The following is a 167,371-nucleotide window of genomic DNA, read 5'->3' as shown; positions in this document are numbered from 1 at the left end:
GATGTCTCATAAAAAAATAACCGCGAGCCATGTCGCGGCTATTTTGCCAGCTTCGGAGGCTGTTTTCACACAGCCTCCTTCGGGGTCCTTTTTTTATGGCGAGCCATTGGTGTCACCGGCATTGAACGCGAGAGTCAGGGCCTGAAGGTGGCGTCGCAATGTTGGTGCAAACTCCATTTTGAAGACTGTCAACGGCGCTTTTTCCATGGCCCTGCGCGCGGCCTCCGGCGGATGGGTCATATGCCAGCAGCCGATGAGTGCTTGCTGACACTGCATCAGAAAATCGAAACAGGCGGAATCATCACGGCCACTTGCCGCTTTGACAGGCGCGGCAAGCAACCGGGACTGCTCCAGGAGAAACAGCTTGAAATCCCGAGCCTCTTGCTCTGTCAGCCCCGTTTCCAGTGCGGTGTGCAAAATGGCGGTCAGGCTGCAGAAGAGCGGATGGGCAACCAGAATGTCAGCAAATTCTGCGGGAAGATCTATTGATTCTCGGGTTTGCATGTCTTGCACCAGGGCTTTGAAGGCCCGCCGGTAGATGGCAATGAAGAGTAATTCCTTGCTTCTGAAATAGCGGTACAGTGCCGCCTTGGTCAGACCGCTTGCTGCGGCGACATCCGCCAGTGTCAGCTGTCCATAGCGGCGGTGTGTGAACAGCTCCGCCGCTGCATCGAGGATCTGCTGTTCCCGGGTGCTTTTCTCTGCGTCAGTGCGGGCCCGCTGTTTGCCACCACAAAGCCTGTTTTTCATGTTTTCCTTATGCCTGTAACCAGCCCGCAAGGCGTCGGGTAATGAGTCGGGGAGAGAATTTGCCCGACCATACCATCAATAGATTGCGCAGTCCCGGAATGACAATGGCAGTGCGTCGCCTTGCCAGTGCTTTCCGCACGACTGCTTCTGCTGGCATGGTGCCCGCCTTGAACAATCGGGTATCAGTCATGTGGGCTTCGGCCGCAAATTCCGACTCTGTCGCGCCGGGGCAGAGTGCGCTCACTGCAACGCCAGCGTCCTTCAGCTCCTCGTGCAGCGCTTCGGACAAGGAAAGGACAAAGGCCTTGGTGGCGTAGTAGATTGCCATTTTGGGCCCTGCCTGAAACGCTGCCGTGGAGGCGACATTGATGATGAAGGCACCCGTGCTTTCTTGCAGGTTGGGTATGAGTCTCCAGGTGAGTGACACCAATGAGGTGACGTTTACCTGGATCATACTGAGCTGACGTTCCAGAGACAGCTCTGTGAAGGCGCCTCGGTCACCAAACCCGGCATTGTTTATCAGCCCATTAAGCTTCCAGCCGGAGGCGGCCACGGTTGAGGAAACCTTCTCAGTGCCGTCTGCTGTGGCCAGATCTGCGGCCAGAACCTCGACCTTCACATCGTGTTGCTCAGAAAGCTCAGCGGCTAGCGTAACCAGCCTGTCTTCGCGGCGGGCCACGAGAATCAGATTCTGCTTCTGGGCTGCGAGTGTCCGGGCAAACACCTCGCCGATCCCGGCGCTTGCGCCGGTAATGAGTACATAAGTCATGTTCTCTGCCTTTATAAGTGAACGATGGTTACTTAAGGTAGAGCAAGCCTTCATGAAAGTAAATAACCCCCGGTCACGTAATTCTGGTCATGGCCTGTCATGACTTTTTTCCGGGAATGCAATGGCCAGTATTCTCTGTCAAAAAGATCTCCCGGCAGCTTTTCCCGGAGGGGATGTCTGATAGGATAAAAACGCAGGGAAGCCTGTATGCCAAGTGCGTAAAGCTGACTGATAGGGCCTGATGGGGAATTTCCGGTCCCTGATATTTACTGAACAGGGACTGTTAATAAGAGGTTTCTCTTGTACAGCCACCATCACGCCGTTCTGTTTCCCCTCCTTATCGGGGCGCTGTATTATCTGGGTGCCTACGTTGGTGTTCACTTTGCCGCACTGGACAGCGGTATCGTCGTTCTCTGGCCACCAAATGCTGTTCTGCTCGCGGGGCTCCTCAGTCGTCCTCCCCGCTCCTGGTGGCCCCTGGCAATGGTCGTCCTGGCCGCAGAGGTAGCCGCAGACATACCTGTCTTTACCATTACTCAGGCTCTGTTGTTCGGTGCGGTTAACATAACCGAGTGCGTGCTGGCTGCCGGTCTCATGCGTTTTTTTCTTGGGCAGGAGATGGATTGGCACAGGCTCAAAGACCTCAGCGTCTTTCTGGTCACGGTGTTTTTCATAGCTTCGCCCATTGCTGCGCTTGGTGGTGCTTCTGTCTATTCACTACTGGTGACCGACGAAACGCCCTTCCTTACTTTCTGGCGGCTTTGGTGGATTGGTGATGCTACCGGCCTTGTCATCCTGACACCTTTGATCCATATGCTGTTCAACGCCGGCCCGCTACGGAAAATGGCAAGGACGCCCTGGTTTTACTATCCGGAACTGATAATGGCAGGGATTTTCAGCCTTATGGCTTGCTACCTGGTGTTCTCCTGGGGCCTGCATTCGGAGGAATATCTGGCTTTGACGCCATTGATCGTTGTTTTGGCCCCGATCTGGGTGGCCGTTCGCTTTGGCCCCATGCCAGGTTCGTTTCTCGCTACGATGGTCGCGCTCTATGTTTCTTTTGCCACTGCCGCAGGCGTCGGCCCTTTTATCCGGGAGCAGCAGGAACGCAGCGCATTGCTGACTCAGGAGTTCGTGGTGCTGTTTATCGTGATGGTGCTATACCTTGCCGCGTTTGTGCACCAGAACCGCAGAAAATCCTACAGGTTGCGCAAGGCTCTGGCGGAGGTGAAGCTGCTCAATGCAGCCTTGGAAGACCGGGTCCGGAAGCGTACAAGCGAGCTGTTCGCGGCTAACCGGCGGCTGACCACGCTGGCGTTGACCGATGAACTGACGGGAATCGCCAACCGGCGGCAGATGAGGACCCACGGAGAAGAGGAAGTAAGGCGTAGTGACCGTAGCCAGCATCCCTTCAGCGTTCTGTTACTGGATATCGATCACTTCAAGCGGATCAACGACCTGTATGGCCATGACATTGGGGATCGCTGCCTTCAAGCGTTTGCCCGGGCCACTGATTCGGTTCTCAGATCGGTGGATCTTTTCGGCCGTTGGGGCGGCGAGGAGTTCATCATTATCGTTCCCGACTCGGAGCATGTGGATCTGTTGGCCTTGAGCGAAAAACTTCTTGACCATGTCCGTAACCTGGCGGTGCCGGTCGAGGATAACCAGATTTCCATGACGGTTTCCATTGGCATTGCACAATGGCACGGCACCAGCTTCGACAGAATGATCTCAGAGGCCGATGATGCCCTGTATGAGGCCAAGGCGAAGGGTAGGGACCGGGCTGAGTTCGCCACCACTTAACCAATAACAACAGACCTGGAGGCATACTATGTTCCTACGTTCCAATATTTTCCTTGTTTCGCTGTTTGCTATGGCAATCGCCGGATGTGATGCCGGCCCCGAGCGCGCCTCCGGAGCCAATGACGCCGGGCACAGTGCGCCGACGGCCAGCACGAGCAAAGCCAATAGTCAGGTGCTGGAGCAGCGGCCGTTTGATAACCGTGACGATTTTGAGAACGCACGCCGCGGCCTGATAGCACAGGATGCTGAGTTGGTGGTCGATAGTGTCAATGGCGGCGAAATCTGGAACATGCAGGACTATGCTTTTATTGACAGTGACGGTGAAAATGCCCCCAGCTCGGTTAACCCGAGCCTCTGGCGCCAGGCCGCTCTGAACAATATCCACGGCCTGTTCGAGGTGAGGGAAGGGCTGTACCAGATCCGGGGTTACGATCTGGCCAATATGTCGATCATTGAAAGCGATACTGGCTGGATACTGGTTGACCCGCTAACCGCCGGCGAAACGGCCAGCAAAGCCTTTCTGTTCGCACGGGAACACCTGGGAGAAAAGCCGGTGCGGGCAATCCTGTTCACCCACAGCCATATCGACCACTTTGGTGGTGTCCAGGGTATTCTTCAGCACTTGTCGGACGAGGAGAAAGCTGATCTGCGCATCATTGCACCGGCAGGCTTTGAGGAGGAAGCCACCAGCGAGAACATCATCGCCGGCCCGGCCATGACCCGACGCGCAATGTACATGTACGGCAAGCAGCTTGGACGGGGCGACCGTGGCCACGTGGGTACCGGCCTGGGCAAGGGCCCGGCGTTTGGCACATTCGGTTTCGCAACACCCACGGACATGGTCAGTGAAACCGGAACCGAGCTTACCGTTGACGGCGTGCCGATGGTTTTCCAGATCGTCTCCGGCTCTGAGGCACCTGCCGAATTCACCTTCTACCTGCCGGAGCACAAGGCGTTCTGTGGCGCGGAGCTGGTCAGCCGCAACATGCACAACCTATACACTCCCAGGGGTGCAAAGGTCCGCGATGCCAGAATCTGGAGTGGATTCATCGAGGAGGCAAGGAACCTCTTCCCGGAAGCTGATGTGTATTTCGGAAGCCACCACTGGCCCTTGTGGGGTCAGGACAAGATTCAGGAATTCCTGGCCAAGCAGCGTGATACCTACAAGTTCATCCATGACCAGACCGTGCGCCTGATGAACCGGGGCGCCACGCCCCGTGAGCTTGCTGAGAACCTGCAGTTACCACCTGCGCTGAATGAAGATTTTCACAACCAGGGTTATTACGGCACGGTTTCCCATAATGCCAAGGCGGTGTATCAGTACTATATGGGCTGGTTTACCGCCAATCCCGCACAGCTCAACCCTCTGCCAGAAAGCGAGTCGGCAAAACGGACTGTCGAGATGATGGGCGGTGCCGAGAAGGTTCTGGACCAGGCCCTCCGGGAATTCAGTGGCGCTGCCGATATGGATGCCACCGAGGGCCGGAACACCTACCGCTGGCTGGCGGAGTTGCTGAATCATGTGGTCTTTGCTGATCCGGACAACGGGGACGCCAGGGCATTGCTGGCAAACGTCTACGACCAGCTGGGGTACCAGGCAGAGTCAGGGCCCTGGCGCGACTTCTATCTTACCGGTGCCTATGAATTGCGGCATGGGGCGCCGAAAGAGGGTCTCAAGCCGGCCGTAATGCGGGAAATCCTGCTTCATACACCGGTATCGCTGTTCTTCGAGAGCATGGCTGTGCGCCTGAATGCTGCCGATGCGGAAGGCAAATCCACAACCATCAAGGTGACCTTCACCGACCTTCAGCAGAGTTACCTGCTGACCCTTCAGAACTCAGTACTGCATCACCGGCTGACCAGTGACGATACGCCCGCGGACGCCAGCCTGCTGCTGACGCGGCCCATGTTTGTGGACATTCTGATAGGCGATGCCGGTCTCAAGGAGCTGCTGTTCAGTGATGATATCCGCTTTGAGGGCAGCAAGCTGGATCTGATCGGGTTCTTCAGCATGCTCGACAAGCCAGACGGCCGTTTCAATATCGTCACACCCTGAGGGCCCCGCTGATAATCAGACAGGTGCCACACCAAAGAGCCACTGGTGAGCCCAGAGAACCATTACTACATAGACAGCGAGGCCCCCAACAACCGCAATGGCGTCGTTCGCCTTGCTGGCCGGCAGAGTGGGGACTGGCCGCTGGGTTCTGCGCTTCATGGAAATCCGGTCGACCACCGCCCACGCCAGGAAAGCGCCGAACAGCAGCACATCGTGTAGCATCCCGTTGGCCAGCAGGTGCGCAAGCGCCCAGAGTTTGACGGCCACCAGCATCGGGTGTCCCAGCTTTGCCCTGATCTTGCCAGGGAAGTAGGTGGCGAACAGGAGCGGGAAAACCGGGACCAGAAGCAACATGGCCAGATGCCTGAGCCAGCCCGGGGGTGTGTAGATGACGGTGGGGTCCATACGGGCAGCCCCATAGCCCCAGATGATGAGCACCAGGCCCACGAGAGAGACCAGTGAGTAGAGGGCCTTGAAGGGTATCTCACCCATGGAGGCGTGGAGGCGATTACGCATCGGTTCGTTGACGATGGAAAGTGAGTGCACGCCGAAAAACAGAACCAGACCAACGATCAGTGTGGTCATTTGCCAGACTCCTTCTTTTTTTGAGTGGTCGGGCCGTTGTCCATGAGTGGCCCTGATATGGAAAAGTCCCCGTCAGTATAGCCGCGCAAACCGAGACAGCACATTCCCGAGCGTTTATCATCCACTGCCTGATCCAGCGTATTGATAAGGCGCCCATGAAGTTACCAAAGGTCACCATTGTACTGGTATCGGCAGCCCTGCTGTTTGTTCTCTGGGAGCAGACCCGGGAACAGCCGGAGCCGATAGAGGCCAGCCGTTTCGCCAACCTTGCTACGAACCCTGTCGAGCGCAGTCTTGCCATGGACTGGGTGGTTACTCAGATCCCTGTACTGTGTGAGGATGTCACCGGGCAGGGCCGCGGGGCACAAGTCTACTCGGATTGTGTGAATGAAAGTGAAGCCCGGACATCCTCGTGCCGGCGGTCAGTCTATGACAGGTTTCCGAGCGTGATTGCCTCAGAAACTGTGTTTCGGGACCTGTCTATAACGGCGATGAATTGTCTGGTTCCCAGATCAGGAATGGTTGAATAGAATGTCAGAAGATCCCCTCAAGGCCTTGTCAGACATGGCGAGCGATGCCCATGCCCGTATCCAGGCAGCCCACGAGCATATCAACCCGGTGGTGGAAGTTCGCCGTGGCATGCGTGATGCCGGTATTCCTGCCGATGTGATGACCATCGACTGCCTCCGCACCCGTCGGCGCATTACGCTTATCCTGCATGATGAACAGCCCGGAGTCCTGCTTTACCAGTTTGTAACCATCCAGGATGAGGTGGGTGACGATTTCAAACAGATGGCACTATCCGATGTGGACACCACAATGTTGTTTGAATGGATACAGGACTATTTTGGCTGAACTCCTGCCCCTCAGCGCTTGAAGAATCTTGGGTTGCGCATGATGAATGCATCAATCCAGCGCTCCAGGAATGACCTTTCTTCGGGGTTTTTCAGATAACGCCAGCCCAGTACTGAAATCACCAGTGCGCCCAGGGCATCAACCACCAGGTCCCACATGGTGTCCGTCAGTCCGGAAGGGTCACCGAGCATGGGTTTCTGCATGTTCATGCTGAATAAAGAGTCCATGGTGAATTCAAAAACCTCCCACAGCGCGCCTACACCCAGCGCAAACATGAAGGCAAAGAAGGCCACGAAACCGGGGTTCATATGGACATGGATTTTTTCGGTTTCGTTCATGATGTGGACCAGCAGGAAGCCGAGGATTCCCAGCAGAAAACCGGACATGGTATGCAGTGCCATATCCCACCACCAGAACCGGGTGTAATAATCGCGAATCTCGCCCAGGAACAGGGAGGCGAACACGAAGCCGATAGCCGCAAGCTGCAATTCCGGCGGGATGTGAATCCGGAACCGGCGCTCAAACAGTATCGGGAAGAAGGTGATGGCAATGATCATTGCGGTCAGGAAGGCGGTAAACCAGCGTTGGCCCCATATGGCAAACACTGTTTCGGCAAGCAGTATCAGCTGCAGGGCAATGGTGATTCGTTGGTGAGTAACGCGAATGCGCATGGGCCTCAGGCTCTGTTGCCAGTTTTGTGTTCTGAATGGAACCGCCTGTGCAGGTCGCGAACGGCTTCTGCCAGCACAGGGAACGGCCCTTCCGCTGGCACACCGGGTACCACCTGGTTGATGGGCAGGGTTGCCACGGGGGATGGCTCCGCATGCATCTCGTCCAGCCACGTTGAGAGCTGCTCCGAGGAACTTGCATAGACAATCCGGCCCAGGCCTACCCAGCCATGGGCTGCTGCACACATGGGACAGTGCTCGCCTGAGGTATAGACAGTCGCTGCCGCCCGCTCCTCAGGCGTCATGTGGGCAGCGGCCCACCGCGCGATGGCGAACTCCGGGTGACGGGTCCCGTCCCCGCCTGCTGTCTCATTATGGCCCTCATACCTCACTGCGCCGGTTTGATCCACCAGCACCGAACCAAACGGAGGGTTGCCGCTTTCCAAAGCCATGGTAGCAAGTTCAATACAGCGGTCGAGGTGTTTTATATCGGTTTCGTTGATCATGGTATCCCCTCCGTTCTCCTCTTCTGCTCGAGAGTCAGCAGTGATTGTGAAGTCTCTGTACACAATTTTCTACACGAAAGGTTTTCAACCAGCATTGCTTTCGAGACTAGGATTAAGCTTGGAAACAGACTAATAAGAAAAGAGGACCTCTCAGTGACCGACGCGGTGGTTGGCTGGTCATGATTATTTCGCGGGTTTGGCGCTGGCTTGTCGCGCTGTCGATTCTGATCTTCTGGAACACTGGTCTGGCAGAGACACAAACCATTGCAGTCTCTGACGCCTCACCGATCCAGGCGCAGTTCCAGGCCTGGGAAGACTCTGAAGGTAAGGCGGATATCGAAGAGGTTGTCTCGCTACCCGATGACGATTGGCAGGAGGTGCCAACGGGTAGTGAAACCTTCGGCATCACTTCGTCCGCTTACTGGCTACGTTTTGCGGTTGAAAACCGGACACCGGATTCTCTGAATCTGATTGTCGAGTTGGCCTATTCTCAGCTGGACGATGTGGTTTTCCATGTTTTTTCCAATGGTGAGCGCATTGACGAGTTCCGCACCGGCGATACAAGACCGTTCTATCCCCGGCAGGTTGACCATCCCAACATGCTGTTACGGTTTGATCTGGAGCCGCAGCAGGCAAAGACGATCTATATCCGGGTAGAAACTGCCGGGTCGATGATTCTTCCGCTCAAGATCTGGCGTGAGAGTGAATTCTTTAGTGCAGCCGCAAATGAGCAGAAGCTCCATTTTTTCTATTATGGAAGCCTGACCGTTATTATCCTGATCAATCTGGCAGTGTTTCTGACCCTTCGGGAGAAACTGTACCTCTATTACGCTCTGGCGATTGCCGGCTATCTGCTGTTCTTCGCGTCCATCAAGGGATACAGTTTTCAGCTTCTTTACCCCCAGTTCCCGGATATCCACGCCCGCGCCCTGCTGGTGTCGATGCCCGTCCTGGCACTTTTCTCGGTGTTGTTCTGTCGGGCGTTGCTGAGGATCCCTTCCCACAGCCCGAGGCTGGATATCGCCATCCGGATCATGATCGGTTTTGAGGTCATCAACTTCGTTGCTGCGCTCACGTTGAGCTATAACGCGGCGGTTGTGTTGTCTGCCGTTTCCGCGCTGTGCTTCTTCTCATTGTTGTTTGTGGCGGGCCCCATTACCTGGGCAGCGGGTGTTCGGGCCGGTGCCTTCTTTACCATTGCCTGGACACCGCTGACGGTTGGAGTGCTGGCAACGGCCGGTCGGGCACTGGGGTTCTTTCCTGAGAACTTCATGACCGAACATGCCATGCAGATCGGCTCTGGCCTCGAGGCATTTATCCTGACCCTGGCATTGGCGGATCGTCTGTATCGTGAGCGCGAGCAGAAAATCCGGGCTCAGGCCGACGCTTTGCGCACGGAGAAAGCCAGAAATGAGGCCCAGAACCGGCTGAATGAAGCGATGACCCATGATCCGGTCACAGGGCTTCCCAATCGTAACCGTTTCGAGCGCATGGTAAACGAACAATTGCAGCGGGACCCCGATGGGCATTACATGGTGGGTGTCGCGCGAATTACCCGACTGGATGAAATTAATCGTACGCTTGGTCTCAGCCGCAGTGACCGGTTGCTCCATAGCCTGGCGAATCAGATGACTGAGCTGGCCAGGACGCTCCCGTTTCTTCACCGGAGTCCGGACAGCCACGGAAGAGAGGAACTGGTATATCAGCTTTCGGGTGATACATTTGGTCTGTTGGTCAATGCCGATGAAGTGAGCGACAACTTTGCGGGTCTGAACAGGGTGCTGAAACAACTGGCTGAGCCGGTTGTGCTGGATAATCTCGCCATTGAGCTGCATCCCCGGTTTGGTGCCGCAAGCTATCCTGCGCATGGGGACAGTGCAGCAATGCTGATCCGCAACGCTCACGTTGGAATGGAAATAGCTCCCCATGGCCCCTATGAAACCGGGTTCTATTCCCAGGAGTACGACATTTACAGCGAAAGCAGGCTGACGCTGATGTCGGACCTGAGGGAAGCCCTTCAGGAAGATCGTACCGAGCTCCACTACCAGCCGAAACTCTGCCTGGCCAGTGGTTCTGTAATCGGGCTCGAAGCGCTAATTCGCTGGAATCACCCGGACCGAGGCTGGGTTTTCCCTGCCGATTTCATTCCACTGGCGGAAGAAACCGGCGTGATCACCCAGTTGACACGTTGGGCGATTGAACGAAGTATCCGTGACCTGTCGAGCCTGATGGACGTTTATCCGGACCTGACAATGTCCATCAATATCTCGGCACGGGATCTGGCGGCGGGCGAGCTTGAAGAGGCGATAACCTCTGCTCTCCAACGCCATGGCGTCAAAGTGCAGAGCCTCATTCTGGAGCTGACTGAAACCGCGGCCATGGAAGATCCCGGCAAAGGCCTGATGGCGCTGGAAGCGCTTGCTGCGATGGGGCTCAAGATCTCCATTGATGATTTCGGCAGCGGCTATTCCTCGCTGTCTTATCTGAAACAACTGCCTGCGACGGAGCTGAAACTGGATCGGTCACTGATCGAGGATATCGAGACCAGCGAGAGTTCAAGGGTGATTGTCGGGACAGCTGTTAATATGGCGCATAGTCTCGATTACCACATAGTCGCGGAGGGTGTTGAGAGTGATCAGGCCGCACGGTTGCTGGCGGAACTGGGATGCGACAGGCTCCAGGGGTTCTGGTTATGCCGCCCGTTGCCACTGCGTGAACTCAGGGAGTGGCTGAGGTAGTCTGTCCACAAATTCGTTAGGGAAGTATTGGTTATGTCTACAAAAACTGTCTGGATCACCGGTGCATCCGCAGGCATTGGCGAGGCGCTTGCCTTGCAGTTCGCGCAGGATGCTGCCCGGCTGGTTCTCTCCGCCCGGCGTGAGAACGAACTGGAGCGCGTTGCGGAACGCTGCCGTCAAGCGGGGCTTGCGGCGGATCAGGTGCTGGTGTTACCGCTGGATGTGACAGACTGGGAGTCACTGCCCGTCGCAGTCCAGACCGTGCTTGATACCTTCGGCGACATTGATCTGCTGGTGAACAACGCCGGTGTTTCACAGCGCTCGTTGTGCAAGGACACGGATCTGGCGGTTTACCAGAAGCTGATGGATGTGGACGTGATGGGTCAGATTGCGCTGACCAAGGCGGTACTGCCCCATATGCTCGAGCGTGGTGCCGGGCATATTGCGGTGACTTCCAGCGTTGCCGGCAAAGTGGGCGTGCCATTGCGAACCGGTTATTGTGCCGCCAAACACGCCGTGATGGGCTTTTTTGATGCCTTGCGGGCCGAAGTCGAAGGGCAGGGTGTGTACGTCTCCACCATTACCCCGGGTTTTATCCGAACTGACATTTCCCGCAATGCTCTGGCGGGTGATGGATCGGCCTATGGTGAGGTGGACGAGGACATAGCCGGTGGCATGGATGTAAACGAATGTGCAGAGGTGATATTTAAAGGTTTAAGATCAAAGAAACGGGAAATTCCGGTAGGCAAGGGTAAGGAAATGGCCGCACTCTGGATCAAGCGGGTTTCACCGGAGGCGCTGTTCCGGATCACGAGGGCGCGGAAGTAGACGCGTCCTGGTGCCTCTGGCTGGTGACTGAATACATCAAGAAAAGGCTGACCAATGACAACCGATATCCGACACCTGGTGTGTCCTCACTGCCATAAGGTAAACCGGGTACCCTCCGCGAGGCTGGCATCCGGTGGTAATTGCGGTGCCTGCAAGCAGCCGCTCTGGCCGGATCAGGTTCTGGATCTGACGGATCAGAATTTCTCCGTCCATACCGGGCGTAGTGATATTCCGGTGCTGGTGGATTTCTGGGCCAGTTGGTGTGGACCCTGCAAGGCGATGGCGCCTCAGTTCGAGCAGGCGGCGAAAGCATGGCGGGGGAAAGTCCGCTTTGCGAAGCTGAATACCGAACAGGCACAGGCCGCCGCCGGCCAGTTCGGCATCCGCAGTATTCCAACCCTGATCCTGTTCCAGAATGGTCGGGAACTGGCTCGCCAGAGTGGTGCCATGAATCAGTCGCAGATCAGCCAGTGGCTGCAGTCGCAGGGTATTCGATAGTCCCGGGGGAACCATGATCCGCACCGCGGTGATAGCTCTGGGGCGCGCACTGCCTTTTTTTGGATTACCCCTCTTGGTCCCGGCTGAGGGGGCAGAGCTGGATACTGCCCGCTGTACTGTCAGCGACGTGCAGCCGGAGTCCATTGACCTTGATCAGCCCCGCGATCAGTTGGCACGCCAGAGCGATCTGGTGATTCCGGAAGGTGCCCGCATTGGCCAGATTCGCATCGTCCGGCGGCCCATTTTTGATGTCAGTGATCCGGAGCAGGACAATTTTTTCTATCGCACCCTGAATGCGCTCAATACGCCCACCTGGAAATCGGCTCTGCGAGCACAACTGGTGTTCGAGCCGGGCGATGTTTACGAGCCCGGTCTGATTGCGGAGTCAGAACGCATACTCCGCCAGCGCGAGTACCTGACCGCCGCGTGGGTTGGTGTGACCCGGGTGTGTGGGGATGAGGTGGAAGTGAGTGTCCTGGCCCGGGACACCTGGACGCTGCTGCCCACTGTCGGGGCCTCCAGGTCGGGTGGTGAGAACACCACGAATACCGGGTTGTCTGACCCCAATTTCCTCGGCTCAGGCAAGAGCGTGGGGATTTCCTTCACCAGGGATCCGGACCGTACCGAGACCAGCGTCTATTTTGACGATCCTAATCTACTCGGCTCTCATTGGCAGACCGGGTTTTCCTACGACAAGCGTAGCGATGGCCGTGGCCGCAGTGCCTATCTGGAGCGTCCGTTCTACAGCGAACGCTCAGATTGGCGCTTCGGGCTTAGCGGCGTGGACGACGTGCGTGAACAATCCCGCTTTGTCGGTGCCGAGGAGATTGCCGATTACCGTCGTAGTCAGGAATTTGCCAGTGTTGATGTGGGATGGCGGCTGGCGGAGCGCGATGACCGACAATGGCGCCTGCTTGCCGGCTACCGTTATGACGCCCTCGATTTCGAGCGGCTGCCGGATGAGACCGCTCTGGACGTGCTTCCGGAAGACCGAACCCTGAGCTACCCGTGGGTCGGGTTTGACTACCGTGAAAACCGCTTCCGGGAGATGGTAAACCTGACCCGCCTGCAGAGGGTGGAGGATGTACGGGACGGCTTCGTTTGGCGCACAGAGCTGGGGTATTCCTCTCCCGGGCTTGGTGCCACCGAGGACCGCATTGTACTGAATATGGACTTTCAGGATGCGCTTCTGGCTACCGACACCAACTACGCCAGCTACGGGCTCAGCCAGAGCGGTACCTACCGGCTGGATGAAAGCCGCGTCGAGAATCTTCAGGGAACATTCAACCTGGAGTATTTTCACGGCGGTTCGGTACGCTGGAAGAGCTGGTATAGCAGTCTGTCGTTTACCGCGGCTCGCAACCTGACCGCAGACCAGCAGCTCCTGATAGGCGGTGAGAGCGGCCTCCGTGGTTATCCCAGTGATTACCAGCAGGGCAACCGTCGGGCGCTCTGGACACTGGAGCGGCGCTACTTTCCTGACTGGCATCCGTTCAAGCTGTTCCGCGTGGGCGGTGTCCTGTTCACCGATGTGGGGCGAGCCTGGTTTGATGATGGTCGTAACAACGGTCCGGATGGTGGGGTGTTGAAAGACGTAGGCTTCGGCATCAGACTGGCTTCGAGCCGGATTGAGGTCCAGCGAATGCTGCATCTGGACTTTGCTTTCCCGCTGGACGGGGATGACAGCATTGATCCGCTACAGGTGTTGTTGCGTGGCAGGACGCGCTTCTAGTGTCCCGAACATCACAGAGCACCATTGCCTCGGAAAAGAAGTGTCCCATGACAAACAGAATTGATATCCATTACTGCACAGGGTGCCGCTGGCTGCTTCGCTCGGCCTGGATGGCACAGGAACTGCTAACGACTTTCGAAGGCGAGCTGGAGTCGCTGTCCCTGCATCCGGGAACTGGCGGCATTTTCGAGATCTGGGTTAATGGCAAACGGATATGGTCCCGGAAGGAGCAGCAGGGCTTTCCGGAGATCAAGGTGCTCAAGCAGTTGGTGCGGGATGAAATAGATCCTGAGCGCTCACTCGGTCACGTGGATCGTTGAGGCCCGGGATCTGTCTGTTACTAGTACTAGAAGGAATGCCCCAGCAATCCCAGAACACCCAGAACGATCAGGTAACCTGCCACGATATAGTTCAGCAGTTTTGGAAATACCAGTATGCCTATGCCTGCGCCCAGACTGATCAGTGGGGCGAGCTCAAGGTGAAGTGTCATTAGGACGATCTCCTGTAACGGTTATTTTCTGACAAATGCCAGGAATCCACCTGCGACAACGGCTGCTGCACCGCCAATCAGGTACCACATGGTTTCATCCGTAAAGCGGCCGGTGAGCGTTTCGGTAATCTGGTCCCCCACGGATTGTGTGGATTGATACCCGAAAAAGAGCAAGGCAACGCCTACCACGAGCAGAACGAGGCCAATGACTTTCGTGCTTCCCATTCCAATTTCCTTATAGTGTGCTTGTGGAACCCATTCTCAAGACTCAAAGTAGCCTTGGATATGCCAGTGTAGCAGGTGAATGGGCAAGGTTTCTTACGGGAGTAAAACTGTTAATGACTGCGATGACCAATGACGAACTGACCCAGATCCTCGAATTGAATGGCGAGGAGCGATACGACTACTTCCTGAGCGTGGTTGGTGAAGAGCGCGAGATCTGGATTCTGGTCAATGAGGATAACCGCTTCCTGAAGATCGAGTCGGACGATGGTGCTCTGGCTCACCTGCCGGTATGGCCAGGGTCGGCATTTGCGGTGGAGTATGCAAAAGGTGCCAGTGACCTGTCACCGAAAAGTATCTCGCTGCCCGACTTTTTCAGGAAGTGGGTGCCTGGCCTGACCCGGGACGGCCTCGAAGTGGGCGTGTTCCCCGGCCGTGATGACACCCTGTGGATTACCGAGCCGGAGGAATTGAAACGCGACCTGCAGGACGAGATGTCGAGCTTCTGAGAGGGTAGCTAGTTTTGGCAGAAGGTGGCAAAGTTCACCACCTTGAAAGACAACTTCAGTAAGAGGATATTCCGGTGACGGACCTTGTAAATTACCAATTGGAAGATGGTGTTGCGACCATCACTATCAGCAACGGCAAGGCAAACGCGCTGAGCCATGAAGTGTTTGAAGCGCTGAATAATGCCTTTGACCGGGCCGAGGAAGACCGGGCGGTGGTCATCCTGACCGGACAGCCCGGCATACTTTCCGGCGGCTACGACCTGAAGGAAATGCAGAAGGGACCGGAGGAAGCTGCCGCCCTGGTTACGGTCGGATCAAGGTTTACACGTCGACTGGCGGCATTCCCTCTGCCGGTCGTCGGGGCCTGCAGTGGCCACGCCATTGCCAAGGGCGCGTTCGTTCTCCTGTCGGTTGATTACCGTATTGGCATTGAGGGCGATTTCAAGCTGGGTCTTAATGAAGTCGCCATTGGCATGACAATGCACCATGCTGGTATCGAGATTGCGCGCCACCGCCTGTCGCCGGCCCATTTCTATCGCGCAGTGATCAACGCTGAGATTTTCAACCCGGCCGGCGCTGTTCAAGCCGGTTTCCTGGACGAAGTCGTATCTCCTGAACAGCTTATGGAGCGGGCGAAGGAGTTGGCTCAGCAGTTCCGGAAACTGAACATGAAGGCCCACGAACAGACCAAGCGCAAAGCCAAGGCTGAGTATCTCGAACGTCTGGATGATTGTATCCTTAAGGACGCGGAGAACCTGGGTCTGAAGGGATAACAATTCGGAACCTGATTTGCCGTCCATGTCCCACTTTAATTGCGGAAAAAGAAGCAATGCCAAAAGCAGGTGAAATCAAGAAGAATTCGGCGGTTGAGTACGAAGGTGGTGTCTATTTTGTAAAGGATATCGAGCGGTCCGTGCCGCAGGGGAGAGCCGGTGGAAGCCTGTATCGTATGCGCCTGTACGATGTGGTAACCGGTTACAAGATTGATCAGACCTTTAAAGATTCCGACATGTTGAATCTGGCGGATCTGGTTCGCAGGCCGGCGATCTTTTCCTATTCCGATGGTGACGAATACGTCTTCATGGACAGCGAAGACTACACCCAGTACAGCCTGAACCGAGAGGCCATTGCTGATGAGCTCCTGTTCATCAACGAGGAGACCCAGGGGTTGATGGTGATTCTTGTAAGCGAGGCACCGGTGGCGCTGGACTTACCCCCTACGGTGGATCTTGTTATTGAGGAAACCGACCCTTCGGTCAAGGGTGGCTCTGCCACCGCCCGGACCAAACCGGCGAGACTCACAACAGGGCTGGTCGTTCAGGTACCGGAGCATATTTCCACGGGTGACCGGATCAAGATCAACGTGGAAGAGCGGCGGTTTCTGGGGCGGGCCTGAGAAGGCTGCCCTAGCGGAACGCGGCCAGGAACTGCCGGTGCTGCCGTAGCGCGCTATCGATACCGGCAGCCCTGAGGCGCACTGTCTGACCTGGTAGACATTGGGCAAGGCGACTGGCCGCCAGGGGTGTCAGGTTGCCCAGGCGCGGGTAGCCGCCAATGGTCTGCCGGTCGTTCAGCAGCGCGATGGGCTGGCCATCAGGCGGCACCTGCACCGCCCCCAGTGAAATACCTTCTGATACCAGCGATCCGATGGAGCACTGCAGCCTGGGGCCGGTAAGCCGGACCCCCATGCGATCGGCGCGCTGGTCCACCTGCCATTCGGCATTGAATGCCTCAAACAGGCTTTTGCCGGTGAACGTCGCTATCTGGGCGCCTGGAAGCAGTTCCAGTATCGGTGCCTGGCGGTAGTCACGCTGCTCCGAATCCGGTGCAACCTGGCTAGCCGGGGTGGTTGCAGTCCGGTTTACGGCCAGGGTGTCACCCTCTTGCAGGGTGGTTCCCTGGCCGTCAAACCCACCGAGCTGCTCACGCACCACGCAGGCGGCGCTCCCCAGCACAGTATCGCCGCAGAACCCTCCCGCAACAGAAAGGTACGCTCGCAAGCCGTTGACCGGTGTGCCAAAGGTCAGCGTGTCGCCGGCGCTGATGGCCAGTGTTCGCCACATGGGAGCCGTTTTCTGGTTGTGTCTGGTGCCAAGGTTGGCGCCCGTCAGCGCAATGGTCAGATCCTGTTCCGCCACCAGTTCCAGCCCGCCGAAGGTGATTTCCAGGGCTGCTGCCCCCCAGGCGTTGCCGGTAAGGCGGTTAGCCCAGGCCCAGGCATGCAGGTCGGCGGGACCGCCCTGGGTTACGCCCAGGTGCCTGACTCCAAAGCGGCCAGCGTCCTGCAACAGGGCAAGCGGGCCGGCGCGGGACACGCGAAATCCGATCAGGTTGCTCTCGCTCATCTGGTCGATTCCCCTTCAGTGGGTGTGGCGTCGCCGCCCTGTGACTCGAATTCGTCCCGACTCACTGGCACGAAACGCACTCGGTCGCCCACCCGCAGCAGACTGAACCCTTCGCGATTGCGGTCAAACAGCCGTGTGGGTGTCCGGCCAATCAGGTTCCAGCCGCCCGGTGTAACGACCGGATAGGCGGCGGTCTGCTGGCCGGCAATGGCTACGCTGCCAGCGGGGACTTTCTGACGCGGGGTATCCAGGCGGGGGCAGGTCAGTGTTTCATCCAGAAGTCCCATAAAGGCAAAACCGGGAGCAAAGCCTAGGGCAAACACCCGATATTCCCGGCTGCTATGGGCTTCGACGACCGACTCAACGGAAACACCCGAGAGATCAGCAACTCGCTGGAGGTCAGGGCCCACATGCGGGTCATACCAGGTGGGCAGTTCATGGAGTGTGCCGCTGGTGCCGGCTTCCACAGGCCTGAGCCGGGCCAGTATGTCAATCAGTTGTGTCCGGGCCGCGCAAGGCGAGATGCGAAGCGGGTCAAAAACAACCAGCAGCGTAGTATAGGATGGCACCAGGTCGATCAAAGCGTCGCCAAACGCTGCTTCGCATTCCTCGGCGAGGGCGGTCAGCCATAACAGGTTGTTTTCCTCAATGCTGTCGAACAGCCTCACCATCCAGCCGTCAAGGCCGGCCCGTTCGAGGCTTGGTAACTGCGCCTGTTTCATGCCTGCCTGCCAAGTGCGTTGAGCATCTGGCGAATGGCGCGCACCGAAGCCACCGACTCTTCGTTGTCCCCATGCACGCACAGAGTGTCCGCGGTCAGGATCAGCTCACTGCCATCGCTGGTGGTCAGCGGTTGTCCTGTGGCAATGCGCTGGGCCTGGTCAAGAATAACATCAGAATCGTGATGCACCGCGCCCGGCTGCGCCCTGGAAACCAGGTGGCCGTGAGTGTCGTAGGCGCGGTCGGCAAAGGCTTCAAACCATAGTGTGAGGCCGTGCGTACGGGCCAGTTTCTGTATTTCGCTGGTGTCGCGGCTTGCCAGGGTCATCAGTGGGAGTTCGGGGTTATAGGCTCTGATCGCCCGCGCCACCGCACTGAAGATTTCCGGTTTGCGGGCCATATCGTTGTAGAGCGCGCCGTGGGGTTTCACGTAGCGGATATCCGTGCCTTCGGCGCGACAAATGGCGGCCAGGGCGCCCACCTGATAGAGCACCAGGTTCTCGATTTCTGTTGGTGAGCAGGCCAGGGAGCGCCGACCAAAACCGATGAGGTCCGGGTAGGCCGGGTGGGCGCCAATCCCCACGGAATGTTCCGCCGCCATGCGTACCGTGCGCCGCATGACATCCGGATCCGATGCGTGAAAACCGCAGGCGATGTTGGCCAGGTCCACGTGGGGCATAACCTGGTGATCCAGCCCCATTACCCAGGGGCCAAGGCTTTCTCCCATGTCGGCGTTCAGCAGTAAAGATTTCATGGTGACCTCTCTTTGCATAAACCTGCGTGGTGGCTCAGAAAATATTTGAGCGTTCGTACTGTCTGGGCCACTGAACGTTTTCGGCTTTCAGCGCCGCGGCAGCACGAAGCGGCCAGGCCGGATCCGCTAACAGCGCCCGCCCCAGAATCACCAGGTCAGCCTGCCCATTGGCGATAATCGACTCCGCCAGATCCGGGCTGTGAATCAGGCCAACCGCGCCGGTCGCGATGTTGGCCCGCGAACGCACAGCCTGGGCCAGCGGCACCTGATAACCCGGGTGAATGGGTATTTTCTGTCGCGGGTCGTTGCCTCCTGAGGAACAGTCTATCAGGTCTACATTACCCTGAAACTGTAACAGGGTGGCCAGCTGCACAGTGTCGTCGAGGTTCCATCCACCTTCGATCCAATCGGTACAGGACAGCCGCAGAAACAGAGGCAAGTCGTCCGGCCATTCCTCGCGAACTACCGCGATGGACTCCAGCAGGAAGCGGATACGGTTTTCAAATGAGCCGCCGTAGGCATCGGTACGCTGATTACTTAGCGGCGACAGGAACTGGTGAATCAGATAACCATGGGCGCCGTGAAGTTCCAGGGCTCTGAAGCCAGCTTCCCGCGCACGACGGGTGGCGGATTTCAGGGCTTGCAGCGACTCGCCAATCTGATGGTCTGTCATCGCTGCCGGTACCTGCCACCCGCTGGCATAGGGCAGGGCGGATGCAGACACCAGATCTTCCCAGCCGCCGGCGTCGGCACTCAGGGGGTGAGAGCCTTCCCATGGCCGCCCTACCGATGCCTTGCGGCCGGCATGGCCAAGCTGGATGCCGGGCACGGCGCCCTGATCCGACACGTAACGGGCAATCCGTGCCAAGCGGTCCCGTTGCTCATCGTTCCATAGCCCAAGGCAGTGGGGCGTGATCCGCCCCCGGGGTTCGATGTGTACGGCTTCGGTAAATACCCAGCCCGCGCCGCCGGCCGCCCGCGCTCCCAGGTGAACAAAATGCCAATCATTGGAGAGCCCGTTGTCGCCGGAATACTGGCACATGGGGGAGAGCATGATGCGGTTTCGCGCCTGCACTGATCGAAAACTGATCTGCCTGAACATGTGAGGGTTCGGGTCCCGGCGGAGGATGCGGCGGGCATTTTCTCCGCCGGAACGGGAATCAGTAACGGATGTGTCGGGCTCGGTGTTTCTGTCACTCATGGGTGTGACTTCCTTTGATTGTTGATTCCGGGGCCAGCAGGTGCCCGTATGCGCGTCGCACCCGCCACTGACTTATGGTGAACAATGCGGCGCTGACGGCAATGGATGCCAGCAGGGCGCCCAGGAACGTCACCATCGGTGCCACATGCCCGGCGAGCAGCGCCGTTGCCAGGGCAAAGGCAACCAGGCTGAGCATGCCCTGTTGTGCAGCGGCTACGGTGGCTCTTGCCACCTCGGGGCCATAACGGTCATGGAGTGTCCAGCCAATTGTGAACAGACCCACGGGAAAACCCACCAATATGCCCGACAGCAGAGGGCCGGAGTGGGCGCCCAGAGTCGTGGCGACAGCCACGAGTACCCCGGCAAGAAGGCCCCGTAGCACGACATCAGACCACCCGGAGACTGCCACTACTTTGGGCTGCGTCAGGTCGAGTGTACGTTTGATGACTTCCGCCAACAGCAGCACCACACCATAGAGTGCGACCGCAACGGCAACGCCGCCGGGCATGAAGGAAAACAGATACGCCCCCGGAATCCAGATCAGGGTCGCCAGGCCAAGACTGGGCAGGGCGCCCAACCGCTCGGCGGTCAATACGAAACTGATGCTGAACAACAGGGTGGCAATCAGCGCATGCAGGGTTGCTAGTGCTGCGTCCTGGATAAACTCAGTGGGCCACTCCTGTAACAGGAAGAAGTAGCCGGGGCCCAGGATAATGGGCGTTCCGGCAATAATGCCGCCCAGTCTGGGGCCCAGCCTGCCTACTGCAACCGAGACACCGATGACCACCAGTGCGGTAGCAATGAGCTTGGTCAGCAGCACGGTCAGCATGATCGTTACAACACCTGCTCAATACCCTGCGCCAGCCGCAACAGCGTGTCATCCGCACCATTGCGGCCAATCAGCATCAGCCCGCAAGGCAGGTCACCGGGCTTGTGGTTGGGAAGGGTAATGGCGCACAGGTCCAGCATGTTCGCCACGGTGGGATTACGCAGGACCAGCAGGTTCAGGCGGGCGTAATCCTCATCAGCAGCCAGTTCCTCGAAACGCGGGGGGACCACCGGCACCGTGGGGGCCAGCAGGCCATCGTAATCCTGCAGCCATTCGTCCGCCTCCTGCTTGCGTTGCTGTCGTCGGCGACAGAGTTCCAGGTAATCGGCGGCGGTAATGGCAGCGCCACGTTCTATCCGGCTACGCACGCGGGGGTCGTACTGGTCCCCGTGGTCAGCCAGAGACTGGCGGTGAACGAAGTAGCTTTCGGCAGCAGTGAAGCCTCCGCCCTCCATGAGCTCAGGGATTGCAGCAAGTACTGGCGCAGGCGCTTCAATAATGCTGGCGCCGGCGTTGCGCAGAATAGTCAGGCTGCGGGTAAATGCCTGTGCAATGGTCTCATCGAGACCGTCCAGCATGTAATCAGTGGGGACCACAAAGCGCAGGCCCTTCAGTGGAAACGGCCTGAGTGGCTGGTATCGGCGTCCGGACAGTACCGCATCGAGACGGGCACAGCAGTCCACTGTGGGCGCGATAGGGCCGATGGAATCGAGACTGTCGGAAAGTGGGTAAGTGCCTTCGCGGGGAACGCGGGACTGGGAGGGTTTGAAACCCACCAGGCCACAGAACGCTGCCGGAATGCGCACAGAACCGCCGGTATCAGTTCCGATCGCCCCCCTCGCCATTCCCCGGGCTACCGCCACTGCAGCGCCAGAGGACGAGCCGCCGGGAATGCGACCAGGCGCCAGAGGGTTATCCGGTGTGCCGTAGTGGGGGTTCAGTCCCACGCCGGAGTACGCAAACTCGGTCATGTTGGTATGGCCGGTGATCACCGCGCCTTCACGCCGCAAACGGGAAACAATGACCGCATCGGATTTTGCCGGTGCTTGCCAGCCCTGGGACCCCGAATGGGTGACTTCGCCGGCCACGTCAAACAGTGCTTTGAGGGCAATGGGCAGCCCGGCAAGTTGTCCAACCGGCACCTTGGCATGGCGAAGGCGGTCAGTGGCGTCGGCCTCGGCGCGCGCGGCTATATCAAAGCGCCTGGTGTAGACCTGGGCTTTGGCATCGTCGTAGGTGTCGGTCTGGGCCAGGCAACTGTCCAGCAGCTCCGTGGCCCGCTTTTGGCCACTGTTCATGTCGTCGAGCAGTTTGGCAAGTGGGGTAGGCTGATTCATGCGACCACCGGCAGGGTGTGGATGTCATACCGGTGCCGAAGCTCGCGCCCGGCAACCGGGTCTTTCAGGACCATGCGGAAGGCGTTACCGGGTCGCAGCTCACCGATGACTGGCAGGGTGCCGCAGAGCATGGCCTGACCGGGAGCCAGCTCGGCTGTGTCCAGCCCGAAGCGGCGCAACAGCTCCGCAGGATGCAGCAGGCCGGTCACCGGGCCTTCCTGGTAAAGCTCTTCCTTGCCGTCAATGGTGACGTAGGAGGCCATCTGCAGCTGGTCCCAGTGCTCGATGACACTCCCCAGCCGCCATACCTGGGGGCTGACGGGTTTGGCGCATACCTGCTTGGAATGGGCTACGGACCAGGCTTCGGCCTCACGGTCGGTGTGATCGGAGCCAATGCCGACCAGCGTACCCTGGTTGCTGCCGATCAGAACCACTTCCACTTCGCCGCTGGTCGCCTCACCCAGCACCTGGATAGCCGGAGCCGTGGTCAGTTGGTTTACTGCCACGCGGTAGAACAGCGGGGTGCTGGAGGGCGGGGTTACGCCGATCTCCTTCAGCTCTTCGATGTGTTCGTCGATGGCCGACTGCACCCGTCCTGCCCAGCCGGCGATGACAAGTTGGCGTACATCAACTGCAATGGTTTCCTGGCTGTCTGCAAATTGGAAGTTTGTCATTGGATCACTCCGTCAATGGGGTTCATGGTCGTTCACTTCATCAGCTCCGGGAGGAACGTGGCCACCTGAGGGAACAGCACCAGCAGGATCGCCATCAGGAACATGATGCCGACGTAGGGCATGGCGCCTTTCATCACATCACTGAACGGCCCGCCCTTTCGGACACCCTGCACTACGTAGAGGTTGAGCCCCACCGGCGGTGTGATCAGTGCCATTTCAATGAGCAGAATAATCAGGATGCCAAGCCACACGGAGTCGAAACCCAGGCCGATCAGGATCGGGGCGACAATGGGTATGGTGATGACCATCAACGACAGGGTTTCAATAAAGAACCCGAGAATGATGTAGAGCAGGATGGCCAGCACCAGAGTGGAATAGGGACCAAGACCGGCGTTTTCCAGGAAAGCGGTCAGCTCGCGGGTTACTCCCGCTGAGGCCAGTACAAAGTTCAGGAAATAAGAGGCAATGATGATCAGCATGATCATGCCGGTGGTCTTCATGGTGCCGTCCAGGGCCTGGACAATTACGTTAACGGACAGTTTGCCCATGGATAGGGCGATTATCATGGCGCCCAGAACACCCAGGGAGGCCGCTTCGGTAGGTGTTGCCACGCCGGCATAGATGGACCCGACCACAATACCGAACAGCGTCAACACCGGCACCAGGTGTTTGAGACCGGAAAACCGCTCCCCCCAGCTGTGTGACACGCTGGGCCCACCCAGACTCGGCTTCCAGATACAGATCAGGGCTGTGCCTACAACGAACATGAGAGCAAGCAGCAGACCCGGTATCAGACCGGCAGCAAACAGCTGCGGAATCGAGGTTTCGGTCAGAAATCCATAGACAATCAGGTTGATCGATGGCGGAATCATGATGCCCAGGGTGCCGCCAGCGGCAATGGAACCGGTGAACAGCTTGGGGTCGTAACCCATTTCCTTGCCCTGCGGAAGCGCCACGGTACCGATCGTGGCCGCCGTGGCAACGCTGGAGCCAGAGGTGGCCGAGAACAGGGTTGCAGTGCCAATGTTTGCATGCAGCAGGCCCCCCGGTAGCCAGGACATCCAGCTTTCCAGGGAACGGTAGGTGCCACGGGCAATGCCGGTGCGCACCAGAATCTCCCCCAGCAGGATGAACAGGGGTATGGCTATCAGCAGGTATTTGTCAGACGCAGACCAGAGCACGTCCCCCATCGCGTTGAGCAGCGGGAACGGCGAGAACAGTTCCGCCAGGACCAGGGCCAGAGCAATCAGCGTGGCGGCGACAGGAACGCTCAGGAGAAGCAGAACCATCAGAATAACCAGAGCGGTGATAATCATGAACGTGCTTCCCTGTTTTCATCGCTAATCTGTTCGTCCAGCGTCGGACTGCCCGCCAGCTTCTGCACACCTTCGGTGTCGCCGCTGAGCAAACCGAAAAAGGCTCTCAGGGAAACTACACACACGGCAAAACCAAACCAGACCAATCCCACAAACCACAACGCCTGTGGCATCCACAACGGGGTGCCCAGTGGCGTGTTGGCTGTCGATCCGCCGCTATAGGAGTGGCTGAGGACTGAGAAAACCGCGTCGACCACCAGAATGGAGAACATCGCCAGTGCCAGTAGAGCGACCAGGTCAAGCACGCCTCGGACTTTCATGGGAAAAGTCAGGTACAGGGCATCAATGCGGATATGCGCCTTGCACATCAGAGTGTAGGCGAAGGACCAACTGGCGCTGATGGCCATGATGTAACCGGTCAGCTCAGTGGCATGGACCGCTGAGCGACCCATGAATACCCGTGAGGCCACTTCGATAGTAACCAGGGCCACAGTCAGCAGGATCATCACGCCCCCTGCCCGGGCAAACCAGAGCGAGCCGACTTTAACGCCCGCGAGCACGCGGTCGAGAAACGAGTTCACCTGTTGCAACATGTTATTCTCCAGACCGACCGGGGCAGTGTGACCACCCCGGTCGCCGTTATGGGTGAGAGGCGTGTTACTTGGACGCGCTCAGTCCGGTTACTTCACCTACGGTTTCGTTCCAGCGATCAACCCATTGTTGGTCGACGCGCTGTGCCCAGTTAGGCAACAGGGTTTCTTCCAGATGGCGGGCGGCTTCGGTGAAGTCATTATCAGTGGCTTCCACCAGTACCATGTCTCCGGCGTCACCGCGGGAGCATTCACCGTTGCCGGTCAGGCAGGCGATGCCTTCTTTGGTCTCCTCTACCGCAGAGGCCCAGACCGGGTCTTCATAGTTTTCCTTGATTTCAGCAGTCAGCCACTGTTGGGTTTCTTCTGACAGTGAGTTCCATTTCTTGCCATTCATGGCAGTAACCACGTGGTCCCAGCCGCCGACCGGCAGCGGGTACAGATGGGTGGATACTTCGTGCCAGCCAGAGCTGTAACCGGAGAGGGAACCGGTCACGGCGCAGTCGATAACGCCACGCTGCAACGCGCCGGGTACTTCACTGAAATTCAGTGTGATGCCTTCGGCACCCAGAGCCTGAAGGAATTCGGCAGTGGTACGACCGCTGGCGCGAACTTTCATGCCCTTGAGGTCACTCAGGCCGTCGATGTCGGCGTTGCAGAACACCATTTGCGAAGGGTAAGGCACAACGGCCAGCAGATGGGCACCGTCGTAACGCTGTTCAAACGCATCGGCGAGAACCGGGCGATAGGCTTCTGCCACTTTACGGGCTGTCTCCACGTCCGGAGCGATCATGGGCATGTCCAGCCCTTCCAGTTCCGGGGCATCCTCGACCGCATAATCGGCCACTGTCGAGGTGACTTCGATGACGTTGCGGCTCATCAGTCGGTAGACCTCACCACCGCCCAGGCCCATCTGGTCAAAGGTGGTGACTTCAGTCGTGATCTGGCCATCAGAGGCTTCCGGAACGTGTTTCTCCCAGAATGGGCGCTCGAAGTTCTGGTACAGGGACAGGCTGCTCCAGCTTCCCACATAGTTGAAGCTGGTCTTGTCCAGGTCCTGCGCCAGCGCAGGTGAACTGGCAAAGGCCAGGCCAATCAGGGAGGCTGAAACGAGGGCTGTTTTTGTATTCATGGTATTTTCCTCATGGTCTTCGTCGGGGTTGGTTCTGGTCAGAACAGGGCCAGGCTGTTGTCAGGAATATCCGTGACCAGCATGTGCCCCGGGCTGTGGGTGATCGCAAACTCGACACCGGAATCGATCAGAACCTGTTGCGGTGTAACGCCACAGGCCCAGAATACCGGAATCTCATCGGCGCCCACGGAAACGGAGTCGCCGTAATCCGGCGCGCTCAGGTCGGAAACGCCGATCAGTGATGGATTGCCCAGGTGCACGGGAGACCCGTGTACCTGCGGGTAACGGGTAGTAATCTGGATGGCGCGAATGGCGTCAGCGGCCACAAACGGTCGCATCGAGACAACCAGGTTGCCGCCAAAACCACCTGCCGGAGTCAGTGGTACAGAGGTGTTGTACATCGGCACGTTTCTGACCTCGTCTATGTGGCGCACCTGAATCCCGGCGCTGATCAGAGCGTGCTCGAAGGTAAAGGAGCAGCCAAGAGCAAAGGTCACCAGGTCGTCCCGCCAGTCTTCCGCCACATCCGTACGGGTGTCACTCACCTGACCATGGCGGTAGATCCGATAGGCTGGCACATCGCGGGCGATGTCCAGATCACGGCCTAAAAGGGTGCAGGTGCGAGCGCCAGGCTCACTGACTGCCAGCAGAGGGCATGGCTTGGGGTTGGCCTGGCAGAAACGCAGGAAGCCCGCAGCCTGGGATTCCGGCAGGATGACCAGATTGACCTGGACATAACCGCTGGCAAGCCCGGATGTTGGCCCGGTCAGGCTGCCTTCTCTCGCGGCTTTGCGAACAGCCTGGGGTGTTGAGTGTGCGTCCAGCTGAGCGATGCTTGTCATGTTTCTGCCCGATAGATGAGTTTCTTACATTTAAGGCAGAAGTAATGATTAACACAAATCGAAATTTGGTATCAGTTTTGATAGAAAAAATGGATCACTCAGGTATTTCAACGCTCTGCGGGGACTATCTGGCCAATCCGGTGCGCTCTTTTGCGGTTATCAGTGCAAGTTCTGCGATTGCGTGTACGACACTGCTGTTTGGTGCTGCCCTGTAGGCTGCAATGAAGGTGAGATCCGGCACAGTGGCATCAACCTTGAATTGCCGCAGCACGCCAGTGTCCAGTTCACGCTGAAGGATTTCCCGGGGAAGGGCGCTGACCCCGAGGCCGTCCACCGTCATGCGGATGATGGTTGAAAGTGACGAGCAGGAATGAATGCGGGTGGAATGGTTCATGGGGTCCACCAGTGAGCGGATGGCAATGTAGGGCTCACTCTGTCTTGGGTAGGTTACGATTGGCCATGTGGCGAGTTCCGCCAGAGACATGGCCTGCTCCGGGATGTTCAGCTGTGGGCTCGCAACCCAGGTCAGTGAGTAGCGGCACAGGTCGCGGTTTATGATGCCGGGCTGGTTGACGCCGCCCATGAGAAAGGCGATGTCGATTTCGTGGTTCTTGAGTTTCTCCGCCAGGTTGACGGAGATATCCACGTCCAGTTCAAGGTTGATAGCCGGGTAGGCTTCGCTCACACGTTCCAGCAACTGAGGCAGCCAGGTATGGGCAATGGTTTCCGAGACGGCAAGGCGAATGGTGCCCTGGATGGACGATGGTTTGGCGACGGCTTGCAACATCTCGCCATGCAGGCTCAGCATTTTCTCGGCGTACACCAGAAATTCCCGACCCTTGGCTGTCAGTGTGATCTTCTTGCCGGAACGATCAAACAGTTCTATTCCAAGCTGGTCTTCCAGCCCGGCAATGCGAGCCGATACCGAGGGTTGTGATGCATAGACCCTGCTGGCGGCAGCACGGAAACTACCCAGCCTGGCGATCCAGACAAAGGTTTCCAGAGTTCGGATATTCATGAAGCTCCCAGCCTGTAAAAGCGATGTCCGGGTTCAATAATCCATGGAAAGCACCGGGCATACAACATCGGGTTTGTTTGTTGGCCGGGAACAGGCAGGCCCCAACCGGACGGCAGGAGCCGTCCGGTTGGGGGTTGTTTCAGGGTGAAGCGGGGGCCTCGCAATAGAGCACATCGGTTGCGTCTTCACAGTTCCACTGAAAGATCCACAGCCCGGTATTACGATCGGAACCCAGAATATACTGCTCGCCTCCTATCTGCGTAACGTGGACGCCCCAGAAATTGGACCCGGCAGAGTCACCGTACTCTTCGCCAGCGATAAACCGACCGACTTCGTGCATGTTCCAGGACACAACACCCTCACCGTTGCTGTTGTCATGCAGATGCCCCTCACGCCATTCCACGGCACGCATACCCAGCGAATACCAACTGATGAAGGTCCGGTCGGGATTGGTGGGGTCAATTTCCAGGTTATGCATGGTCAGGTCGCCCGCGCCGGTGGCAAGCTCCGGATCAGTGACCTCGGCTGGCGCGTAGTAGCCCATCTCGCCGAGGTAATCCACCGTCACGGTTTCTGCATCTTCACCCATACCGCGCTCGACAGTGACCTGGCTGTTGACGTTGTTCAGTGTATGCAGGTATCCCCAGCCGTCGAATGCCGCCCCCAGGGTTGCCACAAGACCAAGTGAGGAGGGTGTCGGTAGCGGAGGGTTGGATGCTTCATTGTCGGGGCACAGCGCAGGGTCATAACCATCGATTCCCAGCATTGCAAAGCCTGCGGAACGGGGCACGAACAACATCGGGATGTCCGCCTCAACGAGCATTGAAACGGTGGCCTCGCAGTTGCCCTCTGCGGCCGAGTTAAAGACCACACCGGCGCTGTAGCCCGCAGCCTGGACGGCCTGGGCCTTGGTTGTAAACGCGCACGCGCCGCGCTCGATAACGGCAATGCTCGCACCGGTACCGGCGGCTGGCGGTACCGAACTGTCGCAAGCCAGCCCCACGTAAGCGGTTTGGTCCACGATTTCTTCGATATCTGCACCCGGACCAATCTGCGGCACATCGCTGCCCTGGCTTGCGCGATAATCTTCACCCTCTACCGTGACAGCTGTGAAAAGAGAGTCAAAATCTTCATCTCCGGCAAAGATCTTGTCGAAGTTGGGGCCGGCGAAAACAGCTGCATGGGCGTTGCCTTCCGGAGGCGATATGTTGTGCACCGGGTCCGGATCGGGATAGGTGGAATCCGCGAGGAAGACGGGGTTATAGGGATCATTGACATCGATCGTGATAAAGCCCGCATCCCAGTAAGGAAGCACTGCCTGCCAGTTTTCCCCCGGGCCGGGGTTCATGTCATTGACCCAGACATCATGCAGAAGTGATGCAGCGAAGCTGCCCATGAATAACTGGCCGTCAGCCGCAATCTCCGGGTTGGTCGCGAGCCATGTTTCAATGCCTGTGGTCGCAATCAGTTTGGGGGACTGGGGCTTGGTAATGTCTACGATTTTCAGGTCGTTGGCAGCGATGTCGTCCACCACCAGCATATAGGTATTACCCTCGGCCGTGGTCCACGGGAACACGTTGTGAACCGGAAAGTCGAGAAAGTTCTGTTTCAGTGCATGAGGTTTTGCAGGGTCAGTGACATCCCACAGTGAAACGCCAAACTGGCCCTGCTGATGACCTCCGTTGCCCCCGCCAACGGCTCGTCCATTACCTACCTGTGGCCCGCAGGGCTCGAGGGAATGAATCAGCACGGTACGGTCATCAATCCGGGTCACCTTCACGTCATTGATGCGTGTATTCGGCGGTGACTTGATCATTCCGACGGTGGTGGGATTAAAGGGGTCGCGAATGTCGGATATGTAGACACCTGCGCGGGTGCAGTCCGGTTCCTGGAATGTGCCCACGTAGGCATAGCCATCATGGGCCCACACATCGGTGTAGAGGCCGTCGGAAATACCGCCTAGGGTATCCCGCCCGATCACATTGAAACCGTAGTTAACGTTGGCCGGCACGTGCCCATCGGGAAGCGGCGTATCGTGAAGCAGATGTTTGTTGTCTGCCCTGGAGCCATCGGCGACCGCTTCCTGGTCTGCTGTTGCCGGAGTGAGTAATGCCGAGGAGAGTGCAACCACCATAAGTGGTTGCCAGAGTCTGTTTATAGCCATGATGCATCCCTGTTTTCGGTCGCGCCATCCGTGACGTCATACGGCTTGATTGACAGGGCGTCAGCGAATGACGGTCCCTCTGTTACGAGTGTTGTTTTTCGGAGTGGGTAGGACTTCCTGACCATACCCTCCTGAAAAGTAGCAACAGATAACCAGGGTGGTTAGTTGAATTGGGAGCATTGCGGGCGTATCTATGCCCGTTTCTTATAAGGGGCGCGCCAGGGTTGATCAGAGCCCCGCATCCTTGACGCTCTCCATGACCACAAACGTGCTTGTCTGCAGCACGTGGGGAAGGGCTGATATCTGTTCCCCCAGAACCTGCCGGTACTCGGCCATGTTCCGGGTACGCACTTTCAGCAGGTAATCGAAGTTGCCAGCGATCATGTGGCACTGCTCCACCGCCGAAATCTGCTTTACTGAAGTGTTGAATGCCGCCAGGGCACTGCTGCTGGTGTCGTCAAGGGTGACCTGGGCAAAGGCGATATGGCTCTGTCCAAGCTTGGTCTGGTTGACCAGGGCCGTATAGCCGGTGATGTAACCCTGGTCTTCAAGACGCCGCATGCGGACCTGGCAGGGTGTTTTTGACAATCCCACCCGTGAGGCCAGCTCAGTTACTGTGATCCTCGCATGCTTCTGCAGTTCGCGGATGATGGAGTGATCGATTCTGTCCAGTTCGACCATAAATTGATTTCCAGGCTTGATTAACGGCTATTTGAGCTCACGAATATAATCAAAATACCTGCATTTTAAAACTATACGGGCAAAGAGACTTTCCTGAGTTGGCTATACTGTGCTCAGTCATACATGCCCCAGTTGATATTCCGGAGATTCCCGATGCCCCAGCCTGACTCCCAACAAAAACAGACTCTGCTGGAACAGCTTTCCGAGGCCCTGGAGGGCGAGGATTACGATCCGGACGATTCGCGACATCTCAGGAATATCGTGGCGACGATGATGCAGGAGGCCCGGGCCTGGGACGATGCACTGCTCAGCAGGTTGGTGACAGTGTTGGGCGACACCTCCGGAAGGCGCTGCGCGGACATGTTCAGTGGTGGCTTTCCGTCCAGTTACCGGTCGAAATTTTCCATTGAGGACGCCGTTGAGGATATCCGGCAGATTCAGTCCATTGCCCTGACTTCCGATGTGCCCATGCGCTTTTACCAGCCGGTGGAGCAGGGAGAGCAGGAGCTGAACTTCAAGCTCTACAGCCAGGGTCAATCAGTGATCCTGTCGGACGTGATTCCGATTCTTGAAAACCTTGGCATGCGGGTTCTCGGGGAGCATCCTTATCGTATACGGCGTCGTGACGGCGAGCAGTTCGGAGTCAGTGATTTCACCGTAGAGTTTCATTCCCGTTGCCGTGGTGCCGATATTGAAAAGGCCAAGCCCCTGCTGCAGGAGGGATTCCGCGAAATCTGGAATGGTTTCGCGGAGAACGACGACTTCAACCAGTTGATGATGGCCGCCAGTCTGGGGTGGCGTGAAGTCAGCATCCTGCGCGCCTATTCCCGCTATATCAAACAGTTGCGGTTTGGGTTCAGTCAGCCATTTATTGCCGACACACTGGCCCGGCACCTGGATATTACCGCCATGCTGGTGGCGTTCTTCAATGCCAGGTTCAATCCCGATGATGCCCTGGCGCAAAGCCGGGAAACGGAGTCCGAGAAAATCGAGAACGAGATTCTCGATGCCCTTGAGGCGGTGAAAAGCCTTGATGATGACCGAATCCTCAGGCGGTTTTATGTGCTGATCAAGGCGACGCTGAGAACCAATTACTTCCAACGCCAGAGCAGCGGCGAGTTCAAGGGTTATCTCTCCCTCAAGCTCGACCCCTCCTCCATTCCCGATATTCCCAAACCCTGCCCGCATTTCGAGGTATTTGTCTGTTCGCCGCGGGTGGAGGGGGTTCACCTCAGGGCGGGCCCTGTCGCCCGTGGTGGACTTCGGTGGTCCGATCGTGTCGAGGACTATCGCACGGAAATTCTCGGGCTGGTGAAGGCTCAGCAGGTCAAGAATTCAGTGATTGTGCCAGTGGGGGCCAAGGGTGGGTTCATCGTCAAACATCCACCGGAAGACGGCTCTCGCGAGGCCCTGAGGGAGGAAGGTATTGCCTGCTATCAGACCTTCATCCGCGGGCTGCTGGATCTGACCGATAACCTGAATGAGGCGGAGGTGGTGCCACCGGCCGATGTGGTTCGTCATGACGGTGACGATACCTACCTCGTTGTTGCTGCCGATAAAGGAACCGCAACCTTTTCCGACATCGCCAACCGACTGGCCCATGACTATGGCTTCTGGCTCGGGGACGCCTTTGCCTCCGGCGGCAGCGAGGGCTATGACCACAAGAAAATGGGGATTACCGCACGGGGAGCCTGGGAGTCGGTCAAACGGCACTTCCTGGAGAAGGGCATCGATACCCAGGCTGATGAATTCACCGTGGTCGGCATTGGAGACATGGGGGGCGATGTGTTCGGCAACGGCATGTTGTTGTCGGACCGGATCCGCCTGATCGGCGCGTTCAATCACCTGCACATTTTTGTTGATCCGGAGCCGGATGCCAGGGCTTCATTCGCCGAGCGCAAGCGCCTTTTCGAGATGCCCGGGTCAAGCTGGACGGACTACAACGAGCAATATATCAGCGAGGGCGGCGGTGTCTTTTCCCGGGCTGCGAAGTGGATTCCGATATCACCACAAATGCAGGCTCGCCTGGGTATCGATGCTGATCGTCTGCCGCCCAACGAATTGATCAGGGCACTGTTGAAAGCACCGGTGGACATGCTCTGGAACGGTGGCATTGGCACCTATGTCAAGGCGGCCGGGGAATCCCATGAGGATGTTGGTGACAAGTCCAACGACGCCGTCCGGATAGACAGCAACCAGTTGCGGTGCCGGGTTCTTGGCGAGGGCGGCAACCTCGGTATCACCCAGCTTGGCCGGATCGGTTTCGCCCTGGCCGGTGGGGCTGCCAATACCGACTTTATTGATAATGCAGGCGGTGTGGACTGTTCGGACCATGAGGTGAATATCAAGATTCTCCTTAATGAACAGGTGCATCGCGGGCGGATGACACTCGATGAGCGCAACCAGATGCTCAGGGCAATGACTCCCGAGGTGTCGGAGCTGGTGCTGCGCAACAACTATCGTCAGGCCATGGCATTGAGCATTGCCCAGACCGGTGTAGTTGCCACCACGGACGAGTACGAGCGCCTGATGCGGCGGCTGGAAGCCGAAGGCAGGCTTGACCGGAGTCTTGAGTTTCTTCCCGACGATGAACAATTGCGGGAGCGGCGTGAGCGCTCCTGCGGCTTCACCCGCCCGGAGCTCTCCGTGCTGATTTCCTATGCCAAGATAGAACTCAAGCAGGCACTGCTTACCACACCCATTGTTCACGATAACCGTTTTGCCCAGGCGCTTTATTCGGCGTTTCCGGCATCGTTACTCGAACGGTTCCCTGAGGCGATTGATGCACATCCGTTGCGCCCGGAGATTTCAGCCACCCAGCTCGCCAACGATATGGTCAACCGGATGGGCATCAGTTGGGCAGATAAGCTCCGTAACGCCACGGGTGCGGACTATGGCCGGATTGCCGCCGCTTACCTGATCTCCCTCCAGATCCATGACGTAGAGACACACTGGAAGGCCATAGAAGGGTTGGATGGAAAAATCAGTTCTGGCGTGCAAACGCAATTATTCAGTGACGTGATTCGTCTGGTTACCCGCAGTACCAGCTGGTTGCTGCACAACCGCCGGAGCAGCCTGGATCCGGTCTCCTGTGTCGCTCATTATCAGCGGCCCCTGGCCGAGGTACTGGCTTCAACAGAGAGCCTGGAATCGGTGATTCCTGCAAGTCGCTGGCAGGAACGCTATGATAAATACTGTGAGCAAACCGTTCCGGTAGGTCTGGCCGCGTATTGCGCGTCTGCAGAGAGCCGGTACTGGCTGATGGACATCATCGAGATTGGCCGTCGGCTTGGGCGGGATCTGGCATCGGTCGCCTGGGTGTATTTCAGTCTGGGCGAAGGCCTTAACCTGGTCTGGCTGGACCGGCAGATGCGGGCCTTTAGAGCCCGTGGCCACTGGCAGGTATTGGCGACACTCCATTATCGGGACGAGCTGGACCACCAGTTGCGGAATCTCACGCTGAGCGTGCTCTCCGCAGCGCCTGCGGAAGCGGGCATGTCTCCGGAGCAGATGCTGGAAGCCTGGCGCGACGACAAGCAGGCGCTCCTGGAGAGATGGCACCGGATGCTGGCGGATATGCAGGCGGCAAGTGAAGTGGATTGCGCGGTCTTCTCCGTGGCGCACGGCGTGCTTCGGGAGTTGGCCGCGAAGGCAGATTGACAACCCTGTTTAGGAAGTTGGCCTTAAAAATAGTCAATTGAGAGGTAAAATATAAATTTTTGTTCACTAAAAAAGACTGAAAGTCGCGTCCGCCTGGTTTTTACAGTCAAATAGTCTTTGTCGTTCCCGGTAGAATGCGGGAAAGACAAACAACTAAGAGGGTTCAACTATGAGACCGCAGCAGTCAGAGACTCCCACACTGGTCGACAGCCGACAGGCCATCCGCAGTTACTATCTGGCGGACGAATACAAGGTGATTAGTGAGATGATTGCTGGCGCCCAGTTGAGCCAGGCCGAACGTGACGCAATCTCAGCCCGCGCTGCCGACCTGGTCCGTAGCGTCCGCAAGAACGCCAAGTCCACCATCATGGAAAAGTTCCTGGCGGAATATGGCCTCACCACCAAAGAGGGTGTGGCACTGATGTGTCTTGCAGAAGCGCTGTTGCGTGTACCTGACAACATGACCATCCACGAACTGATTGAGGACAAGATCACGTCCGGCGCCTGGGGTACCCACGTGGGCCGGGCGTCATCACCCCTGATCAACACGGCGACTGTGGCCTTGCTGATGACCAGCAACCTGCTCAAGGATTCTGAGCGCCACAGTGTGGGCGATACACTGCGCAAGCTGCTGAAACGCTTCGGTGAACCGGTTATTCGTACCGTTGCTGGCCAGGCCATGAAGGAGATGGGCCGCCAGTTCGTGTTGGGCCGTGATATCAATGAAGCCCAGGACGAAGCCAAGGAATACGTCGCCAAGGGATACACCTATTCCTATGACATGCTGGGCGAGGCAGCACGCACTGACGCTGACGCCAAGCGCTATTATGATTCCTACTCCAACGCCATCGACAGTATCGCCAAGTTCTGTAAGGGCGATGTGCGCACGAACCCTGGCATTTCCGTCAAGCTTTCAGCGCTGTTGGCGCGTTATGAGTATGGCAACAAAGAGCGGGTGATGAATGAACTTCTTCCCCGTGCGAAAGAGCTGGTCAAAAAGGCTGCTGCTGCCAATATGGGTTTCAATATCGACGCCGAGGAGCAGGACCGGCTGGACCTGTCGCTGGATGTGATCGAGGCCCTGGTGTCTGATCCGGAGCTGTCCGGTTGGGACGGCTTTGGCGTTGTGGTGCAGGCCTATGGTAAGCGTTCATCGTATACACTGGACTGGCTGTATGGCCTGGCCGATAAATACGATCGCCGCTTTATGGTGCGCCTGGTCAAGGGTGCCTATTGGGACGCTGAAATCAAGCGTGCCCAGGTGATGGGGCTGAGCGGCTTTCCGGTGTTTACCCGCAAGGCTTGCAGCGACGTGTCGTTCCTCTCCTGCGCCACCAAGCTGCTGAACATGACAGACAGGATCTACCCGCAGTTTGCCACCCATAATGCCCATTCCGTATCGGCGATTCTGGAGTTGGCGAAGGCCAGGGGGGAGGATAACTACGAGTTCCAGCGCCTGCATGGCATGGGTGAATCCCTTCACAACGAAGTTTTGAAGATCAGTGGCGTGCCCTGTCGCATTTATGCGCCGGTGGGCCCCCATAAAGATCTGCTGGCCTACCTGGTGCGCCGCCTGCTGGAAAATGGCGCCAACAGCTCCTTCGTGAACCAGATCGTGGACAAGCGGATCACGCCGGAGGAAATCGCAAAGGATCCGATCGACTCGGTCAAGGAGATGGGCAGCAACATCTCCAGCAAGGCGATTGTGCACCCCTACAAAATCTTCGGTGAGCAGCGCCGCAACTCCAAGGGCTGGGATATTACTGACCCCGTGACCGTTAAGGAAATTGATGAAGGCCGTGACGCCTACCGCGACTATCGCTGGAAAGGCGGGCCGATCATTGCCGGCGAAGTGGCTGGTGCAGAGGTCCAGATGGTCCGCAATCCGGCTGACCCCGAAGACACGGTGGGCCATGTGACCCAGGCCTCCGAAGACGATGTGAATACAGCAATCACAGCCGCCCAGGAAGGCTTCAAGGCCTGGTCTGCCCGGTCGGCCGAAGAGCGTGCGGCGTGTCTTCGCAGGGTGGCTGATCTCTACGAGGAGAACGCCTATGAGCTCTTTGCTCTGGCTACCCGGGAAGCCGGGAAGTCACTGCTGGATGGCGTTGCAGAAATTCGGGAGGCCGTGGATTTTGCCCTGTTCTATGCCAACGAAGGCATTCGCTATGAGGGCAGTGGTGACGCGCGCGGGGTGGTGGTGTGTATTTCACCCTGGAACTTCCCGCTGGCAATCTTCACCGGCCAGATCCTTGCCAACCTGGTGGCTGGCAACACCGTATTGGCCAAGCCGGCCGAGCAATCCTCGCTGCTTGCGGTGCGGGCCGTAGAGCTTATGCACGAGGCAGGTATTCCCCAGAACGTCATCCAGTTGTTGCCCGGCACGGGCGCTACCGTCGGTGGGGCACTGACTTCCGATTCCCGGGTTTCAGGTGTGTGTTTTACCGGTTCCACCGCAACCGCCCAGCGCATTGACGGGAAAATGAGTGAGAACATGGCACCCGATGCCGCACTGGTGGCAGAGACCGGCGGTCTGAATGCCATGATCGTGGATTCCACCGCGCTGCCGGAGCAGGTGGTGCGGGATGTGCTGGCCTCTTCTTTCCAGAGTGCAGGTCAGCGCTGTTCCGCACTGCGTATGCTGTATGTGCAGAAAGATATCGCCGACCACCTGCTGGAAATGCTCTATGGCGCCATGGATGAACTGGGCATCGGCGATCCCTGGCTGCTGTCCACAGATGTTGGGCCGGTGATTGATGACGCGGCCCGGAAGAAGATTGTCGATCACTGCGACAAATACGAAGCCAAAGGGCGGCTGATGAAGAAACTACCGGTTCCGGATAAAGGCAACTTTGTCTCGCCGGCCGTTATCAGTGTCAGTGGCATCGAGGAGCTGGAAGAAGAGATCTTCGGGCCGGTGCTGCACGTTGCCACCTTTGCCGCGAAGGACATCGACAAAGTGGTCGACGACGTCAACGCCAAGGGCTACGGACTGACCTTCGGTATTCACAGTCGTGTGGATCGCCGTGTGGATCGCATTTCCAGCCGCATCAAGGTTGGCAACACCTATGTGAACCGGAACCAGATCGGTGCCATTGTCGGTTCCCAGCCATTTGGTGGCGAAGGCCTTTCCGGTACCGGCCCCAAGGCCGGCGGCCCTCAGTACGTACGCCGCTTCCTGAAGGGTGAGACCGTTGAACGTCCGGCGGACTCCGGTGCCAGGCAGGTGGATATCAAGAAGCTTGAAGGCCTCATTGGTAAGGTGAATAGTGTCAAAGCGCTCGCACCGGAGCCAAGGATCGAGGCCATGAAACCGATCTTCGGCGAGGTCCCGGCACCGCTGGATGCCCATGCAGAAGAACTGCCGGGGCCAACCGGCGAGCTGAACCGTCTGTCCAATCACGCCCGCGGGGTGGTGCTCTGCCTTGGGCCGGACAGTGAGACGGCGCTTGAGCAGGCGGCAACAGCCTTGTCCCAGGGCAACAAGGTGGTGATGATAGCTCCGGGTGTCGAAGACGCCGTCAGTCGTGCCGCCAAGGCTGGCCTGCCAGTGGCGGGAATTGACGGCCTACTGGAGCCAGAGGCACTTGCCCAGGCACGTGGCTTCCATGCCGCTGTAAGCTGTGCCGAGCAGTCATTGCTGAAACAGTACCGCCAGGCCCTGGCAAAGCGGGAAGGTCCACTGCTGCCGCTGATTACCGAGCACAAGCTTGATCAGCGGTTCGTGATTGAACGTCATCTGTGTGTGGATACCACCGCAGCCGGCGGCAACGCCAGCCTGATTGCAGCTTCGGAGTAACGGTTAGTCTGGCGGACAGCCCCCAAGGAAGGGGCTGTCCGCCAGGTTCTCTGAGCCGGGCCTTTAGGCGGATTCAGCGATTTCCTGGAACGCCTTGATCAGTGTTTCCGGTTCCTGAGCTCCGGAAATCAGGTATTTCTGATTAATGATGAATGCAGGTACTGCGGAAACGCCAGCCTGCTGGTACTGGGCTTCATCCTGCCGCACAGTATCCGCATACTGGTCCGACGCCAGTACCTCGCGGGCTTTGTCCCCGTCCAGCCCGATGGCTTCTACGCACTGAATCAGTACGTCCGGGTTTGAGATGTTCTCTGCGCGGCCAAAGTAGGCCTCGAAAAAGGCCATCTTCATCGCGGTCTGTTTACCCTGTTCACCAGCCCACTTCACCAGCCTGTGAGCATCAAAGGTATTACGGGTATAACGTTCCTGGAGCTTCTCGAAGTTCAGCCCCAAGCCCGTGGCGATCTCAATCATCTGCGCCTGGCTGGCCCTCATCTCGTCTTCACTGCGACCGTATTTTCTGCTCAGGGCTGGCAGGATAGGTTCGCCGTCCCCGGAAGGGTCCGGGTTCAACTCAAAGGCATGCCATTCCACACTGAACGACATCTCGTCCTTCAGCGCCTCCATGGCCTTTTCCAGGCGGGCGTAACCAATGGCGCACCAGGGGCAGGCGATGTCGGAAACAATGTCGATCTCTAGACTACTCATGGAAGCTCCCGATTGGACATTTCTGCCGTCAGGTTACCAGAAAGCGCTCCGGTGCGTCTCCGTCACTGCTCCTGGGACTCCGGCTCTGAAGGTAGCCGCTTGCCGGACCAGTTTTCCATCAGGCGGCAGGTGACCAGGTCTCCGGTAACGTTGATGGCGGTGCGACACATATCCAGAATCCGATCCACGCCCATGATCAACGCAATACCCGCGGGTGGAATTCCCACGGTCTGCAGAACCATTGCCAGAATGACGATACCAACGCCGGGCGTGGCCGGCGAGCCGATGGACGCGCCCACCGCCATGGCCACCACCAGCGCCATACTGCCCATACTGAGATCGATCCCGTAAACCTGCGCCAGGAAGACCGTCGCCACAGCCTGGTAAAGCGCCGTGCCGTTCATGTTGATGGTGGCACCCAGCGGAATGACGAACTGGGACACCGAGGGCCGCACCCCGAGCTTGTCTTCAGCGGTACGGATCGACAGCGGCATCACCGCTGCAGAGCTTGAGGTGGAGAATGCGAGCAACAGTACATCGCGGCTGTCCTTGATGAACTGTATCGGCGGTTGGCCGGCCAGCAACTTCAATATCAGCATATATACGCCAAGCAGAAGCAGCAGCCCCACCAGTACCGTTGCTACATAGGACGCCATGCCTACCATGGCCTGGAAGCCGATAGTGGTAGTAAGCTGTGCCATCAGACCAAATACCGCGTAAGGTGCCAGCCGCATGGCCCAGCGCACCACCGTCATGCAGACCTGTTGAAGGGAGTCCAGCAGATCCAGCAAGGGCCGGGATTTTTCCGGGGCCATGCTCACCAGAGCGATGCCGACGATGATCGAGAAGATCACCACCTGCAGCATCTGACCTTCGACCATGGCATCCAGCGGGTTGCCGGGAAGCAGGCCAATCAGAGTTCCGGGAAGTTCGTCCACACTGGGCATGGTGGCCGCAGTTGTCATATTTTCACCGGACTCGACCGTGTTTGCCAGGCTGGTCATCATGCCGCCGGGGTTCATCAGGCTGCCGACCCATAATCCGATGGAGGCTGCGACTGCAGTGGTGATAATAAAGAATGCGGTGACCCGCAGCCCCATTTTGCGGAGTTGGTCGAGGTCCTCGCTGGCGGCAAGGCCGCGTACAACGGAGGCAATAACCAGGGGAATGACGATCATCTGTATCGTGGCCAGGAAAAGCTGCCCGGGAAATGCCAGCCAGTTACCGATAAGGGTGCCCGTCGCGGGCTCCACGAGGCCAACCGAGGGGCCCAGCAAGGTGCCCGTTACCAGGCCCAGAAACATGCCGACGAGTACCTTCAGCCAGAGTCGCCCCTGTACCAGGCCGGACAGGTAGCTGCTCAGATGCCGCAGTGGTCGGGGGTAATAGCTCGAGTTTTCAATGTCTGTCACGTCAGGGCCTCTTCAGACGGAGTTGATCTCGGCCTTTCCCAGCGGGCGGTAGGCGCCCGGTTCAAGGCTTCCATCAAGGTGAATGTCGCCCATGCTTACCCGGTGAAGAGCCGTGACGCGATTGCCTACTGCATGGAACATGCGTTTTATCTGGTGGTAGCGGCCCTCGTAGATGGTCACTCTTGCTTCCTGCGCGCCAAGCAGTTCGAGCCGGGCCGATGATGTCCTGAGTTGCTCGAACTCGAACCAGATACCTTCAGCAAAACGCTCGGCTGTCACAGGAGTGATCGCACTGGCGGTGGCGACCTGGTAAACCTTGGGTATTCTGATTTCCGGTTCGGTCAGTCGGCGCGACCAGTTGCCGTCATTGGTCAGAATCAGCAGTCCGGTGCTGGCCCGGTCGAGTCGGCCAGCGATATGGAGGTCTTTCTGAAGGTCGGGGGCGATCAGCTCCATTACGGTTTTGTGAACCTGGTCTGTGGTGGCGCTGAGGTATCCGGCCGGCTTGTGCAGCATCAGGTAGTGTGCAGATTCTCCCGCCTGGATAATGCTGCCCTGGCTGGTTACCGTTGAGAAACGGTCTACTTCCCGTGCGGCTTCGCGACAGACAACGCCGTCCACCATGACGGTTCCGCCGGCAATCAACGCATTGGCCTGTTTGCGACTGACGCCGTTCTGATTACTGAGAATTCGGGAAAGCTTCATGAGGGCAATGGTATAGTCCGGTCAGGCTTTGTCCAATTTTATTAATGCACCCACTACTGGTTGATGATAGCACTGTGGCAAGTCAGTCCCTGATCCGAAAATCCCTGCGTACACTTGTCTGGGCCGTTGCCGCGGTATTCCTGCTTGTGATTGCAGTGATCGTGCTTTTCCGCTTCGTGAATCCGCCCATTTCCGCCTTTATAGTGGGGCATTTGTTATCCGGCTCCGATTACGAACTCAGGCAGGAGTGGGTAAGCCTGGATGATATATCACCCTGGATGCCGTTGGCCGTGGTAGCCAGCGAGGATCAGCGCTTTCCTTATCATCACGGAGTGGACTTTGGCGCCATTCGTAAGGTGTTGGCGGAGTACCAGGCGGGCCAGGGCCTGAGAGGCGCCAGCACCATTACCCAGCAGACTGCAAAAAACCTGTTCCTGTGGAATGGGCGCAGCTTTATACGCAAGGCTCTTGAGGCGGGGCTGGCGCTGGGGATTGACGCGACATGGCCCAAGCGGCGGATTATCGAGGTATACCTGAATATTGCCGAGTTTGGTCCGGGGGTCTACGGTGTTGAGGCGGCCAGCCGGGCCTATTTTGGAATTCCTGCCAGCCATTTGACTCAGATACAGGCAGCAACGCTTGCGGCGGTTCTTCCCAACCCGAAAGTTCTCAGTGCCGCCAGCCCTTCGGCTTACGTGTGGGAAAGAGTGGCATGGATTCGCGGTCAGATGGCGCAGCTCTCCGGGTTGCGTTATCTGCAGGGGTTGTATAATTAACGGCTTCGCCCCCTTCAATGAGAGAGTCTGTTTGTGGTGTCACTGAATCTGGCCTTGTTGTCTGCCTTTATTCCGACGTTTTTTGTGGTGTCTATTACGCCGGGCATGTGTATGACCCTGGCGTTGTCACTGGGGATTACCATTGGCGTAAAGCGGGCTTTGTGGATGATGGCCGGCGAGCTGGTTGGTGTTGCTCTGGTGGCTACTGCGGCGGCGGTGGGTGTGGCGACCTTCATGCTGAAATACCCGACAGCGTTCGCCGTGTTCAAATACGCCGGCGGTGCCTACCTGGCATGGCTGGGCATCCAGATGTGGCGGTCCCGGGGGAAAATGGCAATGCCGGAGGAAGACGCAGGACCAGTTGAAAGTTCACGCCTGCAACTGGTTCTGCAGGGCTTTGTGACCGCCATTGCCAACCCCAAGGGCTGGGCTTTCTTCATCGCGCTGCTGCCACCGTTCATCGACAATAAGCTGCCGATGCTACCGCAACTGACCGCGCTGATCCTGATTATCCTGGGTCTGGAATTCCTCTGTCTGCAGCTGTATGCGCATGGTGGCAAGACATTGCGCAAGGCCCTCAAACAGGGCGGCGGCGTCCGTACGGTCAACCGGGTGGCTGGTAGCCTGATGATACTGGTGGGCGCCTGGCTGGCATTTGGCTAGCGGGGTGGGACACTGGGTCAGTTGCTCGCGTACCGTTCGTGAAGGATCCCCACCCGTTCTACATAGGCGCGGGTTTCGGCGTAGGGGGGAATGCCTCCGTGACGTCCAACAGCCCCGGGGCCGGCATTGTAGGCCGCCGTCGCCAGCTTGATATCGCCATCAAAGCGCTTGAGCATGCGGGCCAGGTAATTGACACCACCGCGGATGTTTTCCGGGGCAACCATGGCATTGCGAACACCCAGCTCCTGTGCGGTTGCAGGCATAAGTTGCATGAGACCTTGGGCGCCCTTGGGTGACAGGGCTTTGTCGTTAAACGCAGATTCGGCGTGAATAACAGCACGCACCAGCGCCGGGTCGACATTGAACTCGCTGGCGGCGGTCCTGATCTCGTCCTGGTAGGGTTTCAGGAACAGAGGCGTGGTGCGCCAGTTCACGTTGGAATCCGGGTTACAGGCGTAGCAGTGGAAGCGAATGACATCGAAATCGGTACTTGCGGGCTGGACACCGCTGTAGGCAACCACGCCGTTATCGTCCCGGTAACGATAAACGACTTCGTCCTTTGAAGAGGCCCGTTTCTGACCGCTGTCTTTCACGTTGGTGTACTCCACCGTTCCATCCGGGTGGACGATGCGCTTGATATTATCCGACACTACCGGCGCAGAGAAGGCCAGTAGCAGAACTGTCAGCGATGAGGCGAAAAGGGTTTTGCCGCTTGTCATTGTTCACTCTTTGAGCGCGTAACCAGTGACTGGCTGCCTGCCATCAAGCTGCCACACCCGAGATTATACGGGCTTGAGTCGGTGAAAAAAGCGCAGTCTTTGTCGGAAAAGTGTTACTTTTTTCAGTATAGCCGGCCAGTTCTCACTCCTGGCAGATTTTGGAGGCAGGGTGTCCACGGATAAAACGTCAAGCAATGTTGTACTAATCGGTATGCCGGGCAGTGGTAAAAGCACGGTCGGGGTGCTCCTGGCCAAGCGGTTGGGGCTCGGGTTTATTGATACGGACCTGCTGATTCAGCAGGAAACCGGCCGTACCCTGCAGGAAATCGTTGATGGTGACGGCTACCGGGCGCTGAGAGACATAGAAGAGCGGGTGCTGCTCAAACTGGACGTGCAGCAACAGGTTATTTCTACCGGTGGCAGTGCCGTATACAGTGAACCGGCGATGCAACACCTAAAAGCCGGTGCCTTTGTGGTGTTTCTGGATATCCCGCTGCAAGTGGTGCTTGAACGTATCGGTGACTACAGTGCCAGGGGCATATCACGCCGGCCGGACCAGTCACTGGAAGAGTTGTTTGCGGAACGCTTTGAACTTTACTCCCGCTTTGCTGATATAACCGTAGATTGCGTTGGCAGAAACCAGGAGGAGGTTTGCGATGCAGTTTTGGCTGCGCTGGCAAAGGCCCGGGAGGGCCACTGATGCCTTGCTCCCGGGGCCGCCTGCTACTAGAGTTTTGGCCCCCTGCCTTTCATGGCATTGGCAACCAGCGATATAACAAGCAGGATAAGGAAAATAAAGAACAGAACTTTTGCAAACCCTGCAGCTGTTCCGGCGATACCACCAAAACCCAGTACGCCGGCGATTATCGCGACGATGAGACACACAACAGCCCAATAGAGCATATCCTTTCTCCTATTAGATGGCTTCGTGTTTAAACGTGGCACATGCATCGTAACGGCACAAATAGTGGCAGTGTAGAAGCGCCAGGCCGGTAAGTATTAAATACCTCAAGGGACTGTTTTACCGAAATATTTCCTTGTATTGTCGATTGATTAAGCTTTGCTAAGGTGCAGGCAGTCCCGGTAAAGACTGCTATTGTTTACTCAATAATTTCGAGGGGGTAAATCATAATGTATATGAAACAGTTCGGTTATTGTCTGGTGCTTGCTTTTGCGTTTGGTGTCTCCGGTTCTCTACATGCGGAACCATCAGATGATTCGTCAGTTGAGTCCCTCAAGAAGGAAACCCGGGAGCTTGGCCAGGCCCTGAAAGAGTTTGGGGCGGACCAGAAAGAAGAAGCGGAAGCCTCCATTGAAAGTACGCTTTCGGCGCTGGACAAGCGGATTGAAACACTTCAGCAGGAACTGGATCAGAACTGGAACGACATGAGTGACAAGGCCCGCGAGCGGTCGCAGAAGAGCCTGGAGTCTCTACGGGAACAGCGAGAGCGCGTCCAGAGCTGGTATGATGACCTCCAGGCCAGTTCCTCATCTGCCTGGGAGCGTACCAAGAAGGGGTTCTCGAATGCCTATGAGGCACTGTCCGAGCAGTGGAATGAAACAGAACGCAAACTGACAGAAGAATCGGATACAGAAAAAGACAGTATCTGATCCGCGCCCACTCACGTCTACCCTACGGTTGCCGTATGCCCCCGATCTTCTATTCGTTTTTTGTGCCCGCTCTGTTCGTATGGTTGTGGAGCACAGGCTTCATCGGTGCCAAATACGGCTTGCCGTTTGCCGAGCCTTTTACACTCCTGCTGATACGCATGCTGTTCACGCTGGCCTTGCTCAGTGTGCTTGCATGGTTCATGAAAACCCGCTGGCCCGGCTGGCGTGGGGCGGGGCATCTGGCAGTAACCGGACTGCTGGTTCATGGCTGTTATCTGGGTGGTGTGTATTACGCCATTCAGGGTGGCATGCCTTCGGGGATTATATCGCTTATCGTGGGCCTGCAGCCGCTGGTGACTTCGGCAGTGGCTATTGTGGTGCTCAAGGAAAGTGTCTCGTCCCGGCAATGGCTGGGGCTGGCCCTGGGCATGGTAGGGGTGACCCTGGTGTTGCTGGAGAAGTTCGGTGGCGGCACATCCACAACGGCATTCCCATTGTGGACGCTGGCCTGGGCGGCGCTCTCGCTGGGTGGCATTTCCCTGGGTACCGTGTACCAGAAGCGTAATGGTACCCAGGCGGATCTTGTCGCCGGCACTTTCATTCAGTACAGCGCAGCGGCCACGTTTTTTGCGGTCGGCGCTTTTCTCTTCGAGACCCGAGAGGTGGAATGGGCCCAGCCGCTGATATGGTCGATGGTCTGGCTGGTTTTCGGGGTCTCCATCGGCGCCATTCTGCTGCTGATGTGGCTGATCCGCCGTGGTGCGGCTTCACAGGTGGCGAGTCTGTTCTACCTGGTGCCTCCGGTCACAGCACTGGAAGCTTACTGGCTCTTCGACGAAACGCTGGGCGTGCTTGCGATGGTCGGCGGCGCCATTTCGATTACCGGCGTTGCTCTGGTGGTAACCCAGCGCAAACAGACGGGACACTAGCTCCAGGGATCTACCCGGAAGAGTGTGCCAAGGCCCTGCTGGGGCGTGAGTTTGCCGCACAGTCTGAGCCCCTCCCAGAAGCTGACCTGGTTGGCCGTCAGCACCGGCTTGCCGGCTGCCACTTCAAGGTCCTCCAGCCAGGCTGCGGAGTGTAGTGCGGTGTCCGGCACCAGCAGGGCATCGGCGTCTGGATGGTTATTGTCCGTTGCAAACCTCATTACCGCCTCTCGCTCCAGCGTGCCCACTTCTGCGGCGGTGACAATGCCATGGCTGGTCATGTGTACGACTTCGATATCAAAATGCTCCAGAAACGCGGTGAACAGCAGAGCGACATTCTCCGGGTAGGTGGCCGCGATGGCGACACGCTTTGCGTTGATCGCGGCAATCGCTCGCGCAAACCCCATGGCAGTGGTGGACGCGGGTATGTGAAGCAGGTTTTCCAGTGTTTCGATCTGTTCCCGGATGCCGTCCATGCCGCGAACGAAACTGGCGCTGGTGGACGTCCAGAGAACGGCTTCCAGGTCTGTGTTCTCAAGATGCCGGGCGCCTTCACTGAGGCGTTGCGGGCTTCCCATCTCCCTGAGTGCCTCTACAGTGTGGGCATCTTTGTTGAATTCCGTATGAACGACCGTCACCTCTGCTGCCGGTGTGATCATCTTCGCCAGCCGCGGATAGTCATCTTCGGCGGCGTGACCGGGATAGAGGAAGCCCATTCGGGCGGTTGTGTTGGTCATTGCGCCTCACCCATGTTGAACCATTTCAGCGTTGAACAGTGTAACGCGGTTTCGCCCCGCCTGCTTGGAGCGATAAAGTGGCATACGGAGCGGTTTATTTGGCAAGCAGATAGACCACCACACAGGCCAGCAGGGCAGAGACACCTTGCCAGAAAGCGACAGGGTTGCGTTCCAGCAGTGGCGGGCGGGTTTTGTTGAGGAAGCTCTGATTGGGGTGGCGCAAATCGAAGGTGAACTCGGAGAGTTCCTGGTAACGTTTGTCGGGGTTCGGATGCACCGCCTTTTTAATGGTTTCGTCAACCCAGGCAGGGATTTCCCGGTCGTCGTCCAGAACCGAAGCGTAGGTGAGTCTGCGCATGGCAGAGGCGGTATGTGATTTGGCGACCTGGGTGCCGTAGGGAAACTTGCCCGAAAGCATGTGGTAGGTAAGCACACCCAGTGAGTAGATGTCCGAGCAGGTAGTGCCGGTCTCGCCCATGAAGTATTCCGGGGCCATGTACAGGGCCGTACCCGGTATTTCATTCGGTTCCAGGGTGGCGGATTCGACGATTCCGGCCACTCGTGCGGATCCGAAATCGATGATTTTCACCGTGCCGTTGGTATCGATCATGATATTGTCGGGCCGGATGTCCTGGTGCAGGATCTCCATGCGGTGCAACGCATTCAGGCCCCGGGCAATCTGGACCACGATGTCGCGCACGGTTTCCAGGTCTGGCCGGGGGTTGTCGATAAGCCATTGTTTCAGGGTCTGGCCCTGGATGTACTCGGACACGGTGTAGAGGTAATTGCGTCGTCTGTCCTGCAGCCCGGCTTTGAGCACATGGGCACTGTTTACTCTCCGGGCAATCCACTCCTCCATCAGGAACCGCTCCAGGTAGCCGGGATCTCCCCTCAGGTCGATGGATGGTGTCTTCAGAATAACCTGGGTGCCGGTTTCGGCATCCAGCGCGAGGTACACATGGCTGCGGCTGGTCGCGTGTATTTCCCGCAGAATGGTGTAGCCGTCGAAAGTTTGCCTGGCTTCCAGAATGGGTGGAAACGGCAGGTCTTCCACCTGTCTCTGTAGCTCTGCGGATTTCTGCTCCGGCAGTTGGTCAACACGTACAATCTGTACGCTGAGGTTATCGTCACTGCCATTTTCGTAGGCGGCGTTGACGATAGATCTGGCGGCACCGTCCAGATCGGTCGTGTGCTGGCTGATGTTACTGATCAGCTGCTGCGCGCTGGCGTGTTCATAAACGCCGTCCGTCGCCAGGATGAATATGTCGTCCTCTCTCAGCGCCAGGGACTGGTAGTCAATCTCAAGCAGTGAATCTGCCCCGAGGGCCCGGCTTAGGTAGCTCTCCTGCTGGGATAGCCAAAGCCGGTGATCGTTGGTGAGTTGTTCCAGGGCACCATTGCGCAGCCGGTATATCCGCGTGTCACCCACATGAAACAGGTATGCCATGGAGGACTTGATTACCAGGGCGCTCAGGGTACACACATACCCCCTGTCTTTTTCATATCGGTAGGGGCTGTTGCGGGTCTGGGCGTGAAGCCAGGAATTGGTGGCAGTAAGCACCCGTTCGGCAGATTTGCGAACGGACCAGGCATCCGAGGTGCAGAAGTAGTCGTCCAGAAAGCTTTTTACCGCGGTTTCACTGGCAATCTGGCTGACGTCGCTACTGCTGATGCCATCGGCCATGGCAAAGGCGATGCCCTTCATTCCCAGGCGTGGCTCCGCAGGCATGGTGCAGCCATGGAAGTCCTGGTTGGAGGGTTTCCGGCCCTTGTCAGAGTATTGTCCGCAAGAAACTTTCAGGCGTTTGCTCATAGTGAACGACAGAAAACCGGCGCTATTGTCATTCTTGAGAGCGCCGGGTCTTCCATCCTGGTCAGTTATGCCGGTACACGGTCAGCGCTGGCGCGCTTGGAGAAGTTACGCTTGGCACCGGTGCGGATGTGGGTGGTGTAGAGGGTCAGGCCGGTAAAGGCGAGGCCGCCAACAAGGTTGCCCAGCACCGTGGGGATTTCGTTCCAGATCAGGTAGTCCATCACCGAGAAACCGCCCCCAACGATGATGCCGAAGGGGAACAGGAACATGTTCACCACCGAGTGCTCAAAGCCCATGAAGAAGAACAGCATGATGGGCATCCACATCGCCAGTACCTTGCCGCCAACGTTGGTGGAAATCATTGCGCCCACCACGCCCATGGAAACCATCCAGTTGCACAGCATGCCGCGGATGAAAATGGTGATCCAGCCGGCTGCGCCATACTCCGCATAGCCAAGGGTGCGGGCTTCACCGACGCCGGCAATTTTTTCTGCGACAGCGCCAGGTTCAACATTGAACCCGTAGGTGAAAATAAAGGCCATCATGAAGGCGACGGTCAGTGCACCAGCGAAGTTGCCGACAAAAACCAGGCCCCAGTTTCTCAGGATGGTATTGGTGGAAACCCCGGGTCGCTTGTCCAGCAGGGCAAGGGGGGTGAGCATGAACACACCGGTGAGCAGGTCAAACCCCATGAGGTACAGCATGCAGAACCCGACCGGGAAGAGCACGGAACCCAGCAGGAAACTGCCGGTTTCCACCGCCACGGTAACAGCAAATACAGCCGCCAGGGCGAGAATGGCGCCGGCCATGAAGGCGCGAATCAGCGTGTCGCGGGTGGACATGTGGACTTTGGATTCACCGGCGTCCACCATTTTGGTGACGAATTCTGATGGAACTAGATAGGACATCCTCTATTACCTCATTTTACGATGGAATTTTCCGGGCACAAAAAAACGGCGCGCACACGAAAGCCTGAAAGTCAGGTTTGTGGGGACGCCGTTGCCCGGGTAGTGTTCGATGTTCTGGGCCAGCAGTGGCCCGACAATCGCTGGTTAATGTCACCTTTAATAATGCAATACCCGTGCCCGAATGTCGGTTGACGAGATAAGTCTTTTAATATCAGTTGGGTAACGAGTTTTTTGTGATGAGTTGGAGGGCATTTTCGGATGAGGGGGTGAGCCTGCCAGGTCGCATGCGGTTCAATTTGGTGCGTGGGTCAGGGCGGTGCCCTGAAATTGACCCTGACACTAAGTATGGGCGGCTTCGAGGTGTTCAGCCGCCTGGTTTCAGTCATCCTGGTGTGTTAATGGTTTTGCGGCTAAAAGGTGGTTTCCAGTACAGTCCCCATTTTCTTCTGGCCCAGAGATTCGTGGAAATCCGTTCCCTGCCAGGCCGGATGGCCGGCAATCATCACCAGGGGCACCACGCCATCGGTGCGGTTAACCAGTTGCTCGTGCCGGAACTCCTCCCGGTACTGCCGCTTAACAGTTTTGTTATGGTCCATGCGGCGCAGCGCGGACGGGTCCACCAGGATCAGGTCGGCCTGATCACCCACCTCGATGCTGCCCCCCCTGACTCCAAAGACCCGTGCAGGGTCGCGGGTGAGTCGGCGGACCATGTAGGCCACGTCCATATCGCCGCCGTCCGACGCCAGTTTCAGTGCCCGCAGGTTGCCGTCGTAAAAGGCCATGTTGGTAAGATGTGCGCCGCTGTCATTGAAGCCCGGCAATAGCTGGCGGTCCATCAGCAGGTTGCGCACTACGCGCTCGTCCCGGTTGGCGGAAACCGTGTACCAGCTCAGGTCGCGGTCGAAGGCTCGCAGCATGGCCAGCACGAAATCGCCTTCATCCTTCACCTGGGCGAAGTAGTCGTTCAGCACGGCCTGTTCCTCATCGCTGCACTCGAGGGGCTTGCCCGCATTGGCCGCTCTGACCCTGGCGAACACATCGGCGAAGGTTTTGCCTTCCCAGTCCTTCAGGGGGCAGACGTCGATGGTCATGTCTTCGAGGGTACGGTTGAAGGCGTAATCCTCGAGCCGAACCAGGCGTTTCAGGCGTTTGAGACCGAAACCGGTCTTTCCGCTCATCCACATGGCCTTGAACTGCCTGATGTAGTCCGGGTCATTGAGGATTTTGAGCCTGCCCTCGCGATCTTCCAGTTCAGTTTCATTGAGAATACGCAGCTCTTCGATTTCTTCTGAAAGCGGCGTTACCGCGCCATCGGACCACACCTTGAACGGTGCCGCCAGGGCCTGGAGGTGGAAGTCACCTTTCAACAGGCGGGAGTTGAGGGCCCGCGCCAACAGCCGGGCCAGCCGTACGATCTTGCGATTGCTGTGCACATCCAGCGCCGCCACAACCGTGGTTTTCAGAGGCTTGCCATGGAGGCGGCCGCAACTGAGCAGGAATGTCTTGATGGTGCCAATGGTGCTGTCTTTAGGCGGTGTGGCCTGCCAGACACCTCCCTTGCGCCGGACCACGTCTGTCAGCCGCTTGATCTCCGGGTATTTCGCAAACTGGGTGGGTATGGTCTTGCGGGTGTTGGGCTGGTTGGCCAGGTAATGGAAGGGCAGCGCATCGGTGGAGAAACCCGCATAGCCTTCGTTCAGCGCCTGCTCCAGCAGTGACTCCATGGCCTGGAGCTCGTCTTCCGTTGGATCCCGGGAGATGCTGGCATCAAACCCCATTACCTCAATGCGCAGCATGGAGTGGGGCACAAGGGTAACCAGATTGGGGCCAAGGCTGAGCTTGTTGAGGTGCCGGATATATTCCTTCGGATTGTGCCAGTCTACCCGGTCGGCCGTTGCCCGCAGTACATCCTTGGGAATGTTTTCCACCCGGGCGTAGCAATCCACAATCGGGTCGGTACCGTCTTTGCGCTGGGAGCCAAAAGCCAGCCCAAGGCTGCAGTTGGCAATCACCACCGTGGTGGTGCCGTGGCGTACGGACTCCGGCAGGCCGGGAGCAACTTCCAGTTCCAGGTCGTAATGGGTGTGAATATCAAACAACCCCGGCATGGCCCATCGATCACTGCCGTCAATCACGTTCCGGGCGTTTTTAGTGTCGAGGTTGGCTCCCCGTGCGGCTATCTTGCCATCGGCAACGGCGATATCCTCATATACCGGCAGTTCGCCGCTGCCGTCGAAGACTTTGGCGCCCTGGATGAGGTAATCCCAGGCAGTGTCAGTGGTTGTGTCGCTCATGAATGTCTCACCTGTTGTTATTCTGGTTTTCAAAGTAAGCCGCCAGTATTTGCGTACCCCTTTCAATCAGATCGTCCCGATGAACGTCCTGGTGCCCCTGGAATACATGTCGGTGAACCATGCCTTCGGCCATAGAGAAGAGGCAGAACGCGGTGGTTTCCACTTCGTCCCACACGTAGCGGGCGACAAAAGCGCGTACCCGTTCCATCAGGACTGTCTCACCCTCATTCATCAGGGCGTCCAGTTCGGAATCCACCCTTCGTCGGTATTCCAGGGCTTCGTGAAGGCCTGATTCCTGTTGGTGAAAGTCGTAAACGAAACCGAGGGCCTGGCGAAACACGTCGCGTATGCTGATGTCGTCATCGCGGACTGTTCCAAGTCGGGCTTCTGGCACCCGAATGTGTTCATGCAGTTCTTCAAACCGCTGACGGGTCACCTCCCGCAGGGCGTCATCCTTGTTGTGGAAATACTGATAGAAGGTGCCGGTGGCAACACCGGCCCGCTCGGCGATGGACTTCGCAGTCGTGGCCTCGAAGCCTTTGGTGGAAAACTCGTTGAACGCAGCGGCCAGCAGTGCATTGCGCTTGCGGATCGCCCGTTGTTGTCTGGGTGCTGGTTTCATCGTGGGTTCCCATTCATGCCGTCAAGAGTAGACAAATATCAAACTTGACGTCAAGTTCAGGTTTTCCATGAGCCCCCTCATGGTAAGGGGGCTAGTGCCAGAGGATCTGGCTAGGGACTTATCTCGGTGGTGTCCCCAGCCGGATTGGCGGGATCGTCTTTCACGATGATGAATATGGCCCCGATGACAATCACAAGGGCTCCGATCAGTACTGCCGTAGCACCCAGAATCATCTTGAATTTGGAGGTCTGAAGGCTGCCGCACTCCGGACACTTTTTACTGCGCGGGGGAATGTCCGTTCCGCAGTTGGAGCAGATGTTCTTTGCCATGGTGATTGTCCCTTGAATTGGTGAATGTGTCTGTTTCAAGGTTAAGCCTTGATGAGCGCGGGGCACAAATCCGGAGTGATCCCGGGTCAGAGTGCGAACACAACAATCAGGGCCGTCACTGCCGAAAGAACGGCAATGATGGTGAGGAACTGTTTCCACGGAAAGGCGGGTGTGGGCTTCACATCAAGCTCGGTTTCGAGGTAGTCACGGAGAAGTTGGGCATTGCGGGCGTTGGCCTTCCAGGCAAAATCGAAGGCATCTCCGACAACGGGTATAAGGCCACCAACAAAGTCGATCAGCATATTCCTGACCATCTGGACTTTGACACGACTACTGGCGCCGGCCCGTTGTGCTTCCAGAAGCACATAACCGGACATGATCAGGCCGGCGAAATCACCAAGCACGGGAACGAGGCCGATGAGGGGCTCGAAGCCGATCCGAAAGCGGGTGAAAGGTATGCCAATGGCATTGTCGGCCATTCGGCTGAACCGGTCGAGGCGGGCCAGTGCCGCCTGTTTCTCCTCGCGGCTTGCCGGTTTTGCCATAAAAACCTTTCCATTAATCCCAGGATTTATTCTTGAGCCGGTAGAACTCCTCAACGACCGCGTCCATTGCCTCTGCGTCGTACTCCCGAAGGCCACTGACAACCAGCTTCTTGGACACTTCGCCCGCTGTCTTGCCGCCTGATATCAGCCGGTAGTCCAGCGAAACGTTGCCTCGCTTTCCATCCGGCTTCAACTCTGCGTTATGAAGTTCCAGATCAGGGTGGGGGGCATCAAGGGTATCCAGTGTCAGGCTCATGCTTTGATACATGATCATGGGCCGGTCAGGATTGAACATCACGCCTTCGTTTTCCATCAGCGGTTTCAGAGTATGAGGAAAGTTCTTCCCGGAAGCTGCAACGTAGCAGCGGGTGAAGTTCTCGATGACTGTCTTATCATGGGTGCACTCACCACTGCGTTCAACTTCAATGTACACCTTGCCCTTGTTGTCGTAGACACGAATCAGGCCATCGTCGTCCTTACGAAACTCAAGGGGGACATTCTCTCCAAGCAGACTACGGAAGTGGAATGTCATGTGACGGGACAGGCCGAAGTGTGATACCAGCAGGGCAAACAGCAGGTCTCCGGGCACACAGAAACGCCGTGCATCGGGGTTGTGAATCGGGTTGAAATCCCCCGCCACTTCCTTGGCAAATCGGCTGGCCTGGGTCGCACTGATCAGCACGTGTCCGTCCTGGATTGAATGGTAGCGTTCGAGAAACATGCGGTGCCTTTTCGTTATCGCAAATATGGATGGTTACGATAGTGGCCTTAAAAGCGCTCTGCAGCAAGACGCAACGAAACCAATGTCTAAGATGAAACGGAAAAAAACAGGTATTCTGACCTTATGGCCGGGCTGCTTTCAATTCGATCGTTGGTGGTAATTGGCTACACTAGGCCCACATATTCACGAAGCGCGAATCACGGAGCCGGATGATGGACTTTGGCGCTGAATTCAAAACCGAATGCATCAGCACCTCAGGTGCCGATATCCACCTTACCCACGGGGGCAAGGGGCCGCCTCTGCTTCTTCTGCACGGTTATCCCCAGACCCACGTGATGTGGCACCGGGTGGCGCCTGAACTGGCCCGGGATTTTTACGTGGTTTGCCCCGACCTGAGGGGGTACGGAGACAGCTCAAAGCCACCATCCGATGCCAGCCATGGCCCCTACTCCAAACGTGCAATGGCTCTTGACATGGTGAAGGTGATGGCGACCCTTGGCTATCAGCAATTTGCCGTGGCAGGTCATGACCGGGGCGCCCGTGTGGCCCATCGCATGGCTCTTGATCATCCGGAGCAGGTGTCCCGTGCCTGTGTGATGGATATTGCACCCACCCTGCACATGTTCAGACACACCGACCAGAACTTCGCGACCGGTTACTACCACTGGTTCTTTCTGATTCAGCCCGATGGTTTGCCCGAGCACATGATCGGCGCTGACCCGGATTACTTTCTAAGGGAAAAGCTCAATCGCTGGAGCGGGCCGGATGCCCGCTTTGATCCCGATGCAGTTGAGGAGTATCTGCGCTGCTTTCGTGATCCGCAGGTGATTCATGCCTCCTGCGAAGACTATCGCGCTGCGGCTGGCATTGATCTTGACCATGATGAGCATGACCGTGATCGCAGGGTAGAGTGCCCGATGCTGGTGTTGTGGGGCAGTCAGGGATTTGTTAACCGCACCTACGATGTCATGTCGGTATGGCAAGCCTACGCCCACAGGGTTGAGGGCAGAATGCTGGACTGTGGGCATTTTCTGCCTGAGGAGGCTCCAGCGGAGGTAGCCACAGAGTTGCGGCGTTTCTGCAGGGATTAAAAGGAGGTGTCATTCCCTGGCAGCAGCCATCAGGCTGTCCAGGCGCCGGGGTTTGGCAATGCAGAACCCCTGACCATAGTCTACCTGGATCTCCCTGAGAAGCTCCAGGGTTTCCATGTCTTCCACGTATTCGGCAATGGCTTTTATGTCGAGAAAGTGACACAGCTCGGTGATCGATCTTACCAGAGCGTAGTTGGTCAGGTTGGTTGCCATATCGCGGACGAAAACGCCGTCCACCTTCACATAATCAACCGGCAGTTTCTGCAGGTAGGCATACGAAGACAGACCTGTGCCAAAATCGTCGAGCGCGAAACGGCAACGCAGGCGCTTCATCTCGTTCATGAAATCCGCGGCGTAATGAAGATTTGAAACCGCAGACGTTTCCGTGACTTCAAAGCACAGTTTTTCTGTCAGGTCGGTGTGTTGCTTCAGCTTGGATTCAAGACTCAGGAGGAAGGCATCATCGCTCAGGGATGCGCCGGACAGATTGATGTTGAGGGTGTGTATCCCTGCAACCGTGTCGGGATTGCGGTCCATCCAGCCCAATGTCTCGTTGACGACCCAGAGGTCGACCCTTGAGCTACGTCGGAACTGTTCCGCTGCCTCAATGTAGCCCAGGGGCGATATTTCCTGGCCAGATGAGTTTTGCAGCCCCAGTAAAAGCTCGTACATATCCCCTTCGTTGCTTCCAGAGAGGGGGATGATTTTCTGTGCGCGCAGGTAAAGGCTGCCTTCCCGGATACTCCGGTCTATCTCGGGTACCCATTGTGGCCCAGTGGTGGTTCCCCTGTCCTGGATTCTGGCCAGCTCCACGCTGTTTCCTCCGCGGCGCTTGGCTATCTTCAGCGCCAGGTTTGCCTGGTTAAGCAGCTCGCCGGCAGTCAGGCTCGTGTCTTCGAACGGGCAGACACTTCCGCTCAGGGTGGCAGAGAATTCGGCGTTGCCGATGGTGTGGGGCTTTTCTCTGAAGGCGGCGCGTAGCCGTTCCGAGAAGTCCAGGCCTTCTTCAGCGGGCATATTGTTGGCGAGAATCGCAAATTCGTTGCCACCTAGCCGGCCGAGATGACAATCGCCTGTATGAAAGCTGCCATGGTCCTGGAGCAATTGGGCGAAATACCTCAGCAGAGCATCACCGGTCTTTGTCCCGTAGGTAGCATTAATGATGTTGAATTCGTCGATGTCGAACACCATCAGCGCATGACTTTCGGGCGGGTCACCAATGCCGGCCAGGGCCTGCACCAGCTGTTTCTCGAAATCGTGGCGGTGAAGGCAGCCCGTCAGTGCATCGTGTGTGGCTTCAAAATTCAGTTGCTTGTAGACCCCCTGAACAATGTCGAACAGGCTTTGGTCAACAAAGGGAACCTCGCCCTGGCCGACAAGCCAAGCTTCACCTCTGGCAAGTTTGCTAACGAATTCTGAATAATTGTAACTGACTTCACTGAGTCCCTGGGGCGAGAGGAAAACAAACCGGAAAACATCCTGGCCTCCCCATACCAGGCGCATGCGGCGCTTTTCACCGGTATCCAGGACAATTTCCACCCAATCACCCACCTCGATTTCCTGCGCGCGCCTTGTCCAGCGGGTATCCTCCAGTTCCGGGCGAACGTCTTCCCCTGCCTCCTCAGCGTCAAGTGGATAGGAATTCAGCACTTTGGACTCAATGGCTTCATGTTGCTGAAGCTCGCTGATCAGTCGTGCCATAACGGCGCGAACCGGCGAGACATCGCCAATGGTTCGTAGCTCCCGGTCAATGAGCTGTAATAGCGCCTTGCTCTCCAGTTCTCTTTCAAAGGCGAGATCCTGGCTCGCCTCGTCTCCTGAAAGCCAGAGCCGGATCTGTTCCACGATATTGATAAAGCTTGTGGCCGTCTGACTGTCCGGGCCTTCACGCAGCACCGCCAGCACAATTAACTGTTCCCAACCGGCGTCCAGCAATTCAAGCACTACCTCTGGAACCGGTCTGCCGGCTAAAAGCATGTTCAGTCGCCGTTGAACGCCAAGCCGGGTCTGGCGCAAGCGCTCCTTGCCTTCCAGGGTTTTGGCAATGCGCTCTGAATTTCTCTGGAACGATTGTTCCTGGCGCTCCACCAGGCCTCGCAGCCTTGTGCCAATGGAGTGATAAAGGGCTTCATCCCGTTCATCTGCCTGAACAAGCTCATCGATGATACCAGTGACGGTTTTTTCCAGGTGGCGGCTTGAACTCCGTTCTGCCAGGCATAGCCGCATGAGGTCATTTATGATGGTGCGGGCCGGATGGTTGTCCTGGTCGAGGAATTCCGACGTTTCCAGCAGGACCTCAAAAACCGGCAGTCGCAGCTGCTCAAGCTGTTCCCGCAATGTCTCATTTAAACCGTATTCCTGCTCCAGCGGTTCGAAAAGACGATCAACAAGCGTTACTTTCTCCCAGGTGCCCTGATCCAGGGTTTGCTCCAGCTCCGGATTCGACGAAGCCAGGGCTCGCATGGCCGCTTCCATGCTGGGGCTTTGTTTGCCCAGGGTTTCACGCAGGCCGGCACGGTGAGGACGCAGCTCGGCCACCAGGCGGGGATTGGAGCTAGGCCAGGGTTCCCGCCTGCTGCCACCATCCTGTTGCAGGCTCATCAGTCGCAGGATTGACCGGCCCGGCGCCTTGGTGGGGGCATGCTCTGGCTCGTGATAGGACGCCGAGTCGCTCGGTGAAACTGGCTGTGTGGGTTTCAGGGGGAGCTTTGACTCCCTGGCTGCCCAATTGGATGGCATGTCGGTCAGGTCGATGGCACGCAGCCCACCCGCGGACAGGTCTCGGTTCAGCGCCTTGGCGGCTTTCGGCCATATGTCAGTCAGCACACCTTCGAAGGCCTGATACAACACTCGGCGGTGAGGGCGGGCTATACCCAGCCGGTCAATGGTGAACTGCAGGCAGGTACAGAGCGCCATTGGTGACAGCGGGTCAATGTGATCATTGATGTCGACATGGAAAAGCTGGTTCAACAGCTGGTTGAGTACGAACAGTGTGTTGGTATGGTTGCTGGCGAGAGAGGATGCCACCATCTGTAGTTCCAGCCAGTCTTCAAACACATGCTGTTCTACGACCCGTAACTCGCCCTGGCTTTCAACGGCCGGTTCAGGGTTAAGCTGATGCTCAAATGCCCGAAACTGCAGTGTGAAATCCCGGCATATCTGTTCCTGTCGGCTGCTGAAAATGAAACGCATGTCTTTTAGACGGGTTATCTCGCGGACCTCTGCTGCCTTGTCCAGTTCGTCATTAATATTGGCACAGGCCTGCGCAATAAATTCAGCAACCAGAGTATTCAGCAGGCGATGGGTGTGCTTGTGGTACAGCGCCCGCAAAGGAGGCAGGATGCCCGGGGCCTCGTTTCTGCCCCGAATCTCCGCGAGGGCATTTTGAAGCTCCTCCATGTCGGTCTTTGAGGGGGCGCAGGTCAGGCGCAGGGTGACGTTGTCACACCATTGGGCGTGGCCGGTCAGCCGGATGGGGGCATTGCTATCACCAAACAGGAAAAGCTCGGCGCAAGTGTTGTTGGATAGGGTCAGGTGATTACCTGTGGCTGTTGACGTCAGGTGTGTCAGGGTGAAGGCGACGCCCTCAGCAGTGCTGGCTGTTGCGGTAACAAAACAGGCGCAGGGGGTAAACCCGCGCACAACAATAAGAGCGCGATGATGGAAACCGGTGTTTGTTGTAGAACTATCTGCCATTGACGGCTTCCCTGTGTCAGCGAGCTTTTGGGATCCCTGAACCTGTGTTCATAGTTTACATGTTAATGCTCATTACGATAGACCAGGTGTCGATAAAAATCATCGACGCCGCTGACAATTGTCAACTTGATGGGGCTGGTGCTCGGGCATGGGTTTTGATGCACGTCATTCTCTGAAACAAAGATACGTTTTGTCACTGACATTTTGCATCGGAACCGCAATGATGGTCGTATTGGCATAATTGCTCAAAGCTATTAGCCTAAAGTTCCAGAAAGGGTTTTGAAACGACCCATTGCTACGAGGATACAAGAATGCCAGCCATCCCAGGCCCCGGAGTTCCAACCCCCCTGACAGTTATCAGACGTGCGGCCCACGCCCTGTTGTTGCTGGCGATGGTGCCGGCGGCTTTTGCTGACGAAAAGCTGTACATCTATACCGAGAATTACCCTCCCTACAATGCTTCAACCACTGGCCAGGGTTTTGCCCATAACGCTGAGGATATATCAGGTATCTGTGCGGATATGGTCAAGGAGATGATGGCGAGGGTGAACTACGAGTACGTCATGAAAATGCGTGACTGGAGCCTTGCCTATGACCGGGTTCAGGGCCGCGCGAACCATGCGCTGTTCTGCACTGCGCGGACCGATGAACGGGAAGATGAATTCCAGTGGGTAGGGCCGCTGGCGCCCATCAAATGGACACTTTTCGCAGCGCCGGACTCTGATATCGAACTCAGTTCCCTCGAAGAGGCGAAACAGTACCAGATTGCCGGCTACAAGGGTGATGTGATGTCGGACTACCTGGTGAGTGAGGGGTTTGATGTGATCATGGGTGTGTCCGGTGAACAGAATCCACGCAGGCTGACACTGGGCCAGGCGGATCTCTGGGTGACGGATGGACTTGTGGGCCCACTGGTGGCCGAAGAGGAGCACGGTATTACCGGTTTGAGGCCGGTTCTGGTTTTCCGGGAAACACCGATGTACCTGGCCGTGAGCACCGAGACCGACCCCGGGATTGTGCAAGACCTGCAGCGGGGGCTGGATGAGGCCCGTGGTAGTGGAGCGTTGGACAGTATTGTCAGCCGCTATCAGCCCTGAGGTTAACGGGGTAACAAATCCTTAACCAATCAGAATGGGGTTAAGTACAGCAGGCGCCCGGGGCTTGTGCTAGCTTTTAACGTGTTTCCCGATAAAACCGGTGGCGTTAATGAGTAATCCCAAGCATACCCTTTTCTGGATGACGCTGTTCCTGGCAGTGGTCGTGGTGGTTTGTGCCCTGATCTACAAACCACTTCAGACCGCGTTTATGGCGAACTGGGTATTCAACCTGCTGATCGTCTGTGTGCTTCTGATCGGCATCGCCATCACCTATCGACAGGTGTTTGTGCTGTTCCCGGAACTGCGCTGGATTGCGCAGTTCCGTACCGGCCATGCCGGGCTTTCAGTGTTGCAGGAGCCTCGGTTGCTGAAGCCGCTGGCTCGCCAGCTTGACGACGATTCCAAAAGAGACCGCTTCTCCCTGTCCGCCATGTCATTGCGCACCGTTCTGGATGCCATTCACAGCCGCATGGACGAGCAGCGTGAAATCACCCGCTATTTCATTAGTCTGCTGATTTTTCTGGGCCTTCTGGGCACCTTCTGGGGACTGCTGGGTACTATCAATTCTGTGGGCGAGGTGATCGTTAACCTCGATATGGGTCAGGAAGATTTCGGCGAGGTGTTCGCAGGGCTCCAGTCAGGGCTTCTGAAGCCGCTGGAAGGCATGGGCACTGCGTTCAGTTCATCATTGCTGGGTCTTGGTGGCTCGCTGGTTCTCGGCTTTCTTGATATCCAGGCAGGACATGCCCAGAACCGTTTTTACGATGGTCTGGAGGAATGGCTGACTGGTGTAACCAACCTGGTGGATCGGGTTGACGATGCGCCGTAATCAAAGGCCGGCGACATGATTGGCTCCAGACGTCGCACCCGCAGCACCATCAACGTCTGGCCCGGGTACGTGGATGCCCTGTCGGCATTGTTGATGCTGATCATCTTCATGCTGCTGATTTATGTGGTCAGCCAGCTCTATCTGTCACAAACACTGTCAGATCGGGATTCAGAGCTGGCCAGGCTGAACAGCCGGCTTGAGGAAATTTCCCGGCTGCTGGGGCTGGAGCGGGAACAGACAGCCGCACTGGAAGAGGAAATGGCTGCCGTCCAGAGCAGCTACAGTGAAAGTCTTGCCCTGAACGACGAGCTTCGCGAGGAACTTGAGGAGGAGAGAGCACAACGGTTGGCGCAGCAGTACAACGCGGAGGCTCAGGCCATGCGGGTTGAGGATCTGCGGCAGGCGGTAACCAGCGCCGAGGCCGAACTGGAAGACGAACAGCAACTGACCGCCTCCCAGCGCGCCATCATTCAACAACTGTCGAACCAGATTGCAGCCCTGCAGGATCAGTTGAGCCACATCACCGCTGCATTGCGATTGCAGGAAGACCTGACTGCAGAGAAACAGGCCGAACTGGAAGAGGTCGGTAAACGCCTGAACACACTGCTGGCCGAGCGGGTCAATGAACTGGAACGTTACCAGTCCGAGTTCTTCGGGCGGTTACGGGAGATTCTTCAGGATAACGAGAATATCCGAATCGTTGGAGACCGTTTCCTTTTGCCCTCCGAGCTGCTTTTTGCGTCTGGCTCAGCCAGCCTGGGGCAGGAAGGTCAGCGGGAACTGGACAAACTGGCGAACGTCCTTCTGGATGTTGCATCCGCCATCCCGGACGATATTGACTGGATTCTGCGTATTGATGGCCATACCGACCGCATTCCGATCAATACCGAAGAGTTTCCTTCGAACTGGGAGCTGTCCACCGCCAGGGCGGTGGCAGTGGTCCGTTACCTCGCGTCCCAGGGCGTGCCCCAGGACCGCATGGTGGCCGCCGGATTCGGTGAATTCTTTCCGGTGGACGAAGGCAGTTCCGCTGAAGCATTGCAACGGAACCGCCGTATCGAGATCAAGCTGACTGATCGCTGAGCGGTTCAGCCCGCCCGTCCAAAGACACGCTCAAAGAAGCCTGCCTCTCGCACATCCGGGACCGGCAGGTCGCTGTTGCTTTCCAGAGCCTGTCGCCAGAAGCGTTCGGGGTCATCCAGGTGCGCCGCCTTCTTGCGTTCTGTGTCGCTGTAAGAGTTGTGATCGCCGCCGATGCCCACTTCCATCAGTTCCTGGCACCAGAGGTACATTGCACAGCGGATAACCCGGAGCAGTTTGCAATAGCTGTCCCTGCTGATGGTAATTGCCAGCTCTGCGCTGAGGTTGATTCGGGACTGCAGTGTGGCCATTTCCTCTTTGTCGAATACAATGCGGTTGCCGGTGCCTTTTTTGCAGTTGAGACAGGTTTTCTCCAGTGATTTGATGCCCTCCAGCATATCCCGGTGCCCGAAGTCCTGCTTCTGACTCTCGTCGACCGGGGCTGGAATCCAGCCATACTGGGGCGATCGGGCAACAATATGGCCGGGCACGTCACGTCGGTAAGGGGGCAGTTCAGAAGGGTTGCTGTAGCCGTCGAATTCCGTTCGCATCCAGGCAGCCATGGTTCGTTGACGGAGCATCATGGCCAGGGTGATGGCTGAGGGCATGATTTCCTCAAGTAGCTCGCCGCTGTCCTGAAGCCGCTCGTCCAGATGTTCAACCGCTGCTGACATAGTTATTCTCCCTTTTACCACAGGCAGGGGAAGGACTGAGCACCCCTTCCTGGTTGTTGTTTTTGTAATAGCTCCGGGCAGCAAAGAATCCGACCCGTTGGTTAAAAATTAGGCGCTATCGGGCGTTTCTTCCGTTGTAGAAAAGTACCCCTTTGTTACTGGAAGTAATGGGGGATGGGCGGGTATCCTCTTACGCCTTTGTATTCGCGAACTTACCTGCCGGAAACTGAGAGTCACTATGTCTGAGCTGGCGTTGTACCAGTATTTTCTGATTGGCCTGATCTTCGTCTGGAGCGGCTTTGTTCGTTCCGGGCTCGGGTTTGGCGGGGCGGTGCTGTCGTTACCATTTCTGCTGCTGGTACTGGATGAACCGCTGGTGTTCCTGCCCATCATCGCCGTCCACCTTCTGGTGTTCTCGTCCCTCACCATCTGGATGAACAACCGCAAATCTTCCAGAACGGATGACCAGGGGCAAATGGTTGCGGGCACAGTGGACTGGCGCTACCTCTGGCGGATTCTGGCGATCATGATCGTGCCCAAACTGATCGGCGTGTTCGGGCTTATTACACTCCCGTCGAATGTCATGAGCACGATCATTTTTGTCATTGTGTCCCTTTACTCTGTCTCTTACATTCTTGACCGTCCCTTTCGCAGTGGCAGCCGTGCAGTGGACACGGTTTTCCTGATGATTGGCGGGTATATCAGTGGTACATCACTGATAGGAGCTCCCCTGATCATTGCCGTGGCTGCCCAGCATCTGCCAAAGGAAAGATTGCGGGATACCCTGTTCGCGCTCTGGTTCATTCTGGTGGTCATCAAGATGGCGGCCTTTATCTGGGTCGGGGTCGACCTGCAGCTGATTCACCATCTGTGGCTGCTACCCTGTGCTGCCGTGGGCCACGTTATTGGCCTTTATGTCCATGACCGGATGCTGAAGGCTGAGACGCCGGTGTTTTTTCGTGTCCTCGGCGTGGTGCTATTGATTGTCAGCACTATCGGCATGGTAAAGGTTCTGTTTCCCGGTTAGCCCAGCGAGGCGTCCAGAAACATCATCACGACAAAGCCGCCCAGCAGGGAGAAGGTGGCCAGAGTCTTGAATTGTCCGCGGTGGGTTTCCGGAATGATTTCATCGCTGATAATGAACAGCATGGCACCGGCCGCAAAGCCGAGGGTCCAGGGCATTAGGGGTTCGGCAAGCCACACCATGGCACTCCCGAAAAGACCGCCAATGGGTTCCAGGAGCCCCGTCAGCACGGCGATGACAAAGGATTTTAACCGCGAGTGCTCAATGGCCAGCAGCGATACCGCCACTGCCAGGCCTTCCGGAATATTCTGGAGCCCGATACCAATCGCCAGAGCGGTGCCATTGCCGATGTCGCCGCCGGCAAAACCCACACCTACGGCCATGCCCTCGGGGAAATTGTGCAGGGCGATTGCAATGATAAATAGCCAGATTCGACGGATGCGGGCACTGTCCGGCCCTTCGCGGCCCAGGGTGAAGTGTTCATGTGGTAACCGCTGGTGAATGCTGAAAAGCAGCCCTGCCCCCATCAGGAGGCCGGCAATCACCATCAGGGCAGCACTCCAGGTTTCCCCTGTGAGGTCTTCGCCATATTCAAGGCCGGGGAGCAGTAGCGAAAAGAACGACGCGGCCAGCATGACGCCCGCGGCCGCGCTGAGCATACCGTCCTGCAACTGCGGCGTGAGCTTTCTCACCAGAAAGACACCCAGCGCACCAACGCCGGTGCCCAGGCCTGCCAACAGGCTGGCTGTCGCTCCGAGCAGGACCACGTTGGCTTCTTCCAGCATTGGCCTCCTTTAACGTCCAGATTTCGTCTGAAGGGGGTGTTACGACGAAATTAAGCGTTAATCATGTGAATGACACGTTTTCTGTCTAGGCGCAGATATTTGAATACTAGCAGCTATCGGTGCTTTCAAAGATCTTGTCCGCCGAGGCGGCGACAAATCCGCTGTAAAGCTGGCCGTCGGGTTTCGGGTAACGGAGCGCAAATTCATAGAAGCAGCTGGGGATGGCCACTGTCTGATCGGAGAACTGCACGTCGGCCCGGTCTGCCATGGTGGAAGACTGCTCCAGCAGCTCTTCCGGCGACCCCTTGATTTCACCGCCGGAGCTGTTCACCCGGTAACCATTGTCCTTCAGAACCTGGTTGATCTCCGCTACTGTCCTGAAGCGACTGAGGGCGTTGACGCTCACTGTAAAGTGGTTGGCCCTGAAGCCCCAGGCAGCCACCCAGGCCGCGTACTCGCTCTCTTCCAGCAGGGTCTGATAGGTGGGGTAGTCGATATCCCAGTGGCGGCCGGAATACAGGAAATTGTCGGCCGTAACGGCGGCCGGATCCATCTGGCTTATCAGCTGATGAATGATGGCCTGCACCGGCTCGGAACATTGTTCTACCAGCAGCTCGGAAATAAATACCTTGGGGGCGGAAGGGTCCGGGTGTTCGTAATGCCTGGCGAACAGCTTCTTGGCTTCAAAATGATAGTCGCCCCCCTCCTGGTAACCCAGCGCCAGGAAGTGCGCTGCCAGCTTGTCCAGGTTGACCTTCTCAAGATTGAAGGTGCGCAGGGCAATGTGGTCGTTCACAATCTCGCCGCCCTGGGTGTCGTCCAGCAACCGATGGATATCCTCTGCGGAGGGGGTCACTTCACAATAGTTGTCCCAAAGGCGACTGAACAATGTGTCTCTATCGGTGTGCATGGATAGCCTCCTTCTGTTGCCGGAGTGGTATGGCCGCCGGTTGCCTGGCCGCGTTTGCGGGTGCCAGTTCCATAAAGCGGGCCTGTCCATCGTTACGCAGATAGAGCGCATTTGCCAGTTCTGCCGGTATCTGCAGCAGATTGCGGGCGGGCAGGTACCTGGCGGCCGTGGTGACGGTGGCGCGAAAATCTGCGGTTTCCGTGTTGGTGATGGCGAGCGTCCGGCCCTTGCCACCGTGGTTCCACGTTTCGAGCGCCGGTTGAACATCATCAACAATCTGAATGTGGCATCCGGTGGAGGCTGACACAGAACGGATATCAGACAGTCTTGCTTCAACAGTGGGGCCGCCATCGAACAGGTCAATGTATCCGTTATGGCGGAAGCCTTCGGCCTCAAGCATGGTCAGGGCAGGGCGGGTATTGTCATGCACCTGTCCGATAACCGCACGGGCACTTTCATCCATCAGGTGCGTATAGAGCGGGTGTCGGGGCATCAGATCCGCAATAAAGCCGTTGTCGCCGGTACCTACCATGCGTGTCACCGTGTCGAACTCGAGATCTACGAAATGTGCCCGCAGCCAGTTCCAGAACGGGGATTGCCCGCGCTCATCCGAAACGCCGCGCATTTCCGCAATGACTGTCTGTGCAAAACGCTCAGGATGCTGTGCCATGAACAGGAAGCGAACACGGGAAAGCAGTTTGCCCGCCTGCGCCCTGCGAAACTTCGGTCGCAGGAACAGTGTGCAGATTTCACTGCAGCCGGTGTAGTGGTTGCACATGTTCAGGGTTTCCATTCGCCGGAGCAGGTTCAGTTCCGGCGAATGGTGGACAACCTGGCTACGATGATAATGGTAAAGCGGACGCCGGACGCCTACCGAGGCTTCAATACCGGTCGTTCCCATGACCTCTCCGGTTTCCGGGTCTTCCAGAATAAACAGATAGCTTTCGTCGCCGGGTGTGTTCAGGTTGCGACCGAAGCTTTCGATGGAACGATGGATCTTCTTGATCAGAAAATCGCGGTCATCGACCAGTGAGGTAAAACCCGGCCCGGATTCAACAGCGATCTGCTGCAGCGCGGCAAGGTCTGTCATGGCAACCGGGCGAATAATCATCACTGCGTCCTCATCAGCTGGCCGCCTGATGGCGGGGAGTGGCAGTGTCAGTATGATGAGATGGAATGTCATTTTGTAGCGTCAAAAATAAAAGAATGATAGTTTGATCTATCAATTTGATCAGAGCATTTATCAATATGATCAGCAGGCAGGACCAGAAGCTGCTTTTGCAGCTTCGACAGAATGCTCGCTGCAGCATCTCGGATCTGGCCAGGGCTCTGGACATCTCCCGGTCGACGGTTCAGAACCGTATTGCAAAGCTGGAGGCGAGCGGCGTTATTCGCGGCTATTCCGTTGAGCTCGGGGAGGAATATTCCGCCGGGCAGGTGGAGGCCCATGTGTCGATCAAGGTTTTCCAGAAACTGACGGCGCGAACAAACACTGCGCTGGAGCAGATCAGCCAGGTTTCGCAGTTGTATTCGGTAAGCGGTGAGTATGACCTGATTGCCATTGTTCAGGCGCAGTCGCTGGAAGAGCTCAGTGCAGTCCTGGACCAGATAGGTAATCTGGAAGGGGTGGAGCGGACCAACTCAGCGGTGGTGCTGGAAACACGGTTCCGCCGCTGAGTGGCCAGGGGGCTGGCAGGTGTCAGTTGGAATCCGGGCGTGCCTGCTCGTTCAACAGGGAAGGTTTCTTGAGTGCCTTGCCGAACAGGTCTTTCTCTTCAGCAATCGCCAATGCAGCCTTTTCAGCCATGGCTTCATCCATTCCTTCCACCCGCGCCTGGAGGAACTGGGTAATTTCCTCGGCCAGTTCCAGTACCTTGTCCCGGGCGTCGGCTTCGGCTTTGGACGAGAAAAGCATGGTGTCGGGGTGTTTCAGTGCCATCTCCAGTCCATCCCTCTCCGAGTAATACAGCGCTTGTACGGCCATGATGTTCTCCAGTGTGTTCCCGCACGTTTTCGTGTCTGGTGGGGTTCGTTGAGTCGGAGCGAGTATATCGAAGAGGTCTGTATATGTATACAGTAGTTGCGGTGACGGCTACTGGCAGATGCATAGGGCGAAGTATGTTAGTGTCACTGGATTCACGCAACTGCCCCCGTTCTTCATCAAGGAACCGATAAGCTATGCAAAACATGAATGCGGCCATGCCAGGCCGAATCGTATTCCAGTTGGCGGCCATGTCGCTGCTGGCCCTTTTACTGACCGGATGTGGCATCAACAATATCCCTACTTATGATGAGCAGGTGAAGTCGGCCTGGTCGCAGGTGGAAAACCAGTATCAGCGGCGGGCAGACCTGGTCCCGAATCTGGTCGAAACCGTCAAGGGTTTTGCCAAGCAGGAACAGGAGACCCTTACGTCAGTCATTGAGGCCAGGTCAAAGGCCACATCCATCCAGGTGGATGAGAGCATTCTCAATAACCCTGAAAAACTCCAGCAGTTCCAGCAGGCCCAGGGTGAGCTCAGCAGCGCACTGAGCCGTTTGATGGCAGTGTCCGAAAGATATCCAGACCTGAAGTCGAACCAGAACTTTCTGGCGCTCCAGTCCCAACTGGAAGGCACCGAAAACCGTATTGCCGTGGCCAGGCGTGACTTTATCCAGGCAGTCGAGCGCTACAACACCGAGATCCGCACTTTCCCGGGTCGTCTGTGGCACAGCTTCCTGTACAGCGACATGGAGCTGCGGGCCAACTTTGAAGCCACCTCCCCGGATGCGGAAGACGCACCTCAGGTGGAATTCTGATGCCTGTCATGTTGCACCGGATAATTGTATTGGTGGCCTTTGGCCTGCTATTCCAGGCCTCTGCCTTGGCCCAGTCTACTCCTGACTTTCCTGAGCTGACGGGGCGTGTAGTGGACCAGGCCGACATGCTTCCGCAAAAGGTTGAAGCCGACCTGACCGAGATGCTTGAGGCCCATGAGCAATCCACGACCGAGCAGGTAGTGGTGGTGACTCTTCCGGACCTCCAGGGCTATGCCATCGAGGATTATGGCTATCAACTGGGCAGGCACTGGGGTATTGGCCAGGAAGGCGAGGATAACGGCGCCCTGCTGATTGTTGCGGAGGATGAACGACGGATCCGTATCGAGGTGGGCTACGGGCTGGAAGGCCGCCTTACTGACGCCAACTCCTCCACTATTATCAACCAGATCATTACCCCGGCATTCCGGCAGGGTGATTTTGCCACCGGTATTGCCAACGGCGCCGCTGCCATGGTTCAGGTGCTTGGTGGAGAGCCCCTGGCAGTGCCGGAGTCCCGGGGTACCCGGGCCGAAGAAGGCAAGCCCCACCCGGCGCTGGGCATCCTGTTTTTCATCATTGTCTTGCTGGCGTTTTTCGGGAGCGGCCGACGCGGGCGTAGTGCCATACTGGCAGGTGCTCTTCTTGGAGGGCTTGGCGGAGGTCGTGGCGGCGGCTTCGGCGGTGGTGGCTTCGGTGGCGGAGGCGGCGGCTTCGGCGGCGGCGGAGCCTCTGGTGGCTGGTAGCGCTGTGTTATCGCAGAGCGCAAAACATGGAACTCCTGATTCAGCAAACTCGGAACAAACATGACGCTATTAACAGACAAGGAACAACAGCAGGTGGCTTCGGCCATCTCAGACGTTGAGCGGGAAACCGACGCAGAACTGGTGACCGTCCTGGCTGACGCCTCCGACAGTTACTCCTATATCCCGTTGCTCTGGGCGGGGATCTTCGCATTACTGGTCCCCGGCGCCATCAATTACTTTACCGGCTCCCTGAGTGCCGACTGGTTGTTGGTTGTCCAGTGGGCGACCTTCATCGTGCTTTGCCTGCTGTTCCAGTTTCCGGGCGTGGGACACCATCTGATCCCGAAGCCTGTCCGTTTCTGGAGAGCTTCCAATATGGCCCGGAGGCAGTTCCTGGAGCAGAATCTTCATCATACCGAGGGCGGTGTAGGCATGCTGATATTCGTATCGGAAGCCGAGCACTATGTGGAAATCCTGGTAGACGAGGGAATCGCCTCAAAGGTTGGCGATGAGGTATGGGAAGGCATTGTCAAAACCTTTACCGACCGGGTGCGCAGCGGCGATACCCTGAAAGGTTTTCTGGAATGCATCGAAAGCTGCGGCGAACACCTCCGTGAACAGGTGCCTGTCACCCATGAGAAAAATGAATTGCCTAACCACCTGGTGTTAATACCAAAACGATCTTAACGCCGGCTCCGCGCCTGCCGATAAACGTGGGCAGGTTGTGGAAAGATTCCATGTCCTGTCCCACTGATTGTGAAGGTAGACGATATGGTTTCTCCAATTAATATCCTCGGATCCGCCATACCCGGTCGTTCCGGTGCGGAGCTGCAGGGGAACCGGTCAACAGGTGAAAAGCCTGTTCCTGTAACCGTCAAGGGGCAGGACAAGGCGCCCATCCGGACACCCGAAGATGCCATCAACGTGCTCCGTAAAAGGCTGGAACAGCAGCTGGAGCAGCGACTGGGGTCGGCTGGCCCTGACGCCGATGGCTCTTCGCGTAATCGCTTCGAGCCGCCAACCGCCGCAGATGTCGCCAGCCGTGTGTTGGGGTTTGTCCAGCAGCGTCTGCAAAAAGAAGCCGCAGCCGGGGCTGACCCCGAACGCCTGGCAGGCTTGCTTTCCGATGCCCGCCTTGGCGTCGAGCAGGGTTTCTCTGAAGCCCGGGAGCAGATCGAAGCCCTTGGCCTGATGAGCGGAAAGTTGAACAGTGATATTGATGACAGCTTCAGCCGTATTCAGAGCGGATTGGCGGAGCTGGAATCCCGGTATCTGAAGGATGAATCGCCGGCTTCCCTGTCAGCGGAACGCATAACGTCGGCCGTATCAGTCGAGAGCGCATCGCGAGACCGCTTTGAGTTCGAAGTCACCACCCTTGATGGTGACCGCGTGACCGTTCGTATGGAAGAGCAGCGATACTCCGGGTTGGCTGCAAGCTACACTGAGAGTGATGGCACACGGTCTGCAGAAGAAAGCTCCGCCAGCTTCTTTTCCGGGCGCTACTCGTTTTCTGTGGAAGGTGATATCGATGAGGGTGAGAGACAGGCGCTCACAGAGCTGTTCGCAAATGTGCAGGAGGTATCCCGGCAGTTTTTCGATGGTGATGTTCAGGGGGCGTTTCGTGCTGCGCAATCGCTGAGCCTGGGCGGTGACGAGCTCGCCAGCTTCAGCCTGAGCCTGTCGGCCACGCGAATGGTGTCAGCTGCGGCTTACGAATCCATCTCCCGTGAACCGTCCGCCAGCAGCCAGTTGCGGCCGCTGGGAGGCCTCGCCCGGGACATTCAGCAGGTTGCAGCGGAGTCAGCGGGCAAAGGCCTGGCTCTGGCAACGGTTGAGAGCCTGATGCAGAAATTGATGGATGACGTGCAGGCGCTCCAGGAAAAGCAGCGCGGCGGGAACAGTGCGCCGCCACGCTCGCTGATGGATGAGTTTCTGAACTCTGTCCTGGCAGCGTTCGAACGTACCGGCACTGAAAGAACGCCGGCCTGAGGGATCAGGCCGATTTAACTGCAAAACCCTGTCTAGGGAAGTGCACATTAACCTCGCCCACTCGGGCGTGAGAACGCTCGAGTATCAGGGCGTGCTCGTCTGCGAACACCAGCTTCCCGGTTACAGGCTCCCGCCCGTAGTCATCCGGAGCAACCTCGACTCTTTTTCCGGTCAGAGTGTCATCACTCGAAGACTCAATGGTCCTCGGGCTTGCGTTGCGGGCAATATCCAGAGCCTGGTCGGCGGTAATCTCCCGGAAATCGCCGTGGCCGAAGGCTTTCATCCGGCCCATCCAGGCTTGTACTTTCGGGTAGTCCCTGAGCCAGGGTTTGCCAGCCAGATCGGTTACGAACCAGAGGCCATGGTATGCGGAGAAATCGGCAATGCAGGGGATGCTGCCGAACAGAAACTCTGCGTCCAGCATGGACTCCATGGTGGCAATATGCCGGATGACCTTTTCCTTGGCCTGGGGGCCACGTAGTGCTTTTACCCTGGATTTTCTGCCCATGGTAATGCGGTCTTTCAGAAAGCGGAAGGTATGGAGCAGTGAGGTTTCCTTGACCAGTTTCTTCAGCATGCGGCCGTCGCTGGCGGCGATCACGCAGGCGAGGAACACCTCCAGATCCGTGGTGCGCACAAAATCGATCACTTCCTGTGGCTGGCCTGCCAGGCTCAGTTCATCCTTGCCACTCAGGCGTGCGATTTCATCCGCAATGGCACGGCTGTCGCAAAAGATATCAGCCCCATTCTGGGCCACCGGCACCTTGCGGTAGCCGCCCGCGAGAATGGAAAGTTCAGGCCTTGGCGGCATCTCCTTGACGGTAACGGACTGCCAGGAAAGGTCGGCATAGCCGAGCATCGCCCGGACCTTTTCAGAAAAGGGCGACATGGCATAGTGGTACAGAATGAGGTCTTGCATGGGGGCGAACCCTTCCTTTTGACGGTGTTATCTGACAAGTCAAAGGAGGGTACGCTGCAATGCACCCGGGCGGAAGCCCCGGAGGTTGTCCGGTCGGGCCACTCAGGCGGTCAGGAGCCCTGCTGAGGCGCAATAGAGGAAAGCGACAGCGCCTGCACAGATGAGTGCCCAGGCGGGAAAAATCAATGATGAGCGGGTCGTTGTTCTCACAGGTACCTCCAGAGTAACCTTTTTGTTTTTGTTTTCTACGTCGACAAAGACACTCTAGACCATAATTGACATATGTCACCAGGTGAAATGTGTTGCAGGTCGCATTTGTTCAGTCTGACGCTGAGGTAATCCTGGAGTGGGGAGAGCGGGGAGAGCTTGAGGAAACCACAAATACAGGTACTATGCTTTAGTCTTATAAAAACAAAGCGAGTCCAGACTATAACAATAAGGAGCCGTCGATGGCTGTAGACAGTGCAAAGCAAACCTCTCTTCATTGCCTTTACTTCTGGGCAGAGCACACGCCCGACAAGGTTTATCTGACCCAGCCTTTCCCGGATGGAACCACCGAAGACATTACCTGGAAGCAGGCGGCAGACCAGGTATCCCGGATGGCAGCACACCTTGGTACCCTGGATATTCCCGAGCGCAGCAATATCGCAATTCTGGGAAAGAACAGCGCACACTGGATTCTTTGCGATCTGGCCACCTGGGCGGCAGGACACGTTTCAGTTCCGCTTTATCCTACGTTGAACGGCGACACGGCGGCCTATGTTCTTGAGCACAGTGAGGCGAAGCTGCTTTTCCTGGGCAAGCTTGATGGAACTGCTGACGGCTGGAATGACATCAAGGGCCACATCCCCGACGACCTGCCAATAATCTCTCTGCCGATGTCGCCCCGTGACGATACTCCCGCATGGATGGACATCATTGCCAGTCAGGAGCCGGCCGAGCCAAAACTGCCGCACCCGGATGATCTGGCGACGATCGTCTACACCTCGGGCAGTACTGGACGCCCGAAAGGCGTGATGCACAGTTTCCGCACCATGATTTCCGTAGCAGACGGCCTGCAGCAGATTTTCCCTGTCAATCAGGATGAGCGCATGCTTTCCTACTTGCCCCTTGCCCACGTGGCGGAGCGGGCGGCGGTAGAGACCCAGTCGCTGTATTACGGCTTTCATCTCTATTTCGCCAACTCTCTGGACACTTTCCAGGAAGATCTGCAGCGGGCCCGTCCGACTCTGTTCTTCTCGGTGCCGCGGCTGTGGATGAAGTTCTATCTGGGTATCAATAACAAATTGCCACCGAAAAAGCAGAAAGTGCTTTTCAATATCCCACTGCTTAATCGATTGGTAAAAAAGAAGGTGCTCAAGCAGCTGGGGCTGGACCACTGTCGTGCGGCCCTGACAGGCGCTGCGCCCCTGTCTGGCGAAATCATTGCCTGGTATCGCAATCTGGGTCTTGAGCTGCTGGAGGTGTACGGCATGTCCGAGAACTTCGGATATTCCCACGCCAATCGTCCCGGCGCGGCGAAGCCCGGCACCGTTGGTGTCACCAATCCCGGTGTGGAGCACCGTCTGGCCGAGGGTGAGGAAGTTCAGGTGAAAAGCCCTGGCCAGATGCTGGGTTATTACAAGAACGAGGAAAAAACCCGCGAAGACGTTACCGACGATGGGTTTCTCAAAACCGGTGACATGGGGGAGATCGACAGCGAGGGTTTCCTGCGGATAACTGGCCGTGTAAAGGATCTGTTCAAAACCTCCAAGGGCAAATACGTGGTACCGGTGCCGATTGAGAACCGGTTCAACCATCCGAAAGCGGAAGTTGTCTGTGTGGCCGGTGCCAATCAGCCTCAGCCATGCCTGATGGTGCTGTTATCGGAAGAGGCCCGGGAAGAGCTGGAAGCTGGCGCCAGTCGCGACGAGCTGGAACAGGAACTGGCGGTGGAACTGGATGCCGTCAACAGAGAAAGCGAGGCCCACGAAAAGCTGGCTTTCGTTGTGGTGGTGAAAGAACCATGGACCATGGAAAACGGAATGCTGACGCCCACCATGAAGATCAAGCGCAACGTGATCGAGGACTACTACAACCGCAAGATGGACGAGTGGTTCGGCAAGAAGCAGAAAGTTATCTGGGAGTTCTGAGCCAGTAAACGAAAACACCGGTGGGCCTGATCATTCAGGGCCACCGGTGCTGATGAAATCTGTCTTCCCTTACAGAGGCGGGCTTAGTGCTCGCCCTGCATCATCTGGGGCATCTCCGTTGACGCGGTAGCTGCCTTCTTTCTCCAGGAACTCATTTTGTGGCTGATCACCTGCGCTGCCTGCCTTGCGGCTGCACGGGTGTATTGGCGCCTGACCTCAGTACTGTTGTGGAGGATACTGGACGGCAGCGGGTGTACGGTTGCGATATGGTCTTGAGTCATAGCGCCTTCCTCCTTATCTGGTGAGTTGAAAAATATTGGTTAGCTGACTATGTATAAAAGTATACGGCTTCTATTTTGCAGCTTAAATACGTTAAACTCCGTACTCACGTTGCAAATATGCAGTAGCTATGGACTGGGATTATCTTCGATATATACACGCGCTGGCAATAGGTGGAACCCTCGCTAAAGCCGGTGAAATACTGGGCGTGCATCAGACAACGGTGCTTCGTCGCCTGGACCAGATGGAAGAGCAGATGGGTGTTCAGTTTTTCGAACGCAACCGGGACGGTCTGCAACTCACAACGGTGGGTGAAACGGCCTTCCGTGAAGCCGAACGGCTCGCTGCGGACATGGAGAACCTTGAGAGGCAGTTGATAGGGCAGGATTCCGCGCCAGTGGGTAAGGTTCGGCTTGCCGCCACGGACACCATGATCAATGCTCTGATCAGTCCGATGATTGCTGACCTGGTCCGGGAGTATCCGGACATTGAACTGGAAGTACTCACCGACAACGATGTGCTGAACCTCAGTCACCGCGACGCTGACCTGACGCTGCGGCCGGTGAACAAGCCCCAGGCCACCCTGGAAGGCGAACGCATCGGCACTATCGAATCCGCGGTTTATGGCTCGGCCAAGTACTGCAAGCGACATCCCGAACTGGATCTGGACAATTCTCCGGAGCAGGCACTGTGGATACTGCCGGATGAGAGCTTCAGCCATCTGGCAACCGGCCGCTGGTATCGAAAGCATCTCAAGCAGGCTTCCTCCATCATCCGCTGCAACAGTCTCCAGGCCATGCACGCCCTGGCTCGTGCTGGCGCCGGCCTGGCCGCATTGCCCTGTTATCTGGGCGACAGCACCAAAGAATTGAAGCGGTTGTCCGATCCCCTGGAGGGCGAGGGTGTGGACCTGTGGCTGATGGTTAACCACGAAACCCAGCAGATGGCAAGGGTGCGCATTGTCATGGAGTTCCTGACCGACAGACTGAACAAGCTGACTCCAAGGGTTGAAGGCGAAAGCTGACAGCGGGTTCGGAATTGCCTTACCAATCGCCGCAGAATGGCCAGAACTGGTAGAAACGCCAGCATTGGAACTCTTCCTCACAGGTCTGTAACTGACGATGATAGCGAAAGGCTCTGGTCTCGACCCGTTTGGCCAGTGACATCACCGCCGGCTTGGCGAGGTAGTTCTGTCTCTGGTAGCCACTTCTGCCCTCATGGTAGGCGAGATAGAGCTTTTCCGGGCTGCTGAGTGAAATGCCTACCTCCCGCCTGGTCAGGTGGTTGTACCAGCCTACGAAATCCAGCGCGTATTTCATGTTGGTTCTCACTACAGATAGCCCGTCCCCGTTTGCTTCCAGGTATTCACTCCATGCCGGATCCAGCGCCTGGGCGTAGCCATAGGCAGACGTTGGCCGGGTCCAGGGGATGAATCCGAGCAGCCGGGTACGGGGCGGCCGGGCATGGCTGCGGAATGACGACTCATAGTAAACAAAGGCCAGTTGTGTGGCGATGGGCGTACCCCAACGCTCTTTCGAGCGGCTGGCGTAGTCGTACCAGACCGGATGCTCCCGGAAAATCTCGCAGACGTTTTCCGGGTTTGCCGGCGGGTCCGGTTCCAGCAGGCTGAACCGCAGGCTCGCCACTATCGCTATGACCAGGCCGAGCGTCGGCAGGCCATACCATCGCAGACGCGATTGCCAGATTTTCAGTCGGTTACGACGTTTTTTCATGGGCGGGACAGCGCTCTTTTGCTCCACACTACAAAATGGTCATCAAACACCGGCCGAGTTTGCTTGCAGGCCTCGCCGGCTCCATGGCATAAGAAGCCTTCGTTAACACAGGATACTAGGTTCATGCGCGCACTATCCCAAGTTAAACCGGCTTTACTTTTTCTTTTGCTGGTATGTGGTTCCGCCACGGCCAGCCCGCTGGCCGATTCGGTGCTCCGGGCGTCGCCTGTCGACGAAGTGGTTGCCCAGTATCCGGCGATGATGAGCCAGGGCATTCGTGAGGGCCTGAGGCAGAGCGGCCGGGTTGAGCCCTTTGTCGCCAACACCATCAGCAATGTCGTGGGCAATGCATTCAGCGCTGCCGAGATCCGGGCACGGGTTGTTGAAGACCTGGAACAGGGCCTGAGCGACCAGCAACTGAACAGGGTGCTAGCCTGGTATGAGACACCCCTGGCAGAGAAGATCTCGCAGGCTGAAGTGGCTGCCTCCAGCCCGGCTGCCTGGAAGAAAGTGGAAGCCGGAGCGTCAACACTGCAGGAGAAATACAAGGGCAGTGAGCGCGCCAAGCTGTTTGACCGTTTTGACCGGGCAGCCCGCGCCACCGAGAGCGCCGTAGATACCACGGTAGCCGTTCAGCTTGGGCTCGCCTCCGCGATGGCAGCTTTCAACGGCAGCAAGGGGCCGACCTTTGAGCAGCTGCAACAGAAAATCGAAAGCCAGCGCGGTCTGTTGCGAGGGATGGTCGCCCAGCAGGTCTACGACGGCTACCTTTATACCTATCAGCAGTTCAGCCCATCCGAGTTGAAAGAGTACATTGAGTTCCTTGAGAGCGATGCCGGCTCGGCTTTCACACGGGTGGTTACCAACAGCATTCAGCGCTCCATTACCGAACCCGTGGAATCGGTCGGTGGCCAGTTGGTCCGGTTTTTCAATCCGGGCTGAAATCATCCGGGGTTTGAAAAGCACCCGGTTTGGGTCCAGTCTCTAACAGGAACCTTCCGCGCTGGAGACTGCCCCATGGACTTTAATGCCTACCAGAAAACCCTGGCCAATGAACTCAGGGGGCGGGAATGCCCTTTTCCCGAGGCCGAATATGAACAACGGCTTGAGCGACTCAGAGCCAGTATGGCAGCTGAGGATATCGGGGCACTGCTGCTTACGGATCCTTCCGATCTTTTCTACCTGACCGGTTACAGCACCTTTGAGGTATCCGTTCACGTAGCGCTGGTGGTCACAGGCGATACACTGACGTTGCAGGTGCCTTCCATCGAAACCGGTCCCGCCATGATTACCACGCGGGTTGATAACGTTATTGGCTACCGCTGGGAGGGTATTGGTGATGTGCTGGATCCGTTGGCCCGGGCTCTGAGCGGTCATGGAACAACGGTTGGTATTGATTACTGGCATGGATCACTCCGTCAGGGTGTTGTAGAGGGGTTGAGGCAGCGGCTGCCAGACACGCGGTTTGTGGATGTCTCGGGCATGCTCAAGGGTATCCGCATTGTGAAATCACCAGCGGAAATTGACTGCCTGAGACAGAGCGCCCGCATTACCGGGCAGGGTATCGATGCAGCGGTAGCGGCCATATGCCCTGGCATGACCGACAACGACATCGCAGCCGTGGGTGCCCGGGCCCTGCTCGAGGGTGGCAGTGAGTTCATGAGCATGCAGCCCATCGTGACAGTAGGGCAGAGAAGCAGCGTGATTCACACCAACCATAAGCGCTGCAGGGTTGAAGACGGCGATGTGGTATTCCTCGAGTTCGGTGCTGTCTGGCAGCGTTATACGGCCCCGATGATGCGTACCGTCGTGGCGGGTCGGCCTTCCGCAAGAATGCGCACTGTTTTCGATGGGTGTCGACGTGTTGTGGATGCGCTACAGGCGGCCATGGTGCCGGGCAGAACCTTTGATTCTGCCGCCAGGGCAGCTGAGCAGGCCATGGCTCCGTTGGCCGGCGAGGTTTTCTTCTCCGGCGTGTTTGGCTATACCGTGGGAGCCCAATTTCCCCCTTCCTGGGTGGAAGGTTCAGGGTTTATTGCCCGCGGCGAGACTGCGGTTTTCCAGCCCGGCATGGTGTTCCACCTGCCACTGTGTCTGCGGATACCGGGTCAATGGGGCATTGGCTGCAGCGATACTGTTGTGGTGAAAGAGCATGGCAGCGAGCCGCTGACGGCCAATCCCTGGAAACTGGATTGAGACGCTCGGTTACCCACCCGTTCTATTCAGGGAAGCCTGGGGCCGGCTGTCAAAATACGCGTCATAACGGCCGTCATCCCTGAACGCTTTCAGGCCTCTGTTAAAGATCTTCCGAAGCCTGTCTGTTTCCGGTTGGTTTACCGGGAATAGAAGGAAGCTCTCATTTTCGGAAATGGGCTCCGGATGGTGGGTAATATTTCGGGCTTCATCCTGGTTCATTTCCCGTCGGAGAATGTAGTAGCCAACGTTTATTTCCTCGGGAAAGGCATCTATGTGACCAAACAGCAGTCTGCGGAAATTCAGCTCCGTAGAAGCTACCCATTCCACGTCCAGGACCTCGTTCTCAACAGCAATGTCAAATGTCGGTCCATAGCTATAGCCAATGCTGCCTCCGAGCTGGAGGCCTGAGAGGTCCGACATGCGCTCCCACTTGACCGGGGTCTCCTTCCGGAAGAAAAGCACGAAACGTTCTTTCATCACCGGATCGCTGAAGATGAAGTCCTGTTCCCGATCAGCGGCATACATCCAGATTGCGGTAGCATCGTGCTTGCCATTCGCCGCCTCCCGGTAGGCCCGTTTCCACGGAAGGAAGTGGAACTCCACGTCGTAGTCTGCTTCTGCAAAGATATCGGTGACCAGTCGGGCAACACTACCCTGCCCAGGCTCATCTTCCACAAAAAAGGGAGGCCAATCGCCAACGCTGATAGTAAGCGTCCTGTCATCCGCTGCTAACGCCGCACTTGAAAAAACAATAACAAGCGCGACCATTTGCGCCTTAATAAGCGTCATGTAATCGCCCGCAGACCAGGATAATATTCGACAGACAGAAAGATTTTTTATGTATTCCACATTCATCAATACTGGTCCATGGGCATGAATTTATCATTCCAACCTGATGACACGCAGATAAACGGTTCTGGGTTCCGTCAGGCCTGCCGTGAACAGCATTAATCGTCTTATTTCCTGCATGTTCATGGTTCTGTCCGCCGGTGCCTTCCTGATACGCTCAAGGTCCAGGTGGAAGTTGTTCAGGCCGGGGGCCAGCGTGAGTCGGGTGTTGAATCGGTCGGTGTAGGCGTTGTCACCCTGATCGTGTTCCAGGTCGTTGATTCTCAGGGTTAAAGATAGAGGCCGGTCGTCGGGATTGTACAGCGAAATTACCAGCTGGTCGTACCCTTGCCAGTCACCGGGAAAGTTGTGCAGGGACGCGCCAGAATAACGGGCCGTTGTCAGGGATAGTCTGAGACCGCTTTGCTCGCTGGCTGCTGCATCAGCGGGAGTGACCACCCCATTCCAGAAGGGTGAAGGATCTGGCTGACTGAAATCGTAGAGTTCCGGCAGCAATTGGCTAACCCTGTACTGTCGAATGGCCACTGCTGTGGTCGCGTTGATCTCGGTAATCAGCAGGACCGCAACAAGAATTCTGAGAGACCAGAGGGCCACTGGTGAATGGCCAGCCTGGGGCCGGGCAGCAAGTACCGCCCACACTCCCAGCAGGTTGCGGAGGATGTCCTGCCAGTCCACCTGGCGGTTGAATCCGTACTGGAGAACCTCAATGCTCACGCCAAGCATGAGCACCGCCACGGTGGAGACACCCCAGAGCGTCCAGCCAGCCCAGATCCGCCAGGGCTGCACGGCAAGGGTCAGCAGGGTAAAGAACAGGATATGCCCGAGGTTCCAGGCAGATTTGTAGAGCGGCCCATCGGCCCATCCGGGGCCGCCAACAAAGAAAAAGGGTGTTATCAGAACAACGCCCGTAAAGGCCAGATATTGCCATATCCGGGCGTTGCGAGCTGGCACGTATATGCCCATCAGCTCCGGCTGGTGACTTCCAGCAGGTGATATCCGAACTGGGTCTTCACCGGGCCGAGAACCTTGTTCACTTCACCGTTGAACACCACCTTGTCGAATTCCGGAACCATCTGGCCCGGGCCGAAGGAGCCAAGGTCGCCGCCGTTGCGGCCGGAAGGGCAGGAGGAGTGCTGCTTTGCCACTTCGGCAAAATCCTGGCCGTCTTCAATGGCTTTTTTCAGTTCTTCGCATTTTGCTTCGCTGTCTACCAGTATGTGGCGCGCAGTTGCCTGTGTCATTGTGTCGGATTCCTTTTATGGGGTGATAAAGAGTGTGTTGGTGTTGCCGAGGTTGAAATGCTGCCCGCCCCGGGCTGCTGAGGCAAGCGCTTTTTATCCGTGTTTCTGCTGTCTGACGATTTTGCTGACAAACCTGTACAATGCCGGCTTTTCCCAACCGGCCCTTGCCCGGTGCTCACTATCGATAGGCTTCTTCTTGATTTCCACCGCAAACATTACCATGCAGTTCGGGGCCAAGCCCCTGTTTGAAAACGTCTCCGTCAAATTCGGCAACGGCAACCGCTTTGGCCTTATCGGCGCCAATGGCTCTGGCAAGTCCACGTTCATGAAAATTCTCGGGGGTGATCTGGAGCCCTCTGCCGGACAGGTCATGGTGGACCAGAACCAGCGCCTGGGCAAATTGCGCCAGGACCAGTTCGCCTACGAGGACTGTACGGTTATCGATACCGTGATCATGGGTCATGAGGAACTCTGGCGGGTGAAAGCCGAGCGGGACCGAATCTATTCGCAGGCAGAGATGAGCGAAGAGGACGGCATGGCGGTGGCCGACCTGGAAGTCCAGTTTGCCGAGATGGACGGTTACACTGCCGATGCCCGTGCCGGCGAGCTGCTGCTGGGGCTGGACATTCCCCTTGAGCAGCATAACGGGCCAATGAGTGCGATTGCACCAGGCTGGAAGTTGCGCGTATTGCTGGCCCAGGCGCTGTTTTCCGACCCCGACATCCTGCTGCTGGACGAGCCCACCAACCATCTGGATATCAATACCATCCGCTGGCTGGAAAGCGTTCTGGTGGCGCGGGACAGCACCATGATCATCATTTCCCACGACCGCCACTTCCTCAACAGTGTGTGCACCCACATGGCGGACCTGGACTATGGGGAACTGAGGCTGTTCCCGGGTAACTACGACGAGTACATGACCGCCGCCACCCAGGCCCGCGAGCGCATGCTGTCGGATAATGCCAAGAAGAAAGCCCAGATTGCCGAACTGCAGCAGTTTGTCAGCCGTTTCTCTGCCAATGCATCCAAGGCCAAGCAGGCAACGTCCCGTGCCCGCCAGATCGACAAGATCCAGCTTGAGGAAGTGAAACCTTCCAGCCGCGTGAGCCCGTTTATCCGCTTTGAACAGACCAAAAAGTTGCACCGCCAGGCCGTCACCCTGATGGATCTGACCAAAGGGTTTGATGGCGAGAAGTTGTTCAACAAGCTCAACCTGAAGATTGAGGCCGGGGAACGGGTGGCCATCATCGGCCCCAACGGCATCGGTAAAACCACACTGATGCAGTGTCTGGCAGGCACCGTGACCCCTGACAGCGGCGATGTTAAGTGGACGGACAGTGCCCAGGTTGGCTACTACGCCCAGGACCACACGTCCGATTTCGATGAGGACATGAACCTGACTGACTGGATGTCGCAATGGACCACCGGCGGGGAGCAACTGGTGCGTGGCACTCTGGGGCGCATGCTCTTTTCCGGGGATGATATCGGCAAGTCGGTCAAGGTGATTTCAGGCGGCGAGCAGGGCCGCATGCTGTTCGGAAAGCTGATCCTGGAAAAGCCCAACGTGATGCTGATGGACGAACCCACCAACCACCTGGACATGGAGTCCATCGAGGCCCTGAACCTGGCCCTGGAGAACTACCCGGGCACGCTGGTATTCGTCAGCCATGACCGGGAGTTCGTTTCATCGCTGGCAACGCGCATCATTGAGCTGAAGGCCGATGGCATCACCGATTTCAGCGGCAGCTACGATGACTATCTGCGCAGCCAGGGTTATTACTGAGTATCGGTGCGATCGCAAGGGGACAGGCCTTGCCAGAATACGCTGTGAATACGTCCCTGTACGCTCGGCTCCGCCATCCATGGCTACGCACGATTCTGGCAAGGCCTGTCCCCTTGCTCTTTCAGATCTCAGGAATTTTCGCCATCCATTCGCTTGAGCAGGTCGTTAACTGCATTTGCAAACTGCACCGGTGAGTCTTCCTGCAGGAAGTGGCCGCCGGTCAGGGTGACGTGGGGTTGGCCCTGGGCACCGGGAATCCGCTCCTGCATGTAGCGGTCACCACCCCGGGTAATGGGGTCGCCGTTGCTGAATGTGGTGAGGAACGGCTTGTCCCATTGTTCCAGCACTTTCCAGGCCTTGCGGTTGGGCTCGCTGGCTGGATCGTCCGGCTTTACGGGGACCAGTTTCGGGAAGGCGCGGGCACCGGCCTTGTATTTCTTGCCGGGGAAGGGCGCGTCGTAAGCACGGCGCTCATCCGGGCCGAGGGTGCGGAAGCTTCCGGTGTTGATTATGCGGGCGATGGGGAACCAGGGGCTGTACAGGGCGAAGTTCTTCCATAGCTGGAAGGCTTTGGGGACCGCTTGATCGCCGGTTGGCAGCATGCCGTTTCCAACGACGATGGCACGGAACCGGTCCGGGTTTTCTGCAGCTAGCCGCAGGCCCAGCAGCGAGCCCCAGTCCTGGCAGACCAGGGTGATGTCCTGCAGATCGGTCTGCTCCAGGAACGACTGCATCCATTCCATATGGTTCTGGTAACTGTAGGCGTTGATATCCGAGGGTTTGTCGGACTTGCCGAAGCCGATCAGATCCGGGGCGATGACGCGATGCCCTGCAGCAGCACAGATCGGGATCATGTGGCGGTAAAGATAGGACCAGGACGGCTCTCCGTGCATCATCAGTATGGGCTTTGCGTCTTCCGGTCCTTCGTCCACGTAATGCATGCGCAGACCATCAAGCTCAACGTAATGGGGATTGAAAGGGTAGTCCAACAGCCGCTCGAATCGTTCGTCAGGTGTTCGTAGTATGTCCATTATTATTCTCCGGAATCGGTAATGGAATTATTGTAAGCTTGCTTAACATATCATGACTCGCCGCAGGCGTGTCGGTCCCTTTTTTCAGAATGTGGAGGTGTCCACGTGGAGCACAATCCTGTTATTGAAGCCACCCGCCGATGGGTTTCGGATGTGGTGATTGGACTGAACCTGTGCCCTTTCGCCCGCAGGGAAATGGTGAAGGAGCAAATTCGTTTTACGGTTACCGATGCCACCTCGGAAGAAGCGCTGCTGCTAACGCTGCAGAACGAACTGCTGTATCTGAATGAGCACCCGGACGTTGAAACAACTCTGCTGGTGCATCCTTCCGTGTTGCAGGATTTCATGGCATACAACGAATTTCTTGCCGTTGCCGACGGGCTTCTGGCGCACCTGGAGTTGGAAGGAATCTATCAGATTGCCAGCTTCCACCCCGACTACCAGTTCGGTGGCACCGAACCGGAAGACGCCGAGAACTACACCAATCGATCACCTTACCCCATGTTGCACCTGCTGCGGGAAGCAAGCCTTGAGCGGGCCATTGACGGCTACCCGGGAGCGGAACTCATACCGGAGCAGAATATCGCATTGATGAATCGCCTGGGCGCGGATGAGATGGGTCGGAGGCTTTCCCGAATCCACTCCCCGAAGGTCTGAATCACCGCCACTCCCTTTACTCCCTTCACTCTCGCCATTCTCGTCACTTTCGCCACGCACCAGTACAGATTGAACAGAATTGACCATGACAGTGATGGGTTTATGGCATCTGTGCTGGTCAAAAACCCAACAAAGTGAATCTGCAACCATTGCACTGAGCGGTTTAGGATGAACTGGCTCATAAACAGAACATGAAGGAGAACGGCCATGACCACTGCAAACACCCAATCGCTGACCCACGCAGGGATTATTCGCAAGGCTAATGCCGTGGCGAAAGCGCAGAAAGCCGTCATGGCCGTGATTTCCGCAAAGTGGCTGATGCATATGGTTCGGACCCATCGCAGCCGCCGGCAACTGGCGCAGCTGAGCGATCATCTGCTGGCCGACATCGGGCTGACTGAAGCTCAGCGACAGGCTGAGATACTCAAGCCATTCTGGAAAACCCGGGGACAGGGGCGGTGACCAAGGGCCTGCCGGGTATGGTTGTTTTCCATCAATGCCATTGGCAACGCAGAGTTTGCTCCTTAAAGTAGAGGGATATTCAAACAGGTGTGATTTTGATGTCTGCAGCTCCACCGCCCACCAGGGCTATAACCATGCCGGTCAACGACCAGCCGCTGGTCCAGCATTGCCCCGAACAGGCGGGTGCGATGCTGGCGGAGTTCATTCACCGGCACCCGGGCCTGATGATACTGACCGGCGCTGGCGTCAGTACCGACTCGGGCATTCCCGACTACCGGGATGGCGATGGCGCCTGGAAACGGAAACAACCGGTACAGCACCAGGATTTCATGACCAGCCTGACTGTGCGAAGACGATACTGGGGCCGAAGCCTTATTGGCTGGCCAGTCATCCGCAATGCCAGGCCCAATAGCGCTCATCATCTTGTTGCTGAGCTGGAATTGCGCAACCACAGCCGGCTGTTGGTCACCCAGAACGTCGACCGTCTGCATCAGCAGGCTGGTAGCCGCTCTGTAACGGACCTCCATGGCAGGGCGGATGAGGTTGTTTGTATGAGCTGCGAATACCGGTGCAAACGGGACGAGGTGCATGAACGCTGTGCTGACATGAACCCGGGAATACACAGCAGGTGCTGCACCGGATGGCGATGCCGACCTTGAGGTGGATTTTTCGGATTTTCGCATTGCCGACTGCCCACGCTGTGAGGGTATTCTCAAGCCGGATGTTGTGTTCTTCGGCGATTATGTGCCCAGGGATCGGGTGTATTCAGCGCTGGACACGCTCAAAGCCAGCGACGGCCTGCTGGTGATCGGCTCATCGCTGATGGTTTATTCCGGTTTCCGCTTCTGTCGGTATGCCAGGGAATGGGGCAAGCCCATAGCGACATTGAATCTGGGTCGTACCCGGGCTGATTCGCTGGTGGACCTGAAGCTCAATGCGGGGATCAGCGAAACCCTGGCCGTCTCGCTGGGCCAGCTCTGAGGGGGTATTACATGATGCCGATTTCCTTGCGCCATTTGCGCAGCAGGAAGTTGGTGTCGTGGTCCCAGGGGTGAAAGCCCGGCCTGAAGTAATCAAGATACTCCGGAATGATGGCGGTAAACAGGCCCCGACGCCCCCACACCCGACCAAGGCCTCTGGTCCATGAGCGGACGTTGGCGAGCTGTTTATCCTCTCGCATCAGTTCCACGACAAAGCTGTGTATGGCGGTCAGGACCAGAACCGTAACCAGTACCATAACGCCGGCCCGGATGGCATGGTCCAGTGCGCCATCGCCGTAGATTTCACGGTAGGTGTCGAAAGCAACGGCCTTGTGCTCGTTTTCCTCAATGCAGTGCCAGGCCCAGAGATTGCGCATCGACGAATCAATCTGGTGTACCAGATCCTCACGCTTGAGCAATTGTGCGGACAGAATCCCGGTGAAATGTTCCAGTGCAACCGTAGCCGCCAGGTGGGTGCGTTTGCTGTTCAACAGGGGCAGGTTTTTCGCGGACAGGAAACCGCGGGTCCAGCCCTCCAGCTTCTTGATGTCGAAGCCCTGATGAATCGCCCCCTCGTTAAAGTGGCCATGCTCCTTGGCATGCATGGCCTCCTGCCCGATAAAGGCGCTGATGTCTTTCTGAAGCTGAGGGTCTTTCACCTGATCCCGCACGGCGCGGACACTGGCAACGAAAAAGCGCTCGCCATCCGGAAACAGTGCCGAGAGCGCATTGAAGAGATGAGTCATGAACGGATCAGTGTCGACCCAGTGCCGCGGCACTTCATCAAAACCGAAATCCTGTCGCCGGACAGGGAAGGAAGCGGTGACTGCTGACATGGCGGAACCTCGTTGATGGATTGTCCTACGAGGTTAAGGTACGACTTGCCCTGCATGGTTGGCCTGTCATTAGGGGACAAGTGCCGGTCATCGGTCGTTTTCAGGGCAATGCTGCGCACCCTTCGGCATCTACCTATACGCATCTGACGGCGGTTTCATTAGCTTGCTTAGATGAACGTCAGCACATATTCCTACCAGCTTCAGCCCAAAAAAGTCCGTTCCGAATTTTTCCGGCTACTTCCCATCTCGTTATTCGTGGTGGCATTCGGTGCTGCCTTTGGTTTGGCGGCCGTGCAGAAGGGGCTTGAGCCACTGCAGGCCATCCTGATGAGCACCACCGTGTTTGCCGGGGCCTCGCAGTTTGCCGCTGTGGATATGTGGGGCAGCGAGGTATCACTGATTCCATTGATTGCTGTGGTGTTTGCCATCAACTCCCGGCACCTGCTGATGGGCGCCTCGCTTTACCCCATGCTCAGGGACATGTCCCCCGGCCGACGGTACGGTGTTTTGCTGTTTCTGACCGACGCCAACTGGGCGGTGTCCGCCCAGGATTACCAGAATGGAAAACGTAACCTGGAGGTTATTCTCGGCGGCGGTCTCGCCATCTGGATAGCGTGGATCATCGGAACCTGGCTCGGCGTGTACTTCGGAGGCCTGCTGCAGGATCCCCAGTCTCTGGGCCTGGACATGGTTCTCGGCTGTTTTCTGCTGGCCATGGCTCTGGGCGGAAAAAAATCACCACGAACACTGGTGGCGTGGACCGTGGCCGCGATGTCATCCCTGGCCGCCTGGAAGTGGCTGCCGCCCAATACCCACGTTGTGGTCGGCGCTCTGGCTGGCGGGGCTATTGGCTTCTTCTGGCTGGAAAAGAAACCCGGTGCTGAAGATAAAGCAGGCGCAGAGGAGGGAGCCTCCACATGACCGTCGAAACCACTACCACCGGCATCCTCGCGCTGATTGCGGTGATGACCCTGGTCACCCTGGTGACCCGTTTTGGTGGCGTGTTCCTGATGTCCTTTGTGACGATCAACCCCCGTATCGAGAGCTTCATCAACACCATGGCCAGTTCAGTGTTGATCGCCATTATTGTTCCCATGGCATTCAGCGGTGATGCCGGCTCGTTGGCAGCGTTGGTTGTTACGGCGGTTATCATGCTGGCTATCAAAAAGCCGCTACCCGCCATCGCAGCAGGTATTGCAGCAGCGGGTTTGGTCCGTTATGCAGGAATCACGGCACTATAAGGCCGTCTCAGCATCACCCAGCTCAGATCTCGATGCGGCGGCATCAGGCATAGGATTGGTATTACGCAATGCCAACTCGCCAATGCCTGGCAGTTTGATGCCAAGCCCGAGCGGGTTTATACCGAGAGACAGCCCCAGGATGTTGAGCTCAAAGCCCTCCCGAACCCCGGCCAACACACCAAAGTAACCGCCAAGCGATAATTGATACCCGCTCCCGCCAGGCACTTCTGACAGCACGCCATTACCCAGATAATCCTTGCCGATGGCATGATTTGGCAGGGCAACATTCATCTCCGGAATCTGCCGGATTACCCAGGCCACAAACGTATTGCTGTTGGGTCCGGGCCATGCCTCATATTCCGTTGGGTAGGGATACTCCTCAATCACACCGGCAAGCTGCCTGATAATCCGCTCTGCCTGTTCCCCACGGATATCCGCAATCAATTGCGGTCGGGCGCCGTACCAGGCGCGGTCCGGGTTATCAGGCCTGGACTGGACCACATAGTGGCGCCACCCGGTTACCTCATGGACGTAATAGCGGCTGGCATTGGCCTCCTTGGTACTGATCCATGTGTGCAGTGAAAAATAGCCACGCCAGTTGTAGGCGCGGGCGCCATAGACCTGAACCACCGCGCCGGCCTCCTGTTCAGGCGTGGGAGCAATTCCGGCACTGGACCTGTCCGCGGTGCGCCAGCTCCCGGAATCCTGAAAGCCCGCGCAGGCAGCCAGTAGCAGTGGGCCGGCCAGTAACAGGGCCAACGTCAGGGTGAAGCCGAAAAAACAGCGTTTGATGGTTTTCATAGGATGCCGGTGTTGAAAAGTTATACCAGGTTTACGATGGCGGAAACCTGTGAGTTCATCCGGGGCCGAAAGTTCCCCCTGTTTGATGGTGACTGATTACTGGTATAGGCTGAAAGTAGACTTATGCAAAAGGTTTGCCCGACTACATACGACCTTGGAAAGGAGGTTTCATGTCCGACCATCATGTTTACAAGAAGGTGGAAGTAGTTGGCTCTTCGAAGAAGAGTATTGAGGATGCCATTGAAAATGCGATTGCCGAATGCAGCAAGAACCTTCGCAAGATTGAGTGGTTTGAAGTACAGGAAACGCGTGGCCATGTGGTTGACGGCAAAGTCGGACACTACCAGGTCGTGCTCAAAATCGGTTTCAGGATAGAGAACAGCTGACATCCGGTGATCTGAATGAACTTTCGATGGAAGCATGGGAGGTATTCTTATGAACACTGGATCCAATGCCCTGTTGCTGGTAGATGTTCAGAACGACTTCTGCGAAGGCGGTAGTCTGGCGGTTCCCGGAAGTGACGAGATCTTTCCGGCTATCAATGAGTGGATCGGTAAGGCGCAGGAAGCCGGCTGGCCGATCCTCGCCAGCCGTGACTGGCACACCGTGGATCACATCAGCTTTCAGGATCGTGGCGGCCCCTGGCCGGTGCACTGCGTTCAGGATACCCCGGGAGCTGAATTTCACCCCAAGATGGAGCTTCCCGACTCCGCTATCCGCGTCAGCAAGGGAACCGCATTCGATACCGACGCCTATTCCGCATTCGATGGAACCGAGCTCGACAGCTACCTTCGCCGGCATGGTATCCACCGGCTCTTTGTGGCCGGCCTGGCCCTTGATGTCTGCGTTCAGGCAACAGTCAAAGATGCACTGAAACTCGGTTTTGAGGTTGAACTCATTACCAGCGGAACCCGCGCTGTTGAGGCGGACGAGGCGCCGGCCGTTTTTGAACAACTGAAAGAGGAGGGCGCCGAACTGTGCTGAAACAACCGCCGGTTGTAAGAGAAGGTGACTTATCCCTGCTGGTAGACCTTTACGAACTGGCGATGGCCCAGGCGTATTGGTCCGAAGGCATGGACGACACTGCGGTGTTCAGTCTTTTCTTTCGCGAGCTCCCGGAGAATCGCAATTTCGTCCTCGCCTGTGGCCAGCAGAACGTGGTCGGCATCATAGAATCGCTGGCCTTCAGCGATGAACATATTGAGCGCCTGGAGTCCCTTGACCGGTTCCAGCCCGAGTTTCTCGACTGGCTGCGGGATTTCCGGTTCAGTGGTTCGGTTTATGCGGTGCCTGAGGGGACGCCCCTGTTCCCCCAGGAGCCGCTGCTGGAAGTTGAAGGGCCGATTGCGGAGGTCCAGCTTCTGGAAAGCCTGGTGATGAATTACGTCCATCTGGAGTCAGCCCTGGCCTCAAAGTCTGTTCGCCTGACATTCGCTGCCGGGGGACGGCCGGTTGTCGATTTCGGGATGCGAAGGACGCACGGGCTGGATGCCGCCCACCGGGGCGTAAGGGCCTATCGGCTGGCGGGGCTGACCGGTACCAGCAATGTTCTGGCGGGCCTGGATTTCAATATGCCGGTTTATGGAACCATGGCTCACAGCTTTGTGCAGGCCTGCCCGGACGAGATGGATGCCTTCCGAATCTACGCCAGCCTGTATCCGGGGACAACGCTACTGGTGGATACCTACGATACCCGCTCTGCGGTAGACCGCATCATCAAGTGGTTAAAGGATGAGCCGGAAGTGAGCGTCGGCGGCATCCGTCTGGATTCCGGGGATCTTGCGGCCGAGGCTGTGGATTGCAGAAAAATGCTGGATGAAGCCGGCCTGACTGATATCAAGATAATGGCAAGTGGCGGTCTCGATGAGTACAGGATCGCAAAGCTCTGTTCATCCGGAGCGCCCATTGATGGTTTTGGTGTGGGTACTGCTATCGGGGTGGCAAAGGACGGCCCGGCACTGGAACTTGCCTTCAAACTGACGGAGTATGCCAGTCTTCCGCGGATGAAAAATTCTCCGGGCAAGCAGTCCTTCCCCGGCCCAAAGCAGGTTTACCGGCGCCTGGGAACAGATGGCCGTATTGCTGAGGACGTTGTTTCAGGCCGGGACGAGGTGTTTGACGGCACGCCTCTGCTGAGACCGGTGATGAAGGAAGGGAGGATTATCGAAGGTGCTATTGCCCCGCTGGATGACCAGGTAAAGGCGGCAAGCAAGTCAATTGATACACTGCCGGAGCGATTCCGTTCCCTTGACCCGGTTAACGAGAGTCCGGTTGTTATCAGTGAGTTTCTCAGAGCGCTGCAGCGTGACACCCTGGAGAGGGTCAGCAAGAAGTGAGCTGGCGGTTGGAGATACCCTAGCGGAGTATTCTGCGCCTGATAATGATAACGAGCTGGTTCAGCATTTCCTTTGTTTGGCCATCATAGAGCATGTGGAACTTCTCTTTCTGTACTGCCCTGTCGTGGCTGGAGCCGGACGACAGAGAGTCCTTTCTCAAATCCATATAATGGCAGGCGGCCAGGTGTGCCTTTATATGGTTATCAATCAGTTGAGTAATAAGCTCATCAACATCCCCATGGCAGAAGGGGCGTACACGGTTTAGTGTGCTGCGGGCATCCAGCGCTGCATTGCGCGCCTCAACCCGCAGTTCGCCGGCCTGCTCGTCAGCCTCCACTGCCCGAAGAAACATGCCGAGTTTGTCGTGCAGTGTCCAGAGTTGCGGCCAGATGGCTTCGTAAGCAGATTTCTCTGCCAGAAACCGCTCGCTGTCGGCGGTTTCCCTGCTCTCATGGCCCCCTGAGGGGCCATTGAACTGTGAGACCCGCATTTCATCCATATCCAGCCACAGGCTGTCCACCCGCTGTTTTACAGTATCGTTCTGCTCAGACATTTTTCGTCTGGCAGTGGCGCCGGAAACAGCGGCGATGATTGCCACAATTAGCGCCGTGGCGGCGATCACAAGGATGAAGTAGTCGGCGCTCAGAAGATCGAAAATATGGTCCAGTTCCATGGCTGCCCACTCTGCTTAATGTCGGTTAGAAGTTGGGTCTGTGCTATTGATCCGGTTCCACCTGCCTGAAGGGTAGTGCATCCAGCGCTTCCCCGGCATAGGCCATGACATGCTCGGCTTCTTCCACAGTAAACCTCGCGATGGCCTCTCGGAACCCCGGATGCCGTATGCCGTGCCAAGAATGGGTAATTACCGGCTCAAACCCCCGAACCAGTTTATGCTCTCCCTGGGCGCCGGCGTCGAAACTTGTCAGTGCCTGCTGAATGGCCAGCTCAATGCCCTGATAGTAACAGGTTTCAAAATGCAGATGATCGAATTCCTCCAGGCATCCCCAGTAGCGACCGTAGAGGGTCTCCCCGCCCAGCAGAAACAGGGCTCCGGCAATCATTTTTTCGTTCATGACGGCCATGACAATGTGTAGCTGGTCCGGCTGCCTCTCTCTGAGCTGATGAAAGAAGTCCTCGTTCAGATACGGCCGTTGCCCGCGCTTCAGGTAGGTGGCCTGATAGAATACATAGAATGCCGGGATGATGTGGTCGGGCATATCATTACCGGAAAAATGATGGAAGGAAATGCCCTGGTCAGTCACCTGCCTTCGCTCCTTGCGGATGGATTTCCGTTTTCGCGAAGTCAGTCTGGCGAGGAAGTCATCGAACGTGCTGTAGCCATGGTTATACCAGTGGAACTGGCAGCCAAGGCGATGAAGCTGATCCTCCCCGGTAAGCAGTTCCTGATCCTGTTTATCCGGAAACAGCAGGTGCCACGAATGGGCGGCCAGGTCGTCGGTGACTGAATCCAGCGCCTTGTGGATTCGCTCTGACGTCATCCATTCGCGAAGCTCTTCGGAGAACAGCAGTCGTGGCCCCTGGCAGGGCGTAAAGGGAATGGCGATCAGCAGTTTGGGGTAGTAGTCCATGCCATGGCGCCGATAGGCATCGGCCCAGGCCCAGTCAAAAACGTACTCGCCCATGGAGTGGGTTTTCAGGTAGGCAGGGGCGACACCGGCAAGCCTGCCATTGAGGTAGAATGTCAGGTGAGATGGACGCCATCCCGTGGCAGCGGATGTACAACCGGACTCTTCCAGTGCAAGCAGAAAATCGTGGCGCAGAAAGGGGCTGTGTGTGCCGCTGAGCTGATCCCAGACGTTTGCCTCGATGTCACCGATGGACCGCACTGTTCGGACTGTCAGTTCAGGGGTGAGGGGGTCTGGCATTGAATGGAGCTCTCCGTGATTTATCTCTACCATACGCCAGATTCGCCCAGATGATCACTTACAAGAGTTACACGAAGACAAACGTTACAGAACAGGGGCCTCATGTCCAAGGATTATCCAGTCCCGGCCGGTTTTCTGGAACGGGAAATTGAAGTCAAAAAGAGCCGCTTTATTGCCCGGGTTGCGCCTGTCTCGTCCAGGGATCAGGTCAAGGCCTGGCTTGAGCAGGCTCACAGGGACCATCCCGGCGCCCGTCATATCTGCTGGGCCTATCAGATTGGCCGGCCAGGCGCGGCAGCAGAGGCTGCCATGAATGATGACGGCGAGCCGTCGGGGACGGCCGGAAAGCCGATTCTGAGTGTGATCCAGCATAAGGACATGGGGGATGTGCTGGTATTGGTTATCCGATATTTTGGTGGTACCAAACTCGGGGCTGGTGGCCTTGTCAGAGCCTATGCGGGCGCTACCGAGGCGGTGCTGTCTGCAGTGGAACGGGTGATACAGCAGCCACTCTCGCGGGTGGCAGTCACCATGACCTTCGCGGATGAACAGCCGCTCCGACACTGGTGCGACCAGAACGGTGCTGAAGTGGAACACGTAGATTACGGTTCAGATGTGAGGGCGGATATCACCATACCTGTCGAGCAGGCTGACGGACTGTGCGCATTTTGTAATGCCCGGGGAATGCATTACAGTTTTGAAAGCTAGGGAACGGATACCGAAACTCCACGCGTCTACTGTGCGTATACTTGGTAAATGCGATTTGAGAAAGAGGGAATGACGATTATGAGAATTATCCTTTTATCCCTGATTCTGGTGGTGTTGACCGGATGCGCCAGTAACGTTGTTACGGATTACGATTCCGGTGTGGTCTTTGGCAACTATGGGTCATGGGCATTTGCGCCAAAGGGCGAGGGCCAGAATTTTACCTCACTTGATGGTGGCCGTATTGAGTCGGCGGTTGAGCAGGAGCTCAATCGCAAGGCCATGCGTAAGGTTGATCCTGAGGAGGCGGATCTGCTCGTGGCCTGGCAGATCGTTGAGGAGGAGCGTCTCGAACGCAGCGGAGTCGGGTTTGGCTTTGGTTTCGGCAGTGGCAACTTTGGCTGGGGATTGGCGTCGGCGCCTCCGGTCAGGGAAATTGAGGAAGGCAAGCTGGTGGTGGAACTGGTTGATACCGAGACTGATCGCGTGGTCTGGCGCGCAGCCAGCCGCCGTTACCTTAATGAAAATCAGTCGTCCGAGTCACGGCGCGAGCTGATTGATGAAATCGTGGCCGACATGTTTGAAAAGTATCCTCCGGGCGTCTGACGCTCCAGGTGGACACCGCAACGAATAAGAGGACGTTATGAAGGACCGGTCTGGAGGACTTGTGTTCTCCACAGAACAGGGGCGTATGTGCCCCGGTTGTCGGCACCCTGTCGATGAGTGTATTTGTCAGGCGCCGTCACGCCCGGCAGGCGACGGTGTTGTTCGGGTCAGCCGTGAAACCAAAGGGCGCAAGGGCAAAGGCGTTACTCTGCTCACCGGTATTCCTCTGGACGAAAAGGAACTGAAGGCCTTCGCCAAGATACTCAAGGCCCGGTGTGGAACCGGTGGTACTGTCAAGAACGGCGTGGTTGAGATCCAGGGTGACCAGCGGGATATTCTGGTTCCGCTGCTGCAGGAGAAAGGCTGGACGGTGAAAAAGGCCGGTGGCTGAGCATGATCCCCCCGAAAGTGGCAAATGGTCTGACACGTAATCCGTCAACCCAGGCGCTACAATAGTGACCCGATTCAGTCGTAGATCAAGAGAGGACATGAATGCACATACTGGTGCTCGGTGCAGGTGTTGTTGGTGTCACAACCGCATGGTATTTGCGGCAGGAAGGGTACGACGTCACGGTTGTGGACCGACAGTGTAACGCAGGCACCGAAACCAGCTACGCCAATGGCGGGCAGATCTCCGTATCACACGCTGAACCCTGGGCCAATCCCTCAACGCCTCTGAAAGTGCTCAGATGGCTCGCCCGTCCAGATGCGCCCCTGCTATTTCGCCCCCGGATGGATCCTGCTCAATGGCGTTGGGGCATCTCATTCCTGCGGGAATGCACTTCTGCCAGAGCCGCCCGCAACATGCGCCAGATTGTACGCCTTGGCATCTACAGCCGTGAGCGGTTGCAGGCACTGCGAAAAGACATCGAAATCGAGTACGATCACCTCGAGAAAGGTATTCTGCATCTATATACCAACCCCGGGGAATTCGAATCGGCTCTGGAGCCGGCCCGTATCATGCGGGAACTGGGATGTGACCGCCAGGTGATTGATGCAGATCGAGCGGTTGAGCTGGAACCCGCTCTGTCACCGGTCAGACAACGGATTGCCGGGGCAACCTACACCGCAGAAGACGAGTCCGGAGATGCCCGTCGGTTTACACAGGCACTGGCCATAAAAGCTCAGGAAGCCGGCGTGGAGTTTCTGTACGGTACCGAAATTCTGGGTTTCGAAAACACCCGTGACAGGGTTCTCGGGGTGACAGTCATACGTGAAGGCAGGCACCAGACCCTGCGTGCCGACAGCTATGTACTGAGCCTTGGCAGCTTCAGTGCCATACTGGCCCGGAAGCTTGGCCTGTTCCTGAACATCTACCCGGCCAAAGGGTACTCCATAACGGTGCCGGTGAAGAATGAGGATGCCGCATTCAATGTCAGCCTTATTGATGATGAATACAAGCTGGTCTTCTCACGACTTGGTGACCGCATTCGCGTTGCAGGCACGGCGGAACTGAGCGGTTACAGCCGGGAACTGAACCTTACCCGATGCCGGGCGATCGTCCGGCGCACCGCAGAACTGATGCCAGAGGCCGGGCATTGGGAACAGTCCGAGTTCTGGGCCGGATTGCGGCCGGCAACCCCTTCCAATGTGCCCTACATCGGCAAGAGTCACTTCGGAAATCTTTATCTGAATACTGGCCACGGTACCCTCGGATGGACCCATTCCTGCGGTTCTGCAGCCGCGCTGGCCGATATCGTGGCTGGGCGAAAGCCTGACGTGGATTTCACTTTCACAGGTCTCCAGCCCGCACGATGACATGGATGTTTCTGAAAGAAGGCAGCGGCGTTACCTGGTTGGCCTGATCTGCCTGGCTATTGTCACGATTCATTCATAAACTTTTTCCAGTCTGTTACCTCCCTAACTAACTGTGGTCGAAGGTTGTCGACCCAGCCCCGATCTATTGGAGAGCAGAATGGACAAGCAACGTCGTGCGGTGGTGAAGGGCCTCACTGCTGCTTCTTTTACTGCCTTGACCGCCTGTGGAGGCAGTTCTTCGAACCCCGCCCGCACGAATGAGCCAGGCTCCACTACGTCGGCAGGTGATAGCCAGAGTATCCCCGGGATCGAGTTTAACCATGGCGTCGCTTCCGGTGATCCACTGTCAGACAGAGTCATTCTGTGGACCCGGGTAACCCCGACAGAATCGCTTCCCAGGGATGTGGAAACAGTCCCGGTTCTGGTAACAGTGGCAAGGGATCGTGACATGCGGGAAAAGGTCGGTCGGTTCAGCACCACGACCGGGCCCGAGCAGGATTTCTGCGTGAAAATGGATGTGACGGGATTGCAGCCCGATACCTGGTATTACTACCAGTTTGCCGTCGGTCAACAGGTTTCCATGGTTGGTCGAACCCGAACCTTTCCGGCTGCGGGCATGCCGGTTGAACGGGCAAGATTCGCTGTTGTGTCCTGCTCAAACTATGCATTCGGCCTGTTTTCCGTCTATAAGGCCGTAAGCGAACAAAGCGACCTGGACTTTATCCTGCACCTGGGTGACTACATCTATGAGTACGGACCCGGTGAGTACGGCAGTTTTCCTGGCCGCGACCCTCTGCCCGCCCATGAGATACTGACACTGTCGGACTATCGGCAGCGTCACGCCCAATACAAAACCGACACCAACCTGCAGGCGGTGCACCAGCAGTTTCCAATGATCTGCGTCTGGGATGACCACGAGTCTGCCAACGACAGCTACCGCAGCGGTGCTGAGAATCATGACGAGGCGACAGAGGGCGCCTGGACCGAGCGTCGCGGGTCGGCAGTCCAGGCCTATTTCGAATGGTTGCCGATTCGTGAGGTGGGCACCGAAAAGGGGCGGATCTGGCGACAGTTCGAGTTTGGCGGGTTGATCGACCTTTTCATGTTGGATACCCGTCTTGAGGGGCGAGACCTGCAGGCGTCCTCTCCTTCGGATCCGGCCCGTTTCGACGAGGAGCGGCGGATCATGAGTGATGCGCAGATGAACTGGCTTGTTGGCGGGTTGTCCTCGTCCCGGGCAAGCTGGCGGATCATCGGCCAGCAGGTCATGTTTGCAGAACTGAATATTGTTCGCACCCTGGATGCCGCAGGCACCCTTGGCATGGAGGATCTGACCACATTCAACGGCCAGTTGCTGGCGCTGAACGTGGACCAGTGGGACGGTTATGTCGCAGATAGAGAGGTCATTCTGCGATCGCTTGCCGAGGAAAGTATCGATAACACGGTGTTCTTTACCGGCGATATTCACACCTCCTGGGCTAACGAAGTGTATGCGGACTCGGGCAACCTTCTGGAGAATGCCACTGTCGGCCCCCTGGCGGCCGAATTTGTCACGCCTTCGGTAACCTCGCCGGGGTTTCCGGAAGAGTTTGCCGATATCGCCGCCGAGGCGGTGAAAGTGGCAAATTCACACATGAAGTACGTAGAGCTCAAGTCGCCCGGTTTCATTCTCGTTGACGTAACGGCGGAGCGTACCCAGGCGGAGTTCCTCTACGTTCGCAGTATCTCCAGTGCAGACCAACTGGGGGAGGTGGATCCCGCGATGACCAAGGTTGTCGGTGTCGACGATGGCAATGCCCGTATTTACGAGGATCGCCCCCGTTCCCAGCCACGAGCGGTTCGCACCGCACTGTTTCACCCGCCTGTACGCAATGCGGTCAGTTAAGGAGCCCCCGATGTCCCGATCATTCTTTCCGGAAGCTAACCGGTGGAAACGCCGTGATGTTCTACGGACGCTTTTCTTCACCGCCGGCGCGGTAGGATCTGCTTCCTGGCTGGTCGGCTGTGGTGGCTCGGATTCCACCGCCGCTGCACCTACCCCTGGTATCGGTGATATGCCCGATGGCGAGGAGCTTCCCGAGATTGCAGATGAACTCCTTGGCCGCTTTGCGGATATCGGTCCGTTGCAGGATGCCGACATCCATGGCGTGCGATCCCCCCAAGGCTTTGCGACACGCATTGTCGCCATCAACAGTGAGCTTCCCCAGCCCGAAGGGATGGATGCTAGCGCGCCGCAAACGGGTGGCATCGGTAATCGGCCCTGGCATATTTTCCCGGATGGTGGGGGCGTTGTGCCCCGTGAGAACGGCGGCTGGATCTACATCAGTAACAGTGAGGTTCCCGGCGCTGGCACGCTGGGTTTTACCTTCCCGGAGTTGGCGGGACTTTCCACCGCTATTGAAGAGTTCACACCGGGGCTTGCCCAGGTGGGTACGCTGGTGTTCGATCCCGACGGCACGATTGTCGACTCCTATACAATTCTCAGCGGCACCACGTTCAATTGCGCGGGATGCGTAACACCCTGGAATACCTGGCTGTCGTGCGAGGAGTTTCCCAACGGGCAGGTCTGGGAATGTGATCCATACCAGCCCGGTGAAGGATTGGCGAGACCGACGCTGGGCTTTTTCTCCCATGAGGCGATTGCCATAGACCCGGATGAGCGCATGCTGTATCTCACCGAGGATATGCCGGATGGTCGGTTCTACCGCTGGATTCCAGACCCTTCCGACTGGCCGGAGGGCAGTGACCGGGCTGCACTGCAATCGGGGCGCCTCCAGGTGCTGGCAGTGCGCGGAGAGGGCGTGGATGCAGCTCTGGATGGTCCCCAGGCGATTGAGTGGCTGGACGTCCGGAATCCACATGAGCCGCAGCACGAGAACCGGTTACCCGCCTCTACAGTGTTCGATGGAGGAGAAGGTGTCTGGTTCTTCAAGGGTGTGGTTTATTTCGCCACCAAGGGCGACGATCGGATCTGGGCAGTAGATACGCTGTCTCAGACCATCGAGGTCATTTATGACCGCGCCACTGCCGTTGCGCCTAACAACATTCTGTCTGGTGTGGATAACCTGTTCGTCACTTCCCAGGGCGACATCCTGGTGGCGGAAGATGGCGGTGACATGCAGGTTGTCGTGATTCTACCGGACGGTACCCTCAAACCGCTGCTGCAGGTTGTCGGGCAGGATGCCTCGGAAATAGCCGGTATTGCTTTCTCACCAGATGGCCGCAGGATGTACTTTACCTCTGATCGAGGCGGCAGAAATGGCGCGGGCGGGTTCACGAATGGGCTGGGAATGGTTTATGAACTGATCCTGCCCAATACCCTGTGATTGTGGCCTGGTGTCAGATGAAAAATCATCTGACACCAGGGTCCGGCTTACACTGATGAACCTTATTTCAACTGATCCCGGATCAGTTTCTTGTTGATCTTGCCAACACTGGTTTTCGGAATATCTTCAACGAAATCAATCTGATTTGGTATGGCCCATTTGTTGATCTCGCCGGAATCCACGAACTTCTTCAGGTGATTCTGGATATCTTCAAGGGTAGCCTCCTCACCAGGTTTCAGGGTAACCAGGGCATGGGGGCGTTCGCCCCATTTCTCGTCGGGCACGCCGACCACTGCGGCGCCGGCAACGGCCGGGTGCTGACTGATCAGGTTTTCCAGGTCGAGCGAGGAGAGCCATTCGCCGCCGGTTTTGATCACATCCTTGATGCGGTCCTTGATGGTGAGGGTATGGTCAGGCTCCATGCTGGCGACATCGCCGGTATGCAGCCAGCCCCCTTCCCAGAGTTCCTCGCTTTTCTCGGCCTGTTTGAAATAACCCTGGGTCAGCCAGGGAGCGCGGGCAACCACCTCGCCCTTGGCTTCCCCGTCATGGGGCACAGGTTTGCCGTCCGGGTCCACAATTTCCAGTTCCACCATTGGTGCCGCAATACCGGTCTTTACCCTGATGGCTGTCTGCTGCTCCAGGGGCAACTCCATGTCTTCCGGCTTGAGGTGAGACGCACTGAGCAGTGGGCAGGTTTCAGACATTCCGTAAGCGGTATACATCCTGATTCCAAGCTTCGCCCCCGCATCGCAGAGTCCCTTGGTCAGTGCGCTACCACCGATAAGCACGTGCCAGTTACTCAGATCGGCCGTCTTGATGGATTCGGTGGCCATCATCATCTGCATGATCGTTGGTACGCAGTGTGAGAAGGTGACTTTGTGTTCTTTTAACAGGTCGACAAGCAGTTCCGGTTCGTAGCGACCCGGATAGACCTGTTTGACGCCCATCATGGTGGCCGCGTAGGGCACGCCCCAGGCATGAACGTGGAACATCGGGGTCAGCGGCATGTAAACCGATGAGGAACGGAGTAACGGCATTTCATCAAATGCTGCAATGGTTCCTGTCATGGCCAGAGTGTGCAGCACCAGTTGTCGGTGGCTGAAGTAAACGCCTTTCGGATTGCCGGTGGTACCGGTGGTGTAAAAGGTGGTCGCTACACTGTTTTCATCAAAGTCCGGGAAGTCGAACTGATTGTCCGCTTTGGCCAGCAGGGCTTCATACTCACCAACCGTATCCACGGGTGCCGCCTTTGCTGTGTCGCTGTCGGTCAGTTGAATCCAGGTCCTGACGGTTTTGATCTCGTCTTTCACACCTTCGATGATCGGGAGGAAATCGTCGTGTACCAGAACCGCATCATCCTCGGCGTGGTTCATGGTGTAAACGATCTGCTCGGGTGACAACCGGACATTAATGGTGTGCAGAATGGCTCCGATCATCGGAATGGCAAAGAAACACTCAAGGTAACGGGGTGTGTCCCAATCCATGACCGCAACGGTATCACCGGGTTTGACGCCGGCATCGGTCAAGGCGTTGGCCAGGCGGTGAATGCGATCCACCAGATCGGTATAGGTGTACTTGCTGCGATTGGCGTAAACAATTTCCTGGTCCGGGTTGTAGCGGGGGCCGGACAATAGCAGCTGCTTGATCAGCAGTGGATACTGATGGGCGTTGTTTGCCGGTTCCAGGATGCGGGTTTGTGCCATAACTCGATGCCTCTTTCTCAATTGTTTATTTTATAACGAGAAGAAGCCTAAATCTGACACAGATTGGCGTGAACGGAAACCTCTGGAGATTAAAAAAAAGAACAGGGCCAGTGGGCGCCATTGATTGGCCCACCTGTCCTGTTCCGAGCCTGGTGAGGGTTATTCGTAAGTGCAGAGGTAGGCAGTGTCGATGTCTGTTTTTGCCTTGAAGCTGGCCTGCCCGGCCACTTCAAAAAACTCACCGGAACCGTAGGTCATCCATTCCTGCATGCCTGGCAGCAGAACGGTCAGTGCACCGCTGATAACTGTCATGGTCTCTTTCTTGCTGGTGCCAAACTCGTATTCTCCAGGGCTGATCACGCCCACGGTTGCCGGCAGCGTCGAGGTCTGGAAGGCAATGGACTTGGCCTTGCCATCAAAGTATTCATTTACTTTCAACATGAAAATGTCTCCTTAAAATGGGGGAGTGGACTATACGCGAAATTGTATTGCCATGGTGTGAAAAAAGTGGCCGCCGGTCTGGTCCAGACGCTCAGCGCTGGTCGGAAGAGTCCGGCTCCGGTGGCGGGGTGACGCTCTCCGGGCTGCCATCGTAACCGCTGCGGAGCTTGTGGGTGTCAGGATCATAATTGTCACGCAGTTCATCCTTGACGGTACCGTCCCATAGCGAGGTTCCCATGAAGTAACCGGCTCGACCGATTACGTGGGCGGCAACCGGAGATGTGATCAGGATGAACACCACGATGGCAAAGGCTCGGGCGAACACAACGCTGTCTGCAAAGTAGAAGGCGACACCGCCCATGGTGAACATCGCTCCCATGGCACCGGCTTTGGTGGATGCATGCATGCGGGTAGGCAGGTCCGGCAATCGAACAATGCCAACGGCCGCCAGCAGCATGAAGGAAGCGCCGGCCAGTAGAAGCAATGCCACGATCAGTTCAATCATTTCTGCGTCCCCCCCGTTCCAGGAAGCGTGCGAAACCGATGGCTGCGAGGAAGGCAGTCAGGGCGATAACAATGGCCACGTCCAACAGGCTGGAAACACCGGTGTCAATGGCATGGACGCCCACATAACCAACGACGATGGATGCTATCAGCTCAAGGGCCACAACCCGGTCCGGTAGCGACGGCCCCTTGGTCAGACGGATGAACGCCAACAGGAGCGCTAACGAGAGCATAAAATAGACGATGTTAATTACTATCGGAATCACGTGGTAGCTCCTCAGCGCAAGATCTTCAGGATTCGGCGCTCAAGTTCCCTGAGATCCTGCCGCAACTGTTCCTCATCCTGAAGAAACATTGCATGTATGAAAAGCACCCGACGGTCGTCCGAAACGTCCAGGCTCAGCGTCCCGGGCGTCAGGGAAATCACACTGCTCAGGAACAGGATCTCCACATCGGTGTGTGCCTCCAGGCGAAACGCGATGACGCCGGGTTTCATATACCAGACTGGCGTTGCAACATCGTAGGCAACGCGGAAGTTGGCTTTTACCAGTTCTTTGACAAAAAACACCAGGAACGCCACCACCCGCGGAATACGCCTGGAGTAACCCTTGAGAACGGGCACCTGTCTTTGCAGGACCATCAGTGCCAGGTAAGCAAAGAAGAAGCCGGCCAGAAAGTTCAAAGCGGTGAATTTGCCGCTCAGCGCCACCCAGGCAAGCGCCAGCATGATGTTCCAGAAGAAACCTATCATTGTTGCGCACCTCCCAGAACCGCTTCTATGTAGAGCTCGGGGTTCATCAGCTGGTCGGCCGCCATCTCGGCCAGTTCATAGATAGGCTGGCCGTTAAGACCGATGTACAGGGTACATGCTGCAAGACCGACGACTGGCACATAGTAAGCCCACGCGTGGCTTTTTTTCATGTCGCCCTTCAGGAGACTGAGGGACTTGGTGTGTTCCGGTGTTTCCTTCCAGAACACTTCGGCCCAGATCTTGATCATGGAATACAGTGTCAGCAGGCCGACCAGCAGGGCAATACCCGTAATCACATAGGCTTCCGCCTCCAGGCCCGCCCGGATCACAACAAACTTCGCGAAAAATCCCGACAGTGGCGGGATGCCTGCCAGTGACAGGGCTGGGATGAGGAACAGCAGGGCGAGCATTGGCCGTTCCTTGTAGACGCCGCCCAGGTCCTGCAGCTCATAGCTGCCCAGCAGCCGGTAAGTGATGCCGCTGACCAGGAACAGGTTCGTCTTAACAATGATGTGGTGCATGATGTAAAACACCCCGCCGATAATCGCCAGCGGCGTGAACAGGGCAAGCCCAAGGATCATGTAGCCGATCTGGCTGACAATGTGGAACGACAGGATGCGGCGGAATTCGAACTGTGCTGCGGCACCGAGAACGCCGGTCAGCATGGTCAGGGCAGCGGCCCAGAGCAGTATGGTGTGTGTGTATTCCACATCCTGGGTGAAGATAAGCGTGAAGACCCGGTACAGGGCGTAAACCCCCACCTTGGTGAGCAGCCCGGCAAACAGGGCGGAAACCGCCACCTGGGGCGTATGGTAGGAAGCGGGCAGCCAGAAAAACAGCGGAAAGGCCGCTGCCTTGATACCAAAGGACACCATGAACATCATCGACACCACGGTAACCATGCCCGCATCTTCCAGTGATGCCACTTTCTGGGCGATGTCTGCCATGTTGAGTGTGCCGACGGTGCCATAAAGCAGGCCCACTGCTGACAGGAAAATCGCGGACGAAAACAGGTTCAGGGTAACGTATTTGATGGCGCCTTCCATCTGCGCCCGTTCGCCACCTAGTGTCAGCAGGGCGAAGGAGGCGAGCAGCATGACCTCAAACCAGACAAACAGGTTGAAAATGTCGCCCGTGAGGAAGGAGCCGGACACCCCCGCCAGCAGCAGGTGCATCAGCGGGTAATAGCCAAACTTTTCATGACCGCTGGGCGTGGAGGCCAGGGAGTAGATGGCGATGGCAAGCCCGATGATGCCCGTCAGCACGATCATGATGGCGCTGAGTATGTCGGAGACAAACACAATACTGAAAGGGGCGGGCCAGCTCCCCATTTCCATGACCAGGAATCCCTGGTCGACCGTCGAGCGCAGCAGCCAGACGCTGGCTGCCAGCAGCAGGGCGGTCGCCACCACGGCCAGAATGCGCTGATAGCGAACGGAGCGCCACAGAGCCACGGACACGGCGCCGGAAATCAGCGGAATAAGAATCGGTAGGGCAAGCTCCAGGTTCAAGTGTCCGTATCCTTCATCTGGTCGAGGTCATCGGTTCCCACCACTTCATACGCACGACGAATGAGAACCACTGCGAAGGCCAGAACGCCGAAGGCGATTACGATGGCAGTCAGTATCAATGCCTGTGGTAACGGGTCAGCAACGATACCCAGAGGTGCGTCGGCACCCTCCGGAAGCAGCGGGGGGGCACCCCGGGTCATGCCGGAAACGACGAATATGAGCAGGTTGGCGGCATTGCTCAGTATCATCAGGCCAATAACCAGCTTGACGATAGAGCGGCGCAGCATCATGTAAATCGCCGCCGCAAAAAGGATGCCGACGACATAAGCCATCAGGCTTTCCATAACGGCCCTCCTTCCGGGTTGGGGTGTCGGGAGTGCAAACTCTGGTTCATTCATCCGACTCCATCAGATTGATAACGAAGGTCATGATGGTGCCCAGAACCGTGGCATAGACGCCGATGTCGAAGATCAGCGGCGTTGACAGTTTCAGATAATTTTCGCCGGGCAGCGGCAGTTCCCACCAGTGAGCGGTCAGCATGGGCTGCCCGGACAGGAATGCGGGAATGGTGGAGACGATGGCAAACAGTAATCCCGCAGCAAGAAGGTCCCGAGGGGCAACCCGAAGGATCCGGCGGGTTGCCTCCGATCCAAAGGCAAAAGCATAGAGAACGAAGGCGCCTGCCGCCACGAGCCCACCGATGAACCCTCCGCCGGGCTCGTCATGGCCGCGGAACAACAGGAAAACCGAGAACATCAGCTGCAGGGGCATGATGAACAGGGCCGCGGTGTGAAGAATGAGGGTATTGGATTTCATGGTTTGTGCTGATCCTCCGCCTTCAGTTTGATCATTGACAGCACACCAAGGGCAGCCAGCGACAGAACGAAGATCTCGCCCAGGGTATCCAGTGCCCGGAAATCCACCAGAATGACGTTAACGATGTTGCGCCCATGGCCCAGTGGCCCACTGTTCTCGACGTAGTAGCTCGAAATGGTCTCGAAGTACTGCACATCGAGGGATGCGAGGATCAGGAGTGTCATTACGATACCGGCGAACGCGGCGACAGCGAGATCCCGGTAGCGCTCAAATGGTGATGAAAGGTTGACGAACTCGGGCAGCTTGAACAGCACCAGCACCAGCAGGATGACCGTCAGTGTTTCCACGAGCAACTGGGTGATGCCCAGGTCTGGTGCGCTGAACAGGATGAAGGTCAGGGCAACGCCAAAGCCAAGCACCCCCATGGACGCGACGGAGCCCAGCCGGGAATGGGTCGCGCTGGCAAAAACCGCGGCAGCCAGCAGCAGTAAGGCAATTCCCCACTCATAGAAGTGACTGTCGGTCAGGTCCAGCGCCAGGGTGATGCCCTGTTTGGTCAGCAGTGTGTACCCCGTCAGGCCAAAGGTCACTGCTACCAGCAGCAGCAGGTACAATCCGAGCACTCCATTCTGCAGTACCCGGGTCTGCCAGGCGGCAACAATGGTTATGCCTTCCATGAGGCGGAAATACCCGGCTTCGGGGCCAAACCTGGCGCCCGAGGTGTTGATGGCGTAGAGCGTGGGCTGAATTCGGCGCCATCCTGCCAGAAGGCTGAGACCCAGCGCCAGGCTGCCCATGGACAATACCAGGGGTACGTTGACGCCATGCCAGAGGGCCAGGTGGGTTTCCACCGGCGAGCCGTTGACGCTACCCACCGCTGTTTGCAACAGGGCGCCCTCGGGCAGGAACGGAGCCAGCCCGAACAAAAGAGCAATCAATGACAGCACGCCGGGGCCCACCAGCATCCCGAAGGGTGCCTCGTGGGGCGTTTTCGGAGTGTTTGCGGTACTGCCAAAGAAAGGCTTGATTGCCACCAAGCCAGCGACACCAACAATCAGGACTGCCGATGCCACGGCTGCAACCGTCAGGCCCACAGACCAGAATGGAGCTTCCAGCAGCGACTCAAGCAGCAGTTCCTTGGCGATAAACCCGAATACTGGTGGCAGCCCCGCCAGTGACAATGCTGCCAGGCAGGCAATCACGGCAGTCGCAGGCATGCTTTTTCTCAGTCCGCCCATGCGGCTGATGTCCTTGGTGCCGGTTTCGTGATCAAGGGCGCCGGCGATCATGAACAGGGCGCCCTTATACAGAGAGTGCGCCACCAGGAAACAGATGAAGGCGGTCAGGGCCAGTTCGGTGCCGACGCCAATCAGAATGGTCAGGGTGCCCAGGGCCATGATGGTTGAGTACGCCAGGACCTTTTTGATGCCGGTGCTGCTGAATGCCAGATAGGCACCGGTAAACATGGTGGCTGCGCCAAACAGCATCAGTGCCTGGCTCCAGAGTTCACCTTCACCCAGGGACGGATTCAGGCGCGCCATCAGGTAAATACCGGCCTTGACCATGGTGGCCGAGTGCAGGAACGCGGAAACCGGGGTGGGTGCGGCCATGGCGTTAGGCAGCCAGAAATGGAAGGGTACCTGAGCCGATTTGGTGAACGTACCCGCCAGAATACAGATGACCGCTGCCGTGTAGAACGCATGCTCATGGAGGGCCATATCCGACGCCAGAATCTCTGACAGTGAATAGCTGCCGCTCATGATCGCCAGCAGTACCAGGCCCGCCATTAAAGCGAGGCCTCCCGCGACGGTTACAAACAGGCCCTGCAGTGCGCATTTGCGCGCTTCCATGTCTTCGTGATTGAAGCCGATCAGCATGTAGGAGGTGATGCTGGTCAGTTCCCAGAATACGAACAGGGTGATCAGGTTATCTGAAAGCACCAGCCCAAGCATGGACGCCATGAAGGACAGCATAATGACGAAGAAACGTGCCAGATATTTGTGGCCTGCAAGATAGGCGCCCGCATAAATGAGGATAAAGGTGCCGATGCCACTGATCAGCAGAGCAAATACCAGGGAGAGACCATCGACCAGGAAGTTGAGCGAGATATCCAGCCCGGGCATCCAGGCGTACTCCAGCACCAGCGATCCATTGGCCCGGACGTCCGGAATCAGGCTGGCAAAGTATACCGTGAGACTTGCGGGCAGGATGGCCAGCACCCAGCCAATATATCTGCCGCTGATCCGATGCAGTGCCGGTGCCACAATTGCCAGCAGAAACCCTGATAACACAGCCAGTAGCATGTTGAGATTGCGCTCCAGTCAGGCCCTTGAAAAGTCGGCTGGATCGCTCCGGGGCTGGAGACTGATCCTCAGGAAATGTTAATCGTTACCCTTTATTCAGACGCCTGAGAGACTATCCGACACCTTGATCAAAGGCAAGACAGGTTGCAGGCCGCCACAGTAAAAGGATAGACACCCAGATACGGTTTTGCAGAGTTGTTGGACCAGTAAAAACTCACACTATCCTGGGGCATTCAGAAATCACGGCGGTCCTGATAGGGCTTGTCCGGCAAACCGGAGTTCCGGGCCACGGCGATACGTTGATTGGCCCGGCCCAGCACCTTTTTCTGCAGTTTCGTTTCCCAGTCCAGCGCGACCTTGTCGGTGGCATTCCAGCTTCGGTTAAACAGCAATTTGCTGGCCGCCACCGCATCTGGTGAGCGCGCGGCCAACTCCCGGGCGAAGGCCATGGCTTCTGCCATCGGATCGTCGCAGGAACGGCTGACCAGGCCCATGGCTTTTGCTTCCGAGCCATTGAATCGCCGCGCAGTCATGGTCAGTTCCTTGGCAAGGTCAATGGGAACCAGTTCGCGCAGGGTGACTGTCAGGCTCATGTCCGGGATCAGGCCCCACTTGCTTTCCATAATGGAAAACTCACAGTCCGGCGTGGAGAACCGGAAGTCGGCACCCAGTGCCACCTGGAAGCCACCGCCGAAACAGTAGCCATGGGTGACGGCAATAACCGGCGCAGGTACATCCCGCCAGAGATAGCCCACATCCTGGGCCAGGTTGCTGATCCTGCGGCCTGGCTTGATCAACAGTTTGAGAAAGTTCACCGGATTCTTCGACACGGTTTTCACGTCCAGTCCCGAGCAGAAGGCTTCTCCGGCTCCGCGGAGGATGATAGCGCGCACACTGCGGTCTTTCCTGAGGGTTTTGGCGGCCCTGGTGATAGCCTCGAACATGGGCATGTCCAGGCCATTGTATTTCTCCGGCCTGTTCAGAGTTACGACAGCAATGCCGTTTTCAATATCGATCAGTACCCTTTCAGAATCGCTTGCGCTCATATCGTCGGTTCCGTGTCATACATTAGTCGTAGAGCGCTATGCTACCATGTTGCCTCCTTATGAGAACGTCCGCCAGAGACGAGATGACGAGATAAAGAGAGATCACATGACTGCAGCTTACCCCCATCTGCTCAAGCCTTTGGACCTGGGCTTCACCGAGCTGAAAAACCGCGTGCTTATGGGCTCCATGCATACCGGTCTGGAAGACCGCTTCTGGAATATTCACAAGCTCGCCCGTTATTTTGCCGAGCGCGCGGAGGGCGGCGTCGGGCTCATGGTTACCGGAGGTTTCTCGCCCAACTTTGTTGGCCAGCTTTCACCCCTGGCCTCTACCATGAATCATCGCGGTACGGCCCTCTTGCATCGCCATGTTACCAATGAAGTCCACGATGCTGGCGGCAAAATCTGTCTGCAACTGCTTCATGCCGGGCGATACGGTTACCAGCCCTTCAGCGTGTCGGCATCGGCAACCAAGGCGCCAATTACGCCTTTCAAGGCGCGGGCCCTGTCCACCAAAGGCGTGGACAAGCAGATCGATGATTTCGTCAGTGCCGCCAGACTGGCGAAACTGGCGCGCTACGATGGTGTTGAGGTGATGGGCTCTGAAGGCTATTTCATCAACCAGTTCCTGTGCGAGCGCACCAACAAGCGCACTGACAAGTGGGGTGGGCCGTTCGAGAACCGTATGCGGTTGCCCGTGGAAATTGTCCGCCGGATGCGGGAAGCGGTGGGCCCCGAGTTCATCATTATCTACCGCCTGTCAATGCTGGACCTGGTGGAAGGAGGGCAGACCTGGGATCAGGTGGTACAACTGGGCAAAGCCATTGAAAAGGCCGGTGCGACCATTATCAACACGGGCATCGGCTGGCACGAAGCCCGGGTGCCCACCATTGTAACTTCTGTGCCGCGGGGTGGTTTTGCCGACGTTACCGCCAAGTTCTATGGTGAAGTGGACATTCCCGTATGCACCACCAACCGCATCAATACTCCTGAGAAGGGCGAGGAAATTCTCGCAGCCGGCAAGGCCGACATGGTATCCATGGCACGGCCACTCCTGGCGGATTCGGAATTTGTTCGCAAGGCAGAGCAGAACCGCAGCGACGAAATCAATACCTGTATCGCCTGTAACCAGGCCTGCCTGGATCACGTGTTCCAGCTCAAGCGCGCATCCTGCCTGGTAAACCCGCGCGCCTGCCATGAGACCGAGCTGGTTCTTACAGTGGCGCCGATCAGCCGTCGTATTGCTGTGGTGGGTGCCGGCCCGGCCGGATTGGCTGCGGCTACCACCGCCGCCAAACGGGGGCACAAGGTGACGTTGTTCGAGGCGGACGACAGGATTGGTGGTCAGTTCAACTACGCCAAGCGCATTCCCGGTAAGGAAGAATTCTACGAGACACTGCGATACTACCAGCGCCAGATCGAGATTCTGGACATCGAGCTCAAACTCAATACCCGTGTGGACTCGGATTCACTCAGTGAAGCGGGGTTTGATGACGTCATCATCGCGACAGGTGTTAGGCCCCGGACGCCGAAGATTGAGGGTATCGATCACCCGAAAGTACTGGGTTATCTCGACGTGCTCCGCCACAACAAGCCCGTTGGCCAGTCTGTGGCCGTTATTGGGGCGGGCGGCATCGGTTTCGATGTCAGCGAGTTCCTGACCCACGACGCCAGCCATCATCCGGAGGGAGAGCAGGTCAGCGTTGCCGACTGGCAGGCGGAATGGGGTGTGGACCCGCAATTTGAAGGGCCGGGTGGGCTGGCGGAGCGCAAGCCGACATCATCACCGCGCAAGGTCTACCTGATGCAACGCAAGAGCAGCAAGGTGGGCGGTGGCCTGGGTAAAACCTCTGGCTGGGTTCACCGCAACAGTCTCAAACACCGCGATGTGGAGATGCTCCGGGGCTGCAGCTATGAAAAGATTGATGATGAGGGTCTGCACATCACCCTGTCGGACAAGGATGGCAAGGTCACTGAGAGCAAGGTGCTGGCGGTGGACAATGTGATTATTTGCGCAGGACAGGAGCCGTTCCGCACGTTGTTTGATGATCTGGTCAATCGCGGGATTCAGACTCACCTGATTGGCGGAGCCGATGTTGCGGAAGAGCTGGATGCCAAGCGGGCTATCCGCCAGGGTACGGAGGTGGCTGCCAGAATCTGACCGGGGGCGACAAATTTGGTCACAAAGTGATCGCCTTGATCAGTCAGTCTCTGAAGGCGGTCAGCTACTGTTACAGTTGCTGACCGCCCTTATCGAATGGCTTTCAGGGCCTCGCTGATTGCTTCGGCTTCAGCGGACAGAACGCGGTAGCGAAGGCTGTCTGCCTGCTGGCTGGCCCGTAGCAGCTGTTTCTGCTTCATGTCGTAGAGGCGGCTTAACAGATCGGACTGCTGGTTTTTCTGTAGTGCTGTCATGGTATTACCCTCCGCGGGAAATAACCTGTGTCAAAAAACTTTACGTTTGACGCAGCCTTTCGGCCTTGTACTGTAAACCAAGCATAACCCGGGCCAAATCGTCGTGTCGGTGCGCTATCGACCAAACCGGGCGCGATAAACACCGGGTGCCAAGCCAGTGTGTTTTCGGAACAGTCGGCTGAACGAGCTGACGTCCTCATAACCCACCATCCTCGTCACTTCCTCCACTGCCGCCCGTGAATTCTCCAGATGCTGCCGTGCCGCCTCGATTCTGAGAACCTGCAGATAACCGGTGGGTGTGTCCCCGGTCGCAGCCTTGAACCGGCGAATCAGTGACCGCTCCGTCAACCCCGCCAGCTCTGCAAGTTTCTGCAGTGTTACCGGCTCGGCATAATTCGCATCCAGCCAGTCCTGCAGCTTCAGAATCGCGGCATCCGAATGGTATCGGCGCGCCTGCAGGGCACCGTAGGGCGCCTGACTGGTCCGCCCGGCATCAATCACAAACGCCTTAGCCAGCTCCCGCGCCACCCTGGCCCCGGCAAAACGCTCCACCAGATAAACCCCCAGATCCCACCAGGCCATACCACCACCGGCGCAGGCAACATGCCCATCCACCGTAATCAGCTTGCTCGGCTGAAGGTCCACCCCCGGAAAACGCTGCCGGAACTGATTGCTGAACCCCCAGTGCGTCGTCGCCTGCCGCCCATCAAGCAACCCGGCTTCGGCCAGCAGAAACGCGCCGGTGCAGTTACTGGCGACACGAACCTGCCCGGTCGCTGCCTCCCGGAAGCCGCCGAGCCAGTCAATCAACCCGGAATTGGCTGCCAGCACCCGGTCAATCGGCGCCCCAATGGTCGGCACAATCACCAGATCCGCCTGCGGGTTGCCGGCAGGGTAGTCCCGCCAGTCCCCGTCCGCGAGCAGTGTAATCCCGTTGTTACACCGGCAGGGTTTGCCACCGTCGGTCAATAGCCGCGTCGTAAACTCAGGCTCTGGCGGGACGTCATTGATACGTGCCCAGGTCACACCTGCCAGCCGAAACAGATCAATAATGCCGGTAATAGCACTGGCAAGCGCGCCATCAAACCCGATAACAGAAACCGTTCGCATGCTCGCTCCGATGCAGGGTAATTGCGGGGGAAGGTTGTCCGGGACTGTCGGCAGCAGGGATGCTGCCGTCAAGCTTACATGGACGTATTAACAGCGTGTCCCGGACAACCTTCCCCCGTGATTGCCCGGCCGCCTGGAATCAAAAAATGGCGATATCAACCATGATTATGTCATTAACGCCGGTTTCAACAAAAACAACCGTATGAGAGGCTATGCACCATAAACAGGAGACTACCCCAATGACAGACACCCTGATTGACCGCCGCGACCTGGCGTTCCAACTCTACGAAGTACTCGACACCGAAAGCCTCAGCGAACGCGAACGCTTCAGCGAACACAACCGCGACACCTTCGACGCCGTCATCGAAACCGCGGATAAAATGGCCCGGGAAAAGTTCGCCACCCACAACAGTGCCGCCGACAAAGACGAGCCAAAGTTCGTGGATGGCCAGATAGAAATGCTTCCCCAGGTAAAAGAAGCCTTCGACGCTTACGCCAACGCCGGCTTTATTGCCGGCCGTTACGATTATGACCTTGGTGGCATGCAACTGCCGGAATCCGTTATGGCTGCTTGTAACGGGTTCTTCACCGCAGCCAATCCCGGCACAGCCGGCTATCCGTTCCTGACCACCGCCGCCGCCAACCTGATACGCGTGTTCGGCAATGATCAGCAGAAAAACACCTTCCTACCCCACATGCTCAGCGGCCGCTTCAGCGGTACCATGGCCCTGACCGAACCCCATGCCGGCTCCTCCCTGGCGGACATCCGAACCTCCGCATCGCCAACGGATGAAGGCCATTATCTGATCAAGGGCGCCAAGATCTACATCTCCGGTGGCGAGCAGTCCATCACCGAAAACATCGTTCATATGGTGCTGGCCAAGATCAAGGGCGCACCTGCGGGCGTAAAGGGAATTTCCCTGTTCATCGTGCCGAAATTCATTGTTGACGAAGAAGGCAATGCCAAAGAGCGCAACGGCGTGAACCTGGCGGGCCTGATTCACAAGCTGGGCTACCGGGGCACCACCTCCACCGCTCTCAGTTTTGGCGACGACGCTCCCTGCCATGGTTACCTGGTTGGCGAGCCCCACCAGGGCCTGAAGTACATGTTCCAGATGATGAACGAAGCCCGCGTTGGCGTTGGCTTTGGTGCCGCCGTCATAGGCTATCGCGGCTACATGCATAGCCTGGAGTATGCCAAGGACCGCCTGCAGGGCCGCAAGCCGTCGGAAAAGAACCCGGAAGCGCCCCAGGTACCCATTATCGAGCACGCCGACGTGCGCCGCATGCTGCTGGCCCAGAAAGCCTACAGTGAAGGCGGCCTGGCCCTGTGCCTCTATGGCGCACGGCTTATGGATGACCAGCACACCCATCCGGATGAGCAGAAGCGGGTGGAGGCCGGCAAGTTGCTGGATCTGCTGACCCCGGTCATCAAAGCCTGGCCATCCGAGTTCGGCCCGAAAGCCAACGACCTGGCGATCCAGGTCTATGGTGGTGCCGGCTACACCCGCGAATATCCGGTGGAGCAGTGCTGGCGCGACAACCGCCTGAATCCGATCCACGAAGGCACCAACGGCATCCAGGCGCTGGACCTGCTCGGGCGCAAGATCTGGCAGGACCAGAGTCACGGCCTGCAGCTGCTGATGCAGGAAATGCAAGTGGATCTGGAAGCGGCCACTACCGACCGCTGTCAGCAGTGGGCCCTGTCCCTGAGCGAAACCCTGCAGCAGGCGGTCAAGGTCACCCAGAGCCTTGGTAAATCGTTGATGTCGGAAGATCCGGACCGGGTTCTGGCCAACGCCTCCTGCTACCTCCACCTGTTCGGTCATATTATTGTGTCCTGGATGTGGCTACGCCAGGCCAACGCCGCCGCCAAGGCCCTGGGGTCAGCCAACAGTGATGACGAACGCAGCTTCTACCAGGGCAAACTCCAGGCAGCCCAGTATTTCTTCCACTGGGAATTGCCAACCGTGGCCCAGGACCTGGTGCTGCTGAGGAATCAGGACGACACCTGCATGAACATGAAGCCCGAGTGGTTCTAGTGTTGAGGTCGTACTAGTCGGCAAGCACGGTTCACCGGGGGCAGGGCAGCGTTGGCCTGCTCTCGGTTGCCGTCGCTGTGCCGGGGCGCAATGCCGCCATTCATTTTTATAGAATGTTTTGCAATAAAAAAACCATCCAACAGACAACTTTCATTGTCAGCGGTTAACGGAAACTCCCTCTCCCCACACCCCACTTTTCCTGAAGTTTCATGCCTGGCGCTTACAAAAGTGTTTCATGGTCATGTACATACAGGGACCAGTGTCTTTCTCTTTCTACATGATCATTCTGTTTACTCCTGGCTGGTTGGTTTCACCAGATAAAGACATGGCATTTTCGGCCACTTTAGCCGACGGCAAAGCCAATCAAGGCCATTGTTGGGTTCTGTAATCTCGGCGGCGAATGTGTGACTCACGTCACACAGAGGACCGTAACCTCAAATCAAGGGAGACTTAACGGAATGAGTACGCTGAGGAATATGTCGCCACTGGTAGCGTCAGGTTTGATGGCGATGCTGGCTTCGGGAATCGTTAATGCTGACGGTGTCCGGTACGATCGGGAATTGTCGGTCATGGGGGCCTATATTGAGCCCGATGACGACCGGACCGATGAATATGGCTCTGCAGTGCGGCTGATCTACGGCATACGGCTGGACAGACACTGGTGGGTTGAGCCCCAGGGCTTTGCCGGTACCATCGAAACCGGTAAATCAGGAGCCACGGATTACTATCAGCAGGGCCTGGGAGCGGATCTGAGCTACCGATTCTTCGATGGTGAGGAATTCACTCCCTACGGTCTGATTGGCGGCGGTGTCTCCAGGAACGACGTGGCGAACAACCCTTCAAATGAGTTTGGCGGCTTTGCCAATGTTGGCCTTGGCATCATGACGTCTGCCCTGACGCAATCCGGGCTCCGCATCCGCGGTGACGCCCGCTATTTCTACGACTCCTTTGACGATGGTCAGTCCGATATCCAGTTCAGCGTAGGTCTCACATTCCCGATTGGTGCCACCCGTACAAAGGTTGTTGAGAAGACGAGAGTGGTTGAACGCGAAGTGGTGGTAGAGAAAGACTTCGCAGACTCCGACAATGACGGTGTGGTCGATGGTGTTGACCAGTGTCCGAATACCCTGGAGGGCCTGGAAGTGGACTCGGTAGGTTGCGTCAAGACTGACCAGGAGCAGTCAGTGGTTCTGCTGGGGGTTACCTTTGACTTCAACTCCGATCGACTGACAGCCAACGCGCGGGACTTGCTGGTTCGTACAGCGGACGCTCTGAAAGGTCAGCCAGGGCTGAAAGTGGAGCTTGCCGGCCATACCGACAGTGTCGGAGCCGAGGAATACAATCGTGAACTCTCCCAGAGGCGGGCGGAATCAGTGCGCAACTATCTGATTGACCTCGGTGTATCGCCTGACCAGATGACTGCAACAGGCTATGGCGAGTCAGAGCCAGTGCGCAGTAATGAAACCGAAGAAGGTCGGGAGCGGAATCGCCGCGTTGAATTCAACGTGCTGTCACGCTGAGCTGTAGTAGTAATAGGAGCGACACAATGAAAACAAACCGAGTTAACTGGTACATGGCTGCCTTGGTGATGACTCTGCTGGCGCTGGCTGGTTGCAGATCCGATGGGGGGAGCATTTCCGAACAATTACTGGATGGTGACATTGGCCAACTGGATCAGGATGGCGACGGCGTGGTTAATAGTGATGACAACTGTCCCCTGGTGCCTAACCCCGACCAGCAGGATATGGATGGCGATGGCTTCGGTGATGCGTGCGATTCGGATATTGACGGTGACGGTGTCGACAATTCCCGTGATGTCTGCCCGCGCAATCCCGACCCGGACTGTACTGCCGCTGATGCAGACACCGACGGTGATGGGATAAGGGATCTGGATGATAACTGCCCTGATACCTACAACCCGGGTCAGGAAGACAGCGATGGTGACGGCGTAGGTGATGCTTGTGAGGACACAAACGACCGCGATGGCGACGGTGTTCCTGACAGTGAAGACAACTGTCCTGACACAGCCAACGCAAGTCAGACTGACACCGATGGCGATGGTATCGGTGATGCCTGTGACCCTGTGGACGACAGCGATCCCGCCACCGCGTATGCCTGTGGAACAGCGGCAAGTGCACCTTTCAAGCCGCTTCAGGCGCCCGATGCGATTGCAACTGGTGATACCTCGCTGCTGTGTCTGAACGGCTGTGTCGACGAGCCCGGGAATGTGGTTGACAGCAATTTCCTTAACTCCGCCACCATCAATGTGCCGCTTAACCTTGTCGGTACGGTTGATCTCGACGTCGTCGACAACGGACAAACCTATGAAGGGCCCAACAGATTGGGTGTGGCAATCACTGAGCCAGACCAGCTTCTGAGCCTGAGCCTGCTTGGCACCATTACCGTGACAACCGGTTTGAATGGCACAGAGCAGGAGAGCTTTACGGATCTGACGCTCGCGGACCTGGATCTGCTTGGACAGTTGAACGACAGCGATGCAGGTTTTCTGGTGTTCGATACTGTGGAGGACTTCAATGAGGTAACCGTGAGTGTCGGCGGCATCGATGTGCTGGTTCAGTTAGGTGTTATCGCCGTCTGTGCCAGTGAAAATGCACTCTAACGGATAGCAGTGCCATCCGGTTGGTGGTCTGTATCGGGCCCGGAAGCTTGTGCCCGATACAGACAACCACCACAGATCAGGCAGCCTCAGAGTCGCTGCCGTCCCGCCGCGCCTTTGCCTCAGCGGCTACCTCGGCCGCGTAATCGGCGTATTTGGCCATCAACTCCTCCTTGCGGTCAGGGTCCCAGTTGATCTTGCTCAGGTCACCCTCGTAGTGATCAATCACCCGCTTATCCATGGTTTCATACCACCACTGCGGCAGATAGGCCGGCAGCAGCATCGATGCGTAACCGCCCGGCAACTGAGGTGCCTTTTCGAAGTGACGGAGCGCCTGGAAGCTGCGCTGAGGGTGTGCATGATGATCCGAATGCCGCTGCAACTGATACAGGAACAGGTTGGTTACAATATGATTGCTGTTCCAGCTGTGCTCCGGCTGGGTGCGTTCATACTTGCCGTTCCTGTCTTTCTGGCGCAACAGGCCATAGTGCTCGATATAATTCACGCTCTCCAGCAGGCTGGCGCCATACACCGCCTGGGCGGCCAGGAACGGCACAGCCCGTGGCCCACAGACCAGGGTCGTTGCGCCAAAGAAACCGGCGCTCATGGCCCAGCCCTGAAGCAGCTCATTGTCCAGGCTCCAGAAACCTTTGCCTTTCCGCGCAAGCCTTGCCTTCTCAATCTGGGTGGATGACTTGATGCCTCCCACCACAGTACGGGGCAGGAACTTCCAGAAACTTTCACCCATCCGGCTGCTGGCGGGATCCTCCGGTGTGGCTACTCTCTTGTGGTGGCCAAAGTTGTGCTCGACAACAAAGTGGGTGTATCCGGTTGGCGCCAGGGCGGCCATTGCCAGCAGTTTGTTCAGCCTGTTGGATTTGTGTCCGAGCTCATGGGCCGTGTTGATACCCACGCCATTGATTGCGCCAACGGTAAGCGTCAGGCCAATTCTGTCCTCCAGAGGCGTGTTTTTGCGGCTGGCCAGCCAGGCGCCCATGAAAGTCATGGCGTATTGGGTGGGAATGAAAGCCTTCACGATCCTGTCGTAGTACCTGTCCTGCTCCAGAGTTTTCACGGCAGATTCTGGTGGGTTGCTCTGGTCTTCGCCTATGGCCCGATCGAGTGCCGGGATAACGCCATGTACCAGTGCGGGGCCGGTCCAGGCCAGGGCTTTGAGCTTTTTCGGGGCCAGGGCGTAGCCTGTCAGGGCAGCTAGCCCGATGCCTGGCAGGGCAGGGCCCAGAAGCCACATGTACCGCTTGGGATCCTTCCAGGTTCTGGTTTGAGCTTCTTCTGCCGGCGAGGTGACTCTGTGCGATTCCAGGTTTTCACGGGTCTTTGCGTTCATGGTTTTCTCCCATTTAATGCGCGTACCTGAAATTTATGTCGGACAATCGGACAATGCAACGGGCGGCAGTATGAGTGAAGCAGCTTGGCGCAAAATGACAAGTGCGCTCGCCTTTGGCGAAAACCCGTTTTCTGAGCCACACTTCACGAAAGGCAAGAAGCTGACAACAAGGAACCACCAGTCATGTCGACCCCATCCTCCGCTACGGCCTCGTGCCGGGTTCAGGGAATGCTTCGGGAGTACCTGGGTTCAGGCAAGCTGACCGAAGTGGTCTATCGGGACAGTGCCGGCCAGATTTTCATGGTGCATGATGTTATTCGCGATCTCTTCAGCCGGGCCGGGCAGGACTTTTTGCTGCTCGGCCGAGGTACCATGCTGTCGTTTGATCACGTCATCACCATTGATGGCCAGTTGCTGGCAGACAATGCTGGCTAACCAAAGCTTAATACCCCGGTAATTGCGTTTCCGCTGGCCCCGGCCTTACTCTGTGCCTCGTCGTAAATACATACCAGAATAGGGACGTGGTTATGAACAAGCTGACACTGAGTGCGCTGGCATTGCTGATGACGCTGGGCCTTGCCGCCTGCAGCCAGGACGACAACGAAGGAGCAGACTTTGAGGAAGCCGGCGATAACATCGAAGAAATGGCGGACGATGCCGGCGATGCCGTAGAAGAGACATATGAAGACGCCACTGGCCAGAACGACAGCGCCTGGGATGAAACCAAGGATGCTGCCGAAGACGCCGGTGAGGAAACTGGCGAGGCCGTTGAAGAAGCCGGTGAAGAAATGGGAGAAGCTGCCGAGGAGGCAGGTGATTCCATGAACGGCGGTTACTAGGACGCATCCGGGGTAAACTGATTGTCCCCGACGACGCACATGGTCGCCAGAAGAGTCTGCCCCTGACCGGGCAGGCTCTTTTTTTGTCTGTAAAAAAAGGTTAAAGGAACTGACTTCTGGCTGTCTGCAATCTGTCACTTATGCCATCAACAATGGTGTCTCGGAAATACCAATAAACCACCCGAGAGAGACAGGACCATGGCAAAGCATGATCTGGATCCGAACTATCTGGATCCCAATTACGAGCCAGTTGTAAACCACTCTGACAATACTTCCTTTGCACATGTGCTGCAGGCACGGATGCAGCGACGTACCCTGATGAAAGGCAGCGTTGGCGCAGCCCTGGCTGGTGTTATGGGCATGGGGCTCGCAGGCTGTTCCGACAGCGACAATGATGATAACGGCAGTGCTGGCGGCAGCGCCCAGTCAGACACCGAACTCGGGTTCAAGCCGGTTGCGGTTTCCAACGAAAACCGTGTTGTGGTTCCGGAAGGTTATTCTGCCCAGACCTTTGTGCCCTGGGGAACGCCCATTACCGGAGACTATCCGGAATACCGGCCTGACGGTACCAATACCGGTGCTGATCAGGAAAATCAGGTCGGCATGCATCACGACGGTTTGCACTTTTTTCCGATCGACCAGAGAGCTGGTGGTAACAGCTCAACGGAAGGCCTGCTGGTGATGAACCACGAGTACATCAACCAGAGTGCACTGCATGCCAATGGCCCGACTAAAGCTGTTGATAACGGCGGCGTTCGGCCGGTAGATGAGGTTCGCAAGGAAGTTGCAGCGCACGGTGTTTCAGTGATTCACATCAAGCGTGACAGCAACGGCACGTGGGATGTCGTGTTTGGCAGCCCTTTCAATCGACGCATTACCGGTAACACCGAAATGGATATTCGTGGCCCGGCCCGCGGCTACAGCAAGCTGGTCACCGTTTACAGCCCGACCGGCACCGAAACACGCGGTACTCTGAACAATTGCGCGATGGGTCCGACACCGTGGGGAACCTACCTCACGGCGGAGGAAAACTGGCATGGTTACTTTGCTACTGCCGATGCTCAGCGCCCCCGTGAATATGAGAGACATGGCGTAAACGACAACTCACGCTATGACTGGGAACTGGCTGATACGGATGCTGACGAATACATGCGCTTCAACGTTTCAACCATGGGTGCTTCTGCCGCCGAGGATTATCGGAACGAAGCAAACACCTATGGCTACATGGTTGAGATTGATCCTTTCACTCCCGAGAGCAAGCCTCAGAAAAGGACCGCTCTGGGCCGTTTCGGCCATGAGGGTGTGATCTTCGCGCCTGCAAAAGAGGGTGAGCCGGTGGTCTGCTATTCCGGTGATGACTCCCGTTTCGAATACATCTATAAATTTGTCTCTTCCAAGTCCTATCATGCGGCAACGGCAGGAGGGTACCTTCTGGATGAGGGTACGCTATACGTAGCCCGATTCAACGACGACGGTTCCGGTGACTGGCTGGCACTGGATCTCAAGGACGCAGAATTTGCCAGTAAGGTTTCTGCGGCGCAAGGCACCATGGTGGGCGACATCCAGTTTGACGGATTCGAGAACCAGGCTGACGTTCTGGTGAATACCCGTCTCGCCGCGGATATCGCCGGAGCTACCACAATGGACCGCCCTGAGTGGGGTGCTATCGATCCGAAAACCGGTGATGTTTACTTCACGCTGACCAACAACAGCAATCGTGGCAAGGAAGGCTATGACGATGTTAATGCCGCCAACCCGATCGTTGAAAATGCCACTGGCCATATTATCCGTTGGACAGAGGCTGGAAGTGATCACACCGCCACCAGTTTCGACTGGGACATATTCGTGTTCGCCGGGGAGCAGGGAACAGAAACCGTGGTTGACGGAGAGGCCGTTATTACGCTGGACGATACCAACATCTTCAACAGCCCGGACGGTCTCTGGTTCGACTACAACGGACGCCTGTGGATTCAGACCGATGGTAGTTGGGCACCGCCGTATGAGAACAACATGATGCTGGCCGCCAATCCGGTTACCCGTGAGATCAAGCGATTCTTTGTTGGCCCCCAGAACTGTGAAGTGACGGGTGTTGTGACAACCCCGGACGTGAAAACCATGTTTGTGAATATCCAGCATCCGCGGGGGAACTGGCCTGATCCATCCGAGGACCGCCCCAGAGATGCGACAGTGATCGTCACCAGAGATGACGGAGGTGTTGTCGGCGCCTGACCCACGCAGTTTGCTGGCAGTACCTGAACGCAACCCGGATTCTTCTGCTGGAAGTCTCCGGGTTGCGTTTTTTTTGTTTCAGATTTGTAGCAACCTGCCGAAAAACAATGATGAGTGAACTAAAGTAGCAGTTATTAATACAGATCAATTCATTACTCTCACCAATGGCATTCAATAAAAGATGCATTCACTAATAATGATAACAACGAGGTGGCTATGGGCTTTTTCAGTCGACCTGTTTTGTTCATGGGGGTATCAGTTGCAGTGGCCGTTGCCGTCACAGCGGCGTTGGGGGCGCCATTGATAGGGCTGGATGGTTCTTCGGTTCTGGCGGGTCTGGTTCTTGGCCTGATCGTCGCCACTGCTTATCTGGTATTGCGAGTACTTGAACCAGTCGAGCGTTCTATCAAGCAGCTGAATGAAGGGGAGTTGGCTGATGACAGTCCCCTGGGTCAACAGTGTAAGGGGCTTCTTGCCGAGGCCAGGGCCGGCCGTGCCCTGATTGAGGCGCTGTCCGGCAGTGCGGATAAAAGCGCCATTTCAGCGGCCCAGGTGTCTTTTGCGGCGGATCAGTTAAAGGTCCGTCTGGATCGCCAGGTCACTGAAACCGCACAGATGTCGGAGTATGCGGTGCAGATCACGGAGAGTGTCCGTGAGTCCGCCCAGCAGGCTACCGATGCCGCCACTATGGCCATGCAGAATCGTCAGGTGAGCGTGGAAGGTCGAGAAGCGCTGACAGCTGCCATTGACAGCGTTCGGGCCGTGCACGAGCAGTCCAGTGAGAACCTGCGGCTGATCCAGGAACTGAATGAAAAATCCAACAAGATTCAGGGGGTGACCACCACTATTCAGGGAATTGCAGAGCAGACTAATCTGTTGGCCCTGAATGCGGCAATTGAAGCAGCCCGAGCGGGCGACCAGGGGCGCGGGTTTGCCGTGGTTGCCGATGAAGTCAGGCAGTTGGCCGGTCGAACCGCACAGGCAACCGGGGAAGTTGCCGAAACACTCCAGGAAGTGAGGTCAGACACCTCGCTGATCGTCGCACGGATCGAGGACCTTGCCAAAAGCGTAGAGGCTGGCCTGGATTCCGTTGAAAGCGTTGGCGAACGCCTGGATCAGATCCGCGATCAATCCGATCGTGTCCAGCAACAGGTGGCACGTATTGCCGAGATTGACCAGAATAATGAGCAGAGTCTGCAACAGGTGTCCTCGGCGATTGAAACGGTACGAGACCAGATCACAGAAAGCGATTCCAGTGTGACCTCCCTTGCCGAACAGGCGGCGACTCTGATGGAGCTGGCAGAAGAAGCCAATGCCGCGTTTGCGCTGAACAGCGATGAAAGCTATCACCGGCCCTTCTATGATCAGGCACGTGAGGGGGCAGACCGGATTGGCAAACTTTTCGAACAGGCCGTTCGTGACGGACAGTTGTCAGAGAGTGCCCTGTTCGACAAGAAAAGAGAGCCTATCCCGAATACCGATCCCCAGAAGTACTCCAGCAGTTTTGACCGGTTTACTGACCAGCAGCTTCCCTCTGTACAGGAGGCGGTCAAGTCAGCTGATCCTGCCCTGGTGTATGCAATTGCCATAGCGCCCGATGGCTATGTACCTACTCATAACCGTGAATTTGCCCATGCACCAACCGGTGACCCGAAAATCGATCTGGTAAAGAGTCGCAGCAAGCGCCTGTTCAACGACCGCACCGGCGCCCGTTGTGGCAATCACACCCAGAGCATGCTGTTGCAGACCTACCGCAGGGACACCGGGGAGATCATGCATGATCTGTCGGTTCCGATTTACGTAAACGGTAAGCACTGGGGTGGTTTCCGTGTGGGTTATAAGCCCAACAGTCGCTGATTGGCCTCAGTTTTCGGGCCGGGTTGCTGTGGTACACTTTTGGTGCCCAGTTAAAGGAGAATCCCGTGCCCGAGTCTGAATACATTCCCGCCAATGAGGACCCGCTGGACCGCCGTGAGGAGCCGGGGCGCAACCTGGCCGTTCTGGTCTATATCCTTCAGGCACTATCGTTTTTTGTGGGAGGCATTACCGGCCTGGCTGGCGTCATCATCAACTACGTCAAGCTTGACGACGTCCGGGACACCTGGATAGAGCCACATTTCCGCTGGCAGATCCGTACGTTCTGGATAGGGCTGTTGTGGACCGTCGTCGGCATTGTGACTACCCCCCTGATTATCGGGTGGTTCGTGTTGCTGGGTATATCCATCTGGATAATCTACCGCATCGTCAAAGGCGCCCTGGCACTGAACGATGGGAAAGCGCCGTTGTAGTGGTCACCGGCAATGGCTCCTTTCTGTCCCGGCACCTGGCGCGCCGGGACAGAAAGTGCATTCAGAGAGGGCCTACGTAGTTCAGGAAAGACAGGCTCAGAGAGAAGAAAATCAATGCGAAGGCCACCCTGGCCCGGCGATGGGGTGGCACCAGGTTGTTGCCGTGAGCAGTTCCGGGTTCGCGCCTACCGTTCATGATGTCGCCACCATCAACGATTGCTCAACAATTCTGGCTTCAACGCAGAGACCGCAGTTCGTCCTGCTGCATTGGGCTGCGTCGTGGAGGTGCATCCGCCCCGGCTGCCCTGGAAGCCGCGAATTTAGACCCTTGAAGACCTTGATGTGGCCATTGAGAGCCCTGGAGGCCTTCTCGGGTGTGTCGAATGGGCCAAGATCTGACTGTTCGCGGGTCAGAGCGTACCAACCATACAAGGTATGGATCAGCCGGCCCTGGTGTTTACTGGGTATTGGTGTGTCTGTTCGCATAGCTCTGCCTCTGTTTGCAACGACTGCGCAGTGGTGGAACGACACGTCCCTGTTTTATTATCCCGGTGCCAGGTTTCCGTGTTGGTGATTATGGCACTTCACGTAAGATGCACCAGAATGGTTCCAATAACATTGCTTTTTGTGACGCATGTCTCAGTCGTGCAGGTCAATCTGAAGTCACTTCCTTCAGCCGCAGCGCACTCAGCATGCCAGCAAACCCCATAAGGCCCAGTACTACAATGACCGCCACATCGGATACCAGTGAGACCAGAGCTGTGAGGCCACCAACCAGCAGGAGCAGGCCGCCGATTACGGTATTGCTTACAGCCGTATAGTCGGTTCGTTTATTACCTCCCGCCATATCCACAAGATAGGTTTTTCTGCCCAGCCGAACACCAGCATGAGCAACGTTCAGAACGAAGAAAGCGACCGGGTAGAACCAGACGCTGCCTATTCCAGTTCCGAAGATCGTTGCAGTGGTGCCCACCACCAGGCAAACCCCGCTGGCTATGGCGGCACCACGAATCATGACCTTCCGGCTTGAGGTGTCTGCAGCCCAACCCCAGAAACTGGCACTGAGCGAGCTGGCGAGACTGCTGGCCAGCAGAAAGAAACCCAGCATCCAGCCGATATCAGACTCTTTTTGAGCAAGAACCACAAAATACGGTGAGGCAAGGGCTGAAGAGAGAAGCAGCGCCCGGGTAATCACGAAGTTCCGGAACGGCACGTTATCGCGGAGCAGGGAAAGGCTCCTTAACGCTTCTTCCATGGCATTTCCACCACCACCGGTTTCGCCTTCGTATTCCTTTACCCCGGCAAAGAGCACGCCGGCGATCACCCAGAGAGCGGCTGCCAAAAGCAAAAGGACGGTAAAAAAGGCGATGGTGGGATCTCCACGGTCCCAGAACAGCAGGGCCGTCAGAACCACGGTGGCGCTACCTCCGATCGTGGAGGCCAGCCCGGAGAGCCGGCCACGACGGGTTTTCGGAATACATTTACCCTGAACGTCCTTCATGGACACGGAGCAGAATCCGCGGGCCAGTGAAAACACAATAAGTGAAGCGACGACGCCACTTCCGGCGGCATACCCCTCCAGGAACCACACGCTTGCTGCCATGGCTACGACACTGGCCGCCTGGCCAAAACTTCCCAGGGTCCAGAACCATTTGCGAACGGCCTGGCGCCGGACCCAGGCCGCGATAACCATTTGCGGCACCATGGAGCCGGATTCCCGGATAGGTACCAGCCAGGCAACCAGCGCAGGGGCGCCAATCGCGCTCAGAAGCCAGGCCAGCACGGTTTTGGGGCTGATCAGCAGATCGCCCAGCTTGGTCAGGACGTTGCTACCCAGAATCAGGAAAAAGTTACGGGGCACCTCCTGGCAGGCCTCCGCCGGGATATCCTTGCAGACCCGTGCGTCTTCCTCATTTGCAATCAGGCGATAGAGCTGATCAATAGTGTCCCTGTTGCGGTTGTTGCCAGCCAAGGTACTTTCCTCCGGAAAATATTTAATGCAAGGATACCAGTAACTTCGGGCAGCCTCGAAGACCGAAAATATTTGCCATGGAGGATGGACCTGTAGCCTAATGGTTTTTCAATGTTCAGGAGTCTGGAATGCTGAGTTATCTCCACGCTTTTCACGCCGGTAATTTTGCCGATATCCAGAAGCATTCTGCATTGGTCCTGGCAATGCGAATGATGCAGTCCAAACCCTCGGCTATTGCCTGCTTTGATACCCATGCGGGCAGTGCCAGCTATGACCTTGACAGCGAGAGGGCGCTGAAGACGCGGGAAGCGGCCTCTGGAGTCCAGCGGGTCTGGCCCTTTCGTGCGCATCTGGGGTCTGACGACTGGCAGGCCATGTTGGATGAACTGGCCTCAGGTGAAGGTGCAAACGGGCAACTGCAGCAGTACCCGGGTTCACCGCGCTGGTTATGCCGTTACCTTCGTCAGCAGGACAGTCTTACGGCGTTTGAGCTGCATCCTGCAGAGGGCGATACCCTGGCCCGGTGGGCTGCCGGACGTTCCGGCATCAGGGTCCTACAGGAAGACGGGCTGAAGGGATTACTCCGCCACCTGCCGCCCAGGCAGCCAAGACTGTTAGTGCTGATCGATCCCTCCTATGAGGTCAAGAGCGATTATGAGGAGGTTGCACAGACACTTTCGCGGGCCTGGCAGAAATGTCGGCACGGGGTGTACCTGATCTGGTATCCGATACTGGCGGGCAGGCCTGACGAGCGGCTGAAGAGTGCGATATCCGAGGGTGCCGTCCGCAAGGTACTCTGTAATGAAATTACGCTGGATCAGCCGCCTGAACGTGGCATGTCCGGGTCGGGAATGCTAGTGGTTAATCCGCCCTGGGGATTTGATGGCCGACTTGCCGCGATGATGCAGGCCATTTCTGATGATGAGTGCCTGGGTATTACGTCAACGGTGGAATGGCTGGTGCCCGAGTAATGTTACTGGTCTGTTGAAGCGGGTGTGGGCGTTTTCGCTTCTGCTTCGCGGACCAGGGTCAGAAGCCGGTCGAGAATCCTCTCTCCGCGCTCACCCGCAATACGGGCATAGCTGTCGCGAACTGGCAGGCTTGCCTTGCGAAACCGCTCGCGCTCCTCTTCCGTCAGCTCAACCATGTTGATGTTGCTGTTTTCCCTGATGGTTTCAAGGCGTCGGGCATTGAGTTCCGCCTGTACCTCGTAAGCCAGGGGGGCAACCTCATCAAGGGCATTTTCCAGCCACTCCCGCTGATCCTCGGGAAGGCCATCAAACCAGCTCCTGTTTGAAACCACCGAGGTAACGAACTGGGCCGGTCTTGCGAATGTCATGGTGTTCTGGACTTCGTAAAACCCCATCTCCTCAATGGCAAAGACCGGGTTGGCCTGCCCGTCGATACGGCGTAACTGGAGATCACTGTATACCTGGGAAAACGGGGTAGGGGTGGGGGTTGCGCCATAGGCCCTATAGGATTCCGCTGCGATTTCCGACGTCATGGTGCGGATTGCAAGACCGTCGAAATCTTCAGGTCTCTTCAGGGGTTTGTTTGCCGTCCACACGATCCAGCCCTCAGGCACGAAACCGAGAAGCTTGAGGTTCTGCTCCCCGTAGGGTTCGCGAAACAGCTGCACCAGTTCTTCACTGGCAAGAATGTCACGGTTTACATTCTCGTCGTCTGACAACAGGTAATGGAGCGTGAATACCCCAACCTCGGGAATCACATCGGCCAGGTGGCCGGGTGAGGCGAAGGCCAGATGAACCGAGCCTTCCCGGGCCAGGTCGGTCAGTTGAAGGGAGGTGCCGATAGATCCATAGGGAAAGATATCAATAACAATGTTGCCATCCGAGATGCTCTCGATCCGGTCCTTGAGTTCCAGGGCGTAACGGTGCTGTACACTGCCTTCAATTTCCTCAAGCGCGAAGCGCCAGGTTACAGGGTAGGAGGATTTTTCATCCCTGTCGCTGCCCGTTACCGTATCCGGGCTGTCTGAGCAACCTGCCAGCAAAAGCATCACCATCCCAAGCAATGGGGTTAGCCCGCGGCAGAGTCTTCGCATGTCCTGTCTCCGTTGATATCTGCAAAACAATGCAGACAAGGTACCACAATCAATGGCTGTTATGGACGTCGATCCCCCTCCATAACCAGAAAGGCCCTGCCGAAGCAGGGCCTTACCAATAAACGACCGCAGGGTGGTGCTTACATCAGGGCGTCGACACGGTTACGTACCTGTGGCTCGCTATTGTAAGCGGTTGCGATGGAATTGTAGGTGGGGATATCCATACCGGCATCCTCAATCACCGTCACCATTTCATCGTTGGCTTCCATTTGCAGTTCCTGAGCCTTTTGCTGTGAATCAGCCGCCTCGATTTTCTCCATGTATTCGTCCCGGATATCGTTGATGCCTTCCTGGGCTTCGACGAACTGCTTCAGCTCCTGATCGGAGAAGTTGGTACTCTGCGAGCCTGCGGCTGCCGGATCGCTGTAACCACCATCAGTATCGGCAGACTCAGGGTTCTGCTGGCTTTCCTGAGCAATTGCAGGGCCGGCGGCAAGCAGTGCCAGGGATGCGGTCAGTGAAACGAGAAGCTTGTTCATAACTCTCTCCTTCTGGTTTGGGGGATTGCATTGGCTTTTTGCGTGCAATCATGCGTTAAAAGGAACCTGGTTCCTAGAGTGCTATCTACCACCAATCAAGGTCTGTGCCAGTTTTTGTAATTTGATAAAATATTGCAAAAACAATGAGTTATGGAAATTCTCTGTTACCGGCATGTAATGTGGCTTGTGGCTAAATGTCACATGTGGCATACCTGCGTGACAGTTTGTCGGAGTGGGTTATGAAAACGCCTGTATCAAGAGCGCGGGAAATGTTCCGTTCGCTACGCCTGACCCTGGTACTGAGCATTGTTGTGCCGCTGATGGTGTTCAGCGGTGTGGCTATCTACCTTGGCCTGGGGGCGGTGGAACAGAACCTGAATGAACGTTTGCGGGAGGATCTGGAACTTGTCGCACGGGCCGTCAGCGGCCCGCTTTCCCAGGCTATGTCTGATGGCGATGAGATCGTCATGGGAGAATCCCTCAAATCCATATTCCGCATTGGCCGTGTGTTTGGTGCTTCTGTTTTTGATGAAGCCGGACAGCATATTGCCAGCCTGGGCGTGGCGGATAGCGATGTGACTCGCAGCGACAGTGCCGAACGGGCAATTGCCAGTGGCGAACTCGACGGTGCTTTTCGTCGCGTTGACGGCGTATCTGTATTCTCGCAATTCACTCCACTGGTTGCTGCGGACGGACGAATCCAGGGGTTATTGCAGGTAACCCGTAAACGCAGTGATTTTCACGAGCTGGTTGCGTCCAGCCGCATCTGGGCGGTCAGCATCTGGTCGGTGGTGTCCCTGATGGTCATTCTGGTTGTGGTTCTGGGTCACTATGGCGCGGTAGGCCGCCACGTCAGCCGGCTCCTCAACATTATGGGAAGGATGGCGCCCGGACACTGGCAGGTTGATGACATGCCTGCCGGGCCCCGTGAACTGCGCCAGATCCATGAGGGGTTGCAGGATATGGGGGCCCGCATGACCGTTGCGGAAAAAGAAATCCGCGAGAGTGTAGAGCGTGAGCAGGAGTTGTCGGAGCAGCTGAAATACCAGGAAAAGGTTGCCATGATTGGCCGCGTGGCGGGGGGCGTTGCCCACGAGTTGGGCGCGCCGCTGAATGTCATTCAGGGCCGGGCCAATATCCTCAGGCGGGGGGACATGGCCGAAAATGACCGACGACACCTGAAGGATATCGAGCATCAGGTCGAGCGGATGACGCTGATTATCCAGCAACTGCTTGACTGTTTTCGCCATGTGCCAGACTCCCGGCGGCAGACGGACCTGGTGGCTACGGTCAGGGACCTGACGAGCCGTATTGGCGAGGAGCCCCGGTGTCAGGGAGTTGAAATCCGGACGGATATTCCATTTGATCAAGCAGCGATACTGGCGGAACCAACACGCCTGGAAATGGCGTGTCTGAATATTATCCGCAATGCCTGCCAGGCTGCCCAGTCACGGGTAACGGTGTCGGTGCTGGGACATGAAGGATTCTGGGAGCTGCGAGTAGACGACGACGGCCCGGGCATCACCCCGTCATTACGTGAACGGATTTTCGAGCCTTTTTTCAGTACCCGGGCGGCTGGCGAAGGTACCGGGTTGGGGCTGGCCGTGGTCGGCAGTGTTCTCAAGGAGCATGGCGGCCGGGTCGATATCGGATCAAATCCGCAGGGCGGGTGTCGCATGTCGACCTTCTGGCCGGTCTTCGGGCGCAGTGAGCATTCCAAGGAGAACCACCATGAACACTAGGCCGGCATCAATCCTGTTGGTTGAGGATGACGCCAGTTTGCGAATGCTCCTGTCGGAGGAGCTTGAGGTGGATGGCTACCAGGTCCGCTGCGCAGGCACTGTTGAGGAAGGATCCCAGAAGGGGAGGGAATGGCGCCCCGATCTGATCGTATCAGATCTCCGGTTACCGGATGGCGACGGTCTTGCGATACTCCGGCAGCTTCAGGCCGAGGGACACTCCGTACCCTTTATCATCATCACTGCCTTTGGCACGGTTGATCAGGCTGTGGAGGCATTGAAGGCCGGCGCTGATGACTTCCTCACCAAACCATTGTCCACCGATCACCTGCGGCTGAAGATCAAGCGGTTGCTGGCCCATGCGGCAGTGACCAGTGAACTGGCACGCTATAAATCACAGGGTGCGGGTGATGTGTCACTGGGACTCGTGGGTGAAAGCCGTGCGATGGAACAGCTCCGGACCGAGATCCGGCAGGTGGCTCGCAGCGGGGCGGCGGTTCTGGTGAGCGGGGAAAGCGGCACCGGCAAGGAATTGGTGGCCAGGGCGATCCATCAGGAAAGCGATCGCAATCAGGGGCCGTTCATACCGGTAAACTGTGCGGGTATCCCCCAGGAATTGATGGAAAGCGAATTCTTCGGCCATGAAGCTGGGGCGTTCACCGGTGCCAAGTCTGTCCGCCGGGGGCTGTTTGCGGAAGCCCATGGTGGCACCCTGTTGCTGGACGAGATCGGCGAGATGCCGCTGGCGCTTCAGGCAAAATTGTTGCGGGTCCTGCAGGAGGGCACCATCAAACCGGTCGGGGCTGACCAGGAAGAATCGGTGGATGTTCGAATCATTGCTGCAACCCATCAGGATCTCGTCAAGGCCGTGGAGCAGGGCAGTTTTCGGGAGGATCTCTATTACCGCCTGGAAACCCTGACTCTGCTGGTGCCGCCACTGAGGGAGCGGGGTGACGACGTGGATCTTCTTGCCATGCATTTTCTGCGGGATTCGGCGCGGCGCCACAACCGTGGGTTCCTGCAACTGAGCGAAGTGGCGTCGCGCATACTGTCCGACTACCCGTTTCCCGGTAATGTCCGGGAGCTGGCCAGCGCCATTGAGCGGGCGGTAACCTTCTGTGATGGCGATACCATACTGCCGGAACATCTGCCGGCCCGCGTGCGCAAACGCCAGACAGGTACCGCCGAAGCAAGGCCGGCATTGCCCGCCGGTAACCTGGCGGACTGGCCCACGCTGGACCAGGTGCAGCGGGATTATGCTGCACGTGTCATTGATGCGGTGGAGGGGAACAAACGGCGTGCCGCCCAGATACTGGGTGTGAATCGCCGCACTCTTTATCGATGGCTGGATGCTGACAAGGACAATGCCGGTGACTAACCAGAAACAGGCAATGCTCTATGGTCTGGGAACGGTGTTGCTCTGGTCCACGGTGGCGACGGCGTTCAAACTGTCGCTGCGGGAGTTGACTCCGGTCCAGATGTTATTTGTGGCCTGTTCCGCATCGGTGGTGGTGATGGCGTTGATCCTGGTCGCCCAGCGCCGTTGGCACCTGGTGTTCCAACTGACCCGCGCCCAGTATCTTCAATCCATGGGCATGGGGCTGATCAACCCGTGCCTGTACTACTTTCTTCTGTTTGGCGCCTTTGACCGGCTGCCCGCTCAGGAAGCACAGCCTCTCAACTACACTTGGGCACTGGTACTGGCCTATCTGTCAGTGCCGTTTCTGGGGCAGCGATTGCGGCGTGCGGATATCATTGCGGGGCTGGTCTGCTATAGCGGTGTGGTGGTCATTGCCACGCGCGGTGATGTCCTGTCGCTGACCTTTTCCGACCCGCTTGGAGTGGCGTTTGCGATTGGCAGCACACTGGTCTGGGCTTCCTACTGGATTATTGCCACACGGGACACCCGGGATCCAGTGGTGGGTCTGTTTCTGAACTTTCTCTGTGCTTTGCCAGTGATTGCGGTCATATGTGGGCTTACAGATGGTCTCAGCTTCAGTCCCACAATGGGGCTGGCTGCCGCCACTTACGTGGGCGTGTTCGAGATGGGAGTTGCGTTTGTTCTCTGGTCCTATGCCATGAAAAAAGCCGAAAATACCTCCCGGGTGAGCAATCTGATCTTCATCTCCCCGTTCCTGTCACTGGTGTTTATCTATTTCATTCTGGGAGAAATCATTCTGCCTTCCACCTATGTCGGCCTGGTACTGATTGTTGCCGGGTTGTGGATTCAGCAACGGAAGGCCCGGGAAAAAATGGTCAGGGCGTCGTCTGCATGAGCCAATGGTTTATCTACATGGTGCGGACTGCCAAAGGGTCCCTGTACACGGGAATCACAACGGATGTAGAGCGACGCATTGCCGAGCATCAGGCAGGTGCACCAAAGGGTGCCCGCAGCCTTCGGGGTAAGGGGCCCCTGGAGTTGGCCTTTGCCGCCTGCGCCAGTGACAGGTCCACCGCTTCGAAGCTGGAATGGCAGTTGAAACAGTGGCCGCGAAAACACAAGGAGGCATTGATTCGCGGGGAGGTATCACTCTCCGCCATCACCGACAGCGATAAAACCACAGAGTCAGGTTGTTAGATGCTGGCGGATGAACGCCCCTGCGGTTTTCAGGGCATCGGTTGCGCGGTCCAGTTGGCCGGCATGCACCTGGAATACATGCCAGAGGCTGTTGTAGATTTCCAGGCGGGCCTCAACGTTGTCCCGGTCGGCCGCGTCCGCCAGGCGCTGGGCATCGTTCAACAGGATTTCCTGGCTGCCCACCTGAATCAGTATGGGAGGTAAACCGGACAGGTCACCAAAAACCGGTGAAATGTACGGGTTGGAGACAGGCTCACTGCCGCAGTAAAGCCGGGCAGCCTTGTCGATCCAGCGCCTTTGCAGCACCGGTTCGCATTCAGGGGAGTACAGGTGGGCATTGGAAAGATCGGTCCAGGGAGACAGAACCACAATCGAGGCGGGCAGGGGAAGCCCCTTGTCCCGCAGGCGCATTGCCAGGGCGATAGCCAGCCCGCCGCCGGCTGAGTCACCTGCAAGGCTGAGTGACGCTGGCGGATGCCCCTCATCCAGCAGCGCTCGATAAACAGTTTCCGCATCGTCCAGTGCTGCCGGGTAAGGGTTTTCCGGCGCCATCTTGTAGTCAGGGACAATCACCATTGTGCCACTGGTTTTGGCCAGATGTCCGGTAATGCCCCGATGGGTTTTTGGTGAGCCCAGGATATAGCCGCCGCCATGGAAATACAGCACGACGCCGCTGGGTGTGTCGCTATGGCAAACCCGCATCATGGCGAGGCCTTCGGCCTCGACTTCTTCAAAGCGGGTGCCCCGTGGGGGAGTGGAGGTCAGGTAAGCCTTGCTGACAAGTCTGCGCTGAATGCTTACCGGAACCGAGGGGTGCAGAAGCGGCCGAACCAGTCGGGCCATGGTCTGGCGCAGTCCGGCTTCCAGTGCAGTTTGAATCATCGCTCACTCCGGGGCTGAATGGATCTGGAAAAAACATAGGCGGATATGGCCGCTACGGCAATGGCGCTGGAGACACCGCTTTTACGGCCGCAAGGACGTTGTGGTGTGCTAACCTAACGGCAAGCTTCTATCGCGGTCACCGTGCCATTTTCTTACTTATTGATGACAGGCGTTTAACTCTACGTGTACTGGAAAACAGATACCATAGAAATTCCGAACTGGAACAGGGCATCGCTGCTGGAAAGACTGGAGCCATTCGATCCCCAGCGCGGTGAGGCACTCGACGAGGATATGGTTGCTTATTGTCGCTATTATGGGCTGGACCTATGGGTGGAGCACCCGGATGTCTCCTACCATCAGGGCTATGTGCTGGCGGAGCGGCATCAAGTGATGGTGCATTACTTCCGTTTGCCTGAAAATAACAGGCCCAAAGGCACGGTGTTCATCCTGCACGGCTACTTCGACCACGTTGGCCTATACAGCCAGTTGATAGACCGTTGCCTGGGCGCCGGCTTTGATGTTCTGGCTTATGATCAGCCAGGGCACGGCCTGTCCAGCGGAACGCCTGCAGCGATTGGCAGTTTCCTTGAATACCAGGCGGTGCTGTCAGACGTGATGGCAAAGGTGAGGGGCAAGGTGCGGGGCCCCTGGTATGCGGTGGGGCAGAGTACAGGGGGCGCTATCCTGATTGATTACCTGCTTAGCAATCACCATACCCCTGAAACGTCGGATTTCAGACGTGTTGTGTTGCTGGCCCCCCTGATTCGCCCCATGGGCTGGCTGGGAGCAAAAGTTCTCCACAGCCTGTTCAAGCCTTTTATGTCTCGGTGGGCACGGGTGTTTGCTGCCAACAGTGGGAACTCACGCTTTCTGACCTTTCTCAAGGAGCATGATCCCCTCCAGGCAAGGGCCGTGCATGTGGACTGGGTCTCAGCGTTAAGGCAGTGGGTGCCGCATATCGAGTCGGCCCGACCGGTGGATTTCCCCATTACAGTGGTGCAAGGGGAGAAGGATCTGACCGTGGACTGGCAGCATAATCTGCGTATCATCCGCAATAAATTTTCCTCGGTTGAGGAACTCCGGATACCGGATGGTCGTCATCATTTGGTAAACGAAGCTCAGGATTTACAGGCAACCGTATTCAATACCATTGTGGGTACCTTTGAAAGTGACCATGACAGCTTCCTTTCGAAAGCCTGTTAGGGACAACACAGTGCGGGAATGTGCCGCAATCAGTAATACCTTGGAATGACTCTGGAGAATGCCGTGAAGAAAACAATTGTTGCTTTTGCTGTCGCCACCCTTGGTTTGGGCGGCTGTATGACATATGACCCTTACACCGGGGAAGAAAAAACCTCAAGCGCAACCAAAGGCAGTATTATTGGTGCCATCGGTGGTGCGGCTGTTGGTGCGGCAACGTCCAGCAGCAGTGACCGGGGCAAGGGTGCACTTATTGGTGCCGCTTCCGGTGCCGCCATTGGCGGTGGAATTGGCTACTACATGGACAAGCAGGAAGCGGAACTGCGCCGCAAGCTTGAGGGCTCTGGTGTTCGCGTAGTGCGTAACGGTGATGAGATTGAACTGGTCATGCCAGGCAACATCACCTTCGATGTGAACCAGTCCACCATCAAGCCATCGTTCAGCAATACGCTGGAATCGGTAGCGCTTGTGCTGAACGAATACGACAAGACCATTATCCAGATCGAAGGCCACACTGACAGCACCGGCTCCCGGGATTACAACCAGTTGCTGAGCGAGCGTCGCGCGGGCTCCGTACGGGACTTCCTTCTGAATCAGGGAATCGAACCCAAGCGTACACGGGCGGTAGGTTATGGCCCGCGTTATCCCATTGCATCCAATGATACCGCCTCTGGCCGTGAGCAGAACCGCCGCGTTGAGTTGACCCTGGTCCCCATGCAGTAACAGGCAGGCCGGGTAATGAGTGGCTTCGGAGCACAAGAGTCTTCGGGGCCGCGTCGCATCCTTCCGGAAATCCCCCCCACCTGATCCCCTCAAGTTGTTACAGGTTAGTCAGAAGTGCCGCTTCTGGCCTCTTCTGACCTGATATAGCCATTAGCGCATGGAACCGTCTGACAGCTCCTCCCGTGAGAAGATCTGAGGCTCTATGTTGTCCGTTCCTGGTGAGTCTCGGTCATGGAAAACCGCAAACGGAGGATGTGCTTTGACAGCATCGATCACAAAAACAATCGGTTTCACAGCCTGCTTACTTGTCTCGGTCCCGGTCTATTCAGACCTGACAGATTCTGATGGGTTGACGGGGAGTGAAGACTCCACGGCAACATCCGAACTCATGCTTCAGCCGGGGGATACGCTGACCGGGCGCTATATCCTGACCCTGGACCCGTCAATTGCCGATATGCTTGGCCTGACTGATCTGCAGGCGAGCGTTGAGTCGCTGCTGACCGCAGTGGGTGGGGGCGATATCCTGCATCTGTACGGTACCGCCATAACCGGTGCGGCAGTCGCTCTGACAGAGCAGCAGGCAACATTGCTGGCCTCCATGCCGGGCGTGGTGGCGATTGAGCCCGACCAGGTTGTCGTGGCGAGCAGCGAAACCCAGACTGATGCCACCTGGGGTCTGGACCGTATAGACCAGGCTGTGCTGCCCCTGGATGAGCAATATACCTATCCGTCATCTGCTGGCAACGGTGTGAATGTCTATATCATTGATACCGGTTTACGCGATACTCACGACGAGTTTGCGGGTCGGGTGATTGAGGGTCGTAACTTTGCGGTCAACGATACCGGATTGCTGGGGCTGGGTGGGTTACCCTTGATTGGCCCGGTCATCAATATCGGTGGCGAATCCGACCCGGAGGACACCTCGGACTGCAATGGCCACGGCACCCATGTTGCCAGTACTGCGGCTGGAACGGTTTACGGTGTCGCCAAGGGCGCGTCGGTCTCGCCGGTCCGTGTGCTGGACTGCTCCGGTGCCGGCAGTAACGCCGATGTGATTGCAGGCGTGGATTGGGTGGCCAAGAATCACCGGGCACCGGCGGTGGCCAACATGTCACTGGGCGGTGGAGATTCCGAAGCCCTGGATAATGCAGTGCGTGGCGCTATTGAGCGGGGTGTGACTTTTGTAGTGGCGGCGGGAAACAGTGACGCCGATGCCTGTTCGGGGTCCCCCAATCGCGTCGAGCCCGCGATTACGGTTGGAAGCACTACCCGGGAGGACCAGCGTTCGTCTTTTTCCAATTACGGCCCATGCCTGGACCTGTTCGCTCCCGGCTCTGATATTACCGGGGCCTGGTATCAGGAAGACGACGAAGTGAATACCATCAGCGGTACTTCCATGGCATCGCCGCACGTGGCAGGGAGTGCCGCTCTGATACTGGCGGCTGATCCTGCTCTCTCACCTGCGTCAGTGGACGCCATGCTGGAAGACCTGGCTACCAGGAACGTGCTTGGTGGCATCAGGGATGGTTCGCCAAATCTGTTGCTGAGAGTTCCGCAGTAGCAGTCCCGCATTGATAGCAAGGACAAAAGGCCGGAGCGTTCCCGCTCCGGCCTTGGGGTTTCTGCCTTCCTAGTTCTTGCCGCCAGGTAACCACTCGTCAATCCTGGCCTTGAGGTCCCTCAACTGATCTTCCCCTGAGTCACGGATTTCTGAAATCTTCTTGCGTGCCTCTTCAACACGGTTTTCCAGTGCCTGAATGCGCTCGGAGAAGTCCTTCTGGATTTCAGCCTCTGCCTGCTCATCTTCGGCTTTTGCCATTTTCTCTTCAGCGTCGGCCTGCAGGCTGTTGATCTGCTTGCTCCAGTATTCAGTCTGGGTTTCCAGTTTTTTCTGCAATGAGTCCTTCAGCGACATGGGATACTCCTTGAAGCGAATGTGCAATCTGGTTTGAAAGCTTACACATCCATCATGGCTGCGTCTGACGACATCTCAAGGGTGAAGGGCCTGAAAGAAGATCACGAAGCCGTTATTCGCTGGATATGGCCCGATCTGCCACAAAAAAGCCGGGACCACTGGCCCCGGCTTTTTTGTACTGCCTGTATTTCCTGAAATCAGAACAGGACGCGACAGCGAATAGTCCCTTTGACTTTGAGCAGCTTCTCCAGTGCCAGTTCACCGTATTCCTTGTCCACATCAATCACCACATAACCGATGTCTTCCTTGGTTTGCAGGTATTGGCCGCAGATGTTGATGCCATTCTCCGAGAAAACCTGGTTGATTTCGGACATTACCCCGGGCACGTTCTCGTGGATGTGCAGCAGGCGGTGCTGGTTCGGGTGCGAGGGCAGGGCCACTTCCGGGAAATTCACGGAAGAAACGGAGGTGCCGTTGTCGCTGTACATGGCCAGCTTTTCCGCCACTTCACGGCCAATGTTTTCCTGAGCCTCAATGGTTGAGCCGCCAACGTGAGGGGTCAGGATGACGTTATCAAACTCCCTCAGGGGAGAGACAAACTCCTCGTCGTTCGACTTGGGCTCAACCGGGAAGACGTCAATAGCAGCGCCCAGCAGTTTGCCGCTGCCCAGAGCATCTGCCAGCGCATCAATATCCACCACTGTTCCCCGTGAGGCGTTCATCAGGATGCTGCCCGGTTTCATCTGGGCAAACTGTTCTGCCTTGAACATATACTTGGTGGCCGGCGTTTCAGGGACGTGCAGGCTGACCACGTCGCAGGTGTTCAGCAATTCCTGCAGGGTGCCTACCTGGGTGGCGTTGCCGATGGACAGTTTGGATACCACATCATAGAAATACACGTCCATGCCCAGGCCTTCGGCCAGGACACTGAACTGGGTACCGATATTACCGTAGCCGATGATTCCCAGCTTTTTACCACGGATTTCATAGCTGTCCTTGGCAGACTTCAGCCACTCGCCGCGATGGGCCTTGGCGTTTTTCTCGGGCACGCCACGAAGCAGAAGAATGGCCTGGGCAAGAACCAGTTCCGCCACGCTGCGCGTATTGGAGAAAGGTGCGTTGAAAACAGCGATGCCGCGGCGGGTTGCTGCCTGGAGGTCGACCTGGTTGGTGCCAATGCAGAAACAGCCTACCGCTACCAGTTTCTGGGCGGCGTCAAATACCTTCTCGGTCAGCTGGGTGCGGGAACGAATGCCCACGAAATGAGCGTCGGCAATTCTCTCCATCAGCTCTTCTTCGGCCAGCGAGTGAGTCAGGTACTCGATGTTGGTGTAGCCTGCGGCATTCAGGGTATCAATGGCGGACTGATGTACGCCTTCCAGCAGCAGGATGCGGATTTTGCTCTTTTCAAGAGACGTATTTGACATGGGCTTGCTTCCGAACCTTTCGTCACATGAAATGACCCGTGAGCGCCGCTGTTGGCGGGCGGGCTCACAGAACAGGGGCGGTATGATACCATAAACGCAGATTTTCACAGCGCGTCAGGTTACCTGAATCAACCTGGCCCATCGGTGCCCTGAACAACCCTTTGCGAGACTGGACTATCCATGAATTCTGAACAGATCGTTGCCTCCCTCAGATCCCTGGTGGAAACGGGCCAGACCCCCGGAAAAGTATTGACCGACCCGGCCGACCTGGAGAACTACGGCAAGGACTGGACGAAGATCTACCCACCGAATCCGGTGGCCATCGTCCTTCCCAAAACCACCGAGCAGGTGCAGGCGCTGGTGAAGTTTGCCAATGAAAACCGGGTGGCTCTGGTGCCGTCGGGTGGGCGGACGGGCCTTAGTGCCGGTGCTGTTGCCGCCAATGGTGAGGTTGTGGTGGCGTTTGACAACATGAACCGGATCCTGGAGTTCAGTGCCAGTGACCGTACCGTCAAGTGCCAGGCTGGTGTGGTGACTGAACAGCTGCAGAACTTCGCGGAAGAAAATGGCCTCTATTACCCGGTGGACTTTGCTTCTGCCGGTTCCAGCCAGCTTGGCGGTAACCTGTCCACCAACGCCGGTGGCATCAAGGTGATCCGTTACGGCATGAGCCGGGACTGGGTCGCCGGCCTCAAAGTCGTCACCGGCAAGGGCGATATCCTCGACCTGAACAAGGATCTGGAAAAGAACAACACCGGTTACGACCTGCGCCACCTGTTTATCGGTGCTGAAGGAACCCTGGGCTTCATCACCGAGGCCACCATGAAGCTGTCCCGTAAGCCGGACGACCTGACCGTGCTGGTACTGGGTTTGAACGATCTCACCAATACCATGGATGTGCTGCAGGCCTTCCAGAAGCAGATCGACCTGACTGCGTACGAGTTCTTTTCCCATCAGGCCATGGGGCATGTGCTGGCCCACGGCCAGGTTCAGGCGCCATTTGAAACCGAAGCACCCTACTACGCGCTGCTGGAGTTTGAGGCGGTGTCCGATCAGGTGATGGACGATGCGATGACACTGTTCGAGCAGTGTGTCGAAAATGGCTGGGTGCTGGACGGCGTAATCAGCCAAAGCGAAACCCAGGCCCGGAATTTGTGGCAGCTGCGGGAACGCATTTCCGAATCCATTGCGCCACGCACGCCGTACAAGAATGATATCTCTGTGGTGGTTTCCAGGGTGCCTGGATTCCTGGAGGAAATCGACGCGGTGGTGGCCGAGCATTATCCGGACTTTGAAATCATCTGGTTCGGCCATATCGGTGATGGCAACCTGCACCTGAACATCCTCAAGCCGGAAGACATGGCCAAGGAGGATTTTTTCGAGAAATGCCAGCAGGTGAACAAATGGGTCTTCGAGATTGTCGAACGCTACCAGGGCAGCGTGTCTGCCGAACACGGCGTTGGCATGACCAAGAAGGCGTATCTGGAGTACACCCGCAGCGCCGCTGAAATTGACTACCTGAGGGGTATCAAACAGGTCTTCGATCCCAACCGGGTAATGAACCCCGGCAAGATCTTCGACTGAGGGCGTTCAGGCGGTGCGGGTGAGTCCCGGGGGTAACCGCAATGGTAGAACAGCTTTCCCAGGGTGAGGGTGATGGCGACTGTTTTCTCCTGACCCCCAACCAGTCCATGAGCTGGAGGGGGAACATCCGCATCTGGCTGGCCGCCTTTTTCCTCTCAATGGTGATCTCCACCGGTATGCTCCTGGCGGGGGCCTGGCCGGTGCTGCCGTTTGCGGGGCTGGAACTGACAGCACTGGCAGCGGCGTTTTACTACACCTCACGAAAGTGCCAGAAGCGGGAGGTGCTCACCTTCTCCAGGGAACTGATACGCCTTGAAAAAGGTCTGACCCGCAAGGAGAAGCAGTGGGAACTGCCTCGCCGTTACACCCGTGTGTGGCAGGATGTGCCACGCCATCCCTGGACACCTCCAAAGCTCCATCTGCAGTTCCGCGGCGAAGAAATTTCCCTGGCGTCATTCCTCAATATTGATGACACAGAGGAACTGATTGCTATCCTTGAAAAGAAGGGGCTCAGAGTGGAAAAACGGCGCAGGCCGGAAAAGCTCTGGTTCTGACGTAAACCCATCCACAGAATCAAAGCATTGCTCTATGAAAGATCACATTGTGGTACTCACCGGCGCCGGCATGAGTGCAGAAAGCGGGCTCTCCACCTTCCGTGACAACGGTGGCTTGTGGGAGCAGCACAGCGTTTATGACGTTGCCACCCCGGAGGCGTTCGCCCGTAATCAGGAACTGGTGCTGCGCTTCTATAATGAGCGCCGTCGGCAATTGGAGTCGGCACAGCCCAACGCTGCACACCGCCTGCTGGCGGAGCTGGAGCAGCATTATCGGGTGACCATCATCACCCAGAACGTGGACAACCTGCACGAGCGGGGCGGCTCCAGGAATGTCATCCACCTGCACGGCGAGCTCACCAAGGCCCGCAGCTCAAAGCATCCCGAGCTTGTCTACGACATTGGTTTCCGGGATATCGAGCCGGGAGATACCTGTGAACGCGGCGCCCAGCTTCGGCCCCATATCGTGTGGTTTGGTGAAGAGGTTCCGATGATCGAGGCCGCCGCAGAGATTGTGCCAACAGCCGATCACCTGCTGATTGTTGGTACATCCCTGCAGGTTTACCCCGCAGCCGGGCTGGTGGATCTGGTGGATTCTGATGTGCCTCTGACCGTTGTTGACCCTGGCGAGCCGGCAAGCCTCTCCAGGGCGAAGGTGATTCGCAGGGGCGCCAGTGAAGGGGTGGCCGAGTGGGTTGCCGGCCTCGGATTGTGAGCTGCGCGCTCAGCTGACTGTTGCTACTGATACTTGTCTGTAAATGCCCGAAACTCCGCTACAATTCTATGACGCTCGTAAGAGTGTGCCCTCTGCTGTCTTTTAGGGCCAACAAGGTCTGCTATCGGGGAGTTGGTTGCGATGAGCATCGTAAAGGAGTTCAAGGAATTTGCAGTCAAGGGTAACGTCATGGATATGGCGGTGGGTATTATCATCGGTGTCGCATTCGGCAAGATTGTTTCGTCGTTTGTTGCTGATGTCATGATGCCCCCGATTGGACTGCTTGTTGGAGGTGTCGACTTTTCCAATCTCGTTGTAACGCTTAAAGCTGCCGAGGAGGGTGCGGAGGCAGTCGCGCTGCGTTATGGGGTCTTTATTCAGGCTGTTTTTGACTTTGTCATCGTCGCGTTTGCAGTTTTCATCGCCGTGAGGGCACTGAACAGCATGCGTAAAAAAGAAGCGGAAACCCCGGCGGCTCCGCCTGCCCCTTCAGCGCAGGAGCAGCTATTGATGGAAATCCGGGATTTACTGAAACAGAAACCTGAATAGTTATTCGGCCATTCTGCCGGGCCGGGTGACAACTCAGTCCGGCGATTGCCGAAGGTACTTCTCCAGCTCCTCCCGAAACGCCGCCTGCACCCCGAGTCGCTTCATCATCCAGTAATGTCCGGCAATCATACGGTCGATGAAAATGCTCTCCACCGGCGGCTTGAAATAATCCAGATACTTGAACACGGTCGTGGTCTTGGCGGCGACGTCCTTGTGGAGTTCCGAGTCAGCAAAATCATAGGGTGTGTCACTACGGAACGGCTGAATGAGGATGTCCCGCCACATGGCATAGTAGGCTTCGTCAACCGCCGGCTGGGATTCCACGCGAGCGCCCAGGGCTATCAGGTGTTGATCCAGGGCGGCGTAGTCTTCTTCAAGGGCCGAGATGAGGGCGTTGCGATAGGCTTCGACAATCTCCGGCTTCAGTTTTTTCACACACCCGAAATCATACAGAATGATGGTGCCGTCGGGGCGGTAGGCAAAGTTGCCGGCGTGGGGGTCGCCATGGATGCACTGGTAGCGGAAAAGCTGGTCCGCCATCATGGTGAAGATGCGATGGCCGATCAGGTTAATGGTGTCCTGGTCGTATTTTTCCGGGGTGACTTCGCTGATATGGTCACCTTCCACCAGCTCCATGGTCAGCACCCGCCGTGACGAGTGGCTTTCGAATACCTTTGGAATAACAACCCAGTCATCGTTGGCATGGAATGACTGGAAGAGTTCCAGATTGCGGGCCTCGTTCTCGTAATCCAATTCTTCTTTCAGCCGGACACGGATTTCACCGAACAGCTGGTCCACGTGTTCCTTGGGCATCCGCAGCAAACCGCCCAGTTTCAGGGCCATGCGCAATTGCTTCAGATCGCTGTCGCAGGATTCGTCCACCCCGGGGTACTGAACCTTGACGATGACATCTGTGCCGTCGTGCAGGCGGGCCCGGTGGACCTGGCCAATCGATGCGGCGGCATAGGGCTTTTCCTGCAGGTACTCGAACAGTTCCGACACCGGCTTGCCCAGTTCGCTCTCGACCTGGCCGACAATCACCTCGAAGGGCATGGGCGGGGCTTCTTTCTGCAGCCGCTCCAGGGCGTCGGAAAACTCTTTGGGCAGGAAGTCCTGGGTCTGGGAGGCGATCTGCCCGACCTTCATCACCGCGCCTTTAAGCTCACCCAGAGTGTCGACAATCTGGTCCGCCATGCGGGTGTAGCTTTCAGAGCGGGCGCCTTCGTTGTCTTCATCACTGCGGAATATCCGGCGCGCACGCTGCCCGGCATATTGCCCGGCCACGGAGGCCGTCATGCCAGCCAATCTGAAAAAACGTCCACTTCGGGTGGTAACCGGTTTCTTTGCCATGCCTGATAGTCGTCCTGAAAAGCTGATGGACCTGAACTGGTTTGCCGATCCGTATTGCCACCCTAGAGCACGGTGGTCTCAACAAACAAGGCATCCTCCAGTTCCAGAGACAATATCTGCCCCGATTCCAGTGGCCCGACGCCTTTGGGTGTGCCCGTGAGAACCACATCGCCGGGCATCAGGGTGAACTGGCTACTCATATGTACGATCAGGGGCACGATCGGATTCAGCATATCCCGGGTGTCGCCGGTCTGCTGGCGTTCCCGGTTGATCTCCAGGGTAAACGTAAGATGATCACGGCGGAGGCGGTCAACGGAGACGAACGGCGAGAGGGGGCAGGCGCCGTCAAAGGCTTTGGCTCTCTCCCACGGATGGCCTTTCTCCTTGAGCCGGGATTGCAGATCCCGCAGGGTCAGATCCAGGGCCAGTCCATAACCGAGTATGGCGGCTTCCGCCTCGCTGGCCGAGGCGTTGGTCAGCGGGCGACCAATCAGTACCGCCAGTTCGGTCTCGAAATGGACCTCGCCGCGGTCACGGGGAAAATCCAGGGGGCGGGTAATATGCACGGCCGAGGTTGCCGGCTTGATAAACAGCAGGGGCTCATCCGGCACCGGGTTGTTCAGCTCCCGGGCATGCTCTGCGTAGTTGCGGCCGATGCATACAATCTTGCCCAGCGGCAGGTGAACCGGGGTCCCGTCTTTCCAGTGGTGCTGATAATCAGGCATGGCCGCTCCCGTGATTTGCTGTGAAGGGAGCAACCCGCTCCCTAGTCTCCTTCGAATGAGCAGACAGTATAAACCTTCAGCCCTTCTTCCTGCAGCTTGCGCGAGCCACCCAGGTCGGGAAGGTCAATCATTGCTGCCACTTCAACAATCTCGGCGCCGATGCGGCGAATCAGACGCGCTGCAGCCAGCATGGTGCCGCCAGTGGCAATCAGGTCGTCCACCAGCACCACGTTGTCACCGGGTTTGAAGGCGTCTTTGTGCAGTTCCACCGACGCGGTGCCATATTCCAGTTCGTAGTCTTCCACCAGGGTGTCGAACGGCAGCTTGCCTTTCTTGCGGACCAGCACCAGTGATGCATTCAGTTCGTAGGCAAGGGCAGAGCCAATGATGAAGCCGCGGGCATCTACGGCGGCCACAGCGTCAATTTTGTGGCCGTGGTAGCGGTGAACAAAGGCGTCAATCAGCTTGCGGAACGCAGTGCGGTCCTGCAACACCGTGGTGATATCGCGAAAGGCAACGCCGGGCTTGGGCCAGTCAGGCACCGTGCGGATGGCTTTCTTGATGCTTTCTGCAAAGTAGTCCATAGCGTGTCCGGGGTCTGAAAACGCGGCTTATGCCGCGTCCAGGAAGATGAATTTCAGGATGAATACGATAGCAATGATCACCACGCTGGCATTCAGGTCGGACCAGCGGCCGCTCAGTGCCTTGAGGATTGCATAGGTAATGAAACCCAGGGCAATGCCGTTGGCGATGGAAAAGGTCAGGGGCATCATCAGGGCAGTCACGACCGCGGGCGCCGCTTCTGTGACATCATCCCAGTCGATCAGTTTCAGCCCGCTGGCCATCAGCACCGCAACGTACAGCAGCGCGGGTGCCGTGGCATAGGCCGGAATGATGCTGGCGATGGGTGACAGCAGCAGGCATGCCAGGAACAGGGCTGCCACCACAACAGCGGTCAGGCCGGTGCGGCCTCCGGCGGTTATGCCGGCGGTGGATTCAATGTAACTGGTGGTCGTGGAGGTACCCAGGGCGGCGCCAGACATGGTGGCCACCGAATCGGACATCAGAGCACGGCCCAGGCGCGGCAGCTTGCCGTCCTTGTCCAGCAGGCCGCCACGCTGTGCGGCGCCGATCAGGGTGCCTGAGGTATCGAACAGGTCGACAAACAGGAAGGCAAATATAACGCTGATCATGCCGATGTTCAGCGCTCCGGCCAGGTCCAGCTGCATAAAGGTGGGAGCCAGGCTGGGGGGTGCGGAAACAAAGCCGTCATATTCCACCATGCCCAGCGCCATGGCCGCGACCGTAACCGCAATGATACCGATCATTACCGCACCAGTGATCTGCCGGAACGACAGGGCACAGATCAGCACAAAGCCACCGAAAAACAGCAGGCTTTCAGCTACCTTAACGTCGCCGAGGCCGACCAGGGTGGCGGGATTGTCAATCACGACGCCCGCATTTTTCAGGGCAATCAACGCCAGAAAGAAGCCAATACCTGCTGAAATGCCAAAACGCAGGGACAGGGGAATGCTGTTGATGATCCATTCCCGTACCTTGAAAAGACTCAGCAGGAAAAAGATAAAGCCGGAAATGAACACTGCGCCAAGCGCCACCTGCCAGCTGTAGCCCATGCTGCCGACCACTGTGAACGAGAAGAACGCATTCAGGCCCATACCCGGTGCCAGGGCGATCGGGTAGTTGGCCCAGAACCCCATGATCAGGGTGCCAATGGCGGCGGCCAGGCAGGTGGCAACGAACACCGCACCAAAGTCCATGCCGGTGGCGGAAAGGATGCTGGGGTTGACCACAATGATGTACGCCATGGTCAGGAAGGTGGTAAAGCCCGCAATCACCTCTTTTCGGATGGTGGTGCCATGGGCCTGGAGCTGGAATAATCGTTCGAGCATGACGGGTGCCTGCCTCACAGGGTGCTGAATGGGATTGAATGAATCTGATTCAGGAGTTGCGTGAAAAAACGGCAATGTTACCGGCTAGGGCCTTGAACGCCAAGGAACGATTCAACATTGGCAGGCTGCTTAATCCTGATGTTTGTCCCGTTGCAGGCGAATATCAAAGCGCACAGCCAGTAAACGGGTGACGGTAATGAACAGTAAACCGGCGGTCAGGGCCAGGGTCTCACTCTCCAGCAGCCACTGACAGACAAAGTAAAGCCAGCACCCGGCAAACGAGATGGAGGCGTAAATCTGGTCCTTGCGGAAAATGTAAGGCACTTCATTGCACAGGGTATCGCGCAGTGCACCGCCAAAGGTTCCGGTCATTACGCCCAGTAGCGACGCAACAAACCAGGAGTGGCCCAGATCCAGGGCAAGCTGGGCACCAAGGATGGAGAAAACGCCCAGGCCAATGGCGTCGGGAAATACAATCCGGGATTCACGGATGCGCTCGGCGCGGTGCCAGTAGCTGAATACAACCGCCATGCCCAGGATCAGAATCGGCTGCTCCTGATGCTTGATCCAGTACAGCGGGTGGTTGTCCATCATCAGGTCCCGCAGGGTGCCGCCACCAAGTGCGGTGACAAAACCAATCGTGAAAATGCCCACCGGATCCATGTTCTTGGATCTTGCCACGATCATGCCGGAAATCGCGAAGGCGACCACACCGATCATTTCAAGGATGTAGATAATATCGAACATGTCTGGCCCTGAAGGCGAACCAAGAGAAGGGCGCCAGCCCGGTTTGAAGTGCGCGCAGGATAGCCGAAAAACCGACCGGATTCATCCCATTGATCCATCCTCAGGGGTTCAGACGTATTTCAGGTTCACCTTAACCGTTTCCAGTTGTACGGAGTGTCTGTTATGTCCCTGATGCGTCTGGCCTATGCCAGTGAAGCCACCTTTGCCGCAAAGCCGGTCGAAAAGGGCGTGGAACCCAACGTTGCCCGGATACTGATGGTATCCCGACGCAATAACGCCAAGGACAAAATTGTTGGCGGCCTCTACTATGGCGATGACCGGTTTTTCCAGTATCTGGAAGGGGATGAAGAGGCTGTCCGCAAACTTTATGACCGCATATCCCGGGATGAACGTCACCGCAATATCACGATCCTGCTGGAAGAGCCGATCGAAGCCAGAACCTTCACCAACTGGTCCATGAAATATGTGCCTCTGTCATCCGATGTAAATCGGTTCCTTGATAGCCAGGGAATGGATGCATTTCGACCATCGGAGTTCAACCGAGACCAGTGTGAGGAAATGATCCGGTTAATCCGCGACTCCAGTCAGGATGGTCGTGTGGTCAGCCACAACGGCGTGCGCAGTGCCCGAAAAAAGCAGACGGTCATCCCTGGAGGCATCCTTACAGGACTCATCGTGGCCGTTGTTGTCGTGGTGGGTGCGATGGTTTACGCCAGTACCATGCTTTAGATCCTGGCGGCAGGGCGCAGCCTGAATAAGCCCGGTTTATCCGGTTGGATAAGATTTCTTTATTTGCTTCATGACACGACTCTGTTTAGGTTGATAACCATCAACTGCAGTTATCCTGTATCGACCGTCGATTAACGGAGTCATAACATGAGAGCGATTCTCTGCAAGGAGTACGGCCCTGCGGACAAACTGGTGATAGAAGATGTCGCCAGTCCCGTGGTGAAAGGCCATGGCGTCAAGGTGCGGGTCAAGGCTGCTGGCCTGAACTTTCCGGATACCCTCATTATCGAAGGTAAGTACCAGCTCAAGCCGGCCATGCCCTTTTCTCCTGGTGGCGAGATGTCCGGTGAGGTGATCGAAGTGGGCGACAAGGTTACCCGCTTCAAGCCTGGCGACCGCGTTGCCGGTCTCACCGGTTACGGAGCCTTTGCTGAAGAGGTAGTGGTTCCTGAGCAGAACATTCTGCCCATTCCCGAGTCCATGTCCGACGAAAAGGCCGCGGCTTTTTCCATGGTTTATGGCACTTCCTACTACGCACTCAAGCAGCGCGCCAACATACAGCCTGGTGAAACCCTGCTGGTCCTGGGTGCCAGCGGCGGCGTTGGCCTGGCCACGGTGGAACTGGGCAAGGCCATGGGCGCCCACGTGATTGCGGCCGCCAGCACGGCCGAGAAACTGGCAGTAGCAAAAGAAGCCGGTGCCGATGAGCTGATCAACTACACCGAAGAGCCCCTGAAAGACGCGGTCAAACGGCTGACCAGGAGCAAGGGCGTGGATGTGATCTACGACCCGGTCGGTGGCGAGTTCACGGAACAGGCCCTGCGTGCCATGGCCTGGAACGGCCGCCATCTGATCATCGGCTTCGCCGCCGGCGATATTCCGAAGATCCCGGCAAACCTGCCCCTTTTGAAAGGCTGTTCGGTCGTGGGTGTGTTCTGGGGCAGTTTCACCCAACGGGAACCCCAGACTAGTGCCCAGAACATGATGGAGCTGATGAAGCTGTTCTCTGAGGGCAAGATTGATCCGAGAATCAGTGAGGTTTACGACTTCGAGGATTACGAAAAAGCTTTCGGAGCGCTGACCGGGCGGACGGCTACCGGGAAGATTGTTCTTAAGGTTGGTTCTTGAGGACTGGCTTTTGAGGTGACGTCTGGGGTTTGGCTCTAGCCTGTTTGGGTTGGTGCATGGCCGGGGCTGAGGGGCCCTCCACAAAAACGCTACGAGCACCCCTGCGGGGTCCGGCCAGCAATCACAGATTGCTGTCGTTCGGCTGTCGCATGAAGCTTCGCTTCATAAGCGCTCGGCCGAACCCATGTGCGCTTGACTCCGGCCGTCCCTGGCCGGAGACATTTTGTGGAGGGCCCCTCAGCCCCGGCCGGCAGACCTCGGAATATACCGGTAGATAGGAACCCGTAGGTCGGATTAGCGAAGCGTAATCCGACTCTTTTCGTGGCGTTACCTCCATTTGTCGGATTACGCTTCGCTAATCCGACCTACGTTTAATGCCGTTAAGGCGATACCTCCGATGCTTAGCCGGCACCGATGGGTACCCCCTCCCAAAAATGTGCGGAGCCATGGATGGCGGAGCCCAAGCGCACATGGATGTGCTTGAAGCGTTTTTTGGGAGGGGGTTCCCATCGGTGCCGCCACCAGGTCGCCCAGGCTGGGGCCGAGAGATATAGGCATTGCCCTAAATTCAGGAAAACTCAGAACCGGACGTCACCCGAATCAATCTCCGCCACCAGCTCAGGCGTCAACAGGGTATACCCCTCAGTCCCAGGCAACCACGCATAAACCTGCTCCCCGGGCTTGTCGATGGAATAGCCGGCTTTCTGGATGTCTACCTTGCGGTATTTGAACGTACCCGTTTTCTCGATAGCATTTGTAACCCGTACGAAGACCGGCACCGCATAGGGCGGCAGGTTGTCGTTCAGGTAACGGAACAGGCGGTTTACATCGAACTCTTTTCCATTGGAATGGGGCACCAGCGTTACCATACCCGCCTTGCCATTGGTGCCCGGAATCTCCACACCGTAGACAATGGCTTCCTCCACCATGTTGGAGCCGTCGATGATATTCTCCACCTCCGTAGTGGAGACGTTCTCCCCCTTCCAGCGGAAGGTGTCGCCCATGCGGTCCACGAACTGCAGGTGGCCGCAGCCGATTTCCTTCAGTACGTCGCCGGTGTTGAACCACCGGTCCCCTTTTTTGAAGGCATCCCGCAGGATCGATTTTTCCGTGGCGTCTTTCTGGGTATAGCCCTCGAATGACCACTTCTTGGTGATCTCCCCGATCAGCAGGCCCGGCTCGCCTTTTTCCACTTCCTGCATGAAGCCGTTGGCATCACGAATCGGGTCGCGGGTGCCGTCGTGGAACTTCACCAGCTTGTACGGCGCTGTCGAAAAGCCGACGGTGTTGTCCATGTTAAAGAAATTGCTGAAGCCGATATTGCCCTCGCTGGAGGCATAAAGCTCAGCCACGGTTTCTATGCCGAAGCGGTCCTTGAATTCCTTCCAGATGGATGGACGCAGGCCGTTGCCGACCATCTTGGTGAGGTTGTGATTGCGGTCCTGGTCGCTGGGAGGCTGGTTGAGCAGGTAGCGGCACAGTTCGCCCACATAGCCGAATGTGGTTGCCCGGAAATACCGCACATCGTCCCAGAAGGCGCTGGCGGAAAACCTGCGGCGCAGGGCGATGGCAGAGCCTCCGGCCATGACCGAACCCCAGCACACCAGCAGTGCGGTGCCATGGTACAGGGGCAATGTGCAGTACAGGACATCGTCAGGCTTCATGTCCAGGGACATCATGCCGAAGCCGCCATAGGCTTTCATGAATTTGCGGTGGCTGCCAGGGGCGGCCTTTGGCAGGCCAGTGGTGCCGGAGGTGAACAGGTAGATGGCGGTATCGCCCATAGTGGGCGGGTCAGCCAGTTTGGGGGCGCTGTTGCTATGGGCGCCGACCTTTGCCGCCATATTCACGTAACCCTCAGGCGCGTCACCAAAGACGTTCGTGGTGTTAGTGTCAGCCAGGAACAGGAAAGGTTTGGGGTGGCTGGTTCTGATGTTGTCCTTCACACTCGCGAAGCTATCCACCAGTTCTTCGCCCACTACGATCATTTTCGGGCTGATCAGGTTGATACTGTGTTCCAGCACCCGGCCTTTCTGGGAGGTGTTCAGCATGGCACAGGCCACGCCGATCCTGGCGGCGCCGGCGACCACCGCCAACAGCTCCGGGCGGTTTTCCAGGAACACGGCGATGGCATCGCCCCGGGTCAGCCCCTCGGCTTTCAGAAAGCCGGCAATGCGGTTGGCCCAGTTGTTGAACTCCTGCCACGTAATGCTTCGATCTTCATACAGAATGGCGGGGCGCTGGCCGTGCTTTCTGGCATTGCGCTCCACCAGGGTGCCAAGGGTCAGGTTCTTGGTTTCACTGCGCACCGAGTAATAATAGTAGCCCCTGGCTATGGCAGGAAAGCGCCGGAGTATGCCCGGCAGGCTGTGAGCGATATCACGTGGGGATACGTTGTCCTGGGTCATAAGGTCATCCGTAAGGGTCTGTGTTTAACATTGTTATTCGTTTCTGCCCCGGGACAACAACAGGCCCCGGAGCTAATCCAGAAACAGGTCCGGCATCAACGGCTTGTCGCCGGCCTGGTACCGGTAGTGTTCAAAATCCGTGACGCCATCCGCTTTCAGCACATCCTCATCAATCAGTGATTGCCCGGTCATGCTTTCGGCCGGCCGGCTGAGAATGCTCAGTGCGGCATCCGCCATGATGTCCGGCTTGCGGCCCTGGGCCATCATCTGGGGGCCGCCAACCTCGAACTCGATGGCGGCAGTGGCAATCAGCGTTTTGGGCCAGAGGGTGTTTACCGCGATACTGTAGCGTCGAAACTCTTCTGCCATGCCCATGCTCAACATGGTCATGGCGTATTTTGTGGTGGTATACGGCCCGTACTGCGCAAACCAGCGGGTATCCATATTCAGGGGCGGCGACAGGCTCAGGATATGGGCCTGGTCCGACTCCTTGAGCCAGGGCAATGCCGCCTGACTGCAGACAAACACCGCGCGGGCGTTGACCTGATGCATCAGGTCGTAACGGCTGGCCTTCAGGTTCTCTACGCCAGCCAGTTTGATGGCGCCGGCATTGTTGACCAACGCGTCGATACCGCCAAAATGATTTGCGGCCTCATCGATCCGTTGGCGCACCAGCTTCTCGTCCCGCACGTCCAGGACCAGGGGCAGCGCCTTGCCGCCGGCTTCCCTTACTTCATCCGCCACGCTGTGAATCGTACCCGGCAGCTTCGGATGTGGCTGGTCCGATTTGGCAGCAATAACCACGTTGGCGCCTTGTCTGGCGCAGGCAAGGGCAATGGCCCGGCCAATGCCCCGGCTACCACCGGTAATAAAAACGGTTCTGTCCTGCATAGTGTTCATTGTCCGGCCTCCTCAGTGTTGGAGTCAGAATTGGCTTCAGCGGTGGTGATCTCCACCAGTAACTGGCTGCGTTTCACCTGGTCGCCCTGGGCGGCCAGCACCTCACCCACCGTGCCATCACGGTCTGCCTTCACTGGATGCTCCATTTTCATGGCCTCCAGAATCACCAGAGTATCGCCCCGTTTTACCGTCTGGCCAACTTCTACCAGAACGTCAATGATGGCGCCGTCCATGGTGGCCTTGATGCGGCCGCTGCCACTGGCTGCAGCCCCGCTGGCCGGCTGATGGGTGACGTCACGCAATGCCACTGCCTGACCGGACGCCTGCAAATATAGGTGATCGCCCCGGCAGTGATATTGGCATTGTTGACGAACGCCCTTGTCGATAATGCATAACAGGCCATCGCCAAGGCTTTCAAGGTTGAGTTCGTACTGCTCCTCGCCCCGGGTCACCGTGAAGTGGTTACCAACGCGGCGAACCAGCAGTGCAAGGGTTTTTTCGCCGACTTCCAGTTTCATGGGGGTGACGGTAGAGGGTGCATTACTCCATGACCTGTTGATGTCATGACGAGCCGCATCGGGGCCTGAATTGCCATGGCTGAATACACAGGCCGCCAGCGCCAGTTCACGGAGGCTGATCTCTTTGGGGGCCAGGGATGGATCGTCCCGGAAGGCCTGTTGCAGGAAGGCTGTAGTGGCCTCGCCTGCGCCGAAGACGTCGTCGGCAATGATGCGGCTGAGGAAGTAACGGTTGGTGGTCACGCCGAATACCGTAGTGTCTTCCAGTGCTCTTAAAAGCCGGCGCCGGGCTTCATTGCGGTTGGCTCCCCAGGCGATAACTTTGGCAAGCATGGGGTCGTAGTGGGGCGTAACGGCATCGCCCGAGCGAACTCCGGTATCAAACCGCAACCCTTCGCCTTCCGCAGGCCGGAACTGGTGTAGTGGCCCTGTCTGCGGCGTAAATCCGTTGGCCGGGTCTTCCGCGTACAGGCGTACTTCAATGGCGTGGCCGTTCAAATGGATCTGGTCCTGTGCCAGCGGCAATGGCAGGCCCTCGGCCACCGACAGCTGCCAGGCCACCAGATCCTGGCCGGTGATCAGTTCGGTCACCGGGTGCTCCACCTGCAGGCGGGTGTTCATTTCCAGGAAATAGAAATTGCGATCCTTGTCTACCAGGAACTCGACCGTGCCCGCGCCTTCGTAGCCACAGGCCAGTGCTGCCTTCACTGCCGCTTCGCCCATGGCCTGCCGCAGTGCTGGTGTGACGAAAGGCGAGGGCGCTTCCTCGACCACTTTCTGGTGCCGCCGCTGGACTGAACAGTCCCGTTCTCCGAGATAAACCGCGTTGCCGTGCTGGTCGGCAAACACCTGGATCTCGATATGGCGGGGCTCAATGACCGCCTTCTCCAGAATCAGCTCGCCATCTCCGAAGGCCTGTTTTGCCTCGGAACGGGCGCGCTGGATGTTGTCGGCCAGCTCGTTTTCCTTTTCGACCAGCCGCATGCCCCGACCACCCCCACCGGCGGAAGCCTTGATCATCAGCGGGTAGCCAATGTTCTTCGCGGCGTCGATCAGCTCTTCGTCGCTGGCGTTGTCGCCTTCAAAACCGGGCACCACCGGCACGCCGGCTTCCTGCATCGCAATCTTCGACCGCCGCTTGCTGCCCATCAGCTCAATAGCCGCCTCCGGCGGCCCCACAAACACCAACCCGGCGTCTTTACAGGCCTTCGAGAATCCGGAATTTTCGGACAGAAATCCATACCCGGGATGCACACAGTCCGCCCCGGTCCTGACCGCCGCCTCAATAATGGCGTCGGCCTTCAAATACGACGCCGACACCTGAGCCGGGCCGATACACACCGCCTCATCGGCCATTTCCACATGCAGCGCCTTGGCGTCTGCCTCGGAATATACCGCTACCGTGCGGTAGCCCAGTGACTTTGCGGTTTTGATCACCCGTACTGCGATTTCGCCTCGGTTTGCTATTAAAAGCTTTTTTAGCATGGGTATGGTCTCTTGCTTGGGTGGTTGGTCGCGTTGGTGCGAGGGGAACCCTGGTTCAGGACACGCCGTGAATACGTCCATGTAGGCTCGTAAAAAACATCCATGTTTTTTACGGTCATGAACCAGGGTTCCCCTCGCACCAACGCTCCTTCCAGCTTTTGTAATTGCATGCCTGTTTTTTATGAGCGTTTTGCACCTGGTCTGGGGCTGGGGCGGGCAGGGCTTTTCGGGACCCTAAAAAACATGGATGTTTTTTAGGAGCGTACAGGGACGTATTCACCGCGTGTCCCGAAAAGCCCTGCCCGCCACAGCCTGCCACCATCAGCCAGAAGCCATCATTCAGAGGCGGTCCAAGAAGCCGGACGCTTCTGCATAAACGCAAGAGTCCCCTCAGAGCCCTCATCACTGCGAATCGCCGCCGCGAACTTCTCCGCAGCACTGTCCAGAAGACCGCTCATGGACTCATGGCCAACGCGGTGCAACAGCGCCTTGGTTTCTGCCGTCGCATTCGGCGCACACTGGCGAACCCGCTCAACTGCCTGACCCAGCAGCTCATCAATCTCGACTTCAGACTCGGCCACCTGATGAACAATCCCCAGACTGCAAGCCTCATTGGCATCCACGCGCAAACCCAGCAACGCCAGCCGCCGCGTTTGCGTCAGCCCGATACGCTCCACCACAAACGGCGCGATCTGCGCAGGAATCACCCCGAGGGTGGTCTCCGGCATCCCGAACTTCGCCGACGGCCCGGCAATCGCCACATCCGACACACAGGCCAGGCCGAAGCCCCCGCCCATGACAGCGCCTTCGGTCACCGCAATCACCACCTTCGACGACTCGTTCACCTGCTGAATCATCTGGCCGAACGCCCGGTTCAACCGGTAAAACGGATCTTCCTCGCCCTCAGCAGGCTTTTGCCCCCGGGCACCGGCCATGTCCTTGATGTCCCCACCAGCGCAGAAATGTCCTCCGGCACCGCGAAGAACCACCGCGCGGATGCTGGCGTCATTTTCAACCTGACCGAACACCGTCGAAAGCTCCGCCACCATCTGCAGGCTCATGGCGTTCCGAACGTCCGGCCGGTTGATGGTGACAAAAAGGGCCGGTCCTTGCTTTTCTAGAACTAGCGTTTCGCAATGCGGTAATTGATCCATTTTCGACTCCAAGAAAATTGTCCGGGGGCCGGTGCGTGGGTGAGAGGCTTTTCCGGGACCGTCAAAAACAAGGATGTTTTTGTCGAGCGTACATGGACGTATTCACAGCGTGTCCCGGAAAAGCCTCTCACCCACGTGCCGGCCCTTTCTCCCAATGCCAAAACTCAGAAATCAGTCCCGTTGTTTGCCAGGAAGAGTCCCCATCATCTTGCAGATAATCCCCAACATGATTTCGTCAGCCCCGCCACCGATGGAAACCAACCGCACATCCCGGAACGCTCGGGACACCGGGTTCTCCCACATGTAACCGTTGCCACCCCAATACTGCAGACAGCTGTCCGTGACTTCACGCCCAAGCCTTCCGGCCTTCAGCTTGGCCATGGAGGCAAGCCGGGTCACATCCTTGCCTTCGATGTGCAGTTCACAGGCCTGATAGGTCAGGGCACGCAGGGCCTCCACCTCGGTCTGCAACTCCGCAAGGCGGAAGTGAATCACCTGGTTGTTGATCAGAGGCTGACCAAACGTCTTACGCTCGCGGCAGTACTCAATAGTCTTGTTGATGCAGTGCTCCAGCGCCTTGATTACGTTTGCCGCGCCCCAGAGTCGCTCTTCCTGGAACTGCAGCATCTGCATCATGAAGCCGGTGCCCTCGGCGCCGATCCGATAGCGCTGGGGTACACGCACATCGTCAAAGAAGATCTGCGCTGTCTCGGAAGAACGCATACCCAGCTTGTTCAGGTGCGGGCTGAAGGAAATACCTGGGGTGTTCATGGGCACCACGATCAGAGACTTGTTCTTGTGGGGCTTGTCGTCGGAGGTGTTTGCCAGCAGGCAGATGAAGTCGGCTTTGGGGCTGTTGGTGATCCACATCTTGGAGCCGTTGATAACGTAGTCATCGCCATCCTGCTTCGCCGTGGTTTTCATCCCCGCCACGTCGGAACCGGCCGCGACTTCACTTACGCCGATGCAGCCAACCATATCGCCGGCAATGGCTGGTGCCAGGAAGGTGCGCTTCAGTTCGTCGGAGCCAAAACGTGAGATCGCGGGGGTGCACATATCGGTCTGAACCCCGATGGCCAGGGGTACACCGCCGCAGTGGGCAGTACCAAGTTCTTCCGCAGCCACCAGGTTGTAGCTGTAATCCAGCCCCATGCCGCCGTACTCTTCCGGCTTCTGAATGCCCAGCAGGCCGAGGTTACCGAGTTTCTTGAAGATGTCGTGAATCGGAAACTCGCCGGCTTCTTCCCATTCGTCGCAGTGGGGATTGATTTCCTTCTCCACGAAATCGCGGACGGTTTTTCTGAGGGCTTCGTGTTCGGCTGTGAATTTCACGTTTTTTTTCTCCTGATGTTTGTTCGTGCTTTCATAAACGGGTGCACGTTCTCAAGCTTGGGTGGCGGCTGTGTGGGCCGGCCTTCAGAAACACGCTCAAGCACATCCATGTGGCGCTCGGGCTCCGCCATCCATGGCTCCGCACGGTTTCTGAAGGCCGGCCCACACAGCCGCTTTTGTCGTTAAGTTCTTTGCTTCCTGTTCACTCTTTGTCGGATTACGCCTTCGGCTAATCCGACCTACATTGGTTGCGGCCCTGGAAACGTAGGTCGGATTAGCGAAGCGTAATCCGACAAACCAACCCGACGTGAGGGCAACCCGTTGCCCGGATAAACAGGCTCGCCAAAAGCGACAACTGGTGGTCTACCGGAACCGGGGCGGAGGGCTTCCCAAAAACGTGGAGCGCCAGGGATGGCGCGACCGAGCCCTACAGGGACGTATTCACGGGCGTTTTTTGGGAAGCCCTCCGCCCCGGTTCCAACCACCATTTCTCAGTTCCCCTACAGGCGCGCTCCTCCTAAGACCGCCTAGAGGCGGGCCACACCAAAGGAATTGGGCCGTAACTGCCGGGCCTCGGCCTCGCGGCAGACCGAGAGCACCAGGGCCAGAACCCGCCGGGTATCGCGGGGATCGATCAGGCCGTCATCCCATAGGCGCGCCGTACCGAACAGGGCAGTTGAGCCGTCTTCCAGTTTCTTGGCGGTGGCCTGTTCCAGGAAATCCAGGGTTTTCGGATCCGGCTCCATGCCGCCCCGGCGCTGTTTGTCTTCGGCAACAATCCGCATCACCTTGCCCGCCTGTGCCGGGCCCATGACCGCTGTGCGGCTGTTTGGCCAAGCGAAGATAAAACGGGGGTCCAGGCCGCGGCCACACATCGCATAGTTACCTGCACCATAGGAACCACCGATGACAATTGCGACCTTTGGCACCCGACAGTTCGCCACCGCCTGGATCATCTTGGAGCCGTGTTTGATGATGCCGTTCTGCTCCGAATGGGTGCCCACCATGAAACCGGTGGTGTTGTGGAGGAACAGTAGGGGCGTGCCGGCCTGGTCGCAGAGCTGGATGAACTGGGCGGCCTTGGTGGCGCCGGCCGGGGTGATGGGGCCGTTGTTGCCGATGATGCCTACTGAATGGCCCTCAATGCGGATGGTGCCGCACACGGTCTGGTCATCGTAGCCGTTCTTGAAATCCATGAATTTCGAGCCGTCGGCTATGCGGGCCAGAATTTCTCGAACGTCATAGGGTTTCTTGGCATCGCTGGGAATCACCCCCAGCAGTTCCTCGGCAGGATAGAGCGGCTCTTCCCATTCCAGTTCCCTGGTGGGGGGCAGCTGTTCGTTCCAGGGCAGGGCTTCGAGTACATTGCGGGCATGGCGGATGCCATCAGCGTCGTCTTCGGCCAGGTACTCTGCTGTGCCGGCTACCTCTGCGTGCATCTGGGCACCGCCAAGTTCCTCATCGGTGGCGACTTCGCCGGTGGCGGCTTTCAACAGGGGAGGGCCGGCCAGAAACATCTTGGCCTGCTCGCGCACCACAATCACGTAATCTGACAGCCCCGGCTGGTAGGCGCCGCCGGCGGTAGCATTACCGTGAACCACCGTAACCTGAGGGATGCCGGCAGCGGACATCCGCGCCTGGTTCGCGAATCCGCGGGCTCCAAGCACAAAGATATCGGTGGCGTAGTTCAGGTTGGCGCCGCCGCTCTCGGACAGCGACACCACCGGAAGTTTGTTCTCCATGGCGATCTGCTGCAGCCGCAGGGTCTTGTCCAGCCCCGCGGGTGTGATGGTGCCACCCTTGATGGCGCTGTTGCTCGCCACCACCAGGCAGCGAACACCACTGACATGGCCAATGCCGGCGATAATGCCACCGCCGGCCATGCTGCCGTCCTTGTCGTCGTGCATCTTGTAGCCGGCCAGGGAACACAGCTCCAGAAACGGAGTGCCCCGATCCAGCAGGCGGTTGATGCGGTCGCGGGGCAACAGCTTGCCGCGTTTGACAAACTTCTCCCGCGCTGCTTCCGCCAGATCCAGCACCTTCCGCTCCACATCCCGGAAGGTCGTAATATGGGCTTCCATGACCTCCGCATTGGCGCGAAAGTCCTCCGACTGGGGGTTAACGGTGGACTCCAGAACCTGCATCGAATTCTCCTCAGTCGTCGCTCAGAACTTTAGGCGTGACCGCCCGATGGAAACCGTTAAAGGGGGCATTGTTCTTCGCCTTGGGGAAAGGCCATACCCGACCACCCTGTGATGCAGCACCGTCAATCCGCAGGCAGTCCCCACTGATGAACGCTGCTCCCGGACTCAACAGAAAACAGATCGCCGCGCTAACCTCTGACTCCGTACCCATGCGCTTGATAGGCACGTTATCCCCCAGGCTGCGAATCCATTGCTTCATATGTTCGGGATAATTATCCATGCCGCTGGAGGCAATCCAGCCCGGCGCCACAGCATTCACCCGCACCCCGGAGCAACCCCACTCAACCGCGGCAGTCTGGGTAAAATTCACCATCCCCGCCCGTGCCGCACCGGAATGCCCCATGCCGGGCATACCACCCCACATATCAGCCACGATATTCACAATCGCCCCGCCGGTTTTTGACAGTGCCTGTGTGTAGGCCTCACGTGCGATCAGGAAACCGCCGGTAAGATTGGTACGGACCACCGTTTCCCAGCCTTTCTGGTTAATATTTGCCAACGGAGAAGGAAACTGCCCTCCGGCGTTATTCACCACACCGTTCAGCCCGCCATGTTCCTCAATAATGGCCTTAACGGTCGCCTTGACTGACTCTTCCTCGCGGATGTCACACACGTGAGCCGAGGCAATACCGCCGTCCTCGGTAATTTCAGCTTTGACCGCCTCAACCTTCTCGGCCTTGCGCCCAACGAGCGCAACTCGGGCTCCGAGCGCAGCCAGTTCATGGGCGGTGCAACGCCCAATTCCGGACCCACCCCCGGTCACGATAAATACCTGGTCTTTAAAGAGATCAGGATGAAAAACCGATCGATAACCCATGTCAGAAATCCTCTAAAAGTTCTGGGCGCTCTGGTGGGAAAACTTGTCCGGGACCGTCAAAAACATGGATGTTTTTGTCGAGCGTACATGGACGTATTCACAGCGTGTCCCGGACAAGTTTTCCCACCAGAGTGCATGCACCAAATTGATAGGCATCAAGCGTCAAGCAACTCAGCCCTTACAGGCACAGGAAACTCAAGCAACTGCTGGGCAAATGCCTTGCCCTGAGGGTCAATACGCAGGCTGGCAACGCCACCCCCACCAAGACTGTGCTCCAGCAGGAAATTGAACGCATTGAACCCCGGCAGTGCCCAACGGGTAACCCGACCATGCTCCGGGTCCAGTGTATGGGCCATCCACTCCGCTACCGCCAATTCCGTCAACGCCGCCTCAATAAACGGCACAAACTCCGCCCTGCGGGCAATCACCCCGATATTGGTATGATCCCCCTTGTCTCCACTGCGCGCCCACGCCAGCCGGACCAGAGGCACAGTGGTGTCCGTAGCAGGCTCCACCGCACTGGGAGTCTGCTCTTCAAGCTGGTCTGGCTGGAAACCGCCATCAGTAGCTACATCCACCGTCTGTTTATTGCCGCCAACATCAATGGCAACCGCCACTTCCGTTTTAGGAACCAGGCAGGAATACAGTCGAATCTTCGGCCACACGGTGGGCCGTCCACCCACGATGCCGGTAATTCCCGGCGCCATTCCTGTTGCTGCCTGGGCGATCTCCCTGGAAAACAGCACCAGAGCCTCCTTCTTGACGTGAGCTGTACTGATTTTCACCACCACTTCACGACAGTCTCCCATGCGGCCATGGGCGCCATAAGTGGTCTCGGTGCCCAGCAGTTCCACGCTGGTCTCCGTATAGTCCGGCAGGCCGCGCTCGCTGAACATTCGCGATGTCTTCGTCAGAATCGCCTCGGCCACGGTCTGAGCCTTGGCTTTGGCGTCCATGCCCGCCAGCAGAAACGTGACGGTGCACTTGAATCCATCCGGCCAGGTACCGGACACTTTGTAACTTTCCGTGGGCGGCAGGCCATGGGCTCCGCTGACACGCACCTGGTCCACTCCCGTTTCTTCAAGGGTGACGCCGGTAAAATCACAGGTCACATCCGGCAGTAGATACGCTCGCGGGTCGCCGATCTCGTAAACCAGCTGTTCTGCTACCGTGCCCCGGGATACCTTGCCGCCAGTACCCTCCGGCTTGGTCATAATGAACTCGCCACTTTGCGAAACTTGCGCGATGGGAAAGCCCATATCGGCATAGCCGTCGGCGACATCCTCCCAATCGGTAAAGTTGCCGCCTGTGGATTGAGCTCCACATTCAAGCAGGTGCCCGGCGAGGCTGCCCTGTGCAAGTCTGTCGTAGTCGTTCCACTGCCAGCCGAACTCATGGACCAGCGGCGCCAGAACCAGCGCACTGTCGGCAACACGGCCGGTAATGACAATATCCGCTCCCTCTTCCAGCGCCGCCACCAGCCCCGGCGCACCCAGGTAGGCGTTCAGGCTCACCATCATCTGTGGCATTGACTGGCCGGTAGTCATCTCGGCAATGCCAGCGTCCGCCAGTTGCTTTTTCTTGGGCAACAGGTCATCGCCCAGCACCAGAGCAATCTTCATGTCCACGCCGGCCTTTTCACAAAGTGCCTGCAGGGCATCGCGGCAGGCCACCGGATTTACACCGCCGGCGTTAGCCAATACCCGGATGCCTTGCTGTTTTATCTCACCCAGCAATGGCCCCATGACGGTCTGCACAAAGTCGCGGGCATAGCCCTGACTGGGGTCCTTCATTTTTTGTCCGGCCATAATGGACATGGTGATTTCGGCGAGATAGTCCGCCACCAGGTAATCGATATTGCCGTGGCGAACCAGTTGGGCGGCTGCAGTTTCAGTGTCGCCCCAGAAGGCAGCGGAGCAGCCGATGCGGACGGTTTCTGGCCTGGAAGGATCGGAATCTGGCATGTCATCACCTTGTAAATGGAAGCCGCAAAGTCCCGGGGAGGGCGCTTTATGCGAAGGTTCTCAGCAATGGAATTGACAATACCAAGCAAGCGCTTGGTTTGTAAACAGGCAAAATCAGGATAGAATTGGCGTTCTTCTGTTCCCGGCTGGAAAATACTGTGAATCAAGATGCTATCCTGCGCTCTCTGGTTGCCGATAACCTGGTTTCAGACCCTGCCAGCGCCCGTGGCCGGTTGCTGCACGAAGCTGCCAGGCTGTTCCGTGACAAAGGTTATGAACGCACAACAGTGCGGGACCTGGCTGCAGCGGTGGGAATACAGTCCGGTAGCCTGTTTCACCATTTCCCAACCAAGGAAGAAATTCTCAAGGCGGTCATGGTGGAAACCATTCGCCTCAATACGGCGCTGATGCAGGCGGCGGTGGATGCCGCCCAAACCCACCGGGACAAGCTGCAGGCACTGGTCCGCGCCGAACTGGAGTCGATCAACGGGCAGACTGGAGAGGCCATGGCGGTGTTGGTGTTTGAATGGCGGAGCCTGTCGGAGGAGTCCCGGGCCTACGTACTTGAACTCCGGGATATCTATGAGCAGCTGTGGCTGGATGTTCTGGAAGCGCTGCGCAGGGATGGCGTGCTGGTTGCCGACCCCTTTATTGTGCGCCGAATGCTCACGGGCGCGCTGAGCTGGACGGTGACCTGGTACCGTCCTGATGGGGGGCTGACCCTGGATGATTTAACCGAGCAGGTGATTGCCATGATGGGGCTGACAGCTCCCTGAATCCGTTTCCGGCCCGGAAAGATTTTTTATGGTACAAATGTATCGATTGTAATGAATTGTAGAAGTCATTGTTTTAAATCAAGATAAACCCGTAACCTTCCCGTCCATACGGGCCATTGGCCTGATCGGCATAACCAAATCGGCATTACAGCCATTTTTGTCTGACAAGATTCGCAGCATTCTTGCCCTCGTCGAATACGAACGGGGAGTCGACAGATCATCCCCGACCTATAAAAACAACGTAAGACAGGACGAACTATGAACTCTTCACTGGTGAAATCCTTCGGGCACCTTCGTAACGGCTGCCTGGCCCTTCTGGCATTGATGCTCCTTGTCGGTTGTTCAGCCAACCCCATTTACTCGACCACGGGAATGGTTCTTTCCAGCTACTCGGAAGGAGAAGCCACCCCCTATGTCATGCAGATGTCCGATCCGGAGATGGCCTGTGCCCTGGGTGAAGGGATTGATCCCTTACTGTATTCCTTTTCCCGGGTGACGGAAGCGCCTGATAGTACGGGCTCTCTGTTGATGCTGCTGGCGGCAAACTGTTCAGAGTACAAAGCCTGGGAGGCAGAACTTGATTACCTTCGCGCCGACTATTCCGGTGATGTGCCGGCCGCGAAGGATGCCCGTGAAAAAGCCAAACGACTGAACGCTGAAACCGCGAAGCGCCGTTACATAGCCTACCAGCGCGCCATGGCTGCTTATGACTTTGACCCGGCGGCCGAAGAGTTTGAGTGCCCGTTCCTGTTTGATGACCAGGAGGAAATTACATTCCTGTTGGGCTTGTTGACTGGCATGCAGGCCATTGTGAATGATGCCAATTCCGGTGCCATGGCTGGTGTACCCCGCAACATCGCACCCCGGGCTGAGCGTGCCGCCGAGTGCGTCGACAATGAAAAGTGGGGCGGGCTGCCAAATGCCATCCGCGGTCTGGTCTGGCTGCTGCTGCCGGATACCCAGCCGAGTCTGTCGCCGGATCCGTGGAGAATCCTCGAAGACAGCTCCCGCCTGGGTGTCGCCAAGGGAATGCGCGCCTCTATGGCAATCGAAGCTGTCGCTGCTGAGACATTCGGTCGTCCTGAAGTACTTGCCGATGTCATCGCCCGGTTTGCCGAGGCCGACAACACCATCGTCGTCTGGGACGAATTCCGGCTGGTGGACGAAGTTGCCCGCGACGTTATCCAGTTCTCATCTGACAAGCACTGGACGGCCAATTATGGGTACCGCACTCCCCGCACCTATTTTGGCCGGATGAGTCCTGAACGTGTAGGCGAAGAGCCGGAAACCATGGATCTGGACGACCTTCTCTGAAGGGCGTCCAACAGTCTTAGAAACCAACAAACACAAAAAAACCCGGAGGTCATTCATGATCCGTAAATCCCTTGCTGCATTGTCTCTCGTTGTTGCTGCGCCTTTTGCAGCGGCTGAACCGGTCAAGATGTGCGTATTCGACGTCATCGGTGCCAATGGTGACATGTACAACATGGTCAAAGACTATGCCCTTGAAATGAAGGCCCATGGTGTTGATTTTGAATTACGCCCCTACACAGACGAAGGCGTTGCGGTTGGTGACTTCAATTCCGGCCAGTGCGATGCCGTTGCCGCAACGGATCTGCGCACCAGGCCCTTCAACCGGTTTGCTGGCAGCATCAGTGCGGTCGGCGCCATTCCTACCTATGACGACCTCAGGACAACCCTGGCAACCCTGGCTCAGCCCAAAGCGGCTTCGCTGATGAAGGAAGGAGACTATGAGGTGCTGGGAATTGTGCCGGTGGGTGCAGGTTACCTTTTCGTCAACGATCGCAGTATTGATACCGCCGGCGAGCTCGCGGGCAAGCGCATGGCCACCCTCGATTACCAGAGGGATGCCATTCACATGGTGAACCACGTGAAGGCCACTGTTGTGCCATCCGATATCACCAATTTCGCCGGCAAGTTCAACAATGGCTCGGTGGATACTGCCTATGCGCCTGCCTTTGCCTACGAGGCACTGGAGCTCTACAAGGGCATCGGTGACGATGGCGGTATTGTCGATTATCCGCTCGCGCAGCTGACCATCCAGATCATTGCACGGGATGAGGTCCTGAGCGATGAAACTGCCCAGAAATCCCGGGAGGTTGCCTGGGGTATGTTCGGTCAGGCCATGGACCTTATTGAGCGCCAGGAATCGGCGATTCCCGAGGAGAAATGGGTACGCATCCCTGAGAAGGACATTGAAGGGTACCAGGAAATGTTTCGCGACAACCGTCTTCAGCTCAGGGATGGTACAGATGGCGCTGACAAGGTCTATCACCCGAAGATGATGAGCCTGCTCAGCAAGGTCCGTTGCTCCAGCAATCCCGGGGCTTCCGAGTGCACAGCGCCTGATCGCGAATAATAAAGGCTGATCCTTCATGAACTGGCGAGCATTATCAGAGGCGGGCTCGAAGACGCTGTACCCCGTGCACAGGCTGCATGGGGTTATTCTTCTGCTGCTTCTTATCTTTACGCTTCTTCTGGGTATGGGAAACTCTCTCCATTCGCGCATGTTGTGGGTGGGAGAGCAGACCTGGCCAAACTACTACCTGCTTGACCCGGATGCCACGGAGCCCACGTGCCCGCTGGTCATGGACATTGATGCCGAGGTCGAAAAACGGGTCCAGGCCTATGAGCCCGACCCGGATGACCTTTTCAGTTCTCCACCGAATCCGGATGCGATCCGCGAATCCCTGGAAAAGAATCTGCAACTGTGCCAGGAAAAGCATTTTCTCTATAAGCAGAACCAGGAGCATGCCACCGAGGCGCTGGCCGTGTTCAAGGCCGTTGAGCAGGGGTTTGCGGACTTTCTGTTGGATAACATTGAACTGACCAAGTACCTGTTCATTGCCATGTTCGCCATGGCTGCAGCGATTTCCGCCCTGGATGCTGACCATATTGCCCTGCGGCTGCCCCGTAACCGGGCCGAGTGGCGACTCAGTCAGGGTATGCAGTTCGTGGTGAACGGGTTGATGGTGTATTCGCTGTTCTCCTATGTAAACCGATTGTCGTCGTCCCCCGGCTCTGCAGACACTGCGATATTACAGTATGCATGGGCGGCCGTATTCGGCCTGTTCATGGCGATCAACGTGGTTCGTTTTGTATCAGTGCCGACAAGAATGAAGCCTGGAATCCTGTCGGCCTCCTCCGGCCTCGTCCTGCCCCTGTATTGCGCCATGGGGCTGATTGCCATGAGTTACTTCTTCTTTGTAGACGGATACTCCTCGGGCCTGGCGATCTACTTCGGCATGATGACCAACCTGTCCTCCATGTTCATCAACATCGGCCTCTACGTACTGGTGGGCATGGCGCTGAAGCAGACCCGGATTCCGGAGCTGCTGCTGAACGTGATCAAACCCTATCACCTGCCGGCGCCCATGCTGGCCTCGGTGATGATATTCGCCACAGCGTTCCCCACGGCATTCACCGGTGCTTCCGGGATCTTCATCCTGGCGGTAGGTGGCGTGGTCTACGATGAGATGCGCAAGAGCGGGGCAGGGCGTCAGCTGTCGCTGGCAACGACTGCGATGTCCGGCAGCCTGGGTGTGGTTTTGAATCCCTGCCTGCTGATTGTGGTGGTTGCTGCCCTGAACAAGGAGGTCACCACCTCCGAGATGTATGGTTGGGGCTTTTGGGTGTTCCTTATGTCGGCGACGCTGTTCTCCGTGGTTGTCTGTAAAACCCAGGGCAACTGGAAACCGCGCCCGGCGCCCGGCGCATTCAGAAAATCTCTGGCAGAGCTTCGGCCGCTGGCGCCCTACGCGGTTGTTGCCGCAGTGGTTATCGCTGCCATCTGGCTGATCCTCGGGCTTGGGTTCAATGAATACAGCGCCCCGATGATCCTGCCGCTGGTGATGTTGGCGCTGGTGTATCTGGATGCCGGAAAGGACCATGATGAGCAGGGGCAGTCGAGAGGCCGGGCTTTCTGGGTACGTAGTACGGCGGCCGCCAGTGATTCTGCTGTTCACATTGGTGCACTGCTGGCACTGATCGGCTTCTCCATCTGCCTGGGTGGTATTCTGGAGCGTTCGGATATCGTTCACGCATTGTTCCCGGAGAATCTCACCAGTCCCTGGATTGCAATGCTGGTGATTGTGGTGATGCTGACGGTCATTGGTATGGTAATGGACCCGTTCGGTGCGGTTATTCTGGTGTCCGCCACCATCGCGCAGCCGGCCATCCAGCTGGGTATTGATCCGTTGCATTTCTGGATTGTATGTCTGGTGGCGTTTGAGCTGGGCTACCTGAGCCCGCCGGTGGCGCTGAATCACCTGCTGACACGGCAGGTGGTTGGTGAAACCGAGGTGCTGGCCGCCGAGCGTACCGGCTCCTTCTGGCATCGTTATGAGCGCCTGTTGCTGCCGCTGGTGGTGATGGGGCCGACGTTGCTGGTCTCCGCATTCGTGCCGCTGCTGTTTTACGCGCTGTAGTGCGTGTCATCAGAACGAAACCGTCACCGGCGTATCCTGGTGGCGGTTTTTTTGCATCTGATGGAATGTTTGGAACGTATCCGGTTTTATCAACGTTAGTTGGATACCATACTGGAAAACAGAGGGAGCTGTTCTCGCGTTTCCATGATGTTGCCCTGGTGAACCTGTTATGACCCGAATTGTCCCTGTCGCTACTTGTCTGATGTCCTGCGCACTGCTGTTGTCGGGCTGTGGTGGGGGATCTGGCGGGAGCTCTGAAACGCCCCCTGATCTGGCGGGGATGATCAATATAGAAAGCGGGACAAGGGTGGATTCCGATACCTCCGATGATATCCGCCTTGGAGAGGCCGTGGACAATGGTAGCCCAGGATCGGCCCAGGCTCTTCCGGCAGGGGCCATCGCGGGCGGTTACCTCAGCTTCAGTAACGGCACCTACAACTCTGGCACTCTGGAGTCATTCGATTATTTTGAGGACACCACTGATTTATACGTAACGGACCTCTCGCCTGGTGATCGGGTAGCCGTGCAGGTCTTCCTGTCGCCGGATCAGAGTGCGTCAGTGCCCGATCGAACCCTACGTCTTCTGAAGCAGCAGGATGGTAATCTGGTAGAGCAGTACAGCGATACCAGCTCCGATAACCTGCAGGCACTGATGATCACTCTTCCGGATGGCGCCGAATCCGGCTCCTACCTGATTGAAGTCAGCACCAGCAGTGGTATTCCGTTCCGTTACGTTCTCACGCTGGCGGACCAGGCCTCTGGCAGTGTCATGAACACCCGCTATACCGATCCGGCATTCATGGTGGATGAAGCCATTGTGAGTTTTGAGCCAGTCTCCGGTGGCTATGGCATGGCGGCAGCCATGGCAGTGGCGGAGCGACGGGATCTGGGCCGGGGAGCCTGGCTGATGCGCAGGGACGGTGCGCGACACCCTGCCGCAATGTCTGCCACGCAGGTGCAGGGTGCCCGTGAGGACACTCTCGAATGGATACGGGAGCTTCGCAGCCAGCCGGGTGTGGCCATGGCAGAGCCTAACTACCTGTATTCATCACAACAGGTATCGCCAGACAACGATCCCCTCTATGACCGACAATGGAACCTGCCGCTGGCGAGAGCGCCAATGGCGTGGCAGGCCGCTCCGAAGGTGGGAGCGGGAATCGGTATCGCGGTTATGGACACCGGTATGTTCAGTACCACCCCGACCTCCGGCGGAAACTGGCACCCGGATCTGAATGATAATGTTCGGTTAGTCTCCGGCCAGATCATGGATTATGTGTCTGGTGATCTCGATATCGACAGAGAGGATGATGGGCAGCGTGACACCAATCCTGCCGACCCCGGTGATGGTAAGTCCAGGAGCAGCAATTTTCACGGCACCCACGTGGCCGGCATTGCTGCTGCAGTGGATAACACGATAGGTATTGTGGGCATGACGCCCAGCGCCCTGATTTACCCGGTCAGGGTTCTTGGTCGCGACGGTGTGGGCTCCTCCGCTGATCTGATTGCCGCACTGAACTGGGCATCAGGCCGTGGTGAAATCGATGTGATCAATCTCAGCCTTGGTGGGCTGGGCCCGAGCGATGCGCTTAAAAGCGCCATTGATGCAGCCTGGGACAGCGGAAATGGACAGTTGATCGTGGCTGCGGCCGGCAATCAGGGCACTGACGAGCCAACTTATCCGGCGGCATATGCAAACGTGATTGGAGTGGGCGCCGTGGATGGGAGCAGTGAGCGTGCATCCTACTCCAATGTCGGTGAATCGGTCGATGTGGTCGCACCTGGCGGCGATGCCAGCAGGGACGCCAACCAGGATGGTGTTGCCGATGTGATTGTCAGCACATGGGGCCGGGACGACAGCGGCGCCTTCGAGCCCAGTTACGCCGGCTTGCAGGGAACCTCCATGGCGGCGCCTCATGTGGCTGGCGTCTACGCCCTGATGAAGGGAGAGGCACCCACTATCACGCCGGGAGAGTTCCGGAGTCTGTTGCGAAATGGCGACCTTACCGAAGAGGTCGGTCCTGCCTTCGAATACGGTGCCGGACTGATCAACGCTCTGGCGGCCATGGATGCCGCACTGGACGGCAATTTCCCCATCACCCTGGGCGCCTCGCCATCGGCGTTGCAGTTTAACTCGGCGGTTCTGAGTGCGGAGCTTGAGTTCTCGGCCTATCCGGAGGGGGAGTCTGTCACCATCACAGGGGCAACTGCCGGCGCTGGTTGGCTGAAGCTGGGAGAGGTCCCCGCTGATGCGTCAATGTCGCTCGCTGTGTCGGTGGATACCTCAGGGCTTGAAGACAACAACCGCTACACCACCGAGCTGGTGATTGCATACGATCC

159 protein-coding genes and 1 pseudogene (1 of these 160 cut by a window edge) are annotated in these 167,371 nt (G+C 57.3%); 76 read left to right on the top strand and 84 right to left on the bottom strand.

The window, feature by feature from the left end; genetic code table 11:
* Nucleotides 1–93: 93 nt before the first annotated feature.
* On the bottom strand, nucleotides 94–750 hold the full coding sequence (locus tag QPM17_RS14180; protein WP_285391458.1) for a TetR/AcrR family transcriptional regulator: 657 nt from the start codon (nucleotides 748–750) through the stop codon (nucleotides 94–96).
* Nucleotides 751–757: 7 nt separating this feature from the next.
* Nucleotides 758–1,519, bottom strand: a complete 762-nt coding sequence (locus QPM17_RS14175) for an SDR family NAD(P)-dependent oxidoreductase (RefSeq protein WP_285391456.1) — start codon at nucleotides 1,517–1,519, stop codon at nucleotides 758–760.
* A gap of 300 nt (nucleotides 1,520–1,819) precedes the next feature.
* On the opposite strand from QPM17_RS14175, the gene QPM17_RS14170 reads away from it, so the two are divergent.
* Both QPM17_RS14170 and QPM17_RS14165 read left to right on the top strand, forming a co-directional pair.
* A complete protein-coding gene (locus QPM17_RS14170) occupies nucleotides 1,820–3,322 on the top strand; it encodes a sensor domain-containing diguanylate cyclase (RefSeq protein WP_285391455.1) in 1,503 nt (500 codons plus the stop codon).
* Nucleotides 3,323–3,350: 28 nt separating this feature from the next.
* Nucleotides 3,351–5,378, top strand: a complete 2,028-nt coding sequence (locus QPM17_RS14165; protein ID WP_285391453.1) for an alkyl/aryl-sulfatase — start codon at nucleotides 3,351–3,353, stop codon at nucleotides 5,376–5,378.
* A gap of 15 nt (nucleotides 5,379–5,393) precedes the next feature.
* On the opposite strand, the gene QPM17_RS14160 is transcribed toward QPM17_RS14165, so the two are convergent.
* A complete protein-coding gene (locus QPM17_RS14160) occupies nucleotides 5,394–5,963 on the bottom strand; it encodes an NnrU family protein (RefSeq protein ID WP_285391452.1) in 570 nt (189 codons plus the stop codon).
* Nucleotides 5,964–6,118: 155 nt separating this feature from the next.
* On the opposite strand from QPM17_RS14160, the gene QPM17_RS14155 reads away from it, so the two are divergent.
* Together QPM17_RS14155 and QPM17_RS14150 are read left to right on the top strand one after the other, a co-directional pair.
* Nucleotides 6,119–6,493, top strand: a complete 375-nt coding sequence (locus tag QPM17_RS14155; RefSeq protein WP_285391451.1) for a hypothetical protein — start codon at nucleotides 6,119–6,121, stop codon at nucleotides 6,491–6,493.
* Between the two features lies 1 nt (nucleotide 6,494).
* The gene (locus QPM17_RS14150) at nucleotides 6,495–6,818 is read left to right on the top strand and encodes a hypothetical protein (protein WP_285391450.1); all 324 of its coding nucleotides are present in this window, start codon (nucleotides 6,495–6,497) and stop codon (nucleotides 6,816–6,818) included.
* A gap of 11 nt (nucleotides 6,819–6,829) precedes the next feature.
* Here QPM17_RS14150 and QPM17_RS14145 read toward each other — a convergent pair whose 3' ends face one another.
* Entirely contained in the window at nucleotides 6,830–7,489 is a 660-nt protein-coding gene (locus QPM17_RS14145; RefSeq protein ID WP_285391449.1) for a DUF2238 domain-containing protein, read from the bottom strand.
* Between the two features lie 5 nt (nucleotides 7,490–7,494).
* Nucleotides 7,495–7,992, bottom strand: a complete 498-nt coding sequence (locus QPM17_RS14140) for a nucleoside deaminase (protein ID WP_285391448.1) — start codon at nucleotides 7,990–7,992, stop codon at nucleotides 7,495–7,497.
* A gap of 179 nt (nucleotides 7,993–8,171) precedes the next feature.
* Between QPM17_RS14140 and QPM17_RS14135 the strand changes: the two genes are divergently transcribed.
* Genes QPM17_RS14135 through QPM17_RS14115 form a run of 5 tightly spaced genes read left to right on the top strand, consistent with a single transcriptional unit; the run spans nucleotide 8,172 to nucleotide 14,108 of the window.
* Nucleotides 8,172–10,730, top strand: coding sequence for an EAL domain-containing protein (locus QPM17_RS14135; RefSeq protein ID WP_285391447.1), 2,559 nt, complete (start codon nucleotides 8,172–8,174; stop codon nucleotides 10,728–10,730).
* A gap of 33 nt (nucleotides 10,731–10,763) precedes the next feature.
* Nucleotides 10,764–11,558, top strand: a complete 795-nt coding sequence (locus QPM17_RS14130) for an SDR family oxidoreductase (RefSeq protein ID WP_285391446.1) — start codon at nucleotides 10,764–10,766, stop codon at nucleotides 11,556–11,558.
* Between the two features lie 54 nt (nucleotides 11,559–11,612).
* Nucleotides 11,613–12,056: a thioredoxin TrxC gene (gene trxC, locus QPM17_RS14125; RefSeq protein WP_285391445.1), complete on the top strand. Its 444-nt coding sequence runs from the start codon at nucleotides 11,613–11,615 to the stop codon at nucleotides 12,054–12,056.
* Between the two features lie 13 nt (nucleotides 12,057–12,069).
* Nucleotides 12,070–13,788 carry a BamA/TamA family outer membrane protein gene (locus tag QPM17_RS14120; RefSeq protein ID WP_285391444.1) on the top strand — a complete coding sequence of 573 codons (1,719 nt, stop codon included), beginning with the start codon at nucleotides 12,070–12,072 and terminating at the stop codon, nucleotides 13,786–13,788.
* 47 nt (nucleotides 13,789–13,835) lie between these two features.
* The gene (locus tag QPM17_RS14115; protein ID WP_285391442.1) at nucleotides 13,836–14,108 is read left to right on the top strand and encodes an Rdx family protein; all 273 of its coding nucleotides are present in this window, start codon (nucleotides 13,836–13,838) and stop codon (nucleotides 14,106–14,108) included.
* Nucleotides 14,109–14,134: 26 nt separating this feature from the next.
* Here the strand turns inward: QPM17_RS14115 and QPM17_RS14110 are convergent, their stop codons facing one another.
* Together QPM17_RS14110 and QPM17_RS14105 are read right to left on the bottom strand one after the other, a co-directional pair.
* Nucleotides 14,135–14,278, bottom strand: a complete 144-nt coding sequence (locus QPM17_RS14110; RefSeq protein ID WP_099617637.1) for a DUF3096 domain-containing protein — start codon at nucleotides 14,276–14,278, stop codon at nucleotides 14,135–14,137.
* Nucleotides 14,279–14,299: 21 nt separating this feature from the next.
* On the bottom strand, nucleotides 14,300–14,503 hold the full coding sequence (locus QPM17_RS14105; protein WP_285391441.1) for a DUF3185 family protein: 204 nt from the start codon (nucleotides 14,501–14,503) through the stop codon (nucleotides 14,300–14,302).
* Between the two features lie 122 nt (nucleotides 14,504–14,625).
* Between QPM17_RS14105 and QPM17_RS14100 the strand changes: the two genes are divergently transcribed.
* From QPM17_RS14100 to efpL, 3 genes are all read left to right on the top strand, one after another.
* Nucleotides 14,626–15,009 (top strand): DUF2750 domain-containing protein, encoded by a 384-nt coding sequence (locus tag QPM17_RS14100; RefSeq protein WP_285391469.1) that lies wholly within the window; start codon nucleotides 14,626–14,628, stop codon nucleotides 15,007–15,009.
* A 74-nt stretch (nucleotides 15,010–15,083) separates the two neighbouring features.
* Nucleotides 15,084–15,782, top strand: a complete 699-nt coding sequence (locus QPM17_RS14095; RefSeq protein WP_285391440.1) for a crotonase/enoyl-CoA hydratase family protein — start codon at nucleotides 15,084–15,086, stop codon at nucleotides 15,780–15,782.
* 56 nt (nucleotides 15,783–15,838) lie between these two features.
* Entirely contained in the window at nucleotides 15,839–16,405 is a 567-nt protein-coding gene (gene efpL, locus QPM17_RS14090) for an elongation factor P-like protein EfpL (RefSeq protein ID WP_285391439.1), read from the top strand.
* A 10-nt stretch (nucleotides 16,406–16,415) separates the two neighbouring features.
* Here efpL and QPM17_RS14085 read toward each other — a convergent pair whose 3' ends face one another.
* The 14 genes from QPM17_RS14085 to QPM17_RS14020 form a co-directional block, all read right to left on the bottom strand.
* Nucleotides 16,416–17,354 (bottom strand): 5-oxoprolinase subunit C family protein, encoded by a 939-nt coding sequence (locus tag QPM17_RS14085; protein WP_285391438.1) that lies wholly within the window; start codon nucleotides 17,352–17,354, stop codon nucleotides 16,416–16,418.
* The gene (gene pxpB / locus QPM17_RS14080; RefSeq protein ID WP_285391437.1) at nucleotides 17,351–18,076 is read right to left on the bottom strand and encodes a 5-oxoprolinase subunit PxpB; all 726 of its coding nucleotides are present in this window, start codon (nucleotides 18,074–18,076) and stop codon (nucleotides 17,351–17,353) included. The genes QPM17_RS14085 and pxpB overlap by 4 nt, the downstream gene beginning before the upstream one ends.
* A complete protein-coding gene (locus tag QPM17_RS14075; protein WP_285391436.1) occupies nucleotides 18,073–18,828 on the bottom strand; it encodes a 5-oxoprolinase subunit PxpA in 756 nt (251 codons plus the stop codon). Before QPM17_RS14075 ends, pxpB begins: the two co-directional genes overlap by 4 nt.
* A gap of 34 nt (nucleotides 18,829–18,862) precedes the next feature.
* Nucleotides 18,863–19,930 carry an NADH:flavin oxidoreductase/NADH oxidase gene (locus tag QPM17_RS14070; RefSeq protein ID WP_422732770.1) on the bottom strand — a complete coding sequence of 356 codons (1,068 nt, stop codon included), beginning with the start codon at nucleotides 19,928–19,930 and terminating at the stop codon, nucleotides 18,863–18,865.
* Nucleotides 19,931–20,021: 91 nt separating this feature from the next.
* A complete protein-coding gene (locus QPM17_RS14065) occupies nucleotides 20,022–20,858 on the bottom strand; it encodes a hypothetical protein (protein ID WP_285391434.1) in 837 nt (278 codons plus the stop codon).
* Nucleotides 20,859–20,863: 5 nt separating this feature from the next.
* Nucleotides 20,864–22,195 carry an amidase gene (locus tag QPM17_RS14060; RefSeq protein WP_285391433.1) on the bottom strand — a complete coding sequence of 444 codons (1,332 nt, stop codon included), beginning with the start codon at nucleotides 22,193–22,195 and terminating at the stop codon, nucleotides 20,864–20,866.
* On the bottom strand, nucleotides 22,192–22,869 hold the full coding sequence (locus tag QPM17_RS14055; protein ID WP_285391431.1) for a DUF2848 domain-containing protein: 678 nt from the start codon (nucleotides 22,867–22,869) through the stop codon (nucleotides 22,192–22,194). The genes QPM17_RS14060 and QPM17_RS14055 overlap by 4 nt, the downstream gene beginning before the upstream one ends.
* A gap of 32 nt (nucleotides 22,870–22,901) precedes the next feature.
* Nucleotides 22,902–24,185, bottom strand: coding sequence for a TRAP transporter large permease (locus QPM17_RS14050; protein ID WP_285391430.1), 1,284 nt, complete (start codon nucleotides 24,183–24,185; stop codon nucleotides 22,902–22,904).
* Nucleotides 24,182–24,778, bottom strand: coding sequence for a TRAP transporter small permease subunit (locus tag QPM17_RS14045; RefSeq protein ID WP_285391429.1), 597 nt, complete (start codon nucleotides 24,776–24,778; stop codon nucleotides 24,182–24,184). The genes QPM17_RS14050 and QPM17_RS14045 overlap by 4 nt, the downstream gene beginning before the upstream one ends.
* 64 nt (nucleotides 24,779–24,842) lie before the next feature.
* Nucleotides 24,843–25,907, bottom strand: coding sequence for a TRAP transporter substrate-binding protein (locus QPM17_RS14040; protein ID WP_285391428.1), 1,065 nt, complete (start codon nucleotides 25,905–25,907; stop codon nucleotides 24,843–24,845).
* A gap of 38 nt (nucleotides 25,908–25,945) precedes the next feature.
* A complete protein-coding gene (locus QPM17_RS14035) occupies nucleotides 25,946–26,749 on the bottom strand; it encodes a putative hydro-lyase (RefSeq protein WP_285391427.1) in 804 nt (267 codons plus the stop codon).
* Between the two features lie 124 nt (nucleotides 26,750–26,873).
* Nucleotides 26,874–27,767, bottom strand: a complete 894-nt coding sequence (locus tag QPM17_RS14030; RefSeq protein WP_285391426.1) for a LysR family transcriptional regulator — start codon at nucleotides 27,765–27,767, stop codon at nucleotides 26,874–26,876.
* A gap of 139 nt (nucleotides 27,768–27,906) precedes the next feature.
* Entirely contained in the window at nucleotides 27,907–29,931 is a 2,025-nt protein-coding gene (locus QPM17_RS14025) for a PA domain-containing protein (protein ID WP_285391425.1), read from the bottom strand.
* A gap of 228 nt (nucleotides 29,932–30,159) precedes the next feature.
* Nucleotides 30,160–30,612, bottom strand: a complete 453-nt coding sequence (locus tag QPM17_RS14020; RefSeq protein WP_285391424.1) for an Lrp/AsnC ligand binding domain-containing protein — start codon at nucleotides 30,610–30,612, stop codon at nucleotides 30,160–30,162.
* 153 nt (nucleotides 30,613–30,765) lie between these two features.
* On the opposite strand from QPM17_RS14020, the gene QPM17_RS14015 reads away from it, so the two are divergent.
* Both QPM17_RS14015 and putA read left to right on the top strand, forming a co-directional pair.
* Entirely contained in the window at nucleotides 30,766–34,272 is a 3,507-nt protein-coding gene (locus tag QPM17_RS14015; RefSeq protein WP_285391422.1) for an NAD-glutamate dehydrogenase, read from the top strand.
* 169 nt (nucleotides 34,273–34,441) lie between these two features.
* Complete coding sequence (putA, locus tag QPM17_RS14010; protein WP_285391421.1) at nucleotides 34,442–38,071, top strand: bifunctional proline dehydrogenase/L-glutamate gamma-semialdehyde dehydrogenase PutA; 3,630 nt, start codon at nucleotides 34,442–34,444, stop codon at nucleotides 38,069–38,071.
* Nucleotides 38,072–38,134: 63 nt separating this feature from the next.
* Here putA and QPM17_RS14005 read toward each other — a convergent pair whose 3' ends face one another.
* The 3 genes from QPM17_RS14005 to QPM17_RS13995 all read right to left on the bottom strand — a co-directional run bounded on the left by QPM17_RS14005 (nucleotide 38,135) and on the right by QPM17_RS13995 (nucleotide 40,896).
* Nucleotides 38,135–38,779, bottom strand: coding sequence for a DsbA family oxidoreductase (locus QPM17_RS14005; RefSeq protein ID WP_285391420.1), 645 nt, complete (start codon nucleotides 38,777–38,779; stop codon nucleotides 38,135–38,137).
* 62 nt (nucleotides 38,780–38,841) lie between these two features.
* Entirely contained in the window at nucleotides 38,842–40,191 is a 1,350-nt protein-coding gene (locus QPM17_RS14000) for a dicarboxylate/amino acid:cation symporter (protein WP_285391419.1), read from the bottom strand.
* 12 nt (nucleotides 40,192–40,203) lie between these two features.
* Nucleotides 40,204–40,896, bottom strand: coding sequence for a pseudouridine synthase (locus QPM17_RS13995; protein WP_285391418.1), 693 nt, complete (start codon nucleotides 40,894–40,896; stop codon nucleotides 40,204–40,206).
* Nucleotides 40,897–40,970: 74 nt separating this feature from the next.
* Between QPM17_RS13995 and mtgA the strand changes: the two genes are divergently transcribed.
* Together mtgA and QPM17_RS13985 are read left to right on the top strand one after the other, a co-directional pair.
* Nucleotides 40,971–41,672, top strand: coding sequence for a monofunctional biosynthetic peptidoglycan transglycosylase (gene mtgA / locus QPM17_RS13990; protein WP_285391417.1), 702 nt, complete (start codon nucleotides 40,971–40,973; stop codon nucleotides 41,670–41,672).
* 36 nt (nucleotides 41,673–41,708) lie between these two features.
* The gene (locus QPM17_RS13985) at nucleotides 41,709–42,335 is read left to right on the top strand and encodes a LysE family translocator (protein ID WP_285391416.1); all 627 of its coding nucleotides are present in this window, start codon (nucleotides 41,709–41,711) and stop codon (nucleotides 42,333–42,335) included.
* Nucleotides 42,336–42,352: 17 nt separating this feature from the next.
* Here the strand turns inward: QPM17_RS13985 and QPM17_RS13980 are convergent, their stop codons facing one another.
* Complete coding sequence (locus tag QPM17_RS13980; protein WP_285391415.1) at nucleotides 42,353–43,054, bottom strand: lytic transglycosylase domain-containing protein; 702 nt, start codon at nucleotides 43,052–43,054, stop codon at nucleotides 42,353–42,355.
* Between the two features lie 169 nt (nucleotides 43,055–43,223).
* Here QPM17_RS13980 and QPM17_RS13975 point away from each other — a divergent pair, with 169 nt between their 5' ends.
* A complete protein-coding gene (locus tag QPM17_RS13975; protein ID WP_285391414.1) occupies nucleotides 43,224–43,754 on the top strand; it encodes a shikimate kinase in 531 nt (176 codons plus the stop codon).
* A gap of 26 nt (nucleotides 43,755–43,780) precedes the next feature.
* Here QPM17_RS13975 and QPM17_RS13970 read toward each other — a convergent pair whose 3' ends face one another.
* Nucleotides 43,781–43,957 (bottom strand): DUF1328 domain-containing protein, encoded by a 177-nt coding sequence (locus QPM17_RS13970; RefSeq protein ID WP_285391413.1) that lies wholly within the window; start codon nucleotides 43,955–43,957, stop codon nucleotides 43,781–43,783.
* A 228-nt stretch (nucleotides 43,958–44,185) separates the two neighbouring features.
* Between QPM17_RS13970 and QPM17_RS13965 the strand changes: the two genes are divergently transcribed.
* Nucleotides 44,186–44,665, top strand: a complete 480-nt coding sequence (locus QPM17_RS13965) for a sll1863 family stress response protein (protein WP_285391412.1) — start codon at nucleotides 44,186–44,188, stop codon at nucleotides 44,663–44,665.
* 35 nt (nucleotides 44,666–44,700) lie between these two features.
* A complete protein-coding gene (locus tag QPM17_RS13960; protein WP_285391411.1) occupies nucleotides 44,701–45,594 on the top strand; it encodes a DMT family transporter in 894 nt (297 codons plus the stop codon).
* Here QPM17_RS13960 and QPM17_RS13955 read toward each other — a convergent pair.
* The 8 genes from QPM17_RS13955 to QPM17_RS13920 all read right to left on the bottom strand — a co-directional run bounded on the left by QPM17_RS13955 (nucleotide 45,591) and on the right by QPM17_RS13920 (nucleotide 53,560).
* Nucleotides 45,591–46,328 (bottom strand): maleate cis-trans isomerase family protein, encoded by a 738-nt coding sequence (locus QPM17_RS13955; protein WP_285391410.1) that lies wholly within the window; start codon nucleotides 46,326–46,328, stop codon nucleotides 45,591–45,593. The genes QPM17_RS13960 and QPM17_RS13955 overlap by 4 nt on opposite strands.
* A gap of 94 nt (nucleotides 46,329–46,422) precedes the next feature.
* Nucleotides 46,423–48,141, bottom strand: coding sequence for a bifunctional protein-serine/threonine kinase/phosphatase (locus tag QPM17_RS13950; protein WP_285391409.1), 1,719 nt, complete (start codon nucleotides 48,139–48,141; stop codon nucleotides 46,423–46,425).
* Between the two features lie 65 nt (nucleotides 48,142–48,206).
* Complete coding sequence (locus QPM17_RS13945) at nucleotides 48,207–49,049, bottom strand: formate/nitrite transporter family protein (RefSeq protein ID WP_285391408.1); 843 nt, start codon at nucleotides 49,047–49,049, stop codon at nucleotides 48,207–48,209.
* A gap of 410 nt (nucleotides 49,050–49,459) precedes the next feature.
* On the bottom strand, nucleotides 49,460–51,343 hold the full coding sequence (locus QPM17_RS13940; protein WP_285391407.1) for an N-acyl-D-amino-acid deacylase family protein: 1,884 nt from the start codon (nucleotides 51,341–51,343) through the stop codon (nucleotides 49,460–49,462).
* Between the two features lie 7 nt (nucleotides 51,344–51,350).
* Complete coding sequence (locus QPM17_RS13935; RefSeq protein ID WP_285391406.1) at nucleotides 51,351–51,965, bottom strand: TetR/AcrR family transcriptional regulator; 615 nt, start codon at nucleotides 51,963–51,965, stop codon at nucleotides 51,351–51,353.
* 110 nt (nucleotides 51,966–52,075) lie between these two features.
* Nucleotides 52,076–52,294 carry a zinc-ribbon domain-containing protein gene (locus QPM17_RS13930; RefSeq protein WP_285391405.1) on the bottom strand — a complete coding sequence of 73 codons (219 nt, stop codon included), beginning with the start codon at nucleotides 52,292–52,294 and terminating at the stop codon, nucleotides 52,076–52,078.
* Nucleotides 52,295–52,380: 86 nt separating this feature from the next.
* Entirely contained in the window at nucleotides 52,381–52,839 is a 459-nt protein-coding gene (locus tag QPM17_RS13925; RefSeq protein WP_285391404.1) for a DUF4112 domain-containing protein, read from the bottom strand.
* A gap of 13 nt (nucleotides 52,840–52,852) precedes the next feature.
* The gene (locus QPM17_RS13920; RefSeq protein ID WP_285391403.1) at nucleotides 52,853–53,560 is read right to left on the bottom strand and encodes a DUF3581 family protein; all 708 of its coding nucleotides are present in this window, start codon (nucleotides 53,558–53,560) and stop codon (nucleotides 52,853–52,855) included.
* 212 nt (nucleotides 53,561–53,772) lie between these two features.
* Between QPM17_RS13920 and QPM17_RS13915 the strand changes: the two genes are divergently transcribed.
* On the top strand, nucleotides 53,773–54,651 hold the full coding sequence (locus QPM17_RS13915; protein ID WP_285391402.1) for an alpha/beta fold hydrolase: 879 nt from the start codon (nucleotides 53,773–53,775) through the stop codon (nucleotides 54,649–54,651).
* Between the two features lie 9 nt (nucleotides 54,652–54,660).
* On the opposite strand, the gene QPM17_RS13910 is transcribed toward QPM17_RS13915, so the two are convergent.
* Nucleotides 54,661–58,347, bottom strand: coding sequence for a DUF1631 family protein (locus QPM17_RS13910; RefSeq protein ID WP_285391401.1), 3,687 nt, complete (start codon nucleotides 58,345–58,347; stop codon nucleotides 54,661–54,663).
* A 311-nt stretch (nucleotides 58,348–58,658) separates the two neighbouring features.
* Between QPM17_RS13910 and QPM17_RS13905 the strand changes: the two genes are divergently transcribed.
* The 3 genes from QPM17_RS13905 (at nucleotide 58,659) to QPM17_RS13895 (ending at nucleotide 61,356) form a co-directional block, all read left to right on the top strand.
* The gene (locus tag QPM17_RS13905; RefSeq protein WP_285391400.1) at nucleotides 58,659–59,444 is read left to right on the top strand and encodes a substrate-binding periplasmic protein; all 786 of its coding nucleotides are present in this window, start codon (nucleotides 58,659–58,661) and stop codon (nucleotides 59,442–59,444) included.
* Between the two features lie 109 nt (nucleotides 59,445–59,553).
* Nucleotides 59,554–60,273: a MotA/TolQ/ExbB proton channel family protein gene (locus QPM17_RS13900; protein ID WP_285391399.1), complete on the top strand. Its 720-nt coding sequence runs from the start codon at nucleotides 59,554–59,556 to the stop codon at nucleotides 60,271–60,273.
* A 15-nt stretch (nucleotides 60,274–60,288) separates the two neighbouring features.
* Nucleotides 60,289–61,356, top strand: coding sequence for a peptidoglycan -binding protein (locus QPM17_RS13895; RefSeq protein WP_285391398.1), 1,068 nt, complete (start codon nucleotides 60,289–60,291; stop codon nucleotides 61,354–61,356).
* Nucleotides 61,357–61,361: 5 nt separating this feature from the next.
* Here the strand turns inward: QPM17_RS13895 and QPM17_RS13890 are convergent, their stop codons facing one another.
* A complete protein-coding gene (locus QPM17_RS13890; protein ID WP_285391397.1) occupies nucleotides 61,362–62,027 on the bottom strand; it encodes an AbiTii domain-containing protein in 666 nt (221 codons plus the stop codon).
* A 238-nt stretch (nucleotides 62,028–62,265) separates the two neighbouring features.
* Here QPM17_RS13890 and QPM17_RS13885 point away from each other — a divergent pair, with 238 nt between their 5' ends.
* Nucleotides 62,266–63,054, top strand: a complete 789-nt coding sequence (locus QPM17_RS13885) for a sulfite exporter TauE/SafE family protein (RefSeq protein ID WP_285391396.1) — start codon at nucleotides 62,266–62,268, stop codon at nucleotides 63,052–63,054.
* Here the strand turns inward: QPM17_RS13885 and QPM17_RS13880 are convergent.
* The 3 genes from QPM17_RS13880 to QPM17_RS13870 form a co-directional block, all read right to left on the bottom strand.
* The gene (locus tag QPM17_RS13880; RefSeq protein WP_285391394.1) at nucleotides 63,051–63,836 is read right to left on the bottom strand and encodes a ZIP family metal transporter; all 786 of its coding nucleotides are present in this window, start codon (nucleotides 63,834–63,836) and stop codon (nucleotides 63,051–63,053) included. The genes QPM17_RS13885 and QPM17_RS13880 overlap by 4 nt on opposite strands.
* A gap of 106 nt (nucleotides 63,837–63,942) precedes the next feature.
* On the bottom strand, nucleotides 63,943–64,746 hold the full coding sequence (locus QPM17_RS13875; RefSeq protein WP_285391393.1) for a DUF1338 domain-containing protein: 804 nt from the start codon (nucleotides 64,744–64,746) through the stop codon (nucleotides 63,943–63,945).
* Nucleotides 64,733–65,929, bottom strand: coding sequence for an arginine N-succinyltransferase (locus QPM17_RS13870; RefSeq protein WP_285391392.1), 1,197 nt, complete (start codon nucleotides 65,927–65,929; stop codon nucleotides 64,733–64,735). The genes QPM17_RS13875 and QPM17_RS13870 overlap by 14 nt, the downstream gene beginning before the upstream one ends.
* A gap of 65 nt (nucleotides 65,930–65,994) precedes the next feature.
* On the opposite strand from QPM17_RS13870, the gene QPM17_RS13865 reads away from it, so the two are divergent.
* On the top strand, nucleotides 65,995–66,423 hold the full coding sequence (locus QPM17_RS13865) for an Lrp/AsnC family transcriptional regulator (RefSeq protein ID WP_285391391.1): 429 nt from the start codon (nucleotides 65,995–65,997) through the stop codon (nucleotides 66,421–66,423).
* Nucleotides 66,424–66,445: 22 nt separating this feature from the next.
* Here the strand turns inward: QPM17_RS13865 and QPM17_RS13860 are convergent, their stop codons facing one another.
* Nucleotides 66,446–66,730 carry a YebG family protein gene (locus QPM17_RS13860; protein ID WP_285391390.1) on the bottom strand — a complete coding sequence of 95 codons (285 nt, stop codon included), beginning with the start codon at nucleotides 66,728–66,730 and terminating at the stop codon, nucleotides 66,446–66,448.
* Between the two features lie 203 nt (nucleotides 66,731–66,933).
* Here QPM17_RS13860 and QPM17_RS13855 point away from each other — a divergent pair, with 203 nt between their 5' ends.
* From QPM17_RS13855 to QPM17_RS13840, 4 genes are all read left to right on the top strand, one after another.
* Nucleotides 66,934–67,542, top strand: coding sequence for a LemA family protein (locus QPM17_RS13855; protein WP_285391468.1), 609 nt, complete (start codon nucleotides 66,934–66,936; stop codon nucleotides 67,540–67,542).
* 8 nt (nucleotides 67,543–67,550) lie between these two features.
* A complete protein-coding gene (locus QPM17_RS13850) occupies nucleotides 67,551–68,285 on the top strand; it encodes a TPM domain-containing protein (RefSeq protein WP_422732769.1) in 735 nt (244 codons plus the stop codon).
* A gap of 60 nt (nucleotides 68,286–68,345) precedes the next feature.
* Nucleotides 68,346–68,972, top strand: coding sequence for a TPM domain-containing protein (locus QPM17_RS13845; RefSeq protein WP_285391387.1), 627 nt, complete (start codon nucleotides 68,346–68,348; stop codon nucleotides 68,970–68,972).
* A gap of 84 nt (nucleotides 68,973–69,056) precedes the next feature.
* Entirely contained in the window at nucleotides 69,057–70,274 is a 1,218-nt protein-coding gene (locus tag QPM17_RS13840; RefSeq protein ID WP_285391386.1) for a DUF5610 domain-containing protein, read from the top strand.
* Between the two features lie 4 nt (nucleotides 70,275–70,278).
* On the opposite strand, the gene QPM17_RS13835 is transcribed toward QPM17_RS13840, so the two are convergent.
* Complete coding sequence (locus QPM17_RS13835; RefSeq protein ID WP_285391385.1) at nucleotides 70,279–71,193, bottom strand: glutathione S-transferase family protein; 915 nt, start codon at nucleotides 71,191–71,193, stop codon at nucleotides 70,279–70,281.
* Between the two features lie 449 nt (nucleotides 71,194–71,642).
* Between QPM17_RS13835 and QPM17_RS13830 the strand changes: the two genes are divergently transcribed.
* Nucleotides 71,643–73,325, top strand: a complete 1,683-nt coding sequence (locus QPM17_RS13830) for an AMP-binding protein (protein ID WP_285391384.1) — start codon at nucleotides 71,643–71,645, stop codon at nucleotides 73,323–73,325.
* A gap of 83 nt (nucleotides 73,326–73,408) precedes the next feature.
* On the opposite strand, the gene QPM17_RS13825 is transcribed toward QPM17_RS13830, so the two are convergent.
* Nucleotides 73,409–73,606, bottom strand: a complete 198-nt coding sequence (locus QPM17_RS13825) for a hypothetical protein (protein ID WP_285391383.1) — start codon at nucleotides 73,604–73,606, stop codon at nucleotides 73,409–73,411.
* 128 nt (nucleotides 73,607–73,734) lie between these two features.
* On the opposite strand from QPM17_RS13825, the gene QPM17_RS13820 reads away from it, so the two are divergent.
* Nucleotides 73,735–74,628: a LysR family transcriptional regulator gene (locus QPM17_RS13820; RefSeq protein ID WP_285391382.1), complete on the top strand. Its 894-nt coding sequence runs from the start codon at nucleotides 73,735–73,737 to the stop codon at nucleotides 74,626–74,628.
* Between the two features lie 19 nt (nucleotides 74,629–74,647).
* On the opposite strand, the gene QPM17_RS13815 is transcribed toward QPM17_RS13820, so the two are convergent.
* Complete coding sequence (locus QPM17_RS13815; RefSeq protein WP_285391381.1) at nucleotides 74,648–75,337, bottom strand: transglycosylase SLT domain-containing protein; 690 nt, start codon at nucleotides 75,335–75,337, stop codon at nucleotides 74,648–74,650.
* A 123-nt stretch (nucleotides 75,338–75,460) separates the two neighbouring features.
* Here QPM17_RS13815 and QPM17_RS13810 point away from each other — a divergent pair, with 123 nt between their 5' ends.
* A complete protein-coding gene (locus QPM17_RS13810; protein ID WP_285391380.1) occupies nucleotides 75,461–76,279 on the top strand; it encodes a DUF2059 domain-containing protein in 819 nt (272 codons plus the stop codon).
* 75 nt (nucleotides 76,280–76,354) lie between these two features.
* Complete coding sequence (locus QPM17_RS13805; RefSeq protein WP_285391379.1) at nucleotides 76,355–77,533, top strand: M24 family metallopeptidase; 1,179 nt, start codon at nucleotides 76,355–76,357, stop codon at nucleotides 77,531–77,533.
* A gap of 9 nt (nucleotides 77,534–77,542) precedes the next feature.
* On the opposite strand, the gene QPM17_RS13800 is transcribed toward QPM17_RS13805, so the two are convergent.
* The 3 genes from QPM17_RS13800 to QPM17_RS13790 all read right to left on the bottom strand — a co-directional run bounded on the left by QPM17_RS13800 (nucleotide 77,543) and on the right by QPM17_RS13790 (nucleotide 79,623).
* Nucleotides 77,543–78,322 carry a substrate-binding periplasmic protein gene (locus QPM17_RS13800; protein ID WP_285391378.1) on the bottom strand — a complete coding sequence of 260 codons (780 nt, stop codon included), beginning with the start codon at nucleotides 78,320–78,322 and terminating at the stop codon, nucleotides 77,543–77,545.
* 93 nt (nucleotides 78,323–78,415) lie between these two features.
* Nucleotides 78,416–79,333, bottom strand: coding sequence for a succinyl-CoA synthetase subunit beta (locus QPM17_RS13795; protein ID WP_285391377.1), 918 nt, complete (start codon nucleotides 79,331–79,333; stop codon nucleotides 78,416–78,418).
* Between the two features lie 11 nt (nucleotides 79,334–79,344).
* Nucleotides 79,345–79,623, bottom strand: a complete 279-nt coding sequence (locus QPM17_RS13790) for a peptidylprolyl isomerase (protein WP_285391376.1) — start codon at nucleotides 79,621–79,623, stop codon at nucleotides 79,345–79,347.
* A 196-nt stretch (nucleotides 79,624–79,819) separates the two neighbouring features.
* On the opposite strand from QPM17_RS13790, the gene QPM17_RS13785 reads away from it, so the two are divergent.
* A complete protein-coding gene (locus QPM17_RS13785; protein WP_285391375.1) occupies nucleotides 79,820–81,406 on the top strand; it encodes an ABC-F family ATPase in 1,587 nt (528 codons plus the stop codon).
* Nucleotides 81,407–81,534: 128 nt separating this feature from the next.
* Here QPM17_RS13785 and QPM17_RS13780 read toward each other — a convergent pair whose 3' ends face one another.
* Complete coding sequence (locus QPM17_RS13780; RefSeq protein WP_285391373.1) at nucleotides 81,535–82,437, bottom strand: haloalkane dehalogenase; 903 nt, start codon at nucleotides 82,435–82,437, stop codon at nucleotides 81,535–81,537.
* 105 nt (nucleotides 82,438–82,542) lie between these two features.
* Here QPM17_RS13780 and QPM17_RS13775 point away from each other — a divergent pair, with 105 nt between their 5' ends.
* The 3 genes and pseudogenes from QPM17_RS13775 to QPM17_RS13765 all read left to right on the top strand — a co-directional run bounded on the left by QPM17_RS13775 (nucleotide 82,543) and on the right by QPM17_RS13765 (nucleotide 84,537).
* Nucleotides 82,543–83,094, top strand: a complete 552-nt coding sequence (locus tag QPM17_RS13775) for a DUF1415 domain-containing protein (protein ID WP_285391372.1) — start codon at nucleotides 82,543–82,545, stop codon at nucleotides 83,092–83,094.
* Between the two features lie 207 nt (nucleotides 83,095–83,301).
* A complete protein-coding gene (locus QPM17_RS13770) occupies nucleotides 83,302–83,556 on the top strand; it encodes a DUF1127 domain-containing protein (protein ID WP_422732767.1) in 255 nt (84 codons plus the stop codon).
* Between the two features lie 134 nt (nucleotides 83,557–83,690).
* Nucleotides 83,691–84,537 (top strand): annotated as a pseudogene (locus QPM17_RS13765) (NAD-dependent protein deacetylase).
* Nucleotides 84,538–84,544: 7 nt separating this feature from the next.
* On the opposite strand, the gene QPM17_RS13760 reads toward QPM17_RS13765, so the two are convergent.
* Nucleotides 84,545–85,372: a metal-dependent hydrolase gene (locus tag QPM17_RS13760; protein WP_285391371.1), complete on the bottom strand. Its 828-nt coding sequence runs from the start codon at nucleotides 85,370–85,372 to the stop codon at nucleotides 84,545–84,547.
* Nucleotides 85,373–85,543: 171 nt separating this feature from the next.
* Here QPM17_RS13760 and QPM17_RS13755 point away from each other — a divergent pair, with 171 nt between their 5' ends.
* Nucleotides 85,544–86,293, top strand: coding sequence for an AzlC family ABC transporter permease (locus QPM17_RS13755; RefSeq protein ID WP_285391370.1), 750 nt, complete (start codon nucleotides 85,544–85,546; stop codon nucleotides 86,291–86,293).
* Nucleotides 86,290–86,613, top strand: a complete 324-nt coding sequence (locus tag QPM17_RS13750) for an AzlD family protein (protein WP_285391369.1) — start codon at nucleotides 86,290–86,292, stop codon at nucleotides 86,611–86,613. The genes QPM17_RS13755 and QPM17_RS13750 overlap by 4 nt, the downstream gene beginning before the upstream one ends.
* Here the strand turns inward: QPM17_RS13750 and QPM17_RS13745 are convergent.
* The gene (locus tag QPM17_RS13745; protein WP_285391368.1) at nucleotides 86,608–87,414 is read right to left on the bottom strand and encodes a DUF3750 domain-containing protein; all 807 of its coding nucleotides are present in this window, start codon (nucleotides 87,412–87,414) and stop codon (nucleotides 86,608–86,610) included. The two genes, QPM17_RS13750 and QPM17_RS13745, sit on opposite strands and share 6 nt — an antisense overlap.
* Nucleotides 87,415–87,584: 170 nt before the next feature.
* Here QPM17_RS13745 and QPM17_RS13740 point away from each other — a divergent pair, with 170 nt between their 5' ends.
* From QPM17_RS13740 to QPM17_RS13730, 3 genes are read left to right on the top strand one after another with little or no spacing between them, the layout of a single operon-like run.
* Complete coding sequence (locus QPM17_RS13740) at nucleotides 87,585–87,800, top strand: dodecin (protein WP_285391367.1); 216 nt, start codon at nucleotides 87,585–87,587, stop codon at nucleotides 87,798–87,800.
* Nucleotides 87,801–87,849: 49 nt separating this feature from the next.
* Entirely contained in the window at nucleotides 87,850–88,398 is a 549-nt protein-coding gene (locus QPM17_RS13735) for a nicotinamidase (RefSeq protein WP_285391366.1), read from the top strand.
* Entirely contained in the window at nucleotides 88,392–89,750 is a 1,359-nt protein-coding gene (locus QPM17_RS13730; RefSeq protein WP_285391365.1) for a nicotinate phosphoribosyltransferase, read from the top strand. Before QPM17_RS13735 ends, QPM17_RS13730 begins: the two co-directional genes overlap by 7 nt.
* A 19-nt stretch (nucleotides 89,751–89,769) precedes the next feature.
* Here QPM17_RS13730 and QPM17_RS13725 read toward each other — a convergent pair whose 3' ends face one another.
* Together QPM17_RS13725 and QPM17_RS13720 are read right to left on the bottom strand one after the other, a co-directional pair.
* Nucleotides 89,770–90,423, bottom strand: coding sequence for a hypothetical protein (locus QPM17_RS13725; RefSeq protein ID WP_285391363.1), 654 nt, complete (start codon nucleotides 90,421–90,423; stop codon nucleotides 89,770–89,772).
* Between the two features lie 43 nt (nucleotides 90,424–90,466).
* Nucleotides 90,467–91,636 (bottom strand): GNAT family N-acetyltransferase, encoded by a 1,170-nt coding sequence (locus tag QPM17_RS13720; protein ID WP_285391361.1) that lies wholly within the window; start codon nucleotides 91,634–91,636, stop codon nucleotides 90,467–90,469.
* A 102-nt stretch (nucleotides 91,637–91,738) separates the two neighbouring features.
* On the opposite strand from QPM17_RS13720, the gene QPM17_RS13715 reads away from it, so the two are divergent.
* From QPM17_RS13715 to QPM17_RS13690, 6 genes are all read left to right on the top strand, one after another.
* Complete coding sequence (locus tag QPM17_RS13715) at nucleotides 91,739–92,344, top strand: IMPACT family protein (protein ID WP_285391360.1); 606 nt, start codon at nucleotides 91,739–91,741, stop codon at nucleotides 92,342–92,344.
* 78 nt (nucleotides 92,345–92,422) lie between these two features.
* Complete coding sequence (locus QPM17_RS13710) at nucleotides 92,423–92,947, top strand: DUF4136 domain-containing protein (protein ID WP_285391359.1); 525 nt, start codon at nucleotides 92,423–92,425, stop codon at nucleotides 92,945–92,947.
* 37 nt (nucleotides 92,948–92,984) lie between these two features.
* A complete protein-coding gene (locus QPM17_RS13705; RefSeq protein ID WP_285391358.1) occupies nucleotides 92,985–93,338 on the top strand; it encodes a translation initiation factor Sui1 in 354 nt (117 codons plus the stop codon).
* 101 nt (nucleotides 93,339–93,439) lie between these two features.
* Entirely contained in the window at nucleotides 93,440–94,705 is a 1,266-nt protein-coding gene (locus QPM17_RS13700; protein ID WP_285391357.1) for a D-amino acid dehydrogenase, read from the top strand.
* A gap of 157 nt (nucleotides 94,706–94,862) precedes the next feature.
* Nucleotides 94,863–96,590 carry an alkaline phosphatase D family protein gene (locus QPM17_RS13695; RefSeq protein ID WP_285391356.1) on the top strand — a complete coding sequence of 576 codons (1,728 nt, stop codon included), beginning with the start codon at nucleotides 94,863–94,865 and terminating at the stop codon, nucleotides 96,588–96,590.
* A 10-nt stretch (nucleotides 96,591–96,600) separates the two neighbouring features.
* Nucleotides 96,601–98,031: an alkaline phosphatase PhoX gene (locus tag QPM17_RS13690; RefSeq protein WP_285391355.1), complete on the top strand. Its 1,431-nt coding sequence runs from the start codon at nucleotides 96,601–96,603 to the stop codon at nucleotides 98,029–98,031.
* 62 nt (nucleotides 98,032–98,093) lie between these two features.
* On the opposite strand, the gene QPM17_RS13685 is transcribed toward QPM17_RS13690, so the two are convergent.
* The 10 genes from QPM17_RS13685 to QPM17_RS13640 form a co-directional block, all read right to left on the bottom strand.
* Nucleotides 98,094–99,737 carry a fatty acid--CoA ligase gene (locus QPM17_RS13685; RefSeq protein WP_285391353.1) on the bottom strand — a complete coding sequence of 548 codons (1,644 nt, stop codon included), beginning with the start codon at nucleotides 99,735–99,737 and terminating at the stop codon, nucleotides 98,094–98,096.
* 159 nt (nucleotides 99,738–99,896) lie between these two features.
* Nucleotides 99,897–100,178 carry a pyrimidine/purine nucleoside phosphorylase gene (gene ppnP / locus QPM17_RS13680; protein WP_285391352.1) on the bottom strand — a complete coding sequence of 94 codons (282 nt, stop codon included), beginning with the start codon at nucleotides 100,176–100,178 and terminating at the stop codon, nucleotides 99,897–99,899.
* A 91-nt stretch (nucleotides 100,179–100,269) separates the two neighbouring features.
* Complete coding sequence (gene mnhG / locus QPM17_RS13675) at nucleotides 100,270–100,683, bottom strand: monovalent cation/H(+) antiporter subunit G (RefSeq protein ID WP_285391351.1); 414 nt, start codon at nucleotides 100,681–100,683, stop codon at nucleotides 100,270–100,272.
* Nucleotides 100,676–100,948: an MrpF/PhaF family protein gene (locus QPM17_RS13670; protein ID WP_285391350.1), complete on the bottom strand. Its 273-nt coding sequence runs from the start codon at nucleotides 100,946–100,948 to the stop codon at nucleotides 100,676–100,678. The genes mnhG and QPM17_RS13670 overlap by 8 nt, the downstream gene beginning before the upstream one ends.
* Nucleotides 100,949–100,959: 11 nt before the next feature.
* Nucleotides 100,960–101,433 carry a Na+/H+ antiporter subunit E gene (locus tag QPM17_RS13665; RefSeq protein WP_285391348.1) on the bottom strand — a complete coding sequence of 158 codons (474 nt, stop codon included), beginning with the start codon at nucleotides 101,431–101,433 and terminating at the stop codon, nucleotides 100,960–100,962.
* Nucleotides 101,430–102,944, bottom strand: coding sequence for a Na+/H+ antiporter subunit D (locus QPM17_RS13660; protein WP_285391347.1), 1,515 nt, complete (start codon nucleotides 102,942–102,944; stop codon nucleotides 101,430–101,432). The genes QPM17_RS13665 and QPM17_RS13660 overlap by 4 nt, the downstream gene beginning before the upstream one ends.
* On the bottom strand, nucleotides 102,941–103,288 hold the full coding sequence (locus tag QPM17_RS13655; RefSeq protein WP_285391346.1) for a Na+/H+ antiporter subunit C: 348 nt from the start codon (nucleotides 103,286–103,288) through the stop codon (nucleotides 102,941–102,943). The genes QPM17_RS13660 and QPM17_RS13655 overlap by 4 nt, the downstream gene beginning before the upstream one ends.
* Nucleotides 103,289–103,334: 46 nt before the next feature.
* The gene (locus tag QPM17_RS13650; RefSeq protein ID WP_285391345.1) at nucleotides 103,335–103,760 is read right to left on the bottom strand and encodes a Na+/H+ antiporter subunit B; all 426 of its coding nucleotides are present in this window, start codon (nucleotides 103,758–103,760) and stop codon (nucleotides 103,335–103,337) included.
* The gene (locus tag QPM17_RS13645) at nucleotides 103,757–106,063 is read right to left on the bottom strand and encodes a putative monovalent cation/H+ antiporter subunit A (RefSeq protein WP_285391344.1); all 2,307 of its coding nucleotides are present in this window, start codon (nucleotides 106,061–106,063) and stop codon (nucleotides 103,757–103,759) included. The genes QPM17_RS13650 and QPM17_RS13645 overlap by 4 nt, the downstream gene beginning before the upstream one ends.
* Before the next feature lie 233 nt (nucleotides 106,064–106,296).
* Nucleotides 106,297–107,109: a crotonase/enoyl-CoA hydratase family protein gene (locus tag QPM17_RS13640; protein ID WP_285391343.1), complete on the bottom strand. Its 813-nt coding sequence runs from the start codon at nucleotides 107,107–107,109 to the stop codon at nucleotides 106,297–106,299.
* A gap of 106 nt (nucleotides 107,110–107,215) precedes the next feature.
* Between QPM17_RS13640 and QPM17_RS13635 the strand changes: the two genes are divergently transcribed.
* On the top strand, nucleotides 107,216–109,270 hold the full coding sequence (locus QPM17_RS13635) for an NADPH-dependent 2,4-dienoyl-CoA reductase (protein ID WP_285391342.1): 2,055 nt from the start codon (nucleotides 107,216–107,218) through the stop codon (nucleotides 109,268–109,270).
* Between the two features lie 89 nt (nucleotides 109,271–109,359).
* Here the strand turns inward: QPM17_RS13635 and QPM17_RS13630 are convergent, their stop codons facing one another.
* Both QPM17_RS13630 and QPM17_RS13625 read right to left on the bottom strand, forming a co-directional pair.
* A complete protein-coding gene (locus tag QPM17_RS13630) occupies nucleotides 109,360–109,524 on the bottom strand; it encodes a hypothetical protein (RefSeq protein ID WP_285391340.1) in 165 nt (54 codons plus the stop codon).
* Nucleotides 109,525–109,638: 114 nt separating this feature from the next.
* Complete coding sequence (locus QPM17_RS13625; protein WP_285391339.1) at nucleotides 109,639–110,634, bottom strand: GlxA family transcriptional regulator; 996 nt, start codon at nucleotides 110,632–110,634, stop codon at nucleotides 109,639–109,641.
* A 239-nt stretch (nucleotides 110,635–110,873) separates the two neighbouring features.
* Here QPM17_RS13625 and QPM17_RS13620 point away from each other — a divergent pair, with 239 nt between their 5' ends.
* The 3 genes from QPM17_RS13620 to QPM17_RS23935 all read left to right on the top strand — a co-directional run bounded on the left by QPM17_RS13620 (nucleotide 110,874) and on the right by QPM17_RS23935 (nucleotide 115,296).
* A complete protein-coding gene (locus tag QPM17_RS13620) occupies nucleotides 110,874–112,676 on the top strand; it encodes an acyl-CoA dehydrogenase (protein ID WP_285391338.1) in 1,803 nt (600 codons plus the stop codon).
* A 458-nt stretch (nucleotides 112,677–113,134) separates the two neighbouring features.
* Nucleotides 113,135–114,196, top strand: coding sequence for an OmpA family protein (locus tag QPM17_RS13615; protein WP_285391337.1), 1,062 nt, complete (start codon nucleotides 113,135–113,137; stop codon nucleotides 114,194–114,196).
* Nucleotides 114,197–114,222: 26 nt separating this feature from the next.
* Complete coding sequence (locus QPM17_RS23935) at nucleotides 114,223–115,296, top strand: thrombospondin type 3 repeat-containing protein (RefSeq protein ID WP_479691232.1); 1,074 nt, start codon at nucleotides 114,223–114,225, stop codon at nucleotides 115,294–115,296.
* A 76-nt stretch (nucleotides 115,297–115,372) separates the two neighbouring features.
* Here the strand turns inward: QPM17_RS23935 and QPM17_RS13595 are convergent, their stop codons facing one another.
* Nucleotides 115,373–116,641, bottom strand: coding sequence for an alkane 1-monooxygenase (locus QPM17_RS13595; protein WP_285391336.1), 1,269 nt, complete (start codon nucleotides 116,639–116,641; stop codon nucleotides 115,373–115,375).
* Between the two features lie 183 nt (nucleotides 116,642–116,824).
* Here QPM17_RS13595 and QPM17_RS13590 point away from each other — a divergent pair, with 183 nt between their 5' ends.
* The 5 genes from QPM17_RS13590 (at nucleotide 116,825) to QPM17_RS13570 (ending at nucleotide 121,997) form a co-directional block, all read left to right on the top strand.
* Nucleotides 116,825–117,076: a hypothetical protein gene (locus tag QPM17_RS13590; RefSeq protein ID WP_285391335.1), complete on the top strand. Its 252-nt coding sequence runs from the start codon at nucleotides 116,825–116,827 to the stop codon at nucleotides 117,074–117,076.
* Nucleotides 117,077–117,168: 92 nt separating this feature from the next.
* Nucleotides 117,169–117,480, top strand: coding sequence for a hypothetical protein (locus QPM17_RS13585; RefSeq protein ID WP_285391334.1), 312 nt, complete (start codon nucleotides 117,169–117,171; stop codon nucleotides 117,478–117,480).
* Between the two features lie 198 nt (nucleotides 117,481–117,678).
* On the top strand, nucleotides 117,679–119,709 hold the full coding sequence (locus QPM17_RS13580) for a PhoX family protein (protein ID WP_285391332.1): 2,031 nt from the start codon (nucleotides 117,679–117,681) through the stop codon (nucleotides 119,707–119,709).
* A 216-nt stretch (nucleotides 119,710–119,925) separates the two neighbouring features.
* On the top strand, nucleotides 119,926–121,566 hold the full coding sequence (locus QPM17_RS13575) for a methyl-accepting chemotaxis protein (protein WP_285391331.1): 1,641 nt from the start codon (nucleotides 119,926–119,928) through the stop codon (nucleotides 121,564–121,566).
* 65 nt (nucleotides 121,567–121,631) lie between these two features.
* On the top strand, nucleotides 121,632–121,997 hold the full coding sequence (locus QPM17_RS13570; RefSeq protein ID WP_285391330.1) for a DUF4870 family protein: 366 nt from the start codon (nucleotides 121,632–121,634) through the stop codon (nucleotides 121,995–121,997).
* Nucleotides 121,998–122,058: 61 nt separating this feature from the next.
* Here the strand turns inward: QPM17_RS13570 and QPM17_RS13565 are convergent, their stop codons facing one another.
* On the bottom strand, nucleotides 122,059–122,193 hold the full coding sequence (locus QPM17_RS13565; protein WP_285391329.1) for a hypothetical protein: 135 nt from the start codon (nucleotides 122,191–122,193) through the stop codon (nucleotides 122,059–122,061).
* A 456-nt stretch (nucleotides 122,194–122,649) separates the two neighbouring features.
* Complete coding sequence (locus QPM17_RS13560; RefSeq protein ID WP_285391328.1) at nucleotides 122,650–123,969, bottom strand: MFS transporter; 1,320 nt, start codon at nucleotides 123,967–123,969, stop codon at nucleotides 122,650–122,652.
* 128 nt (nucleotides 123,970–124,097) lie between these two features.
* Here QPM17_RS13560 and QPM17_RS13555 point away from each other — a divergent pair, with 128 nt between their 5' ends.
* Nucleotides 124,098–124,940: a 23S rRNA (adenine(2030)-N(6))-methyltransferase RlmJ gene (locus QPM17_RS13555; RefSeq protein WP_285391327.1), complete on the top strand. Its 843-nt coding sequence runs from the start codon at nucleotides 124,098–124,100 to the stop codon at nucleotides 124,938–124,940.
* 2 nt (nucleotides 124,941–124,942) lie between these two features.
* Here the strand turns inward: QPM17_RS13555 and QPM17_RS13550 are convergent, their stop codons facing one another.
* Together QPM17_RS13550 and QPM17_RS13545 are read right to left on the bottom strand one after the other, a co-directional pair.
* Complete coding sequence (locus QPM17_RS13550; protein ID WP_285391326.1) at nucleotides 124,943–126,034, bottom strand: TRAP transporter substrate-binding protein; 1,092 nt, start codon at nucleotides 126,032–126,034, stop codon at nucleotides 124,943–124,945.
* A gap of 140 nt (nucleotides 126,035–126,174) precedes the next feature.
* Nucleotides 126,175–126,573: a DUF4168 domain-containing protein gene (locus QPM17_RS13545; protein ID WP_285391325.1), complete on the bottom strand. Its 399-nt coding sequence runs from the start codon at nucleotides 126,571–126,573 to the stop codon at nucleotides 126,175–126,177.
* A 239-nt stretch (nucleotides 126,574–126,812) separates the two neighbouring features.
* Here QPM17_RS13545 and QPM17_RS13540 point away from each other — a divergent pair, with 239 nt between their 5' ends.
* The 4 genes from QPM17_RS13540 to QPM17_RS13525 are packed head-to-tail and all read left to right on the top strand — an operon-like array spanning nucleotide 126,813 to nucleotide 130,890.
* Entirely contained in the window at nucleotides 126,813–128,315 is a 1,503-nt protein-coding gene (locus QPM17_RS13540; RefSeq protein ID WP_285391324.1) for a sensor histidine kinase, read from the top strand.
* Nucleotides 128,305–129,690: a sigma-54-dependent transcriptional regulator gene (locus tag QPM17_RS13535; protein WP_285391323.1), complete on the top strand. Its 1,386-nt coding sequence runs from the start codon at nucleotides 128,305–128,307 to the stop codon at nucleotides 129,688–129,690. The genes QPM17_RS13540 and QPM17_RS13535 overlap by 11 nt, the downstream gene beginning before the upstream one ends.
* Nucleotides 129,683–130,588 (top strand): DMT family transporter, encoded by a 906-nt coding sequence (locus QPM17_RS13530; RefSeq protein ID WP_285391322.1) that lies wholly within the window; start codon nucleotides 129,683–129,685, stop codon nucleotides 130,586–130,588. The genes QPM17_RS13535 and QPM17_RS13530 overlap by 8 nt, the downstream gene beginning before the upstream one ends.
* Nucleotides 130,585–130,890, top strand: coding sequence for a GIY-YIG nuclease family protein (locus tag QPM17_RS13525; RefSeq protein WP_285391321.1), 306 nt, complete (start codon nucleotides 130,585–130,587; stop codon nucleotides 130,888–130,890). Before QPM17_RS13530 ends, QPM17_RS13525 begins: the two co-directional genes overlap by 4 nt.
* Here QPM17_RS13525 and QPM17_RS13520 read toward each other — a convergent pair.
* Nucleotides 130,879–131,772: an alpha/beta hydrolase gene (locus QPM17_RS13520; protein ID WP_285391320.1), complete on the bottom strand. Its 894-nt coding sequence runs from the start codon at nucleotides 131,770–131,772 to the stop codon at nucleotides 130,879–130,881. The two genes, QPM17_RS13525 and QPM17_RS13520, sit on opposite strands and share 12 nt — an antisense overlap.
* A gap of 183 nt (nucleotides 131,773–131,955) precedes the next feature.
* On the opposite strand from QPM17_RS13520, the gene QPM17_RS13515 reads away from it, so the two are divergent.
* The 3 genes from QPM17_RS13515 to QPM17_RS13505 all read left to right on the top strand — a co-directional run bounded on the left by QPM17_RS13515 (nucleotide 131,956) and on the right by QPM17_RS13505 (nucleotide 135,256).
* Nucleotides 131,956–132,975 carry an alpha/beta hydrolase gene (locus tag QPM17_RS13515; RefSeq protein WP_285391319.1) on the top strand — a complete coding sequence of 340 codons (1,020 nt, stop codon included), beginning with the start codon at nucleotides 131,956–131,958 and terminating at the stop codon, nucleotides 132,973–132,975.
* A 63-nt stretch (nucleotides 132,976–133,038) separates the two neighbouring features.
* Entirely contained in the window at nucleotides 133,039–133,695 is a 657-nt protein-coding gene (locus QPM17_RS13510; protein ID WP_285391318.1) for a YiaD family glycine zipper/OmpA-like lipoprotein, read from the top strand.
* A gap of 259 nt (nucleotides 133,696–133,954) precedes the next feature.
* Nucleotides 133,955–135,256, top strand: coding sequence for a S8 family peptidase (locus QPM17_RS13505; RefSeq protein WP_285391317.1), 1,302 nt, complete (start codon nucleotides 133,955–133,957; stop codon nucleotides 135,254–135,256).
* Nucleotides 135,257–135,325: 69 nt separating this feature from the next.
* Here the strand turns inward: QPM17_RS13505 and QPM17_RS13500 are convergent, their stop codons facing one another.
* The gene (locus tag QPM17_RS13500) at nucleotides 135,326–135,610 is read right to left on the bottom strand and encodes a hypothetical protein (protein WP_285391316.1); all 285 of its coding nucleotides are present in this window, start codon (nucleotides 135,608–135,610) and stop codon (nucleotides 135,326–135,328) included.
* A 197-nt stretch (nucleotides 135,611–135,807) separates the two neighbouring features.
* Complete coding sequence (gene serA, locus QPM17_RS13495; protein WP_285391315.1) at nucleotides 135,808–137,037, bottom strand: phosphoglycerate dehydrogenase; 1,230 nt, start codon at nucleotides 137,035–137,037, stop codon at nucleotides 135,808–135,810.
* Nucleotides 137,038–137,217: 180 nt separating this feature from the next.
* On the opposite strand from serA, the gene QPM17_RS13490 reads away from it, so the two are divergent.
* From QPM17_RS13490 to mscL, 4 genes are all read left to right on the top strand, one after another.
* On the top strand, nucleotides 137,218–138,621 hold the full coding sequence (locus QPM17_RS13490; RefSeq protein WP_285391314.1) for an FAD-binding oxidoreductase: 1,404 nt from the start codon (nucleotides 137,218–137,220) through the stop codon (nucleotides 138,619–138,621).
* Nucleotides 138,622–138,662: 41 nt separating this feature from the next.
* Nucleotides 138,663–139,175, top strand: a complete 513-nt coding sequence (locus QPM17_RS13485) for a DUF2244 domain-containing protein (RefSeq protein WP_285391313.1) — start codon at nucleotides 138,663–138,665, stop codon at nucleotides 139,173–139,175.
* A 34-nt stretch (nucleotides 139,176–139,209) separates the two neighbouring features.
* A complete protein-coding gene (locus QPM17_RS13480; RefSeq protein WP_285391312.1) occupies nucleotides 139,210–139,890 on the top strand; it encodes an SIR2 family NAD-dependent protein deacylase in 681 nt (226 codons plus the stop codon).
* A gap of 141 nt (nucleotides 139,891–140,031) precedes the next feature.
* A complete protein-coding gene (gene mscL / locus QPM17_RS13475; RefSeq protein WP_285391311.1) occupies nucleotides 140,032–140,439 on the top strand; it encodes a large-conductance mechanosensitive channel protein MscL in 408 nt (135 codons plus the stop codon).
* Nucleotides 140,440–140,472: 33 nt separating this feature from the next.
* On the opposite strand, the gene QPM17_RS13470 is transcribed toward mscL, so the two are convergent.
* The 5 genes from QPM17_RS13470 to QPM17_RS13450 all read right to left on the bottom strand — a co-directional run bounded on the left by QPM17_RS13470 (nucleotide 140,473) and on the right by QPM17_RS13450 (nucleotide 145,171).
* Entirely contained in the window at nucleotides 140,473–141,789 is a 1,317-nt protein-coding gene (locus tag QPM17_RS13470; RefSeq protein ID WP_285391310.1) for an ABC1 kinase family protein, read from the bottom strand.
* 62 nt (nucleotides 141,790–141,851) lie between these two features.
* Nucleotides 141,852–142,514 (bottom strand): fumarylacetoacetate hydrolase family protein, encoded by a 663-nt coding sequence (locus tag QPM17_RS13465; protein WP_285391309.1) that lies wholly within the window; start codon nucleotides 142,512–142,514, stop codon nucleotides 141,852–141,854.
* A 41-nt stretch (nucleotides 142,515–142,555) separates the two neighbouring features.
* Nucleotides 142,556–143,098, bottom strand: a complete 543-nt coding sequence (locus QPM17_RS13460; protein WP_285391308.1) for an adenine phosphoribosyltransferase — start codon at nucleotides 143,096–143,098, stop codon at nucleotides 142,556–142,558.
* Nucleotides 143,099–143,125: 27 nt separating this feature from the next.
* Entirely contained in the window at nucleotides 143,126–144,424 is a 1,299-nt protein-coding gene (locus tag QPM17_RS13455; RefSeq protein WP_285391307.1) for an NCS2 family permease, read from the bottom strand.
* A gap of 129 nt (nucleotides 144,425–144,553) precedes the next feature.
* Nucleotides 144,554–145,171, bottom strand: a complete 618-nt coding sequence (locus tag QPM17_RS13450) for a trimeric intracellular cation channel family protein (RefSeq protein WP_285391306.1) — start codon at nucleotides 145,169–145,171, stop codon at nucleotides 144,554–144,556.
* Nucleotides 145,172–145,333: 162 nt separating this feature from the next.
* Here QPM17_RS13450 and QPM17_RS13445 point away from each other — a divergent pair, with 162 nt between their 5' ends.
* On the top strand, nucleotides 145,334–145,900 hold the full coding sequence (locus QPM17_RS13445) for a BLUF domain-containing protein (RefSeq protein WP_285391305.1): 567 nt from the start codon (nucleotides 145,334–145,336) through the stop codon (nucleotides 145,898–145,900).
* Nucleotides 145,901–146,047: 147 nt separating this feature from the next.
* Complete coding sequence (locus QPM17_RS13440; protein ID WP_285391304.1) at nucleotides 146,048–147,028, top strand: NADPH:quinone oxidoreductase family protein; 981 nt, start codon at nucleotides 146,048–146,050, stop codon at nucleotides 147,026–147,028.
* Nucleotides 147,029–147,606: 578 nt separating this feature from the next.
* Here QPM17_RS13440 and QPM17_RS13435 read toward each other — a convergent pair.
* The 8 genes from QPM17_RS13435 to QPM17_RS13400 form a co-directional block, all read right to left on the bottom strand.
* Complete coding sequence (locus QPM17_RS13435) at nucleotides 147,607–149,436, bottom strand: long-chain-acyl-CoA synthetase (protein WP_285391303.1); 1,830 nt, start codon at nucleotides 149,434–149,436, stop codon at nucleotides 147,607–147,609.
* Between the two features lie 72 nt (nucleotides 149,437–149,508).
* Nucleotides 149,509–150,336 (bottom strand): SDR family oxidoreductase, encoded by an 828-nt coding sequence (locus tag QPM17_RS13430; RefSeq protein WP_285391302.1) that lies wholly within the window; start codon nucleotides 150,334–150,336, stop codon nucleotides 149,509–149,511.
* The gene (locus QPM17_RS13425; RefSeq protein WP_285391301.1) at nucleotides 150,333–152,339 is read right to left on the bottom strand and encodes an acetyl/propionyl/methylcrotonyl-CoA carboxylase subunit alpha; all 2,007 of its coding nucleotides are present in this window, start codon (nucleotides 152,337–152,339) and stop codon (nucleotides 150,333–150,335) included. The genes QPM17_RS13430 and QPM17_RS13425 overlap by 4 nt, the downstream gene beginning before the upstream one ends.
* A gap of 335 nt (nucleotides 152,340–152,674) precedes the next feature.
* On the bottom strand, nucleotides 152,675–153,493 hold the full coding sequence (locus QPM17_RS13420) for an enoyl-CoA hydratase/isomerase family protein (RefSeq protein ID WP_285391300.1): 819 nt from the start codon (nucleotides 153,491–153,493) through the stop codon (nucleotides 152,675–152,677).
* A gap of 171 nt (nucleotides 153,494–153,664) precedes the next feature.
* Nucleotides 153,665–154,825 carry a citronellyl-CoA dehydrogenase gene (gene atuD, locus QPM17_RS13415; RefSeq protein ID WP_285391299.1) on the bottom strand — a complete coding sequence of 387 codons (1,161 nt, stop codon included), beginning with the start codon at nucleotides 154,823–154,825 and terminating at the stop codon, nucleotides 153,665–153,667.
* 527 nt (nucleotides 154,826–155,352) lie between these two features.
* Nucleotides 155,353–156,969 (bottom strand): acyl-CoA carboxylase subunit beta, encoded by a 1,617-nt coding sequence (locus tag QPM17_RS13410; protein WP_285391298.1) that lies wholly within the window; start codon nucleotides 156,967–156,969, stop codon nucleotides 155,353–155,355.
* A 10-nt stretch (nucleotides 156,970–156,979) separates the two neighbouring features.
* Nucleotides 156,980–157,846 carry an SDR family oxidoreductase gene (locus tag QPM17_RS13405; RefSeq protein ID WP_285391297.1) on the bottom strand — a complete coding sequence of 289 codons (867 nt, stop codon included), beginning with the start codon at nucleotides 157,844–157,846 and terminating at the stop codon, nucleotides 156,980–156,982.
* Between the two features lie 155 nt (nucleotides 157,847–158,001).
* Entirely contained in the window at nucleotides 158,002–159,810 is a 1,809-nt protein-coding gene (locus QPM17_RS13400) for an acyclic terpene utilization AtuA family protein (RefSeq protein ID WP_285391296.1), read from the bottom strand.
* A 158-nt stretch (nucleotides 159,811–159,968) separates the two neighbouring features.
* Here QPM17_RS13400 and QPM17_RS13395 point away from each other — a divergent pair, with 158 nt between their 5' ends.
* The 5 genes from QPM17_RS13395 to QPM17_RS13375 all read left to right on the top strand — a co-directional run.
* Nucleotides 159,969–160,586, top strand: coding sequence for a TetR/AcrR family transcriptional regulator (locus QPM17_RS13395; protein ID WP_285391295.1), 618 nt, complete (start codon nucleotides 159,969–159,971; stop codon nucleotides 160,584–160,586).
* A gap of 258 nt (nucleotides 160,587–160,844) precedes the next feature.
* Nucleotides 160,845–161,900: a hypothetical protein gene (locus QPM17_RS13390; RefSeq protein ID WP_285391294.1), complete on the top strand. Its 1,056-nt coding sequence runs from the start codon at nucleotides 160,845–160,847 to the stop codon at nucleotides 161,898–161,900.
* Nucleotides 161,901–161,955: 55 nt separating this feature from the next.
* Nucleotides 161,956–162,966 (top strand): putative solute-binding protein, encoded by a 1,011-nt coding sequence (locus QPM17_RS13385; protein WP_285391293.1) that lies wholly within the window; start codon nucleotides 161,956–161,958, stop codon nucleotides 162,964–162,966.
* Between the two features lie 16 nt (nucleotides 162,967–162,982).
* Complete coding sequence (locus QPM17_RS13380) at nucleotides 162,983–165,034, top strand: TRAP transporter large permease subunit (RefSeq protein ID WP_285391292.1); 2,052 nt, start codon at nucleotides 162,983–162,985, stop codon at nucleotides 165,032–165,034.
* Nucleotides 165,035–165,203: 169 nt separating this feature from the next.
* A protein-coding gene (locus tag QPM17_RS13375; RefSeq protein ID WP_285391291.1) for a S8 family peptidase crosses the window boundary here: on the top strand, nucleotides 165,204–167,371 show its 5' portion. Its footprint extends 469 nt past the window's final position; only the first 2,168 of its 2,637 coding nucleotides appear in the window; its start codon is at nucleotides 165,204–165,206; the stop codon falls past the right edge of the window.

This window comes from Marinobacter azerbaijanicus, from assembly GCF_030250645.1.
In the GTDB taxonomy this organism is placed as follows: Bacteria; Pseudomonadota; Gammaproteobacteria; order Pseudomonadales; family Oleiphilaceae; genus Marinobacter; species Marinobacter azerbaijanicus.
Note: the sequence above shows the minus strand (reverse complement) of the source record. Positions and strands in the feature narration are given on the sequence as shown.

Bases quoted from the DNA above. Each gene is read 5' to 3' on its own strand.
- QPM17_RS14180 (WP_285391458.1), bottom strand. From the start codon at position 750: ATGAAAAACAGGCTTTGTGGTGGCAAACAGCGGGCCCGCACTGACGCA.
- QPM17_RS14175 (WP_285391456.1), bottom strand. From the start codon at position 1,519: ATGACTTATGTACTCATTACCGGCGCAAGCGCCGGGATCGGCGAGGTG.
- QPM17_RS14165 (WP_285391453.1), top strand. From the start codon at position 3,351: ATGTTCCTACGTTCCAATATTTTCCTTGTTTCGCTGTTTGCTATGGCA.
- QPM17_RS14160 (WP_285391452.1), bottom strand. From the start codon at position 5,963: ATGACCACACTGATCGTTGGTCTGGTTCTGTTTTTCGGCGTGCACTCA.
- QPM17_RS14155 (WP_285391451.1), top strand. From the start codon at position 6,119: ATGAAGTTACCAAAGGTCACCATTGTACTGGTATCGGCAGCCCTGCTG.
- QPM17_RS14150 (WP_285391450.1), top strand. From the start codon at position 6,495: ATGTCAGAAGATCCCCTCAAGGCCTTGTCAGACATGGCGAGCGATGCC.
- QPM17_RS14145 (WP_285391449.1), bottom strand. From the start codon at position 7,489: ATGCGCATTCGCGTTACTCACCAACGAATCACCATTGCCCTGCAGCTG.
- QPM17_RS14140 (WP_285391448.1), bottom strand. From the start codon at position 7,992: ATGATCAACGAAACCGATATAAAACACCTCGACCGCTGTATTGAACTT.
- QPM17_RS14135 (WP_285391447.1), top strand. From the start codon at position 8,172: ATGATTATTTCGCGGGTTTGGCGCTGGCTTGTCGCGCTGTCGATTCTG.
- QPM17_RS14130 (WP_285391446.1), top strand. From the start codon at position 10,764: ATGTCTACAAAAACTGTCTGGATCACCGGTGCATCCGCAGGCATTGGC.
- trxC (WP_285391445.1), top strand. From the start codon at position 11,613: ATGACAACCGATATCCGACACCTGGTGTGTCCTCACTGCCATAAGGTA.
- QPM17_RS14120 (WP_285391444.1), top strand. From the start codon at position 12,070: ATGATCCGCACCGCGGTGATAGCTCTGGGGCGCGCACTGCCTTTTTTT.
- QPM17_RS14115 (WP_285391442.1), top strand. From the start codon at position 13,836: ATGACAAACAGAATTGATATCCATTACTGCACAGGGTGCCGCTGGCTG.
- QPM17_RS14110 (WP_099617637.1), bottom strand. From the start codon at position 14,278: ATGACACTTCACCTTGAGCTCGCCCCACTGATCAGTCTGGGCGCAGGC.
- QPM17_RS14105 (WP_285391441.1), bottom strand. From the start codon at position 14,503: ATGGGAAGCACGAAAGTCATTGGCCTCGTTCTGCTCGTGGTAGGCGTT.
- QPM17_RS14100 (WP_285391469.1), top strand. From the start codon at position 14,626: ATGACCAATGACGAACTGACCCAGATCCTCGAATTGAATGGCGAGGAG.
- efpL (WP_285391439.1), top strand. From the start codon at position 15,839: ATGCCAAAAGCAGGTGAAATCAAGAAGAATTCGGCGGTTGAGTACGAA.
- QPM17_RS14085 (WP_285391438.1), bottom strand. From the start codon at position 17,354: ATGAGCGAGAGCAACCTGATCGGATTTCGCGTGTCCCGCGCCGGCCCG.
- pxpB (WP_285391437.1), bottom strand. From the start codon at position 18,076: ATGAAACAGGCGCAGTTACCAAGCCTCGAACGGGCCGGCCTTGACGGC.
- QPM17_RS14075 (WP_285391436.1), bottom strand. From the start codon at position 18,828: ATGAAATCTTTACTGCTGAACGCCGACATGGGAGAAAGCCTTGGCCCC.
- QPM17_RS14070 (WP_422732770.1), bottom strand. From the start codon at position 19,930: ATGTTCAGGCAGATCAGTTTTCGATCAGTGCAGGCGCGAAACCGCATC.
- QPM17_RS14065 (WP_285391434.1), bottom strand. From the start codon at position 20,858: ATGCTGACCGTGCTGCTGACCAAGCTCATTGCTACCGCACTGGTGGTC.
- QPM17_RS14060 (WP_285391433.1), bottom strand. From the start codon at position 22,195: ATGAATCAGCCTACCCCACTTGCCAAACTGCTCGACGACATGAACAGT.
- QPM17_RS14055 (WP_285391431.1), bottom strand. From the start codon at position 22,869: ATGACAAACTTCCAATTTGCAGACAGCCAGGAAACCATTGCAGTTGAT.
- QPM17_RS14050 (WP_285391430.1), bottom strand. From the start codon at position 24,185: ATGATTATCACCGCTCTGGTTATTCTGATGGTTCTGCTTCTCCTGAGC.
- QPM17_RS14045 (WP_285391429.1), bottom strand. From the start codon at position 24,778: ATGTTGCAACAGGTGAACTCGTTTCTCGACCGCGTGCTCGCGGGCGTT.
- QPM17_RS14040 (WP_285391428.1), bottom strand. From the start codon at position 25,907: ATGAATACAAAAACAGCCCTCGTTTCAGCCTCCCTGATTGGCCTGGCC.
- QPM17_RS14035 (WP_285391427.1), bottom strand. From the start codon at position 26,749: ATGACAAGCATCGCTCAGCTGGACGCACACTCAACACCCCAGGCTGTT.
- QPM17_RS14030 (WP_285391426.1), bottom strand. From the start codon at position 27,767: ATGAATATCCGAACTCTGGAAACCTTTGTCTGGATCGCCAGGCTGGGT.
- QPM17_RS14025 (WP_285391425.1), bottom strand. From the start codon at position 29,931: ATGGCTATAAACAGACTCTGGCAACCACTTATGGTGGTTGCACTCTCC.
- QPM17_RS14020 (WP_285391424.1), bottom strand. From the start codon at position 30,612: ATGGTCGAACTGGACAGAATCGATCACTCCATCATCCGCGAACTGCAG.
- QPM17_RS14015 (WP_285391422.1), top strand. From the start codon at position 30,766: ATGCCCCAGCCTGACTCCCAACAAAAACAGACTCTGCTGGAACAGCTT.
- putA (WP_285391421.1), top strand. From the start codon at position 34,442: ATGAGACCGCAGCAGTCAGAGACTCCCACACTGGTCGACAGCCGACAG.
- QPM17_RS14005 (WP_285391420.1), bottom strand. From the start codon at position 38,779: ATGAGTAGTCTAGAGATCGACATTGTTTCCGACATCGCCTGCCCCTGG.
- QPM17_RS13995 (WP_285391418.1), bottom strand. From the start codon at position 40,896: ATGAAGCTTTCCCGAATTCTCAGTAATCAGAACGGCGTCAGTCGCAAA.
- QPM17_RS13980 (WP_285391415.1), bottom strand. From the start codon at position 43,054: ATGACAAGCGGCAAAACCCTTTTCGCCTCATCGCTGACAGTTCTGCTA.
- QPM17_RS13970 (WP_285391413.1), bottom strand. From the start codon at position 43,957: ATGCTCTATTGGGCTGTTGTGTGTCTCATCGTCGCGATAATCGCCGGC.
- QPM17_RS13965 (WP_285391412.1), top strand. From the start codon at position 44,186: ATGTATATGAAACAGTTCGGTTATTGTCTGGTGCTTGCTTTTGCGTTT.
- QPM17_RS13960 (WP_285391411.1), top strand. From the start codon at position 44,701: ATGCCCCCGATCTTCTATTCGTTTTTTGTGCCCGCTCTGTTCGTATGG.
- QPM17_RS13955 (WP_285391410.1), bottom strand. From the start codon at position 46,328: ATGACCAACACAACCGCCCGAATGGGCTTCCTCTATCCCGGTCACGCC.
- QPM17_RS13950 (WP_285391409.1), bottom strand. From the start codon at position 48,141: ATGAGCAAACGCCTGAAAGTTTCTTGCGGACAATACTCTGACAAGGGC.
- QPM17_RS13945 (WP_285391408.1), bottom strand. From the start codon at position 49,049: ATGTCCTATCTAGTTCCATCAGAATTCGTCACCAAAATGGTGGACGCC.
- QPM17_RS13940 (WP_285391407.1), bottom strand. From the start codon at position 51,343: ATGAGCGACACAACCACTGACACTGCCTGGGATTACCTCATCCAGGGC.
- QPM17_RS13935 (WP_285391406.1), bottom strand. From the start codon at position 51,965: ATGAAACCAGCACCCAGACAACAACGGGCGATCCGCAAGCGCAATGCA.
- QPM17_RS13930 (WP_285391405.1), bottom strand. From the start codon at position 52,294: ATGGCAAAGAACATCTGCTCCAACTGCGGAACGGACATTCCCCCGCGC.
- QPM17_RS13925 (WP_285391404.1), bottom strand. From the start codon at position 52,839: ATGGCAAAACCGGCAAGCCGCGAGGAGAAACAGGCGGCACTGGCCCGC.
- QPM17_RS13920 (WP_285391403.1), bottom strand. From the start codon at position 53,560: ATGTTTCTCGAACGCTACCATTCAATCCAGGACGGACACGTGCTGATC.
- QPM17_RS13915 (WP_285391402.1), top strand. From the start codon at position 53,773: ATGGACTTTGGCGCTGAATTCAAAACCGAATGCATCAGCACCTCAGGT.
- QPM17_RS13910 (WP_285391401.1), bottom strand. From the start codon at position 58,347: ATGGCAGATAGTTCTACAACAAACACCGGTTTCCATCATCGCGCTCTT.
- QPM17_RS13905 (WP_285391400.1), top strand. From the start codon at position 58,659: ATGCCAGCCATCCCAGGCCCCGGAGTTCCAACCCCCCTGACAGTTATC.
- QPM17_RS13900 (WP_285391399.1), top strand. From the start codon at position 59,554: ATGAGTAATCCCAAGCATACCCTTTTCTGGATGACGCTGTTCCTGGCA.
- QPM17_RS13895 (WP_285391398.1), top strand. From the start codon at position 60,289: ATGATTGGCTCCAGACGTCGCACCCGCAGCACCATCAACGTCTGGCCC.
- QPM17_RS13890 (WP_285391397.1), bottom strand. From the start codon at position 62,027: ATGTCAGCAGCGGTTGAACATCTGGACGAGCGGCTTCAGGACAGCGGC.
- QPM17_RS13885 (WP_285391396.1), top strand. From the start codon at position 62,266: ATGTCTGAGCTGGCGTTGTACCAGTATTTTCTGATTGGCCTGATCTTC.
- QPM17_RS13880 (WP_285391394.1), bottom strand. From the start codon at position 63,836: ATGCTGGAAGAAGCCAACGTGGTCCTGCTCGGAGCGACAGCCAGCCTG.
- QPM17_RS13875 (WP_285391393.1), bottom strand. From the start codon at position 64,746: ATGCACACCGATAGAGACACATTGTTCAGTCGCCTTTGGGACAACTAT.
- QPM17_RS13870 (WP_285391392.1), bottom strand. From the start codon at position 65,929: ATGACATTCCATCTCATCATACTGACACTGCCACTCCCCGCCATCAGG.
- QPM17_RS13865 (WP_285391391.1), top strand. From the start codon at position 65,995: ATGATCAGCAGGCAGGACCAGAAGCTGCTTTTGCAGCTTCGACAGAAT.
- QPM17_RS13860 (WP_285391390.1), bottom strand. From the start codon at position 66,730: ATGGCCGTACAAGCGCTGTATTACTCGGAGAGGGATGGACTGGAGATG.
- QPM17_RS13855 (WP_285391468.1), top strand. From the start codon at position 66,934: ATGAATGCGGCCATGCCAGGCCGAATCGTATTCCAGTTGGCGGCCATG.
- QPM17_RS13850 (WP_422732769.1), top strand. From the start codon at position 67,551: ATGTTGCACCGGATAATTGTATTGGTGGCCTTTGGCCTGCTATTCCAG.
- QPM17_RS13845 (WP_285391387.1), top strand. From the start codon at position 68,346: ATGACGCTATTAACAGACAAGGAACAACAGCAGGTGGCTTCGGCCATC.
- QPM17_RS13840 (WP_285391386.1), top strand. From the start codon at position 69,057: ATGGTTTCTCCAATTAATATCCTCGGATCCGCCATACCCGGTCGTTCC.
- QPM17_RS13835 (WP_285391385.1), bottom strand. From the start codon at position 71,193: ATGCAAGACCTCATTCTGTACCACTATGCCATGTCGCCCTTTTCTGAA.
- QPM17_RS13830 (WP_285391384.1), top strand. From the start codon at position 71,643: ATGGCTGTAGACAGTGCAAAGCAAACCTCTCTTCATTGCCTTTACTTC.
- QPM17_RS13825 (WP_285391383.1), bottom strand. From the start codon at position 73,606: ATGACTCAAGACCATATCGCAACCGTACACCCGCTGCCGTCCAGTATC.
- QPM17_RS13820 (WP_285391382.1), top strand. From the start codon at position 73,735: ATGGACTGGGATTATCTTCGATATATACACGCGCTGGCAATAGGTGGA.
- QPM17_RS13815 (WP_285391381.1), bottom strand. From the start codon at position 75,337: ATGAAAAAACGTCGTAACCGACTGAAAATCTGGCAATCGCGTCTGCGA.
- QPM17_RS13810 (WP_285391380.1), top strand. From the start codon at position 75,461: ATGCGCGCACTATCCCAAGTTAAACCGGCTTTACTTTTTCTTTTGCTG.
- QPM17_RS13805 (WP_285391379.1), top strand. From the start codon at position 76,355: ATGGACTTTAATGCCTACCAGAAAACCCTGGCCAATGAACTCAGGGGG.
- QPM17_RS13800 (WP_285391378.1), bottom strand. From the start codon at position 78,322: ATGACGCTTATTAAGGCGCAAATGGTCGCGCTTGTTATTGTTTTTTCA.
- QPM17_RS13790 (WP_285391376.1), bottom strand. From the start codon at position 79,623: ATGACACAGGCAACTGCGCGCCACATACTGGTAGACAGCGAAGCAAAA.
- QPM17_RS13780 (WP_285391373.1), bottom strand. From the start codon at position 82,437: ATGGACATACTACGAACACCTGACGAACGATTCGAGCGGCTGTTGGAC.
- QPM17_RS13770 (WP_422732767.1), top strand. From the start codon at position 83,302: ATGACCACTGCAAACACCCAATCGCTGACCCACGCAGGGATTATTCGC.
- QPM17_RS13760 (WP_285391371.1), bottom strand. From the start codon at position 85,372: ATGTCAGCAGTCACCGCTTCCTTCCCTGTCCGGCGACAGGATTTCGGT.
- QPM17_RS13755 (WP_285391370.1), top strand. From the start codon at position 85,544: ATGAACGTCAGCACATATTCCTACCAGCTTCAGCCCAAAAAAGTCCGT.
- QPM17_RS13750 (WP_285391369.1), top strand. From the start codon at position 86,290: ATGACCGTCGAAACCACTACCACCGGCATCCTCGCGCTGATTGCGGTG.
- QPM17_RS13745 (WP_285391368.1), bottom strand. From the start codon at position 87,414: ATGAAAACCATCAAACGCTGTTTTTTCGGCTTCACCCTGACGTTGGCC.
- QPM17_RS13740 (WP_285391367.1), top strand. From the start codon at position 87,585: ATGTCCGACCATCATGTTTACAAGAAGGTGGAAGTAGTTGGCTCTTCG.
- QPM17_RS13735 (WP_285391366.1), top strand. From the start codon at position 87,850: ATGAACACTGGATCCAATGCCCTGTTGCTGGTAGATGTTCAGAACGAC.
- QPM17_RS13725 (WP_285391363.1), bottom strand. From the start codon at position 90,423: ATGGAACTGGACCATATTTTCGATCTTCTGAGCGCCGACTACTTCATC.
- QPM17_RS13720 (WP_285391361.1), bottom strand. From the start codon at position 91,636: ATGCCAGACCCCCTCACCCCTGAACTGACAGTCCGAACAGTGCGGTCC.
- QPM17_RS13715 (WP_285391360.1), top strand. From the start codon at position 91,739: ATGTCCAAGGATTATCCAGTCCCGGCCGGTTTTCTGGAACGGGAAATT.
- QPM17_RS13710 (WP_285391359.1), top strand. From the start codon at position 92,423: ATGAGAATTATCCTTTTATCCCTGATTCTGGTGGTGTTGACCGGATGC.
- QPM17_RS13705 (WP_285391358.1), top strand. From the start codon at position 92,985: ATGAAGGACCGGTCTGGAGGACTTGTGTTCTCCACAGAACAGGGGCGT.
- QPM17_RS13700 (WP_285391357.1), top strand. From the start codon at position 93,440: ATGCACATACTGGTGCTCGGTGCAGGTGTTGTTGGTGTCACAACCGCA.
- QPM17_RS13695 (WP_285391356.1), top strand. From the start codon at position 94,863: ATGGACAAGCAACGTCGTGCGGTGGTGAAGGGCCTCACTGCTGCTTCT.
- QPM17_RS13690 (WP_285391355.1), top strand. From the start codon at position 96,601: ATGTCCCGATCATTCTTTCCGGAAGCTAACCGGTGGAAACGCCGTGAT.
- QPM17_RS13685 (WP_285391353.1), bottom strand. From the start codon at position 99,737: ATGGCACAAACCCGCATCCTGGAACCGGCAAACAACGCCCATCAGTAT.
- ppnP (WP_285391352.1), bottom strand. From the start codon at position 100,178: ATGTTGAAAGTAAATGAATACTTTGATGGCAAGGCCAAGTCCATTGCC.
- mnhG (WP_285391351.1), bottom strand. From the start codon at position 100,683: ATGATTGAACTGATCGTGGCATTGCTTCTACTGGCCGGCGCTTCCTTC.
- QPM17_RS13665 (WP_285391348.1), bottom strand. From the start codon at position 101,433: ATGATAGGTTTCTTCTGGAACATCATGCTGGCGCTTGCCTGGGTGGCG.
- QPM17_RS13655 (WP_285391346.1), bottom strand. From the start codon at position 103,288: ATGGAAAGCCTGATGGCTTATGTCGTCGGCATCCTTTTTGCGGCGGCG.
- QPM17_RS13650 (WP_285391345.1), bottom strand. From the start codon at position 103,760: ATGAAATCCAATACCCTCATTCTTCACACCGCGGCCCTGTTCATCATG.
- QPM17_RS13645 (WP_285391344.1), bottom strand. From the start codon at position 106,063: ATGCTACTGGCTGTGTTATCAGGGTTTCTGCTGGCAATTGTGGCACCG.
- QPM17_RS13640 (WP_285391343.1), bottom strand. From the start codon at position 107,109: ATGAGCGCAAGCGATTCTGAAAGGGTACTGATCGATATTGAAAACGGC.
- QPM17_RS13635 (WP_285391342.1), top strand. From the start codon at position 107,216: ATGACTGCAGCTTACCCCCATCTGCTCAAGCCTTTGGACCTGGGCTTC.
- QPM17_RS13630 (WP_285391340.1), bottom strand. From the start codon at position 109,524: ATGACAGCACTACAGAAAAACCAGCAGTCCGATCTGTTAAGCCGCCTC.
- QPM17_RS13625 (WP_285391339.1), bottom strand. From the start codon at position 110,634: ATGCGAACGGTTTCTGTTATCGGGTTTGATGGCGCGCTTGCCAGTGCT.
- QPM17_RS13620 (WP_285391338.1), top strand. From the start codon at position 110,874: ATGACAGACACCCTGATTGACCGCCGCGACCTGGCGTTCCAACTCTAC.
- QPM17_RS13615 (WP_285391337.1), top strand. From the start codon at position 113,135: ATGAGTACGCTGAGGAATATGTCGCCACTGGTAGCGTCAGGTTTGATG.
- QPM17_RS23935 (WP_479691232.1), top strand. From the start codon at position 114,223: ATGAAAACAAACCGAGTTAACTGGTACATGGCTGCCTTGGTGATGACT.
- QPM17_RS13595 (WP_285391336.1), bottom strand. From the start codon at position 116,641: ATGAACGCAAAGACCCGTGAAAACCTGGAATCGCACAGAGTCACCTCG.
- QPM17_RS13590 (WP_285391335.1), top strand. From the start codon at position 116,825: ATGTCGACCCCATCCTCCGCTACGGCCTCGTGCCGGGTTCAGGGAATG.
- QPM17_RS13585 (WP_285391334.1), top strand. From the start codon at position 117,169: ATGAACAAGCTGACACTGAGTGCGCTGGCATTGCTGATGACGCTGGGC.
- QPM17_RS13580 (WP_285391332.1), top strand. From the start codon at position 117,679: ATGGCAAAGCATGATCTGGATCCGAACTATCTGGATCCCAATTACGAG.
- QPM17_RS13575 (WP_285391331.1), top strand. From the start codon at position 119,926: ATGGGCTTTTTCAGTCGACCTGTTTTGTTCATGGGGGTATCAGTTGCA.
- QPM17_RS13565 (WP_285391329.1), bottom strand. From the start codon at position 122,193: ATGAACGGTAGGCGCGAACCCGGAACTGCTCACGGCAACAACCTGGTG.
- QPM17_RS13555 (WP_285391327.1), top strand. From the start codon at position 124,098: ATGCTGAGTTATCTCCACGCTTTTCACGCCGGTAATTTTGCCGATATC.
- QPM17_RS13550 (WP_285391326.1), bottom strand. From the start codon at position 126,034: ATGCGAAGACTCTGCCGCGGGCTAACCCCATTGCTTGGGATGGTGATG.
- QPM17_RS13545 (WP_285391325.1), bottom strand. From the start codon at position 126,573: ATGAACAAGCTTCTCGTTTCACTGACCGCATCCCTGGCACTGCTTGCC.
- QPM17_RS13540 (WP_285391324.1), top strand. From the start codon at position 126,813: ATGAAAACGCCTGTATCAAGAGCGCGGGAAATGTTCCGTTCGCTACGC.
- QPM17_RS13535 (WP_285391323.1), top strand. From the start codon at position 128,305: ATGAACACTAGGCCGGCATCAATCCTGTTGGTTGAGGATGACGCCAGT.
- QPM17_RS13525 (WP_285391321.1), top strand. From the start codon at position 130,585: ATGAGCCAATGGTTTATCTACATGGTGCGGACTGCCAAAGGGTCCCTG.
- QPM17_RS13520 (WP_285391320.1), bottom strand. From the start codon at position 131,772: ATGATTCAAACTGCACTGGAAGCCGGACTGCGCCAGACCATGGCCCGA.
- QPM17_RS13500 (WP_285391316.1), bottom strand. From the start codon at position 135,610: ATGTCGCTGAAGGACTCATTGCAGAAAAAACTGGAAACCCAGACTGAA.
- serA (WP_285391315.1), bottom strand. From the start codon at position 137,037: ATGTCAAATACGTCTCTTGAAAAGAGCAAAATCCGCATCCTGCTGCTG.
- QPM17_RS13490 (WP_285391314.1), top strand. From the start codon at position 137,218: ATGAATTCTGAACAGATCGTTGCCTCCCTCAGATCCCTGGTGGAAACG.
- QPM17_RS13485 (WP_285391313.1), top strand. From the start codon at position 138,663: ATGGTAGAACAGCTTTCCCAGGGTGAGGGTGATGGCGACTGTTTTCTC.
- QPM17_RS13480 (WP_285391312.1), top strand. From the start codon at position 139,210: ATGAAAGATCACATTGTGGTACTCACCGGCGCCGGCATGAGTGCAGAA.
- mscL (WP_285391311.1), top strand. From the start codon at position 140,032: ATGAGCATCGTAAAGGAGTTCAAGGAATTTGCAGTCAAGGGTAACGTC.
- QPM17_RS13470 (WP_285391310.1), bottom strand. From the start codon at position 141,789: ATGGCAAAGAAACCGGTTACCACCCGAAGTGGACGTTTTTTCAGATTG.
- QPM17_RS13465 (WP_285391309.1), bottom strand. From the start codon at position 142,514: ATGCCTGATTATCAGCACCACTGGAAAGACGGGACCCCGGTTCACCTG.
- QPM17_RS13460 (WP_285391308.1), bottom strand. From the start codon at position 143,098: ATGGACTACTTTGCAGAAAGCATCAAGAAAGCCATCCGCACGGTGCCT.
- QPM17_RS13455 (WP_285391307.1), bottom strand. From the start codon at position 144,424: ATGCTCGAACGATTATTCCAGCTCCAGGCCCATGGCACCACCATCCGA.
- QPM17_RS13450 (WP_285391306.1), bottom strand. From the start codon at position 145,171: ATGTTCGATATTATCTACATCCTTGAAATGATCGGTGTGGTCGCCTTC.
- QPM17_RS13445 (WP_285391305.1), top strand. From the start codon at position 145,334: ATGTCCCTGATGCGTCTGGCCTATGCCAGTGAAGCCACCTTTGCCGCA.
- QPM17_RS13440 (WP_285391304.1), top strand. From the start codon at position 146,048: ATGAGAGCGATTCTCTGCAAGGAGTACGGCCCTGCGGACAAACTGGTG.
- QPM17_RS13435 (WP_285391303.1), bottom strand. From the start codon at position 149,436: ATGACCCAGGACAACGTATCCCCACGTGATATCGCTCACAGCCTGCCG.
- QPM17_RS13430 (WP_285391302.1), bottom strand. From the start codon at position 150,336: ATGAACACTATGCAGGACAGAACCGTTTTTATTACCGGTGGTAGCCGG.
- QPM17_RS13425 (WP_285391301.1), bottom strand. From the start codon at position 152,339: ATGCTAAAAAAGCTTTTAATAGCAAACCGAGGCGAAATCGCAGTACGG.
- QPM17_RS13420 (WP_285391300.1), bottom strand. From the start codon at position 153,493: ATGGATCAATTACCGCATTGCGAAACGCTAGTTCTAGAAAAGCAAGGA.
- QPM17_RS13410 (WP_285391298.1), bottom strand. From the start codon at position 156,969: ATGCAGGTTCTGGAGTCCACCGTTAACCCCCAGTCGGAGGACTTTCGC.
- QPM17_RS13405 (WP_285391297.1), bottom strand. From the start codon at position 157,846: ATGGGTTATCGATCGGTTTTTCATCCTGATCTCTTTAAAGACCAGGTA.
- QPM17_RS13400 (WP_285391296.1), bottom strand. From the start codon at position 159,810: ATGCCAGATTCCGATCCTTCCAGGCCAGAAACCGTCCGCATCGGCTGC.
- QPM17_RS13390 (WP_285391294.1), top strand. From the start codon at position 160,845: ATGAACTCTTCACTGGTGAAATCCTTCGGGCACCTTCGTAACGGCTGC.
- QPM17_RS13385 (WP_285391293.1), top strand. From the start codon at position 161,956: ATGATCCGTAAATCCCTTGCTGCATTGTCTCTCGTTGTTGCTGCGCCT.
- QPM17_RS13380 (WP_285391292.1), top strand. From the start codon at position 162,983: ATGAACTGGCGAGCATTATCAGAGGCGGGCTCGAAGACGCTGTACCCC.